A 230,686-nucleotide genomic window follows, 5' to 3' on the forward strand; every position below is an offset into this window, starting at 1 on the left:
GCGTCAGGTTTTCATTCTGCTCGCGGCGGAAGGTGGCGCCCAGTAATGTTTCCACATTACCTTTGCCTAGACTGAAATTATAAGTCGCCTGTGGCTCTATGTTCCAGCCGTTATAGTTGGCATTCCTGTACCTGGCTGTAGCCTGCCTTCCTGCCGATTTAAAAGGATTCGAAATGGAAAGGGGACTGCCTACATATTCCCGCTGTGCAACGTTCTCGTAACCGGCAGATACTTTTATGTTCATGCCTTTGATGGGTCTGTACCCAATGGTGACATTCCCGTTCAAATTATTGGCCCGCCCCAGGTAGGGTTGTAAGAGCGCTGCGTAGGGATTGTCGAAGGTGCCGTTTTCCCAGTTAAGTGTTCCGTCGGGATTGTAAATGGCCGGTGCATCAGGCGCAAGCAGGCGGATGTTGAATGTCGGATCAAGCGGGGTAATGTTGTTGGTATTGGATACATAAATACCCCCCGCGCTTACGCTTAATTTCCTGTCATTGCTCATGCCTGAGATACTAAAATGTGCAGCTCCCTTTTTCAGTGCACCGTTTGTCGGCATGATGGGATCTTCACGATGATAGCCGCCGCCAACAAGGTATTGGATATTATCGGATCCACCTGCCATCGATCCCTGCACGTCGGAAGTATGTGCACTACCTCCCAGTATCAGCTTCTGCCAGTTAGTATACCGCGTGGTATCCCAGGTGCCGTTCACATCATAATCCAGCATACCCGGTTTTGCATTGTCATTCGCAAAGGCTTCACGGCGCATCTGCAGGTATTGCTGCAGGTTCATATATTCCGGCATACGGGTGATCTTACTGACACCGGTATAAGCGGTCAGGTTCACCTGCGTACGTCCCGGTTTACCCTTCTTGGTAGTAATGAGGATCACACCGTTTGCACCACGTGAGCCGTAGATCGAAGTGGCGTCCGCATCTTTTAATACATCGATGCTTTCAATATCCGCAGGGTTCACCAGGTCGAGCAGGTTGCCCTGTGCCAATGCGCTGTTCACTGAACCAGAAGTACCGCCCTTAAATGGTACCCCGTCTATGATATAGAGGATGTCATTACCGGACGCAATGGAATTACGCCCACGCAATTGTACACTCACAGCGCCTCCGGGCATACCGGTGGTCTGGTTGATCACCAGGCCGGATACCCGGCCTGACAAGGCCAGTAAGGGATTACTTACCGGGTTCTTCGCGATATCTGCTGCTGTCACCGTTGCCACATTACCTGTGCTGAAACGTTTGGTGGTAGTGCCATAAGCGATCACCTGTACCTGGTCCAGCTCACTGGTAGAAGGTTTCAGGTAAATGAAGGTGGGCGCTTTAAGGCTTACAGTGGCAGTTTTGATGATGTAGCCAGTATAAGAGATGGTCAGTTCTGCATTCTCTGTACCTTCCTCCACCTTCAGTTCGAAATACCCGTTGGCGTCGGTAGTAGTACCTTTGCGTGTGCCTTTCAGCATGACGGTAGCTCCCGGCAGTCGCATGCCTGCAGGATCGACTACCCATCCCTTCACCAGCTTGGGCGGATCAGTTGCTGCAACCGTGACAGGTGCTACAGGAAAGAATGATTTGGGATCCCTGGTGATGACGATCACATTGTTGAGAATGGAATAAGCAAGTCCTTGTTTCGCCAGTAAAGCCGGCAGAAATTCACTGATCTCCTGGTCCTTTACATTAATATCCACCGGCTGCGTTTTTTCCAGCAGGGTAGGACTGGCCAGAAATTCTCTCCCCGTCTGTTCACTGATGGCTTTGAAGATATCTGTCAGTGCCGCCTTTTTTTTGCTTATCGTCACCTTCTGCGCATAGGTGGCTCCACTTACATGGAGCACCGCAACAAGGATAAGCGGGATGATTAATTTCATAATCATTACTAATTTTGAAAAAGGAATTGGCATACCTTTGCCAGGTACAATATTTTTCATACTTGTACATTTAGGGATTTACTGATTAAATGACGTAAGTGACATTAATGAAGTAGTCCTCATAGCAGGACCCCAATTGCAGTTGAGGTCCTGCCTTTTTACCAGGACTTACTTACAAGCTGTTGGTTGCTTTTTGCTGATTTGTTGGCTGTTTCCCTGTTTCTACATACGCTGATTGGTTGTTGATTTAGATATTTGATTGATCGATGTGTCAAAAAATGCTTAACCTGTTCTTATCTATCGTCCCCTGTATTATTTTTTAGCGCCTGGTATAACGCTGATATGATCTCCTTCAATCCTGAAATGCACTTCTCCCGTTGCTTCCAATGTTTCCAGCAATGCTTTCGCATTTACTTTGCGCGATAAGATGCCCTGGAATTCTATATTGTCTACGTTCCCTTCATAACTCACATCCACATCGTACCAGCGTTCCACTTGTCGCATGATGTTCTTAATGCCGGTACGATTGAAACGGAACTGCCCGTTCTTCCATGCCAGCACTTCCGCCAGGTCCGGCCGGGATGTTTTAAAGGCCTGTTCATTTGGCGCCAGGCTCGCCTGAACACCTGGTGTCAATACCGTTGCAGCATTGCCTGTCTGTACCTTTACCGATCCGCTTACCAACGTTGTACGGATGGCATTTTCGTCGGCATAAGCCATAATGTTAAATCCTGTGCCCAATACATGCACATCAATTTTGCCCGCTTTCACGGTAAAGGGTTTGGCGGCGTCAGGGGCGACCTCGAAATATCCTTCCCCGGTCATTTCCACTTTCCTTTCAGTGCCGGTGAATGCCGTTGGATAACGTATGGATGAGGCTGAGTTCAACCAGACCTTTGACCCGTCCGGTAATGTGAGTTGGAACTGTCCACCCCGCGGAGTGGACAGCGTGTGATACTGCACATTGTCCCCTGTTCCTATGTAAGCGATAGCGCCGCTATCTGCTTTAGTGATAGTCACACCTCCCTGTACGGGTATATTGCCCTTAGCCAGGTTGTCCAGAACGATCTGCTGGCCGTTCGCCAGTGTAAGAATGGCTTTATTGCCGCCCGGTTCCAGTTCAGTACTTTGTACGATGGCTACCGGATTGTGCTGTACAGGCCGGAATATCCATATGGATGCACCTCCGGCTATTAATAATGAAGCCGCCGCGGCCCACCAATAATTCCGCTTCCTGATCTTCCTGACAATGGCTTCCTGTCTGTTGCTTTCTTCCATGGCGCTTACTTCAGCCTGGCAGTAGGCCGTCAGCCGGCTATATATATTGTTGACAATCTCTTTATTATTATAGACCGGCTCCTGCACCTCCATCAATACAGCTTCATGTGCGCTCGCCAGTTCCTGCAGTTCTTCTTCGCTCGCTTCCAGGAGGAACCATTGCCGGAACCTGGTTGTTTCCTCCTCAGTTACGGTTTGTCCCTCCGCCAGTTTTGCAACGTGTAATATGGCTTCAGATAGATTCATATATGACATATACGTATAAAGACGGTCAATGAATCCGAATTTTCACCGGGACAGTAAAAAATTTTAAAAAAAATTTCAGGGCTGGAAGAAAAGTATCAGGAGCAGCAGGGTAAAGTTAATGCCATTCTTTGCCAGATATTCTTTTAGATAGTTGGTGGCCTGCTGCAGTGATTTATGTACGCCGCCTACAGACATGCCCAGCATATCTGCAATTTCCTGGATGGTCATTTCATCTCTCGTGCGTAAAAGGAAGATCTGGCGTTGCTTTTCGGGGAGTGTTTCAAGGGCCGTACGGGCGATGGATTCGTATTGGTCGGTGATCAGTTTATCGTCTGCACTGTAATGCGGTTGTACATAATCCTTGCTGTAGCCCGCCTGTTTCTGTATTAAGGCCTGCTGCGCCTTCAGGAAATCATTCAGGGCATTCCTGGCCATGATGAATACATAGCTCTTAAAAGAACGTACCGTTACCAGTAATTCCCTTTTCTTCCAGACCTTCAGGAATACTTCCTGACCTATTTCTTCCACATCATGTTTGTCTGCCAGGTACACCTGGAGGTAATGTAATATAAGGGGGGAATATGCCTCGTAAAGGCGCGTGAAGGCCTGCCAGTCACCGGCTGCAACATTTTGGAGTAAATTTCTTTCCTCTTCTTCTGCTATTCGTGTATGAACAATAGGCGCTGACAATGACAATTGTGGTAAAGGCGTAAAGCACAAATATAACCGTTTCCTATTGGTTTTCACACCGGTTTCTCCGGTTCGGCTGTAATGGCTATCAGGAAATCGTATAAGCTGGTTTCTGCCGGCAGCTCCAGTTTCTTTCGTAAACGGTACCTGCTGGTTTCTACGCCCCTTACAGAGATGCCCAGCGACTGTGCTATTTCCTTTGTGGTGAGGTTGATGCGCAGGTAAGCGCATAACTTTAGATCGGTTGTGCTCAGGTCAGGGTACTTGCGCTTCAGCGTGAACAGGAAGTTGTTGTGCACCTCGTCAAAATGCCGGGAAAACTGCTCCCAGTCCTCTTCATTGTTTTCTGCTTCCTCAAACAGGCGCAGTACTTTTTTAAATACATTGTCCGGCAATGGATCCAGCTTTTTTATTGCCAGCAATAACTCTTCTTTAATATTAGATAATACCTTGCCCCGGTGCAGCAGGTACATGGTAGCCGTAGCCAGTTCCTTATTCTTGAAGCGGACCTCCGTGGTAAGTTTTTCATTTTGAAGGCTGATCAGCTCTTTCTCCCGCTGCTCTTTCTCAAACTTGTGCCGCAATATTAACTGTTCCTGTTTCTGCTGGTAACGGCGTTGCTGCCGCGCGAATTTTCTTTTCTGGTAGATATAGCCCCATAGCAGTACGGCCAGTGCCAGTAATACATAGCCGCTCCTGGCGAGAGGCGTCTGGTACCAGGCCGGTAATATCCGGAAGGAATACATAGCAGCGCGGGATACATTACCCAGGTTGTCTTTCGCTTTTACTGAAAAAGTATAATGACCGTAGGGGAGGTTGGTATAGTCCTTTTCCGTTTTCACGGACCAATCGCTCCATTGCTGGTCAAACCCGCTCAGCTTGTAACTGTATTCAATGGTATTACCCTGGCTGTATACCGGCGATGCATATTCGAAATGAAAACCGGAAAAGGCATTGGGCATTGCTTTGAAAGATTGTTTTCCCATGGGGGGATATCCGCCGAACAGCAGGCTGTCTGTCTTGCCATGAGCGCTCACCTGGCTGATGAGCACCAGTGGTTGTTCCCTGGCTTGCCGGTAATGTTTGTAGTTGATATGGAACATGCCTTTCTCTGCACCTACGAAAATATTCTCATCATTATAAGGATACAGGAATTCAAAGCCGTTCACGATCTGTCCCTTTAGTTCCGGGAAATGCACGATGCTGTACGCATGTTCCGGCACAGGTTTATGAAAGTCTATGACGCCGGGCATCTTGTCTGAAATGAACCAGACATTGCCGGTGGCGTCTTCAGAGAGGTATTGCAGACTGGCGTCCTTCAGGATGGGCGACAGCCAATGAGAAGGCACAAAACGGTCTGTGGCCGCATCATATTCATATGCCCCCGCCTGAGTAGCTACCACCATCCGCCCCCTGATCCGGAACACAAAATTGTTGTAGTCAGCCGGTAAGCCATTCTTCTGCGTGTATAACGTATAGCGTAGCATGGTATCCCTGTCCAGGTGCATCCGGAATACGCCCCGGTAAGGATGAGAAGCCCAGATGATACTGTCGTCTTCTACCGTCAGGAAGCGCAGGGACTCAAACAATCCCTTTACCGGTCTTGCGGCCGACAAGCCAGCTCCTTCCTTACGCATCAGCTGCAGGCCATTATAGCATCCGGCCAGCATATACGAGGATAGGGGCTGGAACAACCAGCATCCTGTGCGTTCTGACAAAGAGATCGCCTTCGTTCCCTTTATCTCAAAAGCCCCTTCATGGTGTCCCATCAGCAGATGATGCTCTACCTGGGCAATGCTCCATACCTGGCCGGCAGTATTGTCTATCTGCCGGAAACGGCTCTCCAGGAAACTCAGGTCCCGCTGTCCGTCCAAAGGTGTACTGAATACACCATCCGAAGTACCGATATACAATTGCTGGTCAAATACGGTGGCGGCATAGGTGGTGAGGTAACGTTTATTGTCAGGCAGGATCTGTTTCACGGCGGTATTATACCGTACCATATCAATGCCGTTGTCCAGCGTCAGCCAGATATTCTTTCCCGGGTCGGTAAAGATCTTCAGTACACTGTTGTGTTGCAGTCCTTCGGCAACGGTAAAGCGCTGGATCAATGCCCCTGTTTCCCGGTGTATGATATAACAGCCACCGTAAGAAGTCCCGATCAGCAATTGGTGGTCTCCCCAGGGGCGTGCGCAGTAAATCTGGTTTTGGGTGAAAATAGGTGTGGCGTCGCTCTGAAAAGGGTAGAGCCGCCCCTCGTGTAGTTTAAAAATACCATCCTTTAATGTGCAGACCAGCAAAGTATCATTATTATCAACAGTGACCTGGCCGGCCTCCCCTTTGGGCGCTTTCCCGATGATCTCCCTGATCAGCAGGTGCCTGTCGGCCACTTCTGTACAAACCGGCTGCCAGGCGTTGTTTTTAAACTGCATTAAGCCCCTGCCTGCATCCTGGGCATATAAGCTGTTATTAGCCCGGCACAGTGCCTGCCAGTGTACGGGGGCAGGATATATATGTACACTGTGATGATCGTAATAAAAGATCTTGTTGGTACCCCGGAAAAAGACCCCGCCATTATATAATACAATGTCCCAGATGTCTGCAAACTGGTCCTTCCGGTCCCTGACAGCAGGTTTGAGGGAGGTATAACGTAATACCCCATCCGCATCGGCCAGGTAATACCCGAAATCGTCCTGCGCACCCACATAGATACGCCCGTCCTTATCTGTCTTCACAGAACGCAGCCGGGTATGATTGGGAACGGGCAGCAGTTTCCAGGAATGACCGTTAAAGGTCATCAGGCCTTCATTGTTGGCAAAATAGAGGATACCGTTCCTGTCTATGTCCAGGTCCCAGGTTTGTCCGCTTCCCGGGTATTGCTGCCGGGTATAGCTGACAATAGGGGGTAAGCCGATGATCTGTTGTGCCAGGTTTTCACTTGTCCATAGGATAGACAGTACAAGCAAAATGAGCTTGTTCATTTTCCATAACGTTTCGCTAAAAATAGGAATATTATGGTTTGAAGTAGTGCTGACGTAAATAATGTTTATTGATAATCAATTACCTGTATTTGTGTTGTAGTAGATTAGACGTAGCCCTGAAATGGAAGTACCTGAAAATTAACCGCATCTTTGCCCTGATCTTAAAATAACCTGTTTCCGCGTTATAACATTTTCCTGTCTGCTGATACAAGGGGTATTGTCGCCCATTCCGGTAGCAAGAATGCTGTATGCGGGAACAATGTAAAACCGGAATTATTAAAACTATGAAAAAACAAACCTTCTCCGGGCTTCTGAGCCTCCTGTTGCTGGCCGCTGCCCTAACATCCTGTACTAAAGAAAACCAGGCCGAACAGGCGCCAAAACTTTCTGCCGGCGACAAAGCATTAGGTGCTGCTGCAGCTGCCAAGTCTTACGAATTGGTATGGTCTGACGAATTTGACGGTACCAGCCTGAATACTTCCAAATGGGGGTATGAAAATGGTAACCTGGGTGTCAACAACGAAAAGCAATTCTATCAAACCCAGAACGTTGCCGTTACCGGTGGTAACCTGGTGATCACTGCACGTAAAGAAACCGTACAGGGACAACCCTATACTTCCGGTCGTATCAACAGCAATGGTAAATTCTCTACACAGTACGGCCGTATCGAGGCCCGCATCAAACTTCCGGGTGTACAAGGCTTATGGCCTGCTTTCTGGATGCTGGGCAACAGCATCAGCACTGGCGCCGGCTGGCCCCGTTGCGGCGAGATCGACATCATGGAACAGGTGAATACCAGCAATACCATCCTGGGTACTATCCACTGGTGGAATACTGCCTATACTTATTATAGCGGTAACACAACTACCACTGCTACCGATTTCCATGTTTATGCGGTAGAATGGGATGCTTCCTCTATCCGCTGGTATGTAGATGGATTGGAATACCATATCGCTAATATCCAGAACAACATCAACGGTACAGAAGAATTCCATGCACCGTTCTTCATCCTCCTGAACGTTGCCGTAGGTGGTAACCTGCCAGGTAATAATATCAATGACGGCGCACTGCCTGCCAGCATGCTGGTCGACTACGTAAGGGTATATAATATCACCCAGACACCCGGTGGCGGCGCGCCCATAGGCACTACTATCTCTATCAGGGGTAACAATGGCTCTTTCGTGAGCGGAGAGAACGGTCAGCAGGCAATGAACTGTAACCGTGCTACTGCCCAGGGATGGGAACAATTTACCATTGTTGATGCCGGTGGTGGTAAAGTAGCGCTTCAGAGCATGGGTAAATACGTTTCTTCCGAAAACGGCGCCCAGGCAATGACGTGTAACCGTACCTCCATCCAGGACTGGGAGAAATTCGACTGGATCGACAATGGCGACGGTACCTTCTCCCTGCGTGGCAACAACGGTGCTTACGTTTCTTCCGAGAACGGCGTACAGGCAATGACCTGCAACCGTACTACCATCCAGGGTTGGGAGAAATTTACTTATTAATAGTGTTTTCTCAGGTTTCATTCAATAGCATACAGGCTTTTCCCTCTCCATTACATGTAGTATCCCGTAGCGTTTGCTATGGGATATTGCATGTAATAGGGTGCCTGTTCGAATAGGGCTTCGCCGTCGCTTGTTCGTCGCGTCTTCGTTGCTTGTTCGTCCCTTCTTCGTCCAATGCCTGGGGCGCCGGGAACAATAACCAAAATGAGAAAGACCAGGTCCCGGTGAACAGCATATAAGCCTGCTGGTCTCCATCAGGTATCCAAATAAAAAAGGGCGTATCAACATCGATAACGCCCTCAATATTATGAAACCGGTTGCCCTTAATGAACAATCTTCACCCGGATCGCTTTTAAGCCTGACACCCCCTGCAGGTCCTCAATATCAAACTGCTCAATCTCTCCGTCCAGGATCATTTGTGACTGTAAGGTTTTAATATACTGCAGGTATTCCTGTTCTTCCAGATTACTGGAAAGAACGATGGTGATCTTCCCCGACTGGGTGATGCGCTCGCTCGTATCCTTGATAAAGGCCTTATCTATCCTTTTTTTCACGATCTCAAACCGCGCATTATAACTTCCATCCACGTCAAAACGTTTTTCATCCATCCGGAAGCGGATGGCGATGGTGGCATTGTAAACCAGGATCAGCGAGGTGACATCGAGGGAATAGGGCAGTTCCGCTTTCATACGATGATGTGCTATTTCCATTTCACACAGCGTCTGTAATTGCCATAGACGGAGGTCGTACAGTTTCTGAAGACTGAAGGGCAGTTTGGGAGAAATGGATGCGCCTATATACAGGTTATGCTCTATGCCATCCGTTTTGAAACGCTCATAGTAATGAGGGAATAATACCTGTGCTGTGGCCTGGTTCCGGTCAATAACATCGGATAGCTTGTTATTGATCATGGAAATGGTGGTTTCATACTTCCGCCGCTGCAAATGGAAGGCGCCTTTTTCCTTGTCAGTTTCAACAAAGTAAGCCCGGACTCGTGGATCAGTGCCATATTGCTGTAAAACCGGATGCACTTCATTGGCCAGGTAGGCTGTAATGTATTGTTCCGTACCAGCCCTTAAAGGGAAGGATAGTTCTATCAGGTAGTCCCGCAATTGCTCCTGAATCTCCCCGAAGGTGTTGGTGTACCGGGAGCTGATAGCTGTAGTTTGAATGCCACCGGTTGCTCCCTGTTGCGCCATTGCGTATTCCGGATCGCTTAACTGTTTTATCAGGGCACAGACGGTCTTTATCTGCAATTGAAGGTCCTGCTGCACGCTGGTATTGCGTACCTCGGAAGATCCCTTGATATCGATCTGTCCATACAAAGGATATACGTCCGGAAAGACGATCTCCTGCAATTCATAACTTTTGCCTGTCTCCCGGTGGGCGATCAGCGTTTGTACTTCCTCCCTGAATTTCCAGTATACACTGCTGTGAATGGCTGTATATTTTTCCTGGATGATGGCCTGTACTTCATTCTGCAGTTCCACCAGTAGTCTTTCCATTGTATCGGTGAGGAAAGGCATCACTACTTCCAGCTTGTTGGCATTAATACTGTTCAGCTCTTTGCTGCGCAGGGAAAGCAGTTCCAATACCCCCAGCAGCTGACCGTTCTTCACCACCGGCGCCAGTATAAAGCTCCTGATACCCTGCTGGTGGAAGTAGTTACCCAGCAGGTTCTCCGGATCGGCCGTTATGAATTCACCCACATCAGAAATAGCAAAGTATTCCTTCTTTTTTACCAGGCAGTTATAAGAACTGGAACATAACAACGTATGGGCCTCCTTATGCGCGTTTCCCTGCATGATGAAACTGCTCATATACTGGCTGAAAGGGTCGCTGACGGTGAACTGATCTTCCTCCTGGTTATAAAGTGTAAAACCGACCTTTATATCGGGTATACGGTAAATTGAGCGGAAGATAGACTGCATATTCTCTTCAAAACCTGCCGCATTCAATCCCAGGAGCCGCTCTTTGAAGATGGAAACAGCATTCTCTACGGTGGCATCATACAGGGTCATAATGGCAAAGCCTTTCAATGTCCAGCTCTCCCTTGGGAATTTGGCCATCCAGAGGTCCAGGTCATCATAATTGTCCAGCAGCAGTTCTATATCATCCGCGGTCAGCGTAACAGCCCTTTCTGTGGGAATGATGTCAAGGAAGTCTGCATTGTACAATATCCGGTAGTGTTTAATGACGCCATCTGCCGTGGGAATGTCATAGAACAAAGGCCTGCTGAAATCGAGCGTTGTACCATAGAATTCATTCAGGATCAGGCAGCAGCTCAGTACATAGAACTGGTGAGCGTCAAAATCCCTGATGTTGAATGAAAACCCGGGCCCTGCCGCTTTGAGTATATTCTTAAAACGTTCGGTATGATTGAAAATCAGATCAGTATAGGGAAGGTTGATAGCTTTGATCTCATTCATGGTCAGCGCTTTTGGAAAGTAGTGCTCCAGCAGGCGGTGAATGAGCCTCTCGTTCTTTTCAATCTGCTCGTAGGTGGTCAACCCTTCCACCAGTTCAGGACATTGCGCTACTTCTGCCAGCAGCTCTTTCGCCCGGGTGGTGGATTCACCGTCCGGCCCCGCTGCCTGTTTTTCCAATTCATCAACAATATGGAAAAAGCTCAGTTGTATCTTGAATGGACTGTCTGGAAAAGAATGCCGCTTCATGTTGTTACTATCTTGATCTTACAGGTATAAAATTAGTTATAATTTGCCTGCTTTCAGGCAAACATGCGCGAAACATGCTCCGGCTAACCGGAAATCGTCCCCCTGCATTACAGTAGAAAAAATTATATTTAGTAAATAATGTCTGACCCTTTTAACCGACCGATGCTCGGGTACCCGGGTGATGTATAAAATGAGTGTTGCCTGAACAAATATTTTTTGCGGCTGATGAATGAATGCAAATAATTAATTCGAACTTGCAGATCATTAAACATCTCACCGCATAAATTTCCGATCCGATGACCCGGCGCATCCTTTTCCTCATTGCCTTCCTGAGTACCTTCAGCCCTTTATTTGCACAACAGAAAAACATCTCCCGCAAACTGGATTCATTGCTGACAGCCAGTACCAACACTCCTTTTAATGGCATCGTTGTGGTCAGCAACAAAGACAGGACCTTCTACAGGAGGTATGCCGGTTATGCCAATTTTGAACAGCAACATCCTGTTACCCTTGAAACTGAATTTATTATCGGCTCCATCAGTAAACAGATCACCGCAGTGATCGTATTGCAGGAGATGGAGAAAGGGCATTTGCACCTGAATGATCCCATTCACAAATACCTGCCCGATCTGTCGGAAAAATGGGCGGATACCGTTACCATTCATCACCTGTTAACACATACACACGGTATCACGGCGCTGGATAAACCACTTGCTTTCAGGCCCGGTTCCCGTTTTGCCTATGGGTTCATCAGTTATGATCTCTTATCGCAGATAGTGGAGAAAACATCCGGCCAGACCTTCCCCGATCTTTGTATGGCTTTGTTTAAAAAATGTGGTATGAATTACAGTTGCCACCCCAGGACGAAGCAATACCAACACCTGGCGCAGGGATACACACTGAACCAGGAAGGCCGGCCAAAGATAGAAGAAAGCATACTGGACGTTTTTGCAGCTGCCGGCGGATTGATCTCTTCAGGTCATGACATGGTAAAATGGAACAAGGCCCTCCATGGTGGTAAGTTGTTGTCCGACAGCACCTATCGCCTGATGATCACGCCGAAAGAAAATGCATTCAGGGAACATCTTACATTTGGAACGATCGACTATGGTTATGGTATCGCCATTCCACGGCAGACAGACATTCCTGTACTGGCGGTAACAGGTGTGGCGCCTGGTTTTATTTCCATGAATGTTTATTTCCCCGCTACAAACACAAGCCTGATCGTATTGGAAAACATCGCGAGGAATATGACTGATCTTAAAAAGAGTTTTTATTATCATGAGCAGATCCTCAACATTATAAAAGCAGCACAATAGCAGTAATGCCTGCATTTTTTTATGTTGAATGCAAACGGATTTAATATCTATGTACTAAATTCGTGGCAGATTTATAAAGGCTATGCATTTACACCTGTTTGATAAACTCGTTTATACCAAGCGCAGACAACAACTCGCAGCGAAGGTTAGCAAAGGTATCATCCTCCTGATGGGCAATGAAGACAGCAGTATGAACTACGCGGATAATACCTATCCTTTCCGTCAGGATAGTACGTTCATTTATTATGCGGGTATCGACATCCCGGGACTGGCAGTAATACTGGACACAGAAACGGGCGAGGAGACGCTTTTCGGTAGAGAAGCAGGTATAGACGATATTATATGGACAGGCGCATTGCCTTCATTGCAGGACCTGGCATCGGCAGTCAACATTGCTAAAACACGTCCCTACGCACAACTGGCGGAGGTGTTAAAGAGCGCGCAGGCCAACGGTCGCCGCATACACATTCTGCCGCCTTACCGTCCTGAGAATAAGATCAAATTATCTGAATGGTTACAGCAACCCATCGGCGGGCTGCAACAATATGCTTCCCTTGAACTCATTAAGGCCGTTATTGCTCAACGTGCCATCAAAGATGAACACGAGGTAGCAGAACTGGATAAGGCAGTATCTATCAGTGTCGACATGCATCTTGCCGCCATTCAGGCTACAAGGCCAGGTATGATGGAATATGAGATCGCAGCCAAGGTAGAGGAAGCGGCGCTGGCAGGCGGAGGCCGTTTGTCATATCCGACTATCCTGACCATCAACGGGCAGATCCTGCACAATCACTTCCACGGTAACCGTGTAGCCGAAGGCCAGATGATACTCTGCGATGCTGGTGCGGAGAACGTGATGCACTACGCGGGTGACCTCACCAGGACCTTCCCCGTAGGTAAACAGTTCACTACCCGTCAACGGGAAGTATACCAGGTGGTGCTGGATTCGCTGGATCATGCAGTGAGCCTGCTGAAACCTGGTGTACAATATAAAGAAGTACATACACAGGCCAGTATCAAACTGGTGGAAGGGCTGAAAACACTGGGCCTTATGAAAGGAGATCCGGCAGAAGCAGTAGCCGCCGGCGCACATACCCTGTTCTTCCAGTGCGGCCTTGGCCATATGATGGGACTGGACGTGCATGATATGGAAGACCTGGGCGAACAATATGTAGGGTATACCGATACCTTGAAAAAGAGTACGGAATTCGGCTGGAAATCATTACGCCTGGGACGTGAACTGCAACCGGGATTTGTGCTGACAGTGGAACCCGGCGTATATGTTATTCCTGAACTGATCGATCGTTGGGTGGCTGAAAATAAACTCAGTAACTTTATCGATTATAAAACGGTTGCATCTTATCGCGACTTCGGCGGTATCCGTATAGAAGATAACTACCTGATCACTGCAGATGGCAGCAGAAAACTGGGAAAAGACCTGCCGAAAACAATTGCCGATATAGAAGCGTTAAGACAATAGACTAACCCATTCATTTAAATAGCAAGGGCGTCCGCAACAGCGTGACGCCTTTTGCATTTATCTGCTTATAGAAGTGCCGTCTCATCTCATAGCATATCTGTACATAAGGTAGGATATGCCCGGTCCCCTCTCATCGTTTGTTTAAAAGGCTGGAGCTATGGTCTCCTCTTATCGTTATCTGCATACAAGGCATAAAGCTGCTCTAGCTTATTTACCTGTACACAACTGCAGGACGGCTTGTCTCTGCCGCCGGACTAAGGCAGGCCAGTATGATCAGCACCAGGGCTGCAACACCGGCAATGGTGCGGATGATATTTAAATTATTCCAGGGGCCTTCAAACCGGGCTCTTTGAGCGGCCAGTTCCTGCGCAGAGGCGGAGGATAAGTTGAAGGCATCCAGGGCATCGTTCAGGGGGACATTACCGAACATGGTCACTCCGAAGGTACCTGCCAGGTAAACAACAGAAGCCAGCAGTAATAGCCAGAAGCGGGCATTCGGTCCGGGCCCGTAATACAGCCAGGTGCTCAAAGGCAGCAAGAGGGCGGTACCGATGAAGCTCAGGAAAAATACCGGGTTCAGAATAGCCCTGTTGATCTGTTGCATGGCCTCAAGATAAGTACTGTCAGATACCCGTGCCAGGCCTGGTACTACTGAGCAGGACCAGGCATAGAATAATCCGCTGATGAGCGCAGTGGCAGTCGCTGTGACGATCAATACGATCTGGGAGATGGTAAACATGTTGTTGGTTTTTACGGTTGTCATATTGCAGGTTTTCTAAGGGTTTTAATGTAAGCCGCCAGTTCATTGATCTGGTCCGGATTTAGTTTCTTTTTAAAGGCAGGCATGATCCTTTTGCCGTTCCTGATCTGCAGGGCGATCGCGGTATCGGGGAGCTGGCTTTTCTGCAGGTTCTTAGCCCCGAACATGCCCCTGGCGCCGTCCGTTCCATGGCAGCGGGCGCAATGATGTTCGTAGAGCGCCTGTCCTTCTCCGCTATGCCCGGTGCTATAGCCGGTGGCAAACAGCAGGAGGAGCAGGGGGATTAAAATAATACGCATGGTCCGTTTCATCTTTTTTATCAAAATTAGATGAGCGGGGAAAGGAAAAATAGAACAAATCCGTCAGATGCAGATATAAAAAAGCAGTTCCGCATAAGCAGAACTGCTGTAAATAAAACTTTCAATATGTGCTATGGCATAAAGCGCAATTATTTTACATCGATCTCCGGGTCCCACCAGAAATAATCATAGATAACCTGGTTCTCTTCATCTTCGTCCAGCACATACAATGCAAAAGTGATCTTGAGCGTTTCGGTACCGCTGTTGCTTATTTTGCTGTCGTACGAATAGAAAGTTACTGATTGCTGTTTGGGAGGTAAGCCATCCTGTTGTGTGGTATCGGGAACCACAGCCCCGGTCCTGGTCTCTTTCGTTGCATTGAAACCATTAAACACATTTTTACCATTGTAGCTTTCTACATCATATAAAATAACCGCATCGTCTGCATTTTTAGAAAGCGTGGTAGCCCGGAAAGAGATCCAGTCCCCCACGTTTGCCTTAAATTCAAGATTGGCGGGGTCCTGGTTAATGTTTCCAACATAGTTACTTGCAGGGCATAACATTGTAATACCTTCGTGATGATTAAGACCTGTAGGGTTATCTTTACTGGCGTTAGGATTCCGCGGATAGACAGCTTTAATGGCTTCGGTATCAACAATTGTCAGTACGTTGACGGTGTTACCTTCGTTCTTTTGAGAGGTTTTCGATCTTGAAGGACTGGGTACTTGTGCTGTGCTTGACATAACATATGGTTTAAAGTGTTACCTACTCTGTTCTGGCTTTTCGGTTTCCGCCATAAAGGGTACAAGTATGTATGGGTGATACATATCAGGCAAAGAAAGACTGATCATCCGCCGGCAGCGGACGCAGGTAAGCAGATAAGACATGAAATAGATCACCCTGCTGCAGGGTTAATAGTGACCTGTTATTATGATATCCTGATTATTTAATGGTGTTTCATCGGTTATTCTGTGGTGTTAGAGTTTCATCGTTGTTCTGGTAATTGAGGTCTGGAGCTTGCTATAATTGTCCGGTTATTTGAGTTATAAATTTTACACAGTTAGATAACAGCGCTTGTTTTCGTTTTGTTCGTTGGTTAAAAAGAATTTCTGAAAAATAGGTATAGGGAATACTTTATTTGTTCCTATTCCCTGCTAGGCGTGACCTCATACAGCCTGCTGGCAATTTCCTGTTCCAGCGCCATCGGGAGGTCTACTGCAACGTCTCCTATAGGCGCATATCGCAATGTGTCTTCGTCCCAGGCAAAGATGTAATTTTCGCTGCCATTAAAACTTACATTATAACGTTGTTCATCGTTGAATGAAAAAGGTTCCGCCTTCACCATGTATGGAACACCGTCAACCAATAAGTTGAATGATAATTTCTTCATAGTTATCCTTTTCCCGATTTGCCACAATAATCAGACCTTAATGGCAGCCCCTTCCGTTAGGCGGAATGCCGCTACTGTGATAAGTAATGACATATTTCCACACATTGTTTGTAAAAGGAGACAACACCCGAAAGATGCCAACATTAGCTACTTGTTCATTGGATAAGTAGTTTGCCTCTATCGTATTAATAATAAAGATGTTATGAAGCAAGCGGTACGAAAATTGTATGAGGGAAGACAACCTGAGATACCAGCTAAGACCCGTATTAAAACCATATGTCAAGAGAGAGTCACTAGCACTTACTGTTATTTCCGGGGGCCAACATATCGATTGTGAAACCTTCTTACCTCTATTTATTGGAAACAATTAAACCGATTAACTCATGAAAAAAAACTTTTTCCAGTTATGTGCAGCTGTTACCCTTACTGCTGTAATGTTCTCTGCATGTTCGAAACAAAGCTCCGATGAAGCTGTAGCACCACCTGCAAAAGATGGTAAAGCCACTGTCGATTACCAGATCCAGGCGGTTAATCCGACAGGTTCAGTTGCCGGAGATGCCGCAGGAACAGAGCGCCTGGGCAGAATATTAAACGATCAGTCTTTAGCGTCTTTCCCATCTCTGAGATTTGATTTTACCTGGGATAGTATCAAGGTGAGATTCAGAGAGCTGAAGTTTGCTGCTAAGAGTGGTCCCGATGAAATTAATCTGAGCGTGAAAAGCGATAGATTCATCGACATCCTCGATAGCACAGAACTCGGTAGCATTATGTTGCCATTGGGAAATTTCGAGCAGGTAAAAGTATATGTACGGGTGCAGGGCGATACAGTTAAACCTGCGCTGTTGATGAACGGCAGGATCACCTTCCGCGGAACAGATATTCCTGTCGAAGTAATGGTGGTTGGAAAGATTGAACTGACTGCTACCGGTAAAGACGTTTCAATTGGTACAGACGGAATAACCTTCGACGGTAAACTGAAACTGGATCTGAACCTTGTAATGACCAAACTGCAGATCGGAGACTTCACAGGTACCTTTACCGGTGGGAAGCTGGTGCTGAAGATAGATGCGGATCTTGATACCAATAACAAACTGAAATCTGCACTGGAAACAAGTATGACCGTAGAGCACACTCCCCGTTAAGATAAGTCATGTAAAAATAATATAACCATTGTGGTAAAAAGGGAAAGGCCGTCCGCCATTGGCGGACGGCCTTTAAATTAAATTTGCCCGATAAGACTACTTAGTCTATTTTTGGCGTGGTTAAATTAACGTAAATGAAGAAGTCAGAGAGGACGAGGCAGTTTATTATTGAACAGGCGGCGGATTTATTTAACGAAAAGGGAATTGCAGGTACCTCCATTGACGATATCCTGCAGGCGGCAAAGGTAGCAAAGGGATGTCTGTACGGGCATTTCCAGAGCAAGGACGAATTAGCCTATGCCAGTGCAGAATACCTGCTCGACAAACTGACCACTCACAGAAACCGTATCATGCAGGAACAGCCAACCGCCATGGGGAAGTTGACTGCTTTTGCAGAGTTGAATGCGAACCCGCTCAATGGTTCTTTTATACATGGCGGATGCCCGATCATGAACTTTGCAGTGGAAGCGGACGATACCAATCCGGCTATCCGGGAGAAGGTGAGGTCCGTTATCAGCCAGACAATCAAAATGCTGACCGGCATTATAAAAGAAGGCGTGAAAGCCGGAGAATTATCTCCGTCCATCAATGCTGATGAAATAGCAATGAAGATGTTCGCAACAGTGGAAGGGGCCATCATGATGTCACGTGTGACGGGTAGCTCCTTACCGATGAAGACAGCGGTGAAATCCATGAAGAAAGAACTGTCATCGTACAGTCTTGTTTAAAAATCTCGCGCAATTAACGTAGACAGCCTTTGGGAAATGGCTGTTTTTTTTGTTTCCACAAGAGACTGAATAGTCTATTTCAACCAAAGGAAATGTATTTCATGTAACTGGTCACACGCTTAGGCGTGCAGACCAGTGGGAATGTTATGCCTGTATTTCACAACAAGAGAATAAACCATTAAACACAACACAATGGAAGTTAAAGAAAGAAGGCTCCGTCTCAGGGAAGAAAGCCGTACCAGTATCCTGCAAGCTGCATTAAGTATTGCCAGAGCACATGGCTGGCAGGCTGTCAGCATGCGGAAGATAGCAGAGATGATAGCGCACACGCCACCAGTGATCTATGACTATTTCCTCAACAAGGACGCTATATTGATGGACCTTGCAAAAATGGGATTTCTGCAACTGGGCAGACAGCTGCAAAAAGCACAGCAGGAACATAGCCTGCCGGAGAAGCAGCTGGAAAGCATGTGGATGGCCTATCGGGACTATGCCTTTGCTGAAAAGGAACTCTATCGCTTAATGTTTGGTATAGGCACCCCGGCCTGCTGCGATTACAGTAATATGCCCGAAGCAGACGCGCTGGCCGACCTGTTCGGAAACGTGATCCGGCAGATCCAACCCACAGATCAGCCATCAGATGAACAGGTTTCCATAGCATACACCTCCATGTGGGCAAGCGTGCACGGCCTCATATCACTCAACCTGGTATACAGGCAGAACAGCAGCGGTTTTAATCAACAGGTATTACTGAATGCCGTCAGAAACCTTACTGCCTCACCGGCCGAATGACTTTAGTTTTCGGCATTTTTGAGTAATTTGCCCGCTCAGCCTATTTAAACAACTTTAGCAATGGATCGCGTTGATATTAAAAGGTTAGCGGAAAAACTGAACTTATCTACCTCTACAGTTTCAAGGGCATTCAGGGGCAACAGCGATATTAATCCTGAAACAAAGGCCAGGATCCTTTCCATGGCCAAAGAGTTCAATTATCAGCCTAATCACCACGCCAGTAATCTGCGGGAAAAGAAAAGCAAGACAATTGCCATCATTGTACCCGAACTGGCCAACAACTTCTTTTCCCAGGCCATCCACGGCATAGAACGTGTGGCGCGGGAAAAGGGCTATCATACGCTCATCTATGTAACTGATGATGAATACCAGAAAGAAGTAACTTTCATCGACAAGCTTTATAATGGCCGCGTGGACGGTATTATCATGTCCGCATCCGGCGAAGCGAACGACCACCAGTACCTGAACAGGCTCGATAATAAGCACATCCCGCTGGTGTTCTTCGACAGGGTGTATGATGATATCGATGTGCCCAAGGTCACTACGGACGACTACGACAGTAGTTTTGCCGCTACCCGTCACCTCATAGAAATGGGGTGTAAGGAAATAGCCTTCCTGGTGATCAACAAAAGCCTGTCTATCGGTAATGTCCGTATGCAGGGGTATCGCGATGCCCTGAAAGCTGCAGGCATTGAATACGAGACTGAATTGGTGATAGATTGTACCAACGACTACGACCAGAACTTTGAGATACTGTCGAAGGTCCTGCAGGAACAGCGCCCCGATGGATTACTGGCCTCCGTAGAACGTCTGGCTATTTCCAGCTACTACGTGTGCCATCACCTGGGCATTCGCATCCCGGAAGATATTAAGATTGTCAGCTTTTCCAGCCTGGAAATAGCCCCCTTGCTGAATCCTGCATTATCCACCATTACACAGCCAGCCTATGAGCTGGGCACCAACGCAGCACAACTCCTGTTTAATGCCCTGGAAGGTAAGGCCCCCGGCAATGACCATGTTGTGCTGAACTCGAAACTCATCCCCAGAACATCTTCCACCGGCATAAAAACAACCCCCGGAAAGAGGGGAGAATGAAAAAGAAAGGAAGTGAAAGCCACTTCTTTTCAGGAGATTTATAATGTATTTGTTTTAAGTGGCTGTATTTCAGTATGTTGTTGTTTTAAAGGTTGATGATGTTGCACCTCTCCATGGTTCCATTTTAACTTTTTTTTAAAAAAAGCTGTTTCAAAATGTTACAGTATTCGGGAAATACTCTACTTTAGCAAAAGTGTTCCACGTTCCGGGAACGTTCCCGGAAATGAAAAATCAAAGTAAAATGAGATCTACCTAAAGACAATTACAGCATTCAGAACAATCCGGGCGAACGCATCCGGGGAATTCGGAGGAGGGGGTATACCACTCCGGATCATCCCAGGGTAAAATGACAAGCTCCACGGAACGTAACTATTGAACGCCGGAATAAATTCCGGTCACTGAACAGCCGGTCAACATTAGCCACCGGTTCAATCATTACAACAAAAAAATTCATGGTCGTTGAATTCAGCCGAATTCGACAGGGGGGAACTTTTGCTTAAAGGGTCCTGCAGTGAACTATTGTGAAACAAATTTCTTATCAATTAATCAATCGATCAATGAAAAGAACACGCTTTGCCAGTTTTGCATTTCTGCTGTGCTTTGTGTTGATGTCCTTCCTTACCTATGCACAATCGGGCAGTATCAGCGGAAAAGTGACGGACGAAACAGGTCAGCCCATTCCCGGCGCTACCGTCTTCATTAAGGGCACCAGCAAAAACGCTACTGCCGACGCACAGGGAAATTTCACCATCACCGGTGTTGCTGCCGGAAATATTGTGGTGGTAGCCCGTATTATGGGGTATGAAACCTTCGAACTGCCGGTGAATGCAGGCAACAACACTGCACCGCTCACCTTTCAGCTGAAAGCTGATACCAAGGGCCTGAACGAGATCGTAGTAGTGGGTTATGGTACACAGAAAAAGAGCGACCTTACCGGCGCGATTGCTGTTGTTTCTACCAAAGATTTCAATAAAGGGCCATTGTCCTCTCCTGAGCAACTGATCACTGGTAAAGTACCTGGCGTACAGATCACCTCCAACGGTGGTGCACCCGGTAGCGGTAGCACCATCCGCGTACGTGGCGGTGCTTCCCTCAATGCTACCAACGATCCGCTGATCATTGTGGATGGTGTGCCCCTGGACAATAACAATGTAAGCGGACAGTCCAACGGATTAAGCCTGATCAACCCGAACGATATCGAATCATTCAACGTATTGAAAGATGCTTCTGCTACCGCTATCTACGGTTCCCGTGCCTCCAACGGTGTCATTATCATCACTACCAAGAAAGGCCGCCTGGGCGATAAATTCCATGTGTCTTTCAGCTCTACCAATGCTGTATCTAAGGTAACCAGCTATTCACCGGTATTAACTGCCAGCGAGTTCACTGACGTAGTAAAGGCACATGGTACTGCTGCGCAGGTCGCACTGCTGGGCAAAGCCAATACCGACTGGCAGAAACAGATTTACCAGTCTGCACTCAGCTCTGACAACAACCTCGCGCTGAGCGGCTCCTGGAAGAAACTGCCTTACCGTATTTCCATGGGCTACCTGAACCAGGACGGTATCCTGAAAACATCCAACCTGGAAAGGAAATCGGCCTCCATTAACCTTTCTCCCAGTTTATTTGACGATCACCTGAAAATAAACATGAACGTGAAAGGATCTATAGCAGACAACCGGTTCGCAGATCAGGCTGCTATCAACGCCGCTATCGCTTTTGATCCTACACAGCCTGTACGGGCCAATGGTAAAGACTTCGGCGGTTATTACGAATGGCTGTACAACGGTAAGTTGTACGACCTGGGTACCAAGAACCCACTAGCCATGCTGGAACAGAAAGTAGACAAATCGCAGGTGAAGAGAAGTATCGGCAATATCCAGTTTGACTATAAATTCCATTTCCTGCCTGAATTGCGCGCTAACCTGAACCTGGGTTACGACTACCAGAAAGGAGAGGGCAATACCAATATCCCGAAATACGCTGCGCTGGCTTATTACAATGGTACCGGCGGCTCCTACAAGCATTATTCCCAGGAGATGAAGAACAAACTGCTGGACTTCTACCTGAACTATGCGAAAGACCTGAAGGGTATCAAAAGCCGTGTAGATGTAATGGCGGGTTATTCCTACCAGGACTTCATCATCGCTACGCCCGGCTATCCGGTACGCGATGAAGCGGGCGATACCACCACCGCTGCCGGTAACTACAGTGAAGCGCAACATACACTGGTATCTTTCTTCGGCCGTTTGAACTATACTTTCAACGATAAATACCTGCTGACCTTCACCATGCGCCGCGACGGTACTTCCCGTTTCCGTCAGCACTGGGGTAGCTTCCCTTCTGTAGCTTTTGCATGGAAACTGAAAGACGAAGCTTTCCTGAAAAATTCCAGGACCCTGTCCGATCTGAAACTGAGACTGGGTTATGGTGTGACCGGCCAGGAGAACATTGGCGTTGGTAAGGAATATGCGGCATTGTCGCGTTATACCTACGGTGATGCGAACTCCGCTTACCAGCTGGGCGATGCTTTTTATAAAACATTGCGTGCTGCCGGTTATGACCAGAACATCAAATGGGAGCAGACAGCTACCTACAACGTAGCGCTCGATTATGGTTTCCTGAACAACAGGATCTCCGGTAGCGTGGACTTCTACTATAAAAAGACTACCGACCTGCTGGCCGATGTTACCACACCTGCCGGTACGAACCTGACCAATACACTGTATACAAACATTGGTAGCCTGGAGAACAGGGGCGTGGAATTCATCATCAACGCCACACCGGTTGAAACCAAAGACTTCCGTTGGGATGCAGGTTTCAACATCACTTACAACAAGAACAAAATACTCTCCCTGTCCAAAGCAAAAGCAGATACTTCTGTAGGTATTGCTACCGGCGGTATCAGCGGTGGTACGGGAAACACTGTACAGATCAACTCTGTAGGACACCAGATCAATTCTTTCTATGTATATAAACAGGTATACGACAAGAGCGGTAACCCGATCGAAGGCGTATATGAAGATACCAACGGCGATGGCGCTATTACTTCTGCTGATAAATACCGTTACAAATCTTCCAATCCGCTGGTATACCTGAGCTTCAACTCACAGTTCAACTACAAAAAATGGAACCTTGGTTTCAGCATGCGCAGCAACCTCGGTAACTACATCTACAATAACCAGGCTTCCAACAACGGGTCTTACAAGACTTTCCAGAACAGTAACTACCTGGCCAACCTGTCCAGGAGCGTGCTGTCAACAAAGTTTGCCACTACCCAGTACTGGTCTGACTACTACGTGGAAAATGGTTCTTTCCTCCGCATGGATTACATCAACCTGGGGTATGATTTCGGTCGCCTGATGCACGATAAAATCGGCCTGCGCCTGAACTTCAACGTACAGAACGTATTTGTGATCACGAAGTACAGCGGCCAGGATCCGGAAGTGTTCAGCGGTATAGATGACAAGTTCTATCCCCGTCCACGTGTGTATTCATTAGGTGTTAACCTTGATTTTTAATTAACAAACAGGGAACGTTATGACAAAGAAATTCATATATCAGATAGTACTGGCCGGAACGATGGCATGGGGACTGGCTTCCTGTACCAAAGACCTTGACCGTACACCTATCACAGAGGCGACTTCTGCCAGTGTATATAAAGACTTTTCAAACTACAAGGCCATCCTCGCCAAATTGTATGGTGGCTTTTCAGTGACCGGGCAGGTAGGGCCTACCGGTAGTCCCGATATCAGCGGTATCGATGAAGGTACTTCCAGCTACATCCGGGGGTATTTCCAGATGCAGGAATTGCCGACCGATGAAGCAGTGATCGGCTGGAACGATGGTACCCTGCAGGATTTCCACCAGATGGACTGGACACCGGACGATAACTTTATCAATGCGATGTTCTCCCGCCTGTTCTACCAGATAGCACAGTGTAATGAGTTCATCCGCCAGACTTCCGATGCAAACCTGAGCAGCAATGGTATTGCTGAAAAAGACCAGGCCACTGCCAGGACCTTCCGTGCAGAAGCCCGCTTCCTGCGCGCATTGACTTACTATCATGCATTGGACCTGTTTGGCAGCGTACCATTCGTAACAGACAGTAACGAGGTGGCATACTACTATCCAAACCAGATCTCCCGCGCAGACCTGTTTGCTTACGTTGAGCGTGAACTGAAGGGTATAGAAGAACAGATGGTAGATGCGCATACCAACGAGTATGGCCGTGCAGATAAAGCATGTGTATGGGCATTGCTGGCCAAGTTATACCTGAATGCCACTGTTTATACAGGTACAGATCGTTACACAGATGCGATCACCTACAGCAGTAAAGTGATCAACTCAGGCTATACGCTGGCATCCAGCTATGCGAATATGTTCAAGGCGGACAATAATGCAACGTCTCAGTCTGAATTCCTGCTGACAGCTAATTTCGACGGTACGCGCACACAGACCTATGGGGGTACCACTTACCTGGTACATGCCGCAATAGGTGGTAGTATGAGTGCGGCTGCATTCGGTGTGAACAGCGGCTGGGGCGGTTTACGTACTACCAGTGCTTTTGTGAACCTGTTCTCAGATATTAGCGGTGCAACTGACAAACGTGCCATGTTTTATACCGAAGGTCAGAATAAGTCCATCGCTGACCTGGGTGCATTCACTGATGGTTATGCCATTACCAAATGGTCCAACAAAACATCCAAAGGCGCAGATGGTTCTAACTCTACCTTCGTAGATACTGACTTCCCTTTGATGCGTCTCGCTGAAATGTACCTGACCTATGCGGAAGCGGTACTGCGCGGCGGCAGTGGCGGTAGCACTACCGCTGCGCTGGGTTATATCAATGCTTTGCGTGAAAGGGCCTATGGCAATACTTCCGGCAATATCGCCGCAGGGGAGTTGAACCTGAAGTTCCTCCTGGAAGAAAGAGGCCGTGAACTGTATTGGGAAGGTCATCGCAGAACAGACCTGATCCGTTACGGACTGTTCACCGGAAGTACCTATGTATGGCCCTTTAAGGGGGGCGTAGCAGCAGGTACTGCCGTGGCGGATTTCCGTACCATATACCCGCTGCCTACCAGTGCACTGGTGGCGAATCCTAACCTGAAACAGAACGGGGATTATTAATCGCAAACAGCATCTAACCACAATATCAAAATACTTGCATCATGAATGCCTGGTTAAATAAAATAATAGCGGGAAGCTTTTGTGTGATGGGATTACTCTCCTGCGAAAAACAGGACAGCTTCACGCAGGTGAAGACAGGTTCTACGCCGACGTTCTCCGCTACCGCCACTGAATTCGCTTTTTCTGCAGCTGCTGCCGACGAAGAGGCGGTGACATATACCTGGACCGCTTCGAAAGACTGGGGATACAGGGCCGTAGTGAACTACACCTTACAGATCGATGAGAAAGGCAATGGTTTCAGAAAACCGACAGAAGCCTTTAGCGCCAATAACAGCCTGAGTAAAACATTTACGGTGGCAGCCCTGAACCAGGTCATCAACAACATGGGACTGGCTTCGGGCCGTCAGCATGAACTGGTGATCCGTGTGAAGGCTGCGGTAGATACCGTGGGCGACCAGGTGTATTCCGATAGTGTACTGCTGACAGTTACACCCTACTATGTGCCGAAAGTATATCCTTATGTATATGTACCCGGTGGATATGAAGGATGGTCTTTCGACGATCCACGCCTGGGCGCCCTGGCGTCTGTGAACAGCGATAAAGTATATGAAGGCTATCTCTATTTTCCCGATGCCAATACAGAGTTCAAAGTAGCTGCGGCCAAAAGCTGGGACATCAACTATGGCGATGGTGGCGGCGGAGCCCTGAAAGCCAACGGCGATAACATCAAGGCAGTAGAGGCAGGTTATTACCGCCTTAGCGCAAACCTGAATGCCCTCACCTGGTCCCTGACCAATACTACCTGGAGCATCACCGGCAGCGCTACTGGTGGCGCAGACAAGGCTATGACCTTTGATGCGGCCACAAAAAAATGGAGTGTTACCACCGCCCTACAGGCAGGTAGCTTTTACTTCAGGGCAAACAATGCCAATACGATCACGCTGAGTGATGATGATAATAACGGGGTGCTGACTGCAGGTAGTGCAGGCGTTATCAGTATTGAAACTGCGGGAACTTATACCATTACGATGGACTTGAACAATCCCGGCAACTACATTTATACACTGGCCCAATAGTAAGGATTGATTGCATGATATATGCGGCCCGGAGCAACATTGCCGGGCTGCATTATTTAAAACAAGAGAAGACCAAATGCGCATGTTACAGACGAGAAGAATGTTATTGACCGCTGTCCTGTTGCTGACCACTATGTGTACCGTTGTGGCTCAGCTGCCTAAACTGGAAAGGATAGAACCCGCTTTCTGGTGGACAGGTATGCAGGAGCCAATGGTACAATTGATCGTACATGGCGATAAGATAGCTGAGCGGGAAGTATCTCTCAGCTATACTGGTGTAACGCTGCAGGAAGTGCATAAGGTAGAGAACCCGAATTATCTTTTCGTGGATATCAATATTGCTGCATCAGCTGAACCGGGCACCTTCCCTATTATATTCAGGCAGAAAGGCCAGAAAGACATCGTGTACAAATATGAACTGAAGAAAAGAGAAGGCAGCATCAAAGCGCAGGGAGTGAACAGCAGTGACTTCGTCTACCTGATCATGCCCGACCGTTTTGCCAATGGCGATAAAAGCAACGATGTTATCAAAGGCATGCAGGAAATTTCACTGAACAGGGATTCCATGTATAAACGCCACGGCGGCGATATACAAGGCATCATTGATCACCTGGGATACCTGCAGGAAATGGGTGTGACCACATTGTGGATGACGCCCCTGGTCACAAACGATCAGCCTTCAGCTTCCTATCATGGTTATGCCGCTACAGAGAATTACCGTATCGACCCGCGCTTTGGTTCCAACGAAATGTACAAACGACTGGCCGACAGCCTGCATAAACGGGGTATGAAACTCGTGCAGGACCTCGTGCACAATCATATCGGCAGTCAGCACTGGACTATGAAAGACCTGCCTATGAGAAATTGGGTACATCAGTGGCCGGTATTCACCCGCTCCAACTTCCGGGCTGCCCCGCTGATGGACCCTTACGGCGCAGCGGCTGACAGGAAGCTGATGACAGAGGGCTGGTTTGATGTACATATGCCCGATCTGGACCAGTCCAATCCTTACGTGCGTAAATACTTTACACAAAGTCATATCTGGTGGATAGAATATGCCGGTGTGGATGCTTTTCGCCTGGATACCTACCCCTACAATGATGCTGATTTTATGGCGGAATGGGGGAAGGCGATAAAAGCCGCTTACCCGGGCTTTACCTTCTTTGGTGAGGTATGGGTACGCAGCGGTCCTGAACAGGTCTATTTTACCCAGGGGAATACGGTGAACAGGGGGCTCGATACACAGCTACCCGGCGTGACAGATTTCCAGAGCCTCTGGGCCATCTCTTCTGCCCTTAACGAGAAAGCAGGATGGGATGATGGCATAGTGAAACTCTATGCTACCCTGGTACAGGACTATCAATACCAGGACCCTATGCGTAATGTGGTATTCCTGGATAATCACGACCTGAGCCGCTTCTATTCTGTGGTAAACGGGAATAAGAACAAATACAAAATGGCGCTGGCCTGGTTACTTACTACCCGCGGCATTCCGCAACTGTACTACGGCGCTGAGATAGGTATGAAAAACTTCAGCAACCCGGATGGCCTGGTGCGTGAAGACTTCAAAGGAGGATGGGCGGCCGATACAGTGAACAAATTCACTCCTGCTGGTCGCAATGCAGAAGAGAACGAGCTGCACGACTATATCAGCAAACTGGCCAACTATCGGAAGAGTAATCCTGTAGTGCAAACCGGGAAACTGATGCAGTTCATCCCACAGGACAATGTGTACACCTACTTCCGCTATAATGCAGAGAAGACAGTGATGATTGTCATGAACCCGAATGAAAAAGAGATGGCACTGCCCACTGCACGGTTCAGCGAAAGAACCAGTGGGTTTACCAAAGCAAAAGATGTGATCTCGGGAAATAGCGCCAGCCTCTCAGACAGTCTCCACATTCCTGCAATGACCACATTGGTGATGGAACTGGAACGATAATATTAACAAACGATTTACCTGAATATATGCAAGGAATAGCAGCATGCATTTTTGATCTTGACGGCGTAATAGTAGATACGGCTGTATATCATTTTAAGGCCTGGAAAAGGCTGGCCAACGAACTGGGGTTCAATTTTACAGCAGCACAGAATGAAAAGCTGAAAGGCGTGAGCCGTGTCCGCTCCCTGGAGCTCATCCTGGAATGGGGCGGCATTCAGAAGTCGGCAGCCGAACAGCAGGAACTGGCTACCCGCAAGAATGAATGGTATGTGGATATGGTCCATCATATGACGCCCGAAGAGATACTGCCGGGTGCAAAGGAACTGCTGGAAAGCCTGCGTGCGGCAGGTATTAAAACTGCCCTGGGCTCAGCCAGTAAGAATGCCCGCGTTATACTGGAGAAAGTAGACATCCTGTCTTTATTCGATGTAGTGGTAGATGGTAATATGGTAGCTGCCTCCAAGCCTGATCCGGAAGTATTTCTCAAAGGAGCGGAGGCCCTGGGCGTAGCGCCGGAGCGCTGTGTCGTTTTTGAAGATGCCATTGCCGGCGTGGAAGCAGGTAAGGCAGGCGGAATGAAAGTGGTGGGCATAGGAGAGAAGGACGTGTTGCATGAAGCAGATCTCGTTGTCAGCGGCCTGCATGAAATCGATTTACAAACACTGACCAATTTATACAACTCAAAATAAACAATGCCAATTGCGTGCGCAAAACGGCGCCTTTAGTAAGAGTTATGAAGCAATACATAAAAGTAGACGGGTGGAACATTATCGAAGAAGGTTTTGTACCACATTATAACAAGATATCGGAAAGCATTTTCAGCCTGGGCAACGGCCGTATGGGCCAGCGGGCCAATTTTGAAGAGGCTTATTCCGGCGAGACTTTACAGGGCAATTACGTGGCGGGGGTATACTATCCCGATAAGACCCGTGTGGGCTGGTGGAAGAACGGCTACCCGGAATATTTCGCCAAAGTACTGAATGCTGCCAACTGGATCGGTATCGATATCCGTATCGATAATGAAATGCTGGACCTGCATACCGCACAGGTGAACGATTTTCGCCGTGTGCTGAACATGCAGGAAGGTTATCTGCAACGCTCATTTACCGCTACCATCCCGGACGGTAAGCAGGTGCGCGTGGTGGCCACCCGCTTCTGCAGTATTGTGGACGATGAAACAGGTGTGATCCGTTACAGCATCACGCCGCTCAACTTTGATGGTACACTGCAGGTGACTGCCTACATTGATGGCGATGTAAAGAACCAGGATGCGAACTACGATGAGAAATTCTGGGATGAGGTGAACGCCGGTGTGGAAGGCAACAGCGCTTACCTCACACTGCGCACAAAGAAGACAGGTTTCGAGGTATGTACCGGTATGCAGTTCCACGTCCACCAGGATGGTAAACCACTGCAACCTGGTGTTACTCCCGTACGGAAAGAAAAATATGTAGGAGGTACTACAACTATTGCTATCTCCCGCAACCAGGAAACGATCATCTATAAATATGCAGCGAATCTTTCTTCAGAAAATCATGCGGTAGCGGCATTGGTCAACAACTGTGAAACAACTGTCAGCAAAGCCGCTGCAAAAGGTTTTGACATCATGCTGGCCGAACAGGCGGCTGCCTGGGCACTGAAGTGGAAGGAAAGCGATATCGTTATAGAAGGCGATCCCGCTGCTCAACAGGGTATCCGTTTCAATATCTTCCAGCTGAACCAGACCTATACAGGAGAAGACGCACGCCTGAACATCGGCCCTAAAGGTTTTACCGGTGAAAAGTACGGCGGCTCTACCTACTGGGATACAGAAGCCTATTGCATTCCGTTCTACCTGGCTACGGCCGAACCACAGGTAGCCCGCAACCTGCTCATCTATCGTTATAAACAACTGGGTAAGGCGATCGAAAATGCGGCTAAGCTGGGCTTTAACAATGGCGCTGCTTTGTATCCGATGGTGACGATGAACGGGGAAGAATGCCACAATGAATGGGAGATCACCTTCGAGGAAATTCACCGTAATGCAGCCATCGCTTTTGCCATTTTCAACTACATTCGCTATACAGGGGACGAAGCATACCTGGCGGAATACGGACTGGAAGTGCTGATCGGTATTGCGCGTTTCTGGGCACAGCGTGTGAACTGGAGCGATGCCCGCAAACAGTATGTGATGCTGGGCGTAACGGGGCCGAATGAATATGAGAACAACGTCAACAATAACTGGTACACCAGCACCATGGCTACCTGGTGCCTGCAATATGCAATGGAAGGCTTGCAGCATGTAAAAGCTACCGCTCCGGAGCGGTACGCCGCCATCCTGCAGGAGACGGCTTTTGAGGCAGGAAAGGAAACGGAGAAATGGCAGCATATCGTCGACAACATGTACTACCCGGTAGATGAACAATTGGGCATTTTCCTGCAGCAGGATGGTTATCTCGACAAGGAACAGATCCTGGTGAAAGACCTCGATCCTGCACAAAGACCGCTGAACCAGAAATGGAGCTGGGACCGCATTTTGCGTTCCTGTTATATTAAACAGGCAGACGTATTGCAGGGCCTGTACTTCCTGGAAGACCGCTACGACACAGACACGCTGCGTCGTAACTTTGATTTCTATGAGCCAAGAACGGTACATGAAAGTTCTTTGTCGCCCTGCGTACACGCCATACTGGCCGCCAAACTGGGCGATGAACAACGCGCGCATGAATTTTACCTGCGTACCTCCCGTCTTGACCTGGATGACTATAACAACGATACAGAAGACGGTCTGCATATTACGTCTATGGCGGGTACCTGGATGAGCGTGGTAGAGGGCTTTGCGGGCATGCGCGTAAGAGATGGACAGTTGCAGTTCACACCTTTCCTGCCGGGTAAATGGCAATCTTTTGCCTTTAACATCCGTTTCAGGGGACGGGTACTGAAAATAAAAGTAAGTCAGCAGGCGGTTAACATCGAGAACGGATCTGCCGCAGATATTACAGTGCTCGTTTATGGCGAACCCGTACATGTACCCGCCGGAAAAATGGTGACAACAAAACAAGGAAATTTAGTCAATTAAAATATTTATCCCATGAAAGGAATGGTTAAGCCGCGGTTGTCCGCTGCGCGCATATGGAACATGAGCATGGGCTTTTTCGGTATCCAGTTTGGTTTTGCTTTACAGAACGGGAATGCCTCCCGCATTCTGCAAACTTATGGAGCAGAAGTAGAACACCTGTCATTGTTCTGGCTGGCAGCGCCTTTAACGGGCATGATCGTACAGCCGGTGATCGGGCATTACAGCGACCGTACCTGGAACAGGCTGGGGCGCCGCCGTCCATACTTCCTGGTAGGGGCTATTGCTACTGCACTGGCCTTGATACTGCTACCTAATTCATCCCTGCTGGCTTATATACTGCCGCCGGTATTGATAGGGGCGGGTATGCTGACCTTAATGGATGCATCGATCAATGTGGCCATGGAACCTTTCCGGGCGCTGGTGGCCGACAATCTGCCCGATGAACAACGTAGCCAGGGCTTCTCCGCCCAGACCTTCCTGATAGGAGCAGGGGCCGTATTAGGTTCTTCACTGCCTTACCTCCTGGCAGAGTATGCAGGCGTATCCAAGACAGCCGCTCCGGGCGTAGTGCCCGACAATGTGATCTATTCCTTTTATGTAGGCGCAGTGGTATTACTGGCTACCATTCTCTGGTCGATCTTTACTTCGAAAGAATATTCCCCGGAAGAATTTAAGCAATTCAACCCCGAGCATGCTGCTGAAGAACATACAGGAGGGATCAGGACCATCCTGAAAGATTTTTCCAATATGCCGGCTGCCATGAAACAACTGGGCCTGGTACAGTTCTGTTCCTGGTTTGCACTGTTCTCGATGTGGGTGTTCACTACGCCGGCAGTGGCACAGCATATCTACAAGGTACCACCGGGCGATACCTCTTCTGCGCTCTTTGCAGATGCGGGCAATAAGGTGGGCTTTCTGTTCAGCATCTATAGTGCAGTATCAGCAGTGTATGCACTGATATTACCGGTCATAGCGCGTAAAACATCCCGCAAGGCTGCACATGCTATCTCACTGACAGCAGGCGGCTTATCGCTGATCTCTTTTTATTTCATCAAAGATCCCGGCCTGCTGATATGGCCCATGATCGGGATCGGTATGGCATGGGGAAGTATTTTGTCCACGCCTTATGCCATCCTGTCCGGTGTAATACCCTCTCACAAAACAGGGGTATACATGGGTATCTTCAACTTCTTCATCACCTTCCCGCAAATAGTGAACGGTATCTTCGGAGGCCTGATCGTAAAGCATTTGTTTCACAATGAAGCGATCTTCGCCCTGGTAATGGGCGGGGCCTTTATGATCATCGCGGCAATAGCGGTACTGTATGTAAAAGACAGGGAAAAGAAGGCGGCAGAGAAACTGGTGCCAACATATGGTGTCGCCTGAAGACGGCATTCAGATCTGCATCCCCTTACCGGCATTCGCTGGTAAAGGGGATGCATGCGTAATGATGTATCTATTTCTTTTTCCGGGCGATGTCCGGATTTTTTTCCAGTAGTTGCTCCAGTTTGCCCAGGCGTTCTTTCCAGAAATTATCAAAGAAATTGATCCACTCCTTCAATTCATCAAAACCCTCACGACGCAGTATACAATAGCGTTCCCGTCCTTTCTCTTCAAAGGTGATGAAGCCTGCCTGGTGTAATACCTTGATATGTTTTGAAATAGCAGGGCGGCTGATGTCAAACTGCTCAGCGATGGCATTGATCGACTTCTTATCATCGGTCAGCATAAGCAGTATCTCACGCCGGCTGGGGTCTGCAATAGCCTGAAAGCTATCTGGCTGTAGCGCTGTCATCGGTAAAATTTGTAAGTGCCTGCTGGAAACGTTTGGCCACTTTGTTTTTCCATCCCATCTCCATAATAAAGCTGCTGATATAATTCTTCATACCCTTAAAGCCTGTCTGCTCCAGGTGTAATTCCGTACCGCCGTCTTTAGGCACCAGTATCCAGTTCACCACGGTGTCAAGATTATACACACCTTCACCGGGGCCGCCCTTGAAAGAGTAGGATAGCTTCTGTAAAGGGATCACCTCCAGTACCTCAAAATACATCTTGCCGTCCCAGTCCATCTTCGGTCGGGGCTTCGTCACTTCCATCCATTTAAAGCCTACCTCTGCCCTGAAGCCGCTGGACGTAAGATTCCATTGTTTCAGGATATCAGGGTTGGTCAGGCATTCCCATATCGTTTCTACAGGGTGTGGATAGAACCACTTGAGTTTGATGTCTCTTTTCATATTATGTAACTTTGAAGTTACATAAAGGTATGTGTAACTTTTGAGTTACGCAAGTCGAAACAGCATAAAAAAAGACAGCCTGCTTAAACAGGCTGTCAGTCAATTATTTAAGGGTTTTGTACACCTTCCATTGGTATCTCGCCTATCTCTGCTTCCTCTTTCCGGGGCTGCCCGGCTGTTCCGCGGGCTTTCACGGTGGATGCTGCTTTCTTTATGGGAAGCGGCGTTATAACAGGTGGGTTGTCGGCAACACCAGTGGTGGCTGTCCGCCTGGCGGCAGGATTACAAAGATTGAAGGTCACTGTCAGTTTAGGCCTGAGGGAAGGATCTATATGTTCGCTGGAAGCAAACAGGAGGTTCCTGTAATAATCCTCGCCCTGCAACGCGATACAGAATCCATGACTGCTTTCGGCAGGCAGATCTGTCATATCCTGCACCAGCATCGTAACATCTACATCTGCATTGTATTTCCACTGAACACCTTTAGAGCCGGGAAGTACTGTCTGATGTTCGTTAGTGGTAGTTGGCTTGTTATTCCATGTAAGGGTGCTTTCATCCCAGGGGCCTGTTACGCGTTCGATGAAGCAATCATTCTCTCCTGCATTTCCCTGTTTGATAAACACACTGCTCGTTTTACCATACAGACTGAGTGTAGCGCTGGTAATGGCAACACCGCGGGGAATACTTTTCAATCCGTCGAAGTCAATGAAAATGCGGGAGTAACCCTCGCCGCCACCCTGACCGCCGTAAGTCCAGCCGGACGCGCTGATCTCATCACGTTGTCCGAAATTCTTGTCAGACCATTCCGGGAGATCCACCTTGACAAATACGGTCGCATCTTTTCCATTGCAGGAATCTGGTTGAAAGATGTACGTGGTTTGGGAATAACCGGCATAAGCCGACAATACCAGGCATAGTGATAGTACCTGAGCTTTCATGGTATAGGTTTTAATTGATGGCAAAATACTCATAAAAAACAGATTGCCCAACCCGGTATACCAGGTCGGGCAATCTGCCTATTATACTACTGCCGCCTAACACAAGTGCAGCAGTGGTATGTTTGAACACGCTGATTATGGCAAAGGTGCGGCTGCTGTTGTGGTATAAACTACAGGCCATACGTTTGGTGAAGGCACGCTTACGCCTTTGCTTGCACCCATTACTTTGGCATCAGCGCCGAAGTAATATAATGGCCAGCCTTTGTAGGTAATTTGTTTCTTCCCCAGCACGGTAATGATCGCGAAATCTGTTTTAGCAAATCCTGTTGGTACGTTCTTTACCTCAGATACTTCATAAATAGGCCAGATGGCATTGTGTGTTTCATCGGCATTGGTGAAGTTGTTTTTGCCGGATTTGTCGTTGGCAAATTTGTACAGGGTATGACCACGGTCATCTACCAGGTATTTGGAAGCGCCTGTGCCCAGGGCAATAGTACCGGTGTTGTCGAGTACATAGTCTTTCCCGTCATTGCCGTGTAACTGGAAGTTGGCTACCATTACAGTATAATCAGGTTTCGCTACGAACCAGATGTTGCCAACATTCTCACCTTTGGTGTCGCCGGCAGCTGCATCATTTACGTAGTAATATAAAGGCCATCCTTTGTAAGCAGTCTGTTTGGAACCATCAGGACGTGTAACGGTAGTGAAATCAGCTTTGTCCAGCGATGTGTCTACTGTCAGTTTATCGGCGTCTACATAGAATACCGGCCATGCAGCTACGCAGCCATCTTTACAGGTAGGCGTACCCTGTGCATCGTTGGAGAAAAAGTACAATGTCTTGCCGGTGCTGTCGGTCAATATTTTACCTAAAGTTGTGTTGTTGGCTACCAGCACGGTTTTCTTAGGCGTTGGAGGAGGTGGTGTGTTACCGCCATCGTTGTCGTCTTTTGAACATGATGTTATCACTGAGGCAACGAATAGCATTGCCACTGCAGATTTTAATAAATGCATGGTGTTTGAAAATTTTTAAATAAGCAAATTGTGAGCACTTGTGTCAACTACTTAATACGAGACCAGATTTGGAAAGGTTGCCTGAGGTCAAAAAAAAACTTTTTGTTCCGGTTGACGGATGACACGTATATAAGGTAAAGCGCTGGTTTTCGTTTTCTTACAATGCAGGGCTGGCCTTTGCAGCTAATTTTGACACTGTAAATATTTCAAACAAGAAAAAATATAACAAGATGTCAACACAAGCAAGAGCCACCATCCTTATCACCGGTGCTACCGGCAACATTGGAACCGAACTCAGAAAAATATTATCTGCACAGGGAGTACTTTTCAGAGCCATGGTACGGTCGGCCGGCCAGTCGAAAGACCTGGCCGCTCTGCCGGGGGCTACATTGGTGGAAGGGGACTTCAATGATGAGGCTTCCCTGGATAATGCACTCCGCGGTATAGAAAAAGCTTTTCTGCTCACCAATTCATCCGAACTGGCTGAAGAACAACAGCTACGCTTTGTGGATGCAGCAAAGAGAGCGGGCGTTAAACATATCGTGAAGTTGTCCCAATGGGCCGCAGACCTTCATTCTCCCGTACGTTTCCTGCGTTATCATGCGGTAGTGGAAACTGCTATCAGGAATTCCGGTATCGCCTATACTTTTTTACGACCCAACCTGTTCATGCAGGGATTCCTGGGTTTTGCGAAAGCTATCTCACAGGGGAATGAGTTCTTTGCCGCCGCCGGCAATGCAGCGATCTCGCTGATCGACATAAGGGACATTGCCGCCGTGGCGGCTGTTGCCCTCACGAAGCCGGGGCATGAAAACAAGGCCTATCATCTTACAGGGCCGGAAGTGCTGACACACCAGCAATTGGCAGCGATATTTTCAAATGTGCTGGGCCGGGAAATACGCTTTACAGATATACCTGAAGAGGCAATGAAAAATGCCTTGCTGGGCTTTGGATTTCCGCTATGGCAGGCAGACGGATTGCTGGAAGACTATGCACATTACCGGCTGAACGAGGCCGCAGCACTCACGCCGGATGTGAAGGAGGTTACAGGACATGCGCCACGTACCTTTGAACAGTTCGTAAAAGACTATGCGCCCTTGTTTTCCTGACCTTGTTAAGCTTTTTCCTTGCCGCCACTAAACTGTGGAGGCAATAAACTGATCTGTTTCCACAAAGCGTCGGCAATCTCCCTGCCTTCCTCGTTCAGGTCTTTTGTTTCATACTGAGGTTGGTCACTGTCGTCCGGTTTTACAATATCAAACTGCCTTGGAAAAGATACATTGGAGTTTACATTGGGCGCTATATGATAAATAGTAGCATTTTCCTGTCTTTCAAATGATACATCATACATATCGTGCCTGTCATTGTGTGAGATAGTTATTTGCCGGGTCATCATAAAACATCGTTTTATGTACAGGTACAATAACCAGGCCATCAGCACTGTGGAAAAGATACTCCGGGTCTGTTACTATGATCGCAGTAACAGACCCGGAAATGTTTTATTGTTTATATGCTTTATCAAGGAACTGGTACCTGTCGCCATGCTTTTCCTGCTGCAGGGAAGACCTCACATCTATATTCATATACCGTGAACCGGTAACAGCATCTGCTTCCCATTTTGGTAAAGATGCGCCATTGGGATTGCCGGTTTTAACAAAATTCGCGAAGTAATTCAACATGGTATTGGACACGATGTAATCTTCTTTAGTCCAGGCATATACCTTATTGTGACGAAGATTGCCCATTGCGTACTCTATCTCTGCTGCATGAGGCGCTCCTTTGAATGTTTCTGCCGGTTTAGGCGCAGTCGTGCTGGTTTTGATCACACCTCCTGCCAGTCCCGGCTGCGCATTGCCCATTTTAGGCGTCATCGGCGGGCGGCTGCGGGAGAAGATGTAGCGGTACACAGGCTGCTGACCCGTACGCTCATGCAATACACCCCATTTCCAGGTACTATATACAATGAAGCGGTCGCTGGCCAGGTCCGTGGCGGAAGCAATGACTTCTTCTGTAGTATTGCCGGGATACAAACGCAGCACTTCCTCCGCATCCTGTGGATATAATTCTTTCACCTTTTTGACATAGTTTTCCGGGGTAGGATCATCTTTCCAGAGCAATGCCCGGTAAGGCAATTCTGCGGAGTTCCAGCCTACCAGCAAAGGCACATGGGCCTGTTCGCCGGCTGCAAAGATCTCTGCCGGTTTTTTAGGCAGCACATAGCCATCCACATTTGTGGATAATGGCGGCATACCAGGGCCGGAAGCCCTTTTTAACAACTCTTCCGCCGGAATGGCCCGCAGCGCTTCCAGTGAGCTGGCGCCGATGGCATTGGCGAAGGCTACCCCGTTCTTTTCGGCATCTTCCCTGGTAGCCGGAGGCATGGTGGGGAAGATCATGGCGCCGCTTTCCCCGATAGCGCCATTGATCAGGTCTTTCGACAAGGGGGAGGCCATCAATGCAGAGACAGAAATAGAACCGGCTGATTCCCCCGCAATGGTCACGCGATCAGGATCTCCGCCAAAGGCGGCAATATTCTTCTTTACCCAGGCCAGGGCGGCCTGCTGGTCCAACAGGGTATAATTGCCTGAAGCATGGTAAGGCGCTTCTTTTGAGAGCTCCGGATGAGCCAGTAAACCAAATACGCCCAGGCGGTAATTGACCGTCAGTGATACGATCCCTTTGCGGGCCATACTTTCTCCATCATAACGGGCTTCAGAGCCATCGCCTGCTACCATACCGCCACCATAAAAATAGACCAGCACCGGGCGCTTCATTTTGGAAGGTTGCGCAGGGGCCCAGACGTTCAGGTACAAACAGTCCTCGCTCATGCCATTGGAACGGAAGCCCATATCGCCGAAGATGTTTCCCTGCATCGCCCGGGGACCGAAATGATCTGCTTTCAGAATGGTGTCCCAGGCAGGCACCGGTTGCGGCGCTTTCCAACGAAGGGGACCTACCGGTGGTTGTGCATAGGGAATGCCTTTGTACACATAGACTCCGCCGGGGCTGGTAGTTGTGCCCTGTAAACGGCCGTTTTCAATTTTAACAACAGGGGCGGACGAACCTGTCCGGAGTTGGCAGTTTCCAGACAGCCAGGTCAGCTGGCTGAACAGGACGAGCGACAAACAGTAAAATTTCATAACATGCTTATTGAATAAGGAGATTGCCTGAAGGTACTACAACGAAATTTAGCAAACAATTGGCTTGGAAATATTAAATTTAACATATACCTTATCGGCTTGTTTCAGTAAACACCTATACATGCTAGTAAATAGACGAACCGCGTTAAAACAGGTCTTAGTAGTATCCGCAGGTCTGGCACTGTTGCCGTCCTGTTTGCGGAAACCGTCTCCTGCTTCTATTTCATTGAAAAATATAGCAGTAGATGCTGAAGGAGAGAACATGCTGGCTGCGCTGGCAGATACATTGATCCCGGCCACTACCACGCCGGGTGCAAAAGATGTGAAGGCGCATTTATTTGCCCTTACCATGGTGGACGACTGTATGAAAAAAGAAGATCAGCAGAAATTCCTTAGCGGTATGAAAGCATTTTCTGACCTGTGCCAGAAAAAGAATGGTCATTCTTTTGAAAAGAGCAGCCCTGCTGAAAGAGAAGCGCTCCTGAAAGAACTGGAAGCCGCAGATGCCGGCAAAGATGCTGCCGCTGCATTTTACCACACAGTAAAACAACTCACCATTTACGGATATACGACTTCCGAATATTATCTAACAAAAGTACAGGTGTACGAGCTGGTACCCGGACGTTTCCATGGAAGCGTGCCTGTTAAACCGGCCAGCAAGAAGACTGCTTAATTTTATAGATCAGTATGGCAAATATTAATAAGGGGGCTCAGGACCACACATTCGATGCGATCGTTATCGGGTCTGGTATCAGTGGAGGATGGGCAGCAAAGGAATTCACGGAGAAAGGCTTAAAGACACTGGTGCTGGAAAGGGGACGCGACGTAAAACATCTCAAAGATTATCCGACTACCAATAAATATCCCTGGGAATTCCCTCACCGGGGACAGGTGCCACAGGCAATACAGGAAGAAGCGCCTGTCGTAAGCCGTTGCTACGCTTTTAAGGAAGATGCTATGCACTTCTTTGTTAAGGATAAAGAACATCCTTACGAACAGGATAAACCATTCGACTGGATCCGCGGATACCAGGTGGGGGGTAAATCACTTCTCTGGGCGCGACAAACCCAGCGCTGGAGCGATTTCGACTTTGAAGGCCCTGCCAGGGACGGCTTTGCGGTAGACTGGCCTATCCGGTATGCTGATATTGCTCCCTGGTACAGCTATGTAGAGAAATTTGTAGGTATTTCAGGCAATAAGGACGGCATCGCTAATCTTCCCGATGGCGAATTCCTGCCACCGCTGGAGATGACGGCCGTTGAAGAATATTTCAAAGGTTTTGTAGCAAAGAATTATAAAGACCGCCACGTGATCTATGGCCGCTGTGCGCATCTTACGGAGCCTCAGCCCATTCATATCCAGCAGGGTAGGGTGCAGTGCCAGAAAAGGAATCTCTGCCAGCGCGGATGTCCATTTGGCGGTTACTTCAGCAGTAACTCATCTACACTGCCCTGGGCAGAAAAGACGGGTAACCTGACCCTGCGTCCTTTCTCTGTGGTACACTCTATCATCTATGATGAACAGAAAGGAAAAGCTACAGGCGTACGCGTAGTAGATACACAGACGAAAGAAACGACGGAGTACTATGCACGCGTCATCTTCGTCAACGCTGCAGCTGTGAACACGAACCTGATCCTGCTGAACTCTACTTCCAGCCGTTTCCCGAACGGATTAGGCAATGACAGCGGCGTACTGGGTAAGTATTTTGCTTTCCATAACTATCGCGGACGTATCACAGCCGATTACGATGGTATGCTCGATCTGACCACCGAAGGTCGCAGTCCTACCAGCGCTTATATTCCAAGGTTCCGTAACGTGGTGAAACAGGAAACAGACTTCCTGCGCGGCTATGCTGCAGGTTTCAGCACCGGCAGACGTACCTGGAACAGTAACGATGGTTTTGGCCAGACACTGAAAGATGGATTGTTTAACCAGCAGATGGGTAACTGGTGGGTAGGTTCCCATATGATGGGAGAAACCATTCCAAAAGAGATCAGCCAGCTTACGCTCGATAAAACGAAGAAGGACGAATGGGGTGTGCCTGTCATCCATGTGAACCTCGGCTATGATGACAATGACGAAAAGATGTTGAAAGACTTCTATGAGCAGATGACTGAAATGTATACCAAAGCCGGTTTCACCAATATCCGTACAGAAGACTCCAAACAGGCGCCCGGCCTGGATATCCATGAAATGGGTGGTGCGCGTATGGGTAAAGATCCTAAAACATCTATCCTCAATAAATGGAACCAGATGCACGCCGTGAACAACGTATTTGTAACAGATGGCGCGTGTATGACTTCCACTTCAACACAGAACCCTTCGCTGACCTATATGGCATTAACTGCCAGGGCGGTGGATTATGCGGTTGGGCAGTTGAAGAAAGGAGAGATATAAGAACGTATTTGTGAAATGAAAAGCCTTCCTGTTGTTTGCAGGAAGGCTTTTTTATATTGGGATTTTGTTGTGATATGAGTTGGTGGCTAACGTTTATGCATTTTGTATGTATCAGTTTCGCGGATATACTGCATACTTATCCTCATTAAAATAAATGTTATTGTGAAGATAGGCCGTATCTGTCCGTATTTTATCGGAGAGTAGCTGCTGTGTAGTATACTCCGTAATATTCAAAACAACAATAAAATACTGCTCCCTATCAGGATCCCCATCATTCCTATAAACAGCTGCTGCCGCGGTTTCCAGTCTGTAAACCGCTCGGGAAAGAAATAAGCCCCGATATGCCTGGCGGCAAACAGCGACAAGGGAATAACACCCGCACATAACAGGGAAATGTACAGCAACTTTGCACTGGTCACTGATAGTCCGATGCCTGTGCCCAGTGCAATATAAGCCGCAAGACAGAAAGGACATTTGGGTACAAGCGCCAGGAGAAAGGCCGGCAACACCGGTTTCATGAAGCGGATGGCGCGCCTGAAAAAGCCGGGTTTATCGACAGCTACAGTCGCCTTATCCACGGGGATGGATGAATTTGCAGGAGCATTGCAGGGAACAGCTTTTTCTGCATGTCCCCCGCAACAATTACATGTACGCATGACATCAGGAATTAATGGCTACAGCAGCTGCTTGCTTCCGGAACCTTGGTTTCATATTTATCATGATGTTTCACCCAGTTCATCGCGTTGTCCTCATTACGTCCCTTTGGCGTCATTTCCAATAAATTGTAAGTGGTGAGCATGATATCTACACCTCTCGCAAAGGAGGAATAAGTATGGAAGATATCGCCGTTTTCGTCTTTATAGAACGCACTGACACCGGGTAGTTCCTGCTCAGTTACGGGAATCTTCTCATAGTTGTAGATCATCTCATTGTTCGCAATGTCTTCCGGTGTAGCAGATACATGAAAGTCATAGTTGAAATCATTCTTGTTGGAAGACACCCATTTAAAGCTCCAGCCCATCCTTTTCTGAAAGGGTATGATATCGCTCATAGGAGCACGGGACACCGCCACATAAGACACGTCATGATTCATCAGGTGGACCAGCGCTCCTTCTACATGGTCGGCCATGAAGGAACAACCGGGACAACCTTCTTTCCAGCCCGGTCCCAGCATAAAGTGCTGTACGATCAGCTGGCTGCGACCGTCAAAGAGATCGGACAGGCTATATGATCTGTCAGCTCCTTCAAAAATGTACTCCTTCTCAATTTTTACCCAGGGAAGCTGCATGCGCTGGCGGGTCAGTTCGTCTTTCAGGTGGGTCAGCTCTTTCTCCTTTTGCATCAGTTTTTTACGGGCTTCTATCCATTCCTGTTGCGACACTACAGGGTGTTCAAGTGTAGCGGCTTGATCAGCAATATGTTCTTTCATGTCTTTGAGGTTTAGTGTACTACAAATGTCCTGTTGTCTGCGCAGAAAAAGGTAGGGCATTATTGCCATAATAGAGGGGGGATTGAGACAATTTAGCGTAACTTTGCACTTTGTCTCGTCTGAAAAGTGGTAATTATGAAAATAAGTAATCCGGATATCATCCGCCTTGCAGAGATTAAATCCTATTTTCTCGACCCTCCTTATACCTTCAGGATTTATAGTTATGCGAAGCCACAGGTAGATGAAGCCATCAACATCCTGAGTAAATATAGTATATCGCCGGCGTTGATGGGCCAGATGGAAGACCTGAGGCAATTATTTGAGCAATCTGAAAATGACGCGAACGCAACCCGTGAAAATATGCGATCTTTCGCCATATTGCTGAACCGTGTTAACCGGTAAGCAGGCATTGCCTTTATAATATAGAAACCACGTAACGTATGAATGGAAAACGCTTGTTCATTGCCATTATAATGGCATGCGGCATCGCCTGTAAACAGCAACAGCCGCCGCAGGTAAAAGAACGTTCTCCCCGGCAGGAATTCCCAGGCTTGTTTGAAGCCGTTCAATCTGCCCATGTCTTCCCGGACAGTAAGACCTTTGCAGACTGCACACCCCAGGCGGCACCTGCAACCATCCTTCAGTATTATGCAAAAGAGCAGGGAGCAGCCGGCTTCAGCCTGGCGGGCTTTGTGCACAATCATTTCATTGTGCCCACAGCTGCAGCGGTACATTACACTACCGATACCGGTCAGGACGTCATCGCACATATTGAGTCGCTCTGGAAGGTCCTAAAACGGGAACCCGACACTACGCACACATGGGGCTCACTTATCAGTTTACCGGCGCCTTATGTTGTACCGGGGGGCCGTTTCCGTGAGGTATATTACTGGGATAGCTATTTCACCATGCTGGGGTTGAAAGAAAGCGGTCGCACAGATCTGATAGAAAGTATGATAAAGAACTTTGCTTTCCTGATCCGTACCTATGGCTTTATTCCTAACGGTAACCGTACCTATTACCTGACACGCTCACAGCCGCCTTATTTCGCCCTCATGCTGCAATTGCTGATCTCCGCGAAGGAAGACCGCAAACAGGAGCTGCTTACCACCTACCTGGACGCCCTGGAAAAGGAACATCATTTCTGGATGAAAAAGCCTGCCGATGGTAAAACCGGCGAGCACCTGGTGATACTGCCCGACAGTTCTGTCCTTAATCGCTATTACGACAGGGGAAACTGGCCCAGGGAAGAAGCCTGGACGGAAGATATCAATACCGCCAAAACCTCCCGCCGGCGGCCGGCCGAACAGGTCTACCAGGAACTGCGCACCTGTGCGGAATCAGGCTGGGACTTCAGCAGCCGCTGGCTGGCAGACGGGAAAACACTTGGTTCTATCCACATCACCGATATTGTTCCGGTAGACCTCAACTGCCTCTTATACAACCTGGAAATGACCCTGGGGGATGCCTACCGTATGAAAGGCAATACGGCCAAAGCCCTGCAGTACGAAGCTGCTGCCGCTATCCGCCGGGAGGCTATCCTGCGCTTTTGCTGGGATCCGAAAACCGGCTTTTTCAGGGATTATGACTTTAAAAAAGGAGCCAGAACGCCCGTGTTGCACCTGGGAGGGATGTATCCTTTATTTTTCGGGATAGCCCGCCAGGGACAGGCAGATAGCGTCGCTATGGTGTTAAAGCGGCAGTTTCTGTATCCCGGCGGACTGGTATCCACACCGGTGGAAACGGGTGAGCAATGGGATGCTCCCAATGGTTGGGCGCCCCTGCACTGGATGACAATATCAGGCCTGCTGACCTACAAGAACGATTCCCTTGCATCTGACATCGCCGGCCGCTGGGCCCGGCAGAATATCAGGGTGTTTAAACAAACCGGTAAGTTGCTGGAGAAGTATAACGTTAAAGACACATCGCTGCCCGGAGGGGGAGGAGAATATCCTAACCAGGATGGTTTCGGATGGACAAATGGCGTGTTGTTGAAAATATTGCACATGCAACAGGAAGGGATATTGAATATTGCGAAAAATATTGATACCTTATAGCATGCTTAAACCATCACAACGCCTTTTATCCATCGATGCCTTTCGCGCACTGACCATGCTGACTATGATCTTTGTAAATGATGTCAGCGGTGTGAGTAATATCCCTGCCTGGATTGAACATGTAAAAGCCCAGGATGACGGGATGGGATTTGCAGATACCGTCTTCCCTGCTTTTCTCTTTATAGTAGGCCTGTCCATTCCCTTTGCTATAGGAAAGCGCATCAGTCAGCAGAAATCTTTTATCAGCACAGAGATGCATATCCTCGTCCGCTCGCTGGCGCTGATCGTCATGGGTTTTTTCCATGTCAACCTGGAAAGTTACAGCCCTGCGGCCTATCTGCCATACGCCGTATGGGAACTGCTGATCACCGCCGGCTTTTTCCTGGTTTGGCTGGATTATCCTCCCGACATGGAAAAACGAAAACGGTATACCCTGGTAGGCGCCGGTATTCTATTGCTGGCAGTCATGGCGGCTTTATATAAAGGTGGGCCGGCCAATGCGCCGCACTGGATGGAGCCTTCCTGGTGGGGCATACTGGGCATCATCGGTTGGGCATACCTGGTTTGCGCTACGCTCTACCTGCTGGCCAAAGGCAATTTTGGCGCTATAACGGCTATTTTAGGCATTTTCCTGCTGATAAACATATTCACACATGCCGGCTTGCTGCAGTTCAGTATTCCTGTAATAGATAATGCTTCTTCTGTATCGCTGATCATGGCCGGAGCGGTGATCTCATCATTGTATACCTTACTGGATAAAAAAGGAAAGTTAGGCTCCCTCTGGGCTGTTTTTATAGGCCTGGGAGTGCTGGCAATAGTGGCTGGTTTTATACTGCGTCCCTACACCGCGGGTATTTCCAAGATCCGGGCCACACCAGCCTGGGTGCTGATCTGTTCCGGCATCAGTATATTGGTATTTACCGCGATGATCTGGCTGGTAGATGTCAAAGGAAAGATGGACTGGTTCAAATGGATCCGCCCGGCAGGTACCAGTACGCTGACCTGCTACCTGATCCCTTACCTTTTATATTCCCTCATGTTACTGATAGGATTTAAATACCCTTCCGCGCTGAGTGAAGGGATCGGGGGCATACTCCGTTCCATCGCCATTGCTTTCCTGGTGATCCTGTTAGTGGGCCGGATGGAAAAGAAACGGATCAGACTGAAGATTTAACGGCTGCCGCCATTTCCGCCTGCTTCAGGTCAGGTTGTGGCGGTATCGGTTTAATGATCATACGCAGGGCCTGGTCTCTGGTAAAGTAGGCCACGGTCCAGTTGTACATGGTCTTCAGCTTGTTGCGGTAATTAATGAGGGCCATGACGTGAATGAACAGCCACATGGCCCAGGCTATGAAACCATTGAAGTGCAGTTTGGGTTTAGGGATATCTGCCACGGCATTGTTACGGCCTATAATGGCCATGGTACCCTTGTCTACATAACTAAACGGCTTCAGGGGCTTATTGTCAGCCATGTGCGAGAAGTTGTCGGCCAGCAGCTTGCCCTGCTGCAAGGCCACCTGCGCCAGCTGGGGATGCCCTTCAGGGAAGTTCTTGTCGGTTGTCTGTATGCAGGTGTCGCCAATGGCGAAGATATCATCCACACCGATCACCCTGTTGTATGCATCCGTCATCATTCTCCTGCCAGCGCCGGTGCTGGCCACCGGAATACCATCCATCAGCCTGGCAGTTACGCCGGCGGCCCAGATGAGGGTCTTGGTCTGAATAGTGTCCCCATTGCCCAGGATCACCTGGTCGTCCACGAAGTCTTTCACCCTGGTTTTCAGCTTGATCTTCACGCCCAGCTTGCGTAAAGCGTTATAGGTATGTCGCTGCGACTTTTTAGTCATCGGTTCCAGCAGGCTTTCTCCGCCGCTCACCAGGTAGATCTCCCCACCATGGCCATGCAGTTCCGGATAATCTTTTCTGACCACATACTGCCGCAACTCCGCCAGCATACCCGATACTTCCACACCGGTAGGGCCGCCACCTGCAATTACGATGGTGGTCAGCTTCCTGCGTTCTACAGGATCCTTGGTGATACAGGCTATCTCCAGTCTTTTTAACAGCGTATTCCGCATCTCGAGCGCATCATTCACGTTCTTCATCGGAATAGCAAGCTTCTTTATGTTTTCGTTGCCGAAATAATTAGTTTCAGTACCTGTGGCAAAAACCAGGTAATCATATTGTATTTCGCCATTGTTCAGGTAACAGATATGTGCTGCCGGGTCTACCCTTTGGAATTCTCCCATGTGGAAGTGGAGGTTGGCTTTGTCCCGGAACAGTTTTCGAAAAGGGTAACAGATGCTTGAAGTTTCCAGAAATCCCGTTGCCAGCTGATAGATCAGTGGCGGGAAGAAGTTATAGTTATTCTTATCTACCAATGTGATCTCGTAACGTTTGTCGTGTTGCAACCGTTGGGCCAGATTAATGCCTGCAAATCCTCCGCCGATGATCACTACCTTAATTGCTTGTCCTTTTGTTTCTGAGCTTTCCATTGTAAACTTATTTCCTGGTGTGTGAATCTGGTATGTAAATATAGTCAATCCGGCTTACATGATATAATCATCCCTTCCACAGGCCATTCCAGCGGCATATCTTAGCGGAGATTTTCTATTTTTGCGGCACTATGAATGGAATTACATTTATACCCGATTTTATACCCGACCCCGAAGCGCTGTTTAGTTCACTGAGAGATAATGTTTTATGGGACGAAAGCATGCTTGCCCGTAAAACCGCCAGTTTTGGTGTCGCCTACAATTATTCGCAGATGAGTTACCCGTTTCAGGCCTTCACCACAGAGCTGGACGCCATTGTTGCCCAAATAGGGACTACACTTGGTTTTACGCCCAATAACTGCCTCATAAACTATTACCTGGACGGCAAGTCCAAAATGGGATTTCATACCGACCAGACAGACATACTCGAACAAGGTACCGGTATTGCGATTGTTTCCGTTGGCGAGACAAGAACGCTCCGGTTTAAGAACATCAAAACACCAACAGAACTGATTGATTTCCCATTGCCTGCAGGCTCCCTGATCTATATGACACAGGAAGTGCAGGATGAATGGCTGCACGCCATTCCACCCTCAGATACCAATAATGGAAGAATGAGCCTTACTTTTCGCGCAATTAAATAATCATGTTTATGAAGAAACTGTTAAGCTTTTTAGTACTGATCCTGATTGTTTGTATTCCGGCTGTTCATGCGCAGCGATACCAGGACGACATTAATACCATCCTGAAATGGGATAAGATGTATACACCGCCGGCCAATCCCATACTGTTCACCGGCAGTTCTTCCATTCGCAAATGGGACGACCTGGAAAGAACATTCAGCAACTATGTGGTGATGAACAGGGGAGTAGGAGGCGCGGTAACGAACGATATCATCTATTACGCCAACCAGATCATTTTTCCCTATCACCCGCGCCAGATAGTGCTCTATGTCGGCGAAAATGACCTGGTGGAAAAAGGTGTAACAGCGGATACTATCTTTAACAGGTTTAAAAACCTGTATGCCACTATCAGAAATAAACTGCCCAATATTCCTATTGTATATATTTCCATAAAACCGAGCCCAAGCAGGGTGGAATTCCTACCTGTTGCCAGGCAGGCGAATAGCCTCATCCGCAGTTATATCAGCAAACAGACCAACATCGTGTTTGTAGATGTTTTTCAGCTGATGCTCGATAAGAACGGCCAACCCAGGAAAGAGCTCTTTGTGGAGGATATGCTGCACATGAACGCCCAGGGCTATGCTATCTGGAAAAAGGCCGTAAGTCCTTATCTCCTGCGCAGACAATAGCCAGCTCTACCTATCGTGCCGGCAGGGGCATGTGTTTTGCAACATCTTTTTCGTAATAAACCTACTGTTATGAAAAAGATGTTGCCGTTGCTGATGCTGCTCGGTCATGCCTGGATATTGTACGGACAGCGGCCGGAATTACCACCTCCACATGCAACAAAGTCCTACACGAACTACAGTCATGTAAAAGGTTGGGACGACGGTACCAAACCAATAGCTCCGGAAGGCTTTGAAGTAACATTATATGCTGACGGATTTAACAATCCCCGCTGGCTGTATGAACTGCCTAACGGCGATCTGCTGGTAGCAGAAGCCAACTCTCACTTCGGCTTCTTTAAAAAGATCGGAGCCGCCCTCATAGGTGCTACTAAATCCAATAATGTAAAGAAGAGCGCCGACCGCATCACCCTGTTAAGGGACGCCGATCATGACGGTGTACCGGAAACGAGGACCGTCTTCCTCAAAGACCTGCATCAGCCGTTCGGCATGTTGCTGGTGGGCGATCAGTTCTATGTAGCCAATACAGACGGTTTACTGCGTTTCCCATACACAACAGGGGCCACCAGTATCAATGCAAAAGGAGAGAAAATAGCCACTTTTACCGCCGGTAAGGTAAACCGGCACTGGACGCGTAATATCATCGCCAATAAGGATAAAACAAAGTTCTATATAGCGGTGGGCTGTGGTACAGACCATGGGGAAAAAGGTCTGGACAAGGAAGTATTAAGGGCCAATATCCTTGAAATGAACCCTGACGGTAGTGGTATGCGGGTGTATGCATCCGGATTGAGAAACCCGGTAGGAATGGACTGGGCGCCTGGCACTAATATCCTCTGGACAGTGGTCAATGAACGGGATGAACTGGGTAATGACCTGGTGCCTGACTATTTGACAGGGGTAAAGGAAGGCGCTTTTTATGGATGGCCCTATTGTTATTGGGGGCAGCACAAGGATCCCAGGGTACCCAATGCGCCAGAAGGGCTGGTAGAAAAAGCCACTGTACCCGACTACGAGCTGAAATCCCATACCGCCTCTTTAGGCCTGGCCTTTTATACAAAGAACAGTTTCCCGGAAAAATACAGGAATGGGGCATTTATTACCCAGCATGGTTCCTGGAACCGTAAACCTTTATCGGGTTATAAGGTATTATTCGTTCCCTTTAAGAACGGCAAGCCTGCCGGTGAAGCAGAAGAATTCCTGACAGGGTTTATGAAAGACAGTGTAGCAGGAGATGTGCGGGGAAGGCCAGTAGGTATCATTGTTTCTGACAGAGGTGACATGTTTATCACAGACGATAAAACAAACCGTGTCTGGAAGATCAGCTACGGTAAACTAAAATCGGGGGCCAGGATGTGATGGTGACAACCCCGGGTTCGTTACGTGGGGTGACAACCCCGTGTTTGTTACGTGGGAATAAACCCCGGTTTAATAATGTATTAACAAAACATCCATCGGCTCCGTAGGTGCCGCCGTGTTTGTAGCGCGGGGTGACAACCCCGGGTTCGTTACGCGGGGTGACAACCCCGGGTTCGTTAGGCGGGGTGACAACCCCGTGTTTGTTACGTGGGAATAAACCCCGGGTTCGTTACGTGGGAATAAACCCCGGTTTAATAATGTATTTAACAAAACATCCATCGGCTCCGTAGGTGCCGCCGTGTTTGTAGCGCGGGGTGACAACCCCGGGTTTGTTACGCGGGGTGACAACCCCGGGTTTGTTACGCGGGGTGACAACCCCGGGTTCGTTACGCGGGGTGACAACCCCGGGTTTGTTACGCGGGGTGACAACCCCGGGTTTGTTAGATCAATTACAATGCCCCAGGGCCCAATAAATAATAATAAATAACACAATAGTACCCAGGCAGCCGCCCCCGAATTTTTTAGCGCCCCAAAAGGCAATGATCGCTCTGAAGAATTTATTCATGGTTGACAGTTTATAATGGGGTAATACAATAAACAGGCCTGATGTTATGCTACATCAGGCCTGTTCATTGTTCTCAGAATCCCTCATACAAATGCAGCCGTGCTCTCAGTGCTGCTATTTCAGACTGCATATGCCTGATCTTATCAAGCAGGTGCTTAATCACTTCAATACCGGCCGTATTAATGCCCATCTCACTGTACCACCTGGTATACAGCTCCAGGTCCTGCAGCTGTTCTTCTGATACGAAACGGTCGCCCTCTATAACGGTAATGGCTATTAGTCCTTCGTCTGCCAGTGAGTTAATAAAGTCGGTTTCAATTTCATGTATGCTGCAATATTGGGTAATGGCTATCATTGCTGTTTGCATAACGGGTTGTTTAATGTGATGATGCGGCCAGTTGCCTGAATAGTTCTTTCTGCGCTTCTGTCAGATTGGTCGGAAGCAAAACGGAATACGTGATGATCAGGTCTCCTGATACATTTTCCTGTTTATACACGGGAAAGCCTTTGCCTTTCAGCCTGGCTTTGGTACCATTCTGTGTTTCCGGTTTAATCTTCAGTTTCACCTTTCCGCTTAATGTATCGATGGTCACGTCTCCTCCCAATATGGCGGTATAAAGATCCAGCTCCACGTTCATATAAAGGTCGTTATCCACCCTTTTAAATACCGGATCTTCTGCTATTACAAACGTAATATACAGGTCTCCGTTGGGGCCTCCGTTACCTCCCGGTGCACCATGTCCTTTCAGCTTGATGACCTGCCCGTTGGCAATACCGGCGGGTATGGTGATGCGCAGTTGCTTGTCGTTCACGCTCAGCGTATGCTGATGGGTAGTATAGGCGTCCCGCAGACTGATATGAAGTTCTGCATTGTAATCCTGACCACGGAACTTGCGCCGGCTGCCACCGGTGCGGTTACCGAAGAGGGATTCAAAGAAGTCGGAGAACTGTCCTTCGGAAAAGTCGCCGAAGTCCTGTCCGCCAAAACCCTGTCCACCGAAATCTTGTCCGCCAAAGCCGCCATATCCCTGCTGTCCGCCAAAGCCTGCGCCCTGTTGCTGTCGCGCCTTCTCATACTGGTCCGCATGTTGCCAGTGCTCTCCGTAAGCATCGTATTTCTTACGTTTTTCCGGGTCGCTCAGTACCTCGTTCGCCTCATTGATCTGCTGAAATTTAATATGCGCCTCCTTATCGTTAGGGTTCATGTCGGGATGGTGTTTCCTGGCAAGCTTCCTGTATGCTTTCTTTATGTCGTCCTGGGAGGCTTTTTTGTCTACTCCAAGTACCTTGTAATAATCTATAAAAGCCATATGTTATAGTGTATATCTCTCTATTGCACAAAATCTTTGCCATCTCTCATTATAATAATTTATTTATATTTGGTACTTAAACCCTTATCCCTTGGACACACAACAATCACTTGCCGGGAGTGCTACCGGCACTTTTCAGGCTACAGAACCGTCTAAAGCAAAGATCAAAACACAAAGCATCCGGTTACTTGCATCCGGTCTGATGGGACAACTGTCATCTAAGGAACCATTGGTGTCATTGCGTAAGTCCGGTGATTTTCAGGACTGTTATGATGTGAACCTCCACATGTACCTGCCGGACCACGCCAGGAACGTACACCTGGATGAAAACATTTCCGACTGTGGTGTGATCGAGATCTGGAATGGCCCTATTGAAGTCAGAGATATCAACATTATCTATGACAATCCGGCAGGTCATCCTGAAATTTATGCCTATTCGTTATGGGAGATCAAATTCCGTTACTGCGTGGAAGGCCGTGAAATGCCGGCTATCCGTGTACGTTATGTTATTGGTGATCCTGAAACAACAAATGGTACCGTTACCAGTGTTGAGAAGACCTGATCCGCATGCTAAGATCCCTGTGTTACCAGCTGCTTATTTTATTGTTATGCTGTAGTACCCTCAACAAGGTATCTGCACAGAAAATTAATCTGCCTGCCGCAATCCGGCAGTTGATCACACAACAATGTAATGTGTGTAGTCAGCTGCCGGCTGGCCAGGACAGCGTCGTGTCCCGCTATTTCCATCAATGCCATGCCGCGCTGGATAGCGGCAACCTGGATGATGGATTCAAATACGCGTCCACCATTACCGCTATCACCGACAGCAATTCCCTTGCGCCGCGCATACTTACCGTAAAGTTCCTGAAGGCCAAGATCCTTTACTACAAAGACTTCTACAAAGAAGCGCTGTCGGAATACCTGAAGCTCTCAGCTATTCCGGCGCTTGATATCAATATCCAGGCAAATATTTATCCCAATATCGGGGAGATCTATCTCGAACAGCGTCAGTTCAACGAGTCCCTTGCATATTTCAACCTGATACAACAACGTTTTTTCCACCTCTATGAACCGGTGGTGGCCAGGAAGATCCTGAACAATACAGGCGTATGCCTGCTGCACATGGCGCGGTTTAAGGAAGCAGAAGAGAAATTTGAAAAGAGTATAGCCATTGCCGCAGAACTGAAAGATACCACTGCCCTGGTGAACTCCTTCCTGAACACTGCGCTGCTGTACGACCAGCAGGTGCGGCAGAAGGAAGCATGGAGTTACCTGCAACGTGCTATGGCGCTGGCGAAGAAAGCCAGTGACCTGAAGATCCGCAGTAAGGTATACCTGAACTTTGCCATTGTAGAAGAACGCACAGGGCATTTTCAGGCTGCGCTGGGGTACCGGAAGGAATACGAGCAGCTGGAAGCGCAGATCGCCAACCGCGATAAGATATGGGAACTGGCGGAACAGGACAAGAAGATCGCTATACAACAGCAGGAATACAAATTACAGTTACTGCGGCAGGAGAGCAGACTCCGTGAAGCAGAGCTGACAAGAAGAAGATGGCAGCGGAACACCTTTTTTGCCCTTTCCCTGTTCTTCCTGTCCTGCGCCGGCCTGATATTCTTCGCCTACCGGCAAACGCAGAAGCGGAACCGCATTATTGCCGAACAGAATGACAAGCTGGAACTGCTCAATGAAACGAAAGACCAGCTGTTCTCTATCGTAGCGCACGACCTGCGTTCTCCCGTAAATCACCTCAAGATCAACCTGTCCTACCTGAAAGATACCCTTGCCCGTAACAAGATCAGGGAGGCTACGGCGTTGTCGGAGAATATTGAGAAGATCTCCGACAATACCTATGCGCTCCTGAACAACCTGTTGTACTGGTCACTGGGGCAGACAGGCCAGCTAAGCCTGCACCCCGAACAGCATGACGCCAGCAGGATCATTGCACAGGTGGTGTACGATTTTAATGCGGGCGCTGCCCTGAAAAGGATCACTATCATCAATGAAGTGCCGGCAGGAACGACCTTTCTGGCAGACCTGAATACCGTCAAGATCATCTTCAGGAATATTATAGACAACGCGATCAAATACACGCATCCCAGCGGCACTATCACTATTTCCGGGCAAACCCGGGGAAACAGTTGTGAAATAACAGTGCGGGATACGGGTATCGGAATGGACGAAAAGATCATACAGGCCATTTACAAAAGGGATACAAAACGCATACAACAAGATACAGGGGGCAGCAAGAGTACCGGACTTGGATTGTGGCTGGTAAAGGCAATGACGGAAAAGAACGGAGGGGTATTACGTATTACCGGCAGCGTCGGAGCCGGCACCACTATTGTGGTCTGCCTGCCTGCTAATGAACATTATGAAGGAACTGAAAGTACTCATCCTGGAAGATAGTCCGGCGGAAGCCGACTTCCTGGAGAGTTTTTTACGCCAGCTGGGCTGCACTGATATCAGGATCACCACTGTACTGAAAGACGCGGTGGCCGCTTACGATGAAGAGCTCCCGGACATTTGCCTGATTGACATTTACCTGGGCGACAAGCCAGACGGGATCCTTTTTGCCGAAACCATCAATGAGCACAGGGAACAAAAACGCCCTTTTATCTTCCTGACCAGCGCCAACGATAATACCACCTTCCGTCTGGCTAAATTCACATCGCCTTACAATTACCTGCTCAAGCCCTACAATCCGCTGGAGCTGCAATATGCCATCGAACTGGCCCTCTCAAAGTTCAAACAGGAAACAGTAGCGCCCCCGGCGCAGGCCATTCCCCAGGCCTCCGATACCCTGTTCATCAAAAAAGGCAACCTGCTGCAAAGGATAGCCATTGACGACATCAGGTATATTGAAGTGGACGGGAAATACAGTAAAGTGGTGTGCCATACGGAGAAATTCGTGATCCAGCAGTCGCTCAAGGACTTGCAGGTCCAGTTACCGGCGGTGCAGTTCTGCCGCGTACACCGGAACTATATTGTGAATGTGAAAGAGGTGACGAAGATCAATGTACTTAATAACGAGATCTTTTTCAGGGATGGGGAAACCCTCTTTTTCAGCCGCCGTTATATCGACGAGTTCCTGCAAGCCTTCAAGATCTTCAAATAAAAGAGGAAGGAGCACCTGGGGCTGGCACTCCTTCTCATGACCATAACCATATCCTGGCTTAAAGAGGAACTCTAAGATCTCAATAATCCTTACGCATTTTGATGGAAATGTCATAAGAAGGCATATGAAGGGAATAAGCGGTATTTTTTGGAGCATAGAATAAAAGGTTAATTTTGGAGCTGGCGCTAATTTGTATTGTATAGCTATGGATTTGACATTAGACTCAACTTATCAGGCTGCCGTAAAGGTGGCCGACCAGATAGAAACTCATTTTTCCAAACACCTGGCCATTGCCGCTGTGAGTGGGGAAGAAGACCTTGCCACGGTGCCGCAGGCCAAATTCATCGAGAAAATGCTCGATGTGGCCTTCTGGGCCAGCCTGCGCAGGGAGGAAGGCGTTCCTACACGCATTTCCCTGGCATTCCTGAATCCCTGCCAGGCAGGGAAACCACTGAAATTTGCTCAAAAGCTCCCATTCGACGTACGTGTGCTTACTAAACTGGCCCCCGGGGTAGAACGGGCCGGTGTGCATGTGGGCATCTGGTACGAAGGCGAACAACTCTATATCTGGGGAACCACCCTTAAATTGCCCAATTTCTGCTTTGTACTGGACGTATCCGAACCCGGATTGCTGGTGGTTAAACACCGCCGGAGTATCGGGCTGGGTAAGTTTGCCAATGTAGCGGTCCTGAAAGGCGACCAGGTAAAGATAGTCGATGAATCCTGCGGGTTGCTGCCGGATAGTCCCGATATCGTGACCTCCCTGTTGGGATTGACCTCTTCCGCCATGTGGAATGACCCGGTAAATGTGCTCATCCAGATCGCCGTATCCATGCGGGCACATAAAAGAGGCGGTATCCTGCTGCTGGTACCGTCGGGTACCGAGAAATGGAAGGAATCTATCGTACACCCGTTAACCTATCCCGTTTCTCCCGCTTTTACGGGCGTCGCCGACCTTATCCGCCAGGACGGAAGTAAGGTGACCGAGATATACTGGCAGAACGCCATGCGCCGGGAAGTGGACAATATCACCGGTCTGACCGCCGTCGATGGCGCTACCGTTATCAACGACCGTCATGAACTGCTCACCTTCGGGGCGAAGATCACCCGGGCGGCCTGGTCTTCCAGGGGAGTGGACCGTGTGGTAATGATCGAACCTGTGATAGGAGGAACGCCCGAACTGATGCACCCTTCCGCAATAGGCGGCACCAGGCACCTTTCTGCAGCGCAATTTGTTCATGATCAAAGGGATGCGATTGCATTGGTGGCTTCCCAGGATGGTTATTTTACTGTTTTTTCCTGGTCTGAACAGGTTCAGCTCGTGCAAGCCCACAGAATAGACACTTTATTGCTCTAAACCCTTTGCAGTGTACTACCATTTCGCTGGGTGCTATACCCTATAGGTACTATAATCCTACATTTCAGGCACTGTTCTATAGCGATGGCTATACAATAGTGCCTGAAACGTAGGCGGATAGAGGCTATAGGGTATAGGTGCGAACGAACAGGAAGTACATTCATACCTTTATGATATGCTTCAGGTCCACCCAAAGGCGGGTATAAGCCAGGTATGCGTCCGGGTTAAAGCGTATTTTCGCTGGTGTTTAGGTTCCCGGCCTGGTCCTTAAAAGATACCGTCTCCCTGAAAAACTGCCAGAATTGGGCTAAATCGGGGCTGGTTTTGCCGGGTACAACTACTGAGCAGACATGAGCGCCTGCATGGCAGGAAATGGCCTTATATTGAATGAGGTGACTGAAATGGCCGGTATATACATCCCCTTCTTTTTCGAGCGACCGGATCTCAAGCAGTTTGAGGTCCATAGTCAAACCGGTCCGGAGTATTTTAGACAGGGCTTCCTTCATCGTCCACAACATAGTAAAGGCCACATCAGCCGGTAGAGGTAAAGTGTCCGCTAATGCCAGTTCCCTGGCAGTGAGCTGTTCCCTGATAGCCCCTGTGCCCGCTTTATCTGCCCGTTCCAGGTCTATACCAAGAGGATGTACTTCCGGGTAGGAAAGCGCGATGCCAAGGCCATCGCAATGCGTAATACAGACCTGCAGGTTGTGTGTAACTGCGTACTTGACCACAGGAAACTGAAATACGCCGGCTTCAATGGCGATCTTCCCCAGGTCTTCAAAGGAAGACAGTGCGCCAATAGCCTTTTTTGCAGAGATCCGGCCCAGTAGATAACTTTCCCTACGCTTGTCAAATTTTAATGTTTCGTAATAAGAACGCTCTTCGGGATGTAGCAGGTGAAGTTGTTGCATAAGCTGCTCCAGGGCAGTATGCAGGATGCAGAATCCGGCAGTATGTATACTGTGCTCCCTTGTCAACGTGAATTTACCTCGATGGATCAACATGATGTTCGTTACCTGGATTTCAATTGTAAAGAAAGGTACATTAGTTTTTCGAATTATACATTTCAGAAAGAGGGATAAAGTGCTGTAAAAATATGATACTCATCATGTTTCTTTTTATTTTTCGGTAAATTATCTTACATTTAATTTGATTCGAAACGGTTTTAACCATTAACCGTTTGAACTTTGTTATCGGTCTCAAAAGATAGTGCCACTAAGTATTATTCCTTTCATCCAACGGGAGTGCGGTTACCTCTACGAAAAATGACTATGGTTACGGAATGCAAAGGATAACGACTTATCCCGCGAAATGCGATTGTCTCACTGCTTAATCTTTTCTCTATGGTAAGGTCCATACTTCTGATCGATGACGATGCCGATGAAATAGAAATCCTGAATGAGGCGGTGGAAATGACAGGAAGTGATAGTACCTGCAACTGGGCGGAAGGTGCGGAGATGGCCTACGGTGTATTACGTGTCAGCAGGCCCGATCTAATTTTGCTGGATTTTAATATGCCTGTGCACAACGGTCTTGTCTGCCTGGAAGAGATCAAAAAAAAGAAAGAACTACGGCATATCCCCGTCATCATGTATTCTACCTGTATTGATTCTACCCTTCTGCGGGAAGCGATGAACAAAGGCGCTTTTGGTTGCATACAGAAACCAGTTTCCGTATATGATCTCGTGAAAGAACTGAGAAATCTTTTCACCCGGGTCTGGGCGCAATAAGACAGCATACAATCTTCAACCCCGAAAAGAAGCACAGCCTGATTGTTAAAGCTCCGGTGTTGTGCAGTGAACCTTGTGCATAAATATTCCCAGACATTCTCCATAAGAGGCTTTTCATCCACGGTTCTTTGCTGTGCCTGCGAGGAGCCGGATGATATTTTGACATATAACGCATCACCGGAGGGAGATTCCCTTATATAAATACAATGGCGCCAGGAATATCGGGCATGTGGCAGACTGAGCGCTGCCGGCATGGCAGATTATTTGCAACATTTCCTGTAAACAAGTAGCGTATGTTAGTGCCACTCATTGCCCTGTTCTTTGTTGTGATTATCGCTGTGGCTTATTTAATATTTCAGGCCAGCGGCAAAACCAGAGATGAGGGTAATAAAAACTAAAAAGCAAATAATATGGAAAAAGCATTCACACGTATAAAAAGCATCGAAGAAAACCAGGATATACAGGATAGTCCGCAGGATGAAAAGAAGATGCAGCGCGAAGAAACAGAGATGATGCTACCCGATGTATCAGACATTCCGGGACAGGAACACATACATGTACCGCCTCTCGGAGAACTGGCAGATACCACGATATCTTCAGATGATGAAGAAGGGAAAGGCATCCTGGACGATGAAGATGACCTGGAGGATAACGATTCCGACGTGACCGACGAAGAACGGCGCGACCTGGAAACCAGTGCTAATGTAACGCCGGGAGAAGAAGACGCCGACGGACTGAGAAGAGCTTCGCTGGATAGTACCGATGATGATGGCGATCCATTAAATGAAGGCAGCTTCGGCGAAGAAACATCCGGCGCCGATCTCGATATACCAGGAGCAGAGCTGGACGACGATAATGAAGACATCGGGGCAGAAGATGAGGAGAACAACACTTATAGCAGGGGCAGTGACAGGAACGATAACATGACAGAAGGAACTCCCTGACAATCTCAATAATTCAGTATATAAAAAATGGCCAGTCTGTAACGGAATGGCCATTTTTATTTCCATGTTTTACGCATGGCTTTATTTCTTCGTTTTATCCTGGTATGCATGGTCCCAGTCAAGCAATGCCTCTTCTACCGATTGGCCACTGCCGCATACGGCCGTTTCTTTATCGCTACCCAGGATGCAATGATAGTTGTCACCGTCCCTGAACACAGAAGGACGGAAATTCTTTACTGACTCCGGAATACCTTCCCGGGTATAGTCAATATGTACGGTTTCTTTCTCAAGCGACAATCTTTCCATAAGACGCATTTTCCAGAAAAAGCGGCAAAGATTATTCCACGTCTGTATCAAATGCCGATGGTCCGGCAGGCCTCATGAAATTTTCGCAATACGGTATTCGTGAAATGTGATCTTACTGCCAGCACATCATTGTGTGGGGCGCTGATACGCTCATGTTTGATGCATTTATTTCTATAATAGATGGTATAATGGGCGAATAGATCATGGATGTTCTGTTCGGGCACAGGAGAGGCATAGCCTGTGATAGCAATGCCCCAGTCTGCTGCAAAAAGTGATACCACCTGCGCGGCCATCTGGTCGGTCACCCGCTCAGATACACAATTGCAATTACCGGCATGGATGGGGTCTATCTGCAGATGCCTTGATTTTTGCCCGATGTTATATGCAGTGATACCGCCCTGAAAGAATTGTGTAGCGCCCTCTGCAAGCGAAAAAGCGACCTGTAGCTGACCTGCCGTCACACTCTCCGCCACGGCCAGTGTCTCAGATTTATGTATCAACAGATCGGCAATATTATTCAGGATGCCAGGATCATAACCGTAATCAGTCATATGCTATCGTTTGATTTGCTTCTTTATTTAAGTGACATCTGCCTCAGACATGTATCATAAGGATAATGACCACCATCTGCCGCCGCCCTGGGGCTGACTGATTTATTCAATGGCTTTTACCGTATAACGTAAAATCAACTTCCTATGTTCTTTACAATCCCGCGGGCTGATATAACATACCAGATGTATTATTGGCCTCACCTTGGTGTTAAACCAACAATACCTGGTGTCTTCACAAGTGGTCTTATGTCAGGGCCAGACCTTCCAGGTCCATATCTGCAGGACCTGTCATCACCTTACCATCGTAGCTGTACCTGGCGCCGTGGCAGGGGCAGTCCCACGACCTTTCCGCCTGGTTCCATTTTACATCGCATTTCATGTGCGTGCAGCTTGGATTGAGGGCATACAGACGGCCTTCTTCGCTCTTATAGAGCGCTATTTTACGATCATGATATTCCACCAGTTTTCCCTCTCCGGGAGCAAGCTCGGTCAGTTGACTGATCTCTTCGGCAGAGAACAGTTTGTCAAAGAACTGCCTGATGACATCTGTATTGTGCGTAACAAAATTGCTGAATCCTGCAACAGGTTTGATCCTGTTGGGATCAAACAGTTTTTCGAGTGCCGGTTTCTCCCGGAGGATGATCTGTTTGAGCAGCAGTGCCGCAACGGAACTATAGGTCATACCATTGCCGCCATAACCGGAGGCCACATAGATATGATCTTCCGAGCCTGGCAGATAGCCAATATATGGTAAACCGTCCGCAGGTTCAAAGTATTGGGAAGACCACTTATAAGCAACCTCTTTCACCTTGAAATATTTTCTGACATGGCTTTCTAATGTCAGCAGGCATTTTTCTGTATTTGTTTCATGACCTGTCTTGTGGTCTTCACCACCTGCAATGAGATAAGTTTCTCCCTTCACCTCCTGTGTACGATAGTAGTGATAGGGATCATACAGATCATAACTCAGGTCTTCAGGATAAGTACCATCTTCCAGCGTTACGGCTATTGCATAACTTCTGTAGGGCGCACAACGTAAATGTAGCAGATTGATACCCGGAGGAATATGTGTTGCATAAACGAGGTCAACAGCGGAGAATGTACCGGCGGTGGTGTGAACTTTTAATGTATTTTCTTTATCTGTATTGAGCACTTTACATCCCTGCATGATAACACCACCGGCAGCTTCAAAAGCTTTGGCGATGCCATGCACATATTCCAGCGGACTAAACTTAGCCTGTCCCTTGGCGCGGAGTGCTTTCGTAAAAGGAATGCCTACAGGTATCTGCTCTGTATAAGAAATATCAAGCCCTGCCTTAGCGGAGCTCTCCCGGATCTTCTCAAGTTCTTTTTCCTGTTCTTCATCCTGTGCAAAAAGGTACGCATCAGCCTCTTTAAATCCACAATCTATATCGAAACGTTGCACATTATTTTTTATCAGGCTGATGGCAGCAGCAGTCGCGGTTGCTACATGTGCGGCATTTTCCTCTCCAAAATTTTTCGCAATAACATAATAAGGCGTATCGAGTAGTGTGTTCAGATGCGCGGTTGTACCACCTGTAGTACCATAACCTATCTCAGCCGCTTCCAGCACCAGGCATTGTTTACCGGCTTCCTGCAGCAACAGGGCTGTGCTGATACCGGTAATGCCGCCCCCCACTATGATCACATCGTATACAACATTCTTATCGGGCCTGTTAGTAACTATATAAGGAGCAGTATTCCCCTGCCATAAACTGGTAAGTGCGCCATCTCTTTGTATCATGATATTGCAGTTTGGTTCGCTGTAAATGAATCAATTAACATGCCTGTTACCATATGCGAGTTGCCGGGAACAGTATTGCATACTGCAGAAAAGCATAGCGAAGTGGTACGTAACTTGTTTCACTAACCTGTAGTCGCATTATAAAACTGCAGGTATAGAGCTGCAGGACCATCATCACGGGAGATAAGCATAAGTAAGATTATAAGCACATGGCAACACAAATAAAATTCTAAGGACAGAACTATACATAGAAATCAACACGAGACTATAGCTTAAAGTAATAAAAATAAAACGACAGCATAAGAATAGACATAGGAATAGGTATAGGCCTAAGCGCATAAGACTGGGAAGGTAAAATATAGAAGATATAGTAGGACTATAAAGCCTGGAATAAGCACAGGAACTATAGGCGGAGGCCGGTAAATACAGAATAATGGTGTAAGTATTGTTTAAAATATAAGTATAAGACTACAAGATAATAAGACTACAGGCATGAGTACAGCAACACAAACAGTAATGCCCGGTACGGTAGCTACGGCATTAACAACTTCTATGGCCAGGTTTGCAAACCTGTCGGCCTTTGATCAGTTAGATACAGAGATTACTGATCAGCTAAAGCGGCATTTACTGGATACAGTAGGTTCTATGATATACGCTTCCAGGCAGGACACGATACAAAAGTGTCTTCGCACGTTGAAGATGTTACAGCAGAACGGAGACTGTGTTGTGCCCTTATTAGGTGCTACCGGCGTGGACAGGGCCGCGCAATGGTATACGCAATTGATCCGTTATCCTGACTTCATGGACAATTACCTGGGGAAAGACGCGACCTGTCATCCCAGCGACAACATCGGATCTATATTGGCTGCGTCGCAGCTGGTGAATGCAAGCGGCCGGGACATACTGACAGCCATGGCCATTGCGTACCAGTTACAGTGTAAGCTGGTAGACGAAATACCGGTGATGATGAAAGGCATAGACCACACGATGTTACTGGCTTGTTCCGTTTCAGCCACACTATGCCGGCTGTTCTCCCTGACTGAAGAGCAGGCAGCACATGCTATTGGTACCGCGGCCTGTAGTTTCAACCCGGCAGTAGGCAGCAGGCAATCGTACACCTATGAATGGAAAGGGCTGGCCTCTTCACTGGTTGCCAGTGGTTGTATGCAGATCGTCTTACTTGCAAAAGAGGGCATAACAGGCCCTGTAAGTTATTTTGAGGGCTCTGTAGGATTTGAACATCTGACGGGCATGAAGCCTCATTTCCGGCAGGAGCAGGGCGACTTCTCGCTGATCCCGAGATGCATATTGAAAAGTTACAATGCGGAAGTCCATACGCAATCTGCTATTGAGGCCGCGCTGATGTTACGTGAGCAACATAACTTGGTACCGGGAGAAATAAAGGAGGTAAAAGTCACCACTTTTGAAACAGCCTACGACATTGTAGGTGGAGGGCATTATGGAGATCGCCACGTAGTACAGACCAAGGAGCAGGCCGATCACAGTATGGCCTATGTAATAGCTGTCGCGCTGATTGATGGAGCAGTATGGCCCGACCAGCTCCTGAAAGAACGTATCCGTCGCCCGGACGTGCAGGAATTATTGAGGAAGGTGAGCACCCATACCAACTTCCCCCTGAAAGCGCCCCGTAAAGTGGTGGATTATCTGGATCCTTACACCTCGGTGTATCCCGATAAGATGCCGGCCAAAGTCACCATCACGTTGAACAGCGGAGAAGAGCTGGAGCAGAAATGTGAGGACTTTAAAGGCTTCTTCACACGCCCCCTTAGCTGGGATGACGTCATCAAGAAATTCAGCCATTTAGCGGAAGGCATTATCGACCAGCAACTGCAGAGCAAGATCATACGTGTCATTCATAACCTGGAGAATGAAAGCGGAGAATCTCTCATAACCCTCCTGGCGAATATATAAAGGATGTAGGAGGCGGGAGGTCATGGATAAAGGATGAACACTCTGGAATAGCCATGAGCGGAAGACAATACGAAGGAATGAAGAACAATATAAAGGCAAGAAGGGCATAAGAATAATTAAGAACGGCGAAGGAATAATATGAGGGGATGAAGTATTAGTGAAGGAAAAAAACGATGTTGTTCAATAAGAATAGGAGAATAGATGGACGATGGAAGAATGCAGGAAAATAGGCGTCACCATACGTATTTGATATGGGGAGTTCATGCTACAATTGGATGTCCGGAAGCAGTAGCGGGTTCAGATGGGAATCCCTGGCCTTAGTTATTCGAAGTGTGCTGCCACGCCTGACAAGGGGTTTAATAGCTAAACTACAGCTAAATACGACTTTCCCAAGCTCAATAGTAAGGCCACTTCGAAGAACCACAGCCAGGGATCCCATCTGAAAACCCGCTGCAATGACTTAATCTCCGCGTAAACAAACCACAGCTACCTCCTCCAACTCAAGGTCAGTTCGACGAACCACAGCCAGGGATCCCATCTGAAAACCCGCTGCAATGACTTAATCTCCGCGCAAACGAACCACAGCTACCTCCTCCAACTCAAGGTCACTTCGACGAACCACAGCCAGGGATCCATCAGACAACCGCTATAACTTATCACGGCTTCAACACAACCTTCACACAATTATCCTCTTTCTTCTTAAAAATATCATACGCATCACTCGCCGCAGAGAGCGGCAACTTATGCGTGATAATGTCATTCAAAGTTGCCTGCCCCGAAACCACAAGCGAAATAAGATGATCGATATATCGCTGCACAGGTGCCTGCCCGGTCTTAATAGTAATGCCCTTATCAAAAATGCGATGTATAGGAAAATTATCATAGTTGCTTCCATACACACCGACAATAGACACCGTCCCACCTCTGCGAACAGCCTTAAAACAATCCTCCATCACCTTGGAAGTCCCTTTTTCAAAGTTAACAGTCGCCTTGACTTTCTCCAGGAAGCTCCGATCCGCTTCCATACCAACAGCATCCACGCAGATGTCCGCCCCACGGCCCTGCGTCATATCATAGATTGCCTGCACAACATCCACTTCGGAAGAATTGATCGTCTCTACGCGATTAACATTCCTCGCCATATCAAGCCTGTAAGCCAGCGGGTCAACGGCAATGACCCTACCTGCACCCTGCAGCCAGGCTGACTTCTGCGCCATTAACCCGACAGGACCGGAGCCGAAGATAGCGATGGTCTCGCCACCCCTGGGCTGTGCCCAGTCTATAGCAGACCAGCCTGTAGGAAAGATGTCAGTAAGGAAGAGCACCTCTTCATCTGTAAGACTATCCGGCACTACCCGCGGACCAAAATTCGCGAACGGCACACGTGCGTACTCTGCCTGTCCGCCGGCATACGCACCATACAGATCGGTATATCCAAATAAGCCACCACCTTTTCCGGAAGTCATGTCTCCCTGCGGACCATAATGTTCAATATTACTATTCTCACAGTGAACAGGAAGTTCATGATTGCAGAAATAACAGTGCCCGCATGCAATGGGAAAAGGCACTACCACACGGTCGCCGCGTTTCAGCTTCGATACTCCCGACCCTGTTTCTTCTACGATCCCCATGAACTCATGACCCATTACCTGGTCTTTCAACTGTGGAAAAAAGCCATCATAAATATGCAGGTCTGAGCCGCAAATGGCAGTAGACGTGACTTTTACGATGATGTCCTCAGGATGTTGGATACGCGGATCTTCTACATTCTCGACACGAATGTCTCCGATTTTATGGAAAACTGCTGCTTTCATGAAATTGAATTTATTAGAAGGATTCGCGTGCAAAATCATGCCATGGCGGTTTTCATGTCATGGCGATATATGCATATTCTTTAAACGTGAACAAGGTTACCATAAGTGTAGAACTCTTGCGTCAATTGTACCTTGCTGCTGTTGCACGATAGTTTCAACAGCAATGTCAACTTCATGTGTCAGCAGCGTTCGCCGGGGAAGCGCTGCTGTAAAGCACTTATACAGAACTGAAGACGGCAGAAAATAATTGTCTAAAAATCAATTATTTCCGGCATCACATGTTTGGTTTGTTTATTGATCTTGCTTTTACACCATTGTAAGAGTAATGTGAGTTTCGTCTGGTGAATATAAAGACACATCGGGAAGGCATAAGCAAATTTTTGTTACACAGTCAATCCTATTTAATGACATATATGACGACTACACAGCAAAAGCCCAGGCTGAAGATCTTTACTTGGCACATCCATGGAAGTTACCTGTATTACCTGTCACAAGGCAATTATGACATCTATATTCCTGTCAACGAGCAACGTACCCCGGGGTACTACGGTAGAGGAAAGACATTTCCATTCGGTGATAATGTACATGAGGTCCCGGTAAGAATGGTGAAAGATTTAGACTTTGACGTCATCCTTTACCAGTCCACAAAAGATTACCTGGTAGATCAATATGATATTTTATCGCCCGCCCAGCGCAGGTTACCAAGGGTCTACCTGGAACATAATACACCAGCCAAGAACCCGGTTACTACGAGACACGTAGTGAACGACCGCCGCATTTGCCTGGTACACGTAACCCACTACAACCGGTTAATGTGGGACAACAACCGCACACCGGCTACCGTGATCGAACATGGTGTGACTATGCCGGATGTACCATATACAGGAGAACTGCCCAAGGGACTGGTTACTATCAATCACCTGCCGCAGCGTGGCAGGGGACTGGGCTGGGACATTTTTCAGCATGTCCGTAATATACTACCGGTCGACCTCGTAGGCATGGGCAACGGTAAGGATGGCCTTGGCGAAGTATTACATCCGCAGCTGCCTTCATTCAGGAGCAGGTACCGTTTCTATTTCCATCCTGTAAGGCATACCAGCCTGGCGCTGGCCGTTTGTGAGGCGATGATGCAGGGTATGCCTGTAGTAGGCCTGGCAACGACAGAGCTGGTAACGGTGATCGAGAACGGTAAGAATGGATTCATCCACACAGATATTAATTACCTGATCAAGAAAATGAAGTTATTGCTGAATGAGCCGGAACTCGCGGCGCAAATGGGGGAAGCAGCGAGGGCTACAGCTATGAAGCGGTTTAATATAGATCGTTTTACCGCAGACTGGGAGAGATTGTTCGAGACCGTCTGCAGCGGCAATATGAATGAGATAATTTATACTGACCAACTATTCGGAAAGCCGGCGATAGAGTCTGATCACAGCACTATTACCAGTGATAACTGATCTAAAAATAAGTATATGGGAAGGAGGATTGCGTTCATCAGTGAACATGCTTCACCACTGGCCGCTTTAGGGGGCGCAGATGCCGGAGGACAAAATGTATACGTAGGAGAGGTGGCCAGACAATTGGCGCTCATGGGCTACCAGATAGACATCTTTACAAGACGGGAAGATAAGAAGCTGCCGCAGGTAGTGCCCTTCGGCGATAATATAAGGATCATTCATGTGAATGCCGGTCCCGCAGAAGATATTCCCAAGGAGACATTGTTACAGTACATGCCAGCTTTTAAAACAGACATGCTGTGTTTCATGGAAAAAGAGCAGCTGAGCTACGACCTGGTACATGCCAACTTTTTTATGTCCGCACTTGTAGCGATGGAACTGAAAAAAGAAACGGGTATCCCTTTCGTGGTCACCTTCCATGCATTGGGACATATCCGTCGTATTCACCAGGGTGATAATGACCAGTTCCCGAAAGAGCGGATCACTATTGAGGAGAATGCTGTAAAAGAAGCAAGCCTGGTCATTGCGGAATGTCCGCAGGACAGGGAAGACCTGATGAAGTATTACAACGCGCCTGCAGAAAAGATCACCATCATTCCCTGCGGCGTGAATACAGATGAGCTCTACCCGGTCAATAAGTCGGTAGCCCGATCCTTGCTGGGATTGCCCTACGACGAAAAGGTATTGCTGCAGCTGGGACGTATGGTGCCGAGGAAAGGCGTGGACAATGTGATCAGGGCGTTGGCAAAAGTGAGATGCAGGAACGCAAAAGTGAGATTGCTGATAGTAGGCGGAGATGCGGATACCGCAAAGGAGCTCGCCCGTTTGAAACAGCTGGCGGATGATCTGAAGGTCAGTGATAAGGTGTATTTCCTTGGGCAGAAGTCCAGGAAAGATCTGAAATACTATTATACAGCAGCTGATCTCTTCATTACGACGCCCTGGTATGAACCTTTTGGTATTACGCCGCTGGAGGCCATGGCATGCGGCACACCAGTGATCGGCAGTAATGTAGGGGGAATCAAATTCAGTGTGGCCGACGGACATAGCGGCGCGCTGGTGCCACCCAAAGATCCGGACGCGCTTGCCCGCAGGATCACTGCGCTGCTGCAGTCGCCTGCCGTATTGCGGGAGATGGGCAATAATGCGCTCAGAAGGGTGAACAAATTGTTTACCTGGGAACTGGTAGCCAGAGACATGCAAACAGTTTATGAAAGGATCATTGGGAACGATGATACGTCGTCCCCGAAGAATCTCAGAGCAGAAGAAAGTATTTCTTTATGAGAAGAGCAGTATTTATCGACAAGGATGGTACACTGATCAGCAACGTGCCTTACAATGCAGACCCGGACAAAATAGTGCTGGAGCGTGGCGCGGTAGAGGGCTTACGCATGTTGCAGGAGAGGGGCTATGCGCTGATCGTTGTATCGAACCAGGCCGGTATTGCTCATGGATATTTCAGGGAAGATGAGATGCAACCTGTTATTGCTAAGGTAAAACAACTGCTGGGCGAAGCCGGAATTGCATTGGATGGTTTTTATTATTGCCCTCATCATCCCGCGGGAAAGATAGCGCAGTACGCATTTAGCTGTAGTTGCCGGAAACCGTTGCCGGGTATGTTACTACAGGCAGCTGAGGAGATGGATATATTCCTTCCTGAGTCGTGGATGATAGGAGATATATTGAATGATGTGGAAGCAGGCAACCGCGCCGGTTGCCGGTCTGTACTACTTAACAATGGGAATGAAACCGTCTGGGAAACGAACCAGCATAATGAACCGGCATACATAGCAAACGATCTGCGCGAGGCTGCTCAGTTTATTGTGAAACACGCTACTGCAAAATTCAGAATATGGAACTAATATATCAAACGTTGATCAGGGCTTTTGTGCAGCCTGCAGTACTGGTACTGGGCGATCTGATGATCGATACCTACCTGAGAGGCGCCAGCACACGTTTGTCGCCGGAGGCGCCGGTGCCTGTTGTGGATATCAGTTCACATACCTCCGTGTTGGGAGGCGGTGCAAATACCGCTGCCAACCTGCGCCACCTGGGTGCTTCGGTGACCTTTGTCAGTCTTATCGGAGATGATTATGCGGCTAAACTGGCGGGCGACCTGCTAAAGAAAGAAGGCATCAGGGATGAGGTAGTGCGTTGCAATACGCGGAACACGATGAAGAAGACACGTGTGATTGCCGGACAGCAACTCCTGACCCGTTACGATGAAGGAACGGAAGTGCCGCTCGATAAGGATTGTGAAGAGCAGCTGATAGCCGTGCTGGAAAGAGAGTTCCCATTGCACGACGCGGTAGTGATAGCAGACTACAACAAGGGACTCATCACACCAGGCATCATTGCTGCGTTGGAACGCCTGAACCAGCAGCACAGGAAGTTCATTGCCGTGGATGCCAAGAAATTGCAATTGTACAAAGGCTTACAACCAGCACTGGCGAAACCCAATTTTAAAGAGATGATGGCCATGCTGGAACTGCCCGAACAACCATGCTCTAAGGCACAACAGCTGGAAGAAATGGGCGCCGCGATATATGGGGTAACAGGGGCTGCTATCACTGCGGTGACACTGGATGAAGAAGGAGCGCTTATCTTCCAGGAAGATAAACTGCTCTGTCATACGGCCGCACGCGCTGTCAGCAATCCGAACGTATCGGGTGCGGGTGATACTTACGTGAGTGCCTTTACACTGGCTAGTCTTGCAGGTGCCAGCGCATTGACTTCAGCCGAAATAGCCGGTGCTGCCGCAACAGTGGCTATCCGGAAAAGTAATACAGCCCATTGTAAACAGGCGGAGCTGATTGCTTATTTCTCTATGAAAGATAAATACATCCGTGATACGGAAGAACTGGAAGCGCTTTGCGATATGTACAGATCACAGGGAAAAAAGATCGTATTTACCAACGGGTGCTTCGATATACTGCATAGCGGTCATGTGAGTTACCTGGAGCGGGCGGCTTCACTGGGCGACGTGCTGATCGTAGGAGTGAACACTGATGAAAGTATTAAGCGTTTAAAAGGCCCTGAGCGGCCTATTAACAGCCTGAACGACCGTGTACAGGTGCTGGCCGGCCTGGGCGCCATAGCGCATGTAATCGCTTTTGGCAGTGAGCAGGATGATACACCGGAATCGCTTATCCGTATTATCAAGCCTTCCGTATTTGCCAAAGGAGGCGACTATAGCAGGGAATCCCTGCCGGAGGCAGCCGCAGTGGAGGAATTTGGTGGAGAAGTGATATTGTTGCCACTCGTGCCCGACCGCTCAACCACCCTGATCATTAAACGAATTTATACAACACCTGCTTTAAAAGTAGCGGAGGCATAATGAAAAACGAATGGAAGAAATGCCGCCGTATCCTCTGTATACGGCCGGACAACATCGGAGACCTGCTTATGAGCACGCCTGCCATCAGGGCCTTAAAACAAACGTTCAACTGTCATATTACTGTACTCGCATCATCGCTGGGTGCAACGGTAGTGCCGGAAGTACCGGAGATAGACGACGCTATTGTATTTGATGTGCCCTGGGTACAGACAACAGGCACACCTGATCCTGCTCAATTCAGTCAGCTGGTCAAACAGCTGAAGGACGGCCGCTTTGATGCGGCTGTTATTTTTTCTGTATATAGTCAGAATCCCATGCCTTCCATTATGCTGGCATACCTGGCGGAGATACCACTCCGGCTGGCTTACTGTCGTGAGAACCCCTATCAGCTACTGACACATTGGATTCCCGACGAAGAGCCATACACTTTCATCAGGCACCAGGTAATGCGCGATCTTGAACTGGTAGCACAGGTTGGCGCTGTGACAGACAAGCAACAACTAAGCATCCGGACCAGGGAAATATTATGGCCGGTAGTGTGTGAAAAGCTACTATTAACAGGCCTCGATCTCCGGCGGCCATGGATCATTCTCCATCCGGAAGTTTCTGAACAGAAACGTAAATACCCGGTGAAAGACTGGATCGCTGCGGGAAGAAAGATAAGGGCGGCCACAAATTGCCAGTTACTGATCACCGGGAAGAACAATGCTGCTGAAGCACGGGAGATCGCTGCCGGAATAGGTGGCCCTGCTTTTTCAGCAGCAGGGCTTTTTGACCTCGAAGAGCTGATCATACTCATAAAACATGCGCCGCTGTTACTGTCTGTCAATACCGGCACCATACATATTGCAGCGGCGGTACATACGCCCGTGCTGGTGCTGTATGCACTGACCAATCCCCAGCACACCCCATGGCGTGTTACGAACAAGGTGCTTTATTTTGATGTACCGGCGCCTTTGCAGAGTAAGAACGAAGTGGTGAAACATGTATATCGTTCTTTCTCTGCAGAAAAGCTTCCTTTGGCGACTCCGGATACTATTGCCGAGGCAACCCTGGCCATGCTGGAACTCACCGCTGCTTCCTCAGGTAGTTTCGAGGAGCCGCATGCCCTTTCTTAATACGATCTCATAATCCGGTTCCGTGGTCCAGTCAATTGTGTAGTGCAGTTGTTTATTTAATGGCGCCCAGCGGACGGGCTCTCCATCCATACTGATAATGACGCTGGGCGTCTCAAATGCAGCCGCCATATGCGACACACCGGTGCAATTGGACAGGAGGGCGCGGGCATTTTTGATCAGCACTCCCAGGCTGCCCAATGTGGTCAGGCCTGCGGTATTGATGGATTTATGTTTCATCAGTCCTGCTACCGCTTCAGTAAGCGGACGTTCATCTGCGGTACCTGTGAGCACTATCTTCCAGCCTTTTTCCGCAAACTCGTCTGCCATAGCAGCAAAGAAATGTGGCGGCCACTGGCGCCAGTTGCCCCTTGACCCGGGGTGTACACAGAGATATTCCTGTGCTTCCAGCGGAAGTTCCAGCTGGTTGAAATCTTCCATGTCCTTTGCAGTAATGGGAAATTCCAGGTAGGTGCCCTGCCTGGGAATATTGAGGTATTCCATCAGCAGGAGGTGGCGTTCTATTTCTGATACATCTTCCGGGTATTCAAGAAAAAGGCCGGCATCAGGACAGCCATCTTCCTGCCGCCAGTAACCGGCCGTATATCGTCCACCCATTAGCGCAACCATCGGGTTCACTATAGAACCATTGCCCTGCATCTGCAGTACCAGGTCGAACCTTTGCTCCTGCATAGCCGTCAGGAAGGGCGGGAACTGCCCAGGTATTACGGGCTGCTCCGGCAATCCGGGATAACCCGGAAAGTGGACAAAGGCATCCAGGTATTTGGAAAACCTTTCTACAAACGAAGCAGCCCATGGTAATCCCAGCAGGGTAATGTGTGCTTCCGGAAATGCAGTACGCAAAGCCCGTAATGCCGGAACGGTACACAACATATCTCCTAATTGTAAGGCGCGGAAGACCGCTATCTTATGAATTGACTGAGGCATCATTTTACAGGTAAAGTACTTTATAGCGCCAGGCTCCGTAGAGGCTCCAGTAGGTAGCCGCAAACGGAATGGCCGCTGATGTAACGATCATTTCAAGTATATGCGAGGTGGTATGCGAAGTATATTTCAAACGCTTACCCGCAAATAAACCAATCATCAATAACCATGCACTAAATAATACGACCGATGCCGTATATGCGCCATACAGCGCGAAGATGATGCCCAGCAGAAAACAGCAGATCATCAGGTAATAATTCCAGGCAGGTCTTCGCTGGATCCTCTCCCTGTACATTTTGGGGAATTTCTTGTATAGCAACGCATTGAAGATATTCTTACGCTGTTCGTATATACTTACTCCCCAGCGTGCCTTCCGTGCCGGATGTAATACAATGGCATTGTTAAGGTGATAAATGGGAATGTCCTGTTGCAACAGCCTGAACTCAAGATCACTGTCTTCCCGCCAGGCCGTTTCAAAAGATTCATCGAAGCCATTCACCCTCTCTAAAGCAAGCCGTGTACAGGCGCAGTTAGCTGTTACAAAATCTGCTTTCTCCAGCTGGGCTGTATTCCATTCAAAATCTGTTGGCCGCCCTTTGATAGGTACGACTACGCGCCCTGTATACACTGCCGCTGGTTCTCCTTTCCATGCTGTCCAGATGCTTTGCAGCCAGTAAGGATCGGGAATAGTGTCATCGTCGGTAAATGCGATCATTGGCGCGTCCGATGCCCTCCATCCGGCATTTCTTGCAGCAGCAGGACCTTTCTTATCAGGCAGCGGCAGGTACTTTACTTCTATCAGGCTGGCATATTTCCAGCTGCAGGCCAGTTGGCGCGTGTATTTATCCGGACCATCACTGACCACGATCACATCGAAAGCGCTCTTGTCAAACTCCTGTTCCTCCAATGCCTTCAGGCAACGGGACAGCAATTCGGGACGTTTGTAAGTGGGTATCACCACGGTGATCTTCTTCTCCATTGGCGGGTTATTTTTGAATGAGGAAAGAACCTATTACCAAAGCGTCGAAAGGGGATGACCAGAAACATTCAACGGCGTCGCGCGGCGTGCAAACAATGGGTTTGCCGAGTGTGTTGAATGAGGTATTGATCAGTACAGGTACGCCTGTTTTTTTATAGAAGGCCTGCAGCAGGTCATAATAACGGCTATGCTGGCTTCTGTTAATGGTCTGGATACGGGCGGTGCCATCCACATGCGTAACCGCAGGTATTTTATCTTTTTTATCGGGTTTTACATCATATACAAACAGCATGAAAGGAGAGAAGTGGGCGCCTTCAAACCATTCGCCCGCCACTTCTTCCAACACTACGGGCGCTACCGGGCGGAAATCTTCACGGTCCTTCACTTCGTTCAGTCTTGCCTGCATATTGGCAGAGATAGGGGACGCAAGAATAGACCGGCTGCCTAATGCTCGCGGCCCGAATTCCATTCTTCCCTGGTACCAGCCGATGATCTTATCCTGCGCCAGCAGTTCAGCTGTTTCTTCAGCTACATTTTCAAGCTGGCGATACGGTGTTTTTGTCCAGTCAAGGAATGCCTTGATCTCTTCATCGTTGTACTCAGGGCCCCAGTAAGCATGGTCCATACAGAACGTCTTTTCCTGGCTGTTGCGCAGGGTGGCGTCTGTCCACAAGGCAGCACCCAGTGCAGTACCTGCATCACCGGAAGCGGGTTGTACCCAGATGTTCTTGAAGATGCCCGCATCCCTGATCCGGGCATTGAGCACACAGTTCAATGCCACACCACCGGCAAAGCAAAGATTGTCCGCTCCGGTCTTCTTCTGCAGCCAGTCGCTGATCTGCAGCACAGACTCCTGCAAAACAGCCTGCAGTGAATGCGCGATGTTGAAATGATGTGCCGTGAATTCATCTCCTTTCTTTCTGGGAGGCCCCAGCAGTTCCACCATCTGTTCATCATCAATACTATACTGTCCATTGTCGGATAAGTTGATCATCGACCTGAAAGCATTTACAAAGACGGGTTTGCCGTAAGATGCCAGCGCCATTACTTTATATTCGTCGGAAGAATGCAGGAAGCCAAGATGTGTAGTAACCTTCTCATACAATAATCCGAGTGAATGCGGCATGTTCACCTGGCTGATGCGATCGAGGTTGTTACCTTTACCGATACTGAATGTAGTAGTGGCTTTTTCTCCGCGACCGTCCATTGTCATCACAGCTGCTTCGTAATAAGGAGAGGGGAGGAAAGCACTGGCCGCATGACACAAATGATGTTCTACAAAGTGCCATTGATCGTTATGGAAACGTGCGCCCCTGAAACGTTTCTGCAGATGATGCGGATATCCATCGGTAAGTTGTCCCGGCGCATTGATGATCGCAGAAAGGAAAAGCGGGTCCCATGGAGAGATCCATTTCTCTGGTACGAATTGCGATGGCTGTCTCAGGGGAATATCTATCTGATGCTTGTCGGCGTCTTCTTCAGGTAGCAGGATAAACGGGTCAAAAGAATAAGATATATGGTCGACATCGCTCAGGTGAATGTTGGCAGTTTTAAGGCAATAATCGATGGCATGATAAGGCAGCTCGTAAGCAGAAAAGGGAATGGGTCTTTTCCCGTGTTTAACATGTGTGAAGCGCTCATCTTCCGCAGCGGCAATAAGCTGTCCGTCTTTAACAATACATGCCGCTGAATCATGGAAAGCGGCATTGATACCAAGTGTGTACATAAAAGAATGGGTTTATCAGTATGGTGAATATCAGTAAGAAGGGCAACAAACGATCCCCTCGCTTATTGCCCCGTTTGTCGTAGTGTCACGAACCACCCTGTAACACTACTTATGAGTTTCCCTTTGGAGGCTCCCACTGAACATTGTCTGCTTCGTCTTCGGAAAGATTATTTTCTTCCAGGTCTTCTTCATCCAGTTCCGGAGTATCATCTAATTCTTCTTCCTGGTCGCCGGCAAGATCAGCGTCTGTATCGACATCATTTACTTCGTCAGTATTTTCCTGGTCTTCAGCCAGCCTGGCATTCAATGGTTCTTTTTCATCGGCTGGCCGCTGTTTGATGTTTGTTTGTTGCATACGGATCTGTTTTGTGAAGTGAGAAATCAAGGGTACACCAGGAAGCGTTCAAAGATTACGCCATGAAGTAGGTTCGCTGCCAATGCGTTGTATGTTCCGGTGAAAGGGAAAAGTTATCTACACACGTATGTAAGATGAGAAACAGTTGCTGTATGACGCTTACAGTAGTTACTGTATGGCATGTTTATCGCCGGAAGAAAACAGACGATCATCTGGAGTTTTGTTTACCATTAAAATGATTTAACTATGTTCCATCATGTAAAGGATTTACAATTTAATGTACGTGTTTCTAAGCCTGATCCCCGTTTTGCAGCACTGCTGCTTGAACAGTTTGGTGGTGGTAACGGTGAGCTTAAAGCTGCTATGCAATATTTTGTGCAGGCTTTCGGCGCCAGAAGACCATACCCGGACAAATATGACATGCTGATGGATATCGCTACAGAGGAATTCAGCCACCTTGAAATAGTAGGCGCGACAATACAATTATTACTGCAGGGCATTAATGGCGAGCTAAAGAATGCTGCGGATAATTCGGAGATCATGGAAACGATGCAGGGTACGGCAAAAAAAGAAGAGTATATTCATCAGGCTATGATGCATCCGGAATTCCTGGTGCACAGTGGCGGTGGTCCTATGCTGACCAATTGCCAGGGCGTACCATGGACAGGCGCTTATGTTAATGCCAATAATGATCTGACTGTCGACCTGCGTTCCGATATGGCGGCAGAATCGCGCGCGAAGATCACTTATGAATACCTGATGAAGTTCACAGATGATCCATATGTGAAAGAAACGCTGAGCTTCCTGATGACCAGGGAAATTGCGCATTACCAAATGTTTGAGGCGGCCCTGGATACGATTAAACCAAACTTCCCGCCGGGCGTATTACAGGGAGATCCAAGATACAGCAACAAGTATTTCAATATGTCAGACACCAACAAGGTGAAAGGCCCATGGAATGAAGGAAAGAGTTCACAACTCGGAGAGGAGTGGCAATATATTGACAATCCGCTGGCTTATGTACACGAAACACAGGGGCTTTCAGGGATCAAGCCTGAAGGTACTCCAAGAACAATGAAAGGCGTGAAAGAGCTTGATCAGAGTATGAGTGAATTGAGAAGTACGGAGATCAATGCGACCGCTGCACCGGGTGAGGCGCAATGGAGCACCTACGATGATAATGGCAATGGTTTTATCAGATAAGGGTGAAGTGGGGCCGGCTTAGCCGGCCCCGCTTTTTTTCCGCTGCCGGCTGATTCAATATAGTGATGCAGAAAGTAGTTATATGTATATGAATTTTTACCAGGGCAACCATTCCTAGGGTTAACGCTGCTTTCAGCCGGGTTCTATGAAGTTTTTTCTTATCTGCAAAGTCCATCATGAATGTATAAATACCTGTAAAGTTAACCCTGAACCTTACCATAAAGACGGTAAAGCTTTTTCGGAACAAGAAGTATCGCTTTGCTCATACACCAATTGCATTCGCAGAAGCCCTCTATGCTTCTGATCTGTTGAATTTTTACATGTTCTACCCTTTTAAGGTTTAAGCCAATTTCAAAACCTGACAGATTTCGTCCTGATACCACCTGAATAACCTTTCCTCCGGGTATCACAAACCGGTCATATTCCCTCGTTTTGGCGCCCTATGGACACGTTATGGCGTCCTGTGGACGTTCGCCTTTACGACGGGAAGGATCTTGCTAATATTGTGTCAGCAAAGTGATAACAGCGTATCTAAAACCGGAAAGGGCGCTTCCGGTCTTTTACCTGATCATCAGGATTGCGGCCAGGCTACATTTCCAGGCACAGGGACTGTATAATTGTTTCAGCAATGGCGATAAAGGATATCACCGGAGGGGCGCCTCTGGTCCTTCGCCTTGGCTCTCAGGATTGTAATGATCCGACATTTTCAGGTGCACTGGACTGTATTTCAACAACATACGCAAAGAATAACATTTGGTTCCTGATATCAGGAAAATAACGTACACTTGTTGCAACATATAGTTTGGTTTTTCATGTTCGGGTGCTTAAAATCAATTAGTTAGTAATGCCGGAGGCAGATGTCATTATTGTAGGAGGAGGATTGGCCGGTTTAACCGGCGCCTTGCACCTGCTACGTGCAGGGCTGCGGGTTATTGTCATTGAAAAATACCCTTTTCCAAGGCATAAGGTATGCGGAGAATACATTTCCAACGAGGTGTTACCTTACCTGCAATGGCTGGGAGCTGATCCTGGCGTTTTGCAACCCGCCAGGATAGACCGGGTAAGAATCTCCGCCGTTTCGGGTAAAAGTGTGGAAGCGGGATTGCCCCTGGGAGGTTTCGGCGTCAGCCGTTATCTGCTGGACCAGTTTCTCATGCAGCGGGTGGTGGCTGCGGGGGGAACACTGCTGGAAGATACGGTGACGGATATCTCCTTTGAAAATGACCTGTTCCGGGTCATTACCGCCCTCGATCAGGAACTGAGCGCCCGTTTCGTGATAGGCGCTTATGGAAAGAGAGCTGGCCTCGATCAGCAGTTATCGCGCGGTTTCTCCTCTCAGAAGTCCCCCTGGCTGGCAGTCAAGAGCCATTATGAGGGCGATTTCCCCGATGGCCTGGTAGCATTGCATAATTTCATGGGGGGCTACTGCGGTGTATCCAAAGTAGAGAACAATATCATCAATATCTGCTACCTGGTTAGTTACGACAGTTTCAGGCGCTTTAAAAATATAACGGCGCATCAGCAGGAAGTACTCTATCGGAATCCGCACCTGAAAGCGGTACTGGAACATAGCCGGCCGCTGTTTGAGCGCCCGCTCACCATCAGCCAGGTATCCTTTGCGGAAAAACAGAAAGTGGACAAACATATCCTGATGACCGGCGATACAGCCGGTCTTATTCACCCGCTTTGCGGAAACGGCATGGCAATGGCTATACACAGTGCAAAGATCGCCGCAGAACAGATACTGGCTTTCTTTTCGGGTCAGCAGTCTTCCAGGGAGGAACTGGAGATGAACTATGCGGGGGCCTGGAAGAAAGCGTTCAATAAACGGATACAGGCAGGCAAGATATTATCTGCTGTATTCCGCAAACAGGAGCTGGCAGCAGGCATTATGAGTGGCCTGGTGCTTTTTCCGGCGCTGCTGCCTGTCATTGTCAGGCAGACACATGGAAAACCTTTTAAAATGTGAATTACGTATGTTCGTTAATACCAGTCAGAGAACCTTTGCACCCGAGATCATGGACGACCTCCGGATGGAGGGGGAAGAGCTCAGGACCACCCTGGACCAGATCGCACAGGTGAATCAGTTGCTGGGAGGGAACAGCATCACGCTGCAGGGAGTAAGTATGCTGATGGAAAATGTACCGCCGGGAAAGGAAGTGACGATAGCCGATGTAGGCTGTGGAAACGGCGACATGCTGCGTAAGCTGGCCCGGATAGGCAGGAGGAAAAACTGGCGGCTGAAGCTCATAGGCATCGATGCCAATGGGTATACTGCCAATTATGCGGCGGTTTTATCTGCACAATACCCGGAAATCACTTACTATTGTATGGATATTCTGGGCGGGAAATTCAGGGAGCTGCAATATGATATCGTATTGTGTACACTTACGCTACATCACTTCGAAGACCGGCAGATCATGAAGCTGATGTCACTTTTCCGCCGGAATGCAGCCATCGGGATTGTCGTCAATGATCTGCAGAGAAGCGCAATGGCCTACCGCCTGTTCCAGCTATTCAGCAGGCTTACGGGCATGGGCAGGATGGCCAAGGAAGATGGACTGGTATCCATCCTGCGGGGATTTAAAAAGAAGGAAATACAGGAACTGTCACGAAAATTAAATTTCAATCAATATACACTCAGATGGAAATGGGCTTTCCGTTATCAGTGGATAATTACTAATGTATGAGCGTTAAAATAACAGCAGTATCGAAAGCCTTACCTCCTTATACCAGAAGCACAGAAGAGATCATGCCCTTTCTCGACATCTGGTTGTCCGGCCAGGAAGACCGTTTTGCCAGAAAAGTTAAAAAGATCTTTGAGAATGCAGCTGTTGACAGACGCTATTCTATCATGAGCCCTGAAGAAGTGTTTACCAACACTTCCTTTGAAGAAAAGAACGACATTTATGTGAGAGAAGTGATTAAACTGGGCAGCCGGTGCCTGACGAATGCACTGGAGAAAGCAGGCCTGGAAGCAGAAGACCTGGATTACATCATCACCGTCAGCTGCACAGGTATCATGATCCCTTCACTGGACGCATACCTGATCAACCTCCTGCAGCTGCGTCAGGATATAGTGCGCTTGCCGGTAACGGAGATGGGCTGTGCCGCTGGTATCTCCGGTATGATCTACGCAAAGAATTTCCTGGAGGCCAATCCCGGTAAAAGGGCTGCGGTGATAGCTATCGAGTCGCCTACCGCAACTTTCCAGCTGGATGACTACTCCATGCCCAATATTGTCAGCGCGGCCATTTTCGGAGACGGTGCCGCCTGTGCGATCCTCTCTTCCCATGAAGAGGATGGCGGTCCGCAGATAATAGGAGACGGGATGTACCATTTCTATGAAGCCGAACATTTAATGGGTTTTAAGCTCACTAATACGGGTTTACAGATGGTGCTGGACGTAGAGGTGCCTAATACAATTGCCGCCCATTTTCCGGCTATTATACACCCTTTCCTGGATAAATACGGCTACCGCATAGAAGACATCCATCACCTGATCTTCCATCCCGGTGGAAAGAAGATCATCCAGACGGTGGAAGAACTGTTCGGTGAAATGGGAAAGAATATAGACGATACGAAGGAGGTACTGCGTTTATATGGTAATATGTCCAGCGCTACCGTGTTGTATGTATTGGAACGTTTTATGGAAAAAGGTGTGCCTGCCGGAGAGAAGGGACTGATGCTGAGCTTTGGCCCTGGCTTTTCCGCACAGCGAATATTGTTACAATGGTAAAGGAATTTGCATCACATCATTACTGGGCGGTGATACTCGGCGGCAGCAGCGGTTTAGGATTGGCTGCGGCGCGTAAGCTCGCCATGCATGGTATGCACCTCTGCATTGTACACAGGGATATGCGGATGGATATGGAGCGTATTGACAGCGACTTCAATGCCATCAGGGCCTCAGGTGTACAGGTGCTTGCTTTCAATGCAGATGCCGTTAACGCCGCTAAACGCGGAGAAGTACTGGCTGCGCTGAAGACGGCGATGGGAGAGAACGGGCGCGTCAGAACGCTTGTGCATAGTATCGCGAAAGGTAACCTCAAGGCCATGAACAGTGACCGGGCTCCGCTGAGTACCGACGATTTCCACATTACCCTGGACAATATGGCCATCAGCCTGTACGACTGGACACAGCATATGGTACAGCAGCAGCTCTTTGCACCCGATGCAAGGGTGCTCTCTTTCACCAGCGAAGGCAGCAGCAAGGCCTGGAAACATTATGGCGCCGTAGCAGCAGCCAAGGCTGCTCTTGAATCGATCAGCCGTCATATAGCCCTCGAATTTGCACCACTGGGACTGAGGGCCAATTGTATACAGGCCGGCGTGACAGACACCCGCTCTATGCAGCTGATTCCCGGCAGTGAAAATATCATTACATACACAAAACAGCGTAATCCCTTTCATCGCCTCACTACCCCCGAAGATGTAGCCAATGCTGTCTACCTTTTGTGTAAAGACGAAGCAGCATGGATCAATGGGGCCGTGATCCCGGTGAATGGCGGTGAGCATATCAGTCAGGCATGACAATACAGGCAATTCTGCAGCGATTACCCTTTGCACCCCCTTTCCTCTTTGTGGACGGACTGGATTATATTGACAGTGAGAGCGTACAGGGACACTTTACTTTTAGGGAAGATATGGACTGTTTTAAAGGTCATTTTAAAGGTTATCCTGTTACGCCGGGCGTGCTGCTGACAGAGGTAATGGCACAGACGGGGCTGGTCTGCCTGGGCATTTACCTTTTAGGCGATGAAGTATTGGCGGAAAATATGACCTTCGGACTGACATCCACAGCAATAGAATTTCTGCGCCCCGTTTTTCCCGGAGAGAAAGTAACAGTGTATGCTGAAAAGGTATATTTCCGTTTTGGAAAATTAAAGTGCAGGGTAACATTGAAAAATGAAGCACAGCAGGAAGTGTGCAGTGGCACTATTGCCGGAATGATCATTAGCAAACCACATGGATAAAAGAGTAGTTGTGACGGGCCTGGGCGTAGCCGCTCCAAACGGCGTTGGCATTCCCGCTTTTACAGAAGCTATTAAAACAGGTACTTCCGGTATCCGTCACGATGCGGAGCTGGCGGCATTGCAGTTCTCCTGCCAGATAGCAGGTAAACCGGAAGTACCGGAAACATTGCAGTTACAGTACCTGGACGCCCTTGAACTGAGAAATTTCAACAGTAACGGTATCCTTTACGGGCTCATTGCCGGCACAGATGCCTGGACGGATGCGCAGTTGCCGGCAGGCGCCGGCCTGGAGCCCGACTGGGATAGTGGTACCATCTTCGGTGCGGGATCTGCCGGGGTAGATAAACTGCGGGAGGCCATCTATAAAGTAGATGCCCTGCAGGTACGCCGGCTGGGAAGCACCGTAGTGCCGCAAACCATGGCCAGTGGTATCAGTGCCTGGCTGGGAGGTAAACTGGCCCTGGCCAACCAGGTAAGCACCAATTCCTCTGCCTGCGCTACCGGGGCAGAAAGTGTGCTGATGGCCTATGAAAGGATCCGTAACGGACATGCTAAACGGATGCTGGCAGGGAGTACCAGCGATGCCGGGCCTTACATATGGGGTGGTTTCGATGCACTGAAGGTCTGTACGTTTAAGCACAACGATCATCCGGCAGCAGGTTCCCGTCCTATGAGCGCCTCCGCCAGTGGTTTTGTACCCGGCAGCGGCGCGGGTGCATTGGTGCTGGAATCGCTGGAGAGTGCCCGGGAACGTGGCGCCACCATCTATGCAGAAGTGCTGGGCGGGCATATTAATTCCGGTGCACAAAGAGGTGACGGATCAATGACGGCGCCCAATAGTACCGCCGTACAGCGCTGCATAAGGGAGGCTATGAAAGCTGCGGGTATAAGGCCCGAAGAAATTGATGCCATCAACGGGCACCTCACGGCTACGGGCAAGGATGCACTGGAAATCGAAAACTGGAGCATAGCGCTGGGAAGAAAGGGTAAAGACTTCCCTCATATCAATGCCCTGAAAGGTATGATCGGTCATTGCCTGAGCGCCTCCGGCAGTATAGAGCTGGTGGCAGCTGTATTACAGCTGCATGAAGGTTTCCTGTTCCCTAATATCAATTGCGAAGACCTGCATCCCGATATAGCGGCTATCATAGATCCCGAAAAAATACCTCAGCAGTTGGTGTATAAAGAATTAAATTTGATCGCGAAAGCCAGCTTTGGCTTTGGAGATGTAAATGCCTGCGTGATATTAAAGAAGTATAAATAAAACCGATGGATAAAGAAACGCTGATTACACAATTAAAAGAGATCGTAACACCCTATGCGAAAAACCAGGAGGCCCTGCTGAACATTAATGAAGACACTGATTTCGTTAATGATCTCAAGATCAATTCTGCCAACCTGGTAGATGTGGTCCTGGATGTGGAAGAACAATTCAATATTGTGATCGATAATGAATCAATGGAACGCATGCTGAATGTAAAATCTGCAATAGAGATAATAGAGGCCAAATTAGGCGCACAATGATCGGCAACGACGTCATAGATCTCCACCTTGCAGGCCGGGAAAGTAACTGGCAAAGAAAAGGGTATCTCAGCAAGATCTTTACAGCTACTGAGCAGGAATTGATCCGTCAGGCTTCGATGCCATCCGATATGGTATGGCTGCTCTGGAGCTGTAAAGAAGCTGCCTACAAAATTGTTAACCGCCTTACGAACGTAAGGCTATATAATCCCGCGAAGTTTAATTGTTCACTGTCTGCCGATGGCGGCGATACAGTTAAAGGCAAGGTATGGTATGAAGCCCGGGCCTGTTCATTTGTCAGCTACCGGACTGATAATTGTATCCACACCGTAGCCGTCTCTCATGATGTCTTCCTCGATCACCTCGATATCTATACAGGAAGCAGACTGCCCACACATCTTTTCCCCGATAAAAACCTGGTTAAGAACCAGGATGGTGTACCTTATCTCATGAATTGTTGTACTTATTCCCCTGTACCTGTTTCCATCAGTCATCACGGTAATTACGTAGGATGGGTACAAAACAAGGCGATCCTTTAGGGTGTAGTTTTTGAGCAGGTAATGTAAAGATTTACAGTATGAAGCTCAGTGAGGCACTTGTAAAAAAACTATCACAGCAATATGCTCCCGCTACGATGGTAGATATGGAGTTTAAAGGTTATGACCTCTCTTTCAAAACGGATGAGGCAGGGAATCCTGTACTGTTATTTATTGGCAAGAGGACCAACAACGGGAACGTGCGCGGAGAGCGCTATTCAAGGACCCTGAAATACGACCGTGAAGGCAACCGGATCAAAGATCACTGGGAGCTGAAAGGTAAGGCTACATGATGTATATGGTGAGTTTGGTACAGAGATGGTATTGGTCTTTATATGTCAGTTATCGCTTATCACGCATCGCATGAACAACATCCGCCCTCGGCACTGCTGCGTTACGCCCTTGCTGCAGCACAGGCCGGATTCCAGGCCATTCATTGCTCAGATCATTTCCATCCCTGGAGTGAGCGGCAGGGGCAGAGCGGCTTTTCATTCTCCTGGATAGGCGCCGCCATGCAGGCCACTACACTACCTTTCAGTATGGTGTGTGCGCCAGGACAAAGATATCATCCCGCTATTGTTGCACAGGCTATTGCCACACTTGCAGAAATGTTCCCGGGCAGGTACTCGGTAGAGCTGGGCAGTGGCGAAGCGCTGAATGAGAATATTACCGGCGATGTCTGGCCACAGAAGGAGGAAAGGAATGCACGTCTGCTGGAATGTGCAGGGGTGATACGCCGCCTGTTACAAGGTGAAACAGTAACACACAATGGACTCGTCAGGGTGAAAGAAGCAAAATTATACACCTTACCGGCTGCCATGCCGCCTTTAATGGCCACGGCACTTTCCGCGGCAACAGCGGCATGGGTCGGAACATGGGCCGATGGACTGATCACAGTAGGAGGAGATGAGGCGCAGCTGCAGGAGATCATCAATGCGTTCCGCAAGGGCGGCGGCGCCGGAAAGCCCATCTACGTACAGATCGCATTCTCTTACGCAAGAACAGAGACGGAAGCACAGGATGCCGCCTTTGACCAATGGCGTACAAATTTCTTTGCGCCCGAGGTATTGAGTGACCTGACCAAAACTACGCAGTTTGATAGTATTGCCGCTTATGTAAGACGGGAAGATATTGCAGACAAAATGGTGATCACCGCCGATCCTGAACAGTGTATCACAATGATCAGGCAGTATGTGCAGATGGGATTTGACCGTATTATACTGCATAATGTCAACCCGCAGCAGGACATCTTTATCAGGGATTTCGGTGAAAAAGTACTACCTCATATTTAGTAACCCTAAAAAAGAAGTGTTATGACTACAGGAACGAAAAAGTATTCGATCTTCAAAAGAAAAGGTTATCTATGGTTTACCCTGGCATTCTTTCTTGTATCAGTGGTACTGCACTGGTATTTTGGCTGGAAGGTATTTGTGGAAGAACAGATGCAGCATGGACAGCCAGTGATCACAAGTGATTACATCTCGGAAATGATGCGCGATACCATGGAAAACTGGCAGTCTGAATTCCTGCAACTGATATGGCAGGTAGCAGGTCTGGCGTTTTTATGGTACTGCGGATCTTCACAGTCAAAGGAAGGCGATGACAGGAAGGAAGAAAAACTCGATTTTATTATTCGCAAACTTGATCCAGAGCGTGCAGAGCAACTGTTGGCAGCGTGGAAGGAAAAATATCCTGATCACTGATAAGACTCTACATCGTCAAACTGGGTAGGATCATATTGTTTACGCACATCTTCGAGGATAGTTCTTGCTTCCTCAAGATGTGCCTTTACTACAGGAAGTGTTTTCTTCGCATAGTTCTGCAACGATACATCTTTCATATTTGACGCTGCTGCATCCAGTCTCTCCATTGTTTTCTGATGCTCGCTTACCATCTTTTTGATATAGTCCCTGTCAAAGGCTTTCCCTTCTTTTCCGGCCATCTTATCTACTTCTTCCTGGTCTGCTTTTGCCAGTCCTGAGGGTAATGTAACACCAGCACTGTAACAGGCCGTCTGCAGGTCTTTATTCGCCTTTTCATGCGCATCTATCATCTTCTGTGCAAATTCCTTTAAGCGGCCATAATTGGCGTTCTTAAGCGCCAGTTTGCCCAGCGCTATTTCTTTCATATTGCTGGCAGCGACAGCAGTAGCAAAATTCACGGAAGCATTACTGACGTCATCCATGCTTTCAGCCATGGCGTTAGTGCTGTCCTTGCTGGCTTCCTCCCTGCTTTTAACGCTGTTGTTGTTACAGCCATAGATCAGTATGGCAGACACGATCAATGTGAAATGTATCCTTTTCATATGAGATGTATTATGTCAAATGGGAGACAAAAAAAATACCACCTGCCTGCTGGCATAGTTTTGTTGCTTTAACAACATAGTGAATCATATTCTATCACTTAAAAAACATGTACTATGAATTCGATACTTAACCAGGGCCATGAGGAAGGACCAATTGCAAAAGCAATTGAAACGCAGACAGCGAAATTGCCTTCAGATACTTATTTATGGGCGGCCGTCGGCGCTATGGGAGTCTCTCTGGCCCTGCAATGCCTGCGGCAGAAACATATCAGTTTGTTTATCGGACAATGGGCTGCCCCCTTCCTGCTAATGGGTATCTACAACAAAATCGTTAAAACAGAAGGACACGACTGATAGACCCTCCACAGAAAAAAAATGTCTGGATACATGGGACTTTGTCCTCCTGTTATTCAGACATTTTTTTATGCCCCCAGGGGAAGTATTTACCTGGAAGTGTTTCCTTGTGTACACGAATCTGGTGGCGGAGATCCTGTATGGCGGCTGGCAGAGGGTTTTCTCTGATATTGGTCAAAAATGTATAGATCTTCATAAATGCAGCAGTTACATAAAAAAGCTCCCGCGTGGGAGCGGGAGCATTGTTTAGACGATACACAGTAGAAATTGTGCTCATTGTTTCTCGTGCCTGCTTACAAACTTGTTGAAGTAACTGATTTGACCTTCTGATTTTTTATCCTGGTAAATAAACGCCAGGGTATTGAGTTAAAAATAAATCCAAAGATTATTCCATAACAGCGGCGTGTTACCGCTGAACTTACTGGATATTAACAGATATCACGGGATTTCCGACAGTATTGAATGCGTCCTCGCAGGTATCTGCACAATGCCTGCAGGCGTCTGCACATGTCTTGCAATGTGCGGCCTCCCATTGCATATGCGCTTCACATACTTCTGCACATTTATTACATGCCGCTATGCACAAGCGGCACTGCTGTTCCCCAAAGATGCCGTTCAGGCTTGCTACGGCTACGGTAGCCTCGCAAATGGCAATACACTCAAGCAATACTGCAGTACAGTTTTTTAATTTTTCAGCGTATTCACTCTTAAGAAGCGCGGTAACACAATAGCCGCAGGCCAGTGAGCATGCAGCACAGGCTTCTGCGCAAATTTTTAGTTCTTTCCAACCCATACGTATACAGTTACTTTGACTAAAAGAAAAATCTTCTGGTCTGTATATCAATCTATATGCCCGTAAGCCGGCCGGACAAAAGGGGAAGGGGAAATAAAGGCTTTAATGCGTGTTTGCGTGGTTGAGTGCAAGAAGGGAAGGAAGTTCCTGCATGGCGTAAAAAACGGTTGCGCCTTCTTTTCTGAGCTCGTCACCGTTAAAAGGTTTTGCATATCCCAATACCCGGAAACCTCCTCTATGTGCGGCAATAACTCCCGCTTTGCTGTCTTCGATCACAACGCATTCTGCGGGAGAAAAGCCCATCATTTTGGCGGCATGCAGGAAAATACCCGGGTCTGGTTTCCAGCTGTTGATCTCGTAACCGCTGAATATCCGGTTGCCTTCTTCAAAGTAAGAGATCAGCCCTGTAACGGTCAGGTTCAGTTTCATTTTTTCCATTGGTCCGCTGGAGGCTACACAAAACGGAACGCTCAGGTTGTCGAGTACCTCTTTAATGCCATTGACCGGGCGCATTTCAGTTTTAAAGACCTCATAGGAACGCGCACGGAAAGCCTGTTCAAAGTCTTCGGGAAAAGGGCTGCTGGCTTTCTGCTGCAATATCTTAATGCCTTCCTTCAGGCGGATGCCGCTGAATTCTTCCACGGCCTCCCGGAGGTCCATGCTAACGCCATACTGAGATGCCATATCGAGCAACACTTTCACACCTATTACCTCGCTGTCTACCAATACTCCGTCACAGTCAAATATGATACATCCTGGCTTTGTCATACTTATGCTTTTATGCTTTCTTTTATAGTCGTTGTTTGTGTCGATTCTTTTACCTGTAAGATCAATACTGTGATCAGCAGGCCGAACATCGCCATCAAAGCAAATGCCCATCGTAATCCTGCTGCTTCTGCTATAAAACCTATTAATGGTGGTACGATGAGGAAACCCATATATCCTACGGTAGATACGGCGGCTATTGCCGGCCCGCTGCCCATGCTGGTAGTTTGTGTTGCCATGCGCAGTACCAGGGGTACCACACAGGATACGCCAAATCCGATCATGAGGAAACCGATGCTGGTGGATATGGTATAAGGCATCAGCGCAGCTACCATAAATCCGCAAAGCACCAGTATGCCGCTGTACCTGATCATTGTCGGAACACCCAGCTTGTTCACCACACCATCGCCGGTAAACCGCCCCGTTGTCATTGCGATCATATAAATAACATAACCTGCTGCAATCAGTTTTTCAGGCGGGTGTACCGCTTCCTGGAAATAGATATTGCTCCAGTCGTACATGGTGCCTTCACAAGCCATTACGGCAAATGATATTAACCCGTATTTCAGCAAATGCCTGTCGGGCCAGATAAAGCGTTTGGTATTGGCTTCCCGGGAAGGAGGCAGGTGAGGGCTGTCGCGAAAGGCAAGGAACGCCATAACAGTCATGGCCAGCGATACAAAGAGAAAGTGCCGGGAAGGCGCCATCCTGTAGTCCACCATAACAGCTCCCAGTGCCGCCGCTGCAAAACCAGCCAGGCTCCATACGCCATGAAAAGTAGTAATTATTGACCGTTTATACAATGCCTGGACGGCAACAGATTGGGCATTTACAGAAATATTCATGAGGTTCCGGGAAGAACCGAAGCAGAACAGCACCAGGCCCAGCTGCCAGGGCAGGCTCACCACGCCGATAAGAGTGAGCATGAGATTGAATACCAGTACGCCTATCATCATGATATTCCGGCTGCTGTAGCGTTGTAAGAGGTAACCGGTAACAGGAAGGGTGAGTACCAGTCCTGTAGGCAAGGCCAGGAGAAAGAAGCCTAATTCTGCTTTATTAAGGGCAAGCCGGCGTTGGATGTCCGGGATCCGGGACGCCCAGCTGGAGAAACTGAAACCCGAAATGAAGAAGAATACCGCAGTTGCTATACGCGCAGATCTTGGTTTGCTCATAAGAGCTCAAAGCTAAAAATAATTAGGAATTGGGTGTGAAGAATCAGGAAGATACTTCCCGATGCTTTCCCAATTCCTAATTTCTGCCAGTATCATTTAAATGCAATAGCGTCTTAGTACACCTGTTCTGCCCGTCCTACACGACCATCTGCTGTAATGCCTTCTACCACAATGCGGAAATGTTTGGAGAAGTCATTGTTGTAAAAATGGATGGTAGAGGCATGGGTGATGGAATCTACCGTGATGTAAGGGCTCCAGAAGAGGGTCAGGCGTTTATCAGGTAATGCATGTACCTCTTTTTTTACGGCATAATCCGGAGAATAGAACTCTTTCACCAGGCTGTATCCGGCCTTCTTCATACGCTCGAATCCACGGATGGTCTCGTCTCCCTTATTATCGCCGCCTTTCTTGGTGTACACCGCAATGGCGCCACCAGCGCCTCCGCCGAAGCCTCCCATGAACGGAGGGCGGAATACTTTCACCAGGGCGATGTCATTGATATTAACATTGGCCAGCATGCTGACATCCACCGGCATCTCGTTCAGGTACAGGGATGGTTTGGACCCACGCCATGACATGCTCGGATTATTGAGATCGCCGCTGATATTCAGGCCTGCAACTTTAGATTGCAGATACTGGAACACGTTGGTCTGGTAAGGTGTTTCTTTCGTCAGGTCAAAAGTATAACCATCGCCGGAAGAGAACATACCGGAAGTATAACGCTGCTCGGTAGTTTGCTGGGGAGTGATCTTTTTGTCGCGGATGTTCACCTCTTTCAGGTATACCGTTTTGTTGCTCATAGAACGGTTCACCTTATTGCTTTCGCTGGCCGTGTTCAGGAAACGGGTCATGGCTGCATTATCCAGGCCTTCCGGTACCCGCATAGGGTAAGGCAATGTAACCTGGGGCGACTTATCAAAGAAGTGCGGCTCGAAGGTTACCTGTACATCTTTCCACCTTTTTTGTTTGTCATTCCCCTGGAAGAAAACCAATACCGTATCCATGAACTGGAGATTAGGCACTTCAAATTCACCTTTGTCGTTGGTAGGGACGGAGGCAAAAGAGGTACTGCTGTCCAGCGGTTGTTTGAAAATGAAGTCCACTTTACCACCTACCAGCGGGTAACGGCCGGTATTGGTCACTGCCGTTCCTTTCAGGGACATGCCCTGTTCGTAAGGGAACCTGATCTTCGGCATATCGTTGTTGAGGATCTTCTGCCAGCTGAACCTTCTCCAGCCATTGGTCAGCATCACCAGGTCAAGCGCCTGCAGCTTTTCCCTGGTAGTGTCTTTAAAATACCAGGCAGGATTATAGATATATCCTTTCAGATCGGAGGTGAGCAGCATGTTGGAAATAATGTTGTGCTCATCCGGATCTTTCAGCACCTGGTCTGCGTCGGTGATAGCGATGGACATGCTGGTCTGCACACTATCCGGCGCAAACAATTCTATAGAACTTTTGCCTCTGGGCTCAGCGCTTATTTCCGCATTCATAAAACTAAGGTCGATCTGGTCGTTCTTCCTGATGAAGGCGAGCCTTTCAGAAAGCGGCTGACCTTTATCGCCGAACAGGGTCACCTGTATGATACCGGAAGGGAGGGACTGGGTGGGAATGAACCCGCTGATCCTGCCCTCGCTGGCATCCAGCACGGCCTTATACACCATCTGGTTCTGTACCTGGGCAATCACCATCATTTTATAATAGGTGGAATCGTCCGGGTTGGCAAGGGCGGCCTGGTAGAAGATGCGGCTACCCCTGTTATAGACCTTCAGCACAGCACCCTGCGTCTGCACTGCCGGCAGATCTATCTCTTTCTTCTGGCCCGTAGCCAGTCTTACAATAGCCTTGTAGCTTTCTCCGGCAGCGGGTGTCAGCTCGAAGGAGCCCATGCCGTCATGCACCGTTTTTATTTCTGCAACTGTTTCCTTCTTACTGTTTTGTACTGTACCGGCAACGGCAATAGGATAGCCGTTCTGGTCAATGGCCTTGAAGGCTACCACCCCGGGAGCATTTTGCAGCATATTGCCGCCCTCGGGGAAGAACTGCACGGCAAAGTCGCGTGCAATGGCAGTATCCCTGGAGGGCAGGGTATTCTTTTTGGCCGGGTCGAAGATCTCGATGTTCTTATAAAACAGGAACTCCGGGTCGTAGTTCAGCATCCAGGCGGTATAAGCCCTTACCTGGTACTGGCCGGTTTTCAGTGTTTCCGGTAGTTCGAAATCGCCCGCTGCTGCCGCGCCGGCTGCAGGCAGGCGCTTTTTCATTACCACGTTGCCATCTTTGTCGAGCAGCTCCACATACAGGTTGGAGGCCGTGAGGGAGGGCTGGTTCTGTATCATGATATATGCCTTGAACCACATCGTTTCGCCCGAGGCATAGAAGTCCTTGTCAAAATGCAGGTATACCTTTTCCTGCGGGAAGCGTTTGCCGAAAATAGCCAGAGCGTTTGTAACCTTATCCTGCCAGTCGTCGGCCGGCACCAGGGAGAATGCTGTCAGCATGCCCGCTGAAAGAACAGGGATGAGCCATTTCAACCGGGGATACTTTTTTAGAGATGAAAATTCCATGCGGGACGATTTATTAATACTTGTCTAATTTACTGTCAAAAGATACGTGCTTTGCTTATTATTGCGGTTGAAAGTAAGCTTTTAAGCAAAATTTAAGACAACCGCCCATCAATTTACTATGTTCGGCCCAATTGACCAATTCGTTGCAAGGTATATACAGCTTACGCCGGAGGAAGTGGAGATCTTCCATTCGCTCCTGCAGTTCAGGAAAGTAAAGAAAAAGAGCTTTCTCCTGAAAGAGGGAGAAATATGTGATTATGAAGCATATATACTGAAAGGGTGTGTGCGTACCTTCTATGTGGACAAGCAGGGCGTGGAAACAAACCTGACTTTCGCAGTGGAGGACTGGTGGGTGGCAGATATTTCCAGCTTTTCAGAGCAGCAGCCTTCCCGGCAGAATATTGAGACGCTGGAAGACTGTGAGTTGCTGACCATCTCTTATGAAGATAAGAAGACCTTGTTCGAGAAGGTGCCTAAATTTGAGAAGCTTTTCCGCATCCTGCTCCAGCGAACAGCCGGGGTATTACAACAAAGGATCTATGCTTCCATTTCCCAGACGGCTGAGGAGAGATACCTGGCCTTTATAGAGAAGTACCCCGCCGTGGTACAGCGTATTCCCCAGCATCATATTGCCCGGTACATCGGGGTATCGCCTGAATTCCTGAGTAAGGTGAGGAGTACCATGTACAGAAAGCATTGAGTATATAACCCATTTAATAAACTGCTGATATTGAAGAAGAAAGGACGGCTTTTGCCGTCCTTTCTGTATGATCAGCGCCGGGTGATCTTATTTACGGAACACCAGCTCATTGGCCAGGTTGATCTCATCCTGGCTGATGGTGTGGCCCATATTGTTATAGATATTGACCTTAATGTCCGCGCCCATTTCCTGCAGGATCTTTTCACTCGCCTTTACGCGTTCTACCGGGACATGCGGATCAGGATTGCTGGTGCCGATGAAGACAGGAGTGTTTGCAAAACTGCCTGTATAGTTCTCCGGGTAGATCTTGTCGCCGATCAGTCCCCCGGTAAAGGCAACCACTCCGCCGTATTTATCCGCATTGCGGTTTACGAATTCCAGGGTAAGGCAGGCGCCCTGCGAAAATCCCAGGAAATAGATGTTCTCATGAGAGATGCCGTCGGCCACCACATCTGCAGTTATTTCTTTCAGCACAGAGAGGGCAGACGAGAGCCAGGGCTCGTTCTGTGCGGGAGGCATCAGGAACGAGTAAGGGTACCATGTGCCGCCGGTAGCCTGTGGGGCTATTAGTGCATAATCTTTGACCTCCAGGTAGTTGGAGAGCGTGAGGATATCTTCCGCACTCCCTCCGCGCCCATGGATCATAATCAGCGCCTTCTTTGCTTCTGTCGTCTTTTTCCCTGCTGTTATTATCTTTTTGCTATGCATAAGTGTTGTTTGTGTGATCATTGCTCCCCTTCCTGTTTCAGCCAGATGTCTTCAAACTCTTCCGGATGCCGCTTAAACTGAGCATGCACATAAGCGCAGAGCGGTTTCACTTTCAGCTGATGTTCACGGGCATAAGCTACCATTCCGTTCAGCAATATCCTGGCGAGGCCTTTGCCTTCGAACTTAGGATCTATTTCCGTGTGATAAGCTGTCAGTATATTATCAGCAACGCTGATGATCATTTCACCGGTCTGTTCTCCTTCATGCATCAGGTAGAAAGCACCGTGGTTTTTGGCATTGAGCCTGATTACTACTTCGTCCATATATGGTTACTATTTGAGTACAGGTAATGCTTTTTCGATGTCGGCACGCATAGGTTCGTATTGTACCGGCAGTTTAAGATGTTGGCCGAGTTGGTCCAGCGGTTCGTCTACAGTAAAACCGGGATTGTTGGTAGCCAGTTCGAACAGCACGCCTCCGGGCTCCCGGAAATACAGGGAGAAGAAGTAGTCACGGTTGATCTTCTGGGTGATATTAAGTCCTTTCTTAGCGATCTTTTCCCTGAAATTCATAAGGATCTCGTCATTGGCCACACGGAAAGCCACGTGGTGGTTCGTACCTCCGCCACCTCTGCCGGCAGACTCCTTCGGAGATTCTATCAGGTCTACGATAGACGCTTCAGGAATAGCATCGGTTACAAAGCGGTGACGGTTGCCTTCCTGTTCCAGGAATTTATATCCCAATACATCTGTCAGGATACTGGCGGTAGGACCTATGCTTCTGAGGTTCAGTACCACGCTGTGGAAACCTTTGGTGGCGTGGGCCGCTTTTACTTCTGCAGTTTCCCATGCCTGGCGGCTGTCAGCAGTTTTGGGTACGATCAGGTTCAGTTTCAGGCCATCCGGATCTTCAAAAGGAAGATACAGTTCGCCGAATCTTTCAGCAACAGGTCCCTGGGTAATGTTGTGCGCTTTAAAACGATCAGCCCAGAAATCCAGGCTGCCTGCAGGTACGGCATAACCTATCTCGGTAGCCATTCCTGTGCCGGTACGGCCGCGGCCGATGCCTTCCCAGGGGAAGAAGGTCAGGATAGTACCCGGTGTGCCATGTTCATCTCCAAAGTAGAAGTGGTAGGTACCGGGATCGTCGAAGTTCACAGTCTTCTTCACGAAGCGAAGACCTAAGGTTTCTGTATAAAACTGAAGGTTCCTTTTAGCATTGTCTGCGATGGCCGTAATGTGATGAAGGCCTAAGATTCTATCTTCCATAAAATAGTTTTTAATGTTTAGTAAGCTAAGGTGCCAAAGCGGCCGTTTTTATAATCCTCTATCGCCTGGTCTACTTCCGCCATGGTGTTCATAACGAAATTGTCTTTGGCAGCTACCGGTTCGTCAATGACTTCTGCTGAGAGGAAAAGCACCTGGCTGTCTTCATTGGCAGCCACGGAGAACGTTGTTCCTTCTCTTTTGAATACGATGAGGGAATGTTCCGGCACCGGTGTAATGTCATCAATAGTGACTCTGCCGTGTGCAACATACAGTAAGGTCCAGTAATCTGCTGTGACATTGAACTCCACTTCCTTACCATTTGCAATTTCACCTACAGCGGTAATAACAGGAGTAAAAGAAATGTTCACTGGTCCTGTTTTACCGTCGAATTGTCCGCTTACGAGGCGGAGGTTGACACCGTCCTGTTCAAGTATCCGGGGCATGTCCTCTTTCGGCACAAACTGGTACCGGGGATCATCCCATTTGTGGGCCGCAGGTACGTTTACCCACAATTGTAATATTTCTGATATGCCGCCGTTTTTGTGCATCTGTGCCGAAGGGCCTTCGCTGTGAAGGATCGCTTTCCCTGCAAACATCCATTGTGCATCACCTGCATTCAACAACTGGTCGTTGCCGGCAGTGTCTTTATGATGCGCCTGTCCCTGTAACTGGAAGGTAACGGGAGCAAAGCCCCTGTGCGGATGCGGATGTATCCTGTCGTCCGATCCCGCTGCTATGATATCCGGTCCGCCGTGATGCAGGACAATGAACGGATTAGCGAAACGGAAGTCCGCATGCGGTAAAGGTTGTAATACAGTCTGGGTAGGGGTGATGTTCTTTGCTCTTCCCGCGAGGATGTGTGCAATGTTCTTTTTCATACCAGGTCTTTTATAGTGCCGGAGTATTATCTGTGCTCCAGTGCGAATTGTATTTCATTTTTCAGTAAGCCGCTGCCTCCGCCATAATGTCTTCTGACAATGACGGTGGGCGAATGCTGTTTGAACCAGGTAGTAAGTGCAGTTTCTTCTTCCGGAGTGACGCCGGCACAGACCAGCACAATATCGAACGCTTCTTTTTTAAAAGCTGCTTTCGCCGCTTCGTCTGTCGTCACGGTTTCGCCGGTCCAGTTGTCAGGTGCATTGAGCAATCTATGCATCACCGTCATGATCTCAGCATTTCTACCTACCGCGAGTATACGTAGTTGTATTGGTTCCATATAGCCTGATTTAGTCCAGGTGGGCAGCAATCGCAGCAATCGGATTACGGCTTCTGGGAGTTAATTCTCTTGTTTTGTATGGCTCGTCCAGTTTTTCTGCACTGTCAATATATCCCAGGGCCAGCATAGATACGGCTTCTTCATTGGCCGATAAACCGAGTAGTTCAGCAGCATGCTGTTTATTGAATCCTGCCATCACATGGCCGTACACATCCATATCCAAAGCCTGTAACAGCATAAAAGAGGTAGCCATACCAATATCATGCATGTAATAATGATTTTTCTGCTGGGTATCGGGCAGCTCACGGATGCCTATAGCAGCTACCAGTGCAGCTGCATTTTTTGCCCAGGGTACATTGCCGGCTGCCAGCGTTGAAAGCAGCTTGTCAAAACCGGGCGTACCACGTAATGCATATATAAAGCGCCAGGGCTGTGAATTGTTTGCACTGGGCGCCCATGTTCCGGCTTCAAGAATGGTCTCAACTGTTGCCGTAGCCAGATCTTTATTGGAAAATGAGCGGGGGCTCCACCTTTTTTTGATCAGATCCAGTACTTCATTTTTTGTGTTGGCAATTTTAATCGGAGACATATGCGTTGATTTATATTAAATGTTTACGTTAAGCAAAGGTATACGTAACAACGGATGCTTTCTCAGCAATGAGTTGTCTAATTCAACTGAATAATGGTACATCTACCACCAGTAAGCAGGCATCTTCATCCTGTGAAACGATGCTGAAGCGATCTGTATCTTCCACGCCATAACCATCACTGGTCTCCAGTTCCTGCCCGTTGATGATGAAGTTTCCCCTGATGACAAAGAAATACACACCGTTTCCCTGTTTTTTGATGTCGTAAGTAGTTTGGCCACCTTTGTTAAACCGGCCCATATGGAACCAGGCGTCCTGGTACAACCAGGTACCTGCTCCTTTAGGATCGGGCGAGATCAGTTGTTGCAGGTGATTGAGCCTGCTGTTGATATCTATTGTAACCTGGTCATATCGCGGGGAGACATTCAGCTGGTTCGGGAACAGCCAGATCTGCAGGAAATGCGCAGGCAGATCAGCATTGGCGTTGTATTCACTGTGAAAAACGCCGGTGCCTGTGCTCATCACCTGTATCTCGCCGGCTTTGGTGATCACGGTATTACCCAGGTTGTCCTTGTGTTCCAGGGCGCCCGCCAGGGGAATACTGATGATTTCCATATTATCATGAGGGTGAGCATCAAAACCTCTTCCACCAGCTACAATATCGTCGTTCAGTACCCGCAGGGCGCCAAACTGCATCCTTTCAGGATTGTAGTAATTGGCAAAACTAAAGGTGTGATGGCTGTTTAACCATCCGTGGTCTGCATGTCCACGAGTTGCTGCCTTATGTAATATTGTCTTTGCCATGATCAGATCGTATTTATATGTTGCAACAAATATACGCCGGAAAAGAGGAGCAATCCATTAACCTACCTTAAGAAAAGCCACTCCCGGGATATAGAAAGACTAAAGAAAAGTCTGATGCTCAGATCGATAATTTACCGATATATGTTGTAATTTACTTGTAGGTAAAAAAAAATGATGTAAAAAATCACTTTAAAGTGATTTAATATTGTTAACTTCGTAAAAGTTCATCTTTAAGTGAAATCAAAATTAGTTTATCTGACTAATCTGTCAGGTAAAAAGGCTTCGGTTTACAGCATTGTCACATCAGAGAGTCAGCATGCTTTTTTAGACCGGTTTATCCTGGAATACCAGGAGGAGTTCTTTCAGGATCTGTTAAGTATCATAGCGAGGCTAAGAAGTATTGCCCATGTAACGGGGGCGGTTAGTACTTATTTTAAGCTGGATGAGGGGCTTGAATGGAACGATCAGGTTTGCGCCCTCTATGATATACCCGACAGGCACCTGCGCTTGTATTGCATACGTTTGAGTGAGCAGATCGTCATTGTCGGTAACGGCGGCCCAAAAAATGTGCGGGCCTGGCAGGATGATCCCCGGCTGGCCCGCGAGGTGACTGAGATGATGCATTATTCAGGCATTATCCGTACCCGGCTAAAGGAAAATACCTTAAGGATCTCGCTCAATCGCCTGAAACTGGAAGGAGACTTAATACTTATACGTTAAAAAAATAATGATGGAAAACTTTGATGCCACCAACACCAACTACACCAGTGATCTGGTAAACAATTTACTGGGCCATATCAGCTCCGCAGAGCAGGACCAGGTAGACCACAAAATGAAAATGGCCGCCAAGATCCACGCGGGCCTTAAAGCAAAAGGCTGGAAAAGCCTCGATCTTGCCCGGGAGCTCCACTTAAAGAGCCCGTCCCTGGTATCGAAATGGCTGAGCGGCACCCACAACTTCACCATGGATACATTAGTCGATATCCAGCGGGTACTGGGTATCAGGTTGCTGGACGCCGATATGACAAGCGCACAGCGGGCGCTGAATGTGAATGTTACGCTGCCGGTTGTGCCATCCTCCCTGAAGGAAGCTATCCGGGATCCCCTGCATAAAATAGCCGACTAAAACGGCTTTCCCTTCAATGCCTTAACAGAGGCTTTTTTCTTACTATAATCGTCTCAAATTGGAAACCACCTTTCATTTACATGGCATTGAACTGCTTTCCTTTTCTCTTGCACCGGAACCTTCCGGAAACGGGGAAACACAGGCGGGCTATGCGTTCAATGTACAGCAGGAACAAAAAATGAACCCCGATAAACAGCTGGTCATTGTATTTACCACCGTAACAGTACAGCAATCCGGTAGCTCCATTCCTCTTGCAAGCGCGGTGGTGGCGTGTGGCTTTGGTGTTGCTTCCTTTGCTGGAACGCTGACCCGGCAGGCAAACGGAGAATACCAGATAGCCTCCGGCATCGGGCAGGCTGTGTCAAGGGCAGCCACCGGCATTACCCGCGGCATCCTTTACAGCCAGCTGAGGGGCTCTTACCTGCAGGATTACGTTCTTCCCTTGTTGCCGGGAGAATAATTCCCTGACCATAAACATCCTGATCTATAACCTCCATCATTGCCCTGCCTGTTGCGGCGTTTTATCTTTGAAACATCCTGCTATTCCTGCAACTATTAATTTGCCTGTTTGTTTTACAAAAAAGGGAATGCACGGAAAGGATGCCAGGTATATCATTAACTCATTAAAACGCAACACAATGGAAATATATATCAGCGAAGAAGACATCATTCGTAACATTCAGAGCAAATTTCATGAGGTATATCCTTACCTGAAACTGGAATGTTATCTCTGCCCCCATGAGAAGGGAGAAGGCACCGCAAACAATAAAAAGCTTCCTGGCGATACGCCTATTGAAGAGATCCGCCTGATCCACAGCTTTGGCTGGGTGGATATCAGTGAACATCGTACCGTGGCAGAAGTAGAAAAAGACTTTTACCGCGATATGGGTCTCGCTATCCAGGTGTTCCGACGCTCCAGGAACGGCTGGTTGCAAACTACACGTACAGATGAACTGACCCTCGGAGAGCAGAACCGCCTCGGAAAAGAAACCCTGATTGCCGGAACAGAAAAAGAAGCGCCTGTTGAGTCGGCAGACTGAAGGGGCTTCTGCTATAGGTTGTTAACCCAGTAATTATTTCCACACTGCTGTACCAGCATGTATACAAATATGCCGGTTGACTACGCTTGCTCCCATACAATGGCATACATGGCTTGTTGTTTGATCCTGATAGAGTATTCTTCACGCTTAAAATTTTAAGTTATGGGACAGGATAAACCAAAGATGACAAAAGCAGACCTTACCGGTAAAGCTGAGCAATCAGAAGCTGCAGCATCTTTAGAAACGCCAATAGAGCAAACCGAACGGGAACGTGATAATAAAGGTGCAGAAGAAGTAACGCCCGAAGCAACAGCGGAAAGAGACGAACTGAAAGAAGCACCGGAAAGCCTTAAGAATTCCCATTGATGTTAAACCGAAGTGTATGCCAGTAATTAATGTAAACAACCGTAATCAATATGCCCTGATCACCGGCGCCACAAGTGGCTTCGGATATGAATTGGCAAAATTGTTCGCAAGAGATGGTTTCAGCCTGGTGCTTGTTGCAAGGTCGATAGAGCGACTGCAGGAAGTAACAAATGAGTTGAAGCAACAATACAGCGTCGAGGTAACACCTATTTCCGCTGATCTGTTCCAGCCGGCAGCCGCCAAAGAAATATACGACGAGGTAAAGGCCAGAGGTATCGTAGTGAGCTACCTGGTGAACGACGCCGGACAAGGAGAATGGGGCCGCTTTATAGATGTGGATCTGCAACGCAGTCTCGATATTATTCAGCTGAATGTTTGCTCGCTGGTGGCATTGACTAAATATTTTGCTACCGAAATGGTGGCAAGAGGCGAAGGGCATATACTGCAATTGGGTTCAGAGGCCGGTAAGGCGCCTATGCCTTTATTGTCGGTATATGCAGCTACGAAAGCTTTTGTCATCTCGTTCAGTGCAGCTATCAGTAACGAACTGGAAGGTACCGGTGTAAATGTGACCGTATTGTTGCCCGGCGCAGCGGATACGGACTTTTTCCATAAAGCGAATATGGAGCATACAAAAACGTATCGCGAAGATTCGCTGCAAACACCGGAAGAAGTAGCCCAGGATGGTTACGAAGCATTAATGAGCGGGGAAAGTCGTGTGATATCCGGCGGTAAAACAAAGATGCATGTGTATATGGCAAATTTACTGAGTGATGAAGCAAATGCCGTTAACATGCGTAAACTGATGGAGCCGTCAGAGAAAGAAGATGGGAGAACGGCTTCCGACCATGGGGCTTCCCGCAGGGAACGCGCATCCATTGGCAGGGAGTCGGGAGATTTGAAAGAGAGATAGGCACCAGCCTATCCCTCTTTTTTATTAGTGGTTGTTCAGGATAGAATGCATGAAATTTCATTAAATCTCATGAATCATCCATGAAACGTTTTCGCAGTCATTATGATTTAACAATTATTAACATCCTCTTTGCAATAAACAGCTGTCCGGATAAATCTGCTGAAATAGAATGCCCCGAAGATCTCTGTATAACGATGCGCTTTGAACAATGGTTCAATATCTTCCAGCGCATCCGCCTCAACTCCGCATAATATCCGGAAGAACACATACATGCTGCGCAGCAATATACGCTGCCATAGCGGCGCCTGTTTCTGGTAATGAAAATCGGTGAACAGCCATCTGCCACCTGGCCTGAGCATCTTATGAAGATGAAGGAATATAGGCTGTATTCTTTCGCGGGAGAAATTGTCGAACAGAAATGGTGTGATGATGACATCGAAAGTCTGTGGGGGATCTCTGTTGAAGTCTTCTACGGCCATATGGATGAATGTTACTTCATGCTGATATTTCCGCTGCCTGGCAAGTGCTATCATATTTGCTGAGATCTCTACATAAGAGATCTTTAAACCGGGCGGGCATCTCTTTGTCATTTCCTCCAGTATCCAGCCAGTGCCTCCGCCCGCGATCAGTACTGTGCTGTGTGCTTCAATATAAGGCAGCAGGGCCGTTTGTGCATCCTGCTGAGAGCTGCGAAATACAATGCGGCTGAGGAAATCGTAGTACCTGGCAATATTGTCGTAATTGTTCTTCATGCACCGGCGCGTATAGGCTGTAAATTAGCCGAAAAGGGCCAGGGAGCCAAATGCTTCCCCGGCCCTGGTATACTTGACAAAGCGAAAACACTTAGTGATCTGCAAGCACAACCTGCACCTTCGTACCTTTTTTCTTCTTTGATGCCAGGAGTAACAGTGGCAGGGAGCACAAAAAGACCAGCCCTACCAACAGATAAGCATCATTGAAACTCAGCATGGAAGTTTGCCTGGTAATACCTGCATCTATGAGTCGCAATGCCCTTGCATGGGCGTCCGCCACGCCTGCGCCTTTTGATATAAAGAATTGCGTATAGTCGGCCAGTCGCTTTACCGCCAGCGGATTGTCGGGCGTAATATTGGAGACCAGGTCTGACCTGTGTACCGCATTACGGTTAGCCAGGTAGGTATTTACCATTGCCAGGCCAAAAGAACCGCCCAGCTGCCGCATCATGTTATTCAGGGCTGCACCCTGTGCAAAGTCGGCCGGAGCAAGCGACGACACTGCCAATACGGACAATGGTACGGTGATCATGGCCAGTCCTACACCCCTCCAGATCAGTGTGCGTGTCAGGCTGCCGGCATTGACATCGAGGTTATAACCGGACATTTGCCAGCTAAAGACAACAAACATCAACATACCGGTAGTGATCATAACAATAGGGGAGATCCCTCTCTGTAACAACCTGGCCGATATGATCAGTCCCCCGATAGCCAGTATGGCGCCAGGCAGCAATAAGAGGCCTGTTTGCGTGGGTGTAAAGTTCAGCAGCCGCTGTGCGAATACAGGCGTCAGGAATACAGAGCTGAAGAGGCCCACACCCGACACAAAGGTGAGTATAGCGGCCAGGCTCAGGTTCCTGCTTTTAAGTACCCGCAGGTTGACCACCGGTGTTGGCGTGGTCAATTCCCACCAGATGAACAGCAGCAATCCGAAGAACGCCGTTACACTGAGAAAAACAATGTAGCCCGCTTCGAACCAGTCGTCCGTTTCCCCCCTTTCCAATACGGTTTGCAGCGATCCAACACCTATGGCCAGCAGGATGATGCCTGCCCAGTCAATTTTCCCCGTCGTTCCTTTTACTTCCGGTTCTTTCAGTAACGCATAACAGATGGCTGCAGCAACAATACCGATAGGAACGTTGATGAAGAATATCCAGGGCCAGTCATAGTACTCGGTAATATAACCACCCAGGGTAGGGCCGATGGTAGGGCCCACGAATACGCCAATACCAAACAAAGCGCTGGCCACATTCTGTTTTTCTTTCGGGAAAAGTTCAAACACGATCACCTGAGAAACGGACAGCAGCGCGCCCCCGCCTATGCCCTGTAAAAAGCGGAAGGCCACCAGCATCCAGATGCCGGATGCCTGACCACACATAAATGAAAAGAAGGTGAATGCGATGATGGAACCGATATAGTAATTTCGGCGCCCGAGTTTATTTGAAAGGAAACTGGTAATGGGAATAATGATCACGTTGGCAATAGCATAAGCAGTGATCACCCAGGAGGTGTCTTCCAGCGTCGCGCCCAGGTTACCACTCATATGCGATAGTGCAACGTTGACGATGGATGTATCTATCAACTCCATTACCGCAGCAGCGATAACGGTGATCAGCAGTATGGTCCTTTTCATGTAAGTGAATTATGAAGACAGTTATTATACCGATTGGTATAATAACTGTCAAAAAAAAGCAGGAATTATCTTCTGTTGTTCAGTGTGGCGAAAGCCTCAGCAGGAGAGGAAAGGAAGAGTTTATAAAAGTCAGCGGTATTGCCTACATGTATCTCGTAATTGTCGGTAGCCAGTCCTTCCAGGAAGGCTGCTGCTACAGCTTCCGGAGGCATACCATTTTCACCGCCGATCTCTTTTGAGAATTCGGTATTCACTAATGGCGGCATCAGTTCAAATACCTTTATGTTGGTTTCAGATAATGTATGTCTTAATACCTGTGTATATGAATGCAGCGCTGCTTTACTGGCGGCGTAGCCCGGGAGTCTTGCTCCGGGAGAGATAGCCACGATAGAAGAGACGTTTACAATGGCAGCTTCAGCCTGTTTTTCCAGCAAAGGCAGTAACAGTTCATTCAGCCTTATTACAGACAGATAATTGGTGTGGATCTCCCTTGATGCCTTTTCAAATGCATTTACACCGGCCTCCAGTCTGTATACTTCCGCTGCTGCGGCATTATTGATCACGACATTCAGCGTGGGGAACGCTGCGTTCAGTTTTTTTACAAGCGCAATGACATCTTCTTCTTTCGATACATCTGATACTATCGGTGTTACATTTTTCAGCTGCGCCACTGCTTTTTCGAGGGTAGCTGCAGTTCTGCCGGTAATGATGACATGATTGCCTTGTTCAGATAACAGTTTGGCTGTTTGAAAGCCTATGCCTGCTCCGCCGCCTGTTATAAGGACGGTATTGTTGCTCGTTTTCATGATGTTTTGTTTTCGCTTTATGAATTATACCGATCGGTATATTTATAGTTAAAAAAATAGTCAGAGTGACTGTATGTATTTTCTGGTCACCTCCATGACACTTTCTCCATATTCCCGCTTGCCGGTTGTTCTTGCCACAAATATCGCTCCCTGGATCATGGAAATTATTGTGAGCGCCGCCTGCCCGGGATTGGTATCAGGAGATATTTCTTTATTACTGATCCCTTCTTCGATCATGCGGATAGTCCGTTGCTTCCATGATTCAATCGCATCAGCAACCCTTGCCTTGAGGGCAGGATGTGTATCGTCTGCCTCGGGACCGGTATTGAGGAGCGGGCAACCGCCTTCCGGGTACGCGATCGGGCGTTCCTTGCCGAAAAGCTTGGTGCGTATCATCAGCTTCTCCTTGACCGTTTTCGCTTTGTCCTCCTCCGCATTGATATATGTTCTCATCTTGCGGAGGTTGTAGTCAAAAGAAGCCAGGGCTACCTCATCTTTATTGGCAAAATTGCCGTAAATGCTACCTTTCGTAAGACCAGTCGCCTCCGTCATATCAGAGAGAGATGTTCCGGCAAATCCCTTCTTGTTGAAGATGGGCGCCGTTTTCTCTACTATGTATTCTTTCGTTTTTTCTGCCTTACTCATATCACTTTCATTAAGACGATGTAAAATTATACCAATCGGTATTATTTGCCAAATAAATCTTTTCCCGTTGATTGGATAATAACTTTTGTGACTATTAACCCATAACTTCCGGTTATTGGATATTACGAATGGTAATTTCCTTTAGCGGAAGATGTAGCGCAACTTTGTGCCATCAAAAGATCGGCAAATGAACACAATACTGCACAATGGAAAAACACTCCGGGAAGGAATAGGGAAAAAGCACTTCCTGGACAGAAGTATCACCACCCGTGAAGTGATATTTGTATTAGCGCTTACCGCCTGCCTGACGCCCTGGGTATCTCCTCCCGTGGCATTGATTACAGGCGTGATCATCGCACAATTTATCGGCCATCCCTTCCTGCATCTGAATCATAAGGCCACACACATATTATTGCAGGTCTCTGTTGTAGGGCTGGGCTTTGGCATGAATATTCACAGTGCCATCAAGGCCGGCAGCGAAGGCATTTTATTCACGGTGGCCTCTATTACAGGTACATTGATAATTGGTTACGTTGCAGGCAGGCTGTTAAAGATAGAAAGTAAGACGGCTCATCTCATCTCCTGTGGTACAGCTATCTGTGGTGGCAGTGCTATCGCGGCGATCTCCCCGGTGATCAGGGCAGAAGAAAAACAGTTGTCTGTTGCATTGGGTACGGTTTTCATTTTGAACTCCGCTGCACTCTTCCTGTTCCCTTTTGTTGGTCACCTCCTGCACATGACGCAGACGCAGTTTGGTCTCTGGAGTGCTATTGCCATTCATGATACCAGCTCTGTTGTGGGTGCTGCCAGCAAGTATGGTCCGCAGGCACTTGAAATAGCCACTACCGTCAAACTGGCCCGTGCCCTCTGGATCATCCCTGTGGTGTTGCTGACGGCGTTCTGCTTCAAAACAGGTAAACAGAAAATGAAAATACCTTACTTCATAGGCTTGTTTGTACTGGCCATGATCTTACATACCTATGTACCCATGCAGCCTGTCAGCGATGTGATAGTACAGGTGGCAAAGACCGGCCTGACCCTCACATTGTTCCTCATCGGTGCAGGATTGTCCGGCGCAGTACTTAAAGGAGTAGGCCTGAGACCGTTGATACAGGGTGTGCTTCTATGGGTGATCATTTCAGGCGCTGCCCTCTGGGCTGTACTGCAATTGGCGAAGTAATCAGCAATGGCATAGATCAAAAGTAAAAATAAGCGCTGCGCATCGCTCAAAGGACTACCTTACTCCATCAGGTATCCGAATAGAACCAGGGTGTATCATACTTTGATACGCCCTGTCCCGCGACTGACAACAGTGTTGCAATCTTTCATTACAATTAAATCTGATGATTGCCCTATATTTGCCCTGCAGTATGAAAATAATCACATTGATCATATCGGTCTATGTACTGCTGATGGCAGTCATTCCCTGTTGCAGTTTTGATAATTGCGAAGGCGACAGGCATGATGCGCCGCAGGGCATCTGTTCTCCTTTCTTCAGTTGTCATAACTGTTCTTTGCCGGTAGTACTGGAAAAGACGATACAGATAGAACCAGTTACAAACATCATTCACACTCCTTATACAGAATACCGGGTCATCTCCCTTCCCGGTTATACAGCGAAATGCTGGAACCCTCCCAGGGTATGATACAGCGATATTATACCTTTATTCATCTTTAAACTACATCCATGCTCGATAAGATCATCGGTTTTTCTGTACGGAATAAACTGATCGTAATACTTTTTATCGTCGGGCTGATCGCGTGGGGTATTTACGCCCTCACGAGATTGCCTATAGACGCATTGCCAGATATCACCAACAACCAGGTGCAGATCATCACTACTGCACCTTCCCAGGCAGCACAGGACATAGAACGCCTTGTTACTTTCCCGGTGGAACAGTCCGTCGCCACCATCCCCGGTATCACGGAAGTCCGCTCTTTTTCCCGCTTTGGGCTGAGTGTTGTCACCGTCGTGTTCCAGGAGCATGTAGACATATACTGGGCCCGGCAACAGGTCAGTGAAAGATTAAGCGCCATCAAGGACCAGATACCTGCGGGCGTAGGAAATCCGGAACTGGCGCCTGTCACCACAGGACTGGGAGAAATATACCAGTATGTGGTACATACAAAGCCAGGCTACGAGCAGAAGTATAATGCCATGGAGCTGCGCAGCATACAGGACTGGATCATCCGGCGACAATTGCTGGGCGTACCGGGCGTGGCAGACGTGAGCAGTTTTGGCGGCTATCTTAAACAATATGAGATCGCCCTTGATCCGGAAAAGCTGCGTAGCATGGACCTCAGTATCACTGACGTGTTCAATGCGCTGGCTAAGAACAATCAGAATACAGGCGGCGCTTACATAGACAAGAGGCCCAATGCCTGGTTCATCCGCAGTGAAGGCCTCATCGGCAGTCTCGAAGATATCGGGAATGTAGTCGTTAAAACGCATAGCAGCGGCATCCCTGTGCTGATCGACAATGTAGGAAAGGTCGGTTACGGGCACGCCATCCGTTTTGGCGCCATGACGCGTAACGTGGAAGGGGAAAGGGTAGGAGCGATCGTACTGATGCTGAAAGGCGCCAACTCTTCCGCCGTGATCAGGAATGTAAAGGAGCGGATCAGGCAAATAGAGAAGACCTTACCGGAAGGTGTGCTGATAGAACCTTTCCTGGACCGTACCAAACTGGTGAACAATGCCGTGGAAACCGTCGTGCGTAACCTGGCAGAAGGTGCATTGATCGTCATCTTTGTGCTGGTGTTATTACTGGGCAACCTCAGGGCCGGCCTGATCGTGGCCTCTGTTATCCCACTCGCCATGCTGTTTGCCATCTGTATGATGCAGCTTTTCAATGTATCGGGCAACCTGATGAGCCTCGGGGCTATCGATTTTGGCCTGATCGTGGATGGTGCAGTGATCATCGTGGAAGCCACCATGCACCACCTGGGCTTACGAAAAACAGGCATCGCCTTTACGCAGGCAGAAATGGATGAAGAGGTCTATACTGCTGCCAGCCGTATCAGAACATCGGCGGCTTTCGGCGAGATCATTATATTGATCGTTTACCTGCCCATTCTGGCACTTTCCGGCGTAGAAGGGAAGATGTTCCGCCCAATGGCCCAGACGGTCTCTTTTGCCATCTTAGGGGCCTTTATCCTCTCGCTGACCTATGTGCCGATGGCCAGCGCATTATTCCTGAGTAAAAAGGCCATGCATAAACGTACCTTTTCTGACAGGATCATGGATTATTTCCATCGCGTGTATACCCGTGCTTTAACCTTTGTACTGCGCTTTAAACGAGCCGTCATAGTAATATCCATCCTCCTGTTTGGCGGCAGCCTCCTGCTGTTCACCCGCCTGGGTGCAGAATTTATTCCTTCGCTTGATGAAGGCGACTTTGCGGTAGAGACAAGATTGCTCACAGGCAGCAGTCTTTACGAAACAATAGATGTTGCCGGTAAAGCGGCAGGTATCCTGCTGAAGCAATTTCCGGATGAGGTGAAGGAAGTGGTGGGTAAGGTCGGCAGCGCCGAGATCCCTACAGACCCTATGCCGGTGGAATCGTGTGACCTGATCATTGCCCTGAAAGACCGTTCCGGGTGGACAAAAGCGGAGAACAGGGATGAACTGGCCGATAAAATGACGGAAGCGCTGGAGGCGATCCCCGGGGTCAGCTTTGGCTTTCAGCAACCTATACAGATGCGTTTCAATGAACTGATGACCGGCGCCCGCCAGGATGTGGTGGTCAAGATCTATGGCGAGGACCTGGACAGGCTGGCCGCCTATGCCCACAAGGTAGGCAGTGTGGTGAGTGGCATACGCGGCGCCACAGACCTTTATGTGGAACAGTCATCCGGCCTGCCGCAGATCGTGGTACAATATCACCGTGACCAGATCGCCAGGTTCGGTCTGAATATAGAAGACATCAACACCGTCATCAATACCGCTTTTGCCGGCCAGCGTGCAGGCATTGTCTATGAAGGAGAGAAGAGATATGACCTGGTGGTAAGGCTGGACCAACAGAACAGGGCGGGGCTTGAAGATGTTGCAGCATTGTATGTTACAGCGCCCAATGGCAACCAGGTGCCTTTGAACCAGGTAGCTGATATCAGCCTGAAAGTAGGGCCTAACCAGATCCAGCGGGACGATGCCAAACGGCGTATCACCGTTGGCTTTAATGTGCGGGGCAGGGATGTGGAGAGTATCGTGAACGAACTGCAGCAGCAGGTAGAAAAGAAAGTAAAGATGTCCCCCGGTTATTATGTAACCTACGGCGGCTCTTTCGAGAATCTGCAACAGGCCAGATCCCGCCTGAAGATAGCGGTACCCGTAGCCTTGCTGCTGATATTCATCCTGCTGTACTTCTCATTTGGTTCTGTTAAACAAGGCTTGCTTATTTACACCGCAATCCCCCTTTCTGCAGTGGGTGGTATTGTTGCTTTATGGTTGCGGGGGATGGCTTTCAGCATTTCAGCGGCAGTCGGTTTTATAGCGCTCTTTGGTGTGGCCGTGCTGAATGGCATTGTGCTCATTGCTGAATTCAACCGCCTGCGCAAAGAAGGATTGACCGATCTGCGGGAGATCGTCATGCAGGGTACAGGTACGCGTCTGCGCCCTGTCATCATGACTGCCACAGTTGCCTCCCTGGGATTCCTGCCCATGGCGCTCTCGCACGGCAGTGGTGCGGAAGTACAGAAGCCATTGGCTACAGTTGTTATTGGCGGACTGATAACCGCCACATTACTTACACTATTTGTATTGCCCTGCCTGTACATCTTATCTGAAAAAATAAAAAGCGCCGGAAACATGAGCAAAACAATAATGATCTTCTTGCTGCTGACAGGTGCTCCCATGCTATCACGCGCACAGCAGCCGCTTACGCTGGATGAGCTGATACAGCTTACGTTGCAGCAGAATAAGGGACTGCAGGCGGCGGGAGCTGGTGTGGATTATTACAGGCAACTGAAGCGGACGGCAGGAGAACTGCCTAAAACAGATGTCGGACTGCAATACGGACAGTACAACAGCTATGTCAAAAACGATAATAATATCACGGTCACACAAAAGATCCCTTTCCCTACTGTATTTGGTGCAAAGGCTTCCTTGTACGATGCACAGCTGCAGGGCAGCCGCTTGCAGCAGGCGGTCACCAGACATGAACTGGTATTCCAGGTAAAGCAGGGCTGGTACCAGCTGCAATACCTGTATGCATACAGGCAATTACTGGAACAGCAGGACAGCATCTATCAACGTTTCGTCAAAGCTGCAGACCTGAAGTTCAGGACCGGCGAAACAGGGCTGCTGGAGAAGACATCTGCTGTAACAAGACTGGCGGAGATACGACATCTCAACAGGCAAAGCCTTGCTGAAGAACAGCTACTGCTGGCTGCCTTACAGGGATTGTCGGGTAGCGCTACTTCATTGGCCATCGCAAAACAGGCACTGGAGCCTTTAGCTGCCGGCAATATTGGCGACTCTGCCCAACTGCAGCATTATCCTGCCTTACAATGGCAGCAGCAGCAGGTGGTGATACAGGAGAAGGAGAAAAAGCTGGAAGCGAATGCACTTCTCCCTGATCTTTCCCTTGGTTACTTTAACCAGTCGCTGATAGGTACTTCGCTCAACAGTGCAGGAACTGCTGTTGCCAAAGGCGGCGACCGTTTCCAGGGATGGCATGCCGGTGTATCTATTCCTTTATGGCTGGGGCCCTCCCGTGCCAGGGTGAAAGCCGCCGAGCAACGCAGGGTACAGGCAGACCTCAACTATCAGCAGTCGAATGTGGAACTGAAAAGCAGATGGCAACAGGCCCTTGCACAGTTCTCGCGGTATAAGAGCAGCCTGGATTATTACCGGGAAACGGCCGTACCCAATGCGATGCTGATTGAAAAACAGGCATTGCTGGGATATGAAAAAGGAGATGTGGGTTACACTACCTATCTCTTAAGCCTGCAGGAAGTGTTTAACATTCGCGAAGCCTACCTGCAAACCATCCGTGACTATAACAATGCGGTATTGTCCTTACAAATGCTGAACGTACAACCATAACCAACAGAAATCATGAAGTATCTCATATATAGTGCCCTGATCATCTCCTTCACTGCCTGTGGCAACAAAAAAGAAAAAGCAGAACAGGAAGAACAACATGCCGCTGCTGAAGGAATGATAACGGAATTAACGCCTGTGCAGTATGCTACTGTTGGTGTGAAGACCGGCAGGATAGAACTTAAACAGATCAGCAGTAATATCCGCGCCAACGGCAAACTGGATGTGCCTCCGCAGAGTATGATCACCATCTCCGCGCCATTCGGGGCTTTCGTGAAGAATACGGAATTATTGCAGGGCACCCTGATCCGTAAAGGACAGGTGGTTGTTTCCCTGCAACATCCTGACCTGATCCAGCTACAGCAGGACTACCTGGAAAACAAAGGCCAGCAGGAATACCTGCTGGCAGAATACCAGCGGCAGGAGGCCCTGGCGAAAGAGAATGTTAACGCACAGAAGGTGTTTCAGCAGGCGAAGGCGAACTATCTCTCCAATGCTGCCCGTATCAAAGGCCTGCAGGAGAAACTCAGGCTGCTTAATATTGATATGGCAGCCCTGGATGCAGGGAATATCCAGAGCACGATCCAGCTGTATAGCCCTATTACGGGATATGTAACAGCCGTGAATACCAACATCGGTGCTTACGTGAACCCGACGGATAAACTCTTTGAGATCGTCAATACAGAACATCTGCATGCAGAACTGACCGTCTTCGAAAAAGACATTCCCAAGCTGAAACTGGAGCAGCGCGTGCGTTTTACACTGGCGAACGAAACCACTCAACGCAGTGCACGCGTACATCTCATTGGCAGGGAGATCAGCAACGAGCGTACCGTGCAGGTGCATTGTCACCTGGACAATGAAGACCGTGAGCTGCTGCCAGGTATGTACCTGACTGCCTGGATAGAAACCGGCAATGCCATGGTGAACGCTTTACCGGATGAAGCGATCATCCAGTTCGAAGGCAAGCCCTGCATCTTTATCGCCAAAGGCCGGGAAGCAGGCGCGCAGGGGAATTACCTTTACGAAATGTTGCCCATTGAAAAAGGTAACAGCGAGTTAGGCTATACAGAAGTGATCATGCCGCCCGGCTTTGATATCAAGGGAACGGATATAGTTGTAAAAGGCGCATTTGCCTTATTCTCGAAACTAAAGAACACAGGAGAGGAAGACGAGCATTAGTACTGCCTAACGGGAACGGGCTTCAGACAGGGCGTCCTGTAGTACCCGGTCTTCATGGCGCAGGTATTCGGCAGCAGATGCCTGTACCTGCAGGTGCGGAATAATGCCACGGCCAGGATATTTTGGGGGAATCACGTCCATGACGTATTTGGTAGTGGGTATCCAGACAGTGACCTTACTGGATGGTAACAGCACATCTATCAACTGTCCGGAGTGATTCCCTTCGTATGTTCCGCCGGTTTCCCCGCCAATAAAAGTAGCGCTGTGATGACTATACGCTACGGCACAGAATTCCGCAGCGGCAGAGAATGTATTACCATCTGTCAGGACCCAGACAGCTCCACTGAACGGTGTTGCGGATGGACGTTGTAAGCCCAGTCCCGGCCTGCCTGACAGCTTCCTGCCGTCTTTCTCCAGGTAGCTGTAGTAAGGGAATGCCTGTTTCGCGAGATAGGAGAACAACAGCACACCATATGCATCCCTGCCACCACCATTGTCGCGCAGGTCGATAATGAGTTTTTGCACCTTCTGTTGTCTTATTCTCCGGAAAGTCTTTTCAAGGAAAGCAGGGTAATCCAGTTTTGCCCGCTGGAGATTATCTTCACTGAAGGTCCTGATGCCAAGCACACAAATATTGTCTTCAGGGAAAGTGGCCGCTAACAAAGGTTTTTCTTCTTCGGTGACTTTTAGTGTATTGATAACCTTTTCCTCAGTAGCAGGTAATGCGACTGTCGCATTTTCCCCCGAGGGAGACATGTATTCTACTGTAAATCCTGCTGAATAGCCATAAGCGAGATAGTAATAAAAATAGAAGATCTGGTTAAGGATCAGCGCTTTCTTACTTGTCGTGTAACCATCTGATATGAGATGATCATACATCTTTTGCCGCATGGCTTCGGCGGGATGGGAGTTGATGCTGATCAGGCGGCTGCCGGCCGGTATCTTGTTGTCAATGCTGTTGACGACGAATATGCTGTCTCCCCGGAAATACACCATCAGGGGAACATAAGCGTTTTCTGCATGAATGAACCGGGAAAAGCGCGGGGAGGCTTCGGACGACAAATGGCCGTCTCTTACTGCGCTTAACAGTACTTTGATGATACCGTAAAACTGCCTGTCATCCGTGTCATCGTTCAGTTGCTGATAGCAACTGTCAAACACCTGCTCCAGCCTGTCCTTCGGCGTATATGCATACAGGTCAGGATGGATGGCTTCCAGTTTCGTTTTCAGCAACTGCAGATCCGTCTTCAGCGAATCACCGCGTTGTGCGGATACAACAAGAGAGCTGCAGATAATAATAGCAGCCGGCAATAGTTTGAATAAACGGGTAAACATGTACCCAATTTAATGCATATTATTGTAAGTGGATGAATTGCTTATACCTGGCCACCTCCTTATCCAGTTTAGCCTGCTCCGTTTTATTGAGGGGAGTAAAGGTCTGCAGATCCATCACGATCTCCTTTTTTTTGATAGTGCGTTTCCATACGCCTGCTATCTGTCCTTTGATGAGGATGACATTGTTAAAGAGCGGGTTGCCTTCCCGGCTCAGGTGATCGTCATGCTGCCCGTCGTAGATGATGTCCCTGTCCTTGTATGCAACGAGGTATTCGTCGTAGTTCGGTATCAGCAGCACCTGCCTGTCAGTACTTTTGAGGTCTGAAGCAGGGGTGGGGTCCCAGTATTCGAGGTCGTAAACAGCATACTTATTCAGTTGATCTTTTACCAGGTTGAGGCCTTGCCTGGCGGCGGTGATGGGTAAGCCGCTCCAACCCGTGAAGTCCTTCAGGGTAGCGGGGCCATGGCTGTTAAAATAGCGAAGGGCGAGGGCGGCGAGCGATTCTTCCTTTGTCAGTGTTTTGGAGGTAGCAGGTACGCGTTCTTCAAAGAGGGCATACGTGATCTGTTTATCCCTTTTGCCGCCATTGCAGATCACCATATCCAGTTCTGCCTTTATAAGGAGGAAATTCATCCGGAGATCGTTAGTGGGGATCTTTGCTTTCTCCAGTATAGCTGCCAGTTCGGGCCGGGTCAGTTGTTTACCGTCTTTCAGTGCTTTTTCAAATACTTTCTGGCTTTTTCGGAATACGGTGCTGTCAAGTTCCAGTTTCCGGTTGTAGGTGCCCATGGACTGTTCTATAGAGGGGGCCGAGAGTGCCATCATCCAGCGCACGTCTTCCCGATGTACAAGGTGCCAGGTGGGGCGTAAAATATGGGTGCGGACAAGTTCCCCCTTGCTGATGGAGGTTTCTATCTGTTCCGTAGTGGCAGCAGGCATGCGCATACCCACTGCCCATTTGGACATTTCATAGTCCTGTGCCTGTATGGCGCCGCACCACTTTACCACTTCTGGTGCGGTGCCGTAGGCGGGACTTATCAATTGCTGGTTTGCCAGTCTTTGTTGGAGAAGCTCTTTTGCGGTCATCCTTTGCGGTGTTATTTTAACAGTACAAAGGAAAGATACGAAGATGACAACAGTATGTCAGCAGTCTCCGTCAGGACCACAAGTTTGACCTTCTACTATTTCCAGTCCGGAAGGTTGTGTCTTTTTCCATTCCCCCACAGATTTGTTCAGCACTTCCAGGAAGGTTTCGGCCGCCTGTGCGCCCGAAACGCCATATTTACGGTCAAATACAAAGAAAGGCACACCTCTTACACCCAGAGCTTCTGCTTCAGCTATATCCTGACGTACTTCAGCAGCGTATGCCTGTCCGCTGACCAGTTCCTGTAAAACGCTTTCTTCCAGACCTATTTCTTTGCCCAGTGCTACGAGGGTAGCCGGATCACTGAAATCCTTTCCTTCCGTAAAATATGCCCTGAAAAGACGTTCTTCGGCTGCGTCGCCCAGCTGGTGCTTTTTGGCGAGCTGGATGAGACGGTGGGCATCGAAAGAATTGGCCACCACTGCCTGGTCCAGGTTATAGGTCAGACCCAGGCTGCCTGCCAGGGCGGTTACCTGGTTATTCATCTGTTCTGCCTGCTCATAGGGAATGCCTTTCCTTTTTGACAGATAGGCGTACAGATTATCCCCATGGCCGGACTGTATGGTAGGGTCCAGCTGGAAACTGTGCCACTCTATCTCCACGGCGCCGGCGTCGGGAAACTGGGCCATGGCAGCCTCAAATCTCCGCTTACCGATATAACACCATGGACACATAATATCCGACCAGATCTCTACTTTCATCTTATTAGTAGTACTCATAATAATGCTGCTTTGATTTGTAAAGTTCCGAAAGATGCTTTACTTTCGAAAGTGGTATCCCGGAGGAAAGTGGTTTCTCGGGGGAAACTATACTGATTATGAATAAGAAAACAGGAACTTCTGAAAAGTCTGAAGTATGTACGGAGCATCTCCGTGCCATCCACGATACCTTGGACGTATTGAATGGAAAGTGGAAGATCGCCATTATAGGCTCTCTGCGTTTTGGGAAAAAGCGCTTTATGGAATTACAACGTGAAGTAGAGGGGGTAGGTTCCAAGATGCTCTCCAAGGAGTTGCGGGAGCTGGAACTGAACGAGCTGGTGAAACGTACGGTGTACGATACTAAACCGGTGACCGTAGAGTATGAGCTGACGCCATACGGCAAAACGCTCGAGACCATCATTGATGAAATGGCCAACTGGGGACGGGCCCACCGCAAAAGGATCATGCATCCCGTAAATCAACTCGACCTACAGGATGCATTGAGCCATCTTTAACGCTATTATATCAATGCTGGGACTACCTTTTTGACGAAACGGGAGAAATAGGCCCGTTCCAGTTCTTCTCTATGATCGGGATGGGCGATCTCTATCAGGGCTTTGGCGCGTTGTTTCAGGCTTTTCCCGAAGAGGTCTACCATACCATATTCGGTGATCACCCAATGCACATGCCCCCTGGTGGTTACCACGCCAGCTCCTTCTTTCAGGAAGGGGACGATACGGGAAATTCCCTTGTTGGTAACAGAAGGCAGGGCAATGATCGGTTTACCTCCTTCTGAAAGGGAGGCTCCCCTGATAAAGTCCATTTGTCCGCCGATACCGGAAAACTGATAAGTACCGATAGAATCTGCACATACCTGGCCGGTCAGGTCTATTTCAATGGCGCTGTTGATAGCGGTCACTTTTGGGTTCTGCCGGATGATAGAAGTATCATTCACATAACTGATATCCATTACGCGCAAAGCCGGATTATCATTCACAAAGTCATACAGCTTACGGGTACCTACCATGAAGGAGGTTACTGATTTACCGGTATTCAGCTTTTTCTGACTGTTATTGATCACCCCACTTTCGATCAGCGGTATTACGCCATCAGACAGCATTTCAGTATGTAAGCCCAGGTTTTTATGGTTGCTGAGGTTCTTCAGCACCTGGTCGGGAATGCCGCCAATACCCAGTTGCAGCGTTGCGCCGTCTTCCACCAGCTGGGCAATGTTGCGGCCGATCTTTTCTGTGATGGCGTTTGACTGCGCAGAATAATCCAGTTCAGGAAGATGCGCCTTCTGCCATACGGCAGCATGGAACTTAGACATATGGACAAAGCCTTGTCCGTGGGTACGCGGCATCAGCGGATTGACCTGTGCGATCACGTATTTAGCCGTATCCACCGCTGCCCTGGCAATGTCTACAGAAGTGCCGAGGGAACAGTAACCATGATCATCAGGAGGTGAAACCTGTACAATGGCCACATCCAGTGGCAGGATATTTTTCTTGAACAACTGCGGGATCTGGCTGAGGAAAACGGGCACATAATCTCCGTCATCACTATTCACCACCGATCTGTTTGCAGCTGAAACGAATAAGGAATTTATATAGAAACTTTCCCGGTATAAAGGATTATCGAAATCAACATCTCCCAATGTGGTAATGCTTACCAGTTCCACGTTCCTCAGTTCTGAATGCCTGTTCTGCAAAGCCCTGAGAACATGAACGGGGGTAGCTGCGCTACCATGAATAAACACACGGTTACCGGATTGAACACATTTTACAGCTTCTGCAGCTGTGATATATGGCATGCTGATCATAAGATGATGTTTAATTGATGCTACAAAAGTATTCACGGGGGCGGACCTGGAATATGACAATGGTTAGCAGGTGATATGATATATGTTGGAAAGCGGGTTGCTTCTGGTCTGCATGAGGAAGCCGCAATATAGTTTGCTGCTTATATGGGGCCTTACTTAATGAACGGTGGGTGGATGTCTTAAAAAGACAGTTGTCCCTGTATGTATTCTATTTTAGGAACGACAGGTTGATGCGTGGCGCTGATATGATAAACCGCCGTTTCCACATCGCGGGAAGCGACAACGACCTGCGTGCGTCCAGCATGTGGACGGAAGAGCTCGAGTACCAGTTCTGGATTATTATTATCCCTGGACAGGTGGGACAGGAGCAGATGGCTCATATAAGGCGGCTTGTGCGCCTTAAACAGTTCCAGGGCCTGTGTATTGGATAGGTGCCCTTTCCCTCCGCGGATGCGCCGTTTCAGGTAGAATGGATAGCGGCCTTTTTCCAGCATCTGCTCGTCATAATTCGCTTCCAGGAAGGCGGCATGGCATTGCTGGAAATGCCTGATCAGGTGATCGCAGGGAGCGCCGATATCTGTAAATACGCCTATCCTCACATCCGCGCAACTGATCATAAAGCTGCGGGGCTCTATGGCATCATGAAATTTCGGGAATGCGGTTACACTGAGTGCTCCGACTGATATAGGCGTGTATTCATCGAAGCTTCTTACATACAATGCATCCAGGCTCAGGTTACCATGTTGCATGGTGTTTTCCGTGATGTATACCGGAAGGCTATACTTTCTCGACAAAACTTCCAGTCCCCGGATATGGTCTGAATGTTCATGTGAGATAAATATCGCTTTGACACTGTCCATACGCAATCCCAGGCGTTTCATCCGCCTTTCCGTCTCCCTGCAGGATATGCCTGCATCAATCAGGACGGCTTCCGTTGCATTCCCGATATAATAACAGTTTCCGTTGCTGCCAGAATTGAGTGATGTAATTTGCAGTGACATAGCACTGCAATATTAGCTAAAAAATTTAGTCATTTAACAATCCATTCGTGAATGCCTGATGCATTTTCTGCAGGTAGCTGTACTTCCAGCTTCAAAGCGGTGGTTTTCACCGGCTCGAACCTTACGCTGTCGTATTTATCTTTTGTAACCGTATAGGGACTGACGTTCTTCACCGGTAGCCATTGGTCGCCCTGTTTGTACAGGATACGCCAGGAGGAGGGTATACGGCAATCGCCGAAGGGACTGTCATCGTACCAGTATACCTGCGATTCCGATACGGTATATTCCTGGTCAAAATCGTACTGCACCCATTCCAGCGTATTGTGTTTAGGCCACCAGTGGAGGTACATGGAATTATTGTCGTGCGAGTCTTTAGGTTCATACTGATCGTTCAGGGCCATGTACATCCTTTTATTTGCCACAGAAGCACTCACTTTGGCTTTTGACGCAATGGTCGGCGCCGGTTTCGGCCGTGCAGCGGAAGCTTCGTAAGGTATCCAGACGGTCATTTCCGAAGGACCACGGTTAGCCCAGGAATAATAAGGGATGGCGGTCACTGTTTGTGTTGAACTGATCAACTGGTCGGAGTTCAGCTGTCTGCTGGTGGAGGTACCCTGCATTTCAAGGACGGTCACACCATTGAGCAGGTCCGGTTTATATACCGCGTTGACTACGGCATTTTTATCTACAACGATATTTTGTACGGTAGCATCTTTATTGTCGGGACCTTCGAGGCAGTACATCAGCGGGCCGCGTTCCAGGGCAAAGCGGCTGGTATCGCTCTTCACAGCGCTGTTCGCCAGGACTTTCTGCACCTGCATCGGGAATTCCAGGCTGATATTATCGCCCGCCTTCCAGGTACGTTGTATCACGGCATAACCTTTCACCATCTCATATTTCACTGGTTTGCCATTCAGGAAGATATGGATCGGCTTTCCGGCGGCGCTGTCTGCGTCAAAATAAAGGTCGCCCGGTACCGGTTTTCCCTTTGCCCATTCCGGGATCCGGACGTGCAGGGCAAAAGCGGTGGTATGGGCTGGTTTAATGGTGATGTTTAATTTTCCGTCCCAGGGATAGTTTGTCTGCTGGGTAAGCGTTACTTTCCCGGCGGGCAGTTGAATATCGGCGGTGTTGCCGGCAAAAAGGTTTACGTATAGATTATTCTTATCCTGTGCGTACATGTAACCGGGCATAGAGGGCAGAAAGCGGGTCATATTGGAAATACAGCAGGCGCATCCGAACCAGGCGCTGCGCTGGTGTTGTCCCATGGAGGCGAGAGGGTTCGGATAAAAGAAACGGTCGCCGCTCAGGGATACGCCGGACAGTAGTCCGTTGTAAAGGGTACGCTCGAGGATGTCTATATATTTTGCATCGCCATGGAGCAGGAACATCCTGCTGTTCCAGTATACATTGGCGATGGCGGCACAGGTTTCGGCATAGGCCGACATGTTCGGCAGTTCATATGGTTTGCCAAAAGCTTCACCATTGCCGGTAGCGCCAATACCGCCGGTGATGTATAGTTTCTTTTCCACCACATCATGCCAGATATCATCTATGGCGTGCAGGTATTGTTCATCGCCTGTGAGGGCGGCCACATCTGCCATGCCGGTGTACATGTAGGTGGCCCTTACAGCGTGGCCCACAGCTTCGTGCTGGTCAACCACCTTTTTGTAAGACTGGTTATATTCTCCGCTGTATTTTTTGCCGGGGCCGCGTACGTCCAGGAAAAACTTTGCCAGGTCCAGGTAAGATTTGTTGCCGGTTACCCGGTACATCTTTGTCAGCCCTGTTTCCACGATCTGGTGACCGGGGAAGCGTTCCTCTTTTCCGAAGCCGAAGGTCTTCACCAGCAGGTCTGCATTTTTGATGGCAATATCCAGCAGGTTCCTTTTGCCTGTAGCCTGGTAATGGGCTACCGCCGCTTCAAACAGGTGGCCTGAGTTATATAGTTCATGGCTGAGGTCTTCCTCTTCCTCCCATCTTTTCGTGCCTATCCAGGGGTGAGGTTTAGGCGCGTTCATTGTACGGAAGGTGTACAGGTAGCCGTCCTTTTCCTGTGCTGCACCGATAACGGCGATCAGGGTATCCAGGTAGCGTTCCAGTTCCGGGTTTTTCTTCATCTGGAGGCCGTAGGAAGCACCTTCTATTACTTTGTAGAGGTCAGTATCGTCGAATGTATATTCTGTCATTGTATCGGCCGGCAATACGTGTGCCGCCCGCTTGAAATTATCGATCCTGCCGGTACGCCTGCATTGTTCCAACGTATAGGGGATTGTGACATCGGCATTAACCCTTATTTTTGGCGCCCAGAAGTTATCGGTCACATGCACCTGGGTAAAAGCAACAGGCTGTATGGGATAGTCTTTCTTTAACTGAGCCTGCGCCAACATGCTGAAACCGGCAAGTGGTGCGAAAACGAAAGCGAATAATTTCATACAATGAAGATAATTTTGGCAATGGCTAAAATTATAGATACTTATGTCAGTCTGATGGAAATATATTAATCAGAATTGGTCAGATTTTATCTGAAATAAATTAAACAATGAGCAACAGCGGTCACCGTTACTTTATCATCAATAAACCATACAACATGGTCTCCCAGTTTATCAGCCCCGACAAGGTCAGGTTGCTGGGGGATCTTGATTTTGACTTTCCCGAAGGTACGCATGCCATTGGAAGACTGGACAATCATTCCGAAGGATTGCTCATACTCACTACCAACAAAAAAGTAACCCGCCTGTTATTTGAAAGTGAGCAGCCGCATAAAAGAACTTACCTGGTCATGGTAAAGAATATTGTGAGCCAGGAAACAGTGGAACAATTGCAAAAGGGGGTGACCATCCGCATCAAGGGAGGTGTAGACTGGGTGACCACACCCTGCCAGGCGGAGATCGTGGAAAAGCCGGCTTATATCAAACCGAGGGAGCAGTATCCGCTAAAGGAGTTCCTGCCACATTCCTGGTTGCTGATCACACTCACCGAAGGCAAATATCACCAGGTGCGCAAAATGATGTCAGCTATCAGGCACCATTGCGATCGACTGATACGTGTATCTATCGAGGACCTGGAGCTGGGCGACCTGCCACCAGGGGGCGTAAGGGAAATAGAGGAAACGGAATTTTTCCGCCTGCTGAAGATCGAAAACTGGCAGCCCGAGGCGTCAATATTGCCGCAGTAATGAGCAATATGGCATCAGTTTGCTGTTGAGATTCTTGTTATTTTGCCTGCTTCCTTTATCATGCTTAAAGAATCTATTATGTTCAAATCATTCAGGCTTACAGGCGTCATGGCACTCAGCGCACTATTGGGCGTATCTGTTGCCCGGGCGCAGGAGGCAGACCCTGCACGTTATGCTTTAGTGCCCTATCCACAGGAACTGACGCCCAGGCAGGGAGAATTTGTGATCACCGCCAGTACCAAACTGGTATTGCCCGCCAACAAGACATTTTTCAGTAATGAAGCCGCACAATTACAGGCACTGGTAAAACAGGGACTGGGAAAGGCTTTACCTGTTGCTGCCAAAGCGGGTACAGGGGCCATTGTACTGAAGCAAAATGATCAGCTGACAGGGGAAGAGGATTATACGCTGGATGTAACGCCACAACAATTGGTGATCTCTGCAAAGACGCCTACCGGTATGTTCCGTGCCATACAGACCGTCCGGCAGCTGATGCCGGCTGTTATTGAAGGTGTGAAAGCCGGAAAGCTGGCGAAGATCACTGTGCCGGCTGTACAGATCACGGATCATCCTTCTTATGCCTGGCGTGGTATGCACCTGGATGTGTCCAGGCACTTCTTCTCTGTTGACTACCTGAAGAAGTTCATCGACCTGCTGGCATTGTACAAAATGAACAAGTTTCACCTGCACCTGACAGACGATCAGGGCTGGCGCATCGAGATCAAAAAATATCCGCTGCTGACAGCACAGGGCGCCTGGCGTGAATTCAATAACCAGGATTCCGTATGTATGCAGAAGGCGAAGACCAATCCGGATATGGAGATCGACAAATCCCATATCATACAAAAGAATGGCAAAACCCTCTATGGCGGTTTCTATACACAGGCACAGATGAAAGATGTGATTGCCTATGCGGCAGCCCGTCATATCGACATCATCCCTGAAATTGATATGCCGGGCCATATGATGGCGGCTATCAAGTCTTATCCTTACCTGAGCTGTGTAGGTGGCTCTACCTGGGGCCCGCTGTTTACCACGCCTATCTGCCCATGTAATGAATCGACCTTTGAGTTTGCAGAGAATGTATACTCAGAGATATTCGCGCTCTTCCCTTCAGAATACGTTCACCTTGGAGCTGATGAAGTGGAAAAGAGCACCTGGGCAAAATCGCCCGCCTGCGAAGCGGTGATGAAGGCCAATAACCTGTCTTCCGTAGAAGAGCTGCAGAGCTATTTCGTGAAGAGGATGGAAAAGTTTTTCAATTCCAGGGGGAAGAAGCTGATCGGCTGGGATGAGATCCTGGAAGGCGGTATCAGTCCTACTGCGATCCTCATGTACTGGCGTAGCTGGGTACCTGATGCACCTGTGAAAGCGGCAAAAAATGGCAATACCGTGATCATGACACCGGGTAATCCGTTGTACTTCGACGGTATTCCTGACCGCAACTCCGTTTCCAACGTTTATCATTTCGATCCGGTCCCTAAAGGTCTGACACCGGAGGAAGGAAAAGCTATCATTGGTGCACAGGCAAACATCTGGACGGAATGGATCCCTTCCGAGAAACGTGCCGACTTCATGTTCATGCCGCGTATGACAGCGCTGGCGGAAGTGCTGTGGACACATAAGCAGGATTATGATAATTACCTGAAAAGACTGAACGGTCAATACAAAAGGCTGGACAAACTGAAAGTGCATTACCGTATGCCTGACCTGGATGGTTTCACTGACGACAATGTGCTGGTAGGCAAGACCGTGCTGAAACTGGAAAAACCGGCGCCGGGTATCACTATCCGTTATACTACCGATGGTACAGCGCCTTCCGTTAAATCGCCCGAACTACCGGAAGCGTTCATCGTACCTGGTCCGGGTACTATCAAACTGGCTTCTTTCAGCCAGGGCGGCAGTATAAGCGATATTTACACGCTGAACTACCGTCAGCAGTCTTTCTTCCCGCCGGTGACCGTAAGTGGCTTACAGAGCGGCCTGCAGCTGCAATATTTCAACGGCTCCTACAAGAGCGCGGGTAAACTGCCGGCAACAGCAGATAGCCTGGTCAACGTCAATAACGCGATCATTCCTGAAGGTATGGGCAAAGGCGGTAAAGCCTTCGGCGCCAGGCTGACCGGTTATATCGAGGTGCCGGAAACGGCTATATACAGCTTCTTCCTGACGGCAGACGATGGCGCGAACCTCTACATAGCCGGTGATAAGGTCGTAGACAATGACGGCTGGCATGCACCGGTACAGAAGAGCGGACAGGTGGCCCTGCAGAAAGGGCTACACCCGTTTGAACTGCAGTTCGTTGAAGGCGGGGGCGGTTATACATTGAAACTGGAATACAGGGTGAATGGGGGGAAGATCCAGCAGGTGCCTGATGCCTGGTTCCAACGGAAGTAAGTGCATGAAAATGTAAAAAGAATGGACCGTCTCATTGAAAAATGAGGCGGTTTTTTTATGGTTTGTAAGATTTCATATGTCAAAGAGCATGTTCCTGAAATGCCTTGACTGCTTTATATTTCAGCAGTTGTACGCTTTCATGATGCAATGTTAGGAAAGATTGAAAAGTGGTTTTGAAGGATGTACCTGAACTGCAAAATCATGTATACAAGCCGCAGAAACGGGAGGACGAAATGCAAAAACAAGGGTTCCCGGATGGCGGAAATGTGCAGTTATGCTTTGCGAAATTCAGATGTGTTTTCGCTTCGGGTGTACCTGAGGGATAGCAGAGGTTCGGTGTTTTTCTGTGCAATATTTACTATTAGCGCTAAGTAGCCCGGTTTCAGTATGGGATCACTGGCTGTAGTTCTTCGAAGCTGTGTGCTATCAGGCTTTAGGAATCGTGTGGGCTGTTGAATATGGATGAAACCCCTGTCAATCGTATGAACATGCTTTAAACAACTAAGGCCAGCGATTCCCATCTGAAACCGTTGCTACCTATGCGCGGCCTCAGGAGATATTGCTTCGGCTGTGTAACAAAATAGTGTTTAGACAACTATGACAGCTGCCGAATTTTTTTGCCGCTTTTATGCCGTCCTGATACCGCTTTAATACCGCTAATGCTGCGTTAATCTTACGTTCGTGAACGTACCTTTAACGTAGGATTAGCGGTATTAAAGCGGTATAAAGACGGGAAAAAGGCACGTTTTGTCTTCACACAGGAAACGAAAAAACGGCCTTGCATAAGCAGGCCTTTTTTTGTTTAGGAAATATCCTGTGAGATCAGAATCCATATCTCAACCCGATCTGTACCTGGAAAGGATTACCACTTAGGCTGGAAACCCCTGCATTGGTATTTACGGCATAGTTGTAGGTATTGGTGTTCGGATCAAAGCTCTTGATGGTGTACAGGTTAGTAGTACCCACGTTATGGTTTACACCCCATGACTTATTCAATGAGTTGGCAACGTTGAACAGATCTCCTGATATTTCAACGAACTGTTTCTTAAACGTCTTTATTTTCTTGCTCACCCGGATATCGAATACACCATAAAATGGGTTTTCACCGCCATTCCTTTCCGCGATTTTTCCAAAGTTGCTGGTGATATATTTTTTGGTGCTTTCTTCCACTTTAGGATTGTTCAACAAAGCGTTGATACCATCCTTGATGTATTGAGGAGTGCTGGCTGCTTTCGGATCGTAAACATATGCCAGGTCGTTGGTGGCAACGAAGTCGCCGTTCATGTTACCATTCACCGTCAGTGAATAACGGGTGCCTCCGATACCGGAGAAACGAACGCCTACGCTGATGCCCCAGAAGGTAGGTGCGGTACCGTATACCACTACTTTATTTCTGAACTGGTTATCAGAGTAAGACATCTTGCTCAGGTCACGCGGATCGTCTTTAACGTATTGTACCAGTGTTGCTGTATTGGCCACGTTACCATTGTAGGAGGTGTTGTCTTTGGTGCTGTTCCATGTGTAAGAAAAAGCGATCTCTCCATCTCTGAAGTAACGGTATGCACCATCAACCACGAAGGCCATCTGGTTTACTTTTCCGGTGCTCTGCAATTCCAGTACGCGTCCTACTTCTGTGGTCTTACGGCTCTTTGTCCAGTCGGCAGCGCCATTGGAGGCGTTGATAGTATTGGCTGGAACGTATACACCGCGATTGTCTTCCTGGGCAATGCGGAAGTAAGGCTGATCCACCATGTTACGGTCAATATAAGTATAGTTGTTCCGTCCCAGTGTCAGGTAGCCGTTGAGGCTCACCCTGAAGTTCTCGGTAAAGAAGTGAGAATAAGAGGCGTTGGCCTTGTAAACGGTAGGTACTTTTGCATTCTTTCCGTTCATGTTAATGGTGGCCAGTTTCGGAATATTCGGATCGTTTATCAGGTTCATACCGGGAGCAGTAGCGGGATTCTTCCTATAAGAGATGAAATCAGGCGTAGGTACCTGGCTTCCTGTCAGATCCACACCAACAATATGTGAACCGTCGAACAGCATATTGTTGATCATAGAATAAGGGTTGAGTGCAGAGCCCAGGATACCGGCGCCTACACGGATGATATCGCGTTTGTTCTGTCCGACGTCCCAGGTTGCCTGGATACGTGGCTGTACCTGCAGTGTCCTCAGTTTATTAGAAGTGTTCAGTCCGAGGGTCCTGTCTACTGTTGCATTGTAGTTAGCCCTGTCCAGGTAGGCGGTGTAGTCTACACGGATACCCCCGGTGATGTCGAGGCCCGGTGCCACTGTTGTTTGTACCTGGGCATATACGTTCGGAACGAGGATATTGAATTTGATGTTATGATCGTCCGTTAAATATACATCGCGTGCATAACGGTAAGGGGTCAGGTTGTCGAAGTTGGTAAGACCGGTGAAATAGAAACGTCCGTTGGTCTCACTGCCATAGATGGAGTTCTGGTTGGTGAATATAACGCCACCACCAAAGGTGAAGTGTGATTTGCCGACATTCCAGTAAACGTTATCGATCAGCTGTACCTGGTGATTGTTGAAGTAGTCGCCGCCATAACGCTGTCCTCCCAATTGGATGGCCGTTGTAAGTGTTGCACCTTCGGCATTGGAAGATTGCACATTCTGTACGATAGCTCTTGGGATATTATCAGCCGGCAGCTGCGAGTTGGCGAACAGTTTATTATACTCCCAGTAGTGCTGCAGTTTTAATTCGTTCGTTACGCGGGAACTGATAGCAGTACGCAACGAGGCCATAAGGCTATTGTTGATACTTTTGCGGCTGCTGTATACTTCATAGATATTGATGGCAGTATTGTCTCCGTCGGATTGGTTATCCATATCATAGATAAAGTTATCCCTGATGGTGAGCAGGTTTTTTGCATTCAGCTGCCAGTCTATCCTTCCGAATACCGCATGTGTATTTTTCTTTTTGTCGAACTGTCCGACCTGGGGAGTGTTGGCTACTCCGTATTTGCTTCTGGCAATAGCCAGGAACTGATCCAGTCCGGTCTGTGTGATATTGTATCTCTTTTCATCGTCGGGCGACTGAATATAGGCAATGCTCAATGGACGAGAGTCTTCCTGGTGATCCCATGCAAGGAAGAAATGCGCTTTGTCTTTGATGATTGGTCCGCCGATAGAGAAACCATATTGATAAGTAGAGAAGGGCTGGTTACGTTTTTGTCCGTTAAGCCCATACTTACTGGACAGCCAGTCGGTTCTGAGGAAGGTAAAGGCGCTACCTGTCAGGGTATTGGTACCTGATTTGGTCACAGTACTAACGGTACCACCGCCGGCATTACCATAGGTAACATCATATTGGTTGGTCACCACCTGGAATTCCCTTACTGCTTCCATAGAGATGGAATAAGCGCCGGTTGGTTGTCCGCCGGAAATAGTACCTCTTGCCGCCATACCATCAATGGTAAAGTTGGTAGCAGAAGCGAGTTGTCCGGAGAGGTTCGTGCCACTGCTCAAAGGGGAGAGGTCCATCAGTGAGGTGAAGTTACGTCCGTTCACCGGCAGTTTGGCAATATCCTTGGCTGTTACAGCAGTTGCCGCACCGATATTTTCCACCTTATTTTTGTTGGAGCCGGCAGTAACAACAACGGCCTGCAGTTCTGTTGTTTTCTCCTCCATTTTAAAAGATACCGCCAGCAGGTCGCCCTGGTTCAGGGAGTATCCTGTTTGTTTTTGCGACACCATTCCCATGGCTTCAACGGTAACGGAATAGGGAGTACCTAAGGGCAGCTCTTTCAATAAGAATTCTCCCTTGTCGTTTGAAACAGCCCTGGTCTGAAACCCGGTAGATTCATTCTTTACCAGGATCATAGCACCTGGTAAAGGTGCGCCATCTGCTCCGCGCACCTTACCGGAAATGCCGGCCAGGTTGGCTTGTGCGAAAGAGCAAACAGACGCTAAGCACAGAAAAAAGGTAAAGAACATCCGTCTTTGACAATTCGTCATCGTAATGGATTTTGGTGAGTAATGTGAAGGTGCAAAGGTGGTGAGCGAATATTACGGGAGTTTTAGCGGAGTGTTAAGTTTGAGTAAAGGAATTATTGTTTAAATGAGTAAAAAAGCTGGCGTAGCGCTATATACGTCCGGGTGGGGAAAAAGGAGTTACAATATTTTTAAAACGTTACGCATGTAGACTGCGTGCCGGCGGTCGATCTTTAACTCATTAATTCATTGGTATGAAAATCAGATCGCCGCAAAAAAATATCTCGATAAATTTGCTGACAAATTTTCTAATATTAGGAATATTATTTTTCTTTGCACTTAAGTTAGTCAGTGTATACCTATGGTTAAGTCATAATGTTCGTATCTGTCAAGCGTTGTTAACTGCCCAGCATCTGTAATGAGTGTGTGTGCTTGTGGATTTTCGGTACTTCGAATGCTACAGGATTAAAGGTCCTGGTAAATAACCTTAAGCTGATTTTCAATACTTTGTTCAGGGAAATCTATATCTATTTGCGAAGAATAGCTCTCGTATACCTATGAGCGTTTCCCGGGCTTTTTACTTTGTCAATCTGATGCGCATTACGCAAAGGGCATAGCCTGCCTTGGTGTGTCCGGGGCGTAATAATGCCTGCATTTAAAATGAGAATGAAAACAATTGGGACAATATATTTTAAGGTGCTAACTATTTGATTTTATAACTAGTGATGATTATGAATAGTAAATCAGCGTTTACTTTTTTTATATGCGGAATATTTGCCTTGAACGTCCATGCGCAGACCCCCAATCTTCAGGCGGTGACGGACGTGGGAAATACAACGACAAAAAGTATCTCTATCTGGAACAAGGATGGATTAAATATCGGTGTTGATGCGAGCACTGGCTATACTACTGTATCGCATTTTCTGAGACCATCACCAACGGAGACGAGAACACTCCGCTTTGATTGTACTTCAACCACCACCACCGGAGGCTGGGAGTTCTATAACGCCGTGCAGGCCAGGTCTGTCATGTTTATAAAACAGAGCACCGGTTTTGTGGGCATTGGCACTACAGATCCTAAAGCAAAGCTGGCTGTGAACGGCGATATCTATGCTAAAAAGGTGAGGGTAACGCCTGACGACTGGCCGGATTTCGTGTTTGAATCTGCTTATGAACTGCCTTCATTGCAGGAGCTGGAGCGTTTTATTGCGGAGCACAAACACCTGCCGGGTATTCCTTCTGCAAAAGAGGTAAGCGAGCAGGGATTGGACCTGGGCCAGAACCAGGCAAAATTGCTGCAGAAGATCGAGGAAATGACATTATACCTGATTGAGCAGCATAAGAAGTTCGTGGCACAGGAGGAGACGATAAAGGCGCAGGATAAGCAATTTGCAGCACAGGAAGAGCGCCTGAAGGAGCTGGAAAAAAGAATTGATCAAAAATAAAGGCAGGGAGAATGGTTATGTTTCGCAAGTTACTTTTTGTATTTGTTTCGATAGGCCTGACTTTGAGCGGGTACGCGCAGACGCCCAACCTGCAGACGGTTACTACGCAAGGTAATACTACTACCAACAACATTTCGGTGAGGAACGTGGATGGCTTGGTCTTTACTTCTGATCCTGTGAACCAGACGCTGAAGTCCCATTGGTTGAAAGGTTCACCCGTAGATCCGGGAGTAGTGCGTTTTGAGTGTACCTCTTCCGTTGTTACGGCCGGCTGGGAGTTTTACAATTCACAGCTGGGCAAATCTCTCCTGTATATAAGGCAGGCCACCGGGAATGTTGGGATAGGCACGGCCGATCCTAAGGTGAGACTGGCTGTAAACGGAGAAATGCTGGCAAAGAAAGTGCGGATCACTCCCAATAACTGGGCGGACTTCGTGTTTGATTCTTCCTACCATTTGCCTTCATTACAGCAGTTGGAGCACTTTATAACGAGACATAAACATCTTCCGGAGATGCCTTCTGCGAAGGAAGTAAGTGATAATGCTCTGGAGCTGGGGCAGAACCAGGCGAAGTTGTTGCAGAAGATCGAGGAAATGACCTTATACCTGATAGCTCAGGAGAAAGCCCTGGAGGAGCGGGAGGAAAGGATAAGCGAAAGACAACAGCTGCTGAGCGACAGAGAGAAGCGCTTGTCTGCCCTGGAAGCGAAAGCTGGAAATGAGTGAGTGGTGATATGTCCCGTGCTGACTTGTAGTACTTATTTTAGGAAATTCTATTGCCAAGGGAAAAGTTTCTCTTCTATACCTGGACGTGTTTCCTGTACCTGTTTTGAACTTTAATATGATGTATAAAATATACAAAAGGGCATTGCCTGTAATGGTATGCCTGATGGTATGGCTGATGCCAGCTGCTTTTGCTGACCCCTTAGTTCCCCAGGCGTTACGTGATAGTTTGCCCAACGATCTGGCTGCGGGAAGCCTGGCCAATCAGCCTGTGTTAAAATCGGCGCTTGTAAATGCTATTAACAACAAGGTAACAGATCTCCATTCGTTAGATACGGCCCCGCCGGCACTTCCTTTTAACAGGCTGGGACTTTCCGGTCTTCACCAGGGCGCCAGAACACAGTTTGTACAGTATATGAAGGCCGGCAATACATCTGCGGGTATTGCAAAAATGCAGCGGATCTTCGACGGCATGAAGGACAGCGCAAAACAGACACAATATATTGACAATAAGCTGCGTGGTTTCTATGCGTTAAGAGAACAGCAGCTTCCGGGGAATTTAACATTGCCCGGGAAGCCTGAAAATAAGGTGAAGGGCATGTCCTGGACATCCACCTACAGTGATTCCACTGCAATGATGTCTGGTTGGTGGAATGAGGGAACAATGCAGGATATTTTTTCCGTAGGAAGTATTCCCTTCCAGCTGAATTACTCGACCTTATCAGGATATGATTATACGAATACAGCTTTGCAGGATGCTCACTTTATGAAGGTTTCCTTTGATCGTGAGGCATACCTGGAGAAGATAAATCGGCAATTGCAGAAAAAATATGATCTGAAGAAATACTTTTTGGAAGACCTGGATGTGAAAAGCAGCATGAAAAAGTATGCTGCAGATCAGCTGACGGTTATTAATGGTGGCACAGACAGTCTGGGAAGAAAGCTATCTGCCGATCAGCTCATGTACCTGGACAGCGCTCAGCTGAGGACTGTCCTGATCCGGAATGGCGATACTTCGGTTGGATATTATAATAAGATCATGGCCCTGAAGAAGCAGCTGGGAGGCGTGAAGGAGATGAACAAGATGCTTGCAGGGCAGCAGCGGGTAAAGGGAGATATTGACGGATGGCTGAAAAAGCCTGAGAACACATCCCGCATTGCAGGTAATCTACTGCATATGAGCCCATTGCAAAGGCTGATGATGAACATGAAGGAATTAAAGGTTGGCAGTATCGGCGCTAATGCCAGCAAAGGATCTTTATCTGATCTGTTTATGAGCGGTGCGGCTGGTTCCTTTTTAAAGGGCAATAAGTTTATCATGCTGGCAGCGGGTAAGCGCAATGAATTAAGTGTCCAGGATGTCGGTTTACAATCAGCTACCGGTAATGGTAGTTATGGTATGCAGTTCCTGCGCATCGGCCGCGGAGATATTGGCAATAAACAAAGCCATGTATCTGTGTTAAATGCGAATGCCAGACCACAACAACAATATGGATTCAATACCGCAGCGATCCGCAGGAATGTTTTTGTAGGATCTGTTTCGCAGCAATTGAGCCTGGGAGAGCTGGGTACGCTTGACTTTGAGCTTTCCAAGTCGTCCGGTCAGTTTGGTAATGGTGGTCAGGATGCCGCGGCAGTTTCTAAATCGGCCGCCGGGCAATTCCTGGATGATATCTGGGCGACTGCCTCTATCGGGATGGCATATAATGGAGACGTAAGGAAGATAGGGCTCAGCCATAAAGTATATTTCAACTATGCTGGCCTGGGCTATGTGAACCCTGGTGCACCCTTTGCCAGCAGGGGAACCTTGCAGTATGGCTTTCTCGTAAAACGCAGCTGGCTGCGTAACCGGGCTGTTGTTAGCCTGCGGACAGACATTCGTGATCTGGCCGTGTCACCGTTAACAGACAATAAACGTAAAAGCCTGCAATATGCTTTTGACGGACGTTATCGTTTTACCCGCCGCTTTACCCTAAGCATGAACTTATTGCAGAATACCCTGAGTGAGCATACGGAAACCGGTAAATATACCGCTTTCCTCAACAGGAAGATATCATTTACCAGCCAGGCCAATGGGAAAATTGCAGGAAGATCTTTCAGCAATAACAGTAGCCTGGGATTACAACAGCTGAATTATCAACAGCCGGATGCACCGGTGAAAAGCCTGTTCATTAACGCTACATCTATGCAAACGTGGATGGCAGGACCAGGAATGGTCATAGTCAGTGCCTTGTACAGCCGAGATGTGAATAATGCAGCCGTGTATAATAACCTGCTGAATACAGAAGCCGGTTACCAGTATCTCCTGTGGAAATTGTCCTGCAGCAGTTCGCTCATCTATATGGATAGTAAAGATGTAGTGACACAGATCGGTCTCCGCCAGCAGGTAGCGGCACAGTTGTTTAAACGCTGGAGCCTGAGCATTTCCGCCGATGGCCGGCAAAACCTGAGGAACACTGCTGCCAATTATTATTATGGCAGATTCAATACCGCAATGTCTTTGCATTACCAGATAAACTAACGGCAATATGAAAGGATATAGAATATTATTGACAGGGCTGTTACTATGTGCGTTGTTGCCTCTGAAGGCACAGGTCACATTTTCCTTTATGCCGGAGATCCAGGGGCGCACGCTGGAGAATGTTTACAAAGTGAGAATGAGTAATTCCGCCGGCCGGCAGACGGTTAATCTTGTTATCAATATTACCGAAGCGAAATCAGGAGCGGTAGTTACAGTACGTACCAACCCTTTTGAACTGATGCCAGGATTAAACACCGTTCCTCCGGGAGCAGTATATAATGCTGCGGTTTCGTTTGGTAACAGCAGGATTGCCACTGTTATAAGACAGAGTGGTTTCTTCCCCGAAGGGGACTACGACTATTGTTTCCAGTTGTATGAAGGCAGCAGCCATAATACTGCGCCTATCGGGGAACAGTGTTTCAGTTATAACCTGCAGCCATTCAGTGCGATGCAGCTGATACAGCCTTATGATGGCGATAAGCTGTGCGACAAACGCCCCACATTTTCCTGGCAACCACTGATACCGTCTGTGAATGGCGTCATGTACCGCCTGCTGCTTGTTGAGGTAAAGGAGGATCAGCAACGTGCAGAAGCATTGCGTATGAACCTGGCTGTTATTAATCAACGCCAGATCCCAATGCCTATACTGCTGTATCCTTCGCTGTCCAACCAGTTGGTGGAAGGAAAAAAATACGCCTGGCAGGTAGCGGCGTACAAAAATGACCTGCTGCTGGCGGAATCAGAAATATGGGATTTTACCGTGGAGTGTGAGAAACCACCTGTTAATCCGGTTCCTGACGCATTCAGGAACCTGGAAGACCTCACTAAAGGCAACTTTTACATTGCCCGTGGACAGCTACTCTTTGCATTCAATAATACCTATGCGGAGACTAAGCTCCAATATAGTATCCAGTGTCTGACAAAACCTGATCAGCGGATAAAGAAACTACCCGCTGTGAAAGTAGCCAGAGGGATGAACCAGGTAGTGATTGATCTGTCAGGTAAGAGTGGTTTTGTAGATGGCTATTTCTACATCATGGATGTGAAGTTGCCGTCAGGAGAGCAGAAACAATTAAGATTTATTTATAAACAACCAGAGGAGTGATGATAAAGCAGTTTATAGCCGCATGTTGTGTAGTACTGGTTTGTGCCTGTGGTGCGGGTAAGAAAGACCTTGCACAGTCCATGAAAGATAATGAGCTGGTACAGGAGAAAACAGTCAATGACTACGTATTCAGATTGCAATATATGCCATCTGAGCGTGGCGCCGGAGAAGATACTTCTTTGGTGTACTTCCGTTTGAATGTCTCTAACGGCGCAGGTGTGCCAATGAAGGGAACAAGCGATCTCAGTTACAGCTATGGACTGGATACGCTTTTCTCGCTTGTTAATGCGACAGATACTATTAGCGCTGTAGACATCACCCGCGTTGCCAACGGTACTGTCAACGGTGTAGAATATATGCTGGTTTTCGACCGTGCGAAATTATATGCGCGGCCGGATTGTAAACTGTTGTTCAGGGACTGGCTGTTCACACACCAGTTCATTTCCTTCCCATTAAAGGGAAGTGCTATTGCCCATATTGATTCTTTAAGTCTGAAGATATGATGATCAGAAATGCGCGTACCCGTGTACGGATCGCTTGTTTTTTTCTTGTTTTGTTATTAGTGCAGGGGCTGACGCCTACTGTGGCCTGGGCATTGACCTCAGGGCCTGTGCAACCTGAAACTAAACAGTTTCAGGCTGCAGGGACCAGTGATATGGTGGACCTGTTTACAGGTGATTTTAAGTATAATATTCCTTTACTTGACGTAGGCGGATACCCTGTGAACCTGAACTATCAGTCTGGTTCCGGAATGGATGATGAGGCCAGCTGGGTAGGACTCGGCTGGAACCTGAATGTGGGTGCTATGAACCGGAATATCAGGGGCATCGCGGACGATGCGAACGGGGATACTGTGACGACGGAGAGTTATATGAAGCCTAAGATCACTGGTGGGGGAAAGTTGACGGTGCGGGGCGAGATCTTTGGCCAGGGTATTCAGGGTTCATTGTCATTAGGCATATTTTGCGACAACTATACAGGGTATGGCGCTGAAATAGGAGCCAGCGCTGGTACGTCATTGTCATTAGCCAATTGTGGCCCCCTGACACCTGGTGTTGGCGCAGGCGTAGGGTTGACATCCAGCACAGCAGATGGTGTTTCCGTTACTCCAAATATTTCTGCGTCACTCAGATATAATATGATTGCGGGGAATACAGCTTCCCTTACAGAATCATTGAGCCTTGGATTTAACACAAGAGAGGGGTTAAAAGGATTAACGCTCAGTACTTCTTATTCCATCACGGGTACAAGAATTTGGTTGGAAGACAAAGACCGCCATATAACGGTACATCGTGAAGATGGTAACACATCAGGCGAGCTTTTCAGTTCCTCAGTGAGTTATAATACTCCCCCTTTTTATCCTAAAAGTAATATTACTTTTAAATCAACCAATTCAACTTACAAGGGAGATATTGGAGGTGCCGCTGTAGGTATTTTCACCGGCGCTGGTGTAACGGGATATAAAGTGAAACGCGAGGTGCTGGACAGAACAAAAAGTACCAGAGCCTATGGGTTGCTGTATGCGCAGAATGGTTCAAACATTCCTGATGCGTTGATGGATTTCATGAGAGAGAAGGATAATCCTGTCATCCCTGATATGAATAATCTGGCTGTGCCCATTGCTACACCTGATCTGTTTTCTTATAGTAACCAGTTTGGAGGCGGACAGGTCCGTTTATACAGGCATAGCAATGGCGTTGTGTTCGATAATGAGACCAAGGATATTTCCGATAATAAGTCTTTTAGTGCAGAATATGGTGCTGGCGCCTATTTTCATGGGGGAACATCTGTATATGTACAAGACATCACCAATGCAAATGGCAAATGGAAGGAAGATAATGGCTTTCTTAACAAGGGAGATTTTGCCCCCAAAAGCACCTTGGAAGAGGAACCTGCATATTTCCAGCAGGTGGGAGAGAAACATGTGGATGATCCTGCATTTTCATCGAGGATACTGGGAGAGGATCCTGTCAGTGTTCCGTTGTCCGGAAAGGTGGCGGAAGGTAAATTGACATCAACAATATGGGGAACTGTAAACTCTGATTCGGCATATAAGAAGGTAGGAAGACAAGTGCGCCGCACAGCTGTAATGTATCTGACGGCCAAAGAGGCAAGTTTTGCAGGACTTGATACAGTGATCAGAAGTTATGACCTGAATAGACTGGATAGCGGAAAATTTAATCCGAAGCCTTGTAATGCTGTATCAGGCAAGATCATACCGAGGGTAGATGCGGTCCGTAAAGCACATCACATTTCCGAAATGTCTGTTACCGGGGATGATGGTAAGAGAATGGTATATGGAATACCCGTTTACAATAAACGGCAGGATGAATACACATTCGCAATGGCGCAGGGAGCTACTGTTGACAAGAACACTAACCTTGCAACATTTGCCAGGAATGGCAGTGAGATTGATTATCGTTCGTCAGGTGCAACCGATCAATATTATCATAAGGATTCTCAGCCAGCTTACGCCACCTCCTATCTGCTTACTGGTATATTGTCGCCGGACTATGTAGATATGACCGATAATGGTATTACGGAGGATGACCGGGGAACTGCATTCAAATTCAACTATTCTAAGTTGGAGAAAGACTTTCATTGGCGTACCCCATATGCAAAGGATTCTAACCAGGCGCAATTTAACCGTGGTTTGAACGCTGATCCTGACGATGACAAGGGCTCTTTCGTATACGGTGAAAAAGAATTGTGGTATCTGCATTCCATCGAGTCTAAAACAATGATCGCATATTTCATTACGGAGGATCGTAAAGATGCGCTAGGCTGTAACTGGTTAGGAGTAAAGGATACTACCGTTAAACAACAGCTATTGAAGGAGATTCGGCTGTACTCAAAGAACGATCTGACCACGCCTGTCAAAACGGTGGTATTTTGCTATAACTACAACTTGTGCCCAGGAGTTCCCAATTCGGGAGCGAATGGAAAGCTGACCCTGGAGAGAGTCTATTTCAAATATGGCAGTTCAGATAAAGGCAAACATCACCAATATGTGTTTAGCTATAATGAGGGGCAAAACTATGCTTATATGTCAGCTGACCGCTGGGGTACGCTCAAACCTGCGGGAACCAATAACAAAGATGGCTTTGGCGATTTAAGGGGTGATGAGTATCCTTATAGTGCACATGACAGTACTGATGCTGCGGCGAATGCAGGAATGTGGCAATTGAGTGAGATTACGCTGCCGACGGGAGGGGTCATAAATGTCAGCTATGAATCAGATGACTATGCCTATGTGCAGGATAAGAAGGCGATGGATATGAGCACAATACAGGCAATGTATGATAAGGATGGCAATCCGGTTGACAATCTGCTGAAGGCGAAAACTTTTGACATCAGAATTGATGATTCGCATTTTAGTACGACAGACAGGCAGACATTTCTGGATACATGCCTTAATGGAGAGGAGTACCTCTATTGCAAACTGTTTATAAATGTTACAGATGACGTCTCGTCGACTAATGATTCGAAATATGATTTCATTCCCTGTTATGCAAAGATAAAAAGTGCGCGGGTGAGTAATGGAATAGCCAAAGTGACATTTGAGGATGATACGGAAGGTGGGGTGGAGGTAAATCCATTTGCGAGTGCGGCGTGGCAAAGGATGAGATTAGAATACCCGAGATATGCATACCTTGGATATAAGAGCCGTATTACTGACGATAAACCAGTTGCTGCTATAGTTACCGCGATAGCAAATGCTACTTCTAATCTTTCTGAATTGATAGAGAACTTCAATAAGAAGGCAATGAGGAAAAAATTCGCAAGTAAAGTGAAGCTGAATAAAAGCTTTGCACGTATTGTGAAAATGAATGGAAGGAAATTGGGAGGAGGCCTTAGGGTTAAAAAAATAACCATGTCAGACGAGTGGGGCAGTATGGTGAGCGGGGAGAATCAGGCGCTTTATGGTCAGGAATATGAATATACAACCTGGAGGGAGAATGCGCTGATCAGCAGTGGGGTTGCTTCTTATGAGCCGGCTGTTGGCGGAGATGAGAATCCGCTGCGGCAACCTGTCAAATATACGCAGAAGGTAAAATGGGCATTAGATAACTTTTTCTATCTGGAAGAGCCTATGGCGGAGTCTTTATACCCGGCGCCCGTTGTCGGATACCGTGAAGTAAAGGTACGCAACCTGGGAGCTGGAGGTGAAAGAGACCAGCAAAGTAAAACCGGCTGGTTAAGCTATGAGTTTTATACAGCAAAGGAATTTCCTGTATTCGTACAACAGACCCCAATACAAAAATACCTGCATAAACCTAATGCCTGGTCTTCATTCTTTGGAGGTAATTCCGTTTATGAGCAAAGTATGTCCCAGGGATATGTAGTATTCCTGAATGACATGCATGGAAAGGAGAAGGCGGAAAAAGTGTTTAATCAAAGCGGTCAGGAGATCTCTTCTACAGAGTACTTCTATAATGCAGAAGAATCCGGTGGCACGCAAAGACTTAAGAATATAGTGGACGTTGTAGACAATACGGGTACGATCACAAAAGGTAAGATCATTGGTCGGGACATTGAAATGATCACTGATATGCGTCAGTCGGAAATGAAGAATAAAGGAAAGAGCATTAACCTTGGAATGGATGTGATCCCTTTTTATGGTTACCCGCTTTATCTTCCGCATTTTCCCTGGGCGCAGAATGATGACTACCGCTTATTCCGCTCGTCTGTTGTGATGAAGACGGTTCAATACTATGGATTGATCAGCAAGGTAGTGAAGCGAATAAATGGTTCTACGAGTACCGCATCTTATCTGCTTTATGATAAATATTCAGGAGAACCCGTTTTAACCCAGTCCGGGAACGAATTTGACGATCCGGTGTATACTATGAGCATTCCGGCTTACTGGATGTACAGCCAGATGGGCATGGCTTATAAGACCTTGGGGACAGTCTTTACAGATTTCGCTACGGACGATAACGGTATTCCCAAAGATGATTTCAAACCATTCCTCACTGCGGGAGATGAGTTGATAAATGTCAACACAGGATATCATACATGGGTGATAAATTCCACTGATGGAAATGGTAATAAGTCGCTTCGCCTGATAGAGAAGACAGGCAGACTGGCCCGTGCGCAAAACGGGTTGGTGAAAATTTGCCGGTCAGGATATAGGAACATATTATCAGCACCTGCTACGGCCATTACAAGCCTTGAGAACCCAATTGTCGGTAACAAACTACAGTTGCTAAGCGGTGGCGATCTGTCAGCGTATAAGGTCTTAAATGCAACGGCTGTTTTATATGATGAGGCCTGGGGCCAGGCTGCGGATTGTAACTATAAAAGCTGTCCTGAAGGTTATGAAGAGCGTGCAGATGGGATATGTTACAAACCTGGTATGACTAATAATGCCTTTACGTATACCATCCGGTCCGGAGGATCGTCGCCGGATTATGGTAAGCAGGGCGCACACTTCTATAATTTCAATGACCAGAATAACATCGGTATAACGGGTGCCGATTATTGGCGCTCAAAGCTGGATAGCGTTGGTATCTGGCTGCAGGGATTGCCGGATGGCCGTTGGTGGGGCGCGGAGAAATTGCTGACATTGCAAACAGAGAAGGATGTATTTGTTGGTCTCGCGGGCACTAAGAGAATGAGAATTCTCATTGACGGTGTAAAAGTTGCCTGGTCTGAGGTAGATCGCGTGGAGAGTTATGAAATATGGGCACTGGTAAAATACCATTTATCGGCTGGCAAACATAATATTCGTGTGGAAGCCTGGGCGGACGATGGACGAACAGTTGGGGCGGAAATATACGCTGCTGATATGAATACCCTTTACAATGGCGATAAAGCGGCTATCGATCCTTCAATCATATTTTCTACAACCAAATTGAAGGGGGATCCTAACGTGTACCTGTATGAACTGGACGATAATGGGAAAAGGGTAAATGGGAACTATATATGCCCTGACGGTGAAGAGATCAGCATCATGAACGGTTATCCGGACTGTGGGTCAACTGCTAAAGGAACCTGTCCGCCAGGATATATGGCAAGTGCGGATGGCCAGGCATGTGTGCCCATTAACGGGCCTGTTGTGGATACTGATCCGTTATTGGATGTTAAACCGGGAACGCAGGATTCTTCCTATTCACATATGGGAGCAAGGTTTTACGATGAGTATGATCGGGTGGTTGACATGGTCACAAATTCTTTTTGGGGAATGGATGGTTGTACAAGTAGTTCAAGTCGTTTGTCAGGGGGAGACGTATCCGCTAGCATGGTTGCCAATAGATGTGGACGATTAAACGCTACAGGTATCTGGCTAAACGGAAACTTTGGTGATGCAAGGATAGGGATCAATACCTGTCTGAAAGTAGACGAAACCAAGACCTATTATATGGGAGTTGGTGCTCAGAGCAAGGCCTATATTTACCTGGATGGTGTCCTGATCAAGTCGATAGTCCGCCAGGGAATTTTTAATCCTGGTCCTTTCCCTTATGAAGAATGGAAAGTCTTTCCCGTTAATCTGACGGCAGGACAGCACGTTCTGACTATTGAGGCGGTTGGAAATGATCCGGAGCACGCTGTTGGCGTGGAAGTATATAACAGCACCATCGCTGAGTTGAAACAGAATATCACGAAAACAATATATACTACAGCAGGTATGTGGAACAAGCCTGCAGATACCTACGTGAAGGATAGTGCAGGGGAAATTATTAAACGCAGGTATAAATGCCCGTCGGGGGCTGTCGATGTTTGTTCAGGCACCTTCCAATGTGCTAACATGTCACGTAATGTTGCCATCAATCCCTATCTCTACGGATATCTTGGTAACTGGCTGCCATATAAGCAAATGGCATGGCTGACAAGTCGCTCAGGCCAGGATCTGGTTACTAATCCTACTGGTAGCGCTGGTCTTCGCAGGAATGGCTATTATGAGAAATTCTACGCATTCTGGGTGTACAATAATGGCTGGAGTATAGCAACGAACATTGAATGGGTGACGTCAAACACGATGACGATGTATGATAAGTATTCCCAGGACCTAGAGAACAAGGATGCGTTGAATCGCTACAGCGCAGCGCGCTACGGGTTCAAATCCAGTCTGCCGGTAGCAGTGGGGGCAAATATGCGCCAGCGGGAGATATTTTATGACGGTTTTGATGATTATAAGTTCAATGATCAGTGTGTGGGTGTCAGACCATGTGAGCCAGACAGGTTCAACATCAGGAATGTACTGGGGGATGGTTACGCGGCCAGCCTGGATGATCAGGACGCACACAGCGGTAACTATAGTTTAAAGCTGAATGGAGATATTACATTAGTGGCTACTGTTTTCACGAATGAACACTTACCGGGGATTTATATCGCTAATAACGCGAAAGGTGAATACTACCAGAAACCGGACGGCTGGCTGGGACTAAGAGGTTTCAATCCGGTAACGGGTAATAAGTACATTTTCTCGGCCTGGGTCAAGGATAGTGATCCATCAGGCACTGGTACTGGTATTACAATGACCGTAAACAACCACAGTGTGACAACGCTGAAAAAGAAAGCTGTTGTAGAAGGCTGGAAACTGATAGAAGGTGTATTGGATATTCCGGCATGGACCCTTGGCCGTCAGATGGAAGAAGTAACAGTAGTGTTGAATGGTGATAATGTAAATGTTGATGATATCAGGATATTCCCATATGACGGGCAGCTGAAGACCTTCACATATGACGACAAAACTCAGCGCGTAATGGCAGAAATGGACGAAAATAACTATGCTACTTTCTACGAGTATGACGATGAAGGCACATTGATCCGTGTGAAGAAGGAAACAGAAAGAGGCATCATGACAATTAAAGAGAGCCGTTCCGCTTATCGTAAAGCTAACTAGTGAAAATATTGCTATACCATGAAATTAAGTGCTAAATATATAAAGATCCTTATACCAGTTGCCGTGTTGCTGATTGCCTCAGGCGCGTTTGCAACTATCCCCGGTTTCCGGAATTGGTTTGGTCCCAGGCCTCCAAAAAAGGAAAAGAGGATTGTGATCAGGGAGAATGACGAAAAACAGAAAGCTATCATCAGTGAGCTGACAAAGCTGTTGCATGCAATGGATACTGTTACGTATATAACTGTCGCAGGAACAATGGATGCACAGGATCTGGGTGAAAAGGCTAATAATATTGCGGGTGAATTTTGTTATACCCGGCAGGGGAACCAGGGTTATTATCAGTTTGGTGACAATGAAATGGTATCGTTGACGGATGCCTACATTGTTGTAGCGCATGATATGAAGAAGATATTTGTATCTGAGCCCAAAGAGGTCGTGAATCCGCTGAGAACATCTGCCGAGATGGATGCAACGTTTTTGTCAAGAGAAACATACAATGTGACACGTACGGCAGATGGTCCCCTTACGCAGATTTCGCTGGTGAATAACAGGCATGCCAGCTGCCGCGAATATCACGTGTCCTTCGACAGCGCGGGTGTTATTCGCCGTTCGCTGATGCGTATAACTAATCCGATGGCGATGGAGGATATGTCAAAAGACAGATTATTAAAGGTGACTGTCCGCAGTTTTGAGCCGGGAGTAGTGCGGCAGGATCTTTTACGGATGGAACGTTATGTAACAATGCATGGCGGAAAGCTGTCGCCTGCCGGACGATTGAAGGGGTATGAATTGATTAAAGACTAATGTTGACCTCAATGTTGAAAATGAATATGAGAGCTGTTTACGCCAGAATATTAATGCTAAAGGTGATCATGATCGCCTGCTTGCTTTGCGGAATGTCGCAGGCAAGGGCCTTCAATGCTATTGAGACTTACCAGAACCAGTTACAGGGTGCGATAAAAAAGGGAGATACACTGCTACTGAAGGATGAAAAGTTTCTCAATAGTGCATTTGATTGGCAGAAGATCCATAATAAGTCAGTAAATAATATTATCATCTTTGGGCTGTATCGTGATCCGGCAGTTGTCCTGCCTAAAGCTTTTAAGTGTGAGATAGATCTGAAAGTAGAATACTGGTCAGGCCCTGATCAGGTAGAACCTAGTGTCGATGATCATGTAAAGCTGGCGATCAGCTTTGATCCGGCAGCAGGTGTCGCATACCAGGATGCAACCTCTCATCGCTTTCAGTATGGTTATAAGGTAAGGATTACGGTAAATGACATAACGAGTGCCGAGCTGGGAGCACCGCTTCCGGCCGCTTTCAGTCTCAGGACCCAGGTGGTAGTAGAGCGTTCTTATGATATAGACCAGAATACGGGGTTAATTCCCGTGATAACCCGGCAGCAATCAACCGGATCGGAAGGAGCCCCTGTAGAACCGCATGCCGTATCGCTTTCCTGGAACACGATCACAGGGGCGGAGGAGTATGATGTAGAATGGACGTTTATTGATGAGGAATCATATAATGGGCGGAAGCTGGATAGTTTGTCGACCAACGTCACTGAAGACGTCCTGAAGAAGATGTTCCGGAATAATGCCAGTCGCGCTACTGTGCAGAAAGAACAATTTGATATTTCCCTGGTGCATAATTCGAGATTTCTGTTAATCCGCATACGACTGGTACAATACCAGGATAATGATTTCCGCCAGGAAGGATCCTGGCACTATCAGATCCGGGAGAATGGCATAACTAAACCGGGAGTTATAGATTTAGCGGATAATTCCTGGCATCAGGATAACCTCAACTGGCAATACAACGCAGTATATGCGGAAGACGGCAAAAAGAAGGAAGTAGTTAGCTATTTCGACGGCACCTTGCGGAACAGACAGACAGTTACTGTCAATAACAGTGATAAAACGGCGGTAGTACAGGAAACAATATATGATGAGTTTGGACGTCCGTTAGCGAGTATACTTCCGGCGCCTACATCTGCATCTGTATTGAAGTATTACCCCGAAATGCATCTTTCCGACACCGGTAAGTATAATTTTAGGGACATCTACGGCATCGGCGGTAAATGCATAAATATACCGGCGCCTTTGTCAAATCAGAAAGGTGCTGCGAGGTATTATTCACCGCTGAATGAGTTTAAGGATGATACCACCAGGCCTGAGAATAGATATATTCCTGATGCAGAAGGTTATCCTTTAGCAGTAACAAGATACACGGGGGATAATACAGGTCGTGTGAGTGTGCAGGGTGGCGTCGGTAAATTGTTCCAGCCAGGACCTGCAAATGTCAGCAAGGCAACGCGGTATTTCTATGGTAAGCCCGAGCAGTGGGAACTGGACAGGTTATTTGGAAATGATGTGGGGTATGCCAGTCATTACCTGAAGAATATGACAATTGACGGGAATGGCCAGATAAGTGTTAGTTACCAGGATGCTACTGGTAAGACGATTGCTACTGCCCTGACAGGGGATACTCCAGGTAATCTTGATTCGCTATCCTCCAAACCGGCTGCCGTTCAGACGACTACGGTTGTAATGAACCGCGAATTTTCGTTCGATCCCTCGAAGATGAAGATCTCGGCCACCGCTACATACATGAGTGCTGTTGCCGGGAAGGTAACGCTTACATTAGATATACAGCAGCTTATCAGTAAATACGCTGAAAATAATGTGAGCATTTGCAGTAATTGTTATTATGAAGGGAATATCCTTATCTCTGATAATTGTGGAAATGTAGTGTTTCAAAATGCTACCCCGATGAAAATTGGAAGTATGGTGGCCAGCTGCGATGAAGAGGTGTTTTATTCTACACGGGTTGATACTATTGGTATGGATGTCGGGGAATACTTTATCACTTTTGAGTTAGGTATACCCGAAGCTGCGGTTAATTCATATGCACGTAATTATGTTGCGAAGAACAGCAATCTGAAGAAGGAATGGACATTTGTCAGTGATGTATTATTCAATAAGGATTTCCTATCCTGTTTTAACGATTGCGCCACCTGTAAAGAGTCTTTGGGTGAGTTGACAGACTTTAGTCAGCGCATAAGGGAGCGCTTATTGGCCGATAGTGTTAAGGTGCCAGCCAATGATACGACACTTGCCACATGGATTAATAATTTATATGCATCCTTGTCCAGTCAGTGTGCGGAACTGAGAGCTACCTGCAGGACATCTACTCCTTGTACGGACCTGGAGAATGTGATGAAGAGAGATGTGAGCCCCGGCGGGCAGTACGCGCTCTTCGATGATTCATTGAAGGCGGTAGAGCCCACCATTAATGTGTTGAACCTTAACTGGAGGCAGGTGTTTAAGCCGCTGCCAAAAGATTCTCTACGTTATATCCAGGAGCAGTTTGAACTTGAAGATGGAACTCTTACCTCGCCTTATGATAGTGCATTCACATTGCAATTGTTAGCGAAGTATTGGAAAAGTGATTGGGCTACTAATTTTGTTCAATACCACCCCGAATATTGTGCGTTAAAATTCTGCTGGGACAATGCCAGCTACCTGCAATGGGATGAACAGGTACGTACACTGGCTAAAACGGTTGCAGAAATACCTGCAAATGCAAAGGGCGCAGTTTATAACCGCGATAGTATTCGTTGGTTAGTAGATCATGACCCATTCTTTTCAGACGGAGGGAAGGGACATGATTTTATGGCTGCATTCATTGACGATCTGACAAATTATTCGAAGAATGTTGCCGGCGCCAAAAAGGATGGTACGCCTGTGGGAAGCTTGTCTAAGTTCGTTGACTACATGCTTTATTGCGCCGATTACACGGGAACTACAAATGCGAACAATAACGCTGTCAGAGAAGCCGATAACTGGTCAGGTTGTGCGCCTAAGGAAGAGTGTCGTATTCCTGACAGGGAATGGGCCCTGTATAGAGAAAAGTACCTGGAGCTGAAGGATAAATATTATCAGTTAGCGAGAAATACGTCCGCGTATTGTGGTGATAAATGTACTGTGGGGGCGGCGCAGGCTTATCTGGTAACTGATTGTCCGGATGTTTTCAAATTCATATTGGAGAAGGATGCGAATCCCTGTTCGGCAGGTTATATAGCCCGGGTGACATATCTGGGCCAGGCCTTAACAAAATCAATGACGCTTAATATTTATTATCCGGATGAATACAGGAATCTGATCATCGGATCATCTCAGGTATCGATACCTGCAGGTGTGACAAGTACGGGATTTTGCGTCAATAAGGCAATTCCTTTAAGTGCATTACGCATAGCTGCCGTTAATTGTGGTACAGCAGTGGGCGATACGGTGTTTAGTTGTGCTGTTGACGCGAGGGAGGACAAATTTGAGCGGCTTACCTATGCCTATGACGGTACGAAGTCTAAGGTATCATACACATACAGGGGGCACATTCCTCCTGTAGGCGCAGCCATTCGGGCATTGGTATCATGGGACCCTGTTGATTGGGAAACTGCGCAGCCGATGTACATAGATCATGATTATGACCGCCATGCATTTGTAATTGAGGCGTTTGGGCAAATTAATAACTGGGTACTTAAAATTGATACCTGTTATGATGCCTCTCAGCATACCGGGAATGGCTGTAATCAGGCATATGCATATAAGACTTCTCGTATAACCAATATCAACTACACGACGTCACCGATTACCACGGATACAACTGCGTTGAAGGGTGTTGTGAATGATGCGATGGTAGCGATGATCAACCAGAACTGTGAGGCACAGGCAGACGTATGGATGGGGAATTTATCAGGGCTTCTGGACAGTCTTAAATATGTGGGTAAGAAAAGTATCGTGCGGGCTAAATTGATTGAGGTTTGCAAGTTGGGAGGAGACGCAGAGCATATGAATGGAGCAAGTACGATCCCTGCTGGCAGGGCTGCTACTGCAGAAGGTTACAGGTCTTTCGCAGATGTACTGAAAGGCGTTTTGGGTATTTCTTACAATATGGATTATAATCCGTATCTGATAGATGCACCTTATCCGTATGATGTCCAGCCCCAGGCTGTTGAAAGGGTTCTTAATGCTACTGATGGTGCGATATGTGATCGTCTCGCAACATTGACTGCTGAATACAATGCTGCTCAGACAGGGGACTCATTCTATGTATATCTGACGAAGAAGTATGGAGCGGCCATGAATATATCAAAAGAGGAGTTGCAGTTCCTGCAGAAAGGATGTACAAATTGCCGTTACCTGCTTCAGCGGCCAGTGAAGTTGCCTGTTTTTATGGAAAAAGGAGCGAAGGGTTGCATCACTGCAAGCGAGTATACCGATGCCGTAGTAGCATTTGTTGCTGTCATGGGTGATAGCCTGATCGTGGATCATCCTAACTATGAGCGGATGTTTGCTAATTCGCTCAATAGCCGCTTTGGTTTTACTTTGTCTTATGCAGAATATAAGGAATATGGGGATACATTAGCGAAGAATCCGTCTCTTTCACTGTTATTATGTAATCATCCTGTGTATGCCAGCGTTAAACAGGACAATTACGAATGTATGATGCAGGGAATTGATGATGCGGTTACAGCTGGTCATGTAGCGTACAAGGAATATATTGAGGAGGTAAAACGTCTTTTCCGGGCTGAGTATATTGCTTATTGCAGCGCTAATAAGCCGAAGGTATCGCTGACTTCCCCGCAACAGATATACCATTATACACTCTATTATTATGATCAGGCGGGAAATTTAGTTAGAACAGTTCCCCCGGAAGGTGTACATCCCCTGGATGATTCCCTGTTTGCACAGATTGCTGCTGTACGCAGAATAGGAAGCGCCGTTTGTACTTATAGTGGTCCGACTACAAATACTCCTGAAGCTACAGCTTTGCAGCAGTTCACAACCGTCTTTGATCGGAGCGGGGACGCATCGCTGGAAATGTGGATGTTCAATCAGAGCAGGTCAGGAGGCCAGGTGGTAGCAACAACCAGCGGGAACAAGTATATCTTTAACCTGTGTATCAGTGGAAAGTACCTGAATTTTGACGTGTACACCGTTACTCCTCTGGCAGGAGGTGAAGCTGACGTCGTATTATCGGCACATACAACTGCTGACCTGACAGGTATTTTGCCTTTGACACCATGGACACATGTAGTGATTCAGGGGGATGGGCTGAAGAAAAACGGCCGGGATATATATGTAAATGGTAAATCCTGTCCACGTGTAACTGTGGAGCCTACGGGCGCTTGTCCGTGGGAGATACGCTCAGGTAGTGCCGGGATTACTTACCCGAAGAATCTTACCCTGTTAAAGCAGGTCCGCTTTTTCAATCGTAAACTGAGTGCAAAAGAAATATCAGCAAACGCTGACGATGCCTGTATGGGCTTTAGCCCCTCTTATGCTACGGCCTTGGATAGCGCTAAACTTTTCTGGACGCGTTTTGGTATCCCCGCCGCCGGAAGTTATTGGACAGTGGATGGGGGGACCACAGAAACACAGTATGTACCTGTTTACCCTAAGCACACATTGATGACTTCTTATGCATATCAGTCCCTGAATGGAATTGAAGCGCAGAAAACACCTGATGCAGGCGTCAGTCGTTTCTGGTATGATATGCTGGGCAGAATGGTGGCGTCACAGAACGCTGAGCAACTTAGTCCGCTGGGCGGAGGTTTGAGTTCCCGTTACAGTTATACTAATTATGACGGACAGGGGCGTATTAAGGAAGTGGGTGAAACACAGGCGTCTCTTCCCCTTACTGCGCCGTTCCTTTCTACTGACGCGCTGGCTCTGTTTGGAGCGAATCCGAAACAGCAGGTGACCAGGACTTATTATGATGCTCCTAAACCACAGACAGCTGACATTATCGCAAATGCGCAGGATAATCTGCGGAAAAGGGTAAGCGCAGTGACTTACGGAGAAGATGCGAATGGAATTCCTGAGCAGGCTACGTATTATACTTATGACCAGATAGGTAATGTGAAGACACTCTGGCAGCAGATGGCAGGCCTGAATACCAAACAGATTGACTATCAGTATGATCTGGTGAGCGGAAAGGTCAACAAAGTGAGATACCAGTCCGGGAACCCAGATCAGTTCCTGTATGGTTATGAGTATGACGCTGAGAATCGCCTCACAAAGGCCTACACAGGTGTGAACACGGTTTCTTCAAACGGATGGGTGATCGAAACACCTCATACAGATGCCGCTTACCGGTACTATCTGCACGGTCCGTTAGCCAGGACTGAACTTGGTAATGAACAACTTGTACAGGGTATTGACTATGCATATACGTTGCAAGGTTGGCTGAAAGGAGTGAATGGCAATTATCTGTCACCGCAGGACGAGATTGGAAGAGATGGTGTGAAGAGCACGTGGCGCAGCAATATTGCCCGGGATGCTTATGGGTATTCCCTGGAGTATTTCAAAGGAGATTATAATGCAATAAGTGATCAGGCGAAGGCTTTCCCATTGAAATGGACGGTAGGTGTGCCTACAGAAGCAGGTAGAGACCTCTTTAACGGAAACATCAGCCGTAGTACGCTGGCACTGAAGCGGGTAGCAGAACAAGCACCGGTGGGATATAGTTATCGGTATGATCAGTTAAGCCGCCTCAAAGGAATGCGTCAGCATTCATTATCAGTCGGAGCAACTGATTGGAGTGCGGCAACTGCCGGTGAGCAGTTTAAGGAAGCAATCACTTATGATGCTAACGGGAACATTCTCAGTTATTTGCGCAATGGTAGCAATGGCAAAGGCCTGGCCATGGACCAGCTGAGTTATGTTTATTCCCGTGATGCTGCTGGTAACTTGTTGAATAATAAGCTGTCGCAGGTAGTGGATAACGCGTCCGATGCTTCCTACACGGAAGATTTGAAAACTCAGCCTGCAAATAATTATCTTTATGATAACATCGGTAACTTGCTTTCCGATAAACAGGGTAAAATCGACTCTGTCAGATGGACCCTGTACGGAAAGATCAGACAGATCGGTAAAACCGATGGTAGTTCTTTGGAATACGCATACGACCCGGCAGGTAATCGTGTATATAAGAAATACACGACCGGAACTGTAGGCGAGAAGACCTGGTATGTGCGTGATGCGCAAGGTAATGTGCTGGCGGTATATGGCAAGAAGGATAGTGAGAGCCAGACGTATTGGAAAGAGCAGCATTTGTATGGTAGCAGCCGTCTGGGTATCTGGACATCTGATATTGATGTAACAGTCGAAACGGCCGCTCCAAGCGATACGAACTGGTTGAAAAAAGGAAGGAAGCAGTATGAGCTGACTAATCATCTGGGCAATGTGCTGGCGACTATCTCTGATAAAGTGGTGGATTCAGTGATTGGAAATTCAGTAGATCATTATGAGGCGGAGGTATTGAGTGCACAGGATTACTATCCTTTTGGGATGTTGCAGCCGGATAGGAAGTGGAGTTTGGGGCGTTATAGGTATGGGTTTAATGGGCAAGAAAAATCTACGGAAGTAGGAACAAGCAATTATACAGCGCAGTTCTGGGAATATGATAGCAGAATAGGCAGGAGATGGAATCTTGATCCGGTAAATATTTACTTTGAATCTCGTTACTCTACTTTTCACAATAACCCGAATCTTTACTCAGATCCTTTCGGTTTATATGGATCTAAAAGAAGTGCGGAAAGGATGAGGGATCGTGCGAGGCGCGCCGGCTTAGATGCGGGAGATGTATATTACCGAAAGGACCAGAAGGATTGGGTATTTGGTGAAACTAAAAGCTCATCAAGAAAGGAGGCGGCCGGAGGTTATTCTGTGGAAGTTACTTCTAAAATTCATAGTGAAGGTCGTTATTTTGGGGGCATTGGTCGGAGAATAAAGGATTTTTTGTCGGACTGGAATCCCGTTAAGTCTGTTGAAGGCTATGTTGGAACGGTTGTAAAGAAGGAAGTAAGTATCGAACGTGCTGGGCTTCCTGTCAAATTTGTAGTGCCGCTGTTTGGAGGACAGATCAAATGGAGAAGTGATAGAAAAGAACCTGAGTATAAACTGATAGATTTTACATCCGGATATGTGAATGGGAAATTTGCAGGAGCGGATTTTAGAATTATGCCACTTGAAGGAGCATTAGGTGGGGACTATGTTCCAGGCTATCGAGCGTTGTACCCGATAGCAAAAGGGCCGATTTTGGTACCTGTTGGAGAGATGACTATACCCGTAGGAGAATGGAAGATCCAAGCCGATGCCGCCACTAACTTCAGGGACTTATTTATAGGCGCAAGAGGGGTAGCTGAAACTGGAGGCGATGGTGTCCCCTTGTTAGGAATCCCAAAGACTGGGGTTAAAGTGGAAGTGAATGGCGGCTATCGCTTTCGGCTTAAATGGCCAAATATTGTTAATGAATATTTTAATGAGGAGTAAATGAAAGTACTAAAAAGAGACTTTAGAGTAGTAGTATGGTTTTTGCTATTTAGCTTTGTTGCATCAAACAGTGGATTTATTAAAATTCATACCAATAATTGGGTGGTAAATCTGATTAATATTTTGATGTTTTTTGGAATCTTTTTTCAGATGAGTTATTTTGTTAGTATACTTATCGGAAAAAAGCAATATTTCACAGTCATCCAGATAATACCTTCCCATAAAGAAAGGTCAGGATTTATATTAGGGGGAGTGTTTAATTTAAAGAGGAAATACTTTTATGTAATTGACGAAGAAAAAAGAAAATTTGTGGTAAGTAGTTTTTTTTCGAGTAAAGACAGGGTTTTTCAACCAAATGAAAAAATACGGGGATATAAGGGTTTTGGATTTAGGGTGAAGATGATTGATCGTAGGTCTATTGTTATGAGAGCTGTGGTTTTAGTTGTATTGGTAATTTTGTTATATGGAATACGAAGTATTTCTCAATGGTTAAAACTGATCTAGTGACACTACAAATATAGGGCAGCAGATAACTCGGTGATATTGATAAAGAATAAATAAAAATTATAAAGGCAACGTTAATAATACGTTGCCTTTGCTTATGATATATAATATACTATCCTGACACAAAAGATGTTTTTGGTGTCCAAGAACTTTGGAGGTATAGAGGTATAGGATTTATATAAAGCGTGTAAAAGCAGATAATGAGTAATATTACACATAAACTAATTACCTATTGATGAGAATGTTAATTTAACTGTGTAAACTATCACTCTTAGATTTGAAGATCGCGTCTGCCTTGACCCAAAATATTAATAAACTGTAAAAGCGTATTGGGCCAGTCTCTTTGAGGCATGGTCGAGCCTTCATCAGGCGTAAATACACGACCTTTTTGACAGCCTGGTCGTTGGGTAGAATGGATCTCGCCTTTGTATACTTTCGGATACCCCAATTTGACATTCTGAATCAGGCTGGTTGTATAGATGATCTTTCGGATGGCCTTCGGGGAACTCAAAGAAGGTAGACAAATGCTCCCAGTTCGCGTTCTAGGAGTTGACGACATAAGGGTATTATCAGCGCAGATAATGTTTAATGAAACCGGGGTATCCCCACGAGCAACAGCATCTTCTCCTAATCATCAGAAGTGACTAGTTTGCGCTCACTATGAGCCAAGATTTATCACAACCAAGAGATACAGCAACGGTGCGTATGTCTGTCACTGAAAAGAAGCGATTACTTTCTGAATGGCAGCAAAGTAACCTGAAGATGAAGGTATTCTGTGAACAAAAGCATATATCTGTAAATGCGTTGAAAAACTGGATAAAGCAGTTCGATATGGGGCGTAAGAGAAAATCAAAAGTAAATCAGCCTGGTTCTTTTGTTGCCCTGATTCCAGAAAGAACGAACCCGGTAATTCCTTTTGCTGAATACTTGTTGCCTGATAATAGGAAACTCATACTTAACCATACTGTTCCGGTGTCTTTCCTAAAAGAACTATTATCCGCATAAAGATGATTGCTTTAAACCCAGAATGCAGGTATTTTCTTTACAGATCGCCTATTAACATCAACAAGAGCTTTTATAGCCTGGCATCTATCGCCAGAGAGCAGATGAAGGTGGACCCGTTGTCGCTGGCTGTATTTATTTTCCTGAACAATAATCGTAACCAGCTGAAATTACTCGTTTGGCAGGGCGACGGCTTTGCCATCTTTCATAAAAGATTGGAGGAAGGTACGTTTGAATTACCACCATTCCTGCATGATCAAACACATGTGGTGATTAGCTATAGCCAGCTGATATTGATCTTGCAGGGGATTAGTCTGGAAAAGGTACACTATCGAAAACGATATAATCAAAAAAATGCCAGCACGTTAACATCGCGCTAACAATATTTACAGAATGATTGGCTAACATTGCATCTCGCGATGCAACACCCCAACATTGATTATAAGGAACGTTATGAACAGGCTGAACAAACCATCAGCCAGTTAAAGCATGAGCTGGCAGTATTGAAGAAAATGATCTTTGGGAGCCGTCACGAGAAGTTTGTTTCCACAGAGGCATCAGTACAGCAACTATCACTGGATATAAAAGCTGATCAAATACTCACCAGCAGTGTTGTAAGCGCCCAGAGAATCTCCTACACCCGCAACAAAATCAATACAGAACCGGTTGCGCACCCAGGGAGAAATAAACTACCCGATCACTTACGCAGAGAGGAAATTATCATTGACCCGATAGATCTTCCACAAGGAAGCAAGAGGATTGGACAACTGGAAACAGAGGTTTTGGAATACAAGGCCGCAGAACTATATGTTAAACGATACATCCGACCCAAGTACCTGGCACCGGAATCTAATGCAGCGGACTCCTCCCAGATAATAACAGCACCATTGCCAGACATGCCATTGCCGAAATGCATTGCAGGACCGGGGTTGTTAGCACAAATGATCATCGATAAATTTGTTGATCACCTGCCGCTGCATCGTCAAATGCAACGTTTTGAGCGTTCCGGGGTAAAACTTCCGTACTCGACGTTGACAGATTGGGTTGGTGCTGCAGCTAACCTGATAACGCCTCTTTATGGATCTCTCGTCGATCAGGTACTTAATGCTGACTACATACAGTGCGACGAGAGTCCCATGCCAGTGCTGGACAAGGATAAGAAAGGAAAAACTCATCGAGGCTTCTTTTGGGCCTATCAGGACAGTATAAACAAGCTGGTCGTCTTCGATTACCAGGAGGGGCGCAATAAATATGGCCCCACGCAAATGTTACAAAAATTTAAAGGTACAATCCAGACGGATGGTTACCAGGTCTACGATGCGATTGCCGAAAGCAGTGGCATAAATCTCATCCATTGCATGGCTCACGCACGGAGATATTTTGTGGATGCGCTTGAGCATGATCGCAGCCGTGCAGAGCATGTTCTTCAGCAAATACAGCTACTCTATGAAATAGAGCGGGAATGCAATGCTCAGGCATATGATATAGCAGATCGGAAATCTAACCGTTTTGAAAAGGCTGTTCCTATCCTCACAGAATTAGGGATATGGATGATTAAACAGTATCCACAAGTTCTTCCTAAGAGCCCAATTGGACAAGCACTAGCTTATAGCATAAAAAGATGGGATAAACTATGCGCATATGCTCAAACAGGACATCTGTTGCCAGATAACAACCCGATTGAAAACTCCATAAGACCTATAGCACTGGGTCGAAAAAATCACCTGTTTGCGGGCTCACACGAAGCCGCGAGGAGATCCGCAATGCTATATAGCTTGCTTGGGACTTGTAAAATGCATAAGGTTGACCCAGTAGAATGGTTACAGAATGTGCTCAGTAGAATAGCCAGCCATCCTGTAAACCGAATCAAAGAACTTCTTCCGCATAACTGGAAACTTGAGCAAAGCTAAGCCACTCCTGAATTATTACATATATGCAGTTGCTCGTAGGTATACAAACCGGGACTTGCAAGAGTAGTTTCATCACGAAACGACTAGCTGCCAGTGTTGCGGCTGTATTCTATACGCTTAATTGCAAAAATGATCAAACGTTACATAATATTTATTATCCCTGTTATATTCTCATCTTTCACTGCATGCAGGCCTTACGAAGGGATCAGAAAGTTCAATGGATTTAACTTTCATCGTATGGAGCCTATCGCGGCAATTGACCCTACTTTACAGATATGCGTAACCTATTCCGCCGGAAACATTGTGAAGGTGAATTTTAAAGATAACTCCCGGCAACTTCTTTCAGATACGGTAATTTACAAAAACAGTGCGGTCTTTCTCTTTCAAAATCATCCAGAGAACGATCAGTTGTCCAGCGACAGTACAGTAAGAATCATTGCAAAAATTTCAGATACAGTCAGAACTTTTATTTTCGGAAAACACCATGATCGGTATCGGCTGTTCTTCGTAGAAACACCGTTGAATGACTCGGTTATTAGCTATCAGTACGTTTACAGTTCGGACATAACTGACGTCAATATAAGCGAGAAGTTAATGGATGCACTGACGTCTTTTAAACAACATGTAGAGTTTTACGATTTCGCTCATGAAATAACCTTTAGGTACGATAAAAAATGTATGTACTATACAATTGTGGAAAACTATGGTGATTGGAAGGCAGGGAATTTCCCTGATACGCTTCATGATATATACGGAAGTATATATTTGGATAAATACAGAATAGAAATGCGAGAACTAGTACCGGGATTTAAACTGTATTTACACGATAAGGATTAAGGACCAGCCAAATACAAAATGTAAAATGGGTTGTTCCGGCTCCAAATATTTCCCTAGCTTTGCCCCCTAAATACGCACATGAAAGATTACAAAAAGCATTTCATCATCCCGGCTCCGCCGGAAGACCTATATAAAGCGCTCACCAATCCAAGCACGATCCAGCTCTGGAGCGGCGAACCCGCCGAGATGTCCACTGAGCCTGGCACTGAATTCTCCCTGTGGGAAGACAGCATTGTTGGTATGAACCTCGAATTTGAAGAAGACAAGAAGATCGTCCAGGAATGGTACTTCGGGGAGCAGGAAGAGGCGTCTATCGTTACGATCATCCTGCATCCGAATAAAAAAGGCACAGATGTGGAGCTAAGGCATACAAACATCCCTGACGAAGCGTACGACGATATCATCGAAGGATGGAATAACGCTTACTTCGGCGCTTTGATTGATTTCTACACCGAATAGTTATGAAAGCCGCTACCGTTGCCGAGTTAAAGAAGGAATTACAGGAAGTCCCACCAGCCCAGCTGGTGGAATTATGCCTGCGTCTGGCAAAGTTCAAAAAAGAGAACAAGGAACTGCTCAACTACCTCTTATTCGAATCACACGATCTCCAGGCATACATTGAAGCAGTAAAAGAGGAGATGGACGAGGCCTTTGCCGAATCTCCCAGGCAGAATATTTATTTTATAAAAAAACACCTGAGGAAGATACTTCGCGCTACGAACAAGCATATCAAATACACCGGCTCTAAACAGGCCGAGGTGGAGTTGCTGCTATATTATTGTATGAAGATTAAAAAAGCAGGTATTAAAGTAGGAGAGAGCGTAGCGCTGACCAAACTTTATCTGCAGCAGGTGAAAAAGATAGAGAAGTCTATTTCACTACAGCACGAGGACCTACAGCATGATTATAAACGGCAACTGGAGAGGCTGTAATTTATTCAGCCCCTTCAGTCATATCCATTTCAGTTAATTTACTAACACCAGCATATTCAGCGGCTGCTTCGGGACATAAAACTGCACCCAGGGAAGCAACTACTTTCTTCGCCAGCAGGTCAATATCAGCAGTACTGGTAGTCAGGAAAGAAGGGGTATGTTCCCTCATTTGTTTCAGCAGGTTATTCTTGTGTTGTATAGAGATACCGGCAAGTTCTTTCAATCTTTCAGTAGTCGTATTATACAATTCTTCGTAATAAAAAAGGATATTCATAAAGCACTTATTTGAAAGACAAATGTATGCCTTAGGCTATAATGAAAGCTATATAGAAATCTTATGATCCATAAGATTTAGTTATAGATCGACTTCGCTAATCTGATAAAGCGCTTATTTAGCTCGCTGGTTTCCCCTTTCCGCTGAATGAAGTAAAAACTACGCTCAATACGCAATCCTTCAAAATTGAGCACGGCCAGTTCTCCCAGTTGCAGCTCCTTTACGATAGACCTGGTGGAGAGGAAACCCACACAACCGGATTCTACCAGGAAGTTCTTCAGGGCTTCAGTTCCCCCCAGGCGTGCATTGATCTGCAGATCGTCCAGGTTGATCTTACTTTTCATCAGGCCTTGCTTGATCGCCTCCAGGGTACCGCTGCCGCGTTCACGTATGGCCAGGGGCATGTTCAGGATCTCCTTGAGCAGATATTCTTTCTTCTTTACCAGCGGGTTATTGTGACTGCAAACGGCTACGATCTGGTCTTTCAGGAAGGGCAGATAGGTCACATTGCTCAGCTTGCCCTTTTCCTCGGTTACCCCGATATTAATCTCTTTGTTTATCAAGGCGTCCAGTACGATCTCGCTGTTCCTGTTCAGGAGGGATATTTCTACCCGGGGATATTCCTGGTTAAAGGCAGACATGACACGGGGAAGTATATACAAGGCGGCCGTCGTACTGGCGCCGAGGTTGAGTACCCCGCTGGCCTGTAATTTGTCCTTCATCACAGATATATCGAATTCCGTCTCCTGCTGTATCGTCTTCACCGTCAGCAGCCTTTTGTACAACAGTTGCCCCGCTTCCGTCAGTTCTATATGTAAGCCCTTCCGCTCGAACAACTTAGTTTGATACTGCTCTTCCAGACTCTTAATATGCCCGCTCACTGCCGGTTGGGAAATGAACAATACCTCGCTGGCCCTGGAAAAACTTTTCTCCCGGGCTACCTCCATAAATACCAGATGTCGGGTCGATAACATAAGGGTCGTATTTACAACCAAGGTATTCAAAATAGCTAACTGCTCCAACAGCACATCCCCTTTAAAAATTTATTGATCACAATATCAGTCACTTACATTTATTTATTAACTGAAACTTTCAGAATATTTTGAAAGTTCGAATATTAATACCTAGGTTTGTATCACAAAAGCAACCTTCTGCCAGTCACCTAAATGTATCCGGTATGAACACACTCGCTTACATCATTTATCTCCTAATCACCTACCTGATAACTGTGCGTGTGGGCTTGGTTTTTTACCGTAACGGGCGACTATTCATCCTGGATCTGCTGAAGAACGACGTTACCCTTACCGACGCCATCAACCGCATTTTACTCGTCGGTTATTACCTGGTCAACCTTGGGTATGCAGCGCTGATGATCAGCACCTGGGATACGATCCTCAGCTGGACAGCGCTCTTGTCGTCAATAACGGTCATGACCGGAAAAATAGTGCTCACACTGGCCATCATGCATTATTTCAACATGCTGGTGATCTATCTTATCAGTAAACGTAATAAATCAATTCTTCACCCTTAAAACACTGTTGTATGGAATCGTCTCTGAACTTTATCGCTTACCTGATCTATCTGCCCATCGTGATCGTCCTCACATGGTACGTGGCGCACACTCTGTTTAAAAATAGTAAAGTGTTTATGCTGGATATATTCCATGGTAAAACTGATATCGCTACCGCCACCAATAAGCTGTTTGAGACAGGCTTCTATCTGCTCAACCTGGGATTCGCTTTCTGGGTAATGGAAATATCATCCGGCATCAGTAATCAACGCAGCCTGCTGGAGATCCTGAGCGCCAAGATCGGTGGCTTCTGCATCTACCTTGGCGTAATGCTGTTCTTTAATCTCTACCTGTTCTTCCGCGGAAGAAGAAAAGCAAGAGCCAAATCACTGTCGCTTGCGCCAGTTCCAAGAATAGAAGAATAAACAATGGGGCTGTCCCATATCCCTATACCGGTCTTCTCTATTGTTTACACCTCGGCTCCAGGGGCTATGGCAAAAGGCCTGCCCCTTCAGCATATATCGATACATACACAGAAACGCCCGCTCCGTTCACGAAGCAGGCGTTCTCTTTTTTAGCAATGACGATCTTATTGTATCAGCAATTTCTTTGTGATCACTTGCTCTCCGGATACATACTTCACCACATATACTCCTTTAGGTAACTGCGGAAGATCCAACCGTACTTCCGCCTGCGCTTTTGCCGTATATACCTGCCTGCCATGCAGGTCATACACAAACACATACCCTTTGCCACTATGGTTGGAGATCATGATCTTCGCCTGTCCGTCTGTAGCCGGATTAGGCAGAATGCGGATCTCAGGTGTTTTATCTGCAACAACGGCATCATGCATCACCGCCATTGTAGCAGCGGCTGTATTAGCCAGTATTACAGAACCATAACCTGATGTATTCTGATAGTTGTATAAGTTGCCAAACCATACTGCCTGGCCATCACGCGTTCCTCCATTGTCATCGTCATCATAACCAACATCAAAACCAAAAGACAGACCCGCTGACGGGGTAATACCCAGCTGTGACCATGGAATGCTGATCTCCACAGTATAACCGCCGCTGATAGCTGCATACGCATGCTGAACGCCACTGACAGCTACTTTGCTGAACAGTGAACTGCTGTTGTACGCCTTGATGAACTGGTTATCATTTCCATCAAACACCGTCAGCTTGTTATTATTCGCATCAATGAATATTTCCACCGCATCATTTTCCCATGGATCAGGCGAGTCTGCATACAGGGCGCCATCCAGCACTTTCACGCCAATGTAAAGGTTATTGGCATCCCAGAGCACGCCAAAAGTGGCCGTGTTGTTCGGCGAGCCTGTTGTCACTTTACTGATACTCTGCGAGAGATTCCAGCTGCTTTCACTCAGGTTGCCGTTCACCGTAATGGTACCTGCTGCAGGACGTGCCAGTATAGTGCCCGGCTGATTAGGATCCGTCACCGTCCCCACTGTCACCTGTACCTGGTCGCTTGTCGTCAGACTGCCATCGCTCACCGTCAGCTGGAAAACGTAACTGCTGCCATTGGTCAGCCCGGAAACGACCGGATTGGCAATCGCAGTGTTACTGAATGTTACTGCCGGACCACTCACTTTGGTCCAGCTGTAGGTAACAGCATTACCTTCCGGATCCGATCCTGTACCCTGTAAGGTGACGCTGGTGGTATTGGCAGCCAGCGTAACATCTGCGCCCGCATTTGCTACAGGAGGTTGGTTAGATGCGCCACTGCAGGTAGTCAGATAAACAGTTCCGAATACGGAGGGATTTGAAAACGCTGCTGTATTCGTGGCGAATGATGCGATCTGTGCATCGCGTGTACCATTATTGTCATCATCGTCTATCTGTACATCCAGTCCCAACTGTTTACCCAGCGAAGGAGTAGTACCAATGGTCGTCCAGGGAATAGCCACTTCCAGGTTATAGCCTGTCGCGGTGGCATACTGCCTGTAATTGATACCAGTCGTCCTGGTCACTGAATTACCTCCCGTATGTACAGTATTATCATTCCAGCGGAAGCCCAGCTGGAAGTCATTCGCTCCGTCATAGGCAGTTCCTTTACTATTATCGCCATCGATGAATATTTCCACCACATCATCTTCCCACCAGCTGCTACCGGAATCAGCGATCCTGGTGGCGTCATTCACTTCTACCAGCAGGTAAAGGTTAGTATTATCATACATCGCTCGCCATTTACCTGCATAGTCGGAAGGAAGACCACCCAGCACAACATTACTGATATTCCTCACCGGGGCGATCGCCCAGGCGCCATCAATCGTTGCATCGATCACCGGAGGCGTACCAGATACCTGTGCTATCACTGGCGATACACAAGGCGGATTATCATTGTCCGCAATAGTGATCACGGCAACAGTGTCTCCACCCAGATTGTAAGAAGCATCTTTCAGCAAGGTTAAACGTACTGTTTCCGGCCCTTCGAACACCGCATCATTCACGGGCGTAATATTGATCACTGCAGAAGTCTGGGCAGGTGTCAGCGTAATGGTACCACTCAACGCAGGACTGGCCGTATAATCGCTCGCGCTGGCCGTACCGGCAACGGTATATTTTACATTGATGCTTTGAGACAGGGAAGAAGTACTTACGGTAAACCTGCCCGCCGTACCATTCTCGGAAGCATTGGCGATCGTTGCTAGCACATTGACGCCTGGCAGGATGCTTACCCTCCGAGTTGCGGTAAAATTACCACTGGCAGTGGTCACCGTAATATTAGCCGTGCCAAATCCCAGCGCAGTCACTTTACCCGTAGCGTCTACGGAGGCTACTGATGGATTGGAACTGCTCCAGGTTACATTCTTATTGGTCGCATCTACGGGTATAATATCCGCTGTCAATTGCAAAATTTGTCCTTCTGTCAGGGTCGTATCATTCGCGGGTTTTATCGTAACACCCGATACGGGGATATTGATGTTTTGTATGATCAGCTGGAAATTGGTGTTCCGGTTGATATACGCGCCCGATTCCGCATTGGTGACCGTCAGGTTGTTGAAGGTAGCCGTCTGGGATCCCGCCTGTACATACAATCCGAAACCTCCATATACATCAGCCGGGACATCCCGCACCACCGGATCCAGCCCTGTACCGTCAATGGTCGTGTTGTTGAACACCAGGTGATGAAGGTTATTCCCATATATCTGGATCCCATCGCGTTGGGAACGAAGGATGGTATTGTTGTCAAACTGCATGTTGAAAATACCACTGCCGCCGGCATAGAACTCAATAGCGCCCCGCTTCTGGTTCCAGAGGTCATAACTTGTGCCGCAACCGGTCATCGTGTTCTCATACACTTTAATAACATCGCCGGGATATTCAAACGTAAAGCCGGGGAAGTCATTGGTGAAACGGATGGCGGAACCGCCTACGCCATCTTTGATGTAGTTATGATGGATCTCATGCCCGGTACCGCCAAACAACGCGATACTACCCGCACGCCAGTTATTTTCGATCGTATTGTACCTGAAAATGTTATTGCGACAGGTCTCATTGTTGCCGGCTACATTAGCGGGCCATACCGCCAGGCCATCATCGCCGTTATTCCTCACGCTGCATTGCTCTACTACGGAATTGGAAGTGCCCTGACAGAAGTTCACCCCATCGGCATAGTTATTCCTGATGCGGCACCTGGAGATCACCAGGTCCCTGGTAATATCGATAGGGTAGGGAGGGTCGTAACCTGCTATCCAGAAGCCACATTCAAAATGTTCCACCCATATATCATGTATGCGGGACCCGGTACCATATGTACCCATAAAACCTTTATAGGTCTTGTACATTTCCCCCGGCAATCTCGGATTGGGCTCGTCATATTTCAGGCGGTCGTTATTGATAGTGCTGAGCGTAAAATGGGAGATCTCCACATTACTGGCACGACCCATAAAGCCGCCATAAAATTGCTTGTCGGTCGAGAAATACACTTCCGTGTACCAGATACCGGCGCCCTGTATCTTCATATTGCTCACATTCAGCGGCAGCTTGTCGCTCAACATGAAACGGCCGGCCGGAATATACACGTGTTTACCCTGTGCCGACGCTGCAGCGATGCAGGCATTAAAGGCCGCAAAATCGTCGGTCTGGTCATTGGCAACAGCGCCATAGTCGGTCACGGAAAGATAATTGGCCGGCTGCGTTAGTGCTTGCGGAACAGGCTCCAGCTCAACAAAGTCGACGCCATAGGTAATAGCGTCTCCATTGTCTTTCCGGATGCTGAGTTTATCGCCCGCATTCAACGGATTGTCCAGGCGGAAATGCACTTCATCAAAGCGCATGAAGGTCTTGCCACCCGGCGTCTGTACCGGGTCTGCCGCCGGAAAATACTGGTAGGCCCAATACGAGGACAGGTTGATGTTCCGCACCTTGGTGCCGTTCACATACAGACCAAGGGATCCGCTTCTGCCCGCGCCGGTATTGTCGTCGGGCATGGTGAAACGAAGCGTCACCCCCTGGGCGGCCTGTGTCAGTGTCCATTCAACACTGGCATTGTTACTACTGAGGCTTACATACTTCTGGTCGGAAGCCTCGGAGGCAATGTCTGTCTGAATGAACTGGGGAGATTGCTGTAATGCTGCGCCGCCATCAAGCGTGGCATTCTCTGATTCATAACGCGTGTAAGGCAACTGGTATGCACCGCGGGGTAATCCGTCGCTTTGTGCAAATGCTACCATACAGGGCATGAGGAGCAGCATAAGAAGTGTAAGCCTGTACCAGCCAGGAATTCTCCTGAGGTACTTCAACCGGGCAGGACCAGCCTGCGTAATGGACGCGCGATACCGCGCTTTCGAGGGAAAAGAAACGGGTTTCATTATGGTAGGTATTTAGAGACATGGATTTTCCCGGACCGCTCAGTGTCAACAACGTGGAAATATTTTTCATCCGTGGTAATGTCAAAGGAAGTGAAGTCAGCTGAAACGGGCAAGTAATACGGAGAAAATATAGAAAATACGGCGTCCGTAAAACGTCGTTTTGCTTCTAACGATTTCAGTATTAATTCACTGTAGATATATGGTCATCTTAATTGATATAGGTGTTTTTGAGACGGCGCCGCATTCCTGAGCCCGTTGCAGGGTGGTCTTCCAGGCAGCTGCTAGCCGGTTATTTTAGAAACAAAGCTCATTATGCCTCCTGAAATAGCTGGCCTTATATCATTCCTGTCGGGGCAAAAAAATAGAAAGAAAAATAACTGTAATAATGACAATTATACTATATTCATTATGAATTTCACTGTTAGCATGAAAAACACCGGAAGTACTGACCGGTCCGGACCTCTAGTGTACTAAACAAACCTCCGAAAACTGAACTAAAACCCATCGTTATGAAAACGCTGTACGCTTTCTTAGCGCTGCTGCTCTTTGCCCATATCCACGGCTTTGCGCAGCAGACTAACCCGCTCATCTATTCTGGAACAGTAACAGATTCAACAGGTATCCCCATCCCGGGAGCCACCGTCGCAGTAAGGAACAGTAACAAAGGAGTTGTAACAAAGACCGACGGCTCATTCACCATCCAGGCCACGCCCGGCACAACTATCTATGTCAGCATCGTAGGCTTCCAGACAAAGGAAGTGCTGCTTGGTAATCAAACGAAACTACAGGTAACGGTGGCCTCGCAGGCTAGTAACCTGACCGACATCGTAGTAGTGGGCTATGGTACCCAGCGAAAGGCATCGGTAACGGGCGCCGTAAGCACCGTAAAATCGGCCGATCTGGTGCGAACACCTGCTACTACCACTTCCGCCGCTTTGGTGGGAAAAATGCCCGGTATTACGGCCCGCGCCACAGACTCGCGACCAGGTAACGGTACCAATATCCAGATCCGTAACCTCGGCAGCCCGCTTTTCGTCATTGACGGTGTGCCCTATACCGGCAGCACCTCAACAACAGCCTTTGGTTTCACCTCCGGTTCCGGACAAGACATCTTCAACAACCTCGGCCTGGACGATATTGAGAATATCACTATCCTGAAAGATGCTTCGGCCTCCATTTACGGATTGAGGGCCGGTAATGGTGTAGTGCTAGTCACGACCAAGAAAGGCCGCAAGAATGAACAGCCTAACATCAACCTCTCCGGTTATTACGGTTTCCAGAACTTCACCCGTTATCCTTATCCCGCTAACGCCGGACAATACGTACGCGCCCTGCTGGAATCGGAACAGAACCTGGGCCGTGACCCCTCATTGCTCTATACCCCCGATCAACTGGTAAAATGGGAAGCGGGCACAGAGAAGGGATACAAGAGCTACGACTACTATAAGGAAGTACTTCGACCCAATGTGCCACAATATTATCTTAGTGCCAACGCTTCCGGAGGTTCACAACGCTCCAGTTATTACATGTCTGTCAGCCGTCTTAAACAGGATGCCGTGATCAAAGACTACAGCTTTGAACGTACCAACCTGCAGGCAAACCTGGAAAGCAGTCTGGCAAAAGGGCTGAAAGTCGGTACGCAGATCAGTGCCAGGCTGGAAAAGAGACACAACGTGGGCGTGCCGGGACTGGACGACTACTTCAACCCATTCCTGAGCATCTTCAGTATGTGGCCCACCGAAAGTCCGTATGCTAATGATAATCCCAACTACATCAACCAGACACATAACGTGAACGTAAATCCGGTTACCTACCGGGATGATGTCACCGGTTATGTAGACGAATGGTGGAGAGGTATGAACGTCAACCTCAATGCTCAATACGATCTTCCCTTCGGACTAAGTATTAAAGGGATCTACTCCTATAATTTTCTCAACGAGGAATTTGACGGTTTCGAATATACCTGGAACGCTTACAAGTACAACGCTACGACAAACACCTACTACGCAGAGCCCGGCTTCGGTAACCAGAATCCCTGGAGGGAAAGACATAAAAGGAACGTGATCTCCCGCTATGCACAATTTCAGCTGAGCTATGCGCGGAAATTCGGCGATCATAACATCTCCGCGGTAGGTGCATATGAACTGTCCGACTACGATAACTCTTACTATGTAGTACATACTATCCCAACAAACAACTATGTGCCTACGCAATACCTCGTGGAACAGGACTACCTGTCAGATGAATGGTCGCTGGAAGCAAGAGCTGGTTATATCGGCAGGATCAACTACGACTACAGGTCGAAATATCTCTTCGAAGTACTGGGGCGCTATGATGGTTCCTATCTTTATGCCCGTGGTAAGCGTTGGGGCTTCTTCCCGGGTGTATCACTGGGTTGGAGGATCTCTGAAGAGCCATGGTTGAAAAACCGTTTCGGAACGGCGCTGAACGACCTGAAATTAAGAGCCTCTTACGGGGAAACAGGAAGTGAAATAGGTTTTTCAGATGGCAACCCGCCCAGCGCATTCAGCTATCTGGCGGGATACAACTTTAACCAGGGCGGTGCTGTTATGAACGGCAGTTATGTGATCGGTTTGAGGCCCCGCGGATTACCAATAACTGAACTGTCATGGGTAAAGAACAGGTCCATCAACGCAGGTATAGATTTCACCATCTGGAACAATCGCATCAGCGGTCAGTTCGATGTCTTTGAACGCCGCCGCTCAGGCCTGCCCGCTGCACGTTATGACGTACTGCTGCCCAGCGAAGTGGGATATTCATTGCCCAATGCTAACCTGAACGTTGACGCCACACGCGGTATTGAAGGAATGATCGCTTATACCGGACAATCAGGTAAAGTGAATTATTCCCTCGCAGTCAACGCTACCTATGCAAGACTGAGGTCTAAAAGTACCTATAAGCCCCGTTTCGGGAATGCCTGGGATCAGTATCGCAGCTCTATTGAAGACCGCTGGGCAAATGTTACCTGGGGCTATCATGTAATAGGCCGGTTTGAATCAGAGGAACAGATAAAAACCTATGACATTGACAACGATGGCCGGGGAAACCGTACAGAACTTCCAGGCGATTTCCGCTATGAAGATGTGAATGGAGACAAGATCATCAACGGCCTCGACCAACGTCCCATCGGTTATGCGCAGGGCGCCCAGCCTTATGTTAGCTTCGGTATCAACGGCAGCGTGGCATGGAAAGGCTTCACATTGCGTTTTGATTTTGCGGGTGCTACTATGCAGTCATTCCTGCGCGATTGGGAACTGCGTTACCCTTTTCAGAACAACGGTTCATCTCCGGCATATATGCTGACCGACCGCTGGCATAGGGAAGACCCTTACAATCCCGCCAGCAGGTGGATCAGTGGTAAATACCCGGCTATCAGGAAAGATAATACCACACACGTGAACTATGCTGTAAACGATTTCTGGATCACCAATGTACGCTACATCAGGTTGAAGAACCTCGAACTGGGATACAACTTCTCCCGTGATCTGATTAAACGTGTTGGCCTTGCTGCCCTGCGTGTATATGTAAACGGAACCAACCTGTTCTCGCTCGATAATGTGAAGGAATATGAAATTGATCCCGAGATCAGCTCTGCCAACGGATTGGTATACCCGCAGCAACGGCTGTACAACTTTGGTTTTAACGTATCCTTCTAAGACTTTTTAATGCTTATTTTATGAAACGATTATATATGATTTCACTCCTGACCCTGTTACTGGCAGGCTGTATGAAAGACTGGCTGGACAGGGAGCCACGTACCATCTTATCTGACGAACAGGTATGGAATGACCCTAAACAGATCGTGGCATTGCTCGCCAACTTCTACGACAGGATACCGGCAGAAACAGGACTGGGTGATGTGAACGATGGTGCAGACGGACGATTGTTCCAGTGGCGCAATATGGCCGACTATGATGAAGCTATGTGGAGCGGGCAGTCCAACGAAGATGGCCGTAACAACATTGCATCTTATAGCTTTGGCAGATGGTATCTCTGGAACTATACCTATATCCGCGATATCAACCTGGCCCTGGAAAATATTGAGAAATACGGTGTGAGCCTCTCAGATGATGCGAAGAAGCAATATTCCGCAGAACTGCGTTTCCTCCGTGCCCTCAATTATTTTAACCTGGTAAAGAGAATGGGCGGCGTGCCACTGGTCACCAGACAGCTCATATACGACTACTCCGGCAATGTGGCTGACCTGCAACAGGCACGCGCAAAGGAATCGGAGGTCTACGACTTCATAGCTGCTGAAATAGATGCTATCAAAGATCAGCTGGGGAATGCCAGCAGTACTACCCGCGCCAATAAATACACTGCCCTGGCCCTGAAGAGCCGCGCTATGCTGTACGCAGGATCAATCGCGAAGTACAACAGCCTTATGCCGGTGCCCATTGCAACGCCTGGCGGCGAAGTAGGTATACCCGGCAGTATGGCAAATGGTTATTATCAAAAAGCCCTCGATGCGTCCAAAGAAATTATCAACAGTGGTGCTTATACATTGTACAGGAACAACCCTGATCCTGGCGAAAACTTCTTTGAAGCGGTCACTAAAAAGGCATCCAACCGGGAGGTGATCTTTGTGAAAGACTACCTGTTGCCTACCCGTAAACACTGGTTTTCGTACGATAACATCGCCCGTGGTATCAGGGAAGATAACCTGGGATCTTCTTCTGTGGTGCCCTCGCTCAACCTGGTAGAAAGCTTTGAATATAAGGATGGTTCAAATGGTGCGCTGAAAATACGTACGCCCGATAACAGCGATTATATCTACTACGACAAGCTGTCTGATATCTTCGCCAATAAAGATGCACGTTTGTATGGCACTATCATTTATCCCGGCACATCCTTCAAAAGCCTGCCCGTATCCATACAGGCCGGCGTACTGGTATGGAAGAGCGACCGTAACGCATACGATGTGATCGAAGGAAGCGACCTCGGTACCACCTATAGCGACGGTAAATTGCTGACCGGCTCCTCCGGTCCTCACCGCTCTATACAGGAAGTATCGAACACCGGATTTTACCTGAGGAAGTATATAGACCCCAACGATAAGACCAGCACCCGGGGTATTCAAAGTGATGTGTGGTGGGTATGGTTCCGTCTGGGAGAAATATACCTGAATGCAACGGAAGCCGCCTTCGAACTGGGACAGACAGGAGATGCACTGCTTTATATCAATGCGTTGCGCGAACGGGCGGGTTTTGGACCAAACAGTCTTAGCTCGTTAACAATAGACAGGATACGCAACGAGCGCAGGGTAGAACTGGCTTTTGAGGATCACCGCCTGTGGGACCTGAAACGCTGGCGCATCGCAGATAAGGTATGGAATGGCGATGCTTCTAATCCCAATGCAATGATCTATGCCTTGTACCCCTATCGCGTCGTACGTCCCGGCGATCCTGCCCGCGATGGGAAATATGTCTTCGTGAAAATGATAGCACCGCGTTTCAGGGCGCCCCGTTTCTTTCAGCTGGGGAATTATTATACCGCTATCAGCCAGTCGGTACTGAACAATAACCCGAAGATCATCAAGAACCCTTTCCAGTAACGCTTAAACATGCATGATATGAACAAAATATTGCCACTTCCTTTCATCATCATGTTGCTATGCACGATAGCAACCGGATGCAAAAAGGATAACTACGAAAAACCAGGCTCCATCCTTTCCGGTAGGGTGGTCTACAATAAAGAAGCGGTAGGCGTCCGTTCAAACGGCGTGCAACTGGAACTCTGGCAACACGGTTTCCAGTTGTTCACAAAGATCCCGGTGTATATAGCGCAGGACGGTACCTTCTCTGCTTCATTGTTTGACGGGGACTATAAACTGGTCCTGCTCCCAGGCAATGGCCCCTGGGTGAATAACACAGACTCTGTCGATATTACCGTAAATGGAAGTACGACAGTAGAAGTGCCGGTACAGCCTTATTTCATTATCAAAAACGCAAGGGCCACTAAAACCGGAACAACGGTAAATGCTACCTTCACAATTGAAAGGATCAATACCTCCCATACGCTGGAGTCGGCGACACTGTACCTGGGAAAAACGAATATTGCAGATGCGGTCAATAACCTCAAAGCTCAGGTGGTAGGTGCAGATGCGTTAGGAGACATTACAGGCCCTGTTACGATCAGTACGGACATTCCTTCCACCCTGACAGGAGAAACGTTTTTTTTCGCCCGTATAGGCGTTAAAACGGCCGGTGTCGGGGAGCAGATCTATACGCAACCAATTAAAATTGAATAGATAGGACTCATAATCACTCCTGTTAAGCCCGCCAGAAGCGTTTCAACTTTTTGGCGGGCTTTATAATATCCTGTAAACCAATTGAACAAAGCAAGTAGCATCTTTTGGTTTAAAACATTATTTTTATTCAAAATGTAGAAGAATGTACCTGGAAATACTGAAGCAGAACCTACTATCCCGATGGAAACAGGCATTTCACGAGTTTGATCGCTTACAGGAATATAAAACCAATGTCACCTCAGAAAAATATATCCCAGGCTTCCGGTATAACCTTGCAGATTATGGTACACCCGCGTTTCTGCAACCTGAAGAGAAATTATTTCCTGTAGCCACCGTCAGGGAAATCAACGACTATCATTTTTATGGCTTCTCTGCCGACGGATTGCCCTGTTATACTTCCTATGGCAATGCAGTCAGCAATGTATTCTGGCAGGGGTATTATTCCTACGGTAAGGAATGGGTCGAGTATGTGGAATACAATGTCGGTACAAAAATACCATCTTGCATCAAAAGGATCCAGTACGATGAAAACGGACAGAAAGTGGCCTGGCAATCTTTACTGGTGATGGGAAGGGGAGAAGGAGACGCTTATATGGACATGGACACGGAAGAGAAAATGGCCAGTATCATGGATCATGAGCATTCCCTGTTCTGCAACGTTGAAAAATATGAGCTGTCAGCAGGGCGCATTGAGAAAGCCCATTGCCTGAGCATTACACCCGGCGCCGGTGAATCTGAATACGAGAATATCTACAAATACAACAGCACTGGCGAGTTGGATGAGATCAGAACGGTCTATGCCTCCGGAACAAGTAAATTGTCTTATGCCCGGCCGGATGAAAAGCCGAACATACAAATCTTAATGGCTACAGTCGCGGAGAGCATGGCCATAGCCATCACCGATACGCTGGAAGAACATAAAGTAGAAACTCCTTTATCGCTGCTGGAATTGAGTTATCACTATGCAGATGTTTATATTCCTTCCCTGTCGCCCCGCTCAGTAGCTTTTACCAAAAAGATCTCAAAGCAACATCCTGACGAAGACATTTTTGATCTGATCTTCCTCGCTACTGAGCTGGATCATGTATATCTTGACATTGCGGCTGAAAAATTTGAACGTCCCTTTACTCAACTGATGCAGATCATCAGCAAAGAAGAGAAATGGGAAATGGGGAGTATTTTGCTACGTAAGGTGGCGCATATTCTCACGACAGGAAAATTGTTTGGCAGATTACCGGTAGGAGATGAGTTTGCAGCATATGCTGTTGACTGGGGGATGGAAATGGAAGATTTTGAAGATGTACTGCGGGAATGCGGCGTATCGGGGAAAATGATCGGCTCCTGGAAGGAGCGGGGATGGTTATAACGATAGAACATCAGGACAGCACATAGCGCACAAACATAAAAAAGGTTACAGCCACGGGAGGGCTGTAACCAGATTTTCTGAAATAACCACTCTTCTGGGGGGATGTTTAATCAAAAAGTTTACAAAACTGCAAAACGAAAAAACTCATTATCCATACGGGTATAGGAAACATAACAAGATTGACCTCGTTACATGGAAATTCAACATAAATTCAAAAAGTATTGTCTCTAAATTGTCCCTAAAATTCTAAATAGTCCCCAAAATGAATGCTGTTTTTTACAAGCACAGATATAGAATAATTCTAATAATGATGGTACTTACGTAGGAATGGGCTTATACGGATTTAGAGAACAAAAAAAAATGTTAAATTTTTTCAGCACAGGAAATTTCTCATCCTATATTTGTGATGAATCAGATTTAAAATCAACCTATAATGGAATTTGCACAACCGGACAGGGAAATATTCAATCAGCTGGTAACAATGAGAATGCCATATGGTAAATACAAGGATGTATTGCTGTGCGACCTGCCGGTTTCTTACCTGGAATGGTTTCAGCGTAAAGGGTTTCCTGAGGGTAAGCTGGGAATGTTGCTGGCTACGCTGTACGAAATAAAAATGAACGGCCTTACGGGGCTGCTCACTCCCCTGAAAGGGAAATAGTATGTAGTATCACTTCACTTCTCTGAACACCACAATACCATTGTGACCGCCAAAGCCAAAAGTGTTGCTCATTGCTACGCTCACTTTCTTTTGCACCGCATCGCCCAATACGATCTGTAAGCCTGCAGGAATAGCCGGATCAGGGTTGGTGGTATTGATAGTAGGAGGTATGATACCGTTATTGATGCTCAATACAGACGCAATCGCCTCAATAGCACCCGCAGCACCCAGCAGGTGTCCTGTCATGGATTTAGTGGCACTGATAGACAGATGTTTCGGTGCTTCTCCAAACAGTGAACGGATAGCTGCCAGTTCGCTCAGATCTCCTACTGGAGTAGAGGTAGCGTGAGCATTCAGATAATCGACATCCTGCGGAGTGAGTCCTGCGTCTTCCAATGCTCTTTTCATTGCCTGTAGGGCTCCTAATCCTTCAGGATGTGTAGCGGTCATATGATAGGCATCCGCAGTCATAGCAGCGCCTGCTACTTCCGCATAAATATGTGCCCCTCTTGCTACCGCATGTTCATATTCTTCAAGTACCAGCGCAGCGGCGCCTTCTCCCATTACAAAACCGTCCCTTTCGGTATCAAAAGGCCTTGAAGCAGTAGCAGGATCATCATTGCGTGTAGACATTGCTTTCATGGCGCAGAATCCACCCACAGAAGCCTCTGTGATAGGGGCTTCAGAACCTCCTGTAATGATCACTTTTGCCTTACCCAGCCTGATATAGTTCAATGCGTCCATAATCGCAGTATTGGAAGTGGAGCAGGCAGAAACGGTCGTATAATTGATACCCATCAGGCCGAACCTGATAGAGATCATACCGGAGGCCATATTAGCGATGAGCTTAGGTACGAAAAAAGGATTAAAGCGTGGCACATAATTGCCCACTGTATATTCTTTAACCTGTTCCTCGAAGGTCAGCATGCCGCCCTGGCCGGAGCCCCAGATGACGCCACTGTCAAACGGGTCCATTTTAGAAAAATCCAGTCCTGAATCAGTCACGGCCTGTTGTGCAGCGATCAGCGCATATTGAGTAAATGGATCTGTTTTGCGTATATCATTCCGGTCCAGCAATTTCGCCGGATCATAGTCCTTTAGTTCACAGGCAAACTGCGTTCTGAAAGGATCCGGATTGAACTTTGTAATACGTGCAGCTCCGCTCTTACCTGCTACCAGGTTGTTCCAGAAATCAGTTACATTATTACCAATAGGCGTTAATGCGCCCAAACCGGTAATGACTGCTCTTTTTAATGTTTGCATGTAATTTGTTTATTAGCTTATTTGATTATACCTGATTATAATTTTGTTGTATACATTGGTATGTTGTTGGGAGCCATGAAACCGCAACGTATTTCACCCTCCCAACAATCATTTCCCCGCTCCTAAATCCTTCAGCAACTGATGCGTGATCTTGGGAAACACTTTATTCCCCATCACCCTGCTCAACAGCAACGACGCAAGAAGATTAGTTATCACAAGCAAGGCCCTGTCATACGGCTCCCCATCAAAACGGAACAAGCCCTTTTCACGCCCTTTTTCCAGACACGCGCTGGTCCATTTCAAAATCGCCCCCGACAGATCCGTGATCTTTTCCTGTAAGGGCTCCGGCAAGGTATCGTAATCCGGCGACAATGACCCCATCAAACACACCAATCCTTCCTTATGCTTTTTACTGAACGTCTCAAACAGGAACTTCAGCTGCTTATCCTCCGGTTGGTTCGCCAATCTGGCAGTACTTGCCATAAATTGTTGCAGCTCAACATCTATAACCGCTATCCCGAGATCTGTTTTTGTAGGAAAATGATAGTGTATAGCCGCGTTCTTTATCTCCAGGGGATCAGATATATCCTTGTAGCTAAAGGCGTTATACCCCCTTGTCTTGATCAGCTGGTCCGCCAGCGAAACAATTCTTTCTTTAGTATCCTGCATGGCGCAAAGTTACTTACTTGTAAGTAAGTAAGCAAATTATTCCCCCCTGGCATTCTTATTGAGCATAAATTGTCAAAATAAACACAACATGGCTGCAACACACAATAAAGAACTCGTAAAAACTCTGGAACAATTATTAACAGGAGGCCACGCACACGCTACATTCGAGGACGCCGTAAAAGGGCTGCCAGCTGAACTGAGGGGAGTGGTGCCGGAAGGAATGCCTTATAGTATCTGGCAATTGGTAGAACATATCCGCATAACGCAATGGGATATACTGGAATTCTCCCGCGATGCGAAACATCAATCGCCATCATGGCCGGAAGGATACTGGCCCAAAGAAACAGCGCCTGCAAATGAGGCTGACTGGAAAAAATGCCTGGCACAGATCAAAAGTGATCTGAAAGAATTTATTGATCTGCTGAAAGACCCGGATGCCGATCTGTATGCGCCATTCCCGCATGGCGATGGACAGCACCTGCTACGGGAAGCACTGCTGATAGCAGATCATACCAGTTATCATACCGGCGAAATTATCGTGCTCAGAAGATTGCTGGGCGCCTGGAATGTATAAAAACAAGGGAGGCTGCCCCTGATGGAAACATCAGCAGACAGCCTCCTATTTTTTCTCTGGCATTATATGCACAACCACATACAGTCAGCAAACCATCTGCGACTGTCAAAGAAATCAGCAACCGTTTCAAAGCCCGACTGTGTTGCCATCTGTCCGATGGATTCCAGATCGTACTTCTGCGATATCTCCATATATACAGGCTCATGCAGCCCGAAATGGAAAGTATGATCGCCGATCTTTACATCCTGCTCTTCCAGGCTCACAAGATAGCTTTTACAAGCGCCTGTACCCGGATCGTAGGTAGGATAATGATCAAACTTGCTGATATCAAAATTACCGCCCAGCTCCTGGTTAATGCGCTTCAGCAGGTTCAGGTTAAAATCCCTCGTAAAACCAGCTGCATCATTATAGGCATCCAGGATGATCTGCGGATGTTTTTTCAGGTCAAAACCAATGATCACGATGTCGCCCGGCTGCAGGTAATTCCGCAGCTGACGACAGAACTTTCTCGCCTCGGGAGGAGTGAAGTTGCCAATATTACCACCCATGCATAACACGACTTTCGTCTTTCGTGATAATATTCCCGCTTGCTGCAACATGTCGAAATACTCTCCGTGCAGTCCATGCACCTTCAGCGCCGGTAACTGCCTGGGTAATGACCGCTCCAGCTGGGTGATCACATTGCCGGAAATATCCACCGGGTAATATGTAAAATCCTGTCCCGTCTTTAATAATTCCTTCAGCAGGTGAATGGATTTTGTCGCATCTCCCGCACCCAGTTCCACCACATCGAAATGTCTTGTATGAGAGAGGATCGTCTGGCTGATCACAGCAGACTGCTCCCGCAATATTTCCATTTCACAATTGGTCAGATAGTATTCATGGCAACGCATGATCTCCTGGAAAAGACGATCTCCTTCGGCATCATAGAAATACTTGGAATCCAGGTATTTGTTTTTTGCACTGAGCCCGCGGATAACATCCTGGGAGAATATCTCCTGTTGGTCCTGTTTTAAAGGAACTAATACCGTATGCATTACAGAGGTGGTGGCCATAATGTAATTATTAGTGTAATAGAATAAATTTATTTCGCCAGTCTGATACCGGTAAACTGCCATCTCAGTGAAGGATGGAAGAAATTACGATAGGTAAGACGGCTGTGATTGGGCGGTGTTACTTCTGAACCTCCGCGCAGCACCATCTGGCTGACCATGAATTTACCGTTGTATTCCCCGATGGCGCCTGGTGCTTTGGTAAAGCCCGGGTACGGAAGGTAAGCACTCTCGGTCCATTCCCAGCGTTGTCCCCACGACAGTTTGGGCGCTGCAGCTTCCCATTCAAATTCAGTCGGAAGACGCATGCCTTTCCACGAAGCATACGCAGTAGCTTCATAGTAACTGATATGACATAAGGGATCATCGCCAGCCACAGGTTGCAATCCCTGCCAGGTATAATGCTGCCACTGGCCATCTACAAAATGCCAGTATAAGGGTGCTTTCACCTGCTCTCTTTTCACCCAATCCCAGCCCTCTGCATGCCAGTGCCGGAAATCGCTGTAACCGCCGGCTTCCATGAATTCCAGGTATTCCGCATTGGAGACTAGCCGTGTGCTGATCTGGTAATCCTGCAGGTAAACAGTATGTCTGCCTAGTTCATTGTCGAAACAAAATCCGTCGCCCTTATAACCGATCTCATACAGTCCCGCCGGCATCTGCAGGAAAGGCTGTTCGGTAGCCGGTGCTGTATAGCTGGTAACTGCTGTATCGGAATATGCCGGCATCAGGGGATTGTGCCCCAGTATGTACTTGATATCCGTATATAATAATTCCTGGTGCTGTTCTTCATGGTTCAGTCCTAAGACGATCAGGGCACGTATTTCATCGCTTAACGCTGTGTCAAGGAAAGACTGCATGGCTTTGTCAACGTGCTCACGGTAACGCATAATGTCTTCAACCGCAGGGCGGCTTAAGTTGCCCCTGTCCGTGCGGATCACACGGGCGCCAACCGTTTCGTAATAACTATTGAATACGAAATTGTAGTTGGGATCAAATTCTTTATAACCGGGAAAATGTGGTTTTAAGAGAAATGTTTCGAAGAACCAGGTGGTGTGTCCGAGGTGCCATTTCGGCGGACTAACGTCCACGACAGGCTGCACTACATAGTCTTCCGTTTTCAAAGGTGCGCAGATATGCATGGATCTTTTCCGCACGGTGTTAAAATCATTTTTCAATTGCATATACTGGTGGTTAGTGATGCAGTAAATATTCCTTTAAGTCTGATATAGAGGTAATATGCAGATCTGCTGCCTGTTGCCTGCGCATCATCAGTGCATATGTGTTATTAAACCCTATAGGGGGCAGCCACCTGATGTGGTACCTTTGCATAAATTCTTCCGAAACATAGTCAAATACTTTTTGTTTGTCGCTGATCAATGTCTCAACGACGGACTTGTCTGCCTGCAGGATGACCAGTAAACCGGTGCCGGAATATTCCGGGTAAAGATCTATCTGACCATTGGTAAGCGCTTCAAAACATATTTTAGTGCCTCCCAGCCCTGTCCTGGTGATGGCTTCCAGTTCTGTGTACCCGTTCACCAGTAGTTTGTACATATTGGCAAGGATATAACCATCCCCGAATATCTTAGCGCCGATTACTACAGTACCCTTATTACCATGTTTCGCTGGCTGTAATAAACCTTTAGCTTTTAAAAATGCACTCGCTACAGCTGCCGGATCCTGTTTCAGGTGATCGACCCTGTAGTTCAGCTCAGTCATTACACTATCATTAATTATACCAGATAGTTTATTCAGCGCAGGAGCCAGTTCCGGGTACTTATCAAGCGTTTCCTGGCGCACGATCGGCGCTGCATAATAGGGTGGGAAAATATGTTTGTCGTCTGTAAGTGCCTGAAGGTCAAATGCTTTCACCCTGCCATCTGTCGTACTGCCACTAATGACATCCAGGGTCTTTTCATAGGCCGCTTTGTACATGATCATGTCACTGATCACAACCGTGCGCATGTTCAGCCCATATACCTGTTTCAGTCCCAGGTTGCCATCTTTCCGGCCCATGAATTCCGGGGTGAATCCCGCTACCAGGCTGCTTCCATAGGCCGCCGGCAACAGGTAAAAAGAAGAGAGTACTACCAGCAGGAAGGGTAGGAGGTACAGTGCCGTTTTGACCTTTCCCGTTTTTAGTTTTTGGAGACGGGCTATAGCCCAGTCAAAGAGGATAGCCAGCAAGGCTGCCGGAATGGCACCTGCCAGTATCATATTGGTATTGTTGAGGGCAATACCTCCAAAAATGAATTCGCCCAGTCCTCCGGCAGCTATATACGCTGCCAGCGTGGCCACTCCCACATTGATAACGGTGGCTGTTCTGACGCCGGCCAGTAATACCGGCATGGCCAATGGCAATTGTACCTTGTAAAGCAACTGCCTTTTGCTCATTCCCATTCCTGTAGCCGCATCGACAACGACCGGATCGACCTGGAGAATACCGGTATAGGTATTCCTGATAATGGGCAGCAAGGCATACAGGAATAAAGCCACAATCGCTGGCTTGGCGCCTATGCCGAGCAGGGGTATCATAAACCCCAACAAGGCAATGCTTGGAATGGTCTGCAACACGCCCGCAATACCGAGTACGATACCTGCCAGCTTTTTCTGCCGGGTAATGAGAATGCCTAGCGGCACGCCTATGATCACTGCAATGAAAAGAGAAATAAATGTAAGCCCGATATGTTGCAAGGTTTGCTCCAGCAGTTTGCCGGCCTGTTGTTGCACAAATTCAGGAAAGCCTGCTTGATCTTCCATGTCCGCTGACAGTTTGCTTGTATTGAGTAAAGGCCTGCATCAATTCGCTGGTGTCAACGCGAACGAGCTTATCTTCAAATGCGATGCTAACGGGAGCAGACAGCGTAGTCATCTGCTGGAGCGCATTCCAGCAGGAATCTTCTCCCTTCAGTACCGGTATATGGTCTTCCGTTGGTGCAGCGTTATTGAGCCATTGGCTGATGTCTGCCAGCCGGAGTGCATTGAGCTCAAGTAAAAAACGTTGTTCCCGGAAGAAGCTGCTGACGAAATCATTTGCCGGCTTGAACAATAGTTCTGCCGGCGTACCGGTTTGTTGAATGGCGCCCTTGTCCATAAGGCAGATGCGGTTGCCGAGTTCAAATGCTTCCTGTACATCATGTGTCACCATGATCACCGTTTTGTTGTGGATCTCATCCAGTGATCTGAATTCTCTTCTCACACTGGTTCGTGTTACAGGATCGAGTGCCCCGAATGGCTCGTCCATCAATAACACCGGCGGATCGGCGGCCAATGCCCTTGCCAGTCCCACGCGCTGCTGTTGTCCGCCGCTCAGTTGCTGCGGGTATACATGATAATGATCCGCAACAGACAGGTGCAGCTTTTCCATCAGCGTCCGTGTCCGCTCTTCTATACGTTTTTTATCCCATTTGAGTAAAGCAGGGACAATACCGATGTTTTCTGCCACTGTATAGTGCGGGAACAAGCCGTTATCCTGCAGCACGTACCCGATATTCCGTCGTAGTGATTCAATTTGTTGTGTATTTACCGATTCTCCATTCACAGAGATCTGCCCACTGTCCGGCGTAAGCAGCCGGTTGATCATGCGCAGTGTCGTAGTCTTTCCGCTACCGCTCGTGCCCAGCAACACCAGTGTCTCCCCTTTGTTCACTTCAAAGGAAACATCCCTGACAGCCGGTTTGCCGTTATGGAAAGATTTGTTGACATGTTCAAGTTTTATCATGGTTGGGATTCATTGAGGATTTTAATCCGCATTTTGCGGAGCTGGCTACTTATCCAGTGTCATAAATAAATTGTTGATAGATTCTGCATATAACGGATGCGCAAAGATCATTTCTTTTAACTGTGTGACAGTCAGGCCTCCCAGCATGGCCATCTGTAACGTCGACATCACTTCTCCGCCTTCCGGCCCCAAGATAGCAACTCCCAGTAATTTATCCGTATTTGTATCTATCACTGCTTTCATAAATCCCTGGGTATTGCCTGTTTCAATTGCCCTCGCTACCCTCGTCATATCAAGACAGGCCACCTTCACCCTATATCCTGCGGCTTTCGCCTCTTTCTCTGTAAGCCCTACACGACCCAGTTGAGGGTCGGTGAACATGCAATAGGGAATGGGCCTGTCCTTAATGGAAACATTCTCCATATGGATCAGGTTTTTATACAGTACCAGGTGGTCGTTATATGAAATGTGCGTGAATGCGGGACCGCCTTTTACATCCCCCAATACATAGATGCCGGGAACATTTGTCTCCAGCTTATCATTCGCAGGTATGTATCCTCTTTCATCGAGAAGCAGGCCTGTTTTTTCAGGCTGCAGGGACTTCGACTGAGGGGTACGTCCTGCTGCCACCAGCAGATGAGAGCCTGTTATGGCATGTGTTTCTCCGTTGGAAGTGAGCTGTATTCTTATCACATCGCCGGTTTGTTCTACTTTCTGTACATTGGCACTACCATAGATGTTGACCCCTGAACTTTCCATGACCTTCTTTACAGCTACCGCTACATCCTCATCTTCATGTTGCAGCAATTGCTTGTTTTTGTCAATGATCGTTACCTGGCAACCCAGCCTGCGGAATAACTGGCCAAATTCCAGTCCTACATAACCACTGCCCAGCACTATAAGATGCGTAGGTAGCCTGGTCAGTTCCATGATGCTTGTATTCGTGAGATAGTTGACCGTGTCAAGACCGGGAATAGGAGGGATACTTGGTAAGGTACCCGTATTGATAAATATATGATCGGCAGCGATCTCTTCCTGGCCGCCGTCTTTGAGTTTCACAGACAAAGTCTTCTGGCCGCTGAATACGGCCTCTCCATAGATAATTGACAGGCCCTGTGTCTTTTCCATGCCTTTGGTAGCACCCTGCCGGAACGACTGTACCACCTCATTTTTCCTGGCAAGGATCTTCTCAAGGTCTATCTTGTAGTCGCTGACCGTAATACCCCATTGCTGGCTGTTAGCAATGATGTGGGCTGCGGCTCCGCAGGCGATCATTGATTTTGTGGGAGTGCAGCCATCATTGATACAGGTACCGCCGATCCATCTTTTCTCTACGATGGCAGTCTGCCAGCCGGCTTTGGCCAGCTTTTTTGCCAACGGAACACCACCCTGGCCGGAGCCAATGACAATTGCATCAAATTTCCTCATAACTGAACGTTTACAGGTTTTCTATTTTACTATCTCTACTCCTTTCCAGAAGGCAACATAGCCTTTGATGTTCTCCGCCGCTTTCATGGGATCCGGGTAATACCAGGCGGCATCTCTGTTTATCTTGCCTTTAATGTTAACATCATAGTAGGAGGCTTCTCCTTTCCATGGGCAGAAAGTATGTGTCTTTGAGGGGCTCAGCAGGTCCGTTTTAATTGATGATGGAGGAAAGTAATGATTGTTCTCGACTACTACAGTACTATCGCTTTCCGCAATGACCTCATTCTGCCAGATTGCTTTCATCTTGTTGTCGTTTAAAGTGTTAATAGTTGCAAGACCAAATATTATACCCGGGAAGGTATATCGCGATGTCAGAAGGTAGCACTTTTTTTTGAAATGGAATTTGTATGAATCATTTTCTTTTACTTACTTTGTATCTCAAAGTGACAGTTAAATTTGCAAACGGGCTACAGCCTGTTTTTTTAGCTCTTCATTCTTTGAAATTCAAAGTACTTTATTTTATGAGTAGACAAACTATACCTTTGAAAATTATAAGAAAGCGTTTTAAGGATAAGATCTATTGCACAGGATTAATTCTCCTGCTTATTACGCTGATTATCTACCTTATTCCCAACCAGCTGTCAAGACAGGAGACGCTTACCTGGTTCTTTCTGAATCATACCATTACAGTAGGCTACTTCCTGAGCCTGTGGTTCAGCGGCCGCCTGCGGCGGGGGCGGGAAGGATTACATCCCTTTTTTCTTTTCCTGTTGATGTTCCTGATCAGCGCATATGCTCTGAACCGTTTCTTCCCCGTCTTCGAAGCATCTGCTACCTGGTTTGCCGTGACAATCATCCTTTGTTCCCTTAACTACATAGCTTTTGCCTTTATTCGTGTTGCACCGGTTCCCGTCCGAATGGTGATGTTTTTCCTGTTAGGGATGTCGCTCTGTTGTTACCTGTACATGACAATTTATGTCTTACCTGTTACCGTGCTTGGGCTGCTGGCTTTCTTTTTCTTTGGAATTTCCCTGCATGCGCTGGTGCCCCTCCTGTTCTTTTTATATTCGATCCGCTTGTTTCGCCGTAGCCACGCCAGACAAAGGCCATATAAACTGGCCTTCTGGTCAGGGATTGGTATAACGGTACTGATCGTACTGGTATACACGGTGCTATGGAGAATGAATGTAGTGCAGATGAGTCGCGAATATAACCGCTGGAGCCATCAGATGAGCGACACCTATTTACCTGCCTGGCTACACGTTGCTGCTCATATTACACCTAACCCTATTACGGAGAAAGCCCTTAAGGCGGAAATGGTATATACTACCGCCAACAACTGGGAGCGCAATTTTTTAAATTTCGGTTCTTCATTTAACTGGGACGAAACCAGGAAACACGATCCCCTTGTCATGATCGCATCAACATTGTGCGGCTTTAGCGGAATGGCTGACGAAGATCGTATCCATATCCTGAAAGCTCTCTACGATTCCCGCTACCAGGCGGAAGAACGATTATGGTCCGGAGATGACCTGCAGACCACACATGTACAGACCTCCGCCCGTATCTGGCCGCGCCTGAGAGTGGCGTATACTGAAAAAACAGTGAGTGTAAAGAACAGCCTTGCCACAATGTGGGCCAATAGCGAGGAGGCTATTTACATCTTTCACCTTCCCGAAGGTGCTGTGGTATCGTCATTATCCCTCTGGATCAATGGTAAAGAGGAAAAAGGTATCCTCACTACAAAGGCAAAGGCAGACAGTGCATACAGGACCATTGTAGGGGTGGAAAACCGCGATCCCTCAGTGGTGCACTGGCAGGAAGGGAACACCATTACGGTGAGGGTATTTCCTGTGATGAGTAATGAGGAACGCCAGTTCAAACTGGGCATTACCTCGCCGCTTTCCCTGGAACACCGAGCATTGGTATACCGCAATATTTATTTCGATGGTCCTTCTACGGCCGGCACCGGCGAAGATGTGGATATTTCATTTGAAACGCCACCGGCTGACCTTCAGCGTTCTGGTATGTTCAGTAAGGGGAAAGATGGTCACCTTGTCGCTTCCGGCTCATACCGCGCTGACTGGCAGGTGTCGTTTAAAGACGAGGGACTGGTACATCAACTTTTCAGTGCTAATGACAAGGTATTTTCAGTAGCCCCATATAGAAAAGAACTGGCTGCCGCCGAAATCTCAGATGTTTACCTGGACATCAATAATACCTGGAGTAAACAGGAATATAATAGCCTGCTGGCATTGCTGGGTCACAAACGTATCTGGGTAAACGTTGACGAGATGATGGAGCAGGTAACAGATGGCAACAGATCTGATCTGTTTGAGCAGGCTGCCAAAAGCAGGTTTAGCCTGTTCCCTTTCTTTCAGATCTCTGAGCCCGCTACTGCAATGGTCATTACCAAAGGAATTGTGAATTCTCCTTCAGTTGATGACCTGGAAAACTCCCGCTTCATGCAGGAGCTGAAACAATGGCTGGCGGGCGGTCAGCATGTTATGTTGTACAACCTGGGCGGGGAACTTTCTCCTTATCTGCGTACGCTCAAGGAATGCCGGACTTTCCGCTATGATCAGGGAGATATGGCTACATTGAAGGAGCTGTTGGACGCCCGCCGTTTTCCTGCCAGTATTGAAAACGACCAGCGTATAGTGATCGAAGATGCGGGTATGATTATTAACGAGACACCCGGAACCGAAGTATCTACTGCTCCCGATCACCTGCAGCGCCTGTTCGCGTACAATCACATCATGCGGGCCATGGGACCACGTTTGTTGACGCGGGGAGAGGAGAGCGATACACTGGTAGCAGAAGCAGCAGCGTCTTACATTGTGACACCCTTATCCAGCCTGGTAGTGCTCGAGAAGCAGGCAGATTACGATCGCTTTAATATAAAGGATAGTAACAACAGTCTTAAAAATGCATCGCTGAAAGGTAAGGGCGCCGTACCTGAACCGCATGAATGGGCGTTGATAGTGATCGGACTTTTATTGATCGCATATTTAAAGTTCAGGCCTGTATTATTCAAACATAGCGTTAAAATATGAGCAAGGGGATCTTTTCAATGATAGTGGGCATATTACGTGCCGGCAGGTGTTGGCCGCTCATTACCGTCGTTTTTTATGGGCTTGTCTTGCTCGTCGGTTTGCATGATTACCTGGTATGGGATACGATAAAAGTGATCCTCGGTGCAGCAGCACTGTTTTTCGCCGCATCATTCAATACCAGTGAGCGGGGCAGTACACGTTACTTTTTCATAGCGTTGTTGTTCCTGCTGTTATATCTGCTGGTGCCGGCTAAAACATTCTTATGTATCTCCTGCTTGTGTGGTTGCCTGTTCATGATCGAAACCTTCTACGGGCGTATAAATTTCCTGCCGGTAATAGTACTGGTGATGATGACTCCCTTATTTGAATATGGCATGAATATTTTCAGTTTTCCTATACGCCTGGCGTTAACTGCCTGGGCAGGGGACATCATCGGTATAACAGGGCAGGAGGTAGGTGTACAGGGAAATATGATCACCTGTAACGGCAATGAGTTTTCTGTAGATCCTGCCTGCATGGGCTTACAGATGATGGTAACAGCTTCATTGTGCGCGATGATCCTGATCGGCTTTTATCAGCAGCAATATAAAAAAGTACTGCGTGTATGGCAGGTGTTGACCATCTTAGGCGCTATGGTACTGATGAACGTAGCATCCAATCTTTTGCGTGTCATCTTCCTTGTATGCTTCAATATCATGCCCGGCACAGCGATGCACGATATAACAGGCATCATCTGCCTGGTGCTATATGTGATCATACCGCTGTTGTTCCTGTCCTGGTGGATCGTATGTAAATACGGTCAACCGTTGCAGACGCACAGAAAGCGTTATGTGCTTCGCTCCGCCTTAAAGCTGTCCCTGTTCAATATATCATTGCCTGCGGGCCTGCTGATTGTATTTATCATCAATACACCGAGAGACATACAGCAGCAGGTGTTATCACATGTGCCAGCCATGCAGGGGTATGCCGTACAATCATTGCCTGGCAATATTATCAGGTTAAAGAATGATAGCCTGCTGGTATACATTAAACATATTCCCGCCAGCTATTATACAGATCATCACCCCATGATCTGCTGGAAAGGCAGCGGATATGAGTTTTACAAAGTAGAGGAGAAACGTATGGGGGGACACACCATATATACCGCACTGCTGCAACAGCAAAAAGATAAACTGTATACAGCCTGGTGGTATGATAATGGGTTAGTATCAACAAGCAGCCAGTTACAATGGCGATGGGATGTGCTCACGGGAGCGCATCCCTATTCCCTCGTGAATGTTACCGCCAGCTCCGAACGGGAGCTCCGGCTGGCAGTAGATGAAATACTGCATAAGAGAAGCCTGTCAGTTTATTTGTAAATAACATTATTTCAGTTGATGATCCTGCTTTATTATATATGTGCGACTTCGCATATAGACGACAAATTCTTATTTCTTCCGCTGATAGATTTAATTTTGCGGGGACCTGACACAAATACGAAATATGCACACAGAGAAGCTCGTCGCCCGAATAATAGCCTGTCCCGGACCCGACTACGACCAGGAAATTAAACTCAGAAATGAGGTACTTCGTAAACCCCTCGGTCTGGACCTGCTCACTGAAGATCTGAGCAGGGAAGTGAATGATATACATATTGGCCTGTTCCGTGGCCGGGAATTGATCGGGACCCTGATCCTGACACCCGGGCAGGGATATGTTAAAATGCGACAGGTGGCCGTAGCTGAAAATGCCAGGGGCAGCAATGCCGGTACCCAAATGGTGCAGTTCAGCGAGGAAGTGGCCCGGGAGAAGGGTTTCTCCCGCATCGAGCTGAATGCCCGCCTGGAAGCAGTCAGATTCTACCTGAAAAATGGTTATACTACCGAGGGCAACCAGTTTACCGAAGTGGGCATTCCTCATTTCAAAATGGTAAAGGAGTTGTAGCCGGACGCACAAAAATAATTTCTGTAACCAAAAGGTTTCCTTTATATTTGTAACCGATCGGTTATATAATAACCTGTTCCCCTAACATTTTAAATTATTCAGTATGAAAAGCGAACCGTTTGTAATCGAAAGAACATATGATGCGCCGGTAAAAAAGGTCTGGGATGCTATTAGCAATAAAGACCAGATGAAACAATGGTATTTTGACATCCCTGCGTTCAGCGCAGAGATAGGAGCAGAATTTGAGTTTACGGGCGGCGACCCCAAGGGGCAGCAGTTCCGGCACCTTTGCAAGGTTACTGAAGTGGAACCGGATCGTAAACTTACATATAGCTGGCGCTATGATGGATACGAGGGGAATTCATTTGTGACCTTCGAGCTGTTTCCCGAGGGCGATAAGACACGTTTGAAGTTGACGCATGCAGGACTGGAAACTTTCCCTGCTATTCCAAGCTTCGCAAAAGAGAATTTTGTTATGGGTTGGACGGAACTGATAGGTACTTCACTGAAAAAGTTTGTAGAGAAAGCATAAAAACTCATAATATAAGCCTATACGGGATACCGGTATTTTATAACATACCTGTGTCCCGTATTTATTTTACCTGATGCCCTGAGATGTCAACTGGCAAAGAATTTATGTAAACAGCCCCTTCAATACCTCATCCCTTTATCATCGAATGATCTGCCACGAAAGGGGGATCTTTCTTCGTTTACTCACAGACACGGAAATTTACGTATCTTCATAACACTACATTAACAGGCTTTTACACCAGAAACCAGGAAAGAAGTGAACAGCATTTAATTCATCCACAGTGAAAAGCTTTAATGTTTGAATGCAATATTACAGGAGAAACTGAATAGACAGACTGAATTAGCCTCTCTTGTTTGCAATGTACAGGTAGCAACGATCTCTATCATCGATGATCAACAGCAATCCGTTGTCGTTGCATCAGGCATTCCTATTACCGCAAAGGAGGCTGCATTCCACATTACCTACGATCTGGTATCTTCTTCAGGAGAGCTGTTGGGTACTTTATCACTCATGGATAAAGCCCCCCGGCATCTTGACGCCCTGCAGCAAAAGCAGATGAAGATTATAGTCAGTGATGTCACCGCAGAGATCATCGAGCATAACCGCCGGGAAGCGCTGCAGAACAGCGAACGTAATTTCCGTGCTTTCTTCGAGCTGGAGAAGGACCTGAAGCGTACAAGGGAGATACTGGAGCGCACCAGCCAGTTATCACGTATAGGCGGCTGGGAGGTAGACCTGGTCAATAAGGAAATGTTCTGGTCTGACGTTACAAAGGAAATCCATGAGGTACCACCTGATTTTAGTCCCACGTTATCTGCAGCCGTAGGCTTCTACAAAGAAGGAGAGAGCCGGAAAAAGATCACTGCCGCTCTCAAAGAGATCATTGAAACCGGACGGCCCTGGGACCTCGAATTGCAGATCGTTACTGCCACAGGGAAGGAACGATGGGTAAGGGCTGTCGGAAATGCCGAGTTTGAGAATGGTAAATGTAAAAGGCTATACGGCACCTTCCAGGACATCTCCGTATCTAAAGAAACGGAACAGGAGCTGATCTCCCAGCAGGCAAGCCTGGCGGCGGCCAAACAACAGGCGGAACAGGCCAATATAGCCAAATCTGAATTCCTGGCCAATATGAGTCACGAGATCCGTACGCCGCTGAACGGGGTAATAGGCTTTACGGAGCTGGTACTTAAAACAGACCTCAATGAGACCCAGCATCAGTACCTCTCTATCGTTAATCAGTCGGCCAACGCACTCTTAAGCATCATCAATGACATCCTTGATTTCTCCAAGATAGAATCAGGCAAGCTGGAACTCGATATTGACAAATACGACCTTTATGAGTTCAGCAGCCAGGTAAGTGATATTGTGAGTTATCAGGCCCAGCACAAAGGCCTGGAAATGCTGTTGAATGTTTCTCCCAACCTGCCCCGCTTTGCCTGGTTCGATGAAGTTCGCCTTAAACAGATCCTGATCAATCTCCTGGGAAATGCCGTGAAATTTACCAGTAATGGGGAGATAGAATTAAAAGTAACACCGCTCGAAATAAAGGAAGACGGCAAAGCCAGGATCAGGTTCGAAGTAAGGGATACCGGTATCGGTATCAAGCCGGAAAAACAATACAAGATCTTTGAAGCTTTCCGCCAGGAAGATGCTTCCACCACCAAGAAATATGGCGGTACCGGCCTGGGACTTACCATCTCCAATAAGCTGCTGGCCCTGATGGGAACCCATCTGCAAATTAAGAGCAATATAAACGAAGGAAGTACCTTCTATTTCGATATTGAACTGCCAACTGCTGAAGCGCCTCCCGACAAATGGGAAAGCCTGGAAAAGATCCGGCAGGTGCTGATCGTGGACGATAATGATAATAACCGCACGATCCTCAAGGAAATGCTATCGCTGAAAAACATTGCCTGTACAGAGGCCCGCAGCGGGTTTGAAGCCCTTGACACACTGACTAAAGGGGAACGCTTTGATGTCATCCTCATGGACTACCATATGCCCTATATGGATGGACTGGAAACAGTGAAAAAGATCAGGCATCATTTCGGCAGGCTGCCGGGAGAACAGGGCGTGATACTCCTGCACAGCTCTGCCGATGATGAAAGGATCATCAGGGTCTGCGACCAGCTGGACATTGGCCTGCGCATGGTGAAGCCAATTAAGATCAATGAGCTGTACAACAGTCTTTCCATGTTGATCAGAAAGGAAAAAAGGGCCAAACGTCATAAACACGAAAAAGAAGAACAATGGATCGGTGGCAGACTGAATATTCTCATTGTCGAAGACAACCCGGTGAATATGCTGCTGGCCACGACCATCGTAAAAAGGATCGCACACGATGCCCGTATCTATGAGGCCCAGGATGGCATTGAAGCTGTTCGCATCTGCCGGGGAAAGATCCCTGACCTGATACTGATGGATGTGCAGATGCCCGTCATGAACGGTTATGAAGCAACTAAAAAAATACGGGAAATGCCGGGCGGCCAGCGTGTTCCCATTATGGCATTGACGGCAGGTAATCTCAAAGGTGAAAGGGAAAAGTGTATAGAGGCCGGCATGAATGACTTCATTGGCAAACCGCTGGTGCAGCAAAAACTGTTACAGCTTTTCCGCAAATGGCTGACAGTTGTTATCGAAGATAGCCCTGTTACCCTTACCACTGAACAGGAAGCAAAAGAGACACATTTTGATATGGGCACACTGGAAGCTTACCTGGTAGGAGAGGACAGATCAGTACTGAAACAGTTATTAAAACTGACTATAGAAGAGTTGAAGACATCCGTAGCAGAAGTGCAGGCGGCAGCAGCTGCTGTAGACATCCGTAAGATCAACCGTATCGGCCATAAGATACGGGGCACCTCACAGATCATTGGCCTGGCCAAGCTGGCCCGTATAGCGGACCAGCTTGATACCCTGACGGTCAAACGTGAACCGGAATTCGGTTTCCTGATAGAATCTATGCAGGAAGAATCCCTGCTTGTGATAAAATTAATGGAAGAGCAAATAATGAAGATTTAGTCTGCTGCATTCACAAACTGGTTAAACCTGGTGATATATGCTTTCCTGTGTTTCTCATCTGTATCTGTAAAGAAATAGCCGTGATAATCCCTGTCAAGCTGGTAATGTTTAGCCCCCGTCAGCTGCAATGTCCTGGAATCCACAACACCGATTAGTTTATTCTCGTAGAATACCAGTACCGTACGATAGCCGGGAGACGGATCATCGGCCGCACTTTCGTAGTTGTAATATTCAATATAAGGCTTATTATTATCGAGTGGTTCCAGCTGGAACTGTTTGATAAAAGACTGCATGTCTGCCAATGTTCTGCCTGTATGTTCCTTTAAATAATCAGCGAGGACGGTTTCGATGACAGAACCGGTTTTTATCCTGCTTTGTTGTACAGCAGCATGAAATACGCCTGTATTAACGCCCTTGTCGTTTTTAAACGTCATTTCTATTACCACATCTTCCAGCACTTTTCCTACTGTTTTACCATCTGCAATAATAGCTGCCCCCTTTTTTAACACCTGGCCTTCTGTCTGCCCATCACTGAGCTCTGTTGTAACCAGTGTTGATGCCCAGCCTTTTTGCGGGATGCCCGCTTCCAGTTGCACATTGTCATTGACCTGAGCAATAGGGTGACCATTAGCGGCGTCAAGAAGGGTTACTGTACCTTGCGCCCTTTCCCTGATGATCTTGTCTGGTGCAGCTTCCGGTGTTGCGGGTGCTACCGGTTTAACGGGCGCCGCGACTTGTTCGTCATTTTTCTCTGCAGTTTGAACCGTACTGTCGGCCTGTTGTTCCTGTCGTCTGTTCTCTGCGCAACCAGCAAGGGTGAGCGCTAACAGGATGTATGAATAGTGTTTCATGATCGCTAAAATTAATGAATATAAACTGTTTTCAAAGCCTCTCTTCCCATAAATACAGGGAAGTATTGCATTTCCGCTTTGGCCGGATTCAGATAGTAATGCCCTGAATAACGAGGCAATAAGGATACATAAAAAGTATGTGTACCTGCCTCCAGCTCGCTGCAGAAAATGCTGACCCTATCCTTGAAATGCTCCCTGTGCACTTCATGACTGGCCCATGATTGTGCTTTGCCGTTATAAGAGCAGCCGGCAGGAATCGGAATTTCAACCAATACATAGTCTGCATTTTTTTGAGCTGTTACCTCTACTTTTAATGTTACAGGCACGCCTGCTTTTAAATCCTCTTGCACCTCGCCATTGTCGGTGAAAACAGATGATATGGTAAACTGGGCGGAGATCTTTTCCGGTTGCCTGTTGAAATACTGCTGATAGGCAGTAAAGTAAACGGGCCGTTTTCCCTGTTTGCTGATGCTTATCTTTCCGGCGCCTGTCAGTGTATCTGTGTAAGGAAATTGAGATACAGTTGTTCCGTTTATGCTCATTGCAAGCGGTCCCTTTGATTCGTCTTCCAGTATATCCGGAAGGATCGTTTCCAGGATAAGGGATGACTCATAGGTGTTCCGCCAGTGCCCGTCTTTCCGCTGTTCCAGGAAGTAGCCCCGTATTTTTTGAAGTAATGGCTCGTAACCTCCGGCCTGGCGAAGAAGTTCGTACACCTGCAACGTTTGCTGTATGCTGTTATTAAACAGATCATAACTTTCTTTACCCCAATAAGCATTGCCCAATAGCGTATTCTTTTCTGCGGATAGAATAGCCATGAGGTTCAGGGGCTGACCGGTAGACCTTTGCAAAACAGCTAACCTGATAGTATCATAACCGGTTTTGCCTGATTGGGCTATGAGATGATCAGTGTAGGACCGGTAATTGATCTTTGCGCCAAGTTTTGCCAATAGCTGCATACAGCCTATGCTGTCTCTTTCCTTGCCGCTGTTTAATTCATAGGTGAAATAATCAATTGCAACCTGTTTACTGAGGTTTGTTTTATATCCCTGCTCCTCCGCCATCAGGAGGGCTTCTATTACATGGCGTGAGATCCACAGCGAGATGGGAGAATTTTCCCACCATCCCCATAGCCCGTTCGTCTTCTTGTCGTTGAGCTGCCTGAGAATATTGTTAATGTCTTTCTCTTTCTTAAAATCTTTCTTCAGGTATGTGCACACTTTCTTTTCCAGCAGGTAGGCTTTTAGTTTAGAAGCCAGTTGCTCGCTACAGAGATACTTGTATTGTTGGAGGTGCGTGATCTCGTCCAGTAACACCGGAAGCAATGCCGCTTCTGCGCGTATCTGTATCGGTTCGTCCCTGCCAGGTGTATATGTAAAGGTGGTGTCGTTGTAAAGGGTGGCAAACATACCTGTTGTCTCGGACGTGCCTCGTTTTTGAACGGGGATCTTACGTTGTTCCCCGTCAATGTATCCGTCTTTGTTCACTTCGTATTTAAAACTGATGCTGTCTGTTCCGATGGCTTCAGGAATAAGGACCTGCACAGTATCAATGAAGGCATTTTTAAAGCTATTGGTGCGCCTTCTGTACACGCTGTCATTCATACTGAAAGTGTGTGTTGCACTGATGCTGTCCTGCGTATAGTTCAGGGCTTTGGTGATGACTCCAACTGAATCTCCTTCAATAGTGAAAGCCGGTAGTGCGAGATTGCCACTTAATGCTTTGAATGAACGGATCTGTATCTTTCTCAACCCTACCTGTTTTTTGTCTGCCATGGCAATAGCATAGGCGTCCCAGCTGGTAATATCGTCCGGAAAGGTAACTTTAAAAGAGGCATTACCGTTTTCATCTGTCCTAAGCCTGGGCTGCCAGAAGGCATCATCCCGGAAGTTAGTACGGAGGCTGTTTACAATAGTTTGCTGTGGCTGATCATCCTTGCTATGCAAGTCCCGGGATCGGATGGTTACAAGAATGACTCCATTAGCACCTCTGGATCCATAGAGCGCTGTAGCCTCGGTGTTTTTCAATACGTTGAGGTTTTTGATCTCCTCTGCCGGCAGGTCGCTTAGCTTTCCTGAAAACGGCACACCGTTTACAATGATGAGAGGGTCGATGGTGGGCGAAAAGCTGTTGATTCCTTTAATTTCAGGATAATATAGCCCTTCGGACATTGTTAATGTTTCCGTTTTTAGCCTCGTCGCATTGCCTGTGATGAGCCGCTTTTTTGTTATGCCATATGCTACAACAACTGTTTCATTTAGTTGCTTAACATTGTTTGTTAAAGTGATTTTATAAACATCATTATTTGTAAGACGTTGTTCCACAGATTGGCACCCAATGCTTGATATTAATAAAAAACCTCTGTTTGTTGTACGTAGCTGAAATTCTCCTTTGGCGTTAGTGCTACATCCGGTTGCCGTGCCGCGGAGTATAACAGATGCCCCTGGTATTGGGGCTCCTTTGCTGTCCACTACCATTCCAAAGATAGTCCTTGTGAGGTTGGTGGTGTTGAAGTTCCTTTTATTAAAATCTTCGGCTATCTGTATCGCCACATTCGGTACATCGGTCACATTGTTAGTTACTATTTCTGTAAGCCGTTTCTCCAGGTCGGTACTCAGACTATCCGCCGGTAAGATGTCGATATGTTCGGGAGAATAGTAATGCAACGCATTTGCTTTAAAGCAGATGCTGTCTTTTACAAAATATCGTCCTCCGGTAAGTAATACTAAAAGTTTAAAGTAACCGTTGTCCATTCCGGAAATGTTGTCTGTTTCTCCTCTGTAAGATCTGGTGAAGGAGGGATCATCACTGCGGAAAAAAAGATATTGAAGTACCTCCCCGGAAGATATGCCGGAATGGCTGAGGTTAATGATTAATCTGTTCCTGTTACCACGAACATAGTTTTCATTCAGAAGATCTCTTTTTCTTATTTCGTTGAGACTATGCTGATAGAACAGGCTATCTGCCATATGTTGCGACCAGACCCTTGCCGAGAGAGATGTATCTGTGTTATGCAAACTGAGGTATTTATATGTTTTGAACAGATTCCCGGTTTGTTTTTGTTTAATCAACCCTTGTCTGATTTCAAATGCGTATCCTGGTTCTGGCGTAAAATCCTGTGACAGATAATCTTTTACAATTAGTGAAGCGGTGTGGCTGGTAAGCGGCCCAGTAATATAACTGGTAGGAGAGGTGGTGTTGTTTCCTGGGGCGCCATTCAGCCAATGCAATTGACCTTCCTGGACAATATATGCCGGACGGTTGCCGAATGTGTTATGAACACGTACCATGTACCTGTATATACGTTGTAATTCTGTCTCCGTCAATTCTTCAGGCACACTTTCAATGCGAAAGTCCGGCCACTTAATAGCACTGTCTATGCTGATGAAAGTTTTTACACCTGCAGTGACTGTCATATTAAATGATATCCGCTGATGTGATGTTCGTAAACTGATCCGGTGCTGACCGGGTGTGACCCTGACGCTGTACGCCTGTAACGGATCTGCAAGACTGCAATACACCGGTATTTCGTCGACTGACAGGATATGGACCGGATGTATACTACCGCCAGAAAAAACAAAAGTGGCTATTTGAGTGATGGTGTCGGCCGCAGGCTCAGTGTAGACAAAATAAGGAGACGGGTGTGTAAACCGGAAGAAAATCAAACTATCAAGGCCCATTTTAGTTTTATACTGTTGCCAGTCCAGTGCCAATGCCTGGGAGAGATTGCTTAAAAAGCTTGCATAAGGCGGATGGTATAGTCTCCTTTTCCGGAATGGGCGTTGATAGAAGGATATTATAGGGCCGTCTTCTTGTTTAAATTTGCTTGTGTATGCATAGGCCGTAACATCAGCTCCCTCCACAGGCCGCTGATATTTATCTTTGACATTTATAGAGATTTCTGCAGCCTGGCCGGGATAGACTTGCTTAGGAGCAGCCACTGATACAGCCAAGGGATGTCCCGGATCAGCAAAAGATACAGATCGTTCTTTTATCGTTCCTTCCCATATATAATTGATGCGAAGCTCGTATTGTTGTTTATTGTTCGTGGGGCCGCTCCATACCAGGCTATGTCCATAACCACGTGACACGATCCTGCTATGTTCGAATATATAGTACCAGAAAGAAAGTTGTTGCGGGTTTTTTATTTTGACTGTAGTTGTGTCATTGTCCCAGGAAATGTCATAGCTAATAGGCTGATATTCCTCACTGAATGTATATTTGTCTTCAATATCTTCGCTTTTAAATTTATATGTGGATATGAACGGGTTTATTTTTATTGCTGCAGGAAGTTCAACAGAGACTGATTCAATGGTGTCATTGTTGTTAGTGACGCCATAGATAACGGTTGTTTTGTGTTTTGATCTAGCGGTCGTGATGTAAAGGCTGTCATTTTTTAATTCAAACGAAAGAGAACCATTATTGTAATTGTGTTGCTGCCAGAGTGTGTATGTATCGCGTTCATTGTTACTGTTTGTGAAAATGCAGGCAATATTATAACGGAGATCTGCTTTAGGGAAGATGCTGTCTGGTAATAATATCTTTGTTTCACCAATGGCATCCATTAGGCCCGAATACTGCCAGAGTGTATCCGGGATAAATATGTCATCCCCATAACACTTTATAATCTCTTCGGTGGTGACTATGAGCTGAACGGTACCATCCATCACCGGTAATTCATTTTCATCTTTTGCCTGGCAATAAACGGTGGTTTGCTCTTTGTCTCCGGAAGTTGTTTTATCTGTTCTCGCGGTAAAGCTAATTGCGTGCAATTCATAGTCTTCCAGGTCAAAGCGCGTTCTTGCCAGTACCTTTCGCTGAGCCATGTATTCATCGTCTTCCAGGTCTCCTTCGTATGTATTCAGATTATAACGCCTGCTATCAGTTGTTTCCAGGGTCACCCGGTAGTTTTCATCCAGGTCCAGATCCATTGCAGGAGAGCATACAAATTCATAAGTATAGGCCCCCGGAGAATAAGGGGTAAGTGTTGCAAGAATCGTATCTATATCGAAATACCTGTCAGATAACCTCAATAATAGTGATTTATTGACAGGGCTGCCTTTTTTATCAGTAATGAAGGCTTTCAGTTTAACGGTATCACCTGGTTTATATTTGGGTTTATTGGAAACTAGGTATCCGAGAAAACGTCTTTCATATGCCAGGGGAGAGTACTCATCTTCTGACCGGTATCGGTGGTAATTGGGATGTTTTTTTTCACGGAATGAAATACCGAAACGCGTTTTTTTCCAGAATTTGTTTTTGGAGGAGGGGATACTTCTTTTCAAAATCATGCAGTTTAATATTCCTTTATGGTATACCTCGAGTATCCCTCCCTTCTGGTACTTCTCTAATCGCCAGCTCCTGGACTGGGCATCATATGGTACCGTATTCCTGCCTATGCGTACGGTAGCATCTTCTATAGGATTTCCGCGCTGATCGTGCAGTACTACGATAAGATCTCTCGCATTATTGAGCTGCCTCGGATACGCACTGGGGATGTGAGTGAATATTGTCTGTAGTTTATCATTCTGGGCATAGACCCTAAGGTAGTTGCCTGGTGGAATGTGCTCGGGAATTTTACTGTCGTGTGGGAATGAGTCCTTCAGCGCATGAAGAAATAAGGAATTGACCTTATGCATGCCATAAGTGTGGATCTGTAAGGTTTCTTCGTTGCTCAGCTCATAGAGATAATCGTACACACTTGTACGGCGGCTCAGGGATAATGGATGTTGTGCACTTGTTGTGAAATATGATAACAAGAACAGTAACAATGGCAGTCTTTTCAAAGGTAAAGTAGTTGTTGATGGTAAAAATTGCAAAGCGTTGTCCCTTCCCCGAAGATAGTCGAAATATAAATAAGTTCATTTTATCGCGTAACTTCGCCACTTCAATTCCGATCAATGCATCTGTTTATAAAAAATATGGTTTGTAACCGCTGTATCCTCGTGGTGCAGCAGGAACTGGAAAAACTGGATATCCCGTACGCAAAAATAGACCTGGGAGATGTTGAAATGGAGAAAGTGCCTGCTCCTGAAAAACTGGAGGCGCTCGGAAAGCAATTACATGCCCTTGGCTTTGAGTTGCTGGACGACAAGAAGACCACATTGGTGGAAAAACTAAAAACAACTGTTATCCGCCTGATCCATGGCAACGAGCATGAAACACTCAATACCAAGTTGTCTGTTTATTTACAGGAGGCTTTGCAGGTGGATTATCACTATCTTTCTACACTGTTTTCTTCTACAGAAGGACTTACCATTGAAAAATATGTTATCCTGCAACGTATTGAGCGCGTGAAAGAACTGTTGCAGTATGATGAGATGAACCTTAGCGAAATAGCTGACAGTCTTGGCTATAGCAGTGTACAGCACCTGTCGCAGCAGTTTAAGAAAGTTACAGGGCTTACGCCGACAGGTTACAGACAATTGAAGGAGAATAACCGGAAACCGCTTGACAAAGTATGACGTTGATACATGTCTCATAATTTTAGTGCTTACCGGGCTGGCTATGACCAGCCCGTTTTATTTATAGCTATTTCATCGCCAGTACTTTCTGATGGATGAGCGGTATAATAATTGCTTTACAACCACGTTATTAAACCGGACAGTAAACCCAGGCATATGTTAAACTTCACCTGGAAAGAATTTTATCAGCCTGCCAGCATTGTATCAGGTTATATTATGCTGGCAGGTATATTGACCCTAAGCAGCTGCAAAACCAACCAGGGTTTTGATCGTGGTTATGACCCTGCTCCCAGGGGAGGGGCAGAGTACCGTTTCGAGGAAGGTTTGCGCGGGGAGAAGAAACCTCAATATCTTTTCGACAAAAAGACCCGTAAAGAAATGGCGAAGATGGGATATCCTACAGGGGTGTCCAACGCGGCTCCACCTGCAGAGACAGGAGGGAGCAAAGTCGGTACGCCCACTAAAACTGATACCCAAAAGACGGCGCCAGCTGATAGTATCCATGTGGATTCCGTTTATAAGGTTCGTCCCCAATAACCCCTTTATTCCAGTTGTTTGATTTAATGTGAATTACTTACATTTGTGGAAATTTTAAAATATCCTCTATGTTAAAGACCTTGTACACCGCCGGCCTGTTCATTGCCGCTACCTGCATGTTTGGCAATACGGCCAAAGCTCAGTTGAAAGGATTCAGCATCGGTCCATATGTTGAAGCCGGTACCCCGGTAGGGGACTTTAAGGACACTCACAACACCGGTTTTGGAGGTGGCTTGAATGCCGACATTAAGCTGATTGCAGGATTTGGCGTAACCGGTTCCGCAGGTTTCATGTATTTTCCGGGTAAAAGCTATACCTACCTCAGTGGGGGGGGGACTGAACTCACTGCGAAGGCCGAGTCCCTGAAAGCTTTACCGGTAAGAGTTGGTCTGAAGTACAAATTCGGCTTCCCTCTGTTGTACGTGAAAGCTGAAGGTGGTACAGCCACTTTTGTAGGCGGGGATGGTGACAATTATAAAGGTACTGCTGCTATTTTCGCTCCTGGTCTGGGAATTCGTTTCCTTGGACTGGATGTAGAAGCAAAATATGAGGTGTGGTTTAAGAACGATAACCGTGGTTTCTTCGGTCTGAAAGCTGGTTACAACTTCTAGTTGATTATTCTTATTTATTATATAAGCCGTCTCAGCAATCTGGGACGGCTTTTTTGTTTTGTCAGGTGACCAGGAGCTGATTGGTATATAACATAAAAAAGACCGCCTCATGTACTGAGACGGCCTTTTTAATGTTAGACCTGTAATTACTTTTTGTTCACTTTCACCGCTTTTGACTTCCTTGCTGCGGAAGTGTCAGCTGGAGTTTTGGCAGCAGTATCTTTCTTGATTACTGCTGTGTCGCGTTTTGCAGCGGCAGTGTCAGCTACTGCGGTGGCAGTATCCAGTTTCGCTACGAAGCTGGCTGTGTCCTTCATAGCGGCAGTATCAGCTTTAATAGCAGCAGTGTCTGCAGATTTAAAAGCTACAGTATCTGCTTTGAAAGCAAAATTAGCTGTGTCTTTAAAGAATGCAGTGTCTTTTGCATAGCTAAAGCTGGCAGTGTCCTTGCCGAAGGCAGCTGTGTCTCTTACAAAGGATGCTGTGTCAAATTTGAAATTAGCAGTGTCTCTTGTAAAAGCAGCTGTGTCCAGTGAGAAATTGGCGGTGTCTGCTTTGAAATTAGCCGTGTCCAATGCGAAGTTGGCTGTATCCATTGCGAAGTTAGCAGTGTCTGGTGCAAAGTTTGCCGTATCTCTGACGAAACTTGCAGTGTCCAATACAAAATTAGCGGTGTCCGCTTTAGTTGTCATTGCATTTACTGCGTTAGTCTGCGTCAGTGCGAATGCTCCCAGGCCAGCCATGAGGCCAAATCTCAATAATTGCTTTTTCATGGTTTTTCAATTTTAACTGGTTAAAAAATAAAAGATCTCAATAAAAGATGGTTGTCATACAATTCAACCAAAATCTTGCGAGAATACTCTAACGAAATGTTAAAGTGATTTTAAATCTTTTTAATTTACTGGTTTTCATTGTATTGTGAACTTTTTCTTTTTTGAGTAGTTTTGACCGGAAGGTTAAGCCTTACTGATAAAAGTAAGGAGAAAGAGATAGCAACCTGTAGATCACAGGTAACAATTCCGGGTACACGCTTTCCCATTTTTAATCCATCATGTGAAGAATAAGGTATGCGCACGTTCTTCAGCGTGCCAAAATGATGCTGCGTATATTAATACTACCAGTTTAAAAATCTTATGAGCGTCGTAGTATTTTCAGATGAGCGTTGGGCAACCTGAAATTTGCGCGCTTCCCGGTGATTTATATTAAATGTCACTTTAACACAAAAAGTGTCTGTAGATGTTTTGGATATTGATTTTTGGGCGTATATTGTTGTGTCAATTCCCTTTATGAGAACAATAGTTAAACTTATTGCGGCAGGATTGCTGTCGCTGACAGGAGGCATATCATCTGCGCAGACAATTACCTTGAAAGTGAACAAACCACTGGCACCCGTACAGCCTACTATGTGGGGGATCTTTTTCGAAGACATTAATTTCTCTGCGGATGGCGGAATCTACGCGGAACTGGTGAAAAACCGTTCCTTTGAATTCTCCGACCCATTGATGGGCTGGAAAGAAACCAGAAAGGCGGATGCAGGCAGTGTACTGATCGTCAACCGGGGCAATGAACGCGCTGCGAATCCGCGGTATGCACATGTAACAGTGCAGGCCGGCGATAGTACATATGGCTTGTTTAATGAGGGATTCAGGGGAATGGGGTTCAAAAAGGACCTGCGCTACGACTTTTCTTTCTGGGCAGGAAATACTGCAGGTAACCCGCTGATAAAACTTGTGTTGCTCGACGAGAAGGGAGCGTCCCTGGGAGAGGTTGCTGTTCCATCGACGGGGAAGGAATGGAAAAAGTATACGGCTTCGGTGACCGCATCACGGACAGTTGCAAAAGGTGGGTTGGAATTGCAGTTTTCCGGTAACGGCAGCCTGGATATTGATATGGTCTCATTATTTCCGGGGGATACCTGGAAACAGCGTCCCGGTGGATTAAGGAACGACCTGGTTCAGAAGCTGGCAGATCTGCATCCCGGGTTTGTACGTTTCCCCGGCGGATGTATCGTGGAAGGACGTGATCTGGCTAACCGCTATCAATGGAAAAGAACAGTAGGGAAAGTGGAAGACCGTACACTGATCGTCAATCGTTGGAATACCGAATTTGCCCACCGCGCACCGGGCGATTACTTCCAGAGTTATGGCCTGGGCTTTTATGAATATTTCCTGCTTTCAGAAGATATAGGCGCAGCGCCATTGCCTATCCTTAATTGTGGCATGGCCTGCCAGTTTAATACAGGTGAGGTGGCCGCCGATGAAGATGTTGCTGTATATATCCAGGATGCGCTGGATCTGATTGAATTTGCCAATGGAGGTACGGATACCAGGTGGGGGCAATTAAGGGCCGAAATGGGGCATCCTAAGCCTTTTAATCTCCAGATGATCGGCGTAGGGAATGAACAATGGGACAGTCAGTATATAGCCCGGTATCAGCGTTTTGAACAGGAACTGAAAACAAAACACCCGGAAATTAAACTGGTATCCAGCGTGGGGCCATTCTCCAGCGGGAAGCAATTTGAATACCTGTGGTCAAAGTTACGGACCTCTAAAGCAGATCTTGTAGATGAACACTATTATATGCCGCCTGAGTGGTTCCTGAAAAATACCACCCGCTATGATAAATATGACAGGAGCGGACCCAAGATCTTTGCCGGTGAATATGCGGCTCATATAAGAGTGGCAAAGGAAAATGACAGTGAAAAAGGAGAGACACGCAATACATGGGAAAGCGCGCTGGCAGAAGCGGCTTTTATGACCGGGCTGGAAAGGAATGCGGACCTCGTGCAAATGTGTTCTTATGCACCACTGCTGGCCCATGTGGAGGCCTGGCAATGGCGTCCGGACCTGATATGGTTTGACAATCTGCGTTCGGTAGGCACCCCCAATTACTATGTACAGCAGCTTTTCGCCAATAACAAGGGCACACATACCATTCCTGTTACCTTGAATGATCTGGCCGTGACAGGGCAGGATAGTGTTTATGCCAGTGCAACGATCGACCAGCAAACGCATAAAGTACTGCTGAAGATAGTAAACGCTTCCGGCAAAACGCTGAATTATAAGCTGGCGCTGGATGGAGCGGTCACTACGAAAGAAGGGGCTGTACAGCAGGTGCTGACGGCGAAAAATAAAAGTGATTTCAATACACTGGATAATCCATCAGTTGTAAAACCGGTAGCGCAGCCGCTAAAACCGGTTAAGAATAATGTGGATGTTCAGGTAGCGGCAAACTCTTTAAACGTCATTACAATATCCTACAAGTAGGCGAATGTTTTTTGCTAACGGAAACGCATGCATTTTTTGCATGCGTTTTTTTGTTGGAAGAAGAAATAAAATTTGGGAAATAGAAAAAATGTGTAATTTGGTATGGAGATTATTGTTGTTAATCTTAGAACTCCCCTTTTGAACCATTTCTGGTTGTTGCTTCTGATGATATTTGAATGAAGTCTCCTTTACGAAAGTAAAGCGGAGCTTTATATGTCATAACCTTATGCCTTTGAAGAGTTAAGAAAAAAAAATGTTGGTTTTTTTGATTAAACCAAACGTTATTTGTTAACTTTGAACTTAACTTAAAAGTGAAGTGCTATAGTGGTAAGTTAAAACGGATGATACGTATGAATAAGATCACATATTATTCATTCCATATTGAGGGAGATGATCTTTGTGAAATGGAAAAGTTTGTAACCAAATTCAATGTCCCGGCCTATAAAGATGATTATGAAAATATCATGTTTGTTATAAAACAGATGGGAACATGCACAGGTGCAGAAGAACACTATTTCAGGCATGAAAGAGCTGCAGAGGCATTGCCTCCGCCATACAGGTCCGGCGTTGTGAGACTTTATTGCAGCAGGGTCAATACAGGTATTGTAATATTAGGGAATGGCTGTGTTAAAACAAGCCAGAAGGTGCAGCAAAGTAAGGATTGCCTGTTTCATTTTGAATTGATGAATGCATTAAGCAGGCATATTACGCAAAGGATTGTGGAAGGAGAGCTTAGAATATTCAACAGGCAACTGGAAGGAAATTTACATTTTAAAATAGGAGATTGTTATGAGTAAGATTTTCGAAGACGCGTTAAACGCATTACCGGCACATGGCCTGGAAAGGGCCGCCATGAGTCTTGAGGTCGCAGACCGTATCCATGCCATCCTTGAAAAGAAAGGAATGAGCCATAAAGAGCTGGCACAGGCCCTTGGCAAGTCAGAGTCCGAGATCAGCAAATGGATGCGGGGTACACACAATTTTACTTTTGAGACCATCGCCAAGATAAACCTGGCCCTGGGAACAAAATTGATTCAGGTGCCCAAAGGCCGGGTAGTAAGGCAAGCCAATGGACGCCTTGCCACCTCTGATGCGACAGTAATTGAGATAGCGCCGTTGAAGCCCGCTGTTGGCGCATCTGATGCAGCGCAACAGGGGCCTTTATATGAGAAAACAAAAGACAGGAAGGCAACATTACCCCTTACTTTGAACAGAAATTAGTAATCATCGGATATGCCCAGATTCAACATCAATATTGAAACCCTAGACATCAGGGAATATAAGGCTTATAACCCGCTGGAAGAAAAGAACACATATAACGGAGAGATGAAACTGCTGGCGTCCGTAAGGGTCAACGCCAAAGAGAAAAAAATTGCAGTCGTGATGAAGGTAGAGGTATATGTACAAAATTCGGGAAGTTCGCATATGACCCCGGTGGGTTATATTGAAACAGTCTCGGTGTTTTCAGCAGTGAATGAATGGAAAAAGGTCAGGATAGGAAAGAAGCCATCCGATGTTGAAGTAGATAAAGAGCTGGAGGATTTTCTGGTTGATATCTCTTATAATAGCACAAGAGGACTGTTGTCTGAAAAGGGCAGAAACGACCTGATAGGGAAAGTGATATTGCCGCTGATAGATCCGGCGGATGTAAAAAGGGAGAAGGCATAAGAAGGCTGGTAATACTACAGCACTTGGTTAATTCCGATGAAAAGCAGTTAATTCCAATAACACAGATAATTTCAGGCAGCTTTCTTCTCTTATGTGATAGTTTGTAACTCCCGGGAAGTTTGTTTTATTCCGATTATTTATAATGCTTCTGCTTTTATATAGGCCTGCTCATCGGGCAGAAATTGCCATCGGTGGATTTTAAGGCATCTTTAATCCTGCTATGCCTGCCATGGCATACTTTTTAGGCTTTATACAGAGACCGGGTTACCAGAAAAGCAAGTATATGGTCAACAGATATATTTATCGGGTTCTCTTTTTGATAATCATGTTGAGGGTACATCCTTTACATGCGCAGGATAGTACCGCTTTACCCGGGCAATTGCCCCCAAAGTGGGACCTGCAGGCCTGCCTGGATTACGCAAAGGCTAATAATATTACGCTCAACAGCTACCGCCTGAGTCGTCTTAGCAGTGAACAGGATCTGCTGTTATCGAGATCGGCGGTTCTGCCTGATCTTTCCGCCAACGTGTCGCCCTCCTTAACACATGCCAAAGAAATAGACACCGCAAACGGCAACTTCCGGTCACGCCTGAGGTTCTCCGGGAACACTTCTCTTAATTCCGCTGTAACACTATATAATGGAGGATACCTGAGAAACGATATTCTGCAAAAAGACCTGCTGGTGAAGGTAGCAGGCCTGGACCTGGCAGCAGCAGAAAATGACATCACACTTCAGATCACCCAGGCATACCTGAACATCCTGCTGGCGAAAGAGAATATTGTATATGTAAAAGACGTAGTGGCTACTTCTGAAGCCCAGGTACAGCAGCAGCAGCAATTTTACAATGTGGGCTCGGTAGCGTTGAAAGACCTTATACAATTACAGGCGCAGCTGGCCAACGATAAATATACACTGGTAACGGCACAGAATACCCACCGGCAGAATGTGCTGGTGCTGAAACAACTGCTACAGCTACCCACAGAAACGCCTTTCGAAATTGTGGAGCCGGACACTTTAATGGGGTATGCGCTGCTCACTCCATTGCTGGAAGCACAGAAAACGGCGCTGGCCATCCGGCCCGAAGTGAAAAGCAGTGAATTGGGAGTACAGGTGGCAGAACTGGACGTGAGGAAGGCAAGGGCCGGCTACCTGCCTGCGCTTAGCGCGGGTGCAGGCATAGGTACCAGTTATGCGCAGGGCGATTACAATACCTTTCTGAAGCAGATGGATAACAATTTCTATCAACAGGTAGGGTTGACCCTTTCTGTTCCCATCTTCAGCCGCAGGGCAAACCGCGTCAATGAAGAAAAGGCGAAGATCGGTGTGGAACAGGCGGAACTGACTTTGCAGAATACCCGCATCAATCTGTCACAGGAAATAGAACGGGCATATATAAATGTGCTGAATGCGCAGGGGCAGTATGACGCGGCTGTCGAACAGCTGCGTTATACGCAGGAAAGTTACCGTATTGCAAATGAACAGTTAAAGATCGGCGCAGCTAATACGGTCGAAGTATTACAGCAAAAGAACCTCTATATACAGTCCATGCAGTCATACATCCAGGCTAAATACAGCGCGGCTTTATACGTCAGGATATATGATTTCTACAGGGGAGTACCTGTTAAATTATAGCATAAAATAACAAGGGATGAACAGGAAGATTGTAATTACAGTATTGGTGCTACTGGCACTGGTAGCAGTCTGGTACTTCTTTTTCCGCAGGAAAGAGAATCCTGTGGTGATCAGCACACAGAAGCCCGTTTACGGGCATATCTCTACCAGCGTAACTGCCACGGGTACAGTACAACCTGTGGATACCGTGGCGGTGGGTACACAGGTTTCCGGAATACTGAAATACATTTACGCTGATTTCAATTCAAAAGTAAGAAAGGGGCAATTGCTGGCCGAGCTGGATAAGGTATTGCTGCAGGCAGAGGTAGACCGTAACAAAGGGCTGCTGGCAAATGCGCAAAGCCAGCAGGTCTACCAGGAAGCCCAGTTCAAACGGCAGGAACAGCTTTATAAGGTGGGGGCCATCAGCAGGGCGGACTACGATAATGCGAATTATCTCTATAAGGCGGCTGCTGCCAGCGTTGAGAGTGCCAGCGCCTCATTGAAAACAGCGCAAAGGAACCTCTTTTTCGCCGATATCTATTCTCCGATCGATGGTGTGGTACTGAACAGGAATGTGAGTGTGGGACAAACAGTGGCGGCCAGCTTTAATACCCCGACATTCTTTGTGCTGGCGAAAGATATTACCAAAATGCAGGTACAGGCAAGCGTGGATGAAGCAGATATTGGAAATGTGCGGGACAGTCAGCGGGTATCCTTTACAGTAGACGCCTACCTCGATCAGGAATTTGCGGGAAAGGTACAGGAGATCCGTTTGAAGCCATTGGTATCTGCCAATGTGGTGACATATACCACGATGATCAGCGCATCTAATGAGGATATGAAGCTCAAACCGGGTATGACCGCTACTGTAACCATTTATACTGCTGAAAGGGACCATGCTATGCTCATTCCCGCAAAAGCACTGATGTTCAAACCCGATTCTGCACTGTCGAAGAAATATACGCTTATCGCCATAGCGCCACCGGCTGCGGAACGGCATAAAAGAGCAATGCCTGTTACCGGCGGCAGCAGGGATACCACCAGGCCTATGAGCCCCGGCAAGGGTAAGGTCGCTGAGGCCTTGAACTATGTTTGGGTAAAAAGGGGAGATACCCTGCTGCAGAAGAAAGTGGAGATCGGGCTGAACGACAATACCCGGGCAGAAGTATTATCCGGGCTGTCTCCGGATGAAGATGTAATAACAGGTATGCAGGAAATAACTGATAAGAAGACTGCTGGTAGTGGCGGACAGGCCAGTCCTTTCATGCCGCAAAGAAGAAGAAGATGAGCAAAAAGATCCTCGAAATACAGAACATCAAACGGGAGTTCCATATGGGCACGGAGACAGTGCGTGCCTTAAAAGGCGTTTCCTTTGATGTCTATGCTGGTGAATTTATCACAATTATGGGCAGCAGTGGCTCCGGTAAAACCACCCTGCTGAATATATTGGGTTGCCTGGATAAACCGACGGACGGCAATTATAGCCTGGATGGGGTCAACATAGGTCAGCTGTCGCGTAATGAACTGGCACGTTTACGCAACCGTAAGATCGGTTTCGTGTTCCAGGCTTACAATCTTCTGCCCCGTACCTCAGCGCTGGAAAATGTGGAGCTGCCATTACTGTACAATATGGACATCAGTCATGAGCAACGCCGGGAGAAAGCAATACGCTCCCTGGAGGCCGTGAAGCTGGGCGAAAGACTGGATCATACTCCCAGTCAGTTATCTGGCGGGCAGCAGCAACGTGTGGCAATTGCCCGCGCCCTCGTGAATGAACCGGTAATGATACTGGCAGATGAAGCGACCGGTAACCTGGACACACGTACTTCCTACGAGATCATGGCGCTGATGCAGGAATTGAATAGAGAACAGGGGAAAACGATCGTGTTCGTTACCCACGAGCCGGACATAGCTGCTTTCAGCAGCCGTACGGTCATGTTGCGCGACGGAAAGGTGGTAAAGGATACTGTCAATGAAAATATACGTTCAGCAAAAGAAGCGTTGGCGGCATTGCCGCCGGCAGATGACTATTGATTATGAATATTCTGAACCTTATAAGGATCGCGTTGAAGGCCTTGCAGCGGAATAAACTGAGGGCTTTTCTCACCATGCTGGGTATCATTATCGGGGTAGCCGCGGTGATTGCCATGGTGGCTATCGGACAGGGCTCCAAAGAAAGTATCCAGTCGCAGCTTTCCAGCATGGGATCCAACATGATCACTATTCTGCCTGCCAGTAATGTAACAGGCGGCGCCAGGCTGGAAGGAACCAGCGTACAGACCCTGACTATCGAAGATGTAAAGGCAATACAGAAACAGGCACTTAATATCAGTGCTATTTCACCGGCAGCCACTTCTTCCGGACAATCTATCAACGGCGCATTCAACTGGCCTACCAGTATACAGGGCGTGAGCCCTGCCTACCTGGATATCCGTAAATGGACCCTCCAGGATGGCCTTGCTTTTACAGACGAAGATGTAAGGGCTTCTGCCAAGGTTTGCCTCCTGGGGCAGACGGTGGTCAGTAACCTCTTTCCAAATGGCGAGAACCCCGTTGGAAAGATCATCCGTTTTAATAATATTCCTTTCCAGGTTATCGGGGTGCTGGCCGCCAAAGGACAGAGCTCTTTCGGGCAGGACCAGGACGATGTGATCCTGGCGCCCTACACTACCGTACAGAAGCGCATTCTGGCCACTATTTATTTTCGTACACTCTATGTTTCCGCAGTGAGCGAAGCTGCTACAGATGCAGCCACGAAAGAGGTTGAGACCATTCTGCGGAAAACCCACAGGTTGAGAGATGCCGATGAAAATGACTTCCAGGTAAGAACAATGGCTGAACTGATCAATACACTGAGCTCTACCAGTAATCTGCTCACCATACTGCTCACCGCCATTGCCGGTATCTCTCTTATTATCGGCGGCATCGGCATCATGAACATCATGTACGTATCTGTTACAGAACGCACACGGGAAATTGGATTGCGTATGTCTATCGGTGCGCGGGGTATCGATATACTGATGCAGTTCCTGATAGAAGCAATTATGATCAGTATTACGGGCGGACTGATAGGCGTAGTTTTAGGAATTACATCCGCAAAGCTGATCACCTATTTCCTGAACTGGCCGACATTAGTATCAGAGTCTTCCATCGTATTGTCTTTCATGGTATGCGCACTGACAGGTGTTTTCTTCGGATATTATCCTGCACAGAAAGCTTCCCGGCTGGATCCTATTGAAGCCTTGCGATATGAGTAACATGTTCAGGATTGGGCAGATCCCTTCATTTCAGGAAGTATGTTCATTAAGAGATCAGCATTTTTCTGCAGGCGTCAGCACATTGTTTACAGGCCTCCGCACATTCCCGGCAGTGTTCGTTACTGTGTTTACCACATTCTGCGGCACAGGCATCACAGATATCGGCACAAACAGAACATAGTTGCACTGCATAGGTGCTTCCCAGGCTCATTAGCTGTGCCGCCGCATAACAGGTGGCCGCACATTCCATGTCCAGCCTGATACATTGCGCCATCATGGCCACATCTTTCTCCTCAGTGCAGGCAGATGCACAATGATTACAAATAGCGGCGCAGCGCAGGCAACTGTCGATACAATCCTTGTAAAAATGATAACCGTTCATGTCCTTTGAGTATTGGTGGTTAAAGAATAAAGCATGCTCCTGGAACATTGTACCAAATACCATACAAATTTGAACAGGCATACTCAACAAATATTGCGGAAGAATTTGCTAATTTGCGTAGATGAAACATACATTCCTTTTCCATTGTTTGATCTTTATCTGCTTCTCTGCCTTTGCACAGAAGCGGCATGCATTGGTCTTCCAGACGGACTTCGGATTGAAAGACGGAGCCGTAGCTGAAATGAAAGGCGTAGTATACAGCCTCTCTCCCAATATACCGATGTTCGATCTGACGCATGAAATACCTGCATATAACATCTGGGAGGCCGCTTACCGCCTGCAGCAAACTGCTCCTTACTGGCCGGCAGGTACCGTATTTGTATCTGTAGTGGATCCCGGTGTAGGTTCCGACAGGAGATCTGTAGTATTGAAAACAAAAACGGGTCATTATTTTGTAACGCCCGACAATGGCACGCTCACGCTGGTAGCCCGGCAACTGGGTATTGCAGAGATCAGACAGATCGATGAAGCAGTGAACCGCAGGAAGAATTCCGGCGCATCCTATACTTTCCATGGCAGAGATGTCTACGCTTATACAGCTGGTAAACTGGCCGCCGGCAGGATCACATTTCCCCAGGTAGGTCCGAAACTGGCTGATTCCGTGGTAAGCATCGCTTTCCAGTTACCGGTATTTGCCAATGATACCGTAAAGGGCAACATTCCGGTACTGGATGTGCAGTATGGCAATATCTGGACGAATATCGATCAGCAGACCTTCAGTAAGCTGCATATACAGCCGGGAGATTTATTGAAAGTGCGCATTTACAAGGGGAATGAACTGGTGTACAATGGCGCTATACCATTTGCGAACACATTTGCCGCTGTTCCCGAAGGAAAAGAACTGGCTTACCTGAATAGCCTGCTCAACCTGTCATTTGCCGTGAATATGGGCGACTTCTCCACCGCTCATCATGTGAAAAGCGGACCCGAATGGAGTGTGACGATCAGTAAATAGTGCTGATTTTTATCTAATTTCGGCGCCTTGCATTTTTTAATCTTACTTTTTTTCGGATGTCACAACCAGATAGTAATAACAGGATGTTCCATCTGGCGGCAGACTATATCAATCATACCAACCGCCATATCTTCCTGACCGGTAAAGCCGGTACAGGAAAAACCACTTTCCTGAAATATATAAGACAACATACTGCCAAGAATACTGTTGTAGTGGCGCCTACAGGTGTTGCTGCTATTAATGCGGGAGGGGTGACCATGCACTCTTTCTTTCAGTTGCCCTTTGGTCCCTACATACCAACAGGAGCGCATCTTTTCGGTGTAGACAATGGTGTAACAGACGCACATGCCTTGTTCCGCAATATCCGTTTCAATCACGACAAAAAAGAACTGCTGCGTGAGATGGAACTGCTGATCATTGACGAGGTGAGTATGGTACGCGCAGATACACTGGATGCGATAGACGCGATCCTCCGGCATTTCCGTAACCAGCCTTTATTGCCCTTCGGAGGTGTACAGGTATTGTACATAGGCGATCTTTTCCAATTGCCACCGGTAATGCCGGATGAACAATGGCGACTGCTGAAAGACTGTTATGAAAGCGTATTCTTCTTTCATGCAAGAGTGATGCAACAGGCGCCACCCCTGTTCATCGAATTGAATAAGATCTACCGGCAGAATGAAGCCGCCTTCATCAACCTGCTGAATGGTGTGCGTAACAGTACGCTGGACTGGGATGATCTCGATACCCTGAATCAACGCTACCTGCCGCATTTTACCGGTGAGGGAGACCAGTATATCGTACTCACCACCCACAACCGCAGGGCAGATGAGATCAACAATGCACGCCTGGCAGCCATGCCCGGCAGTATTCATACCTTCACCGGAGAGATCAAGGGCGACTTCAGTGACAAAGCCCTGCCCACAGATATGGACCTCCGTATCAAGCCAGGCGCACAGGTAATGTTCATCAAAAACGATGTGGCGGAACCTCGTCGTTACTTCAATGGAAAACTGGCGACTGTCAAGGAGATCCTGCCAGACGATAAGATCGTGGTCACATTGGCCAACAGCGGGGAAACACTGGTCCTGGAGAAAGAGACATGGCGAAATATCCGTTATTCCTGGAATAAAACGGAAGGAATGGTGGATGAGGAAGAAATAGGCAGTTTCACACAGTATCCTATCCGCCTCGCATGGGCTATTACGATACATAAGAGCCAGGGCCTTACTTTTGAAAAGGCCATTATCGATGCAGGGAATGCATTTGCGCCCGGGCAGGTATATGTGGCTTTAAGTCGTTGCACTTCCCTGGAAGGCCTGGTATTGCATTCGCGCATTCACCCCGGCGCTATCCGTACGGACGAACAGGTGCTGGCCTTCTCTTCCCGTTTTCATAAAGAGGAAGAACTGGAAATGCTGCTGGAAGGAGAGAAGATGGTTTTCTGGGCGGAACAGCTGTTAAAACTGTTCAGCGCTGAGAAGATCCTGGCGGAGTTACAATTGCACGCCGCCTGGTTACGCGATAAAAAAATGGTTGGCATGGAAAGCGCCGTAACCCTGAGCAGGAACCTGCAGCAGCGGGCAGCCCAGCTGCATGAAGTAGGATTGAAGTTCAGACAACAACTGGATCCTTTGCTGAAAGAAGTATTGCAGACAGGTAATACTGCTCTTTTGAGTGAACGCGTCGGCAAGGCCGTGGCCTATTTTACCAATGAGATGTATGAATCCTTTATACAGCCGGTACGCCGGGAAAGAGATATTGTAAAGGATATTCCCAAGATAAAAAAATATGTACTGCAGCTTTCAGGCCTGGAACATTTTCTCTGGAGCCGGCTCCAGCTCTTTGCAGATGCCAGTTATGGCAATGTAAAATTCAATACCGGACTGCCAGATTACGAAACGCTGCGCCGGCCTCCGGCAGAGGAGAAGGAGAAGGTGAAGGAAAAGGCTGCGAAGAAGACCCGGGAGGCGGGCGATAGCCGAAGGGGAACCCTGGAACTGTTCCTCGCTGGAAAAACACTGCAGGAGATTGCGGTGGAACGGGGACTGGCAATGAGTACTATCGAAAGCCACCTGGCTGATTGTGTGGCGAACGATGAATTGCAGCTGAACCGTTTCATGGATGAAAAGAAAATCGCCCTCATATTGCCGGTGGTGAAAGAGCTGGGGGCTACCGCTTCCGCACCTGTAAAAGCCAGGTTAGGAGAAAGTGTAAGCTGGGCAGAGATCAGGGCCGTACAGGCGCATTACCGGAAGACGATGGAATAAGATGGCTGAAAGCTGCCTTCATAAAGACAATTGAGTAAGAAAAAAGGCCAGATACTGATAGTTTCGTAATTCTTTTGTAATTTTGGAACGAACATTCTAAAAAGGATTATTCATGGCCGACAGGAAATTAAGAATCAGCGTACTAGATCAGTCCCCTATCCGTAGAGGCAGCAATGCCGTAGAGGCGCTACAGGAAAGCATTAAGCTGGCACAGCTTGCCGACCGCCTCGGTTTCACCCGATATTGGCTTTCAGAACACCACAATACCCGCTCACTAGCAGGAGCATCACCAGAAATATTGATCGCGCGGCTGGCAGCTGCCACTAAACATATACGCCTGGGATCAGGCGGCGTGATGTTGCCTAACCACAGCACCCTCAAAGTGGCAGAGAACTTCCGCCTGCTGGAGGCACTTTATCCGGGGCGTATTGACCTGGGTATAGGCCGCGCGCCCGGAGGAGACCGGCTCACGGCCCATGTGTTGAACCCTTCCAATACTTTTGAACCTGGAGACTTCGTACAGCAGGTGAACGACCTCGAAGGATATCTTTCCGATTCCCGCGAGGCTGGTACCATCCATGAGAAAGTAATGGCTATACCTAAGATAGATACTGCCCCTGAGCTATGGATGCTGACTTCCAGCGGCGAAAGCGGCCTGTTGGCGGCTCGGCAGGGCTGGGCCTTATCTTTTGCACATTTTATTTACGCGGTAGGTGGTCCGCAGGCCATAAAGACCTACCGTGAGAAATTCAGGCCCTCCCGCTTCCTGCAGGAACCTGCCGCCAGTGTAGGGATCTTTGTTTTCTGTGCAGACACGCAGGAAAAAGCGGATGAACTCCAGGCCATGATGGACTACCGCCTGCTGAGTTTCGAGAAAGGCAGGTTCGATGAATTTCCTTCCTACGAAGAAGTGCGGGATTATGAATACTCAGACATGGAATGGCAACGCGTAATGGCTAACCGGGGACGTATGATTGCCGGTACCCCGGATCAGGTGAAACAGCGTATGTTGAAGCTGGCGGACGACTACGACGTAGATGAGATTGTAGCCGCTACCATGGCAGAACATGTGGAAGACCGTTTCCGCTCCTATGAATTGCTGGCTGAGATCTTCCAGCTGGAGCCGCGCAACATCTCATAGATCGTTTCAGCAGCCCATTGCCGTACAAGGGGGTATCATGATAAATTACTTTCCCGGAAAGTATGCTCCTTCGAAGCAAAGAGATACACCAGTGCCTTAACATTCTCATAAACTGCTGATTGACATCTTACTGTGATGTGTTGTCTGGCAGAAGGGCTTCAGATGCTGCTTTCGTGGGAACTGTAGAAAAACCGGGTATTACGATTACAGTTATCATACGGTATACACTTGATTATATTTTTTTATATTTTTGTCTGAAATAACTGATCCTATCCTATGAGAAAATACTTCCTGCTGACAGCAGTCATAGCGCTGACCTATATTGCCTGCTCCAAAGAGGCAGGTATTAGCGGCGGAACGAATAACCCTGTTGATACCACTGGAACACCTGGATCTGGATCCGGATCCGGAAACAACAAGACAGATAGCGTCGTTACATTTACAGATCTGAAGTTTTCTTTAACACCGGCAAGTGAGAGCTATGGTCGCGTTTTCTCTTCTTTTAAAGGAAATGTGTACCTGGATAGCAATATTCCTGATACGCTGGGCAGGTATATAGATGTGGCCTTCAATAACTTCGGCGCCTTCTCTATGTTCTTTACTAGTCCTAACGATCAAAGTTTTGATCTGAAGATACCCGGTACCCTGACCACCCTGGTGCGTAACCTGGTGCCTGCAGATACTTTCAATGTTAATTCTTTCGATACTATCATGCACGCCTCTACTCTTAAAAAGTTAACCGTTGTTACAGACGGTGAAAGCTTTGCTTCGTCAGACATGCCACTGCTGATATTCTTCCGCAATGGTTTCGCCAAGACGGGCATCATTAAGGTAAAGGCAATAACAACAGATTATATCGTTGCCGATGTGAAAGTAATGTACTGATATTAAGATATTTATGCAGAGAGAATAAGGCTGGCGCTCATGTGAGGTCAGCCTTTCCTTATTTTAGCCCCAATAGGAATGTGTAGGACAGTTGCCCCACTGCCTTTATTTAAATTTGAAAGGTTCCACGATTAAACACACAATTCCACAATTATGCAAGCTATTTTAGGTGTCTTTTTTCATTTCATAGGAGGTTTTGCTTCCGGTAGTTTTTATATCCCTTTCAAAAAAGTAAAGAACTGGGCCTGGGAAAGTTATTGGATAGTGGGCGGCTTTTTCTCCTGGTTAATAGTTCCCTTCCTCGCAGCCTGGATTACCGTGCCCGATTTCCTGAGCATCATCAGTAAAACGGATGGTACTACTATCTTCTGGACCTATTTTATGGGCGTGTTGTGGGGGATCGGCGGCCTTACTTTCGGGCTTGCTATGCGCTACCTGGGCATGTCCCTGGGAATGTCAGTGGCGCTGGGATATACATCCGCCTTCGGCTCCCTTATTCCTCCTATCTACAGGGATCTGTTCACTTCCGATACGACACACACTTTTTCAGCTATGCTAAAAAGTCCCGGCGGATTGTTAGTGCTGGGCGGCGTTGTTGTCTGCCTGCTGGGTATCGCTATTTGTGGTGCTGCGGGCGTGATGAAGGAAAGAGAATTGTCCGAAGACCAGAAAAAACAAAGTATACAGGAATTCGACCTTAAAAAAGGATTGATAGTTGCAACGGTATCCGGCATCCTGAGCGCCTGTTTCAATTTTGGTATTGAGGCGGGAAAGCCCATGGCGGCTATTGCTGTGGAGCAGGGCAGTAATCCCTTATTCCAGAACAACGTGATATTCGTCGTATTACTCTGGGGTGGGCTCACTACTAACCTGCTGTGGTGTTTGCTGCTGAATATACGGAATAAAACCTTCGGTGATTATGTCAATAAAGAAACACCCCTGGCGGGCAATTATTTCTTTGCCGCGCTGGCCGGTACCACCTGGTTCTTCCAGTTCTTCTTTTATGGCATGGGCGAGAGTAAGCTTGGTAATGGCGCGAGTTCCTGGATACTGCACATGGCATTTATTATCATGATCTCCAGCCTGTGGGGTATCACCCTGAAGGAATGGAAAGGGGTGAGCCGGAAGACATTCGGAACGATCATACTCGGTGTAATAACGATTATGGCTTCCGTAATGCTGGTCGGCTACGGTAATTCATTATAACTAATTTAAAAAAGAACATATGTCGGTTTCTTCCTTAACAAATTTCAAACATGTAAGTTATCTCTGGGACGAGCAGAAAGCCGCTGCATTGGCAGGTGATGAGGTAGCACTGCTGATCTACCGTTCTAACCTGCTGGGCGCCGATCTCCGGCTCACCAATTATGGTGGTGGCAACACATCCTGTAAGGTGATGGCGAAAGATCCGCTGACGGGCAAACAAACGGAAGTAATGTGGGTAAAAGGATCAGGTGGTGACCTGGGTACCCTGAAACGCAGCGGTCTGGCGGCATTATATGTTGAGCGGCTGCATAGCCTGGAGAATATCTACAAGGGTATTGAACAGGAAGATGAGATGGTGGAGCTTTTCAATCATTGCATTTTTGATCTTAGTTCCAAAGCTCCTTCTATTGATACGCCACTGCACGGTTTCCTGCCATTCAAACATATTGACCATTTACATCCTGACGCTGCCATTGCTATTGCTGCTGCGAAAGATGGCGAGCGTATAACAAAAGAGCTCTTTGGTGGCACTATTGGCTGGGTGCCCTGGCAGCGCCCCGGTTTTGATCTTGGTCTACAACTGAGACAATGCCTGCGCGACAACCCGGGTATCAGGGGTATTATGTTGGGCTCTCACGGACTATTCACCTGGGGAGATACCGCCTACGAAAGTTATGTGAACACCCTCGAAGTGATCGAGCGTTGTGCTGCCTATCTCGAAAAACATTATGGAAAGAAAGGACCGGTTTTCGGTGGTGCACGTATCACATCGCCGGCTCCTGAAGTACGTCGTAAGCAGGCGGCTGCACTGGCGCCCGTACTGCGCGGATTGTGTTCTGCGCACACCCGGATGGTGGGTCATTTTACAGATGATCCGCGCGTGCTGGAGTTCATTAACTCCAAAGACCTTGACAGACTGGCGCCGCTGGGTACCAGTTGTCCTGACCACTTTCTGCGTACGAAGATCAGTCCCCTGGTATTACCGCTGGAGCCCCAGGCTGCCCTGGACGATGTTACCGCAGTGAAACAGCAACTGGAACCTTTGTTTGCCGCCTACAGGCAGATGTATACTGACTATTACAATACCTGCCGTCATCCGAACAGCCCTGCTTTACGCGATCCCAATCCTGTGGTGATACTGTATCCCGGTATTGGTATGTTCACTTTCTCGAAAGATAAACAGACGGCAAGGGTAGCGGCTGAGTTTTATACCAACGCCATCAACGTCATGAAAGGCGCTGAGGCAATTTCTGAATATACCGCTCTGCCCCGCCAGGAGGCTTTTGATATAGAATACTGGCTGCTGGAAGAAGCGAAACTACAGCGTATGCCAAAGCCAAAGGCGTTATCCGGCCGCATTGCGCTGATCACAGGCAGTGCCGGTGGCATCGGTAAAGCTATTGCAAAACGTTTTGCCGATGAAGGTGCATGCGTGGTGATCAATGACAATGATGCCGGGCGACTGCAATCTGCAAAGGAGGAATTCTCAAAACAGTATGGACAGGACGTGTTCACTACAGCGATACTGGATGTGACGAAAAGCGACGATATAAAAGCCGCATACGATGTGGCCAGCCTGGCTTTTGGCGGGGTAGACATGGTGATCAACTGCGCGGGCCTGTCTATTTCCAAACCACTGGAAGCGCACACGGAAAAAGACTGGGACCTCTTGTATGATGTATTGGTGAAAGGTCAGTTCCTGGTTACCCGGCAAGGCGTGGAAGTGATGCGCAAGCAGGATCTGGGTGGTGATGTCATTAATATCGTAAGTAAGAATGCCCTGATGAGTGGGCCGAACAATGCGGGCTACGGTTCTGCCAAGGCCGCACAACTGCACCTGAGCCGACTGAATGCTGCAGAACTGGGTAAGGATGGTATTCGTGTGAATGTGGTGAATCCGGATGCAGTGATCGCTGACAGCAAAATATGGGAAGGCGACTGGGCTGCGGGCCGCGCCAAAGCCTATGGCGTTACGGTAGAAGAATTACCTGCTTATTACGCAAAACGTACCCTGCTGAACCAGGTGATACTGCCGGAAGATATTGCCAACGCATGTTTCGCCATCACAGGAGGCCTGTTGAGTAAATCGACCGGTAACGTGATCAACGTTGATGGTGGCGTTGCTGCCGCTTTTGTGAGATAAGCGCTTGCGTAATTAATCATCAGTCGCAGTATGATTGACATTAATAGTGGTGTTACCGCAGTTAATAGTGGCGCCATCGCAGTTTTTGTAAGATAAATTCTTTCATCAGTTAAATACCAGTTACATTGAGTCAACACATGCTCCTGGCCCCGGCCAGGCCGGCATGTGTTGATAATGTGCTGAGACGCGTATCACTAACAAAAAACTTTTCCTAATTTACTAACAACCCAACGCATCCCGTTATGAATATTGAGAAATTTCAGATAGCTGAATTCAATGATGCTCACCGGCAGGTACACGAGCGCAGCTTTGAATATATAGCAGGTACAGTGCCGCAGGTAGATGATATTTTGCAGAAATTACAGGAGTTCCAGGTGGCAATTCCCAGCTGGGCTTTAGGAACTGGCGGCACCCGCTTTGGCCGTTTTTCCGGTGGCGGAGAGCCCCGTAACCTGGAAGAAAAGATCTCTGACATTGGCATCCTGCATGCATTGAACAGGAGCAGTGGCGCCATTTCGCTGCATATTCCCTGGGATATTCCTGAGAATGCCGCCAGCATCAAAGCCCTGGCGGCACAGCACGACATCCGTTTCGATGCCGTTAATTCCAATACCTTCCAGGACCAGCCAGGTCAGGCGCTGAGCTATAAGTTCGGCTCCCTGCATCATACCGATAAGGGCGTCCGGAAACTGGCTATTGAGCACAATATTGAAGTGATAAAATATGGAGTGGAACTGGGCTCCAATGCGCTGAGCCTATGGCTGGCAGACGGTTCCTGCTTTCCCGGTCAGCTGAACTTCCGGGGCGCCTTTAAGCGTACGCTGGACAGTCTGCAGGAAATATACGCCACCCTGCCCGATGCCTGGAAGCTGTACATCGAATACAAGGCATATGAACCTAATTTTTATTCTACTACAATAGGCGACTGGGGACAGTCATTGCTTTTTGCAAATAAGCTGGGGCCAAAGGCTTATACGCTGGTGGACCTGGGGCATCATCTGCCCAACGCCAATATCGAACAGATCGTGGCATTGCTCTTAATGGAAGGCAAACTGGCAGGCTTTCATTTCAATGATTCTAAATATGGCGATGACGATCTTACTGTAGGCAGTATCAATCCCTATCAGTTGTTCCTCATCTTTAATGAACTGGTGGAAGGTATGGACGCGCGTGGGATGAATCATGCCAATGATCTGGGATGGATGATAGATGCTTCTCATAATGTAAAAGACCCCCTGGAAGATCTACTGCAATCTGTAGAGGCCATCATGATCGCTTATGCCCAGGCCCTGCTGGTAGATACCAAAGCTTTACAGGCGGCGCAGCAGAACAATGATGCCGTAGCGGCACAGGAAATACTGCAATATGCTTATCGTACGGATGTCCGCCCACTGGTAGCACATGCGCGCCTGCAGGCAGGCGGTGTTTTACAGCCGGTTGCCTTTTACAGGCAATTCAAGGTAAGAGAGCAGCTCATAAAGGAAAGAGGCCTGAAAACCGTAGCAACGGGATTATAATTTCTAATTTCCGCAGGATGCGCTGTATTGCAATACTCGACATTGGTAAAACTAACAAGAAGATATTCCTGATCGACGAGCACTACCGGATCGTATGGGAAAGAGGCGCCTGCTTCGATGAAACAGTGGACGAAGACGGGGACGCCTGTGAGAATATTGAACTGCTTACAAACTGGGTGAAGAACAGTATTCATGAGCTGTTGCAATTGCCCGGGTATACCATTGTAGCGTTTAATTTTAGTACCTATGGCGCCAGCCTTGTTTACCTGGATGAACAGGGACAGGTGCTGGCACCCTTGTACAACTATCTGAAACCTTATCCTGCCGGTATGGAGGAGGCCCTGCACAAGGCCGCCGGCGGATCCGAAAGGTTATGTAGCGATACCGCTTCTCCTGCGCTGGGCAGCCTGAATGCGGGCCTGCAGTTCTACCGGCTGAAACAATTGCAGCCCGCTGTCTTCAACAAGGTGAAATATGCCCTGCATTTGCCCCAGTATATCAGCTTCCTGGTAACAGGCCAGCCCCTGTCCGATATCACCAGCATTGGCTGTCATACAATGTTGTGGGACTTTACCCGGCAATATTACCACGACTGGGTATTGCGGGAAGGACTGGCAGAAAAACTGCCTCCCGTTTTTCCCGGCAACGATGTACTACCGGCAACTATTGATGAGTACAACTGTATTGCCGGCGTGGGACTGCACGACAGCTCAGCCGCATTGATCCCATACCTGGCCAGTTTCTCGGAGCCTTTTGCGCTCATTTCTACAGGTACCTGGTGTATTACCCTCAATCCGTTTAATAACAGCCCTTTAACGGCCAGTGAACTGGCGTCCGACTGTCTTTGCTACCTGACCTATGAAAACCGCCCTGTAAAGGCCGCAAGGCTCTTTGCTGGCAATGAGCACGAGCAGCAGGTAAAAAGGCTGGCAGAATATTATCAGACACCGGTAAATTACTACCAGCAAGTAGCCTTCGACCCCGCTATATTTGCCAGGTTGCTTGCGGAAGCTCCCCAACAGGAACGGCCGGTATCCGGTACGGGTTTGTTGCAGGCCTCCCGCTTTGCAGAAAGGTCATTGAACAACTTTACCAGCTATGAAATTGCCTATCACCGTTTACTGATGGACATCATGGAACAACAGCAGTTCTCATCATCGCTGGTAATAGATGGTACACCGGTAAAACGTATTTTCGTGGATGGTGGATTCAGCAGGAATACGGTATACATGCACCTGCTGGCAGCAGCTTTCCCGCAGATGGAGGTCTATGCGGCCTCCGTAGCGCAGGCTACGGCTATAGGAGCCGCCCTTGCCATTCATCGCCACTGGAACACACAGCCTTTACCGGCCGACCTCGTAGAGATGAGACATTATAGCCACGGCTCGATTTATATTTGAAAAAATGAAAGTAGGACTCTTCATACCCTGTTACATAGACCAGTTTTATCCGCAGGTAGGCGTTGCCACCTTATCACTACTGGAGAAACTGGGTTGTGATGTGGTATATCCACAGGGACAAACCTGTTGCGGACAACCCATGGCCAACTCCGGATTTGAACACCTGACCCACGGTTGCAATGAACTTTTCGTAAACCATTTTGAGGATTTTGACTACATCGTAGCGCCTTCGGGTAGTTGCGTACTGCATATCAAAGACCATCTGCATGTGGATGGAAAAGAGCAGGCCGCGACCCATATCCGTCAGCGGATATACGAGTTGGCGGAATTCCTGACAGATGTGTTGAAGGTAGATCACCTCAAAGCGAAATTCCCGCATAAGGTCGGTATACACCAGAGCTGCCACGGGCAGCGTGGCCTGGGCCTGGCCCAGATGAGCGAACTGGTGGCGGCTCCTTTCTCCAAACCACAGCAACTGCTGCAGATGGTGGAAGGACTGGAACTGGTAGAGCTGAAACGGACAGATGAATGCTGTGGCTTCGGTGGAACTTTCTGTGTTTTCGAAGAAGCAGTTTCTGTAAAGATGGGTAAAGACCGTATTGCCGATCATGTCAATAACGGTGCAGAATATATTACCGGCAATGACGTCAGCTGCCTGATGCACCTGGAAGGCATTTTACGCCGCCAGAAAAGCAGTGTCAAAGTGCTGCATATTGCGGAAATACTGAACGCTATTTAACCTTATCCCGCTTCCAATTTTGAAAGGTATGGAACATCAACATAAAGAACATTCCCTGCTCGCGGATGAATTTAATGCCAATGAGCCCCGTGTGAACTGGCATGATGAAACACTCTGGTGGGTACGTCAGAAGAGGGATAAAATGGCCTGGAGTATTCCCGAATGGGAAGAGCTGAGAGAGGCGGCGTCCCGCATTAAACACAACGTGCTGGGCAACCTGCATGATTACCTGCTGGAGTTCGAAAAGAATGCACAGGCCAATGGTGCGGTGGTACACTGGGCTGCTGATGCGGCGGAGCATAATAAGATCGTGCTGCAACTCCTGCAGCAGCAGGGTGTGAAACGCATGGTGAAAAGTAAGTCCATGCTCACCGAAGAATGTCATTTGAATCCATATCTCGCTGAACACGGTATTGAGGTGATAGATACGGACCTGGGTGAACGTATTGTACAATTGGCGAAAGAACCGCCAAGTCATATCGTATTGCCCTGTATCCATAAAAAGAAAGAGGAGATAGGCGAACTGTTTCATGAACACCTGGGCACTCCTGCGGGGAATGCCGATCCCAAGTTCCTGACTGCCGCCGCGCGTCAGCACCTGCGGGCGGAATTCATCCAGTCGCGGGTAGCTATTACAGGTGTGAACTTCGCAGTAGCTGAGACAGGAGAGATGGTGGTTTGCACCAATGAAGGCAACGCCGATATGGGCGCTCACCTGGCAGATGTACATATCGCCTGTATGGGTATCGAAAAGATCATTCCTCAAAGAAAACACCTCGGTGTTTTCCTTCGCTTACTGGCCAGAAGCGCTACCGGCCAGCCTATTACCACTTACAGCAGTCATTTCCGCGCACCTAAAGCAGGACAGCAGCTGCACATTGTGCTGGTGGATAATGGCCGTAGTCGTCAGCTGGGGCGTGAGGATTTCCGTAACTCGCTGAAATGTATCCGTTGCGGGGCTTGTATGAATACCTGTCCTGTGTACCGTCGTAGCGGCGGACATAGCTATCATAACGCTATTGCGGGGCCGATTGGCGCTATATTGGCGCCAAACCTGGACATGAAGGAATATGCAGACCTGCCCTTTGCATCTACCTTGTGCGGTTCCTGTTCCAATGTATGTCCGGTGAAGATCGATATCCATCAGCAGCTCTATAAATGGCGGCAGGTGATCACACAGGAAGGATATACAAAAAAGACGAAAGCCGCCGGTATGCATGCCATGAATATCGTATTGTCCAAACCCGGATTATATAAAACTGCCGGAGGCGTTGGACGTTGGGTGATGAGAACATTCCCGGCTGTTGTGAACAATGGTCTGAACCCATGGTTCAAACAGCGTGAAATGCCGGCACCGCCCAGGGAATCATTTGCCGACTGGTACAAGAAGAACAGGAAGCAATAACAACAACTTCCGGTCAACTCCGTCAGGAGTAGTATGTTTGTAGCCCGGGACGACAACCCCGGGGACGGCACGCCCGGGATGACAACCCGGGACGGCACGCCTGGATGACAACCCGGGAACGGCACGCCCGGGACGGCAATAACAACGATGTTTCAACAATATCAAAATCAACGTATATGTCCCGCGAAAGTATTCTCGCCGCTATAAAAAAGAATCAACCGGAGCAGCAGCCATTGCCTGATCTGAACGCCTTCCGGCGCACAGGGCCCGGCGATCCTGCCGCCTTCAGAAAAGTAGTGGAAGCACTTGGCGGACAGGTTTTCGAAATCAGTTCATATTCGGAAATACCGCCCCTGGTGGCGGAACATCATTCCGGGGCACGCAGGATCATCTCCCTGCAGGACAGATACCTGCCCGGTGCAATAACAGCATGGGAAGCCGGTGATGGCCGCCAGCTTGAGGATGTAGACCTGGCTATCATTCCCGGGCAATTCGGTGTGGCAGAGAATGGCGCTATATGGATCACAGACATTGAAGTAAAGGAAAGAGTATTGCCTTTCATTACCCAGCACCTGGCTATTGTCGTTTCTTCATTGAATATCGTGCCTACCATGCATGATGCCTATGAGGAGCATATTGCGCGGCCGGGTGGTAGTTTCGGCGTTTTCATTGCCGGCCCTTCCAAAACGGCGGATATAGAACAATCGCTGGTATTGGGGGCGCACGGCGCTAAAAGCCTGACAGTCTTCCTGTATACGCCTCCTGCTTAACCTTAAACCCCCATCCCGTTATGAAGATCGCCTTTAAGATGCGCCTGAAACCAGGCTGCAAAGAAGAATACCGTAAGCGCCATGATGCCATCTGGCCGGAGCTCAAACAACTGTTGAAGCAGCATGGTGTAAGCGATTATACCATCTTCCTCGATGAAGAAACAAATATCCTGTTTGCCGTGCAGCAACAGGATGGCGGGCAGTCCTCACAGGATCTGGGGAAACTGGCTATTGTGCAACGCTGGTGGGACTATATGGCCGATATCATGGAAACGAATGAAGATCATTCCCCGGTAACAATGCCACTGCTGAAGGTCTTTCATATGGATTAATATATCTTACTTTTTTCAGCTGCACAAATGAAGGCTGTCATATAGACCCTGACAGCGCTTATGTTTTCTCCAATACACAGCACTGGCGAAGATCTTTTATTCAGACCTGGTCAGCGCGTACTTTTTCATCAACTTCACTGACGAAGGGCTTCCTGCTTAAGGGGAGCGTTTACATTTTACCAGTATACCGTCACTGCCCGAAGTTCAATACTTATTTCTTCTCCAATATAAATTCAATATCATCAATTACATCTCCTTCCTTCCTGCTGCTGATATGAAGATTGTATGCCGGTTGCTGAGTGCTCATCCTTAATTTTTTCAGCTGTGCAGCATCAGGTTGTATCACATAATCACCCGGGGGAAGTCCCATGTAATTGAAATACCCGTCAGATTCCGTCAGGATGCATTTCACAAGCGTACTGTCTGATTTATAGATGCAGATCTTTATACCGCCCTGCTCTTTCAGCAATGTATCTTCCTTCAGATAAACAACACCGGATACTTCACCCGCCACCGATACCGGCACATCGATCCGCCGTAACTGGTTGGGCTCTATGATCACCTTTATAGCAGGTTTTTTGATCTGCCAGGAAATATTCTCAAATCCCTTTGATTCCAGTTCAAACAGGTAGGCTGCATAGGGTTCCATGTCGAGAATGGCGATACTGGTGTCCCGCAGACTTCTGATCATGCGGCCGCCATTGTACTTTAACTGCAGGCCTTCTACTCTTGGTTCTCCGGCATCCTGTCGTTCATTGTTATTAAGGTCGAGGAAAGGCACAAATACGACGCCTCCTGAACCTACACTGCTGCGGCTATTGGTGCCGGTATAACCGGATCTTCCGTCATGAATGATGCTGCCCCTTGCTGATTCCACCAGGGTAGTGAGGTTGTTGTTCCGCCACAGCGAGAAGCCGATCTGGGCGAAAGAGAAATCATACCGTAAGCCTATACCATAGTTAGTGATGCCATTACGATAATTCTTCTCGTAAGAAACATTCAGGTAGCCGTTCCGGAAGAGGTATTTACCTGCTTCACAGCGTATGGCCATAAAGCGGTGACTGTTATATTCATACTGCGCCTGCGGCGTCAGCATGATCTTGCCCGGGATGCGGAAGGTCAGCGCCAGGTTGCTATACACGAACGGAGATTCGTCTTTCATGAAGATCGCGTAAGTGGACAGGTTAGTACCTACGTTAAAAACAGCGCCGGATAACAGCCATTCAGTCGTTGTATAACTGGACACCGGCAGCACGATCTGGTTAAGCGTCAGGCGGGTGAACAGGGAGAAATTCTTGGTAAAAAATGGTTTTGATACAATCGCTTTACGCTCTTCCCGCCAGTTGTAAATAATAGCGGTCTGCCCTTTTTTATACTTCGTATAGTTCAATTCTGCCTGCAGGTTATTCCTGCTGCGATAGCTCAGAATGCCCCTCGCTCTTACACCATGTGTATATTCGCCGGAGAACAGCAGGTTGGCGGCAATGCGCATGGAAGTGGTAACAAATGGCAGCGTATTGGCTTTTCGGATAGAAGATAGGTATTCCACACCTGCTCCGACGGTAATGTTGCGTGTCAGCCCATAATTGAGCTGTACGCGGCCTAGCTTACTGTTTGTTGTGTCCTCTGCCACACCTGCACTGGCCGTATATTCAAATTCGTTTTTAGGCAGGAAATTGAAAGGGATATTGATATTCTCTTCCTGGAAACGTTCTTCTCCCCATGGACCATAGAACCGTAGCCTGATCTGTGAATTACCATATACCAGGGGTACCTGGAATGTATAGAAGCCTGCTGCATCCGCCACTGTGTAATCAACCAGTGCATTATTGATATAAAGCTCTACCGTCCAGCCCGGGTCCGTGAAATTACTCAGGGTATAACTCCCATAAGATCGCCTGTAGGTGGTCGGTGCATTGGTTACCTGTACGCCTACCACCGGTGCAAAAAGCGAAGCGATGGTTGGCGTGAAGATCTTTCCTGCAATGACCTGCCGCAGCCAGGGCCGTTCGTTGTTCACAAAGCGCAGGCGATAATATTGTTGCCGCTGGTCGAAGGGGCGTATGATATTGCTATCAGGATGTGCAGGCAGCAATTGTTGCCGCGCATAGTTATTATAGTTGAGGGAGACGGTGGCTTCACCGCCCGCAAAGGTGCCACCCAGCGTCAGGTTGAACCAGGTATCGTTCACATTCTGTAGTCTTTGGGTAGATACCACAGACCAGTCGGCCATCCCGAACTTAAATAGTTGCTTACTTCTCGGGATGGTAGTATCTGCCCTGATATTGCCCTTTAGCCTGTTAAGGTTACTGTACATCAGCTGCTGACGCATTTCCCGCATGGCAGGCAACTCGAATTTCGATGTAACGTTGACTGACAGGCTTCGGAAATTGAACTGGCAATTCAGGCCAAATACTTTATTGAAATCGTCAGTCCGCAGGTACAGGCCGGTTTCCTGTTTTACCAGCTCTTCGGGCCCAAGGCGGAACTCCTTATCCCGGTAACTGATGCGGTTGTGTTTTTTGTCGATCAGGAAAACGGCGTCCTGGCTGATGAAGAAACCAGATATGCTATCATAGTTTTCTGATGGCGTATTCCTGATCCGGAGGAAATTGAACATATCTGTAATGGACAGGTAGGCTGTTTCATCTTTCACTACCGCTGGTATCTCTGCACCGCCAAATCCCTGTAATACCACCATGATGGAAGTCTCTTCAAACTTCGGGTCTTCATCGTTGTCAATATCCGTGGCAAGGGCAGGCAATGCGGCAATCGCCGCTAACAGCAGCATGCAGATCACCCTGCAATGATGCAGGAAACGAGTGGTAATATGGACGATGTTGCCTGTCATTCCCTATTCCTGTATAAACGTGACTGAAAATATTCCACTGTAGCTGCCTGCAGGGTTGGCAGGCGGCGAACCCACCGTTAATGTACCGCCAATGCGTACCAGTGTACGGGCGGGTGGGGTAGCGGTTGTGATAAAGGGTGTACCTGTGCTTGATGTACCAATATGCAGTGACAGCGTCCCGCCATTACTGCCGGTCAGTATTGCATCGGGACCGTTCATGATGGAAATAAGGGTGCCCGGATTGGCATCTACTTCAAATATGGCAGGAGAAAAAGGAAAACCGAGATTGGCCTGTACAATACTGCCGGAAACAGACCTGGATCCGTCGGGATAAATAGTGACAGTACCCCCGCTTACGCCCTGGAAAAAAGCACCGAATATCAGGCCCTGCGCAGGATTCACATATACGGATATGGGACGCGGCGGCGGCTCCTGTGCAAGCAGCGGTGGCGCTATTTGCATCAACAGCAGCAAAAGGACTGAATATGGGAATAATAGTCTCATGAACAATTATTGATTTCCGATGAATACTTTTTTAGACACCTGTTGCCCGCTTGCATGGAAGGTGACGATGTAAATACCACTACTATAGTTCGATCCCAGCAGGTAACGCCCGTTGCCGCTAAAATCCTTGCGGAGCAGTACCTGTCCTGAGAAATTGCAAACAGTGATGGCACATTTTTCTCCCGGTACTTTGTCGAACTGTCCGTATAAATTGTTACCTGCACTATATGCATGATAATATGCAGCACTATTGCCTGAAGGATTATTAACTGCACCGGGCTTCAGTACCAGGAAGAACCGGTTATCGTAGGAACCTTTGCGCAACAGCAGCCGGTAAGGTGTTGTACTGTGCAGGTCATGTGTGATATCCGCTTCCTTATCATACAGGTAAAAATGCCTGTCTGCCGGCATCCGCTCCCGTACAGGCATGGTGAAGCTGATATATCCTTCCCGTTCAAGGCTCAGCCCTAAAGGAATGCTGGTGCTGCTGTCTATATCATTGGGCCAGGCAGCGATGGATTGCCGGACATTGCCTGCAATTACGTACAGGTTGGGCACAGCAGGATCTGTGTTCATTATTTTCAATGCGTCCAGTTCCTGTTCGAAGTCCGGCACTGCGTGATTGTCAAAGTAGATCACAGCCGGATCGCCTGGCTGCCCATCGTCGGTAAAGCCTGCGCTGAGGCGTAATAAGGGCTCTGTCAAAGGCCTTTCGCGGTGGAAGTTGGGCGCCAGGTTATTGACCCTCGCGGTATTGTTGACAGCCAGTGTGCCCGACACGGGGAAGCTGCCATTGCTCACATGTACGAAGAAGCCCTGCATGGCAGGAATGATATTGGTGGCAACGCCATCGCTGGAGATGCCATTGATATACGAGCTGTATGTGCCTGTATACTGATCTGTCGTACTGGTGTTAAAATAATAAATGGCATTATCAACGTTCGTCCTTGTCCATCCGCCTGCTGCGTCCCAGTCTACCGGTGAGGGATAAGGATTGCCTACCAGGTTAAAGCCCAGTGTATAAGGCTGGTTGTTGTTGGTAAGTGCAGGGGCGGTAACTGTACCGTTGTTCACTACACCCGTCATATCGATTGTTACCGGAGTTTTATTGGCGCCCAGGTTGCCCGCATAACCCACCATGGGTGTGAGTACGCCGGAAGCTGCAGTATAGGCCGTCCAGCCGGAAGATGCCTTGTTCTCTACATAGCGGTAGAAGGTAGGGAAGCTGGCGTTGAGATTGATGTCGTCAGCAAACTCACTGACAGTTGCAGACTGGAATGGGGAGCTGAAATAAGTATATCCGAAACCGGTAGGACGGTAGCGTTGTATGGTTACATTGCCTAGTACAGCGCCGCTGCCACTGCCGTCGATCAGGGCGGTTGCTGTTGCCGTGGACAGCAGGGTCAGATAGCCGCCCGACTGAAGCTGACCGGTCGTTGCTTTCACCACGCCCGATACGTTCAATGTTCCACCGAGTGTAACTCCTGACGTATTGTTGACAGTAAGGTTCAGGATAGTATTACCCGCGAAGGTTCCCGCGGGAATGGTCTGTGCTGAACTGCCGTTCATTTCGATCGTACCATTGGTAGCGGTGAAAGTTCCACTGCTGGTGATAGTGCCGGATATCTGGAGGGTAGCCGTGCTGACTGTAAGTGATGCACCTGTCTGCAGTGTGACATTGGCCACGGTAGCAGTACCTGAACTGACAGTAGGATATGTGCTGAGACCTGATGGAACGGTAATATTGGTGGTGCCGGCAGGTACTGCATTGGCCGACCAGTTGCCGCTGGTAAACCAGTTGGCGCTCACCGCACCGGTCCAGGTGTTTTCTCCGGTCATTTCACCCACTGCTAAGGCAACAGTAAGACTTGTCAGCCCGGTAGCCTGTATAGAAGTGGGCTGCGGATTTGTGCTTGTCGTTGTTGCCCAGGTGCTGCCGTTATAGCTGGCTACCCGGAAATTGGCGGTATTGGCGCCGGCGTCTACATCGGCACTGTTCCAGTTGAGGGTGGCCGTAGCGGTAGTGAACACGGTACCGGTGTTGGTAAATGACCAGTAGCGGTTCACCGTCTTCGCGGTATTCAAAGGAGAGCTGCTGATGTTCGGATGATCCACCGGAGAGACAGCTACCAGCAGGTTACCTGCGGTAGTAACGCTGGGTATTGCGATGGTAGCCGGTGTGTAATAGAGGCTGTCGCCCGTTTCAAAGGTTCTCGTGATGCTGCCCGTTGGCAGGACCTTCTGCAATCTGCCATACACCCAGCCGGTAGCCTGCGAAGCCCCCGTAATACTGCCGCTTGCAGGTAGTATCACCGCGTAAGTGCTGCCGGTCCTGATCTTATTCAGGGTGAAATTCAGCACACCGTTCACGGTGATGTTAGATGCCAGTGAGATGATCCCGCTGGTCTTGTTGACCGTCAGGTTGTTAAAAGCGCCTGTTGAGGAGATAACCTGTGTACCTGTGCCGTTGAAATAGCTTGTGGCGCCTGTATTGGTATATGTTCCACCTGTCATGGTCCAGTTGCCGCCGATAGTATCTGTAAAACTACCTTGTACAAATGTGCCGTTCGACAGAGTAAAGTCATTTAATATTTTCAGCACTGCGGAAGCCGTTTTGGTACCTGCGGCAGAGATGACGAGGTTACCGTAACTGGTGGCGGCAGAAATGTTTTGCGTGGAGCCTCCGTATTCAACCGTGCTTAGTGTGTCGAGACTGTAGTCTACAAAGGCAGGCAGCGAGAAGGTGCTTCTCATGACGAGCCTTGCATTATTTTCAATGGTAAGAGCACTGGCTGCAGATGGGGTGATGTCAAAGCCCGCTGCATCCAGTGTACCAGAGGTGATGGTGATATCATCAACGGCGGTAAGGGTTTTGCCAAGAGAAACAACTGCTGAAGGGTCTTTCTGTACAGTTACCTGAGAGAGATCAAATGGCGTGGCAGATCCTGCGATGACAGACGGTGTTGATCCTGTCATGGTCAATGCCCCGGTTGTAGCATCGATAATACCATTGTTGGTGAAGTTGTGGCTGACCTGGAAATCCGACAATGCGGTAATGTTACCTGTGATGGCAAAATCATAAAAGGTAGTACCCGTACTTCCGGATAGCTGGCCGCCGGCGGATGTCATGGTGAAGGTAGATGTACCGCCATTGAGCGTACCATTGCTCTCAATATCCTGTGCCACAGTATAACTGTAGGAGCCTGCATTGAAAACGGCGCCACCGGATATCGTAAAGTTGCCGTTCATGGACCAGTTGGACGAGGGCGTTACACCGGCGGTATTACTGATCACAACGTTATTCAATGCTGTTGGAGTGCCGGTTACGGTGATAGCACCACTGCCGCCGAACATCACGGTACCGGTACTGCTGAATTGTGTTCCGGTAAGTTTGATGGTTTGCGCTGCGGTGGGCGTAAAGTTTATCCTGCCGGTGCTGGTAACGGTGCCATTATTGGTGAATGCCCCGGAGACAGTATGCGTGGATATTCCGCCATTGAAGACGGCGCCGCTGGCGATGTTGAATGCCACCAGCACACGCCAGCCGACACTGGGATTAATGCCTCCCGTGTTATTGACGTTCAGGGTGGCGAACTGCGGCTGACTGGTAGAATTCAGTACCGGGGGCACCGTTCCGTTGAAGGTAATGACACCACTGGAATTGGAAGTAATGGCATTGACGAAACGGATGGTCTGCAGCTGGGTACCGGAAAAGATGGTAACGCCGTTGCTGACAAGTGAACCATTGTTGGTAAGGTCTCCGTTGACGGTAGCCGTGCCGCTGCCGCCATCATAAGATCCGCCGGTGGCAATGGTCAGCAGGCCGTTGTACGCTATATTACTGCCATTCACGGCATAACTGCCGTAAATGGTAAGGCGGTTAAAGGTAGTATTGCCGCTAATGGTTTTACCGGCGCCGTTCAACGTTACCGTCCCGCTGGCTGGCGTAAAGGTGCCATTGTTGATCCAGTTGCCGTACAGGTTAATAGTATAGCTGGCGCCATTAAGTGTAGCGCCGCTATTGATGGTAAGGTCGCCGCTTACCGTGCAGGAACCGTCCAGCGTTTTTGTACCGCTGCCGCTTAATACCAGGTTGCCATAAGGCACGCCTAGTATAGTCTGTGCTATTGTTCCGTTGTAAATTGTAGTAGTGGTCGGGCTGATGGTATAGGTGGAAAATCCTGCAGGCAGATTATTGGCTCCCGCGGTTTGCATGATACTGCTATTCGCCAGTGTGAAGGTACCTCCTGCGGGCGAGCGGTTGATGGTGAAAGTGGAAACGTCCAGTGTACCGGCATTCACCGTCAGGTTACCGGTAATGTTGCAATTGCCCGTAAGTGTGGCGGCGCCGCTGGCTTTATTGATAATAAGGTTATTGAACGTTGTCGATGATATTGTTTGTGTACCGCTGCCATTCAACTGGAATGTACCCCCCGAGGAAGTAAATGTTCCGCTGTTATTCCAGTTCCCCCCCACGCTTAAGATAATACCGCCATTGTTCAGGATCGTGCCGGCCAGTATGCTAACAGTGCCCGTCACAGTGGTGTTGGCGTTGAGGTTCAGGGTGCCGAGTAAGATGTTCAAGTTGCCGCCCACAGTGGTTGCGCCGGTTATCTGGGCGCTTCCGCCTGCTTTGTTGATCTGTAGATGGTAGTAGGGGAGTGCGCCTACGGTTTGTGTACCGGTACCGTTATAGGTAACCGTGCTGGTGCCGGGTGTGAAAGTACCATTCGTATAATTGTAATTGCTGCCGATATTGAGCGTACCTGCGCCGCTGAAGGTCACGTTGGCGCCTCCCGACTGGGTAACCGATCCTGCAACTGTTACCGTACCTGCACCTACGTTAAGGTTAATGGCGTGGCCCGCTGTACCGTCGCTCAGCGCAAGATCGCCGTTCACCGTTAAAGTCTGGCCGGCTACATTGATCGTGTGCGTGGCATTGCCGGCCCAGGTGCCCCTGATATTTCCCTGTGTACTGAGGCTGCCGCCCGCGCTGAGTGTAAGCACTGCTGCCTGTACACTCCCGAAGGATATCGCTTTTACCGAGGCGGCATTGTTGATCACCGGTTGATTGGTAAAGGCCGCAGTGCCTATTTCGGCAATATCGTTGACGCCCGGAGGCAGGGAGGGCGTGCCCTGAACAGTGGTCCAGTTAGCGGCAGTGAACCAGTCGCTGCTTACGGAGCCATTCCAGCGCACCACATTGGAATTGTCTGACAATGTCCAGCGCCCGTTCACATTGGTCAGTCCGGATTGCTGTACATAGTTGGCCGTGGCGTCGTTGGCAGATTTACCTGCAGAGCCCCATGTGCCGCTGGTATTGGACCACAAGGTCATGGTAGCCTCGTTGTTTCCGTTCAGTTCCGCGTCTTCATAGTGCAGCCTGAGCGTAGAGGAACCAGTTGCCAGCGCGGTACTGATAGTGTACTGCCGGTTAATGGAGCTGCCCTGCGGAAAATCACTGATAGCGCCCGTGGCAACAGACACAGTGATGGCGCCGGTGCCGCCTGTACCCGGGGTTAGTGTATTATTGGGGCTTTCGAACGCATAGGAGGTACCGGCAATGAACGTATGCTGCCTGCGGATATTGCCAAGAATAACACCATTGCCGGTACGGGTAGTGGTGATGGTGGCGGTGTTCGTACCGGTATTCAGAAGACCGCTGGTCATATTGATGGTAGATGCAGTAATATCGCTTGCCAGGTTGACCTGGGTCGTCATAGCGCTTTTATTCAATGTAAGGGTGCTAAAAGTGCTTGTTCCGGTAATGCTGGATGGATTGTCGCCCGCAAAGGTAAAAGTGCCGGAATTGGCGTTAAAAGTGCCATTATTGACGAAATCGACCAGCACCTGGTGATTAAATGCGCCTGCTGTAAATGTAGTGCCGGCAGAAAGTGTGAAATAACTGGCTGTGATGGCGCCGGCCGCTGTCTTGGTAGAGGCGCCGGACAGCAACAGGATATTGTAGGTAATGGCATTGATATTCTGCGCCGCAGTACCATTGAAATTGACAGTATTGGGTATGGTAGAGGTCACATTCAGCGTGCCGGCGGTGACCGTAAATGTACCTGCTATACCCAGCACGGCATTCGTTGATAGTTGCAGCGAGGTGCCATTAAGGGCTACATTGAAAAGGTTGGCCGTTCCATTGAGGGTACTGGTACCAGTAAAGGTAGCCGTACCCGTACTGGCCGAAAAAGAGCCATCCACATCGAGCGTATTGTTCACAAAAAAAGAACTGGCTGTTGTGACCGTGCCAGGAATAAATAGTCCTCCAAAGCTGATCGTACCTGCTCCCGATATCGTTTTTGACGCGCCCTGCATGGTCACCGTTCCGCCGGTGCCGGTAAAGCTGCCGCTCACCGTCAGGTTGCCGTTTACGATAATACTGCTGCTGCTGGACACCGTACCGGAAATGGTCAGGTTATCGAAAGTGAAGTTCGCACCTGTAATGGTTTTAGTGCTTCCTGTCATTGTCAGCGTACCTCCGGCGTTATGGGTAAATGTGCCGGCGCCGGTAGTAGCCAGGTTGCCGCTTACAGTAATGGCACTGTTGGCGGCGGCGGTGATGTTGGTTACCAGGAAGTTTATATTGTTAAAATTATGTGCGCCTGTGCCGCTGATGGATGACCCCGGACCTCCGAAATTCACCGTGCTGGTAGCGCCGGTAAAGGTGCCATTGTTGATCCAGTTACCATCCATCTCATGCGTGAAGCTACCGCCGTTGAATGTAGTGGATGCGCCAATGTTGACGTTACCATCAACACTGATATTGGAAGCTGCAGTATAAGTAACGCCTGTTCCCGCCCCTACGGTACTGGTAAAATTACCCGCGATGGTAAATGCCGTGGAGGGCAGTGTTTTC

General features: G+C 47.8%; 183 protein-coding genes (2 of these 183 only partly in view). 113 read left to right on the plus strand and 70 right to left on the minus strand.

What is annotated here, in order from left to right; translation table 11 throughout:
* From MYF79_RS14490 to MYF79_RS14505, 4 genes are all read right to left on the minus strand, one after another.
* Positions 1-1,879, minus strand: the 5' portion of a protein-coding gene (locus tag MYF79_RS14490) for a TonB-dependent receptor (protein WP_247814684.1). It extends 1,367 nt beyond the left edge of the window; 1,879 of the gene's 3,246 nt are visible here — the first part of the coding sequence; it begins with the start codon at positions 1,877-1,879; the stop codon falls past the left edge of the window.
* Positions 1,880-2,191: 312 nt separating this feature from the next.
* A complete protein-coding gene (locus MYF79_RS14495) occupies positions 2,192-3,403 on the minus strand; it encodes a FecR family protein (RefSeq protein ID WP_247814685.1) in 1,212 nt (403 codons plus the stop codon).
* 75 nt (positions 3,404-3,478) lie between these two features.
* Positions 3,479-4,123: an RNA polymerase sigma factor gene (locus MYF79_RS14500; RefSeq protein WP_247814686.1), complete on the minus strand. Its 645-nt coding sequence runs from the start codon at positions 4,121-4,123 to the stop codon at positions 3,479-3,481.
* Positions 4,124-4,146: 23 nt separating this feature from the next.
* Positions 4,147-7,074 carry a triple tyrosine motif-containing protein gene (locus MYF79_RS14505; protein ID WP_247814687.1) on the minus strand — a complete coding sequence of 976 codons (2,928 nt, stop codon included), beginning with the start codon at positions 7,072-7,074 and terminating at the stop codon, positions 4,147-4,149.
* A gap of 284 nt (positions 7,075-7,358) precedes the next feature.
* Between MYF79_RS14505 and MYF79_RS14510 the strand changes: the two genes are divergently transcribed.
* On the plus strand, positions 7,359-8,582 hold the full coding sequence (locus MYF79_RS14510; RefSeq protein WP_247814688.1) for a family 16 glycosylhydrolase: 1,224 nt from the start codon (positions 7,359-7,361) through the stop codon (positions 8,580-8,582).
* 323 nt (positions 8,583-8,905) lie between these two features.
* Here MYF79_RS14510 and MYF79_RS14515 read toward each other — a convergent pair whose 3' ends face one another.
* Positions 8,906-11,257 carry a GAF domain-containing protein gene (locus MYF79_RS14515; protein ID WP_247814689.1) on the minus strand — a complete coding sequence of 784 codons (2,352 nt, stop codon included), beginning with the start codon at positions 11,255-11,257 and terminating at the stop codon, positions 8,906-8,908.
* Between the two features lie 296 nt (positions 11,258-11,553).
* On the opposite strand from MYF79_RS14515, the gene MYF79_RS14520 reads away from it, so the two are divergent.
* Positions 11,554-12,576, plus strand: coding sequence for a serine hydrolase domain-containing protein (locus tag MYF79_RS14520; RefSeq protein ID WP_247814690.1), 1,023 nt, complete (start codon positions 11,554-11,556; stop codon positions 12,574-12,576).
* An 82-nt stretch (positions 12,577-12,658) separates the two neighbouring features.
* On the plus strand, positions 12,659-14,056 hold the full coding sequence (locus MYF79_RS14525) for an aminopeptidase P family protein (RefSeq protein ID WP_247814691.1): 1,398 nt from the start codon (positions 12,659-12,661) through the stop codon (positions 14,054-14,056).
* Between the two features lie 211 nt (positions 14,057-14,267).
* Here the strand turns inward: MYF79_RS14525 and MYF79_RS14530 are convergent, their stop codons facing one another.
* From MYF79_RS14530 to MYF79_RS14545, 4 genes are all read right to left on the minus strand, one after another.
* Positions 14,268-14,819 carry a DUF1772 domain-containing protein gene (locus tag MYF79_RS14530; RefSeq protein WP_247814692.1) on the minus strand — a complete coding sequence of 184 codons (552 nt, stop codon included), beginning with the start codon at positions 14,817-14,819 and terminating at the stop codon, positions 14,268-14,270.
* Positions 14,816-15,115, minus strand: coding sequence for a c-type cytochrome (locus tag MYF79_RS14535; protein ID WP_247814693.1), 300 nt, complete (start codon positions 15,113-15,115; stop codon positions 14,816-14,818). The genes MYF79_RS14530 and MYF79_RS14535 overlap by 4 nt, the downstream gene beginning before the upstream one ends.
* Before the next feature lie 149 nt (positions 15,116-15,264).
* Positions 15,265-15,858, minus strand: a complete 594-nt coding sequence (locus tag MYF79_RS14540; RefSeq protein ID WP_247814694.1) for an inclusion body family protein — start codon at positions 15,856-15,858, stop codon at positions 15,265-15,267.
* A gap of 401 nt (positions 15,859-16,259) precedes the next feature.
* Complete coding sequence (locus tag MYF79_RS14545) at positions 16,260-16,505, minus strand: hypothetical protein (RefSeq protein ID WP_247814695.1); 246 nt, start codon at positions 16,503-16,505, stop codon at positions 16,260-16,262.
* Positions 16,506-16,888: 383 nt separating this feature from the next.
* Here MYF79_RS14545 and MYF79_RS14550 point away from each other — a divergent pair, with 383 nt between their 5' ends.
* The 11 genes from MYF79_RS14550 (at position 16,889) to MYF79_RS14600 (ending at position 32,857) form a co-directional block, all read left to right on the plus strand.
* Positions 16,889-17,647, plus strand: a complete 759-nt coding sequence (locus tag MYF79_RS14550; protein ID WP_247814696.1) for a hypothetical protein — start codon at positions 16,889-16,891, stop codon at positions 17,645-17,647.
* A gap of 134 nt (positions 17,648-17,781) precedes the next feature.
* The gene (locus MYF79_RS14555) at positions 17,782-18,375 is read left to right on the plus strand and encodes a TetR/AcrR family transcriptional regulator (protein ID WP_247814697.1); all 594 of its coding nucleotides are present in this window, start codon (positions 17,782-17,784) and stop codon (positions 18,373-18,375) included.
* A 192-nt stretch (positions 18,376-18,567) separates the two neighbouring features.
* Positions 18,568-19,167 carry a TetR/AcrR family transcriptional regulator gene (locus tag MYF79_RS14560; protein ID WP_247814698.1) on the plus strand — a complete coding sequence of 200 codons (600 nt, stop codon included), beginning with the start codon at positions 18,568-18,570 and terminating at the stop codon, positions 19,165-19,167.
* 60 nt (positions 19,168-19,227) lie between these two features.
* Positions 19,228-20,262, plus strand: a complete 1,035-nt coding sequence (locus MYF79_RS14565; protein ID WP_247814699.1) for a LacI family DNA-binding transcriptional regulator — start codon at positions 19,228-19,230, stop codon at positions 20,260-20,262.
* Positions 20,263-20,819: 557 nt separating this feature from the next.
* On the plus strand, positions 20,820-23,783 hold the full coding sequence (locus tag MYF79_RS14570; RefSeq protein WP_247814700.1) for a SusC/RagA family TonB-linked outer membrane protein: 2,964 nt from the start codon (positions 20,820-20,822) through the stop codon (positions 23,781-23,783).
* A gap of 19 nt (positions 23,784-23,802) precedes the next feature.
* Positions 23,803-25,395, plus strand: a complete 1,593-nt coding sequence (locus tag MYF79_RS14575; RefSeq protein ID WP_247814701.1) for a RagB/SusD family nutrient uptake outer membrane protein — start codon at positions 23,803-23,805, stop codon at positions 25,393-25,395.
* Between the two features lie 41 nt (positions 25,396-25,436).
* A complete protein-coding gene (locus tag MYF79_RS14580) occupies positions 25,437-26,471 on the plus strand; it encodes a SusE domain-containing protein (RefSeq protein WP_247814702.1) in 1,035 nt (344 codons plus the stop codon).
* Between the two features lie 82 nt (positions 26,472-26,553).
* A complete protein-coding gene (locus MYF79_RS14585; RefSeq protein WP_247814703.1) occupies positions 26,554-28,413 on the plus strand; it encodes a glycoside hydrolase family 13 protein in 1,860 nt (619 codons plus the stop codon).
* A gap of 26 nt (positions 28,414-28,439) precedes the next feature.
* A complete protein-coding gene (gene pgmB / locus MYF79_RS14590) occupies positions 28,440-29,102 on the plus strand; it encodes a beta-phosphoglucomutase (protein WP_247814704.1) in 663 nt (220 codons plus the stop codon).
* A gap of 44 nt (positions 29,103-29,146) precedes the next feature.
* Positions 29,147-31,471, plus strand: a complete 2,325-nt coding sequence (locus MYF79_RS14595; protein ID WP_247814705.1) for a glycoside hydrolase family 65 protein — start codon at positions 29,147-29,149, stop codon at positions 31,469-31,471.
* 12 nt (positions 31,472-31,483) lie between these two features.
* Positions 31,484-32,857: an MFS transporter gene (locus tag MYF79_RS14600; protein WP_247814706.1), complete on the plus strand. Its 1,374-nt coding sequence runs from the start codon at positions 31,484-31,486 to the stop codon at positions 32,855-32,857.
* Positions 32,858-32,927: 70 nt separating this feature from the next.
* On the opposite strand, the gene MYF79_RS14605 is transcribed toward MYF79_RS14600, so the two are convergent.
* The 4 genes from MYF79_RS14605 to MYF79_RS14620 all read right to left on the minus strand — a co-directional run bounded on the left by MYF79_RS14605 (position 32,928) and on the right by MYF79_RS14620 (position 35,654).
* Complete coding sequence (locus MYF79_RS14605; RefSeq protein WP_247814707.1) at positions 32,928-33,266, minus strand: ArsR/SmtB family transcription factor; 339 nt, start codon at positions 33,264-33,266, stop codon at positions 32,928-32,930.
* Complete coding sequence (locus MYF79_RS14610) at positions 33,244-33,705, minus strand: SRPBCC family protein (protein ID WP_247814708.1); 462 nt, start codon at positions 33,703-33,705, stop codon at positions 33,244-33,246. Before MYF79_RS14610 ends, MYF79_RS14605 begins: the two co-directional genes overlap by 23 nt.
* Before the next feature lie 107 nt (positions 33,706-33,812).
* Positions 33,813-34,643 (minus strand): DNRLRE domain-containing protein, encoded by an 831-nt coding sequence (locus MYF79_RS14615; RefSeq protein WP_247814709.1) that lies wholly within the window; start codon positions 34,641-34,643, stop codon positions 33,813-33,815.
* Between the two features lie 135 nt (positions 34,644-34,778).
* A complete protein-coding gene (locus MYF79_RS14620) occupies positions 34,779-35,654 on the minus strand; it encodes a hypothetical protein (RefSeq protein ID WP_247814710.1) in 876 nt (291 codons plus the stop codon).
* Between the two features lie 230 nt (positions 35,655-35,884).
* On the opposite strand from MYF79_RS14620, the gene MYF79_RS14625 reads away from it, so the two are divergent.
* A complete protein-coding gene (locus MYF79_RS14625; RefSeq protein WP_247814711.1) occupies positions 35,885-36,763 on the plus strand; it encodes an SDR family oxidoreductase in 879 nt (292 codons plus the stop codon).
* Between the two features lie 5 nt (positions 36,764-36,768).
* On the opposite strand, the gene MYF79_RS14630 is transcribed toward MYF79_RS14625, so the two are convergent.
* Together MYF79_RS14630 and MYF79_RS14635 are read right to left on the minus strand one after the other, a co-directional pair.
* The gene (locus MYF79_RS14630) at positions 36,769-37,050 is read right to left on the minus strand and encodes a hypothetical protein (protein ID WP_247814712.1); all 282 of its coding nucleotides are present in this window, start codon (positions 37,048-37,050) and stop codon (positions 36,769-36,771) included.
* A gap of 103 nt (positions 37,051-37,153) precedes the next feature.
* A complete protein-coding gene (locus tag MYF79_RS14635) occupies positions 37,154-38,794 on the minus strand; it encodes a carboxylesterase/lipase family protein (RefSeq protein ID WP_247814713.1) in 1,641 nt (546 codons plus the stop codon).
* Positions 38,795-38,915: 121 nt separating this feature from the next.
* Here MYF79_RS14635 and MYF79_RS14640 point away from each other — a divergent pair, with 121 nt between their 5' ends.
* Positions 38,916-39,467, plus strand: a complete 552-nt coding sequence (locus tag MYF79_RS14640; protein WP_247814714.1) for a gluconate 2-dehydrogenase subunit 3 family protein — start codon at positions 38,916-38,918, stop codon at positions 39,465-39,467.
* Positions 39,468-39,481: 14 nt separating this feature from the next.
* On the plus strand, positions 39,482-41,191 hold the full coding sequence (locus MYF79_RS14645; RefSeq protein ID WP_247814715.1) for a GMC oxidoreductase: 1,710 nt from the start codon (positions 39,482-39,484) through the stop codon (positions 41,189-41,191).
* A 230-nt stretch (positions 41,192-41,421) separates the two neighbouring features.
* Here the strand turns inward: MYF79_RS14645 and MYF79_RS14650 are convergent, their stop codons facing one another.
* Both MYF79_RS14650 and MYF79_RS14655 read right to left on the minus strand, forming a co-directional pair.
* Complete coding sequence (locus tag MYF79_RS14650) at positions 41,422-41,847, minus strand: hypothetical protein (protein WP_247814716.1); 426 nt, start codon at positions 41,845-41,847, stop codon at positions 41,422-41,424.
* Between the two features lie 11 nt (positions 41,848-41,858).
* A complete protein-coding gene (locus tag MYF79_RS14655; RefSeq protein ID WP_247814717.1) occupies positions 41,859-42,620 on the minus strand; it encodes a DUF899 domain-containing protein in 762 nt (253 codons plus the stop codon).
* A gap of 135 nt (positions 42,621-42,755) precedes the next feature.
* Between MYF79_RS14655 and MYF79_RS14660 the strand changes: the two genes are divergently transcribed.
* The 3 genes from MYF79_RS14660 to MYF79_RS14670 are packed head-to-tail and all read left to right on the plus strand — an operon-like array spanning position 42,756 to position 45,851.
* On the plus strand, positions 42,756-43,022 hold the full coding sequence (locus MYF79_RS14660) for a hypothetical protein (RefSeq protein WP_199659071.1): 267 nt from the start codon (positions 42,756-42,758) through the stop codon (positions 43,020-43,022).
* Between the two features lie 38 nt (positions 43,023-43,060).
* Positions 43,061-44,677: an alpha,alpha-trehalase TreF gene (gene treF, locus MYF79_RS14665; RefSeq protein ID WP_247814718.1), complete on the plus strand. Its 1,617-nt coding sequence runs from the start codon at positions 43,061-43,063 to the stop codon at positions 44,675-44,677.
* A 1-nt stretch (position 44,678) separates the two neighbouring features.
* On the plus strand, positions 44,679-45,851 hold the full coding sequence (locus MYF79_RS14670) for a DUF5009 domain-containing protein (RefSeq protein WP_247814719.1): 1,173 nt from the start codon (positions 44,679-44,681) through the stop codon (positions 45,849-45,851).
* Here the strand turns inward: MYF79_RS14670 and MYF79_RS14675 are convergent.
* The gene (locus MYF79_RS14675) at positions 45,835-47,172 is read right to left on the minus strand and encodes an NAD(P)/FAD-dependent oxidoreductase (protein ID WP_247814720.1); all 1,338 of its coding nucleotides are present in this window, start codon (positions 47,170-47,172) and stop codon (positions 45,835-45,837) included. The two genes, MYF79_RS14670 and MYF79_RS14675, sit on opposite strands and share 17 nt — an antisense overlap.
* A gap of 131 nt (positions 47,173-47,303) precedes the next feature.
* Between MYF79_RS14675 and MYF79_RS14680 the strand changes: the two genes are divergently transcribed.
* The 3 genes from MYF79_RS14680 (at position 47,304) to MYF79_RS14690 (ending at position 49,840) form a co-directional block, all read left to right on the plus strand.
* Positions 47,304-47,816 (plus strand): alpha-ketoglutarate-dependent dioxygenase AlkB, encoded by a 513-nt coding sequence (locus MYF79_RS14680; RefSeq protein ID WP_247814721.1) that lies wholly within the window; start codon positions 47,304-47,306, stop codon positions 47,814-47,816.
* 8 nt (positions 47,817-47,824) lie between these two features.
* Positions 47,825-48,484, plus strand: a complete 660-nt coding sequence (locus MYF79_RS14685; RefSeq protein WP_247814722.1) for a GDSL-type esterase/lipase family protein — start codon at positions 47,825-47,827, stop codon at positions 48,482-48,484.
* 69 nt (positions 48,485-48,553) lie between these two features.
* The gene (locus MYF79_RS14690; RefSeq protein WP_247814723.1) at positions 48,554-49,840 is read left to right on the plus strand and encodes a PQQ-dependent sugar dehydrogenase; all 1,287 of its coding nucleotides are present in this window, start codon (positions 48,554-48,556) and stop codon (positions 49,838-49,840) included.
* Positions 49,841-50,478: 638 nt separating this feature from the next.
* Here the strand turns inward: MYF79_RS14690 and MYF79_RS14695 are convergent.
* The gene (locus MYF79_RS14695; protein ID WP_247814724.1) at positions 50,479-50,772 is read right to left on the minus strand and encodes a chaperone modulator CbpM; all 294 of its coding nucleotides are present in this window, start codon (positions 50,770-50,772) and stop codon (positions 50,479-50,481) included.
* 10 nt (positions 50,773-50,782) lie between these two features.
* On the minus strand, positions 50,783-51,715 hold the full coding sequence (locus MYF79_RS14700) for a DnaJ C-terminal domain-containing protein (RefSeq protein ID WP_247814725.1): 933 nt from the start codon (positions 51,713-51,715) through the stop codon (positions 50,783-50,785).
* 91 nt (positions 51,716-51,806) lie between these two features.
* Between MYF79_RS14700 and MYF79_RS14705 the strand changes: the two genes are divergently transcribed.
* The 4 genes from MYF79_RS14705 (at position 51,807) to MYF79_RS14720 (ending at position 56,190) form a co-directional block, all read left to right on the plus strand.
* Positions 51,807-52,277 (plus strand): hypothetical protein, encoded by a 471-nt coding sequence (locus tag MYF79_RS14705; protein WP_199659062.1) that lies wholly within the window; start codon positions 51,807-51,809, stop codon positions 52,275-52,277.
* Between the two features lie 5 nt (positions 52,278-52,282).
* Positions 52,283-54,124 (plus strand): sensor histidine kinase, encoded by a 1,842-nt coding sequence (locus MYF79_RS14710; RefSeq protein ID WP_247814726.1) that lies wholly within the window; start codon positions 52,283-52,285, stop codon positions 54,122-54,124.
* Positions 54,090-54,833 (plus strand): LytR/AlgR family response regulator transcription factor, encoded by a 744-nt coding sequence (locus MYF79_RS14715; RefSeq protein ID WP_247814727.1) that lies wholly within the window; start codon positions 54,090-54,092, stop codon positions 54,831-54,833. The genes MYF79_RS14710 and MYF79_RS14715 overlap by 35 nt, the downstream gene beginning before the upstream one ends.
* Positions 54,834-55,038: 205 nt before the next feature.
* Positions 55,039-56,190 carry a putative sensor domain DACNV-containing protein gene (locus MYF79_RS14720; protein ID WP_247814728.1) on the plus strand — a complete coding sequence of 384 codons (1,152 nt, stop codon included), beginning with the start codon at positions 55,039-55,041 and terminating at the stop codon, positions 56,188-56,190.
* A 224-nt stretch (positions 56,191-56,414) separates the two neighbouring features.
* On the opposite strand, the gene MYF79_RS14725 is transcribed toward MYF79_RS14720, so the two are convergent.
* Positions 56,415-57,194: a 4'-phosphopantetheinyl transferase family protein gene (locus tag MYF79_RS14725; protein WP_247814729.1), complete on the minus strand. Its 780-nt coding sequence runs from the start codon at positions 57,192-57,194 to the stop codon at positions 56,415-56,417.
* A gap of 339 nt (positions 57,195-57,533) precedes the next feature.
* On the opposite strand from MYF79_RS14725, the gene MYF79_RS14730 reads away from it, so the two are divergent.
* Together MYF79_RS14730 and MYF79_RS14735 are read left to right on the plus strand one after the other, a co-directional pair.
* Positions 57,534-57,920 (plus strand): two-component system response regulator, encoded by a 387-nt coding sequence (locus tag MYF79_RS14730; protein WP_247814730.1) that lies wholly within the window; start codon positions 57,534-57,536, stop codon positions 57,918-57,920.
* A gap of 410 nt (positions 57,921-58,330) precedes the next feature.
* Complete coding sequence (locus MYF79_RS14735) at positions 58,331-58,864, plus strand: hypothetical protein (protein WP_247814731.1); 534 nt, start codon at positions 58,331-58,333, stop codon at positions 58,862-58,864.
* An 81-nt stretch (positions 58,865-58,945) separates the two neighbouring features.
* Here MYF79_RS14735 and MYF79_RS14740 read toward each other — a convergent pair whose 3' ends face one another.
* The 3 genes from MYF79_RS14740 to MYF79_RS14750 all read right to left on the minus strand — a co-directional run bounded on the left by MYF79_RS14740 (position 58,946) and on the right by MYF79_RS14750 (position 61,486).
* A complete protein-coding gene (locus MYF79_RS14740; RefSeq protein WP_247814732.1) occupies positions 58,946-59,170 on the minus strand; it encodes a hypothetical protein in 225 nt (74 codons plus the stop codon).
* Positions 59,171-59,217: 47 nt separating this feature from the next.
* Positions 59,218-59,721, minus strand: a complete 504-nt coding sequence (locus tag MYF79_RS14745) for a CinA family protein (RefSeq protein WP_247814733.1) — start codon at positions 59,719-59,721, stop codon at positions 59,218-59,220.
* Positions 59,722-59,965: 244 nt separating this feature from the next.
* Positions 59,966-61,486, minus strand: coding sequence for an FAD-dependent oxidoreductase (locus MYF79_RS14750; protein ID WP_247814734.1), 1,521 nt, complete (start codon positions 61,484-61,486; stop codon positions 59,966-59,968).
* A 492-nt stretch (positions 61,487-61,978) separates the two neighbouring features.
* Between MYF79_RS14750 and MYF79_RS14755 the strand changes: the two genes are divergently transcribed.
* The gene (locus tag MYF79_RS14755; RefSeq protein ID WP_247814735.1) at positions 61,979-63,418 is read left to right on the plus strand and encodes an MmgE/PrpD family protein; all 1,440 of its coding nucleotides are present in this window, start codon (positions 61,979-61,981) and stop codon (positions 63,416-63,418) included.
* A gap of 656 nt (positions 63,419-64,074) precedes the next feature.
* Here MYF79_RS14755 and MYF79_RS14760 read toward each other — a convergent pair.
* A complete protein-coding gene (locus tag MYF79_RS14760; RefSeq protein WP_247814736.1) occupies positions 64,075-65,232 on the minus strand; it encodes a zinc-dependent alcohol dehydrogenase in 1,158 nt (385 codons plus the stop codon).
* Between the two features lie 413 nt (positions 65,233-65,645).
* Between MYF79_RS14760 and MYF79_RS14765 the strand changes: the two genes are divergently transcribed.
* Genes MYF79_RS14765 through MYF79_RS14785 form a run of 5 tightly spaced genes read left to right on the plus strand, consistent with a single transcriptional unit; the run spans position 65,646 to position 71,144 of the window.
* A complete protein-coding gene (locus MYF79_RS14765) occupies positions 65,646-66,689 on the plus strand; it encodes a glycosyltransferase (RefSeq protein WP_247814737.1) in 1,044 nt (347 codons plus the stop codon).
* Between the two features lie 15 nt (positions 66,690-66,704).
* On the plus strand, positions 66,705-67,973 hold the full coding sequence (locus MYF79_RS14770; RefSeq protein WP_247814738.1) for a glycosyltransferase family 4 protein: 1,269 nt from the start codon (positions 66,705-66,707) through the stop codon (positions 67,971-67,973).
* Positions 67,970-68,551: a D-glycero-alpha-D-manno-heptose-1,7-bisphosphate 7-phosphatase gene (locus MYF79_RS14775; RefSeq protein ID WP_247814739.1), complete on the plus strand. Its 582-nt coding sequence runs from the start codon at positions 67,970-67,972 to the stop codon at positions 68,549-68,551. Before MYF79_RS14770 ends, MYF79_RS14775 begins: the two co-directional genes overlap by 4 nt.
* A complete protein-coding gene (rfaE2, locus tag MYF79_RS14780; protein ID WP_247814740.1) occupies positions 68,542-70,026 on the plus strand; it encodes a D-glycero-beta-D-manno-heptose 1-phosphate adenylyltransferase in 1,485 nt (494 codons plus the stop codon). Before MYF79_RS14775 ends, rfaE2 begins: the two co-directional genes overlap by 10 nt.
* The gene (locus MYF79_RS14785; RefSeq protein ID WP_247814741.1) at positions 70,026-71,144 is read left to right on the plus strand and encodes a glycosyltransferase family 9 protein; all 1,119 of its coding nucleotides are present in this window, start codon (positions 70,026-70,028) and stop codon (positions 71,142-71,144) included. Before rfaE2 ends, MYF79_RS14785 begins: the two co-directional genes overlap by 1 nt.
* On the opposite strand, the gene MYF79_RS14790 is transcribed toward MYF79_RS14785, so the two are convergent.
* From MYF79_RS14790 to MYF79_RS14805, 4 genes are all read right to left on the minus strand, one after another.
* Positions 71,109-72,092: a glycosyltransferase family 9 protein gene (locus MYF79_RS14790; protein WP_247814742.1), complete on the minus strand. Its 984-nt coding sequence runs from the start codon at positions 72,090-72,092 to the stop codon at positions 71,109-71,111. The two genes, MYF79_RS14785 and MYF79_RS14790, sit on opposite strands and share 36 nt — an antisense overlap.
* A 1-nt stretch (position 72,093) precedes the next feature.
* Positions 72,094-73,065 (minus strand): glycosyltransferase family 2 protein, encoded by a 972-nt coding sequence (locus MYF79_RS14795; protein WP_247814743.1) that lies wholly within the window; start codon positions 73,063-73,065, stop codon positions 72,094-72,096.
* A 7-nt stretch (positions 73,066-73,072) separates the two neighbouring features.
* A complete protein-coding gene (locus MYF79_RS14800; RefSeq protein ID WP_247814744.1) occupies positions 73,073-74,791 on the minus strand; it encodes a carbamoyltransferase in 1,719 nt (572 codons plus the stop codon).
* A 109-nt stretch (positions 74,792-74,900) separates the two neighbouring features.
* Complete coding sequence (locus tag MYF79_RS14805; RefSeq protein WP_247814745.1) at positions 74,901-75,146, minus strand: hypothetical protein; 246 nt, start codon at positions 75,144-75,146, stop codon at positions 74,901-74,903.
* Positions 75,147-75,392: 246 nt separating this feature from the next.
* Here MYF79_RS14805 and MYF79_RS14810 point away from each other — a divergent pair, with 246 nt between their 5' ends.
* The 12 genes from MYF79_RS14810 to MYF79_RS14865 all read left to right on the plus strand — a co-directional run bounded on the left by MYF79_RS14810 (position 75,393) and on the right by MYF79_RS14865 (position 85,085).
* A complete protein-coding gene (locus MYF79_RS14810) occupies positions 75,393-76,349 on the plus strand; it encodes a manganese catalase family protein (RefSeq protein WP_247814746.1) in 957 nt (318 codons plus the stop codon).
* Positions 76,350-77,193: 844 nt separating this feature from the next.
* Entirely contained in the window at positions 77,194-78,318 is a 1,125-nt protein-coding gene (locus MYF79_RS14815; RefSeq protein WP_247814747.1) for an NAD(P)/FAD-dependent oxidoreductase, read from the plus strand.
* 7 nt (positions 78,319-78,325) lie between these two features.
* On the plus strand, positions 78,326-79,039 hold the full coding sequence (locus MYF79_RS14820; protein WP_247814748.1) for a methyltransferase domain-containing protein: 714 nt from the start codon (positions 78,326-78,328) through the stop codon (positions 79,037-79,039).
* A complete protein-coding gene (locus MYF79_RS14825; RefSeq protein ID WP_247814749.1) occupies positions 79,036-80,088 on the plus strand; it encodes a type III polyketide synthase in 1,053 nt (350 codons plus the stop codon). Before MYF79_RS14820 ends, MYF79_RS14825 begins: the two co-directional genes overlap by 4 nt.
* Entirely contained in the window at positions 80,082-80,882 is an 801-nt protein-coding gene (locus MYF79_RS14830; protein WP_247814750.1) for an SDR family oxidoreductase, read from the plus strand. The genes MYF79_RS14825 and MYF79_RS14830 overlap by 7 nt, the downstream gene beginning before the upstream one ends.
* Positions 80,879-81,325, plus strand: a complete 447-nt coding sequence (locus MYF79_RS14835) for a 3-hydroxyacyl-ACP dehydratase FabZ family protein (RefSeq protein ID WP_247814751.1) — start codon at positions 80,879-80,881, stop codon at positions 81,323-81,325. Before MYF79_RS14830 ends, MYF79_RS14835 begins: the two co-directional genes overlap by 4 nt.
* Positions 81,318-82,589 carry a beta-ketoacyl-[acyl-carrier-protein] synthase family protein gene (locus tag MYF79_RS14840; RefSeq protein WP_247814752.1) on the plus strand — a complete coding sequence of 424 codons (1,272 nt, stop codon included), beginning with the start codon at positions 81,318-81,320 and terminating at the stop codon, positions 82,587-82,589. Before MYF79_RS14835 ends, MYF79_RS14840 begins: the two co-directional genes overlap by 8 nt.
* Before the next feature lie 5 nt (positions 82,590-82,594).
* Complete coding sequence (locus MYF79_RS14845) at positions 82,595-82,849, plus strand: acyl carrier protein (protein WP_247814753.1); 255 nt, start codon at positions 82,595-82,597, stop codon at positions 82,847-82,849.
* Positions 82,846-83,385, plus strand: coding sequence for a 4'-phosphopantetheinyl transferase superfamily protein (locus MYF79_RS14850; protein ID WP_247814754.1), 540 nt, complete (start codon positions 82,846-82,848; stop codon positions 83,383-83,385). Before MYF79_RS14845 ends, MYF79_RS14850 begins: the two co-directional genes overlap by 4 nt.
* Positions 83,386-83,423: 38 nt before the next feature.
* Entirely contained in the window at positions 83,424-83,675 is a 252-nt protein-coding gene (locus tag MYF79_RS14855; RefSeq protein WP_247814755.1) for a hypothetical protein, read from the plus strand.
* Positions 83,676-83,717: 42 nt separating this feature from the next.
* Positions 83,718-84,674: a TIGR03885 family FMN-dependent LLM class oxidoreductase gene (locus tag MYF79_RS14860; RefSeq protein WP_247814756.1), complete on the plus strand. Its 957-nt coding sequence runs from the start codon at positions 83,718-83,720 to the stop codon at positions 84,672-84,674.
* 21 nt (positions 84,675-84,695) lie between these two features.
* Positions 84,696-85,085, plus strand: a complete 390-nt coding sequence (locus MYF79_RS14865; protein WP_247814757.1) for a DUF6766 family protein — start codon at positions 84,696-84,698, stop codon at positions 85,083-85,085.
* Here MYF79_RS14865 and MYF79_RS14870 read toward each other — a convergent pair.
* A complete protein-coding gene (locus tag MYF79_RS14870) occupies positions 85,079-85,687 on the minus strand; it encodes a DUF4142 domain-containing protein (RefSeq protein ID WP_247814758.1) in 609 nt (202 codons plus the stop codon). The genes MYF79_RS14865 and MYF79_RS14870 overlap by 7 nt on opposite strands.
* A gap of 114 nt (positions 85,688-85,801) precedes the next feature.
* Between MYF79_RS14870 and MYF79_RS14875 the strand changes: the two genes are divergently transcribed.
* Positions 85,802-86,041, plus strand: a complete 240-nt coding sequence (locus MYF79_RS14875) for a hypothetical protein (RefSeq protein WP_199659029.1) — start codon at positions 85,802-85,804, stop codon at positions 86,039-86,041.
* 418 nt (positions 86,042-86,459) lie between these two features.
* Here the strand turns inward: MYF79_RS14875 and MYF79_RS14880 are convergent, their stop codons facing one another.
* The 4 genes from MYF79_RS14880 to MYF79_RS14895 all read right to left on the minus strand — a co-directional run bounded on the left by MYF79_RS14880 (position 86,460) and on the right by MYF79_RS14895 (position 91,341).
* Positions 86,460-86,834: a four-helix bundle copper-binding protein gene (locus MYF79_RS14880; RefSeq protein ID WP_247814759.1), complete on the minus strand. Its 375-nt coding sequence runs from the start codon at positions 86,832-86,834 to the stop codon at positions 86,460-86,462.
* A gap of 102 nt (positions 86,835-86,936) precedes the next feature.
* Positions 86,937-87,602 (minus strand): HAD-IA family hydrolase, encoded by a 666-nt coding sequence (locus tag MYF79_RS14885; RefSeq protein ID WP_247814760.1) that lies wholly within the window; start codon positions 87,600-87,602, stop codon positions 86,937-86,939.
* A 2-nt stretch (positions 87,603-87,604) separates the two neighbouring features.
* Complete coding sequence (locus MYF79_RS14890) at positions 87,605-88,774, minus strand: MFS transporter (RefSeq protein WP_247814761.1); 1,170 nt, start codon at positions 88,772-88,774, stop codon at positions 87,605-87,607.
* A 113-nt stretch (positions 88,775-88,887) separates the two neighbouring features.
* Complete coding sequence (locus tag MYF79_RS14895; RefSeq protein WP_247814762.1) at positions 88,888-91,341, minus strand: MG2 domain-containing protein; 2,454 nt, start codon at positions 91,339-91,341, stop codon at positions 88,888-88,890.
* A gap of 118 nt (positions 91,342-91,459) precedes the next feature.
* Here MYF79_RS14895 and MYF79_RS14900 point away from each other — a divergent pair, with 118 nt between their 5' ends.
* Positions 91,460-92,041, plus strand: a complete 582-nt coding sequence (locus tag MYF79_RS14900; RefSeq protein ID WP_199659023.1) for a Crp/Fnr family transcriptional regulator — start codon at positions 91,460-91,462, stop codon at positions 92,039-92,041.
* An 87-nt stretch (positions 92,042-92,128) separates the two neighbouring features.
* Here MYF79_RS14900 and MYF79_RS14905 read toward each other — a convergent pair whose 3' ends face one another.
* The 7 genes from MYF79_RS14905 to MYF79_RS14935 all read right to left on the minus strand — a co-directional run bounded on the left by MYF79_RS14905 (position 92,129) and on the right by MYF79_RS14935 (position 96,624).
* Positions 92,129-92,749, minus strand: a complete 621-nt coding sequence (locus tag MYF79_RS14905; RefSeq protein ID WP_247814763.1) for an alpha/beta hydrolase — start codon at positions 92,747-92,749, stop codon at positions 92,129-92,131.
* Between the two features lie 17 nt (positions 92,750-92,766).
* A complete protein-coding gene (locus MYF79_RS14910; RefSeq protein WP_247814764.1) occupies positions 92,767-93,072 on the minus strand; it encodes a GNAT family N-acetyltransferase in 306 nt (101 codons plus the stop codon).
* A gap of 9 nt (positions 93,073-93,081) precedes the next feature.
* Positions 93,082-94,017 (minus strand): ring-cleaving dioxygenase, encoded by a 936-nt coding sequence (locus MYF79_RS14915; protein ID WP_247814765.1) that lies wholly within the window; start codon positions 94,015-94,017, stop codon positions 93,082-93,084.
* Positions 94,018-94,034: 17 nt separating this feature from the next.
* The gene (locus tag MYF79_RS14920) at positions 94,035-94,895 is read right to left on the minus strand and encodes a pirin family protein (protein WP_247814766.1); all 861 of its coding nucleotides are present in this window, start codon (positions 94,893-94,895) and stop codon (positions 94,035-94,037) included.
* A gap of 26 nt (positions 94,896-94,921) precedes the next feature.
* Positions 94,922-95,233, minus strand: a complete 312-nt coding sequence (locus MYF79_RS14925) for a hypothetical protein (protein ID WP_247814767.1) — start codon at positions 95,231-95,233, stop codon at positions 94,922-94,924.
* A gap of 10 nt (positions 95,234-95,243) precedes the next feature.
* Positions 95,244-95,822 (minus strand): nitroreductase family protein, encoded by a 579-nt coding sequence (locus MYF79_RS14930; protein WP_247814768.1) that lies wholly within the window; start codon positions 95,820-95,822, stop codon positions 95,244-95,246.
* An 82-nt stretch (positions 95,823-95,904) separates the two neighbouring features.
* A complete protein-coding gene (locus tag MYF79_RS14935; protein WP_247814769.1) occupies positions 95,905-96,624 on the minus strand; it encodes a pirin family protein in 720 nt (239 codons plus the stop codon).
* Positions 96,625-96,858: 234 nt separating this feature from the next.
* Between MYF79_RS14935 and MYF79_RS14940 the strand changes: the two genes are divergently transcribed.
* From MYF79_RS14940 to MYF79_RS14965, 6 genes are all read left to right on the plus strand, one after another.
* The gene (locus tag MYF79_RS14940) at positions 96,859-97,344 is read left to right on the plus strand and encodes a hypothetical protein (protein WP_247814770.1); all 486 of its coding nucleotides are present in this window, start codon (positions 96,859-96,861) and stop codon (positions 97,342-97,344) included.
* 7 nt (positions 97,345-97,351) lie between these two features.
* Positions 97,352-97,750, plus strand: a complete 399-nt coding sequence (locus tag MYF79_RS14945) for a multiprotein-bridging factor 1 family protein (RefSeq protein ID WP_247814771.1) — start codon at positions 97,352-97,354, stop codon at positions 97,748-97,750.
* A 58-nt stretch (positions 97,751-97,808) separates the two neighbouring features.
* Positions 97,809-98,210: a hypothetical protein gene (locus MYF79_RS14950; protein ID WP_247814772.1), complete on the plus strand. Its 402-nt coding sequence runs from the start codon at positions 97,809-97,811 to the stop codon at positions 98,208-98,210.
* A 178-nt stretch (positions 98,211-98,388) separates the two neighbouring features.
* Positions 98,389-98,790: a hypothetical protein gene (locus MYF79_RS14955; RefSeq protein WP_247814773.1), complete on the plus strand. Its 402-nt coding sequence runs from the start codon at positions 98,389-98,391 to the stop codon at positions 98,788-98,790.
* Between the two features lie 162 nt (positions 98,791-98,952).
* Positions 98,953-99,156 (plus strand): hypothetical protein, encoded by a 204-nt coding sequence (locus MYF79_RS14960; protein ID WP_247814774.1) that lies wholly within the window; start codon positions 98,953-98,955, stop codon positions 99,154-99,156.
* 16 nt (positions 99,157-99,172) lie between these two features.
* Complete coding sequence (locus MYF79_RS14965; RefSeq protein ID WP_247814775.1) at positions 99,173-100,069, plus strand: SDR family NAD(P)-dependent oxidoreductase; 897 nt, start codon at positions 99,173-99,175, stop codon at positions 100,067-100,069.
* A 107-nt stretch (positions 100,070-100,176) separates the two neighbouring features.
* Here MYF79_RS14965 and MYF79_RS14970 read toward each other — a convergent pair whose 3' ends face one another.
* The 4 genes from MYF79_RS14970 to MYF79_RS14985 all read right to left on the minus strand — a co-directional run bounded on the left by MYF79_RS14970 (position 100,177) and on the right by MYF79_RS14985 (position 103,905).
* Complete coding sequence (locus MYF79_RS14970; protein WP_247814776.1) at positions 100,177-100,821, minus strand: class I SAM-dependent methyltransferase; 645 nt, start codon at positions 100,819-100,821, stop codon at positions 100,177-100,179.
* 91 nt (positions 100,822-100,912) lie between these two features.
* Positions 100,913-102,454, minus strand: coding sequence for a DHA2 family efflux MFS transporter permease subunit (locus MYF79_RS14975; protein ID WP_247814777.1), 1,542 nt, complete (start codon positions 102,452-102,454; stop codon positions 100,913-100,915).
* A gap of 65 nt (positions 102,455-102,519) precedes the next feature.
* The gene (locus MYF79_RS14980; RefSeq protein ID WP_247814778.1) at positions 102,520-103,260 is read right to left on the minus strand and encodes an SDR family oxidoreductase; all 741 of its coding nucleotides are present in this window, start codon (positions 103,258-103,260) and stop codon (positions 102,520-102,522) included.
* A 60-nt stretch (positions 103,261-103,320) separates the two neighbouring features.
* Positions 103,321-103,905: a TetR/AcrR family transcriptional regulator gene (locus MYF79_RS14985; protein ID WP_247814779.1), complete on the minus strand. Its 585-nt coding sequence runs from the start codon at positions 103,903-103,905 to the stop codon at positions 103,321-103,323.
* Between the two features lie 187 nt (positions 103,906-104,092).
* Here MYF79_RS14985 and MYF79_RS14990 point away from each other — a divergent pair, with 187 nt between their 5' ends.
* From MYF79_RS14990 to MYF79_RS15005, 4 genes are all read left to right on the plus strand, one after another.
* A complete protein-coding gene (locus tag MYF79_RS14990) occupies positions 104,093-105,085 on the plus strand; it encodes a YeiH family protein (protein WP_247814780.1) in 993 nt (330 codons plus the stop codon).
* 190 nt (positions 105,086-105,275) lie between these two features.
* On the plus strand, positions 105,276-105,551 hold the full coding sequence (locus MYF79_RS14995) for a hypothetical protein (RefSeq protein WP_247814781.1): 276 nt from the start codon (positions 105,276-105,278) through the stop codon (positions 105,549-105,551).
* A gap of 41 nt (positions 105,552-105,592) precedes the next feature.
* Complete coding sequence (locus tag MYF79_RS15000; protein WP_247814782.1) at positions 105,593-109,951, plus strand: CusA/CzcA family heavy metal efflux RND transporter; 4,359 nt, start codon at positions 105,593-105,595, stop codon at positions 109,949-109,951.
* A gap of 12 nt (positions 109,952-109,963) precedes the next feature.
* Positions 109,964-111,130, plus strand: a complete 1,167-nt coding sequence (locus tag MYF79_RS15005) for an efflux RND transporter periplasmic adaptor subunit (RefSeq protein WP_247814783.1) — start codon at positions 109,964-109,966, stop codon at positions 111,128-111,130.
* A gap of 6 nt (positions 111,131-111,136) precedes the next feature.
* Here the strand turns inward: MYF79_RS15005 and MYF79_RS15010 are convergent, their stop codons facing one another.
* From MYF79_RS15010 to MYF79_RS15020, 3 genes are read right to left on the minus strand one after another with little or no spacing between them, the layout of a single operon-like run.
* A complete protein-coding gene (locus MYF79_RS15010) occupies positions 111,137-112,465 on the minus strand; it encodes a S41 family peptidase (protein WP_247814784.1) in 1,329 nt (442 codons plus the stop codon).
* Positions 112,466-112,484: 19 nt separating this feature from the next.
* Positions 112,485-113,552: a winged helix DNA-binding domain-containing protein gene (locus tag MYF79_RS15015; RefSeq protein WP_247814785.1), complete on the minus strand. Its 1,068-nt coding sequence runs from the start codon at positions 113,550-113,552 to the stop codon at positions 112,485-112,487.
* Positions 113,553-113,609: 57 nt separating this feature from the next.
* Entirely contained in the window at positions 113,610-114,329 is a 720-nt protein-coding gene (locus tag MYF79_RS15020; RefSeq protein ID WP_247814786.1) for a DsbA family oxidoreductase, read from the minus strand.
* A gap of 98 nt (positions 114,330-114,427) precedes the next feature.
* Here MYF79_RS15020 and MYF79_RS15025 point away from each other — a divergent pair, with 98 nt between their 5' ends.
* Positions 114,428-114,826, plus strand: a complete 399-nt coding sequence (locus tag MYF79_RS15025) for a winged helix-turn-helix transcriptional regulator (RefSeq protein ID WP_247814787.1) — start codon at positions 114,428-114,430, stop codon at positions 114,824-114,826.
* A 5-nt stretch (positions 114,827-114,831) separates the two neighbouring features.
* Here the strand turns inward: MYF79_RS15025 and MYF79_RS15030 are convergent, their stop codons facing one another.
* The 3 genes from MYF79_RS15030 to MYF79_RS15040 form a co-directional block, all read right to left on the minus strand.
* Positions 114,832-116,133 carry an acetyl-CoA hydrolase/transferase family protein gene (locus MYF79_RS15030; protein ID WP_247814788.1) on the minus strand — a complete coding sequence of 434 codons (1,302 nt, stop codon included), beginning with the start codon at positions 116,131-116,133 and terminating at the stop codon, positions 114,832-114,834.
* A gap of 179 nt (positions 116,134-116,312) precedes the next feature.
* Entirely contained in the window at positions 116,313-117,134 is an 822-nt protein-coding gene (locus tag MYF79_RS15035) for an MBL fold metallo-hydrolase (RefSeq protein ID WP_247814789.1), read from the minus strand.
* Between the two features lie 29 nt (positions 117,135-117,163).
* Positions 117,164-119,569, minus strand: coding sequence for a glycoside hydrolase family 127 protein (locus MYF79_RS15040; RefSeq protein ID WP_247814790.1), 2,406 nt, complete (start codon positions 119,567-119,569; stop codon positions 117,164-117,166).
* A gap of 107 nt (positions 119,570-119,676) precedes the next feature.
* Between MYF79_RS15040 and MYF79_RS15045 the strand changes: the two genes are divergently transcribed.
* Both MYF79_RS15045 and MYF79_RS15050 read left to right on the plus strand, forming a co-directional pair.
* Positions 119,677-120,312, plus strand: coding sequence for a pseudouridine synthase (locus MYF79_RS15045; RefSeq protein WP_247814791.1), 636 nt, complete (start codon positions 119,677-119,679; stop codon positions 120,310-120,312).
* 78 nt (positions 120,313-120,390) lie between these two features.
* A complete protein-coding gene (locus MYF79_RS15050; protein WP_247814792.1) occupies positions 120,391-122,709 on the plus strand; it encodes a family 20 glycosylhydrolase in 2,319 nt (772 codons plus the stop codon).
* 822 nt (positions 122,710-123,531) lie between these two features.
* Here MYF79_RS15050 and MYF79_RS15055 read toward each other — a convergent pair.
* Positions 123,532-126,690, minus strand: a complete 3,159-nt coding sequence (locus MYF79_RS15055; protein WP_247814793.1) for a TonB-dependent receptor — start codon at positions 126,688-126,690, stop codon at positions 123,532-123,534.
* A gap of 707 nt (positions 126,691-127,397) precedes the next feature.
* Here MYF79_RS15055 and MYF79_RS15060 point away from each other — a divergent pair.
* The 15 genes from MYF79_RS15060 to MYF79_RS15130 all read left to right on the plus strand — a co-directional run bounded on the left by MYF79_RS15060 (position 127,398) and on the right by MYF79_RS15130 (position 154,828).
* Positions 127,398-128,111 (plus strand): hypothetical protein, encoded by a 714-nt coding sequence (locus MYF79_RS15060; RefSeq protein WP_247814794.1) that lies wholly within the window; start codon positions 127,398-127,400, stop codon positions 128,109-128,111.
* 17 nt (positions 128,112-128,128) lie between these two features.
* Entirely contained in the window at positions 128,129-128,836 is a 708-nt protein-coding gene (locus MYF79_RS15065; RefSeq protein WP_247814795.1) for a hypothetical protein, read from the plus strand.
* A 115-nt stretch (positions 128,837-128,951) separates the two neighbouring features.
* Positions 128,952-131,354 carry a hypothetical protein gene (locus tag MYF79_RS15070; protein ID WP_247814796.1) on the plus strand — a complete coding sequence of 801 codons (2,403 nt, stop codon included), beginning with the start codon at positions 128,952-128,954 and terminating at the stop codon, positions 131,352-131,354.
* A 7-nt stretch (positions 131,355-131,361) separates the two neighbouring features.
* The gene (locus tag MYF79_RS15075; RefSeq protein WP_247814797.1) at positions 131,362-132,459 is read left to right on the plus strand and encodes a hypothetical protein; all 1,098 of its coding nucleotides are present in this window, start codon (positions 131,362-131,364) and stop codon (positions 132,457-132,459) included.
* Complete coding sequence (locus tag MYF79_RS15080) at positions 132,459-132,962, plus strand: hypothetical protein (protein ID WP_247814798.1); 504 nt, start codon at positions 132,459-132,461, stop codon at positions 132,960-132,962. The genes MYF79_RS15075 and MYF79_RS15080 overlap by 1 nt, the downstream gene beginning before the upstream one ends.
* Positions 132,959-140,308, plus strand: a complete 7,350-nt coding sequence (locus tag MYF79_RS15085; protein WP_247814799.1) for a hypothetical protein — start codon at positions 132,959-132,961, stop codon at positions 140,306-140,308. The genes MYF79_RS15080 and MYF79_RS15085 overlap by 4 nt, the downstream gene beginning before the upstream one ends.
* A gap of 18 nt (positions 140,309-140,326) precedes the next feature.
* A complete protein-coding gene (locus MYF79_RS15090) occupies positions 140,327-141,112 on the plus strand; it encodes a hypothetical protein (protein WP_247814800.1) in 786 nt (261 codons plus the stop codon).
* Positions 141,113-141,138: 26 nt separating this feature from the next.
* Complete coding sequence (locus MYF79_RS15095) at positions 141,139-149,643, plus strand: LamG-like jellyroll fold domain-containing protein (RefSeq protein ID WP_247814801.1); 8,505 nt, start codon at positions 141,139-141,141, stop codon at positions 149,641-149,643.
* Positions 149,644-150,147 (plus strand): hypothetical protein, encoded by a 504-nt coding sequence (locus tag MYF79_RS15100; protein ID WP_247814802.1) that lies wholly within the window; start codon positions 149,644-149,646, stop codon positions 150,145-150,147. It begins immediately after the preceding gene.
* Positions 150,148-150,807: 660 nt separating this feature from the next.
* Complete coding sequence (tnpA, locus tag MYF79_RS15105) at positions 150,808-151,152, plus strand: IS66 family insertion sequence element accessory protein TnpA (protein WP_247814803.1); 345 nt, start codon at positions 150,808-150,810, stop codon at positions 151,150-151,152.
* 2 nt (positions 151,153-151,154) lie between these two features.
* Positions 151,155-151,529, plus strand: a complete 375-nt coding sequence (tnpB, locus tag MYF79_RS15110) for an IS66 family insertion sequence element accessory protein TnpB (protein WP_247814804.1) — start codon at positions 151,155-151,157, stop codon at positions 151,527-151,529.
* Positions 151,530-151,568: 39 nt separating this feature from the next.
* Complete coding sequence (gene tnpC / locus MYF79_RS15115; protein WP_247814805.1) at positions 151,569-153,059, plus strand: IS66 family transposase; 1,491 nt, start codon at positions 151,569-151,571, stop codon at positions 153,057-153,059.
* A gap of 237 nt (positions 153,060-153,296) precedes the next feature.
* On the plus strand, positions 153,297-153,896 hold the full coding sequence (locus tag MYF79_RS15120; protein WP_247814806.1) for a hypothetical protein: 600 nt from the start codon (positions 153,297-153,299) through the stop codon (positions 153,894-153,896).
* 78 nt (positions 153,897-153,974) lie between these two features.
* On the plus strand, positions 153,975-154,355 hold the full coding sequence (locus MYF79_RS15125; protein ID WP_247814807.1) for an SRPBCC domain-containing protein: 381 nt from the start codon (positions 153,975-153,977) through the stop codon (positions 154,353-154,355).
* A gap of 2 nt (positions 154,356-154,357) precedes the next feature.
* The gene (locus tag MYF79_RS15130; protein WP_247814808.1) at positions 154,358-154,828 is read left to right on the plus strand and encodes a hypothetical protein; all 471 of its coding nucleotides are present in this window, start codon (positions 154,358-154,360) and stop codon (positions 154,826-154,828) included.
* A gap of 1 nt (position 154,829) precedes the next feature.
* On the opposite strand, the gene MYF79_RS15135 is transcribed toward MYF79_RS15130, so the two are convergent.
* On the minus strand, positions 154,830-155,102 hold the full coding sequence (locus MYF79_RS15135; RefSeq protein ID WP_199656052.1) for a hypothetical protein: 273 nt from the start codon (positions 155,100-155,102) through the stop codon (positions 154,830-154,832).
* Between the two features lie 77 nt (positions 155,103-155,179).
* The gene (locus tag MYF79_RS15140; protein WP_247814809.1) at positions 155,180-156,076 is read right to left on the minus strand and encodes a LysR substrate-binding domain-containing protein; all 897 of its coding nucleotides are present in this window, start codon (positions 156,074-156,076) and stop codon (positions 155,180-155,182) included.
* 203 nt (positions 156,077-156,279) lie between these two features.
* Between MYF79_RS15140 and MYF79_RS15145 the strand changes: the two genes are divergently transcribed.
* Positions 156,280-156,633, plus strand: a complete 354-nt coding sequence (locus MYF79_RS15145; protein ID WP_247814810.1) for a hypothetical protein — start codon at positions 156,280-156,282, stop codon at positions 156,631-156,633.
* Between the two features lie 11 nt (positions 156,634-156,644).
* Positions 156,645-157,037: a hypothetical protein gene (locus MYF79_RS15150; protein ID WP_247814811.1), complete on the plus strand. Its 393-nt coding sequence runs from the start codon at positions 156,645-156,647 to the stop codon at positions 157,035-157,037.
* Positions 157,038-157,201: 164 nt separating this feature from the next.
* Here MYF79_RS15150 and MYF79_RS15155 read toward each other — a convergent pair whose 3' ends face one another.
* Complete coding sequence (locus MYF79_RS15155; protein ID WP_247814812.1) at positions 157,202-161,449, minus strand: sugar-binding protein; 4,248 nt, start codon at positions 161,447-161,449, stop codon at positions 157,202-157,204.
* Between the two features lie 509 nt (positions 161,450-161,958).
* Here MYF79_RS15155 and MYF79_RS15160 point away from each other — a divergent pair.
* The 5 genes from MYF79_RS15160 (at position 161,959) to MYF79_RS15180 (ending at position 169,747) form a co-directional block, all read left to right on the plus strand.
* The gene (locus tag MYF79_RS15160) at positions 161,959-165,126 is read left to right on the plus strand and encodes a SusC/RagA family TonB-linked outer membrane protein (protein ID WP_247814813.1); all 3,168 of its coding nucleotides are present in this window, start codon (positions 161,959-161,961) and stop codon (positions 165,124-165,126) included.
* Between the two features lie 20 nt (positions 165,127-165,146).
* Positions 165,147-167,024 carry a RagB/SusD family nutrient uptake outer membrane protein gene (locus MYF79_RS15165; RefSeq protein WP_247814814.1) on the plus strand — a complete coding sequence of 626 codons (1,878 nt, stop codon included), beginning with the start codon at positions 165,147-165,149 and terminating at the stop codon, positions 167,022-167,024.
* Positions 167,025-167,042: 18 nt separating this feature from the next.
* Complete coding sequence (locus MYF79_RS15170) at positions 167,043-167,720, plus strand: DUF3823 domain-containing protein (protein ID WP_247814815.1); 678 nt, start codon at positions 167,043-167,045, stop codon at positions 167,718-167,720.
* Positions 167,721-167,862: 142 nt separating this feature from the next.
* Complete coding sequence (locus MYF79_RS15175; RefSeq protein ID WP_247814816.1) at positions 167,863-169,086, plus strand: hypothetical protein; 1,224 nt, start codon at positions 167,863-167,865, stop codon at positions 169,084-169,086.
* Positions 169,087-169,519: 433 nt separating this feature from the next.
* Positions 169,520-169,747, plus strand: coding sequence for a DUF3820 family protein (locus tag MYF79_RS15180; protein WP_199656071.1), 228 nt, complete (start codon positions 169,520-169,522; stop codon positions 169,745-169,747).
* 9 nt (positions 169,748-169,756) lie between these two features.
* On the opposite strand, the gene fabF is transcribed toward MYF79_RS15180, so the two are convergent.
* Both fabF and MYF79_RS15190 read right to left on the minus strand, forming a co-directional pair.
* Positions 169,757-171,010, minus strand: coding sequence for a beta-ketoacyl-ACP synthase II (fabF, locus tag MYF79_RS15185; protein WP_247814817.1), 1,254 nt, complete (start codon positions 171,008-171,010; stop codon positions 169,757-169,759).
* Between the two features lie 108 nt (positions 171,011-171,118).
* A complete protein-coding gene (locus MYF79_RS15190; protein WP_247814818.1) occupies positions 171,119-171,679 on the minus strand; it encodes a TetR/AcrR family transcriptional regulator in 561 nt (186 codons plus the stop codon).
* Positions 171,680-171,767: 88 nt separating this feature from the next.
* On the opposite strand from MYF79_RS15190, the gene MYF79_RS15195 reads away from it, so the two are divergent.
* On the plus strand, positions 171,768-172,253 hold the full coding sequence (locus MYF79_RS15195) for a DinB family protein (RefSeq protein WP_247814819.1): 486 nt from the start codon (positions 171,768-171,770) through the stop codon (positions 172,251-172,253).
* 62 nt (positions 172,254-172,315) lie between these two features.
* On the opposite strand, the gene MYF79_RS15200 is transcribed toward MYF79_RS15195, so the two are convergent.
* From MYF79_RS15200 to MYF79_RS15225, 6 genes are read right to left on the minus strand one after another with little or no spacing between them, the layout of a single operon-like run.
* The gene (locus MYF79_RS15200; protein WP_247814820.1) at positions 172,316-173,308 is read right to left on the minus strand and encodes an L-histidine N(alpha)-methyltransferase; all 993 of its coding nucleotides are present in this window, start codon (positions 173,306-173,308) and stop codon (positions 172,316-172,318) included.
* Between the two features lie 29 nt (positions 173,309-173,337).
* A complete protein-coding gene (egtB, locus tag MYF79_RS15205; protein ID WP_247814821.1) occupies positions 173,338-174,489 on the minus strand; it encodes an ergothioneine biosynthesis protein EgtB in 1,152 nt (383 codons plus the stop codon).
* A 10-nt stretch (positions 174,490-174,499) separates the two neighbouring features.
* Complete coding sequence (locus MYF79_RS15210) at positions 174,500-176,068, minus strand: ABC transporter permease/substrate-binding protein (RefSeq protein WP_247814822.1); 1,569 nt, start codon at positions 176,066-176,068, stop codon at positions 174,500-174,502.
* A complete protein-coding gene (locus MYF79_RS15215) occupies positions 176,043-177,029 on the minus strand; it encodes an ABC transporter ATP-binding protein (protein ID WP_247814823.1) in 987 nt (328 codons plus the stop codon). The genes MYF79_RS15210 and MYF79_RS15215 overlap by 26 nt, the downstream gene beginning before the upstream one ends.
* Before the next feature lie 45 nt (positions 177,030-177,074).
* Positions 177,075-178,457 carry a mercuric reductase gene (locus MYF79_RS15220; RefSeq protein ID WP_247814824.1) on the minus strand — a complete coding sequence of 461 codons (1,383 nt, stop codon included), beginning with the start codon at positions 178,455-178,457 and terminating at the stop codon, positions 177,075-177,077.
* Between the two features lie 21 nt (positions 178,458-178,478).
* Positions 178,479-178,760 carry a DUF427 domain-containing protein gene (locus tag MYF79_RS15225; protein WP_199656095.1) on the minus strand — a complete coding sequence of 94 codons (282 nt, stop codon included), beginning with the start codon at positions 178,758-178,760 and terminating at the stop codon, positions 178,479-178,481.
* A 239-nt stretch (positions 178,761-178,999) separates the two neighbouring features.
* On the opposite strand from MYF79_RS15225, the gene MYF79_RS15230 reads away from it, so the two are divergent.
* The 5 genes from MYF79_RS15230 to MYF79_RS15250 all read left to right on the plus strand — a co-directional run bounded on the left by MYF79_RS15230 (position 179,000) and on the right by MYF79_RS15250 (position 186,992).
* Entirely contained in the window at positions 179,000-181,513 is a 2,514-nt protein-coding gene (locus MYF79_RS15230; protein ID WP_247814825.1) for an XrtN system VIT domain-containing protein, read from the plus strand.
* A complete protein-coding gene (gene xrtN / locus MYF79_RS15235; protein WP_247814826.1) occupies positions 181,510-182,871 on the plus strand; it encodes an exosortase N in 1,362 nt (453 codons plus the stop codon). The genes MYF79_RS15230 and xrtN overlap by 4 nt, the downstream gene beginning before the upstream one ends.
* A gap of 124 nt (positions 182,872-182,995) precedes the next feature.
* Complete coding sequence (locus tag MYF79_RS15240; protein ID WP_247814827.1) at positions 182,996-183,436, plus strand: GNAT family N-acetyltransferase; 441 nt, start codon at positions 182,996-182,998, stop codon at positions 183,434-183,436.
* A gap of 103 nt (positions 183,437-183,539) precedes the next feature.
* Positions 183,540-183,968, plus strand: a complete 429-nt coding sequence (locus tag MYF79_RS15245) for an SRPBCC domain-containing protein (RefSeq protein WP_247814828.1) — start codon at positions 183,540-183,542, stop codon at positions 183,966-183,968.
* Positions 183,969-184,265: 297 nt separating this feature from the next.
* A complete protein-coding gene (locus tag MYF79_RS15250; RefSeq protein ID WP_247814829.1) occupies positions 184,266-186,992 on the plus strand; it encodes a response regulator in 2,727 nt (908 codons plus the stop codon).
* Here the strand turns inward: MYF79_RS15250 and MYF79_RS15255 are convergent.
* Together MYF79_RS15255 and MYF79_RS15260 are read right to left on the minus strand one after the other, a co-directional pair.
* The gene (locus MYF79_RS15255; protein WP_247814830.1) at positions 186,989-187,843 is read right to left on the minus strand and encodes a hypothetical protein; all 855 of its coding nucleotides are present in this window, start codon (positions 187,841-187,843) and stop codon (positions 186,989-186,991) included. The two genes, MYF79_RS15250 and MYF79_RS15255, sit on opposite strands and share 4 nt — an antisense overlap.
* Before the next feature lie 11 nt (positions 187,844-187,854).
* A complete protein-coding gene (locus tag MYF79_RS15260) occupies positions 187,855-193,629 on the minus strand; it encodes an alpha-2-macroglobulin family protein (protein ID WP_247814831.1) in 5,775 nt (1,924 codons plus the stop codon).
* Positions 193,630-193,743: 114 nt separating this feature from the next.
* Between MYF79_RS15260 and MYF79_RS15265 the strand changes: the two genes are divergently transcribed.
* From MYF79_RS15265 to MYF79_RS15275, 3 genes are all read left to right on the plus strand, one after another.
* On the plus strand, positions 193,744-194,307 hold the full coding sequence (locus tag MYF79_RS15265; protein ID WP_247814832.1) for a helix-turn-helix domain-containing protein: 564 nt from the start codon (positions 193,744-193,746) through the stop codon (positions 194,305-194,307).
* A gap of 156 nt (positions 194,308-194,463) precedes the next feature.
* Positions 194,464-194,844: a hypothetical protein gene (locus MYF79_RS15270; protein WP_247814833.1), complete on the plus strand. Its 381-nt coding sequence runs from the start codon at positions 194,464-194,466 to the stop codon at positions 194,842-194,844.
* Positions 194,845-194,912: 68 nt separating this feature from the next.
* Entirely contained in the window at positions 194,913-195,455 is a 543-nt protein-coding gene (locus MYF79_RS15275; RefSeq protein ID WP_247814834.1) for a hypothetical protein, read from the plus strand.
* A gap of 146 nt (positions 195,456-195,601) precedes the next feature.
* Here MYF79_RS15275 and MYF79_RS15280 read toward each other — a convergent pair whose 3' ends face one another.
* Positions 195,602-196,228: a hypothetical protein gene (locus MYF79_RS15280; protein ID WP_247814835.1), complete on the minus strand. Its 627-nt coding sequence runs from the start codon at positions 196,226-196,228 to the stop codon at positions 195,602-195,604.
* A gap of 513 nt (positions 196,229-196,741) precedes the next feature.
* Here MYF79_RS15280 and MYF79_RS15285 point away from each other — a divergent pair.
* The 8 genes from MYF79_RS15285 to MYF79_RS15320 all read left to right on the plus strand — a co-directional run bounded on the left by MYF79_RS15285 (position 196,742) and on the right by MYF79_RS15320 (position 205,261).
* Positions 196,742-198,721 (plus strand): alpha-L-arabinofuranosidase C-terminal domain-containing protein, encoded by a 1,980-nt coding sequence (locus MYF79_RS15285; protein WP_247814836.1) that lies wholly within the window; start codon positions 196,742-196,744, stop codon positions 198,719-198,721.
* A gap of 350 nt (positions 198,722-199,071) precedes the next feature.
* Entirely contained in the window at positions 199,072-199,518 is a 447-nt protein-coding gene (locus MYF79_RS15290; RefSeq protein WP_247814837.1) for a hypothetical protein, read from the plus strand.
* Complete coding sequence (locus MYF79_RS15295; protein WP_247814838.1) at positions 199,511-199,942, plus strand: multiprotein-bridging factor 1 family protein; 432 nt, start codon at positions 199,511-199,513, stop codon at positions 199,940-199,942. Before MYF79_RS15290 ends, MYF79_RS15295 begins: the two co-directional genes overlap by 8 nt.
* Positions 199,943-199,954: 12 nt before the next feature.
* Positions 199,955-200,389, plus strand: a complete 435-nt coding sequence (locus MYF79_RS15300; protein ID WP_247814839.1) for a hypothetical protein — start codon at positions 199,955-199,957, stop codon at positions 200,387-200,389.
* A gap of 325 nt (positions 200,390-200,714) precedes the next feature.
* Complete coding sequence (locus MYF79_RS15305) at positions 200,715-202,022, plus strand: TolC family protein (RefSeq protein WP_247814840.1); 1,308 nt, start codon at positions 200,715-200,717, stop codon at positions 202,020-202,022.
* A gap of 16 nt (positions 202,023-202,038) precedes the next feature.
* A complete protein-coding gene (locus MYF79_RS15310) occupies positions 202,039-203,292 on the plus strand; it encodes an efflux RND transporter periplasmic adaptor subunit (RefSeq protein ID WP_247814841.1) in 1,254 nt (417 codons plus the stop codon).
* Entirely contained in the window at positions 203,289-204,038 is a 750-nt protein-coding gene (locus tag MYF79_RS15315) for an ABC transporter ATP-binding protein (protein ID WP_317233114.1), read from the plus strand. The genes MYF79_RS15310 and MYF79_RS15315 overlap by 4 nt, the downstream gene beginning before the upstream one ends.
* Positions 204,039-204,040: 2 nt before the next feature.
* Positions 204,041-205,261 carry an ABC transporter permease gene (locus tag MYF79_RS15320; RefSeq protein ID WP_247814842.1) on the plus strand — a complete coding sequence of 407 codons (1,221 nt, stop codon included), beginning with the start codon at positions 204,041-204,043 and terminating at the stop codon, positions 205,259-205,261.
* Between the two features lie 46 nt (positions 205,262-205,307).
* Here MYF79_RS15320 and MYF79_RS15325 read toward each other — a convergent pair whose 3' ends face one another.
* A complete protein-coding gene (locus MYF79_RS15325; protein WP_262922394.1) occupies positions 205,308-205,724 on the minus strand; it encodes a four-helix bundle copper-binding protein in 417 nt (138 codons plus the stop codon).
* A gap of 40 nt (positions 205,725-205,764) precedes the next feature.
* Between MYF79_RS15325 and MYF79_RS15330 the strand changes: the two genes are divergently transcribed.
* From MYF79_RS15330 to rhaM, 12 genes are all read left to right on the plus strand, one after another.
* The gene (locus MYF79_RS15330) at positions 205,765-206,658 is read left to right on the plus strand and encodes an S-adenosyl-l-methionine hydroxide adenosyltransferase family protein (protein WP_247814843.1); all 894 of its coding nucleotides are present in this window, start codon (positions 205,765-205,767) and stop codon (positions 206,656-206,658) included.
* A gap of 56 nt (positions 206,659-206,714) precedes the next feature.
* On the plus strand, positions 206,715-208,928 hold the full coding sequence (locus MYF79_RS15335; protein WP_247814844.1) for a helix-turn-helix domain-containing protein: 2,214 nt from the start codon (positions 206,715-206,717) through the stop codon (positions 208,926-208,928).
* A 112-nt stretch (positions 208,929-209,040) separates the two neighbouring features.
* A complete protein-coding gene (locus MYF79_RS15340; protein WP_247814845.1) occupies positions 209,041-210,069 on the plus strand; it encodes an LLM class flavin-dependent oxidoreductase in 1,029 nt (342 codons plus the stop codon).
* Positions 210,070-210,345: 276 nt separating this feature from the next.
* Positions 210,346-210,954 (plus strand): hypothetical protein, encoded by a 609-nt coding sequence (locus MYF79_RS15345; RefSeq protein WP_247814846.1) that lies wholly within the window; start codon positions 210,346-210,348, stop codon positions 210,952-210,954.
* Positions 210,955-211,107: 153 nt separating this feature from the next.
* Positions 211,108-212,160, plus strand: a complete 1,053-nt coding sequence (rhaT, locus tag MYF79_RS15350) for an L-rhamnose/proton symporter RhaT (protein WP_247814847.1) — start codon at positions 211,108-211,110, stop codon at positions 212,158-212,160.
* A 19-nt stretch (positions 212,161-212,179) separates the two neighbouring features.
* Positions 212,180-214,303, plus strand: a complete 2,124-nt coding sequence (locus MYF79_RS15355; RefSeq protein ID WP_247814848.1) for a bifunctional aldolase/short-chain dehydrogenase — start codon at positions 212,180-212,182, stop codon at positions 214,301-214,303.
* 242 nt (positions 214,304-214,545) lie between these two features.
* A complete protein-coding gene (locus tag MYF79_RS15360; RefSeq protein ID WP_247814849.1) occupies positions 214,546-215,820 on the plus strand; it encodes a sugar isomerase in 1,275 nt (424 codons plus the stop codon).
* Between the two features lie 17 nt (positions 215,821-215,837).
* Positions 215,838-217,220, plus strand: coding sequence for an FGGY-family carbohydrate kinase (locus MYF79_RS15365; protein WP_247814850.1), 1,383 nt, complete (start codon positions 215,838-215,840; stop codon positions 217,218-217,220).
* Between the two features lie 4 nt (positions 217,221-217,224).
* Positions 217,225-217,959, plus strand: coding sequence for a (Fe-S)-binding protein (locus MYF79_RS15370; protein ID WP_247814851.1), 735 nt, complete (start codon positions 217,225-217,227; stop codon positions 217,957-217,959).
* A 28-nt stretch (positions 217,960-217,987) separates the two neighbouring features.
* The gene (locus MYF79_RS15375) at positions 217,988-219,364 is read left to right on the plus strand and encodes a lactate utilization protein B (protein WP_247814852.1); all 1,377 of its coding nucleotides are present in this window, start codon (positions 217,988-217,990) and stop codon (positions 219,362-219,364) included.
* Between the two features lie 176 nt (positions 219,365-219,540).
* Positions 219,541-220,134, plus strand: coding sequence for a lactate utilization protein C (locus tag MYF79_RS15380; protein ID WP_247814853.1), 594 nt, complete (start codon positions 219,541-219,543; stop codon positions 220,132-220,134).
* Between the two features lie 20 nt (positions 220,135-220,154).
* Positions 220,155-220,466, plus strand: coding sequence for an L-rhamnose mutarotase (rhaM, locus tag MYF79_RS15385; protein WP_247814854.1), 312 nt, complete (start codon positions 220,155-220,157; stop codon positions 220,464-220,466).
* Between the two features lie 211 nt (positions 220,467-220,677).
* Here rhaM and MYF79_RS15390 read toward each other — a convergent pair whose 3' ends face one another.
* The 3 genes in view from MYF79_RS15390 to MYF79_RS15400 are tightly spaced (at most 6 nt apart) and all read right to left on the minus strand, a layout consistent with a single transcriptional unit that may run on beyond the window.
* A complete protein-coding gene (locus MYF79_RS15390; RefSeq protein WP_247814855.1) occupies positions 220,678-223,317 on the minus strand; it encodes a hypothetical protein in 2,640 nt (879 codons plus the stop codon).
* 3 nt (positions 223,318-223,320) lie between these two features.
* Positions 223,321-223,821, minus strand: coding sequence for a DUF4402 domain-containing protein (locus tag MYF79_RS15395; RefSeq protein WP_247814856.1), 501 nt, complete (start codon positions 223,819-223,821; stop codon positions 223,321-223,323).
* 6 nt (positions 223,822-223,827) lie between these two features.
* On the minus strand, positions 223,828-230,686 hold the 3' portion of the coding sequence (locus tag MYF79_RS15400; RefSeq protein WP_247814857.1) for a hypothetical protein. It continues 1,091 nt past the right edge of the window; 6,859 of the gene's 7,950 nt are visible here — the last part of the coding sequence; the start codon falls outside the window, past its right edge; it ends in the stop codon at positions 223,828-223,830.

It is taken from the genome of Chitinophaga filiformis, from assembly GCF_023100805.1.
GTDB lineage: Bacteria > Bacteroidota > Bacteroidia > Chitinophagales > Chitinophagaceae > Chitinophaga > Chitinophaga filiformis_B.

What these genes read in the sequence shown, in the direction of transcription:
- MYF79_RS14495 (WP_247814685.1), bottom strand. Translation starts at nt 3,403, where the DNA reads ATGAATCTATCTGAAGCCATATTACACGTTGCAAAACTGGCGGAGGGA.
- MYF79_RS14505 (WP_247814687.1), bottom strand. Translation starts at nt 7,074, where the DNA reads ATGAACAAGCTCATTTTGCTTGTACTGTCTATCCTATGGACAAGTGAA.
- MYF79_RS14510 (WP_247814688.1), top strand. Translation starts at nt 7,359, where the DNA reads ATGAAAAAACAAACCTTCTCCGGGCTTCTGAGCCTCCTGTTGCTGGCC.
- MYF79_RS14515 (WP_247814689.1), bottom strand. Translation starts at nt 11,257, where the DNA reads ATGAAGCGGCATTCTTTTCCAGACAGTCCATTCAAGATACAACTGAGC.
- MYF79_RS14520 (WP_247814690.1), top strand. Translation starts at nt 11,554, where the DNA reads ATGACCCGGCGCATCCTTTTCCTCATTGCCTTCCTGAGTACCTTCAGC.
- MYF79_RS14525 (WP_247814691.1), top strand. Translation starts at nt 12,659, where the DNA reads ATGCATTTACACCTGTTTGATAAACTCGTTTATACCAAGCGCAGACAA.
- MYF79_RS14530 (WP_247814692.1), bottom strand. Translation starts at nt 14,819, where the DNA reads ATGACAACCGTAAAAACCAACAACATGTTTACCATCTCCCAGATCGTA.
- MYF79_RS14535 (WP_247814693.1), bottom strand. Translation starts at nt 15,115, where the DNA reads ATGCGTATTATTTTAATCCCCCTGCTCCTCCTGCTGTTTGCCACCGGC.
- MYF79_RS14540 (WP_247814694.1), bottom strand. Translation starts at nt 15,858, where the DNA reads ATGTCAAGCACAGCACAAGTACCCAGTCCTTCAAGATCGAAAACCTCT.
- MYF79_RS14545 (WP_247814695.1), bottom strand. Translation starts at nt 16,505, where the DNA reads ATGAAGAAATTATCATTCAACTTATTGGTTGACGGTGTTCCATACATG.
- MYF79_RS14550 (WP_247814696.1), top strand. Translation starts at nt 16,889, where the DNA reads ATGAAAAAAAACTTTTTCCAGTTATGTGCAGCTGTTACCCTTACTGCT.
- MYF79_RS14555 (WP_247814697.1), top strand. Translation starts at nt 17,782, where the DNA reads ATGAAGAAGTCAGAGAGGACGAGGCAGTTTATTATTGAACAGGCGGCG.
- MYF79_RS14560 (WP_247814698.1), top strand. Translation starts at nt 18,568, where the DNA reads ATGGAAGTTAAAGAAAGAAGGCTCCGTCTCAGGGAAGAAAGCCGTACC.
- MYF79_RS14565 (WP_247814699.1), top strand. Translation starts at nt 19,228, where the DNA reads ATGGATCGCGTTGATATTAAAAGGTTAGCGGAAAAACTGAACTTATCT.
- MYF79_RS14570 (WP_247814700.1), top strand. Translation starts at nt 20,820, where the DNA reads ATGAAAAGAACACGCTTTGCCAGTTTTGCATTTCTGCTGTGCTTTGTG.
- MYF79_RS14575 (WP_247814701.1), top strand. Translation starts at nt 23,803, where the DNA reads ATGACAAAGAAATTCATATATCAGATAGTACTGGCCGGAACGATGGCA.
- MYF79_RS14580 (WP_247814702.1), top strand. Translation starts at nt 25,437, where the DNA reads ATGAATGCCTGGTTAAATAAAATAATAGCGGGAAGCTTTTGTGTGATG.
- MYF79_RS14585 (WP_247814703.1), top strand. Translation starts at nt 26,554, where the DNA reads ATGTTACAGACGAGAAGAATGTTATTGACCGCTGTCCTGTTGCTGACC.
- pgmB (WP_247814704.1), top strand. Translation starts at nt 28,440, where the DNA reads ATGCAAGGAATAGCAGCATGCATTTTTGATCTTGACGGCGTAATAGTA.
- MYF79_RS14595 (WP_247814705.1), top strand. Translation starts at nt 29,147, where the DNA reads ATGAAGCAATACATAAAAGTAGACGGGTGGAACATTATCGAAGAAGGT.
- MYF79_RS14600 (WP_247814706.1), top strand. Translation starts at nt 31,484, where the DNA reads ATGAAAGGAATGGTTAAGCCGCGGTTGTCCGCTGCGCGCATATGGAAC.
- MYF79_RS14605 (WP_247814707.1), bottom strand. Translation starts at nt 33,266, where the DNA reads ATGACAGCGCTACAGCCAGATAGCTTTCAGGCTATTGCAGACCCCAGC.
- MYF79_RS14610 (WP_247814708.1), bottom strand. Translation starts at nt 33,705, where the DNA reads ATGAAAAGAGACATCAAACTCAAGTGGTTCTATCCACACCCTGTAGAA.
- MYF79_RS14615 (WP_247814709.1), bottom strand. Translation starts at nt 34,643, where the DNA reads ATGAAAGCTCAGGTACTATCACTATGCCTGGTATTGTCGGCTTATGCC.
- MYF79_RS14620 (WP_247814710.1), bottom strand. Translation starts at nt 35,654, where the DNA reads ATGCATTTATTAAAATCTGCAGTGGCAATGCTATTCGTTGCCTCAGTG.
- MYF79_RS14625 (WP_247814711.1), top strand. Translation starts at nt 35,885, where the DNA reads ATGTCAACACAAGCAAGAGCCACCATCCTTATCACCGGTGCTACCGGC.
- MYF79_RS14630 (WP_247814712.1), bottom strand. Translation starts at nt 37,050, where the DNA reads ATGATGACCCGGCAAATAACTATCTCACACAATGACAGGCACGATATG.
- MYF79_RS14635 (WP_247814713.1), bottom strand. Translation starts at nt 38,794, where the DNA reads ATGAAATTTTACTGTTTGTCGCTCGTCCTGTTCAGCCAGCTGACCTGG.
- MYF79_RS14640 (WP_247814714.1), top strand. Translation starts at nt 38,916, where the DNA reads ATGCTAGTAAATAGACGAACCGCGTTAAAACAGGTCTTAGTAGTATCC.
- MYF79_RS14645 (WP_247814715.1), top strand. Translation starts at nt 39,482, where the DNA reads ATGGCAAATATTAATAAGGGGGCTCAGGACCACACATTCGATGCGATC.
- MYF79_RS14650 (WP_247814716.1), bottom strand. Translation starts at nt 41,847, where the DNA reads ATGCGTACATGTAATTGTTGCGGGGGACATGCAGAAAAAGCTGTTCCC.
- MYF79_RS14655 (WP_247814717.1), bottom strand. Translation starts at nt 42,620, where the DNA reads ATGAAAGAACATATTGCTGATCAAGCCGCTACACTTGAACACCCTGTA.
- MYF79_RS14660 (WP_199659071.1), top strand. Translation starts at nt 42,756, where the DNA reads ATGAAAATAAGTAATCCGGATATCATCCGCCTTGCAGAGATTAAATCC.
- treF (WP_247814718.1), top strand. Translation starts at nt 43,061, where the DNA reads ATGAATGGAAAACGCTTGTTCATTGCCATTATAATGGCATGCGGCATC.
- MYF79_RS14670 (WP_247814719.1), top strand. Translation starts at nt 44,679, where the DNA reads ATGCTTAAACCATCACAACGCCTTTTATCCATCGATGCCTTTCGCGCA.
- MYF79_RS14675 (WP_247814720.1), bottom strand. Translation starts at nt 47,172, where the DNA reads ATGGAAAGCTCAGAAACAAAAGGACAAGCAATTAAGGTAGTGATCATC.
- MYF79_RS14680 (WP_247814721.1), top strand. Translation starts at nt 47,304, where the DNA reads ATGAATGGAATTACATTTATACCCGATTTTATACCCGACCCCGAAGCG.
- MYF79_RS14685 (WP_247814722.1), top strand. Translation starts at nt 47,825, where the DNA reads ATGAAGAAACTGTTAAGCTTTTTAGTACTGATCCTGATTGTTTGTATT.
- MYF79_RS14690 (WP_247814723.1), top strand. Translation starts at nt 48,554, where the DNA reads ATGAAAAAGATGTTGCCGTTGCTGATGCTGCTCGGTCATGCCTGGATA.
- MYF79_RS14695 (WP_247814724.1), bottom strand. Translation starts at nt 50,772, where the DNA reads ATGCAAACAGCAATGATAGCCATTACCCAATATTGCAGCATACATGAA.
- MYF79_RS14700 (WP_247814725.1), bottom strand. Translation starts at nt 51,715, where the DNA reads ATGGCTTTTATAGATTATTACAAGGTACTTGGAGTAGACAAAAAAGCC.
- MYF79_RS14710 (WP_247814726.1), top strand. Translation starts at nt 52,283, where the DNA reads ATGCTAAGATCCCTGTGTTACCAGCTGCTTATTTTATTGTTATGCTGT.
- MYF79_RS14715 (WP_247814727.1), top strand. Translation starts at nt 54,090, where the DNA reads ATGAAGGAACTGAAAGTACTCATCCTGGAAGATAGTCCGGCGGAAGCC.
- MYF79_RS14720 (WP_247814728.1), top strand. Translation starts at nt 55,039, where the DNA reads ATGGATTTGACATTAGACTCAACTTATCAGGCTGCCGTAAAGGTGGCC.
- MYF79_RS14725 (WP_247814729.1), bottom strand. Translation starts at nt 57,194, where the DNA reads ATGTTGATCCATCGAGGTAAATTCACGTTGACAAGGGAGCACAGTATA.
- MYF79_RS14730 (WP_247814730.1), top strand. Translation starts at nt 57,534, where the DNA reads ATGGTAAGGTCCATACTTCTGATCGATGACGATGCCGATGAAATAGAA.
- MYF79_RS14735 (WP_247814731.1), top strand. Translation starts at nt 58,331, where the DNA reads ATGGAAAAAGCATTCACACGTATAAAAAGCATCGAAGAAAACCAGGAT.
- MYF79_RS14740 (WP_247814732.1), bottom strand. Translation starts at nt 59,170, where the DNA reads ATGGAAAGATTGTCGCTTGAGAAAGAAACCGTACATATTGACTATACC.
- MYF79_RS14745 (WP_247814733.1), bottom strand. Translation starts at nt 59,721, where the DNA reads ATGACTGATTACGGTTATGATCCTGGCATCCTGAATAATATTGCCGAT.
- MYF79_RS14750 (WP_247814734.1), bottom strand. Translation starts at nt 61,486, where the DNA reads ATGATACAAAGAGATGGCGCACTTACCAGTTTATGGCAGGGGAATACT.
- MYF79_RS14755 (WP_247814735.1), top strand. Translation starts at nt 61,979, where the DNA reads ATGAGTACAGCAACACAAACAGTAATGCCCGGTACGGTAGCTACGGCA.
- MYF79_RS14760 (WP_247814736.1), bottom strand. Translation starts at nt 65,232, where the DNA reads ATGAAAGCAGCAGTTTTCCATAAAATCGGAGACATTCGTGTCGAGAAT.
- MYF79_RS14765 (WP_247814737.1), top strand. Translation starts at nt 65,646, where the DNA reads ATGACGACTACACAGCAAAAGCCCAGGCTGAAGATCTTTACTTGGCAC.
- MYF79_RS14770 (WP_247814738.1), top strand. Translation starts at nt 66,705, where the DNA reads ATGGGAAGGAGGATTGCGTTCATCAGTGAACATGCTTCACCACTGGCC.
- MYF79_RS14775 (WP_247814739.1), top strand. Translation starts at nt 67,970, where the DNA reads ATGAGAAGAGCAGTATTTATCGACAAGGATGGTACACTGATCAGCAAC.
- rfaE2 (WP_247814740.1), top strand. Translation starts at nt 68,542, where the DNA reads ATGGAACTAATATATCAAACGTTGATCAGGGCTTTTGTGCAGCCTGCA.
- MYF79_RS14785 (WP_247814741.1), top strand. Translation starts at nt 70,026, where the DNA reads ATGAAAAACGAATGGAAGAAATGCCGCCGTATCCTCTGTATACGGCCG.
- MYF79_RS14790 (WP_247814742.1), bottom strand. Translation starts at nt 72,092, where the DNA reads ATGATGCCTCAGTCAATTCATAAGATAGCGGTCTTCCGCGCCTTACAA.
- MYF79_RS14795 (WP_247814743.1), bottom strand. Translation starts at nt 73,065, where the DNA reads ATGGAGAAGAAGATCACCGTGGTGATACCCACTTACAAACGTCCCGAA.
- MYF79_RS14800 (WP_247814744.1), bottom strand. Translation starts at nt 74,791, where the DNA reads ATGTACACACTTGGTATCAATGCCGCTTTCCATGATTCAGCGGCATGT.
- MYF79_RS14805 (WP_247814745.1), bottom strand. Translation starts at nt 75,146, where the DNA reads ATGCAACAAACAAACATCAAACAGCGGCCAGCCGATGAAAAAGAACCA.
- MYF79_RS14810 (WP_247814746.1), top strand. Translation starts at nt 75,393, where the DNA reads ATGTTCCATCATGTAAAGGATTTACAATTTAATGTACGTGTTTCTAAG.
- MYF79_RS14815 (WP_247814747.1), top strand. Translation starts at nt 77,194, where the DNA reads ATGCCGGAGGCAGATGTCATTATTGTAGGAGGAGGATTGGCCGGTTTA.
- MYF79_RS14820 (WP_247814748.1), top strand. Translation starts at nt 78,326, where the DNA reads ATGTTCGTTAATACCAGTCAGAGAACCTTTGCACCCGAGATCATGGAC.
- MYF79_RS14825 (WP_247814749.1), top strand. Translation starts at nt 79,036, where the DNA reads ATGAGCGTTAAAATAACAGCAGTATCGAAAGCCTTACCTCCTTATACC.
- MYF79_RS14830 (WP_247814750.1), top strand. Translation starts at nt 80,082, where the DNA reads ATGGTAAAGGAATTTGCATCACATCATTACTGGGCGGTGATACTCGGC.
- MYF79_RS14835 (WP_247814751.1), top strand. Translation starts at nt 80,879, where the DNA reads ATGACAATACAGGCAATTCTGCAGCGATTACCCTTTGCACCCCCTTTC.
- MYF79_RS14840 (WP_247814752.1), top strand. Translation starts at nt 81,318, where the DNA reads ATGGATAAAAGAGTAGTTGTGACGGGCCTGGGCGTAGCCGCTCCAAAC.
- MYF79_RS14845 (WP_247814753.1), top strand. Translation starts at nt 82,595, where the DNA reads ATGGATAAAGAAACGCTGATTACACAATTAAAAGAGATCGTAACACCC.
- MYF79_RS14850 (WP_247814754.1), top strand. Translation starts at nt 82,846, where the DNA reads ATGATCGGCAACGACGTCATAGATCTCCACCTTGCAGGCCGGGAAAGT.
- MYF79_RS14855 (WP_247814755.1), top strand. Translation starts at nt 83,424, where the DNA reads ATGAAGCTCAGTGAGGCACTTGTAAAAAAACTATCACAGCAATATGCT.
- MYF79_RS14860 (WP_247814756.1), top strand. Translation starts at nt 83,718, where the DNA reads ATGTCAGTTATCGCTTATCACGCATCGCATGAACAACATCCGCCCTCG.
- MYF79_RS14865 (WP_247814757.1), top strand. Translation starts at nt 84,696, where the DNA reads ATGACTACAGGAACGAAAAAGTATTCGATCTTCAAAAGAAAAGGTTAT.
- MYF79_RS14870 (WP_247814758.1), bottom strand. Translation starts at nt 85,687, where the DNA reads ATGAAAAGGATACATTTCACATTGATCGTGTCTGCCATACTGATCTAT.
- MYF79_RS14875 (WP_199659029.1), top strand. Translation starts at nt 85,802, where the DNA reads ATGAATTCGATACTTAACCAGGGCCATGAGGAAGGACCAATTGCAAAA.
- MYF79_RS14880 (WP_247814759.1), bottom strand. Translation starts at nt 86,834, where the DNA reads ATGGGTTGGAAAGAACTAAAAATTTGCGCAGAAGCCTGTGCTGCATGC.
- MYF79_RS14885 (WP_247814760.1), bottom strand. Translation starts at nt 87,602, where the DNA reads ATGACAAAGCCAGGATGTATCATATTTGACTGTGACGGAGTATTGGTA.
- MYF79_RS14890 (WP_247814761.1), bottom strand. Translation starts at nt 88,774, where the DNA reads ATGAGCAAACCAAGATCTGCGCGTATAGCAACTGCGGTATTCTTCTTC.
- MYF79_RS14895 (WP_247814762.1), bottom strand. Translation starts at nt 91,341, where the DNA reads ATGGAATTTTCATCTCTAAAAAAGTATCCCCGGTTGAAATGGCTCATC.
- MYF79_RS14900 (WP_199659023.1), top strand. Translation starts at nt 91,460, where the DNA reads ATGTTCGGCCCAATTGACCAATTCGTTGCAAGGTATATACAGCTTACG.
- MYF79_RS14905 (WP_247814763.1), bottom strand. Translation starts at nt 92,749, where the DNA reads ATGCATAGCAAAAAGATAATAACAGCAGGGAAAAAGACGACAGAAGCA.
- MYF79_RS14910 (WP_247814764.1), bottom strand. Translation starts at nt 93,072, where the DNA reads ATGGACGAAGTAGTAATCAGGCTCAATGCCAAAAACCACGGTGCTTTC.
- MYF79_RS14915 (WP_247814765.1), bottom strand. Translation starts at nt 94,017, where the DNA reads ATGGAAGATAGAATCTTAGGCCTTCATCACATTACGGCCATCGCAGAC.
- MYF79_RS14920 (WP_247814766.1), bottom strand. Translation starts at nt 94,895, where the DNA reads ATGAAAAAGAACATTGCACACATCCTCGCGGGAAGAGCAAAGAACATC.
- MYF79_RS14925 (WP_247814767.1), bottom strand. Translation starts at nt 95,233, where the DNA reads ATGGAACCAATACAACTACGTATACTCGCGGTAGGTAGAAATGCTGAG.
- MYF79_RS14930 (WP_247814768.1), bottom strand. Translation starts at nt 95,822, where the DNA reads ATGTCTCCGATTAAAATTGCCAACACAAAAAATGAAGTACTGGATCTG.
- MYF79_RS14935 (WP_247814769.1), bottom strand. Translation starts at nt 96,624, where the DNA reads ATGGCAAAGACAATATTACATAAGGCAGCAACTCGTGGACATGCAGAC.
- MYF79_RS14945 (WP_247814771.1), top strand. Translation starts at nt 97,352, where the DNA reads ATGATGGAAAACTTTGATGCCACCAACACCAACTACACCAGTGATCTG.
- MYF79_RS14955 (WP_247814773.1), top strand. Translation starts at nt 98,389, where the DNA reads ATGGAAATATATATCAGCGAAGAAGACATCATTCGTAACATTCAGAGC.
- MYF79_RS14960 (WP_247814774.1), top strand. Translation starts at nt 98,953, where the DNA reads ATGGGACAGGATAAACCAAAGATGACAAAAGCAGACCTTACCGGTAAA.
- MYF79_RS14965 (WP_247814775.1), top strand. Translation starts at nt 99,173, where the DNA reads ATGCCAGTAATTAATGTAAACAACCGTAATCAATATGCCCTGATCACC.
- MYF79_RS14970 (WP_247814776.1), bottom strand. Translation starts at nt 100,821, where the DNA reads ATGAAGAACAATTACGACAATATTGCCAGGTACTACGATTTCCTCAGC.
- MYF79_RS14975 (WP_247814777.1), bottom strand. Translation starts at nt 102,454, where the DNA reads ATGAAAAGGACCATACTGCTGATCACCGTTATCGCTGCTGCGGTAATG.
- MYF79_RS14980 (WP_247814778.1), bottom strand. Translation starts at nt 103,260, where the DNA reads ATGAAAACGAGCAACAATACCGTCCTTATAACAGGCGGCGGAGCAGGC.
- MYF79_RS14985 (WP_247814779.1), bottom strand. Translation starts at nt 103,905, where the DNA reads ATGAGTAAGGCAGAAAAAACGAAAGAATACATAGTAGAGAAAACGGCG.
- MYF79_RS14990 (WP_247814780.1), top strand. Translation starts at nt 104,093, where the DNA reads ATGAACACAATACTGCACAATGGAAAAACACTCCGGGAAGGAATAGGG.
- MYF79_RS14995 (WP_247814781.1), top strand. Translation starts at nt 105,276, where the DNA reads ATGAAAATAATCACATTGATCATATCGGTCTATGTACTGCTGATGGCA.
- MYF79_RS15000 (WP_247814782.1), top strand. Translation starts at nt 105,593, where the DNA reads ATGCTCGATAAGATCATCGGTTTTTCTGTACGGAATAAACTGATCGTA.
- MYF79_RS15005 (WP_247814783.1), top strand. Translation starts at nt 109,964, where the DNA reads ATGAAGTATCTCATATATAGTGCCCTGATCATCTCCTTCACTGCCTGT.
- MYF79_RS15010 (WP_247814784.1), bottom strand. Translation starts at nt 112,465, where the DNA reads ATGTTTACCCGTTTATTCAAACTATTGCCGGCTGCTATTATTATCTGC.
- MYF79_RS15015 (WP_247814785.1), bottom strand. Translation starts at nt 113,552, where the DNA reads ATGACCGCAAAAGAGCTTCTCCAACAAAGACTGGCAAACCAGCAATTG.
- MYF79_RS15020 (WP_247814786.1), bottom strand. Translation starts at nt 114,329, where the DNA reads ATGAGTACTACTAATAAGATGAAAGTAGAGATCTGGTCGGATATTATG.
- MYF79_RS15025 (WP_247814787.1), top strand. Translation starts at nt 114,428, where the DNA reads ATGAATAAGAAAACAGGAACTTCTGAAAAGTCTGAAGTATGTACGGAG.
- MYF79_RS15030 (WP_247814788.1), bottom strand. Translation starts at nt 116,133, where the DNA reads ATGATCAGCATGCCATATATCACAGCTGCAGAAGCTGTAAAATGTGTT.
- MYF79_RS15035 (WP_247814789.1), bottom strand. Translation starts at nt 117,134, where the DNA reads ATGTCACTGCAAATTACATCACTCAATTCTGGCAGCAACGGAAACTGT.
- MYF79_RS15040 (WP_247814790.1), bottom strand. Translation starts at nt 119,569, where the DNA reads ATGAAATTATTCGCTTTCGTTTTCGCACCACTTGCCGGTTTCAGCATG.
- MYF79_RS15045 (WP_247814791.1), top strand. Translation starts at nt 119,677, where the DNA reads ATGAGCAACAGCGGTCACCGTTACTTTATCATCAATAAACCATACAAC.
- MYF79_RS15050 (WP_247814792.1), top strand. Translation starts at nt 120,391, where the DNA reads ATGTTCAAATCATTCAGGCTTACAGGCGTCATGGCACTCAGCGCACTA.
- MYF79_RS15055 (WP_247814793.1), bottom strand. Translation starts at nt 126,690, where the DNA reads ATGACGAATTGTCAAAGACGGATGTTCTTTACCTTTTTTCTGTGCTTA.
- MYF79_RS15060 (WP_247814794.1), top strand. Translation starts at nt 127,398, where the DNA reads ATGAATAGTAAATCAGCGTTTACTTTTTTTATATGCGGAATATTTGCC.
- MYF79_RS15065 (WP_247814795.1), top strand. Translation starts at nt 128,129, where the DNA reads ATGTTTCGCAAGTTACTTTTTGTATTTGTTTCGATAGGCCTGACTTTG.
- MYF79_RS15070 (WP_247814796.1), top strand. Translation starts at nt 128,952, where the DNA reads ATGATGTATAAAATATACAAAAGGGCATTGCCTGTAATGGTATGCCTG.
- MYF79_RS15075 (WP_247814797.1), top strand. Translation starts at nt 131,362, where the DNA reads ATGAAAGGATATAGAATATTATTGACAGGGCTGTTACTATGTGCGTTG.
- MYF79_RS15080 (WP_247814798.1), top strand. Translation starts at nt 132,459, where the DNA reads ATGATAAAGCAGTTTATAGCCGCATGTTGTGTAGTACTGGTTTGTGCC.
- MYF79_RS15085 (WP_247814799.1), top strand. Translation starts at nt 132,959, where the DNA reads ATGATGATCAGAAATGCGCGTACCCGTGTACGGATCGCTTGTTTTTTT.
- MYF79_RS15090 (WP_247814800.1), top strand. Translation starts at nt 140,327, where the DNA reads ATGAAATTAAGTGCTAAATATATAAAGATCCTTATACCAGTTGCCGTG.
- MYF79_RS15095 (WP_247814801.1), top strand. Translation starts at nt 141,139, where the DNA reads ATGAGAGCTGTTTACGCCAGAATATTAATGCTAAAGGTGATCATGATC.
- MYF79_RS15100 (WP_247814802.1), top strand. Translation starts at nt 149,644, where the DNA reads ATGAAAGTACTAAAAAGAGACTTTAGAGTAGTAGTATGGTTTTTGCTA.
- tnpA (WP_247814803.1), top strand. Translation starts at nt 150,808, where the DNA reads ATGAGCCAAGATTTATCACAACCAAGAGATACAGCAACGGTGCGTATG.
- tnpB (WP_247814804.1), top strand. Translation starts at nt 151,155, where the DNA reads ATGATTGCTTTAAACCCAGAATGCAGGTATTTTCTTTACAGATCGCCT.
- tnpC (WP_247814805.1), top strand. Translation starts at nt 151,569, where the DNA reads ATGCAACACCCCAACATTGATTATAAGGAACGTTATGAACAGGCTGAA.
- MYF79_RS15120 (WP_247814806.1), top strand. Translation starts at nt 153,297, where the DNA reads ATGGAGCCTATCGCGGCAATTGACCCTACTTTACAGATATGCGTAACC.
- MYF79_RS15125 (WP_247814807.1), top strand. Translation starts at nt 153,975, where the DNA reads ATGAAAGATTACAAAAAGCATTTCATCATCCCGGCTCCGCCGGAAGAC.
- MYF79_RS15130 (WP_247814808.1), top strand. Translation starts at nt 154,358, where the DNA reads ATGAAAGCCGCTACCGTTGCCGAGTTAAAGAAGGAATTACAGGAAGTC.
- MYF79_RS15135 (WP_199656052.1), bottom strand. Translation starts at nt 155,102, where the DNA reads ATGAATATCCTTTTTTATTACGAAGAATTGTATAATACGACTACTGAA.
- MYF79_RS15140 (WP_247814809.1), bottom strand. Translation starts at nt 156,076, where the DNA reads ATGTTATCGACCCGACATCTGGTATTTATGGAGGTAGCCCGGGAGAAA.
- MYF79_RS15145 (WP_247814810.1), top strand. Translation starts at nt 156,280, where the DNA reads ATGAACACACTCGCTTACATCATTTATCTCCTAATCACCTACCTGATA.
- MYF79_RS15150 (WP_247814811.1), top strand. Translation starts at nt 156,645, where the DNA reads ATGGAATCGTCTCTGAACTTTATCGCTTACCTGATCTATCTGCCCATC.
- MYF79_RS15155 (WP_247814812.1), bottom strand. Translation starts at nt 161,449, where the DNA reads ATGAAACCCGTTTCTTTTCCCTCGAAAGCGCGGTATCGCGCGTCCATT.
- MYF79_RS15160 (WP_247814813.1), top strand. Translation starts at nt 161,959, where the DNA reads ATGAAAACGCTGTACGCTTTCTTAGCGCTGCTGCTCTTTGCCCATATC.
- MYF79_RS15165 (WP_247814814.1), top strand. Translation starts at nt 165,147, where the DNA reads ATGAAACGATTATATATGATTTCACTCCTGACCCTGTTACTGGCAGGC.
- MYF79_RS15170 (WP_247814815.1), top strand. Translation starts at nt 167,043, where the DNA reads ATGAACAAAATATTGCCACTTCCTTTCATCATCATGTTGCTATGCACG.
- MYF79_RS15175 (WP_247814816.1), top strand. Translation starts at nt 167,863, where the DNA reads ATGTACCTGGAAATACTGAAGCAGAACCTACTATCCCGATGGAAACAG.
- MYF79_RS15180 (WP_199656071.1), top strand. Translation starts at nt 169,520, where the DNA reads ATGGAATTTGCACAACCGGACAGGGAAATATTCAATCAGCTGGTAACA.
- fabF (WP_247814817.1), bottom strand. Translation starts at nt 171,010, where the DNA reads ATGCAAACATTAAAAAGAGCAGTCATTACCGGTTTGGGCGCATTAACG.
- MYF79_RS15190 (WP_247814818.1), bottom strand. Translation starts at nt 171,679, where the DNA reads ATGCAGGATACTAAAGAAAGAATTGTTTCGCTGGCGGACCAGCTGATC.
- MYF79_RS15195 (WP_247814819.1), top strand. Translation starts at nt 171,768, where the DNA reads ATGGCTGCAACACACAATAAAGAACTCGTAAAAACTCTGGAACAATTA.
- MYF79_RS15200 (WP_247814820.1), bottom strand. Translation starts at nt 173,308, where the DNA reads ATGGCCACCACCTCTGTAATGCATACGGTATTAGTTCCTTTAAAACAG.
- egtB (WP_247814821.1), bottom strand. Translation starts at nt 174,489, where the DNA reads ATGCAATTGAAAAATGATTTTAACACCGTGCGGAAAAGATCCATGCAT.
- MYF79_RS15210 (WP_247814822.1), bottom strand. Translation starts at nt 176,068, where the DNA reads ATGGAAGATCAAGCAGGCTTTCCTGAATTTGTGCAACAACAGGCCGGC.
- MYF79_RS15215 (WP_247814823.1), bottom strand. Translation starts at nt 177,029, where the DNA reads ATGATAAAACTTGAACATGTCAACAAATCTTTCCATAACGGCAAACCG.
- MYF79_RS15220 (WP_247814824.1), bottom strand. Translation starts at nt 178,457, where the DNA reads ATGAGGAAATTTGATGCAATTGTCATTGGCTCCGGCCAGGGTGGTGTT.
- MYF79_RS15225 (WP_199656095.1), bottom strand. Translation starts at nt 178,760, where the DNA reads ATGAAAGCAATCTGGCAGAATGAGGTCATTGCGGAAAGCGATAGTACT.
- xrtN (WP_247814826.1), top strand. Translation starts at nt 181,510, where the DNA reads ATGAGCAAGGGGATCTTTTCAATGATAGTGGGCATATTACGTGCCGGC.
- MYF79_RS15240 (WP_247814827.1), top strand. Translation starts at nt 182,996, where the DNA reads ATGCACACAGAGAAGCTCGTCGCCCGAATAATAGCCTGTCCCGGACCC.
- MYF79_RS15245 (WP_247814828.1), top strand. Translation starts at nt 183,540, where the DNA reads ATGAAAAGCGAACCGTTTGTAATCGAAAGAACATATGATGCGCCGGTA.
- MYF79_RS15255 (WP_247814830.1), bottom strand. Translation starts at nt 187,843, where the DNA reads ATGAAACACTATTCATACATCCTGTTAGCGCTCACCCTTGCTGGTTGC.
- MYF79_RS15265 (WP_247814832.1), top strand. Translation starts at nt 193,744, where the DNA reads ATGCATCTGTTTATAAAAAATATGGTTTGTAACCGCTGTATCCTCGTG.
- MYF79_RS15270 (WP_247814833.1), top strand. Translation starts at nt 194,464, where the DNA reads ATGTTAAACTTCACCTGGAAAGAATTTTATCAGCCTGCCAGCATTGTA.
- MYF79_RS15275 (WP_247814834.1), top strand. Translation starts at nt 194,913, where the DNA reads ATGTTAAAGACCTTGTACACCGCCGGCCTGTTCATTGCCGCTACCTGC.
- MYF79_RS15280 (WP_247814835.1), bottom strand. Translation starts at nt 196,228, where the DNA reads ATGAAAAAGCAATTATTGAGATTTGGCCTCATGGCTGGCCTGGGAGCA.
- MYF79_RS15285 (WP_247814836.1), top strand. Translation starts at nt 196,742, where the DNA reads ATGAGAACAATAGTTAAACTTATTGCGGCAGGATTGCTGTCGCTGACA.
- MYF79_RS15290 (WP_247814837.1), top strand. Translation starts at nt 199,072, where the DNA reads ATGAATAAGATCACATATTATTCATTCCATATTGAGGGAGATGATCTT.
- MYF79_RS15295 (WP_247814838.1), top strand. Translation starts at nt 199,511, where the DNA reads ATGAGTAAGATTTTCGAAGACGCGTTAAACGCATTACCGGCACATGGC.
- MYF79_RS15300 (WP_247814839.1), top strand. Translation starts at nt 199,955, where the DNA reads ATGCCCAGATTCAACATCAATATTGAAACCCTAGACATCAGGGAATAT.
- MYF79_RS15305 (WP_247814840.1), top strand. Translation starts at nt 200,715, where the DNA reads ATGTTGAGGGTACATCCTTTACATGCGCAGGATAGTACCGCTTTACCC.
- MYF79_RS15310 (WP_247814841.1), top strand. Translation starts at nt 202,039, where the DNA reads ATGAACAGGAAGATTGTAATTACAGTATTGGTGCTACTGGCACTGGTA.
- MYF79_RS15315 (WP_317233114.1), top strand. Translation starts at nt 203,289, where the DNA reads ATGAGCAAAAAGATCCTCGAAATACAGAACATCAAACGGGAGTTCCAT.
- MYF79_RS15320 (WP_247814842.1), top strand. Translation starts at nt 204,041, where the DNA reads ATGAATATTCTGAACCTTATAAGGATCGCGTTGAAGGCCTTGCAGCGG.
- MYF79_RS15325 (WP_262922394.1), bottom strand. Translation starts at nt 205,724, where the DNA reads ATGCCTGTTCAAATTTGTATGGTATTTGGTACAATGTTCCAGGAGCAT.
- MYF79_RS15330 (WP_247814843.1), top strand. Translation starts at nt 205,765, where the DNA reads ATGAAACATACATTCCTTTTCCATTGTTTGATCTTTATCTGCTTCTCT.
- MYF79_RS15335 (WP_247814844.1), top strand. Translation starts at nt 206,715, where the DNA reads ATGTCACAACCAGATAGTAATAACAGGATGTTCCATCTGGCGGCAGAC.
- MYF79_RS15340 (WP_247814845.1), top strand. Translation starts at nt 209,041, where the DNA reads ATGGCCGACAGGAAATTAAGAATCAGCGTACTAGATCAGTCCCCTATC.
- MYF79_RS15345 (WP_247814846.1), top strand. Translation starts at nt 210,346, where the DNA reads ATGAGAAAATACTTCCTGCTGACAGCAGTCATAGCGCTGACCTATATT.
- rhaT (WP_247814847.1), top strand. Translation starts at nt 211,108, where the DNA reads ATGCAAGCTATTTTAGGTGTCTTTTTTCATTTCATAGGAGGTTTTGCT.
- MYF79_RS15355 (WP_247814848.1), top strand. Translation starts at nt 212,180, where the DNA reads ATGTCGGTTTCTTCCTTAACAAATTTCAAACATGTAAGTTATCTCTGG.
- MYF79_RS15360 (WP_247814849.1), top strand. Translation starts at nt 214,546, where the DNA reads ATGAATATTGAGAAATTTCAGATAGCTGAATTCAATGATGCTCACCGG.
- MYF79_RS15365 (WP_247814850.1), top strand. Translation starts at nt 215,838, where the DNA reads ATGCGCTGTATTGCAATACTCGACATTGGTAAAACTAACAAGAAGATA.
- MYF79_RS15370 (WP_247814851.1), top strand. Translation starts at nt 217,225, where the DNA reads ATGAAAGTAGGACTCTTCATACCCTGTTACATAGACCAGTTTTATCCG.
- MYF79_RS15375 (WP_247814852.1), top strand. Translation starts at nt 217,988, where the DNA reads ATGGAACATCAACATAAAGAACATTCCCTGCTCGCGGATGAATTTAAT.
- MYF79_RS15380 (WP_247814853.1), top strand. Translation starts at nt 219,541, where the DNA reads ATGTCCCGCGAAAGTATTCTCGCCGCTATAAAAAAGAATCAACCGGAG.
- rhaM (WP_247814854.1), top strand. Translation starts at nt 220,155, where the DNA reads ATGAAGATCGCCTTTAAGATGCGCCTGAAACCAGGCTGCAAAGAAGAA.
- MYF79_RS15390 (WP_247814855.1), bottom strand. Translation starts at nt 223,317, where the DNA reads ATGACAGGCAACATCGTCCATATTACCACTCGTTTCCTGCATCATTGC.
- MYF79_RS15395 (WP_247814856.1), bottom strand. Translation starts at nt 223,821, where the DNA reads ATGAGACTATTATTCCCATATTCAGTCCTTTTGCTGCTGTTGATGCAA.